This is a genomic window from Bradyrhizobium icense (assembly GCF_001693385.1).
Classification (GTDB): Bacteria; Pseudomonadota; Alphaproteobacteria; order Rhizobiales; family Xanthobacteraceae; genus Bradyrhizobium; species Bradyrhizobium icense.
Window position 1 is genome coordinate 2485265 of sequence record NZ_CP016428.1, and the last position, 230686, is coordinate 2715950.

General features: G+C 60.9%; 202 protein-coding genes and 8 pseudogenes (2 of these 210 cut by a window edge). 114 read left to right on the forward strand and 96 right to left on the reverse strand.

The window, feature by feature from the left end; genetic code table 11:
• Positions 1–259 carry the 5' portion of a methyltransferase family protein gene (locus tag LMTR13_RS11750; RefSeq protein WP_065728025.1) on the reverse strand. The gene continues 215 nt to the left of window position 1, outside the view, so only the first 259 of its 474 coding nucleotides appear in the window; the start codon lies at positions 257–259; its stop codon lies off the left edge, out of view.
• 21 nt (positions 260–280) lie between these two features.
• Positions 281–1177 (reverse strand): NAD(P)/FAD-dependent oxidoreductase, encoded by an 897-nt coding sequence (locus tag LMTR13_RS11755; protein WP_065732615.1) that lies wholly within the window; start codon positions 1175–1177, stop codon positions 281–283.
• Between the two features lie 115 nt (positions 1178–1292).
• On the opposite strand from LMTR13_RS11755, the gene LMTR13_RS11760 reads away from it, so the two are divergent.
• Both LMTR13_RS11760 and LMTR13_RS11765 read left to right on the forward strand, forming a co-directional pair.
• The gene (locus LMTR13_RS11760; RefSeq protein ID WP_065728026.1) at positions 1293–1520 is read left to right on the forward strand and encodes a hypothetical protein; all 228 of its coding nucleotides are present in this window, start codon (positions 1293–1295) and stop codon (positions 1518–1520) included.
• Between the two features lie 37 nt (positions 1521–1557).
• The gene (locus LMTR13_RS11765; protein ID WP_065728027.1) at positions 1558–2241 is read left to right on the forward strand and encodes a TetR/AcrR family transcriptional regulator; all 684 of its coding nucleotides are present in this window, start codon (positions 1558–1560) and stop codon (positions 2239–2241) included.
• A gap of 236 nt (positions 2242–2477) precedes the next feature.
• Here the strand turns inward: LMTR13_RS11765 and LMTR13_RS11770 are convergent, their stop codons facing one another.
• The 4 genes from LMTR13_RS11770 to LMTR13_RS11780 all read right to left on the reverse strand — a co-directional run bounded on the left by LMTR13_RS11770 (position 2478) and on the right by LMTR13_RS11780 (position 7236).
• A complete protein-coding gene (locus tag LMTR13_RS11770) occupies positions 2478–3923 on the reverse strand; it encodes an IS1182 family transposase (RefSeq protein WP_083218930.1) in 1446 nt (481 codons plus the stop codon).
• A gap of 260 nt (positions 3924–4183) precedes the next feature.
• A complete protein-coding gene (locus tag LMTR13_RS39095) occupies positions 4184–4453 on the reverse strand; it encodes a hypothetical protein (protein ID WP_418219768.1) in 270 nt (89 codons plus the stop codon).
• Positions 4454–4903: 450 nt separating this feature from the next.
• Positions 4904–6256, reverse strand: a complete 1353-nt coding sequence (locus LMTR13_RS11775; protein WP_065732614.1) for an IS1182 family transposase — start codon at positions 6254–6256, stop codon at positions 4904–4906.
• 104 nt (positions 6257–6360) lie between these two features.
• The gene (locus tag LMTR13_RS11780) at positions 6361–7236 is read right to left on the reverse strand and encodes a LysR family transcriptional regulator (RefSeq protein ID WP_065728028.1); all 876 of its coding nucleotides are present in this window, start codon (positions 7234–7236) and stop codon (positions 6361–6363) included.
• Between the two features lie 93 nt (positions 7237–7329).
• On the opposite strand from LMTR13_RS11780, the gene LMTR13_RS11785 reads away from it, so the two are divergent.
• On the forward strand, positions 7330–8187 hold the full coding sequence (locus LMTR13_RS11785; protein WP_065732616.1) for an MBL fold metallo-hydrolase: 858 nt from the start codon (positions 7330–7332) through the stop codon (positions 8185–8187).
• Positions 8188–8416: 229 nt separating this feature from the next.
• Here the strand turns inward: LMTR13_RS11785 and LMTR13_RS11790 are convergent, their stop codons facing one another.
• The 3 genes from LMTR13_RS11790 to LMTR13_RS11800 all read right to left on the reverse strand — a co-directional run bounded on the left by LMTR13_RS11790 (position 8417) and on the right by LMTR13_RS11800 (position 12041).
• The gene (locus LMTR13_RS11790) at positions 8417–9031 is read right to left on the reverse strand and encodes a DUF1254 domain-containing protein (RefSeq protein ID WP_065728029.1); all 615 of its coding nucleotides are present in this window, start codon (positions 9029–9031) and stop codon (positions 8417–8419) included.
• Positions 9028–9606 carry a DUF1214 domain-containing protein gene (locus LMTR13_RS11795; RefSeq protein ID WP_028348906.1) on the reverse strand — a complete coding sequence of 193 codons (579 nt, stop codon included), beginning with the start codon at positions 9604–9606 and terminating at the stop codon, positions 9028–9030. Before LMTR13_RS11795 ends, LMTR13_RS11790 begins: the two co-directional genes overlap by 4 nt.
• Positions 9607–9758: 152 nt before the next feature.
• The gene (locus LMTR13_RS11800; RefSeq protein ID WP_065728030.1) at positions 9759–12041 is read right to left on the reverse strand and encodes a transglycosylase domain-containing protein; all 2283 of its coding nucleotides are present in this window, start codon (positions 12039–12041) and stop codon (positions 9759–9761) included.
• A 276-nt stretch (positions 12042–12317) separates the two neighbouring features.
• Here LMTR13_RS11800 and LMTR13_RS11805 point away from each other — a divergent pair, with 276 nt between their 5' ends.
• Together LMTR13_RS11805 and LMTR13_RS11810 are read left to right on the forward strand one after the other, a co-directional pair.
• Positions 12318–12833: a YcgN family cysteine cluster protein gene (locus LMTR13_RS11805; RefSeq protein WP_065728031.1), complete on the forward strand. Its 516-nt coding sequence runs from the start codon at positions 12318–12320 to the stop codon at positions 12831–12833.
• Between the two features lie 161 nt (positions 12834–12994).
• The gene (locus LMTR13_RS11810) at positions 12995–14569 is read left to right on the forward strand and encodes an MDR family MFS transporter (RefSeq protein WP_065732617.1); all 1575 of its coding nucleotides are present in this window, start codon (positions 12995–12997) and stop codon (positions 14567–14569) included.
• A 10-nt stretch (positions 14570–14579) separates the two neighbouring features.
• On the opposite strand, the gene LMTR13_RS11815 is transcribed toward LMTR13_RS11810, so the two are convergent.
• From LMTR13_RS11815 to LMTR13_RS11830, 4 genes are all read right to left on the reverse strand, one after another.
• Positions 14580–15827 (reverse strand): adenylate/guanylate cyclase domain-containing protein, encoded by a 1248-nt coding sequence (locus LMTR13_RS11815; protein ID WP_065728032.1) that lies wholly within the window; start codon positions 15825–15827, stop codon positions 14580–14582.
• On the reverse strand, positions 15824–16213 hold the full coding sequence (locus LMTR13_RS11820; protein WP_065728033.1) for a response regulator: 390 nt from the start codon (positions 16211–16213) through the stop codon (positions 15824–15826). The genes LMTR13_RS11815 and LMTR13_RS11820 overlap by 4 nt, the downstream gene beginning before the upstream one ends.
• Positions 16210–19347, reverse strand: a complete 3138-nt coding sequence (locus LMTR13_RS11825) for a GAF domain-containing protein (protein WP_083219436.1) — start codon at positions 19345–19347, stop codon at positions 16210–16212. Before LMTR13_RS11825 ends, LMTR13_RS11820 begins: the two co-directional genes overlap by 4 nt.
• A gap of 135 nt (positions 19348–19482) precedes the next feature.
• Positions 19483–21117: a thiamine pyrophosphate-requiring protein gene (locus LMTR13_RS11830; RefSeq protein ID WP_065728034.1), complete on the reverse strand. Its 1635-nt coding sequence runs from the start codon at positions 21115–21117 to the stop codon at positions 19483–19485.
• A 354-nt stretch (positions 21118–21471) separates the two neighbouring features.
• On the opposite strand from LMTR13_RS11830, the gene LMTR13_RS11835 reads away from it, so the two are divergent.
• Both LMTR13_RS11835 and LMTR13_RS11845 read left to right on the forward strand, forming a co-directional pair.
• Positions 21472–23055 carry a porin gene (locus tag LMTR13_RS11835; RefSeq protein ID WP_065728035.1) on the forward strand — a complete coding sequence of 528 codons (1584 nt, stop codon included), beginning with the start codon at positions 21472–21474 and terminating at the stop codon, positions 23053–23055.
• Positions 23056–23504: 449 nt separating this feature from the next.
• Positions 23505–23669 (forward strand): Flp family type IVb pilin, encoded by a 165-nt coding sequence (locus LMTR13_RS11845; protein ID WP_065728037.1) that lies wholly within the window; start codon positions 23505–23507, stop codon positions 23667–23669.
• Between the two features lie 231 nt (positions 23670–23900).
• Here LMTR13_RS11845 and LMTR13_RS11855 read toward each other — a convergent pair whose 3' ends face one another.
• Together LMTR13_RS11855 and ku (LMTR13_RS11860) are read right to left on the reverse strand one after the other, a co-directional pair.
• On the reverse strand, positions 23901–24137 hold the full coding sequence (locus LMTR13_RS11855) for a hypothetical protein (RefSeq protein ID WP_065728039.1): 237 nt from the start codon (positions 24135–24137) through the stop codon (positions 23901–23903).
• A gap of 40 nt (positions 24138–24177) precedes the next feature.
• Positions 24178–25146 carry a non-homologous end joining protein Ku gene (gene ku, locus LMTR13_RS11860; protein ID WP_065728040.1) on the reverse strand — a complete coding sequence of 323 codons (969 nt, stop codon included), beginning with the start codon at positions 25144–25146 and terminating at the stop codon, positions 24178–24180.
• 262 nt (positions 25147–25408) lie between these two features.
• Between ku (LMTR13_RS11860) and LMTR13_RS41650 the strand changes: the two genes are divergently transcribed.
• The 4 genes from LMTR13_RS41650 to LMTR13_RS11875 all read left to right on the forward strand — a co-directional run bounded on the left by LMTR13_RS41650 (position 25409) and on the right by LMTR13_RS11875 (position 29542).
• Positions 25409–25561, forward strand: a complete 153-nt coding sequence (locus LMTR13_RS41650) for a hypothetical protein (RefSeq protein WP_197521075.1) — start codon at positions 25409–25411, stop codon at positions 25559–25561.
• Positions 25562–25835: 274 nt separating this feature from the next.
• Positions 25836–26507, forward strand: coding sequence for a response regulator transcription factor (locus LMTR13_RS11865; RefSeq protein ID WP_065732619.1), 672 nt, complete (start codon positions 25836–25838; stop codon positions 26505–26507).
• A 98-nt stretch (positions 26508–26605) separates the two neighbouring features.
• Entirely contained in the window at positions 26606–27979 is a 1374-nt protein-coding gene (locus LMTR13_RS11870) for a sensor histidine kinase (RefSeq protein ID WP_065728041.1), read from the forward strand.
• 156 nt (positions 27980–28135) lie between these two features.
• Positions 28136–29542, forward strand: coding sequence for a hypothetical protein (locus LMTR13_RS11875; protein ID WP_065728042.1), 1407 nt, complete (start codon positions 28136–28138; stop codon positions 29540–29542).
• Positions 29543–29564: 22 nt separating this feature from the next.
• Here the strand turns inward: LMTR13_RS11875 and mntR are convergent, their stop codons facing one another.
• Positions 29565–29996 (reverse strand): manganese-binding transcriptional regulator MntR, encoded by a 432-nt coding sequence (gene mntR / locus LMTR13_RS11880; protein ID WP_236843355.1) that lies wholly within the window; start codon positions 29994–29996, stop codon positions 29565–29567.
• Positions 29997–30525: 529 nt separating this feature from the next.
• On the opposite strand from mntR, the gene LMTR13_RS11885 reads away from it, so the two are divergent.
• Positions 30526–33444 (forward strand): TonB-dependent receptor domain-containing protein, encoded by a 2919-nt coding sequence (locus LMTR13_RS11885; RefSeq protein WP_156795578.1) that lies wholly within the window; start codon positions 30526–30528, stop codon positions 33442–33444.
• Positions 33445–33498: 54 nt separating this feature from the next.
• Here the strand turns inward: LMTR13_RS11885 and LMTR13_RS11890 are convergent, their stop codons facing one another.
• Genes LMTR13_RS11890 through exbB form a run of 3 tightly spaced genes read right to left on the reverse strand, consistent with a single transcriptional unit; the run spans position 33499 to position 35548 of the window.
• Positions 33499–34254 (reverse strand): energy transducer TonB, encoded by a 756-nt coding sequence (locus LMTR13_RS11890; RefSeq protein ID WP_065728044.1) that lies wholly within the window; start codon positions 34252–34254, stop codon positions 33499–33501.
• Entirely contained in the window at positions 34251–34676 is a 426-nt protein-coding gene (gene exbD, locus LMTR13_RS11895) for a TonB system transport protein ExbD (RefSeq protein WP_065728045.1), read from the reverse strand. The genes LMTR13_RS11890 and exbD overlap by 4 nt, the downstream gene beginning before the upstream one ends.
• A 5-nt stretch (positions 34677–34681) precedes the next feature.
• On the reverse strand, positions 34682–35548 hold the full coding sequence (gene exbB, locus LMTR13_RS11900; protein WP_236843356.1) for a tonB-system energizer ExbB: 867 nt from the start codon (positions 35546–35548) through the stop codon (positions 34682–34684).
• A gap of 321 nt (positions 35549–35869) precedes the next feature.
• Here exbB and ccmI point away from each other — a divergent pair, with 321 nt between their 5' ends.
• The 7 genes from ccmI to LMTR13_RS11935 all read left to right on the forward strand — a co-directional run bounded on the left by ccmI (position 35870) and on the right by LMTR13_RS11935 (position 43624).
• Positions 35870–36973, forward strand: a complete 1104-nt coding sequence (ccmI, locus tag LMTR13_RS11905; RefSeq protein WP_065728046.1) for a c-type cytochrome biogenesis protein CcmI — start codon at positions 35870–35872, stop codon at positions 36971–36973.
• 41 nt (positions 36974–37014) lie between these two features.
• A complete protein-coding gene (ccmE, locus tag LMTR13_RS11910; protein ID WP_065728047.1) occupies positions 37015–37506 on the forward strand; it encodes a cytochrome c maturation protein CcmE in 492 nt (163 codons plus the stop codon).
• Entirely contained in the window at positions 37503–39485 is a 1983-nt protein-coding gene (locus LMTR13_RS11915; RefSeq protein ID WP_065728048.1) for a heme lyase CcmF/NrfE family subunit, read from the forward strand. The genes ccmE and LMTR13_RS11915 overlap by 4 nt, the downstream gene beginning before the upstream one ends.
• Positions 39486–39489: 4 nt before the next feature.
• Positions 39490–39987 (forward strand): cytochrome c-type biogenesis protein, encoded by a 498-nt coding sequence (locus tag LMTR13_RS11920; protein ID WP_065728049.1) that lies wholly within the window; start codon positions 39490–39492, stop codon positions 39985–39987.
• A 72-nt stretch (positions 39988–40059) separates the two neighbouring features.
• Positions 40060–40584, forward strand: a complete 525-nt coding sequence (locus LMTR13_RS11925) for a DUF1993 domain-containing protein (protein WP_065728050.1) — start codon at positions 40060–40062, stop codon at positions 40582–40584.
• 490 nt (positions 40585–41074) lie between these two features.
• Positions 41075–42670, forward strand: coding sequence for a Do family serine endopeptidase (locus tag LMTR13_RS11930; protein WP_065728051.1), 1596 nt, complete (start codon positions 41075–41077; stop codon positions 42668–42670).
• Positions 42671–42943: 273 nt separating this feature from the next.
• Positions 42944–43624 carry a response regulator transcription factor gene (locus tag LMTR13_RS11935; RefSeq protein ID WP_065728052.1) on the forward strand — a complete coding sequence of 227 codons (681 nt, stop codon included), beginning with the start codon at positions 42944–42946 and terminating at the stop codon, positions 43622–43624.
• Between the two features lie 815 nt (positions 43625–44439).
• On the opposite strand, the gene LMTR13_RS11940 is transcribed toward LMTR13_RS11935, so the two are convergent.
• The gene (locus LMTR13_RS11940) at positions 44440–44676 is read right to left on the reverse strand and encodes a helix-turn-helix domain-containing protein (protein WP_065728053.1); all 237 of its coding nucleotides are present in this window, start codon (positions 44674–44676) and stop codon (positions 44440–44442) included.
• Between the two features lie 574 nt (positions 44677–45250).
• Between LMTR13_RS11940 and LMTR13_RS11945 the strand changes: the two genes are divergently transcribed.
• On the forward strand, positions 45251–45496 hold the full coding sequence (locus tag LMTR13_RS11945; protein ID WP_418219769.1) for a hypothetical protein: 246 nt from the start codon (positions 45251–45253) through the stop codon (positions 45494–45496).
• Between the two features lie 496 nt (positions 45497–45992).
• Here LMTR13_RS11945 and LMTR13_RS11950 read toward each other — a convergent pair whose 3' ends face one another.
• The 8 genes from LMTR13_RS11950 to LMTR13_RS11985 all read right to left on the reverse strand — a co-directional run bounded on the left by LMTR13_RS11950 (position 45993) and on the right by LMTR13_RS11985 (position 52151).
• Positions 45993–46871 carry a formylglycine-generating enzyme family protein gene (locus LMTR13_RS11950; RefSeq protein ID WP_197521076.1) on the reverse strand — a complete coding sequence of 293 codons (879 nt, stop codon included), beginning with the start codon at positions 46869–46871 and terminating at the stop codon, positions 45993–45995.
• A gap of 75 nt (positions 46872–46946) precedes the next feature.
• On the reverse strand, positions 46947–47411 hold the full coding sequence (locus LMTR13_RS11955; RefSeq protein ID WP_065728055.1) for a carboxymuconolactone decarboxylase family protein: 465 nt from the start codon (positions 47409–47411) through the stop codon (positions 46947–46949).
• Positions 47408–47851, reverse strand: coding sequence for a cupin domain-containing protein (locus LMTR13_RS11960; RefSeq protein WP_065728056.1), 444 nt, complete (start codon positions 47849–47851; stop codon positions 47408–47410). Before LMTR13_RS11960 ends, LMTR13_RS11955 begins: the two co-directional genes overlap by 4 nt.
• A gap of 57 nt (positions 47852–47908) precedes the next feature.
• Positions 47909–48430: a YkgB family protein gene (locus LMTR13_RS11965; protein WP_083219437.1), complete on the reverse strand. Its 522-nt coding sequence runs from the start codon at positions 48428–48430 to the stop codon at positions 47909–47911.
• Positions 48431–48457: 27 nt separating this feature from the next.
• Positions 48458–49264 carry an SDR family NAD(P)-dependent oxidoreductase gene (locus LMTR13_RS11970; RefSeq protein WP_065728057.1) on the reverse strand — a complete coding sequence of 269 codons (807 nt, stop codon included), beginning with the start codon at positions 49262–49264 and terminating at the stop codon, positions 48458–48460.
• 56 nt (positions 49265–49320) lie between these two features.
• Positions 49321–50328 (reverse strand): alpha/beta fold hydrolase, encoded by a 1008-nt coding sequence (locus LMTR13_RS11975; RefSeq protein ID WP_065728058.1) that lies wholly within the window; start codon positions 50326–50328, stop codon positions 49321–49323.
• Between the two features lie 52 nt (positions 50329–50380).
• A complete protein-coding gene (locus tag LMTR13_RS11980; RefSeq protein WP_065728059.1) occupies positions 50381–50794 on the reverse strand; it encodes a cupin domain-containing protein in 414 nt (137 codons plus the stop codon).
• A 55-nt stretch (positions 50795–50849) separates the two neighbouring features.
• Entirely contained in the window at positions 50850–52151 is a 1302-nt protein-coding gene (locus LMTR13_RS11985) for an epoxide hydrolase family protein (RefSeq protein ID WP_065728060.1), read from the reverse strand.
• A 474-nt stretch (positions 52152–52625) separates the two neighbouring features.
• On the opposite strand from LMTR13_RS11985, the gene LMTR13_RS11990 reads away from it, so the two are divergent.
• Positions 52626–55478: an ATP-binding protein gene (locus LMTR13_RS11990; protein WP_065728061.1), complete on the forward strand. Its 2853-nt coding sequence runs from the start codon at positions 52626–52628 to the stop codon at positions 55476–55478.
• Between the two features lie 8 nt (positions 55479–55486).
• On the opposite strand, the gene LMTR13_RS11995 is transcribed toward LMTR13_RS11990, so the two are convergent.
• Complete coding sequence (locus LMTR13_RS11995; protein ID WP_065728062.1) at positions 55487–56203, reverse strand: hypothetical protein; 717 nt, start codon at positions 56201–56203, stop codon at positions 55487–55489.
• A 333-nt stretch (positions 56204–56536) separates the two neighbouring features.
• On the opposite strand from LMTR13_RS11995, the gene LMTR13_RS12000 reads away from it, so the two are divergent.
• The 15 genes and pseudogenes from LMTR13_RS12000 to LMTR13_RS12075 all read left to right on the forward strand — a co-directional run bounded on the left by LMTR13_RS12000 (position 56537) and on the right by LMTR13_RS12075 (position 72090).
• A complete protein-coding gene (locus LMTR13_RS12000; protein ID WP_065728063.1) occupies positions 56537–57589 on the forward strand; it encodes an alpha/beta fold hydrolase in 1053 nt (350 codons plus the stop codon).
• 42 nt (positions 57590–57631) lie between these two features.
• Positions 57632–58297 (forward strand): VOC family protein, encoded by a 666-nt coding sequence (locus LMTR13_RS12005; RefSeq protein ID WP_065728064.1) that lies wholly within the window; start codon positions 57632–57634, stop codon positions 58295–58297.
• A gap of 72 nt (positions 58298–58369) precedes the next feature.
• The gene (locus LMTR13_RS12010; RefSeq protein WP_065728065.1) at positions 58370–58960 is read left to right on the forward strand and encodes an NADPH-dependent FMN reductase; all 591 of its coding nucleotides are present in this window, start codon (positions 58370–58372) and stop codon (positions 58958–58960) included.
• A gap of 225 nt (positions 58961–59185) precedes the next feature.
• Positions 59186–60346 carry an efflux RND transporter periplasmic adaptor subunit gene (locus LMTR13_RS12015; protein WP_065728066.1) on the forward strand — a complete coding sequence of 387 codons (1161 nt, stop codon included), beginning with the start codon at positions 59186–59188 and terminating at the stop codon, positions 60344–60346.
• A gap of 11 nt (positions 60347–60357) precedes the next feature.
• Positions 60358–63528, forward strand: coding sequence for an efflux RND transporter permease subunit (locus tag LMTR13_RS12020; protein WP_065728067.1), 3171 nt, complete (start codon positions 60358–60360; stop codon positions 63526–63528).
• 48 nt (positions 63529–63576) lie between these two features.
• Positions 63577–64096 (forward strand): annotated as a pseudogene (gene msrA / locus LMTR13_RS12025) (peptide-methionine (S)-S-oxide reductase MsrA).
• A 665-nt stretch (positions 64097–64761) separates the two neighbouring features.
• A pseudogene (locus LMTR13_RS12030) lies at positions 64762–65160 on the forward strand (SOS response-associated peptidase family protein); the annotation flags it as partial.
• A gap of 69 nt (positions 65161–65229) precedes the next feature.
• On the forward strand, positions 65230–67515 hold the full coding sequence (locus tag LMTR13_RS12035) for an AAA family ATPase (protein ID WP_065728068.1): 2286 nt from the start codon (positions 65230–65232) through the stop codon (positions 67513–67515).
• Positions 67516–67553: 38 nt separating this feature from the next.
• On the forward strand, positions 67554–68015 hold the full coding sequence (locus tag LMTR13_RS12040) for a hypothetical protein (protein WP_156795579.1): 462 nt from the start codon (positions 67554–67556) through the stop codon (positions 68013–68015).
• 82 nt (positions 68016–68097) lie between these two features.
• Positions 68098–68523 (forward strand): hypothetical protein, encoded by a 426-nt coding sequence (locus LMTR13_RS12045; protein ID WP_156795580.1) that lies wholly within the window; start codon positions 68098–68100, stop codon positions 68521–68523.
• A 687-nt stretch (positions 68524–69210) separates the two neighbouring features.
• Positions 69211–69873, forward strand: a pseudogene (locus LMTR13_RS12055) (recombinase family protein).
• On the forward strand, positions 69870–70124 hold the full coding sequence (locus tag LMTR13_RS12060; protein WP_236843357.1) for a WGR domain-containing protein: 255 nt from the start codon (positions 69870–69872) through the stop codon (positions 70122–70124). The pseudogene LMTR13_RS12055 and the gene LMTR13_RS12060 overlap by 4 nt, the downstream one beginning before the upstream one ends.
• Before the next feature lie 68 nt (positions 70125–70192).
• On the forward strand, positions 70193–71233 hold the full coding sequence (locus tag LMTR13_RS12065; RefSeq protein WP_156795581.1) for a hypothetical protein: 1041 nt from the start codon (positions 70193–70195) through the stop codon (positions 71231–71233).
• Positions 71234–71298: 65 nt separating this feature from the next.
• A complete protein-coding gene (locus tag LMTR13_RS12070) occupies positions 71299–71499 on the forward strand; it encodes a hypothetical protein (RefSeq protein ID WP_065728073.1) in 201 nt (66 codons plus the stop codon).
• Between the two features lie 6 nt (positions 71500–71505).
• The gene (locus tag LMTR13_RS12075; protein ID WP_065728074.1) at positions 71506–72090 is read left to right on the forward strand and encodes a Fic/DOC family protein; all 585 of its coding nucleotides are present in this window, start codon (positions 71506–71508) and stop codon (positions 72088–72090) included.
• 97 nt (positions 72091–72187) lie between these two features.
• Here LMTR13_RS12075 and LMTR13_RS12080 read toward each other — a convergent pair whose 3' ends face one another.
• The 10 genes from LMTR13_RS12080 to LMTR13_RS12125 form a co-directional block, all read right to left on the reverse strand.
• Complete coding sequence (locus LMTR13_RS12080) at positions 72188–75481, reverse strand: DEAD/DEAH box helicase (RefSeq protein WP_065728075.1); 3294 nt, start codon at positions 75479–75481, stop codon at positions 72188–72190.
• 97 nt (positions 75482–75578) lie between these two features.
• Entirely contained in the window at positions 75579–75956 is a 378-nt protein-coding gene (locus LMTR13_RS12085; RefSeq protein WP_065728076.1) for a hypothetical protein, read from the reverse strand.
• A 382-nt stretch (positions 75957–76338) separates the two neighbouring features.
• The gene (locus LMTR13_RS12090) at positions 76339–76947 is read right to left on the reverse strand and encodes a hypothetical protein (protein WP_156795582.1); all 609 of its coding nucleotides are present in this window, start codon (positions 76945–76947) and stop codon (positions 76339–76341) included.
• Positions 76944–77528, reverse strand: coding sequence for a hypothetical protein (locus tag LMTR13_RS12095; protein ID WP_065728078.1), 585 nt, complete (start codon positions 77526–77528; stop codon positions 76944–76946). Before LMTR13_RS12095 ends, LMTR13_RS12090 begins: the two co-directional genes overlap by 4 nt.
• A gap of 378 nt (positions 77529–77906) precedes the next feature.
• The gene (locus tag LMTR13_RS12100; RefSeq protein ID WP_065728079.1) at positions 77907–79013 is read right to left on the reverse strand and encodes an NAD(P)/FAD-dependent oxidoreductase; all 1107 of its coding nucleotides are present in this window, start codon (positions 79011–79013) and stop codon (positions 77907–77909) included.
• A 308-nt stretch (positions 79014–79321) separates the two neighbouring features.
• Positions 79322–80425, reverse strand: a complete 1104-nt coding sequence (dinB, locus tag LMTR13_RS12105) for a DNA polymerase IV (protein WP_065732623.1) — start codon at positions 80423–80425, stop codon at positions 79322–79324.
• Between the two features lie 48 nt (positions 80426–80473).
• Entirely contained in the window at positions 80474–80740 is a 267-nt protein-coding gene (locus tag LMTR13_RS12110) for a hypothetical protein (protein WP_065728080.1), read from the reverse strand.
• A 127-nt stretch (positions 80741–80867) separates the two neighbouring features.
• The gene (locus LMTR13_RS12115; RefSeq protein WP_065728081.1) at positions 80868–81596 is read right to left on the reverse strand and encodes an SOS response-associated peptidase; all 729 of its coding nucleotides are present in this window, start codon (positions 81594–81596) and stop codon (positions 80868–80870) included.
• Between the two features lie 2 nt (positions 81597–81598).
• The gene (locus tag LMTR13_RS12120) at positions 81599–82048 is read right to left on the reverse strand and encodes a hypothetical protein (RefSeq protein ID WP_065728082.1); all 450 of its coding nucleotides are present in this window, start codon (positions 82046–82048) and stop codon (positions 81599–81601) included.
• Between the two features lie 22 nt (positions 82049–82070).
• The gene (locus LMTR13_RS12125; protein ID WP_156795583.1) at positions 82071–82475 is read right to left on the reverse strand and encodes a hypothetical protein; all 405 of its coding nucleotides are present in this window, start codon (positions 82473–82475) and stop codon (positions 82071–82073) included.
• A gap of 181 nt (positions 82476–82656) precedes the next feature.
• On the opposite strand from LMTR13_RS12125, the gene ku (LMTR13_RS12130) reads away from it, so the two are divergent.
• From ku (LMTR13_RS12130) to LMTR13_RS12195, 13 genes are all read left to right on the forward strand, one after another.
• On the forward strand, positions 82657–83583 hold the full coding sequence (gene ku / locus LMTR13_RS12130; protein WP_065728084.1) for a non-homologous end joining protein Ku: 927 nt from the start codon (positions 82657–82659) through the stop codon (positions 83581–83583).
• Between the two features lie 82 nt (positions 83584–83665).
• The gene (locus LMTR13_RS12135) at positions 83666–84571 is read left to right on the forward strand and encodes a ribonuclease Z (protein ID WP_065728085.1); all 906 of its coding nucleotides are present in this window, start codon (positions 83666–83668) and stop codon (positions 84569–84571) included.
• Between the two features lie 22 nt (positions 84572–84593).
• A complete protein-coding gene (locus tag LMTR13_RS12140) occupies positions 84594–85238 on the forward strand; it encodes a cell envelope biogenesis protein TolA (protein ID WP_335622076.1) in 645 nt (214 codons plus the stop codon).
• A 190-nt stretch (positions 85239–85428) separates the two neighbouring features.
• Positions 85429–87093 (forward strand): recombinase family protein, encoded by a 1665-nt coding sequence (locus tag LMTR13_RS12145; protein ID WP_065728086.1) that lies wholly within the window; start codon positions 85429–85431, stop codon positions 87091–87093.
• Positions 87094–87424: 331 nt separating this feature from the next.
• Positions 87425–87949: a thermonuclease family protein gene (locus tag LMTR13_RS12150; protein ID WP_065728087.1), complete on the forward strand. Its 525-nt coding sequence runs from the start codon at positions 87425–87427 to the stop codon at positions 87947–87949.
• 135 nt (positions 87950–88084) lie between these two features.
• A complete protein-coding gene (locus tag LMTR13_RS12155) occupies positions 88085–88267 on the forward strand; it encodes a hypothetical protein (RefSeq protein WP_065728088.1) in 183 nt (60 codons plus the stop codon).
• Between the two features lie 712 nt (positions 88268–88979).
• Positions 88980–89930, forward strand: a complete 951-nt coding sequence (locus tag LMTR13_RS12160; protein WP_065728089.1) for an ArdC family protein — start codon at positions 88980–88982, stop codon at positions 89928–89930.
• 133 nt (positions 89931–90063) lie between these two features.
• A complete protein-coding gene (locus LMTR13_RS12165; protein WP_065728090.1) occupies positions 90064–92178 on the forward strand; it encodes a ParB/RepB/Spo0J family partition protein in 2115 nt (704 codons plus the stop codon).
• A 182-nt stretch (positions 92179–92360) separates the two neighbouring features.
• Positions 92361–96716, forward strand: coding sequence for a strawberry notch-like NTP hydrolase domain-containing protein (locus tag LMTR13_RS12170; RefSeq protein ID WP_065728091.1), 4356 nt, complete (start codon positions 92361–92363; stop codon positions 96714–96716).
• Positions 96716–97777 carry a DUF7146 domain-containing protein gene (locus LMTR13_RS12175; RefSeq protein ID WP_065728092.1) on the forward strand — a complete coding sequence of 354 codons (1062 nt, stop codon included), beginning with the start codon at positions 96716–96718 and terminating at the stop codon, positions 97775–97777. Before LMTR13_RS12170 ends, LMTR13_RS12175 begins: the two co-directional genes overlap by 1 nt.
• Positions 97778–98080: 303 nt before the next feature.
• Positions 98081–99004 carry a DUF2493 domain-containing protein gene (locus LMTR13_RS12185; RefSeq protein WP_065728094.1) on the forward strand — a complete coding sequence of 308 codons (924 nt, stop codon included), beginning with the start codon at positions 98081–98083 and terminating at the stop codon, positions 99002–99004.
• A gap of 138 nt (positions 99005–99142) precedes the next feature.
• Positions 99143–99628, forward strand: coding sequence for a hypothetical protein (locus LMTR13_RS12190; protein WP_065728095.1), 486 nt, complete (start codon positions 99143–99145; stop codon positions 99626–99628).
• Positions 99629–100182: 554 nt separating this feature from the next.
• Complete coding sequence (locus LMTR13_RS12195; protein WP_065728096.1) at positions 100183–100503, forward strand: DUF736 domain-containing protein; 321 nt, start codon at positions 100183–100185, stop codon at positions 100501–100503.
• A 64-nt stretch (positions 100504–100567) separates the two neighbouring features.
• Here LMTR13_RS12195 and LMTR13_RS12200 read toward each other — a convergent pair whose 3' ends face one another.
• The gene (locus LMTR13_RS12200; protein ID WP_065728097.1) at positions 100568–100795 is read right to left on the reverse strand and encodes a helix-turn-helix domain-containing protein; all 228 of its coding nucleotides are present in this window, start codon (positions 100793–100795) and stop codon (positions 100568–100570) included.
• 217 nt (positions 100796–101012) lie between these two features.
• Between LMTR13_RS12200 and LMTR13_RS12205 the strand changes: the two genes are divergently transcribed.
• From LMTR13_RS12205 to LMTR13_RS12220, 5 genes are all read left to right on the forward strand, one after another.
• Entirely contained in the window at positions 101013–101291 is a 279-nt protein-coding gene (locus LMTR13_RS12205) for a DNA -binding domain-containing protein (RefSeq protein WP_065728098.1), read from the forward strand.
• 217 nt (positions 101292–101508) lie between these two features.
• Positions 101509–101640, forward strand: a complete 132-nt coding sequence (locus LMTR13_RS42405) for a transcriptional regulator domain-containing protein (RefSeq protein WP_236843455.1) — start codon at positions 101509–101511, stop codon at positions 101638–101640.
• A 49-nt stretch (positions 101641–101689) separates the two neighbouring features.
• Complete coding sequence (locus LMTR13_RS12210) at positions 101690–102220, forward strand: DUF2285 domain-containing protein (protein WP_083218990.1); 531 nt, start codon at positions 101690–101692, stop codon at positions 102218–102220.
• Positions 102221–102344: 124 nt separating this feature from the next.
• On the forward strand, positions 102345–102623 hold the full coding sequence (locus LMTR13_RS12215) for a helix-turn-helix transcriptional regulator (protein WP_065728100.1): 279 nt from the start codon (positions 102345–102347) through the stop codon (positions 102621–102623).
• A gap of 23 nt (positions 102624–102646) precedes the next feature.
• Positions 102647–103528 carry a replication initiator protein A gene (locus tag LMTR13_RS12220; RefSeq protein WP_065728101.1) on the forward strand — a complete coding sequence of 294 codons (882 nt, stop codon included), beginning with the start codon at positions 102647–102649 and terminating at the stop codon, positions 103526–103528.
• A gap of 587 nt (positions 103529–104115) precedes the next feature.
• Here LMTR13_RS12220 and LMTR13_RS12225 read toward each other — a convergent pair.
• Positions 104116–105165 (reverse strand): IS110 family RNA-guided transposase, encoded by a 1050-nt coding sequence (locus LMTR13_RS12225; RefSeq protein ID WP_065728102.1) that lies wholly within the window; start codon positions 105163–105165, stop codon positions 104116–104118.
• A gap of 503 nt (positions 105166–105668) precedes the next feature.
• On the opposite strand from LMTR13_RS12225, the gene LMTR13_RS12230 reads away from it, so the two are divergent.
• From LMTR13_RS12230 to LMTR13_RS12310, 18 genes are all read left to right on the forward strand, one after another.
• The gene (locus tag LMTR13_RS12230; protein ID WP_065728103.1) at positions 105669–106133 is read left to right on the forward strand and encodes a DUF2840 domain-containing protein; all 465 of its coding nucleotides are present in this window, start codon (positions 105669–105671) and stop codon (positions 106131–106133) included.
• A 26-nt stretch (positions 106134–106159) separates the two neighbouring features.
• Positions 106160–106642 carry a S26 family signal peptidase gene (locus LMTR13_RS12235; protein ID WP_236843456.1) on the forward strand — a complete coding sequence of 161 codons (483 nt, stop codon included), beginning with the start codon at positions 106160–106162 and terminating at the stop codon, positions 106640–106642.
• Between the two features lie 750 nt (positions 106643–107392).
• Positions 107393–109147, forward strand: a complete 1755-nt coding sequence (locus LMTR13_RS12240; protein WP_065728105.1) for a relaxase/mobilization nuclease domain-containing protein — start codon at positions 107393–107395, stop codon at positions 109145–109147.
• Between the two features lie 215 nt (positions 109148–109362).
• Complete coding sequence (locus LMTR13_RS12245; protein ID WP_065728106.1) at positions 109363–109941, forward strand: ribbon-helix-helix protein, CopG family; 579 nt, start codon at positions 109363–109365, stop codon at positions 109939–109941.
• Between the two features lie 100 nt (positions 109942–110041).
• Positions 110042–111451: an MFS transporter gene (locus tag LMTR13_RS39115; RefSeq protein WP_236843358.1), complete on the forward strand. Its 1410-nt coding sequence runs from the start codon at positions 110042–110044 to the stop codon at positions 111449–111451.
• Positions 111369–113321: a conjugal transfer protein TraG gene (locus LMTR13_RS12250; protein ID WP_236843457.1), complete on the forward strand. Its 1953-nt coding sequence runs from the start codon at positions 111369–111371 to the stop codon at positions 113319–113321. The genes LMTR13_RS39115 and LMTR13_RS12250 overlap by 83 nt, the downstream gene beginning before the upstream one ends.
• Before the next feature lie 9 nt (positions 113322–113330).
• Complete coding sequence (locus LMTR13_RS12255) at positions 113331–113765, forward strand: CopG family transcriptional regulator (RefSeq protein WP_065732624.1); 435 nt, start codon at positions 113331–113333, stop codon at positions 113763–113765.
• 180 nt (positions 113766–113945) lie between these two features.
• Positions 113946–114866, forward strand: a complete 921-nt coding sequence (gene trbB / locus LMTR13_RS12260; protein WP_065728108.1) for a P-type conjugative transfer ATPase TrbB — start codon at positions 113946–113948, stop codon at positions 114864–114866.
• Positions 114863–115186: a TrbC/VirB2 family type IV secretion system protein gene (locus tag LMTR13_RS12265; RefSeq protein ID WP_156795584.1), complete on the forward strand. Its 324-nt coding sequence runs from the start codon at positions 114863–114865 to the stop codon at positions 115184–115186. The genes trbB and LMTR13_RS12265 overlap by 4 nt, the downstream gene beginning before the upstream one ends.
• Positions 115186–115449 (forward strand): VirB3 family type IV secretion system protein, encoded by a 264-nt coding sequence (locus tag LMTR13_RS12270; RefSeq protein WP_065728109.1) that lies wholly within the window; start codon positions 115186–115188, stop codon positions 115447–115449. The genes LMTR13_RS12265 and LMTR13_RS12270 overlap by 1 nt, the downstream gene beginning before the upstream one ends.
• Before the next feature lie 7 nt (positions 115450–115456).
• Positions 115457–117898: a conjugal transfer protein TrbE gene (gene trbE, locus LMTR13_RS12275; protein ID WP_065728110.1), complete on the forward strand. Its 2442-nt coding sequence runs from the start codon at positions 115457–115459 to the stop codon at positions 117896–117898.
• Entirely contained in the window at positions 117895–118632 is a 738-nt protein-coding gene (gene trbJ, locus LMTR13_RS12280; protein ID WP_065728111.1) for a P-type conjugative transfer protein TrbJ, read from the forward strand. Before trbE ends, trbJ begins: the two co-directional genes overlap by 4 nt.
• On the forward strand, positions 118629–118994 hold the full coding sequence (trbK-alt, locus tag LMTR13_RS12285) for a putative entry exclusion protein TrbK-alt (protein ID WP_065728112.1): 366 nt from the start codon (positions 118629–118631) through the stop codon (positions 118992–118994). The genes trbJ and trbK-alt overlap by 4 nt, the downstream gene beginning before the upstream one ends.
• Before the next feature lie 3 nt (positions 118995–118997).
• Positions 118998–120251 carry a P-type conjugative transfer protein TrbL gene (gene trbL / locus LMTR13_RS12290; RefSeq protein WP_065728113.1) on the forward strand — a complete coding sequence of 418 codons (1254 nt, stop codon included), beginning with the start codon at positions 118998–119000 and terminating at the stop codon, positions 120249–120251.
• Positions 120251–120934 carry a conjugal transfer protein TrbF gene (trbF, locus tag LMTR13_RS12295; RefSeq protein WP_065728114.1) on the forward strand — a complete coding sequence of 228 codons (684 nt, stop codon included), beginning with the start codon at positions 120251–120253 and terminating at the stop codon, positions 120932–120934. Before trbL ends, trbF begins: the two co-directional genes overlap by 1 nt.
• Positions 120935–120966: 32 nt before the next feature.
• Entirely contained in the window at positions 120967–121914 is a 948-nt protein-coding gene (trbG, locus tag LMTR13_RS12300) for a P-type conjugative transfer protein TrbG (RefSeq protein ID WP_418219792.1), read from the forward strand.
• Positions 121911–123104: a TraB/TrbI/VirB10 family type IV secretion system protein gene (locus tag LMTR13_RS12305; RefSeq protein WP_065728115.1), complete on the forward strand. Its 1194-nt coding sequence runs from the start codon at positions 121911–121913 to the stop codon at positions 123102–123104. Before trbG ends, LMTR13_RS12305 begins: the two co-directional genes overlap by 4 nt.
• A 4-nt stretch (positions 123105–123108) precedes the next feature.
• Positions 123109–123348, forward strand: a complete 240-nt coding sequence (locus tag LMTR13_RS12310; RefSeq protein WP_065728116.1) for a DUF2274 domain-containing protein — start codon at positions 123109–123111, stop codon at positions 123346–123348.
• Here LMTR13_RS12310 and LMTR13_RS12315 read toward each other — a convergent pair.
• Positions 123324–124280 (reverse strand): LysR family transcriptional regulator, encoded by a 957-nt coding sequence (locus tag LMTR13_RS12315; RefSeq protein WP_065728117.1) that lies wholly within the window; start codon positions 124278–124280, stop codon positions 123324–123326. The genes LMTR13_RS12310 and LMTR13_RS12315 overlap by 25 nt on opposite strands.
• A gap of 590 nt (positions 124281–124870) precedes the next feature.
• Positions 124871–125822 (reverse strand): annotated as a pseudogene (locus LMTR13_RS12320) (DMT family transporter); the annotation flags it as partial.
• Between LMTR13_RS12320 and LMTR13_RS39120 the strand changes: the two are divergent.
• A pseudogene (locus LMTR13_RS39120) lies at positions 125819–126052 on the forward strand (transposase domain-containing protein); the annotation flags it as partial. The pseudogenes LMTR13_RS12320 and LMTR13_RS39120 overlap by 4 nt on opposite strands.
• A gap of 101 nt (positions 126053–126153) precedes the next feature.
• Here the strand turns inward: LMTR13_RS39120 and LMTR13_RS12325 are convergent.
• Both LMTR13_RS12325 and LMTR13_RS12330 read right to left on the reverse strand, forming a co-directional pair.
• Positions 126154–126591 carry a hypothetical protein gene (locus LMTR13_RS12325; RefSeq protein WP_065728118.1) on the reverse strand — a complete coding sequence of 146 codons (438 nt, stop codon included), beginning with the start codon at positions 126589–126591 and terminating at the stop codon, positions 126154–126156.
• A 310-nt stretch (positions 126592–126901) separates the two neighbouring features.
• Positions 126902–127492, reverse strand: a complete 591-nt coding sequence (locus LMTR13_RS12330) for a YqhA family protein (protein WP_197521078.1) — start codon at positions 127490–127492, stop codon at positions 126902–126904.
• Between the two features lie 191 nt (positions 127493–127683).
• On the opposite strand from LMTR13_RS12330, the pseudogene LMTR13_RS43645 reads away from it, so the two are divergent.
• Positions 127684–127828, forward strand: a pseudogene (locus LMTR13_RS43645) (IS66 family transposase); the annotation flags it as partial.
• Between the two features lie 77 nt (positions 127829–127905).
• On the forward strand, positions 127906–128277 hold the full coding sequence (locus LMTR13_RS12335) for a DUF3024 domain-containing protein (protein WP_065728119.1): 372 nt from the start codon (positions 127906–127908) through the stop codon (positions 128275–128277).
• A gap of 399 nt (positions 128278–128676) precedes the next feature.
• On the opposite strand, the pseudogene LMTR13_RS42410 reads toward LMTR13_RS12335, so the two are convergent.
• The 7 genes and pseudogenes from LMTR13_RS42410 to LMTR13_RS12370 form a co-directional block, all read right to left on the reverse strand.
• Positions 128677–128883: pseudogene (locus tag LMTR13_RS42410) on the reverse strand (PRC-barrel domain containing protein).
• Positions 128884–129532: 649 nt separating this feature from the next.
• Complete coding sequence (locus LMTR13_RS12345) at positions 129533–130420, reverse strand: ABC transporter ATP-binding protein (protein ID WP_083218993.1); 888 nt, start codon at positions 130418–130420, stop codon at positions 129533–129535.
• A complete protein-coding gene (locus LMTR13_RS12350; protein WP_065728121.1) occupies positions 130421–131164 on the reverse strand; it encodes an ABC transporter ATP-binding protein in 744 nt (247 codons plus the stop codon). It abuts the gene before it with no gap.
• Positions 131161–132270, reverse strand: coding sequence for a branched-chain amino acid ABC transporter permease (locus LMTR13_RS12355; protein WP_236843360.1), 1110 nt, complete (start codon positions 132268–132270; stop codon positions 131161–131163). Before LMTR13_RS12355 ends, LMTR13_RS12350 begins: the two co-directional genes overlap by 4 nt.
• Positions 132225–133124, reverse strand: coding sequence for a branched-chain amino acid ABC transporter permease (locus tag LMTR13_RS12360; protein WP_065728122.1), 900 nt, complete (start codon positions 133122–133124; stop codon positions 132225–132227). Before LMTR13_RS12360 ends, LMTR13_RS12355 begins: the two co-directional genes overlap by 46 nt.
• Positions 133125–133296: 172 nt before the next feature.
• Positions 133297–134511 carry an amino acid ABC transporter substrate-binding protein gene (locus LMTR13_RS12365; RefSeq protein WP_065728123.1) on the reverse strand — a complete coding sequence of 405 codons (1215 nt, stop codon included), beginning with the start codon at positions 134509–134511 and terminating at the stop codon, positions 133297–133299.
• Between the two features lie 1382 nt (positions 134512–135893).
• Positions 135894–136496, reverse strand: coding sequence for a c-type cytochrome (locus LMTR13_RS12370; RefSeq protein WP_065728124.1), 603 nt, complete (start codon positions 136494–136496; stop codon positions 135894–135896).
• 716 nt (positions 136497–137212) lie between these two features.
• On the opposite strand from LMTR13_RS12370, the gene hflK reads away from it, so the two are divergent.
• Positions 137213–138331 carry an FtsH protease activity modulator HflK gene (gene hflK / locus LMTR13_RS12375; protein ID WP_065728125.1) on the forward strand — a complete coding sequence of 373 codons (1119 nt, stop codon included), beginning with the start codon at positions 137213–137215 and terminating at the stop codon, positions 138329–138331.
• Positions 138328–139220, forward strand: a pseudogene (gene hflC, locus LMTR13_RS12380) (protease modulator HflC). Before hflK ends, hflC begins: the two are co-directional and overlap by 4 nt.
• A gap of 75 nt (positions 139221–139295) precedes the next feature.
• Here the strand turns inward: hflC and LMTR13_RS12385 are convergent.
• Positions 139296–140552: a mechanosensitive ion channel family protein gene (locus LMTR13_RS12385; protein ID WP_236843361.1), complete on the reverse strand. Its 1257-nt coding sequence runs from the start codon at positions 140550–140552 to the stop codon at positions 139296–139298.
• Positions 140553–141189: 637 nt separating this feature from the next.
• Between LMTR13_RS12385 and LMTR13_RS12390 the strand changes: the two genes are divergently transcribed.
• Entirely contained in the window at positions 141190–141864 is a 675-nt protein-coding gene (locus tag LMTR13_RS12390) for a DUF502 domain-containing protein (protein ID WP_156795585.1), read from the forward strand.
• Between the two features lie 445 nt (positions 141865–142309).
• Here LMTR13_RS12390 and LMTR13_RS12395 read toward each other — a convergent pair whose 3' ends face one another.
• The 3 genes from LMTR13_RS12395 to LMTR13_RS42420 form a co-directional block, all read right to left on the reverse strand.
• Positions 142310–142576 carry a PDZ domain-containing protein gene (locus tag LMTR13_RS12395; protein ID WP_065728128.1) on the reverse strand — a complete coding sequence of 89 codons (267 nt, stop codon included), beginning with the start codon at positions 142574–142576 and terminating at the stop codon, positions 142310–142312.
• Positions 142577–143217: 641 nt separating this feature from the next.
• Positions 143218–143763: an ABC transporter substrate-binding protein gene (locus LMTR13_RS43315; RefSeq protein ID WP_335622097.1), complete on the reverse strand. Its 546-nt coding sequence runs from the start codon at positions 143761–143763 to the stop codon at positions 143218–143220.
• Positions 143691–144461 (reverse strand): ABC transporter substrate-binding protein, encoded by a 771-nt coding sequence (locus tag LMTR13_RS42420; RefSeq protein WP_236843362.1) that lies wholly within the window; start codon positions 144459–144461, stop codon positions 143691–143693. Before LMTR13_RS42420 ends, LMTR13_RS43315 begins: the two co-directional genes overlap by 73 nt.
• Before the next feature lie 304 nt (positions 144462–144765).
• Here LMTR13_RS42420 and LMTR13_RS12405 point away from each other — a divergent pair, with 304 nt between their 5' ends.
• Entirely contained in the window at positions 144766–145140 is a 375-nt protein-coding gene (locus LMTR13_RS12405) for a Rossmann-fold NAD(P)-binding domain-containing protein (RefSeq protein ID WP_065728129.1), read from the forward strand.
• 139 nt (positions 145141–145279) lie between these two features.
• On the opposite strand, the gene LMTR13_RS12410 is transcribed toward LMTR13_RS12405, so the two are convergent.
• The 4 genes from LMTR13_RS12410 to LMTR13_RS12420 form a co-directional block, all read right to left on the reverse strand.
• Positions 145280–146830, reverse strand: a complete 1551-nt coding sequence (locus tag LMTR13_RS12410; protein ID WP_065728130.1) for a PQQ-dependent sugar dehydrogenase — start codon at positions 146828–146830, stop codon at positions 145280–145282.
• Positions 146823–147278, reverse strand: a complete 456-nt coding sequence (locus LMTR13_RS12415) for a DUF2231 domain-containing protein (RefSeq protein ID WP_065728131.1) — start codon at positions 147276–147278, stop codon at positions 146823–146825. Before LMTR13_RS12415 ends, LMTR13_RS12410 begins: the two co-directional genes overlap by 8 nt.
• 793 nt (positions 147279–148071) lie before the next feature.
• On the reverse strand, positions 148072–148326 hold the full coding sequence (locus tag LMTR13_RS40640) for a hypothetical protein (protein ID WP_156795586.1): 255 nt from the start codon (positions 148324–148326) through the stop codon (positions 148072–148074).
• Between the two features lie 147 nt (positions 148327–148473).
• Entirely contained in the window at positions 148474–149904 is a 1431-nt protein-coding gene (locus tag LMTR13_RS12420; RefSeq protein ID WP_083218997.1) for a mechanosensitive ion channel family protein, read from the reverse strand.
• A 338-nt stretch (positions 149905–150242) separates the two neighbouring features.
• Between LMTR13_RS12420 and LMTR13_RS12425 the strand changes: the two genes are divergently transcribed.
• The 5 genes from LMTR13_RS12425 to glgX all read left to right on the forward strand — a co-directional run bounded on the left by LMTR13_RS12425 (position 150243) and on the right by glgX (position 156963).
• On the forward strand, positions 150243–151442 hold the full coding sequence (locus tag LMTR13_RS12425; protein WP_083218998.1) for a DUF2254 domain-containing protein: 1200 nt from the start codon (positions 150243–150245) through the stop codon (positions 151440–151442).
• A 343-nt stretch (positions 151443–151785) separates the two neighbouring features.
• Entirely contained in the window at positions 151786–152982 is a 1197-nt protein-coding gene (locus LMTR13_RS12430) for an IS256 family transposase (RefSeq protein WP_065728133.1), read from the forward strand.
• Positions 152983–153613: 631 nt separating this feature from the next.
• The gene (locus tag LMTR13_RS12440) at positions 153614–153826 is read left to right on the forward strand and encodes a hypothetical protein (RefSeq protein WP_065728135.1); all 213 of its coding nucleotides are present in this window, start codon (positions 153614–153616) and stop codon (positions 153824–153826) included.
• 93 nt (positions 153827–153919) lie between these two features.
• The gene (locus LMTR13_RS39145) at positions 153920–154096 is read left to right on the forward strand and encodes a putative zinc-binding metallopeptidase (RefSeq protein WP_197521080.1); all 177 of its coding nucleotides are present in this window, start codon (positions 153920–153922) and stop codon (positions 154094–154096) included.
• Positions 154097–154731: 635 nt separating this feature from the next.
• Positions 154732–156963, forward strand: coding sequence for a glycogen debranching protein GlgX (glgX, locus tag LMTR13_RS12450; RefSeq protein WP_065728137.1), 2232 nt, complete (start codon positions 154732–154734; stop codon positions 156961–156963).
• Here the strand turns inward: glgX and LMTR13_RS12455 are convergent.
• Positions 156960–158525 (reverse strand): putative maltokinase, encoded by a 1566-nt coding sequence (locus tag LMTR13_RS12455; protein WP_065728138.1) that lies wholly within the window; start codon positions 158523–158525, stop codon positions 156960–156962. The genes glgX and LMTR13_RS12455 overlap by 4 nt on opposite strands.
• Positions 158526–158530: 5 nt before the next feature.
• Entirely contained in the window at positions 158531–160489 is a 1959-nt protein-coding gene (locus LMTR13_RS12460) for an alpha-1,4-glucan--maltose-1-phosphate maltosyltransferase (RefSeq protein ID WP_065728139.1), read from the reverse strand.
• A gap of 16 nt (positions 160490–160505) precedes the next feature.
• Between LMTR13_RS12460 and LMTR13_RS42050 the strand changes: the two genes are divergently transcribed.
• Positions 160506–160820, forward strand: a complete 315-nt coding sequence (locus tag LMTR13_RS42050) for a hypothetical protein (protein ID WP_156795587.1) — start codon at positions 160506–160508, stop codon at positions 160818–160820.
• Between the two features lie 757 nt (positions 160821–161577).
• Here LMTR13_RS42050 and LMTR13_RS12465 read toward each other — a convergent pair.
• Both LMTR13_RS12465 and LMTR13_RS12470 read right to left on the reverse strand, forming a co-directional pair.
• The gene (locus LMTR13_RS12465; protein ID WP_065728140.1) at positions 161578–162777 is read right to left on the reverse strand and encodes an IS91 family transposase; all 1200 of its coding nucleotides are present in this window, start codon (positions 162775–162777) and stop codon (positions 161578–161580) included.
• Positions 162778–162787: 10 nt separating this feature from the next.
• Positions 162788–163663 carry a tyrosine-type recombinase/integrase gene (locus LMTR13_RS12470; protein WP_065728141.1) on the reverse strand — a complete coding sequence of 292 codons (876 nt, stop codon included), beginning with the start codon at positions 163661–163663 and terminating at the stop codon, positions 162788–162790.
• 155 nt (positions 163664–163818) lie between these two features.
• Here LMTR13_RS12470 and LMTR13_RS41655 point away from each other — a divergent pair, with 155 nt between their 5' ends.
• On the forward strand, positions 163819–164586 hold the full coding sequence (locus LMTR13_RS41655; protein ID WP_065728142.1) for a MauE/DoxX family redox-associated membrane protein: 768 nt from the start codon (positions 163819–163821) through the stop codon (positions 164584–164586).
• Positions 164587–164691: 105 nt separating this feature from the next.
• Entirely contained in the window at positions 164692–165183 is a 492-nt protein-coding gene (locus tag LMTR13_RS12480) for a DUF305 domain-containing protein (protein ID WP_065728143.1), read from the forward strand.
• A gap of 438 nt (positions 165184–165621) precedes the next feature.
• Here the strand turns inward: LMTR13_RS12480 and LMTR13_RS12485 are convergent, their stop codons facing one another.
• Positions 165622–166821 carry an IS91 family transposase gene (locus LMTR13_RS12485; protein ID WP_065728140.1) on the reverse strand — a complete coding sequence of 400 codons (1200 nt, stop codon included), beginning with the start codon at positions 166819–166821 and terminating at the stop codon, positions 165622–165624.
• A gap of 10 nt (positions 166822–166831) precedes the next feature.
• Positions 166832–167707, reverse strand: a complete 876-nt coding sequence (locus tag LMTR13_RS12490; RefSeq protein ID WP_065728141.1) for a tyrosine-type recombinase/integrase — start codon at positions 167705–167707, stop codon at positions 166832–166834.
• Positions 167708–167984: 277 nt separating this feature from the next.
• On the opposite strand from LMTR13_RS12490, the gene LMTR13_RS12495 reads away from it, so the two are divergent.
• Positions 167985–168392 carry a hypothetical protein gene (locus LMTR13_RS12495; protein ID WP_156795588.1) on the forward strand — a complete coding sequence of 136 codons (408 nt, stop codon included), beginning with the start codon at positions 167985–167987 and terminating at the stop codon, positions 168390–168392.
• An 806-nt stretch (positions 168393–169198) separates the two neighbouring features.
• Here LMTR13_RS12495 and LMTR13_RS12500 read toward each other — a convergent pair.
• The gene (locus LMTR13_RS12500; protein WP_065732631.1) at positions 169199–169942 is read right to left on the reverse strand and encodes a DUF1614 domain-containing protein; all 744 of its coding nucleotides are present in this window, start codon (positions 169940–169942) and stop codon (positions 169199–169201) included.
• 1126 nt (positions 169943–171068) lie between these two features.
• On the opposite strand from LMTR13_RS12500, the gene LMTR13_RS12505 reads away from it, so the two are divergent.
• Entirely contained in the window at positions 171069–173732 is a 2664-nt protein-coding gene (locus LMTR13_RS12505; protein ID WP_065728145.1) for an MMPL family transporter, read from the forward strand.
• Positions 173733–174116: 384 nt separating this feature from the next.
• Complete coding sequence (locus tag LMTR13_RS12510) at positions 174117–174737, forward strand: PRC-barrel domain-containing protein (protein WP_065728146.1); 621 nt, start codon at positions 174117–174119, stop codon at positions 174735–174737.
• A 1165-nt stretch (positions 174738–175902) separates the two neighbouring features.
• Here LMTR13_RS12510 and LMTR13_RS12515 read toward each other — a convergent pair.
• The 3 genes from LMTR13_RS12515 to LMTR13_RS12525 form a co-directional block, all read right to left on the reverse strand.
• The gene (locus LMTR13_RS12515) at positions 175903–176889 is read right to left on the reverse strand and encodes a CAP domain-containing protein (RefSeq protein ID WP_065728147.1); all 987 of its coding nucleotides are present in this window, start codon (positions 176887–176889) and stop codon (positions 175903–175905) included.
• A 99-nt stretch (positions 176890–176988) separates the two neighbouring features.
• Positions 176989–177615, reverse strand: coding sequence for a hypothetical protein (locus LMTR13_RS12520; RefSeq protein WP_197521081.1), 627 nt, complete (start codon positions 177613–177615; stop codon positions 176989–176991).
• Positions 177616–178046: 431 nt separating this feature from the next.
• On the reverse strand, positions 178047–178235 hold the full coding sequence (locus LMTR13_RS12525) for a DUF3008 family protein (RefSeq protein ID WP_065728149.1): 189 nt from the start codon (positions 178233–178235) through the stop codon (positions 178047–178049).
• A gap of 268 nt (positions 178236–178503) precedes the next feature.
• Here LMTR13_RS12525 and LMTR13_RS40655 point away from each other — a divergent pair, with 268 nt between their 5' ends.
• Both LMTR13_RS40655 and LMTR13_RS12530 read left to right on the forward strand, forming a co-directional pair.
• Complete coding sequence (locus LMTR13_RS40655; protein ID WP_156795590.1) at positions 178504–178797, forward strand: hypothetical protein; 294 nt, start codon at positions 178504–178506, stop codon at positions 178795–178797.
• A gap of 316 nt (positions 178798–179113) precedes the next feature.
• Positions 179114–180559 carry a phospholipase D-like domain-containing protein gene (locus tag LMTR13_RS12530; protein ID WP_083219439.1) on the forward strand — a complete coding sequence of 482 codons (1446 nt, stop codon included), beginning with the start codon at positions 179114–179116 and terminating at the stop codon, positions 180557–180559.
• A 24-nt stretch (positions 180560–180583) separates the two neighbouring features.
• On the opposite strand, the gene LMTR13_RS12535 is transcribed toward LMTR13_RS12530, so the two are convergent.
• Entirely contained in the window at positions 180584–181564 is a 981-nt protein-coding gene (locus tag LMTR13_RS12535) for a lysylphosphatidylglycerol synthase domain-containing protein (RefSeq protein ID WP_236843364.1), read from the reverse strand.
• An 89-nt stretch (positions 181565–181653) separates the two neighbouring features.
• A complete protein-coding gene (locus LMTR13_RS12540) occupies positions 181654–182493 on the reverse strand; it encodes an endonuclease/exonuclease/phosphatase family protein (RefSeq protein WP_065728150.1) in 840 nt (279 codons plus the stop codon).
• 1446 nt (positions 182494–183939) lie between these two features.
• Between LMTR13_RS12540 and LMTR13_RS40660 the strand changes: the two genes are divergently transcribed.
• Positions 183940–184101, forward strand: a complete 162-nt coding sequence (locus LMTR13_RS40660; protein WP_156795591.1) for a hypothetical protein — start codon at positions 183940–183942, stop codon at positions 184099–184101.
• 528 nt (positions 184102–184629) lie between these two features.
• Positions 184630–184869: a DUF1328 domain-containing protein gene (locus LMTR13_RS43650; RefSeq protein ID WP_418219770.1), complete on the forward strand. Its 240-nt coding sequence runs from the start codon at positions 184630–184632 to the stop codon at positions 184867–184869.
• A gap of 887 nt (positions 184870–185756) precedes the next feature.
• Here the strand turns inward: LMTR13_RS43650 and LMTR13_RS41660 are convergent.
• The 7 genes from LMTR13_RS41660 to LMTR13_RS12575 form a co-directional block, all read right to left on the reverse strand.
• Positions 185757–185933: a hypothetical protein gene (locus tag LMTR13_RS41660; RefSeq protein WP_197521082.1), complete on the reverse strand. Its 177-nt coding sequence runs from the start codon at positions 185931–185933 to the stop codon at positions 185757–185759.
• 362 nt (positions 185934–186295) lie between these two features.
• Positions 186296–187051: a PRC-barrel domain-containing protein gene (locus tag LMTR13_RS12565; protein ID WP_065728155.1), complete on the reverse strand. Its 756-nt coding sequence runs from the start codon at positions 187049–187051 to the stop codon at positions 186296–186298.
• Positions 187052–187822: 771 nt separating this feature from the next.
• Positions 187823–188320 carry a glycoside hydrolase family 15 protein gene (locus LMTR13_RS43320; RefSeq protein ID WP_335622077.1) on the reverse strand — a complete coding sequence of 166 codons (498 nt, stop codon included), beginning with the start codon at positions 188318–188320 and terminating at the stop codon, positions 187823–187825.
• A gap of 7 nt (positions 188321–188327) precedes the next feature.
• Positions 188328–188576: a glycoside hydrolase family 15 protein gene (locus LMTR13_RS43325; protein WP_335622078.1), complete on the reverse strand. Its 249-nt coding sequence runs from the start codon at positions 188574–188576 to the stop codon at positions 188328–188330.
• A complete protein-coding gene (locus LMTR13_RS43330) occupies positions 188554–189210 on the reverse strand; it encodes a glycoside hydrolase family 15 protein (protein ID WP_335622079.1) in 657 nt (218 codons plus the stop codon). Before LMTR13_RS43330 ends, LMTR13_RS43325 begins: the two co-directional genes overlap by 23 nt.
• A gap of 17 nt (positions 189211–189227) precedes the next feature.
• Positions 189228–189593 (reverse strand): trehalase-like domain-containing protein, encoded by a 366-nt coding sequence (locus tag LMTR13_RS43335; protein ID WP_335622098.1) that lies wholly within the window; start codon positions 189591–189593, stop codon positions 189228–189230.
• 50 nt (positions 189594–189643) lie between these two features.
• Complete coding sequence (locus LMTR13_RS12575) at positions 189644–190126, reverse strand: PPC domain-containing DNA-binding protein (RefSeq protein WP_065728156.1); 483 nt, start codon at positions 190124–190126, stop codon at positions 189644–189646.
• Between the two features lie 132 nt (positions 190127–190258).
• Between LMTR13_RS12575 and LMTR13_RS12580 the strand changes: the two genes are divergently transcribed.
• From LMTR13_RS12580 to LMTR13_RS41675, 7 genes are all read left to right on the forward strand, one after another.
• Positions 190259–192016 (forward strand): thiamine pyrophosphate-dependent enzyme, encoded by a 1758-nt coding sequence (locus LMTR13_RS12580; protein WP_065728157.1) that lies wholly within the window; start codon positions 190259–190261, stop codon positions 192014–192016.
• Positions 192017–192025: 9 nt separating this feature from the next.
• Positions 192026–192304: an enolase-like domain-containing protein gene (locus LMTR13_RS43340; protein WP_156795592.1), complete on the forward strand. Its 279-nt coding sequence runs from the start codon at positions 192026–192028 to the stop codon at positions 192302–192304.
• A 51-nt stretch (positions 192305–192355) separates the two neighbouring features.
• Positions 192356–192703 (forward strand): enolase C-terminal domain-like protein, encoded by a 348-nt coding sequence (locus tag LMTR13_RS43345; protein ID WP_335622099.1) that lies wholly within the window; start codon positions 192356–192358, stop codon positions 192701–192703.
• Positions 192669–193130 (forward strand): enolase C-terminal domain-like protein, encoded by a 462-nt coding sequence (locus tag LMTR13_RS43350; RefSeq protein WP_250637234.1) that lies wholly within the window; start codon positions 192669–192671, stop codon positions 193128–193130. The genes LMTR13_RS43345 and LMTR13_RS43350 overlap by 35 nt, the downstream gene beginning before the upstream one ends.
• Before the next feature lie 16 nt (positions 193131–193146).
• Positions 193147–193614 carry an FAD-binding oxidoreductase gene (locus tag LMTR13_RS43655; RefSeq protein WP_197521083.1) on the forward strand — a complete coding sequence of 156 codons (468 nt, stop codon included), beginning with the start codon at positions 193147–193149 and terminating at the stop codon, positions 193612–193614.
• Entirely contained in the window at positions 193562–195256 is a 1695-nt protein-coding gene (locus tag LMTR13_RS43105) for an FAD-binding and (Fe-S)-binding domain-containing protein (protein WP_250637235.1), read from the forward strand. The genes LMTR13_RS43655 and LMTR13_RS43105 overlap by 53 nt, the downstream gene beginning before the upstream one ends.
• A 355-nt stretch (positions 195257–195611) precedes the next feature.
• Positions 195612–196115, forward strand: coding sequence for a (Fe-S)-binding protein (locus LMTR13_RS41675; RefSeq protein ID WP_197521085.1), 504 nt, complete (start codon positions 195612–195614; stop codon positions 196113–196115).
• On the opposite strand, the gene LMTR13_RS12595 is transcribed toward LMTR13_RS41675, so the two are convergent.
• Entirely contained in the window at positions 196077–197012 is a 936-nt protein-coding gene (locus tag LMTR13_RS12595; RefSeq protein ID WP_418219771.1) for an SDR family oxidoreductase, read from the reverse strand. The two genes, LMTR13_RS41675 and LMTR13_RS12595, sit on opposite strands and share 39 nt — an antisense overlap.
• A 338-nt stretch (positions 197013–197350) precedes the next feature.
• The gene (locus tag LMTR13_RS12600) at positions 197351–198265 is read right to left on the reverse strand and encodes a YihY/virulence factor BrkB family protein (protein ID WP_156795594.1); all 915 of its coding nucleotides are present in this window, start codon (positions 198263–198265) and stop codon (positions 197351–197353) included.
• A 227-nt stretch (positions 198266–198492) separates the two neighbouring features.
• On the opposite strand from LMTR13_RS12600, the gene LMTR13_RS12605 reads away from it, so the two are divergent.
• On the forward strand, positions 198493–199335 hold the full coding sequence (locus LMTR13_RS12605) for a universal stress protein (protein WP_065728159.1): 843 nt from the start codon (positions 198493–198495) through the stop codon (positions 199333–199335).
• Between the two features lie 413 nt (positions 199336–199748).
• Here LMTR13_RS12605 and LMTR13_RS12610 read toward each other — a convergent pair whose 3' ends face one another.
• The 4 genes from LMTR13_RS12610 to LMTR13_RS12625 all read right to left on the reverse strand — a co-directional run bounded on the left by LMTR13_RS12610 (position 199749) and on the right by LMTR13_RS12625 (position 203969).
• A complete protein-coding gene (locus LMTR13_RS12610; RefSeq protein WP_065728160.1) occupies positions 199749–200930 on the reverse strand; it encodes an OpgC domain-containing protein in 1182 nt (393 codons plus the stop codon).
• A gap of 115 nt (positions 200931–201045) precedes the next feature.
• On the reverse strand, positions 201046–201366 hold the full coding sequence (locus tag LMTR13_RS39160) for a DUF2182 domain-containing protein (RefSeq protein ID WP_335622080.1): 321 nt from the start codon (positions 201364–201366) through the stop codon (positions 201046–201048).
• Positions 201367–201467: 101 nt separating this feature from the next.
• On the reverse strand, positions 201468–201878 hold the full coding sequence (locus tag LMTR13_RS12620) for a hypothetical protein (protein WP_065728162.1): 411 nt from the start codon (positions 201876–201878) through the stop codon (positions 201468–201470).
• Between the two features lie 1047 nt (positions 201879–202925).
• Positions 202926–203969 (reverse strand): AI-2E family transporter, encoded by a 1044-nt coding sequence (locus LMTR13_RS12625; protein WP_065728163.1) that lies wholly within the window; start codon positions 203967–203969, stop codon positions 202926–202928.
• An 890-nt stretch (positions 203970–204859) separates the two neighbouring features.
• On the opposite strand from LMTR13_RS12625, the gene LMTR13_RS12635 reads away from it, so the two are divergent.
• The gene (locus LMTR13_RS12635; RefSeq protein WP_065728165.1) at positions 204860–206584 is read left to right on the forward strand and encodes a DUF6600 domain-containing protein; all 1725 of its coding nucleotides are present in this window, start codon (positions 204860–204862) and stop codon (positions 206582–206584) included.
• 59 nt (positions 206585–206643) lie between these two features.
• On the forward strand, positions 206644–207516 hold the full coding sequence (locus LMTR13_RS12640) for a cytochrome c oxidase assembly protein (RefSeq protein ID WP_197521086.1): 873 nt from the start codon (positions 206644–206646) through the stop codon (positions 207514–207516).
• 814 nt (positions 207517–208330) lie between these two features.
• Here the strand turns inward: LMTR13_RS12640 and LMTR13_RS39165 are convergent.
• Entirely contained in the window at positions 208331–209548 is a 1218-nt protein-coding gene (locus tag LMTR13_RS39165; RefSeq protein ID WP_156795595.1) for a PRC-barrel domain-containing protein, read from the reverse strand.
• Positions 209549–209793: 245 nt separating this feature from the next.
• On the opposite strand from LMTR13_RS39165, the gene LMTR13_RS40680 reads away from it, so the two are divergent.
• Positions 209794–209958 carry a cytochrome c oxidase assembly protein gene (locus LMTR13_RS40680; protein WP_156795596.1) on the forward strand — a complete coding sequence of 55 codons (165 nt, stop codon included), beginning with the start codon at positions 209794–209796 and terminating at the stop codon, positions 209956–209958.
• Between the two features lie 26 nt (positions 209959–209984).
• Here the strand turns inward: LMTR13_RS40680 and LMTR13_RS12650 are convergent, their stop codons facing one another.
• From LMTR13_RS12650 to LMTR13_RS12670, 5 genes are read right to left on the reverse strand one after another with little or no spacing between them, the layout of a single operon-like run.
• On the reverse strand, positions 209985–211058 hold the full coding sequence (locus LMTR13_RS12650) for a sodium:calcium antiporter (protein ID WP_236843460.1): 1074 nt from the start codon (positions 211056–211058) through the stop codon (positions 209985–209987).
• A gap of 7 nt (positions 211059–211065) precedes the next feature.
• Complete coding sequence (locus tag LMTR13_RS12655; protein WP_065728167.1) at positions 211066–211425, reverse strand: hypothetical protein; 360 nt, start codon at positions 211423–211425, stop codon at positions 211066–211068.
• Between the two features lie 6 nt (positions 211426–211431).
• Positions 211432–214002, reverse strand: a complete 2571-nt coding sequence (locus tag LMTR13_RS12660) for a cbb3-type cytochrome c oxidase subunit I (RefSeq protein ID WP_418219793.1) — start codon at positions 214000–214002, stop codon at positions 211432–211434.
• Between the two features lie 5 nt (positions 214003–214007).
• Complete coding sequence (coxB, locus tag LMTR13_RS12665; protein ID WP_236843365.1) at positions 214008–215036, reverse strand: cytochrome c oxidase subunit II; 1029 nt, start codon at positions 215034–215036, stop codon at positions 214008–214010.
• Complete coding sequence (locus LMTR13_RS12670) at positions 215033–215476, reverse strand: c-type cytochrome (protein WP_065728169.1); 444 nt, start codon at positions 215474–215476, stop codon at positions 215033–215035. Before LMTR13_RS12670 ends, coxB begins: the two co-directional genes overlap by 4 nt.
• A gap of 393 nt (positions 215477–215869) precedes the next feature.
• Here LMTR13_RS12670 and LMTR13_RS39170 point away from each other — a divergent pair, with 393 nt between their 5' ends.
• Positions 215870–216547, forward strand: a complete 678-nt coding sequence (locus LMTR13_RS39170; protein ID WP_197521088.1) for a transporter substrate-binding domain-containing protein — start codon at positions 215870–215872, stop codon at positions 216545–216547.
• A complete protein-coding gene (locus LMTR13_RS12680) occupies positions 216544–217524 on the forward strand; it encodes a cation diffusion facilitator family transporter (RefSeq protein ID WP_065728171.1) in 981 nt (326 codons plus the stop codon). The genes LMTR13_RS39170 and LMTR13_RS12680 overlap by 4 nt, the downstream gene beginning before the upstream one ends.
• Here LMTR13_RS12680 and LMTR13_RS43145 read toward each other — a convergent pair.
• Complete coding sequence (locus LMTR13_RS43145; protein ID WP_257784729.1) at positions 217521–217643, reverse strand: hypothetical protein; 123 nt, start codon at positions 217641–217643, stop codon at positions 217521–217523. The two genes, LMTR13_RS12680 and LMTR13_RS43145, sit on opposite strands and share 4 nt — an antisense overlap.
• 936 nt (positions 217644–218579) lie before the next feature.
• Between LMTR13_RS43145 and LMTR13_RS12685 the strand changes: the two genes are divergently transcribed.
• The 3 genes from LMTR13_RS12685 (at position 218580) to LMTR13_RS12695 (ending at position 221439) form a co-directional block, all read left to right on the forward strand.
• Positions 218580–219797 (forward strand): site-2 protease family protein, encoded by a 1218-nt coding sequence (locus tag LMTR13_RS12685; protein ID WP_065728172.1) that lies wholly within the window; start codon positions 218580–218582, stop codon positions 219795–219797.
• 447 nt (positions 219798–220244) lie between these two features.
• Positions 220245–221048: a slipin family protein gene (locus LMTR13_RS12690; protein ID WP_065728173.1), complete on the forward strand. Its 804-nt coding sequence runs from the start codon at positions 220245–220247 to the stop codon at positions 221046–221048.
• Positions 221049–221265: 217 nt separating this feature from the next.
• Positions 221266–221439: a DUF1328 domain-containing protein gene (locus tag LMTR13_RS12695; RefSeq protein WP_065732637.1), complete on the forward strand. Its 174-nt coding sequence runs from the start codon at positions 221266–221268 to the stop codon at positions 221437–221439.
• Positions 221440–221752: 313 nt separating this feature from the next.
• Here the strand turns inward: LMTR13_RS12695 and LMTR13_RS12700 are convergent, their stop codons facing one another.
• A complete protein-coding gene (locus LMTR13_RS12700) occupies positions 221753–222094 on the reverse strand; it encodes a hypothetical protein (protein ID WP_156795597.1) in 342 nt (113 codons plus the stop codon).
• Between the two features lie 237 nt (positions 222095–222331).
• On the opposite strand from LMTR13_RS12700, the gene LMTR13_RS12705 reads away from it, so the two are divergent.
• The 3 genes from LMTR13_RS12705 (at position 222332) to LMTR13_RS12715 (ending at position 225511) form a co-directional block, all read left to right on the forward strand.
• Positions 222332–223336: a PRC-barrel domain-containing protein gene (locus LMTR13_RS12705; RefSeq protein ID WP_197521089.1), complete on the forward strand. Its 1005-nt coding sequence runs from the start codon at positions 222332–222334 to the stop codon at positions 223334–223336.
• Positions 223337–223508: 172 nt separating this feature from the next.
• The gene (locus LMTR13_RS12710) at positions 223509–224585 is read left to right on the forward strand and encodes a c-type cytochrome (protein ID WP_197521090.1); all 1077 of its coding nucleotides are present in this window, start codon (positions 223509–223511) and stop codon (positions 224583–224585) included.
• Positions 224586–225019: 434 nt separating this feature from the next.
• On the forward strand, positions 225020–225511 hold the full coding sequence (locus LMTR13_RS12715; RefSeq protein ID WP_065728177.1) for a superoxide dismutase family protein: 492 nt from the start codon (positions 225020–225022) through the stop codon (positions 225509–225511).
• A gap of 70 nt (positions 225512–225581) precedes the next feature.
• Here the strand turns inward: LMTR13_RS12715 and LMTR13_RS12720 are convergent, their stop codons facing one another.
• The 3 genes from LMTR13_RS12720 to dctP form a co-directional block, all read right to left on the reverse strand.
• Entirely contained in the window at positions 225582–226901 is a 1320-nt protein-coding gene (locus LMTR13_RS12720; protein ID WP_065732638.1) for a TRAP transporter large permease, read from the reverse strand.
• Positions 226902–226918: 17 nt separating this feature from the next.
• Positions 226919–227461, reverse strand: a complete 543-nt coding sequence (locus LMTR13_RS12725) for a TRAP transporter small permease subunit (protein WP_065728178.1) — start codon at positions 227459–227461, stop codon at positions 226919–226921.
• A gap of 122 nt (positions 227462–227583) precedes the next feature.
• The gene (dctP, locus tag LMTR13_RS12730; protein WP_236843367.1) at positions 227584–228624 is read right to left on the reverse strand and encodes a TRAP transporter substrate-binding protein DctP; all 1041 of its coding nucleotides are present in this window, start codon (positions 228622–228624) and stop codon (positions 227584–227586) included.
• 404 nt (positions 228625–229028) lie between these two features.
• Between dctP and LMTR13_RS12735 the strand changes: the two genes are divergently transcribed.
• Positions 229029–230686, forward strand: the 5' portion of a protein-coding gene (locus LMTR13_RS12735) for a PBP1A family penicillin-binding protein (RefSeq protein ID WP_065728180.1). 820 nt of this gene lie beyond the right edge of the window; the window shows 1658 of its 2478 coding nt (coding positions 1–1658); the start codon lies at positions 229029–229031; its stop codon lies off the right edge, out of view.

The following is a 230686-nucleotide window of genomic DNA, read 5'->3' on the forward strand; positions in this document are numbered from 1 at the left end:
GACCGGTCGTTGCGATGAGAGTCGTTGGCTGCGACGGCGGAACGTTGGTGCCCAGCCGCCGGAACAGCCACGCCGCCGCAAGCATCATCGCCGCGCCGGCAACGAAGAGCAGCGCGCCCGTCGCAACCAGCAACCACCAGTGGATGCCGAACGAGCGCAGAATGACGAACCGCTCCGCCGCCAGCCCCAACAGCAGCGCTCCCAGATAGACGAAGGGCGGAGGGAAGCGCACACCCGCGCTGTTCGGTTCGACGCCCATGCTCATCCTGCATCTGTGCTCTCAAACCAGCATCGATTGCTGGGCGAAGATACCCGCCATCGCGCCGTGCGATGATGCCAGGGTGACCGATGGCGGCGTGAGGGGGTTGGCGAGGTCGCCGGCGGCGTAGATGCCGGGCATGCTGGTTTCGCGGCGCTCGTCGACCTTGAGGATGATGCCGAGGGGTGTATTGACCGTGGCGAGGCCCAGTGATTCATGCAGGCTTGCGGACGGCTTGTTGCGCGGATGCGCGAACAGGATGTCGACCGCGACATCGGGGCCGGTATCGAGCTTGACGGTGGCGTTATGGGCCCCGTGTTGGGCGATCCCAGTGATCCGGCCATCGACGACGGGTATGTTGCGTCGCGCCAGATCGGCCCGGATATCGGGCGGAATATCGTGACCATCGGCGAAGAGCGTCAACGTGTCGGTCCAATCGCGGAACAGCCTGACCTGATTGTGCGACTGCGGGCCGGACCAGACGAGGCCCCAATGCTGGCCGGCGACTTCAAAGCCGTCGCAATAGGGGCAGGGCACGATGGACGTGCCCCAGCCTTCGGCAAAGCCCGGAACATCAGGCATCTGGTCGGTGATGCCATAGCTCAGGATCAGACGACGCGCCCCAAAGCTTTCGCCATCGGAAGTGAGGACGTTGAAATCGTCGATGGCGCCCGAGACGCTTTCGGCCCGGGCACTCACCAGCTTGATCGTGGGATAGCGCGCCAGCTGCCGCCGCGCCTCGGCCAGGATGTCCAGCGGTGGCTTGTGATCGTGGCCGAGCAGGCCATGCGAGTGGCCGGCGAAGCGGTTGCGCGGCAGACCGGTATCGAGAACGGTGACCTTGCGGCGGGCACGGCCGAGCTGCAGGGCGCCGGCGAGACCGGCAAAGCTGCCGCCAATGATGATGACGTCATCCATGGTGATGGGCTCCGTGTTGTGGATGGTGGGAGACGGGTTGGGCTTGGCGGTGGCCTGAGCGCGGGCGAGGCCGATGGTGGAAAGCGCAGCCAACTTCAGCAGGGCTCGTCGTTGCATGGAAGTCACCGTGTGTTTTAGTCGGCGCAATATCGTCAGCCGATACGCGCTTGAGACGGGCAGCGAGCACGGCTTCGGCATCGGCGAGAAAGTCGCCCATTACTGTTTTCGCCGGCCGGACAGTGCCGCATTCGATAACGCCGGGCGGCCGGGGCAACTTGATTTGCAGGACAGGTTGAAACCTACGCATTGGCTTGCACATTTCAGATACTTCATGGTATCATAATTCAAGAATTAGGATACTGTCAAGTACTGGAATTGTCGTGACCGAAAACAGCCAGGGCCGGCGCGGCCGGCCCGCCAACGAGGCGCTTGGCCAAACGATCATCGACGCCGCGCGCGAACTCTTTGTGGAATTGGGTTTTCAAGCGACGACATTGGACAAGGTCGCCCAGCGAGCGAAGATATCCAAGCTCAGCATCTATCGGCACTTCGAGAACAAGGAGGCGCTGTTCGGCGCGGCCATGGCGGCCGGCTGCCATCAGTTGTTTGCACCACAGGCCCTTCTTGAAGGCGTTGACGGTTCGGTCGAAGATCAGCTCATGGCGGTGGGATCATCACTGCTTCGCACGCTGTTGAGATCAGACGTCCGCAGTCTCGAAGCCATGGTCATGGTCGACAAGACGAGTCAAAACTCGTTAAGCAAGCTCCATTTCGAAGCCGGCCCCGCCCATGTCATCGCCGAAATCGAGGCCCTGTTGCGTCAGTTGCACGCGAAGGCGGTTCTGAACGTGCCCGATCCTCTCCGGTCCGCCCGCTTGTTTGCCGCGCTTTTCAAAGGATCCGATCTCCTGATGATCGCACGCTTCGATCCGGCGAAAGCAGAGGACGACAACGAAATCGAATCCTATTGCCGGTCGGCCGTCGCCATGTTCATCGCCGCGCACGGTGGCAACGACCACGTGGCCGGATATTTGCCTTCCTCAAGGTCAAAAAACAAAACTTGAATCGCGCGTGACCGCGTCGGTCAACAGGTCAAGGCAGGCCAGCCGATCATGAAAATTGACGAGTCGGCCGCACGGTCCGACTAACGTCCGCTTTGGGTCTTGGTTGTGTGCAAACCGATAGGTCGGCACGCGGCCGTGGTCGGCAGGCGGCCGATGTTCTCGCGTCGGATCGTCCAATGACGGCCAAAGTGGGTATCGCGACGCGGTATTACGCTTTTCGACGCACTTTCCGACCTTCAGGTGGCGCGGATGGCTGCAATCAGGCTCGGTTTGCCGACGATGTTCATCACCCGTGTGAGGTTATAGGCGAGAACATGCAGCGCCATCTCAGCGGCGACATTCCGTAGGCGCTTCATCAGGAAGTGGCTCGCACCCATACGGGCTTTGATCGTGCCGAAGGGATGCTCGACCGTCTCGCGCCGCGTCCGCATGGCGTCGGGATTGGAATCGAGCCGTCTCTGGACCTCCTCGACCACATGCTCATGCTCCCAGCGCGTGATGCGGCGCTCCTTGGACGGCGTACAATGGCTCTTGATCGCGCAGCTCTGGCACGCCGCTGTCGACCAGTACCGGCGCAGCGTCATTCCATGCTCGATGTTGGTGTAGTGATAGGACAGCAGCTGGCCGGATGGGCAGCGGTAGACGTCCGCATCAGGCAGGTAGGCGAAGTCCTGTTTGCCGAACCGGCCCTCAGCCTTGGCGTTCGACGTCATGGGCTTGGGCAAGGTGACTGCAACGCCAGCCTCTTCGCAGGCTAATATCTCTTCTCCGTCGAAGTAGCCACGGTCGGCGACGGCCTCGAGTTTGTCCACTTCGAGCACTTCTTTGGCTTGTTTCGACATCCGAGCAAGCTGCCCACGGTCGTTGCCGACGTTTATGACCTCGTGCGTAACAATCAGATGGTGTTCGGTGTCCACAGCGACCTGGACATTGTAGCCGACGACGCCCGATCCGCGTCCGCTGGTGGCCATCGAACGGGCATCCGGATCGGTGAGCGATATCTGTTGATCCGGCGTGTTACGCATCTGCGCATCAAGCACTTCCAGGCGGCCCATCTCCTGCTTCAGCCGAGCGATCTTTTCCTTGATCCTCGTTGTCTTGATGATGATCGCTTCCGAAGGCTCCTGCCGATCGGCGCTATCGAGTTGACGCAGATATCGACCGACGCTTTCCTCGATCTGCGCCATCCGCCTCGCCATCTTGGCATGCGTGAAGTTGCGATCGCGGTTGTTCACCGCCTTGAACTTGCTGCCGTCAATCGCGACGCTCGGGGTCTGCAACAGGCCCATTTGCCGGCATAGCGCAACGAACTTCGCGCAAACCTTCCGGATCGCCGCGCCATTGTCCTTCCGGAAATCGGCGATCGTCTTGTGATCGGGAGCCAGGCGGCCGATCAGCCACATCACCTCGACATTCCGGCACGCCTCACGTTCCAGGCGCCGACTGGATTGCACCCGATTGAGATAACCGTAGATGTAAAGCTTCAGAAGGACTGCCGGATGATAGGAGGGCCGGCCCGTCTCCTTGGCGATCACACGCTCAAACCCCAGTCCATGCAGGTCGAGCGCCTCGACGAACACATCGATCACATGGACCGCGTTGTCCTCGCTTACCCAATCCTCCAGGCATTCCGGCAAGAGCGTCAGCTGGGATCTGTCCGCGCCTTCAACGAAGCGTCCCATCCGTATCCCCCATCAGGAAACGGAGGAATCGTACCTGACTCGTGGCTTTTCACACAGCCAGGGTCAGGAGCGTCGGTTTGACTGTGTGTCGTCGACGTCCGCTCTACCCCCGTCAACGACCATCGGCAGGTCGGCCCGGCAGGTTCGTTCGTGCCAATGGGCGACATCGCTGGTCGATATGAAAGAGACCGCCAACTGAGGCGGCCTCTGAATGAAGGAGCTGTCGTTCGTTGGCAACAGAGTCCTGCCGTCGAGAGCGGCTATTTTCGGCCGGGTGGGCCGATATGATAGTGGTTCGAGTCTCCGAATCCGTAGCCTGGACGTGAACCGCCCTTACCGCCCTTGCCTCCCGAGCCAGCTGAGCCGGCTATAGCACGCGAATCCAGGCTCGTGCCGAGGAGGAGAGTTATTGCCGGTGGCGTGACGACCGCAAACCGGCCGGCCTTCTTAAGAAATTCGCGGCGCGCCTGATCTTCCGATTCAAGAGGTTCGCGCGCGCTCTCTGGATCTCTTTCATTCTTCATCGTCATGGCGGCACTCCTCCGACCTGCTTGAAGATCGGTAAAACTAATACATCCGCTACAACGTTCCATTGCCCAAGAGGGGTACCCCGCAGAACTGAGCCCGACAGCCATAAGCTCCAAGCTCACTCGGCTGAAATCGGATAATTAACTTGGGGACATGCCGGGCCGGATTGCGAAGAAGCTTTTCCGAGTCCTGTGCGTCAAGTTCGTCAGGGAATCAGTTTGAGCGCGGCGAGCAATTGTCTTCCAAGAATGAAGGGTTCCAATTTAGAGGAACAGGTCAGCAGCACGATCGTTTTGTGGGCGTGGCCGCATGACATTGTCCGCTCCAGGGTCAAATGCCAAATTCCCGAGTGACCAGCGCATGTCTGCTTTTGCCTCGATTCTGTTGAAAAAGTCGGCAGTAGTTTCGTCGTGAGCACCCACTGTTCCGCGGACGAGCTGGGGTGGTTGACCTCACGCGGGCGTCAGCGCGGGCATCGGGATCAGCTTGGCCATCTTACGGAGGTTCTGAGCGGTGGCAGCGAGGGTGAACTCGTCACGCGCGCCGTTCGGGCCCCTTAGCCGCAGCCGGTCGAGCTTGAGAATGCGCTTGAGGTGCGCGAACAGCATCTCGATCTTCTTCCGGAGCCGGCGCGAAGTGCGGCCCTCCCATGATCTTGCGATCTCGCGCGCCAAGTCGCGAGCGCCCTCGTAGACCGAGCGCGGCACTTTCCGGGCCGGAGTGTTGGGGCAACACCTGCTTCTCAGAGAGCATGCTTGACAATCGTGCTTGCTCGCACGGTAGAGGATCGTCGCCTCATCGTTCACTGGCGTCCCTGTGGTGGTGAGGGTTTTGCCACCGGGGCAACGATAGACGTCCCCGGCATGGTCATAGATGAAGTCCTCGCGCGAGAAGGTCCCGTCCGTGCGGGCCGACTTGTCAAAGACGGTCACGTGCGGCTCGATCCCATGGTCGTAGAACAGCCACCCAAGCATCTCGGCCGAGCCATAGGCGCTGTCCCCGAGAAGCCGGCTTGGATAGAGGTCGAACCGTTCGAGCGAACGTTGGATCATGCGCTTGGCGGCCAACACTTCCGCCTGGCGGATTGCCGTGGTCGCCTCGACATCAACGATGATCGCGTTATCGATGTCGACCAGGTAGTTCGTCGAGTAGGCGAAGAAGGCTTGACCGCCGTGCGCCCCCGTCCAACGCGCCGCCGGGTCCGAGGGCGACACGAACTTCGGCGTGACCTCGGTCGCTGCTCCGAAGGCGGCATCATCGAGGACAGCCAGATACTCATCTATCGCCCGGCATGCCGCCTCCGGTGGAAGTCCCTTGTCGCCTTCGATTCCCTTCTGTCGATTGGCATCCGCCTTGATCAGGCTCGCGTCGACTGCGAACCCTTCGCCACCGACCAGCCGCTCCCGGATACAGCGGCGCAAGACGATCTCGAATACACGACGGAAGAGATCGCTCTCACGGAAGCGACCGTGCCTGTTCTTCGAGAACGTCGAGTGATCGGGGACAGCCCCGTCCAGACCCAGCCGACAAAACCAGCGGTACGCCAGATTGAGGTGGACTTCATCGCAGAGGCGCCGCTCCGATCGTATGCCGAAGCAATAGCCGATTAGGAGCATCCTGATCATCAGCTCGGGATCGATCGAAGGCCGTCCGATGTTGCTGTAGAACGGCGCCAGTTCCCGTCGCAGCTCCTCAAGCTCTACGAACCTATCGATTGATCGGAGCAGGTGGTCGGCCGGGACATGCCTTTCGAGCGAGAACTCATAGAACAACGCAGCCTGTTCGACTTGCCGGTGTCCCATCATGATCTTCAGTCCTGCCAATTTAGACAGACTGAATCACTGATATCTCTGCGTCGCAACAGCCGCCTTTTTCAACAGAATCGCCTCAAAAGCAGACATCTCTCGTTTTATAGGTGCACACCCAAGCGCCCGGTCTTGCCCGCCGATTTGACGCGGCCCGCTTTGGGACGCTGGCTCTGCAGTTTCGCGATGAAGTTCTGCAAAGCTTCCGACGGCGGTCGCGCCGCGCTGTAGGCCAGCCCCACCTCGCGCTTCACGTCGACATCGATCTCGCGCACGGCGACATCGGAATTGGCGCGCGCTACGCCTTCGGGAACGATGGCAATGCCGACGCCGGCGGCCACCAGCGCCATCGCCCAGTCTTCGGATTCGGCAATCGCCGCCGGCTGCCGTGACGCCGATGCAGCGCGGCCAAAAAATTCGCTCTGTTCGCAATGGCAGCGATCGATCATGGCGACGCCGGCGAGATCAGCGGTGCGCAGCCGCTCCTTCAGCGTCAGCGGATGCGACGGCGGCAGGGCTGCGACGTAACGCTCGACCCAGAGCGGAACGAAATGCTCGTCGGCGCGCAGCAGGTTTTTGGAAACGATCCGCGCATCCGAAGGCTCATCGACGCCGACGAGGCGAAGCGCGATGTCGGACGTCCCGGTCAGCGGTTTCAGGAGCGCAATGGTTCGCGGCCGGTCGAGCGTGCGCATCAGGCCGAGCGTCAGCGCGTTCCGCGTCGCAGGCTTTCGGAACAGGTTTTTCGCCGCGTCCGTCTCATCGATGATGCGGCGGGCCACCGCGTGGAATTGTTCGGCCGCTTCCGTTGGCGTCATGCCCTTCTTGTGCCGGATGAACAGCGCCGCGCCGAGTTCGGCTTCCAGGTTGGTGATCGCCGCCGAGATCGAGGGCTGCGAGATGAAGCAGCGCTTGGCGGCCGCCGTCAGGTTGCGCTCGCTGAACACGGCCGCGAAGTAGCGGAGTTCACGGATATCCATAGTCTGTTCCTATCGGTATTATCAGATATCAATATTTTACCTATGGTTTTCTGGATGGCAAGCAAAGCGCCTGACCTCGGAGGAGACCTTGTCATGCGCGTCCACCATCTCAACACCGGCACCATGTGCCCGATCGGCCGGCGGCTGGTGAACGGCACCGGCAGCATCTTTCAGCGGGCGCGCATGGTGTGCCATTGTCTGCTGATTGAGACCAATGACGGGCTGGCGCTGGTCGATACCGGCATCGGACTGGGCGACATCGTCAACCCGCCACGGCTGGGACCCAAATGGGTCCGGCAGACCACGCCGCGGCTCGATCCGGTCGAGACCGCCGTGCGGCAGGTCGAGGCGCTCGGCTATTCCAAAGGCGACGTGCGCCATCTGTTGCTGACGCATCTCGATCGCGATCATGCCGGCGGCATCCCGGATTTTCCGAACGCGAAGGTGCACGTCCATCGCCGCGAGTACGATATGGCGGTGACCGGCCGGACGCCCGCACCGAAGGGCCGCTATATCACTGCGCAATGGGAGCATGGTCCGCAATGGTCGTTCTATGGGGAAGGCGGCGAAGACTGGTTCGGCTTCAAGGGCGTGCGCGCGCTCGGCGACCGCGAGCCTGATATCCTGATGATCCCGCTGCCGGGCCACACGCTCGGCCATTGCGGCATCGCCGTGCGGACAAAGGACAAATGGCTGCTGCACGCGGGCGATGCCTATTTTTTCTATGGCCAGATCCAGGCTTCGCCGCGGGTGCCGCTGGTGCTCGGCATGTTTCAGCGCCGCGGCGATATGGATCGCGCCATGCGGATCGAAAACCAGGAGAGGTTACGATCGCTCAAGGCCAATCACGGCGATGCCGTGACCATCTTCAACAGCCACGACCCCGTGGACTACGAGAATTGCCGCTGCGGCCAACACCAGCAAGCGCCGGCTCACGCCAGGGCAGGATGAGATTAGGTTGGGCGTGATGACGGACCATCTCGTGCCCCGGACGTAAGCGGCGTGAGTGCTGCGGGCCGGGGCCCATTCTACTTTGCATGGGGTTGTTTTCGCGATTTTGTGTCTGGGCCCTGCCGTGTACCGCCGAAGAGTATCTGCACTGCGTCCGGGACACGAGATCGTTAGCTTCGCGCGAATGGCGAATCGATTCGACCCCAACCCATCCCGCTCGAGGACGTGATCAGCGCTTGGACCGCGGCGCAGGTGCAGGCGCGGGCGCGGCCGGCTCGGGTTGCTTCGCCGGCACCGGCTCGGTCTCTACGGTGCAACGCGACGCCGCGAGCGCGGCTTGCGCTTGCGGCATCAGGCCGGGCTCCGGCGCCAAAGCCTTGAGCACGATCAGGCCCGTCGTGGTGGGAGAGTCGATGATCAGCCGGTCGGCGGCGGTGACTTCCTCATCTTCCGGCAATTCGGAATGCTGCTCTTCCGTCATCAGGTCGAGCTCGATCACCTTGCGGCCGGCCGAGCGGTCGTTGATGGCGTAGTAGGCGACCTCGTTGCGCGTGTAGAACGACACGGACGTATAGGCTTGGCTGACCGGCACCGTGAGCTTCAGCGGGCCGTCGGTGAGGTCATAGCGGCAGATGGCAACCGCAAAGGCCGGGTCCATGAATGGCATCGGCGCGTTGTTCGGTTCGGCGAGCGGCAGCGCCGTGACGGCGTTCTCTTTGGTCATCGGCGTCAGCCGCGAATAGGCGTCTTGCGTCGCGATGCGCGGCAGCGCCAGCACGCTGACGAGATGCACCACGCCGCCTAGCAGCACGCCTGCGATGATGGTGAACAGCAGCCGGATCATGGGCAGTTCACCGTGGTGATGGCGGGCATCGGCGCGTCGCGCTGCGTGCGCGTCGCAACGCCGACCGGCGTATCGTAAAGCCGCAGCATCAGCGCGTAGCGCTCGATGCCGCCGGTCGGCAGCCAGTTGCCGGCCCGCGAGCGCGCCGCCACCCGGATCTCGAACCCGCCGTCGGAGCCGCGGACGATTTCCTGGCTGGTGAAGCCGTAGCGTTGCAGCGAATTGGCGACCAGATGCCCCTTGCGGTCGAACAGCGTCAGCGTCCAGAACCGGGCCGCCGGCGTCACCCCGCTAACGATGACGTCGCAGCGCCCGTCGAGCGGCTTATTCTTGTCGTCGGTGGTGGCCGTGAAGGCGATGCCGTCGCCTGTGCCAACGGGCAATTCGCCGCTGCGGGCAATCGAGGCGCGCGAATAGGGATCGATTTCGGAACTGCCGGCCTTGGGCCGCGCGGTCCAGGCGCCGATCGTGAGCGTGCCGAGATCGGTGCCGCGCGTCGCCGTCAGGTAGGTCGAGCCGAGACCCACGGCCGTGGCAAGCGCCAATGCCAGCAAGGTGATGAAGATCAGCCGCACAGGCCAGTGCTCCGAAATCTCACGGCATCAGATTCCGCTTGAACCGGCTTCATCCGAAACCTGAAGCGCTTCTCTTTGCTTGAGCATGTCGGCGCAGGCGCTTTGCGTCTGTTCCGAGGAAAGCCGGTTAAGATTCTGCCGGATCATGCTTTTTAATTCTTCCGCTCCGGCGGCGCCTGCTCGCCAGCCGCTGCGACATAGTTCTCGGGAAACGCCAGCGCGCCTGACGTGACCGGCTTGGAGGGCTGCCTCTGGTCGTTCGACGAGGTCTTGCCCACGGCCTTGCCGGCCTCGTCGAGCAGTTTCTCGACGCGCACCAGAATATCCGCGCCGCGCTTGGTCAATACCGGCGGCGGTCCCGGCTTGGTCTCCAGCACCCGTGCCGCGCCGTTGGCTGCGGCGCTGGCGGAAAGGGCGGGCTGTGGCAGCTTCGTGCCCATGCCGAAGCCTGGGATTTCCTTCACCTCGACGCCCTGATGTGCGACGACCATGATGTCGCGCCAGGTTTGTGCGGGAAGCGAACCGCCGGTCATGCGGTTGGTGGGCGAGTAGTCGTCGTTACCGTACCAGACCGCGCAGGTGAAGTTGCCGGTGAAACCGACGAACCAGGCGTCGCGATAGGCGTTGGTGGTGCCGGTCTTGCCCGCGGTCGGGATGCCGTCGATCGCGGCGCGGCGGGCGGTGCCTTCGCTGACGACATGGCTCATCATTTCCGACATGTCGGCGGCGACGGAGGCGGGAATGGCTTGCACCGGCTTCTTGCCGTCGCGGTCGAAGCGCCAGACCAGGTCGCCGGAGCCGGTGCGCACTTCCAGCACCGCGTGAGGTTTCGCCGCCTTGCCCTTGTTGGGGAAGGTCGCGTATGCGACTGCGTGTTCGAGCACGGTGACCTCATCGGAGCCGATCGGCATCGACGGCGTATCCGGCAGGGGCGCTGTGAGACCGAACCGGCGCGCCACCTCGGTAATCTTGGCGCGCCCGGCCTTGGCCGGGTTCGCCACCTTGCCGCCGAGCGCAATCGACAGCTTCACCGGCACGACGTTGATCGAGCGGGTGATCGCCTGCGTCAGCGTCACCGAGCCGGAATAGTTGTGGCCATAGTTCTGCGGGCACCAGTTGCCGATGCAGACCGGGCCGTCGACCACGATCGAAGAGGGCTTGTAGCCGTTCAAAAGCGCCGTGGCATAGACATAGGGCTTGAATGATGAGCCCGGCTGCCGATAGGCATCCGTCGCGCGGTTGAACTGGCTCGAACCGTAGTCGCGACCGCCGACCATCGCGCGGACGCCGCCGTCGAGATCGGCAACCACGGTGGCGGCTTGCGTGGCGTGATAGTCGCGGCCGAACTGGCGCAACTGGTTCTCGACCGCTTCCTCGGCAGCACGCTGTACATTCATGTCGATCGCGGTGCGGACCACGAACACGCGCTCAGTGTACGATTTCGGGAAGGTATCGACCAGCTTGCGCATTTCCTCAAAAGCATAGTCGAGATAGTAGTTCGGCGAGTTTTCGTCGCGGCGGTCGACGGCGAAGGCCGGGTTGCGCCGGGCGCCGAACACCTGGCCTTCGGTCATGAAGCCGGCATCGACGAGGTTGTCGAGCACGATGTTGGCGCGGGCGCGGGCGGCGGGCAGGTTGATGTGCGGGGCGTATTTGGTCGGCGCCTTGAACAGCCCGGCCAGCATCGCCGATTCCGCCAGGGTGACGTCGCGCGCCGACTTGTTGAAGTAGAAATGCGCCGCGCCGTCGACGCCGAATGTGCCGCCGCCCATATAGGCGCGGTCCAGATATAGCTTCAGAATTTCGTTCTTGGTTAGCCGCGTCTCGAGCCAAATCGCAAGGAAAGCTTCCTTCACCTTGCGCTCGATGGTGCGCTCGTTGCTCAGAAACAGGTTCTTCGCCAATTGCTGCGTGATCGACGAACCGCCCTGGCGCACGCCGCCGGCCTGCGCGTTGGTCACGAGCGCGCGGGCGGTACCGGGGATGTCGATGCCGAAATGGTCATAGAAGCGGCGGTCCTCGGTCGCCAGCGTCGCCTTGATCAGATTGTCCGGAAAATCTTCCAGAGGGATCGAGTCGTTATGTTTGATACCGCGGTTGCCGATCGGATTGCCGTAGCGGTCGAGGAACTGCACTGCGAGATCGGATTTCTTCAGCCAGTCGTCGTCGGCGGTCTCGCGAAACGCAGGGATCGCCAGCGCCAACATCACGATCAGCCCGCCGAGGCCGATGGTGGCGGCTTCCGAAAACGGTTCAATGAACACCCAGCGCTTCCAGCGGCCGACATAGAAGCGGTCCATGAAGGTGGAGTAGCGCTCGTAGAGCTCGCGCAGGCCCTTGCCCGACGAGAACAGCGTCGAGTCGATGCGCGCGTCCAGATCCAGAAAGAAGTTCCGGATCTTCTGCTTCATGTCTGGAGGTACGATCTGGCGCACCGGGGACCTTGATGTGTTCTAGTCGCGCCCGGCGGTGCCGGTCGAGACGTCTTGCTTGGACGTTGCGGCAAACCCAAGGCGCTTTTGCGGCCTCGGAGACTCGCCATTGTTTCTATCCGAGCGGGGGCTATAAACCAATGCTCTCGCTCACCATTTTGATGGTCAGCGCTAACGCTGCCGTTGGCTTTTGGCTCCGTAGCGAACCGGCTTGCGCTCCCCTCGCCGGGCCTCCTAGAAGGGCCGCGGCCGACCGACCCGAGAAAAACGACTGATTGCATGACCGCGCCGCCCAAGCGACCTTCGACTCAGGAGGGATTCTTCTGGAAAACCAAGACGTTGGAAGAGATGTCCAACGCCGAGTGGGAAAGCCTGTGCGACGGCTGCGCGCGCTGCTGCCTGGAAAAGCTCGAGGACGAGGATACCGGGAAAATCTACTTTACCCATGTTTCCTGCAAGCTGCTCGATTCCGGGCTGTGCGCCTGCAAGGACTACCAGAACCGTTCCGACAAGGTTCCGGATTGCGTCCGCCTGACGCCCGAGAACGTCCGCACCCTGACTTGGCTACCGCCGAGCTGCGGCTACAAGCTGGTCGCCGAGGGACGCGATCTCTATTGGTGGCATCCGCTGATCTCGGGCGATCCCGACACCGTGCATGAAGCCGGCGTTTCGGTGCGCGGGCGGGTGCAGGGCACCGAGGATGAGATCCCCGACGAAGATCTCGAGGACCACATCGTGCAATGGCCGGCCGTGTTGCCGAATCGGGCGCGACTGAAGAAGCGGCCGAAGGCTTGAACCTCCCGCACTGATCGATCACGGAAACGCGACGATATTCTACCGGGATGCACCCATGCGCGCGAGGCGCTGCCGGGAGAGGAATTTGCGCTCTAAGGTGCCTGCTATATGGCCATTCCATCTCGGCGGCTTTGGCCGCGCAGAACAATATTACGTCCGAAATGAACAAGCACCAGCGGCAGGGCCGTGAGCCTGCCGACCAGACCACGTTGCCAGACGATCTCGCCGGCGAGCTCTCGCACATCACGACCGAGGTCATCGATGTCAGCGACGCGCCGCCGATCGCGCCGCCGGCGCCGCTGACGCAGGACGAGGTCCGAACCATCCTGATGAGCCTGTTGCTGACGATGTTCCTGGCCGCGCTCGACCAGACCATCGTTGCCACGGCGCTGCCGACCATCGGCCGGCAATTCAACGACGTTAGCAGTCTCTCCTGGGTGATCACTTCGTATCTGCTGGCATCGACCGCGGTCGCACCGGTGTTCGGGACGCTGAGCGATATCTATGGCCGCCGTGTCATGATCACGGTTTCGCTTGCCCTGTTCACGGTTGGCTCGGTCCTGTGCGCCGTGGCGCCGAACATGACAGTACTGATTCTCGCCCGCGGCCTGCAGGGGCTGGGCGGCGGCGGCATCATGCCGGTGGTGCAGACCGTGATTTCGGACGTGGTCTCACCGCGCGAGCGTGGCAAGTACCAGGCCTATTTCAGCGGCGTCTGGATGGCGGCGGGCTTGATGGGTCCCGTGCTCGGCGGTGTGTTTGCCGAACATCTGCACTGGTCGATGATCTTCTGGATCAACGTACCGCTCGCCGTCGGCGCGCTGTTTCTGCTGCTGCCGAAGATGGGCAAGATCCCCGTGTTCCATCGCCGGCGCAAGGTCGACTGGCTCGGCGGCGTGCTGCTGATGGCGTCTGCCGTGGTCGTCATGTTGGTGCTCACCTGGGGCGGCAACCGTTATGCATGGCTGTCGCCGGCGATAATGGCGATGATCGGCGCATCGGTGGCGCTGGCGCTCGCCTTTGTCTGGCACGCGCGCAATGCCGACGAGCCGTTCCTGCCGTTGTCGCTCCTCGGTGGGAGCGTGGTGCCGTACGCCATGGTGGCGGGTGCCTGCGCGCTCGGCGCCATCACCGGGCTGACCGTGCATCTGCCGCTATATTACGAGGTCGTCTATCATCTGACCGCGAGCGAAGCGGGGCTGGCACTGATTCCGCTTGCCGCGATCTCCACCTGTGGCGCGGCGATCGCGGGCCGGACCATGGCGCGCGCCAAGCACTACAAGCGCGTCGCCGTCGCTGGAACGTCGGCGGCGGCGATCTTCGGCGCGGTTTTGACCGTGACGACGCTGCCGCTGTGGGGCTTGCTGATCGTCCTGTCGCTGTTCGCGCTCGGCCTCGGCACGACATTTCCGGTCAGCGTGGTCTCGCTGCAGAACTCGGTAGCGCGCCCGCAGATCGGCACCGTCACGGGCGCGATGAATTTCTTCCGCGCGCTGATGTCGTCGTTCACGGTCGCCGCCTTCAGCGCGATCCTCTTGATGGCGCTCGGCGCAGGCATCTCGTTCGGCGAACACCGCGGACCAGCGAACGCGATCCCGGTCGCCGACATGATCACGGCGTTCCGCTATGTGTTCGGCGCCGCCGCCGCGCTGTTGGCCTGCGCCGCGCTCTGCATCATCGCGATGGAGGAGCGGCCGCTGGCCGGCCCCTCGACCCCGGCGGAGATGGCGGAGTAGGGCGGCTCGGCTATTCAAGCTGCATACGGACACCCTTGGCGCCGTTGAGCAGCCGCTTTAGGTGAAAGTTGACCAGAGGATCCTCGGCGTGCGAGCCGACGAGTGCGGCAAAGGCCGGCATTGCATTGCCATCTCCGGCCTCAAGCTTGGCGAAAGCTTCGCCATACTGCGATGTCGCCGGCGCGGCGAAACTCGCTGCCGATAAGGGCTCGTAGGCACGCAATGGTTCGCTGCGCCCGCGCAGCACGAGATCACCGACCGGTCGGCCCCTGAAATTCTCCACCGCGGTTGCAATTGTCGCGCTGACGCAGATCCGGGTGCCGAGAAACTTGTTCGCCGCTTCAAGCCTCGCCGCCGTGTTGATGGTGTCGCCGTAAGCCGTGTAGTCAAAGAAGCGGCCACCCCCGAAATTGCCGACCAGCGCGGGACCTGAGTGAACGCCGATGCGGGTGGCGCCGAAATTCACGCCTCTCGCCTTCCACCGTTCGCGAAACGCCTCCCCCCACGCATCGAGCTCCCGCGCGCAGGCGACCGCGCGCGTCGCATAGTCGGGCTGGTCGCTGGGCGCATTGAACAGTACCTCGATCGCATCGCCGATCACCTTCGCCACAGTCCCCTCATGCGCGAAGACGACATCAGTCATTCCAGCCACATATTCGTTGAGCAGTTCCCCCAGGAGTTCGGGCGCGGCAGTCTCCACCAGCGAGGTGAAGCCGGTAATATCGGTGAAGATGACCGCAATCTCGCGCCAGGTCACCTCCGTGCTGTCGCCGACGCTGGCCGCAAGCCGCTTGGCAAGCTCAGGCGAGAAATAGCGGGAGAGCGAGGCATGGGCGCGCTCGGCTTCCGCCTGACGGCGACGTGCCTCGCGCAGCATTTCGATGTGCCGCAGGGTCTTGTCGATCGTCGCTTCGAGATCGGCGAAATCGATCGGCTTGGTCAGGAAGTCGAATGCGCCCCGGTTCATCGCGGTACGGATGTTGCTCATGTCGCCGTAAGCCGACACGACAATGGTCGATTTCTTGTCCTCCGATTCCTGCAGCCTGGCGAGTAGCGACAGGCCGTCCATTCGTGGCATGTTGATGTCGGTGACCACCAGGTCGACGTGTGGGTGCCGTTCGAGCGACTGCAACGCCTCGAGCCCGTCACGCGCAAATATGAAGCTGACCAAACCCTCGCGAACCTGCCGCCGGAATTTCTGAAGGACCAGTGCCTCCAAATCCGGCTCATCATCGACCACGAGGATGGTTGCGGTCATGCGGCTTGCTCGAGCCTGGCATCGATCTTCTGACGCAGCGTCACGAAGTCGATCGGTTTGGTCAGAAGGTCGGTTGCGCCGTTCTCGAGCGCCTTGCGCCTGGTATCGACATCGCCATAGGCCGTGATCATGATGACCGGCACCTCGGGCCGCATTTCCTTGACCTTCGGCAGCATTTCCAGCCCGGTCATGCCTGGCATGTTGATGTCGGACAAGATCAGGATCAGCGAATGCTCGATAGTCGAGTTAATGCGCGCCAAAGCATCCGGCGCGGAACTGGCGAAGTCTAGCACGAATCGCTGTGCACGCAGATCGCGGCGGAATTGCTGGCGAAACAACGCTTCCACGTCGGGCTCGTCATCGACGACCAGAACCAGAACACTCACGGCGATCCTCTGGACTTGTCTGCAAAACTGCTTGTTCGCGGCAACACGATGCGGAATTCGGTGAACAGGCCGAGCTGAGTATCCACGTCAATTGTGCCGCCATGTTGTTTCACGATGATGTCGTGGCTCATCGACAGGCCCAACCCGGTCCCTTCGCCGGCCGGCTTGGTGGTGAAGAAGGGGCTGAACATCTTCTCCTTTGCCTCGGGCGGAATGCCGGTGCCGTTGTCGCGAATGCGGATTTCGACGGCATCGCCGAGGTCCTTGGTGCTGGCCTGCAGCGTCGGCTCGAAGCCGGGCTCGCCGCTTTCGTTTCGGCGCTTGGTCACGGCATAGAATCCGTTCGAGACCAGATTGAGGAAGACGCGCGTGATCTCCTGCGGGAACAGGTCGATCTGACCGGCGGCCGGATCGAAATCGCGTTCCAGTGTGACGTTGAAGCCCGGCTTCTCGGCGCGGGCGCCGTGATAGGCGAGGTTGAGGCTCTCATCCACCAGTGCGTTGATGTCGGACAGCCGGTGCTCGCCGCCACCTTCGCGCGAATGCAAGAGCATGTTCTTGACGATGGAATCGGCGCGCTTGCCGTGCTGCACGACTTTCTCCAGGTTGTCCCTCAACAGCCCGGTCAGTTCGTCGACTTCTGCACGGACCTTCCCGGCGAACGCCGTGGGCTTGAGCACCTCGTTCAACTCCTCGGTCAATTCAGCCGAAAGCGCAGCGAAATTGTTGACGAAGTTGAGAGGGTTTTTGATCTCATGGGCGATACCTGCGGTGAGTTGGCCGAGCGAAGCGAGTTTTTCGGTCTGCACCAGGCGGTTCTGCGCCATTCGGAGGTCGTCAAGGGATTGCGAAAGTTCGCGTGTGCGTTGTTGCACCTGCTCGAACAGGCGGACATTGCCGATGGCGATCACCGCCTGATCGGCAAAGGTCTGCAGCAGGGCGATTTGCTTGTCGCTGAACGGATTTATCTCCTGGCGGCGAAGCGTCAGCACTCCCAGGCTCTCGCCCTCGCGCAGCAGGGGGACGCTCAGGACGGTGCGAATGCCCTCGCCGCCGGTGTAGCGCGATAGCTCCCGGCTGCTGGCGAAGTCGGTCGCATGTTCCGAGAAAACGTCGGTCACGTGGACAGTGGTCTGATCCATGAAAGCCCGGCCGGCTGCCCAGTCGCGGCCGATTGGCCATTTCTCGACATTGATCTCGATCGGGCCGTAATGCGCCCTGAAGCGCAGATCGTCGCCCTCCCTGAGCAGCACGACGGCATCGCTGGCCGCGCACAGCTCGCAGGCGCTTTCGACGATAGACTGCAACACCGGATCGAGGTCCGTCGGCGAGGAGGCGATCACCTTCAAAATGTTGGCGCTGCCGGTCTGGTAGGTGAGAGCTTCTGACAAGTCGCGCGTCCTGGCCTGCACCTCTTCGAAGAGTCGCACATTGCCAATGGCGATCACGGCCTGATCGGCAAAGGTCTGCAACAGGCTGATCTGCTTGTCGCTGAAGGCGACGGGTTCCAGACGGCGAAGCACGATCGCGCCGATTGCTTCTCCCTCGCGCAACAACGGTACACTCAGGGTGCAGCGGTGACCCTGTTCGCGCGACTGCCGCTGTCCTTCGGGAAATTCGGCTGCCTCCGGAGGCTGGAAATCGGCCACCTGCACCGGTACACGGTCGACGACCGAGCGACCCGTGACCCAATCCCTATTGACCGGGCGGGACCGCTGGCCCGTCGGAATGGGTCCGTGATGCGCACTGAAGTGCAGCTCGTTACCGATCTTCAGCAGGACATTGGCATCGTACGCATCGCAGAACTTGCAAGCGCTCTCAACAATCGCCTGCAGCGCCGGTCCGACCTCGGTTGGCGACGAGGCGATCACCTTGAGCACCTCCGCTGTGGCGGTCTGTTGCTGCAGCGCCTCGCTCAGGTCATCGGTCCGCCGCCGCACCTCGTTGAACAGCCCGACATTCTTGATCGCGATTACCGCCTGATCGGCGAACATCTGCAGCAAGCGGGTATGTTGCTCGCCGAACGAGCCGGGCGCGACGCGGGTGACGGTGATGATGCCGATCGCCGTGCCGTCATTCATAAGCGGCGCGAAAAGCATGCTGCGATAGCCGCGCGCCCGCGCAATGTCCCGCGCCGCTGGCTCGAGATCGGTATCGGGCAAGTCGGCCGGTGTGCCTTCGCGCGTCAGGTGGTAAGGCGGAAATTCGTCGAGCGGAGCCGGGAAGGAGGCTTGCAGGACGGCGTCGCCGGCCGCGTCGGTCGGCGTAAAGGCAGCCAGGTGGATCTTGCCCTCGATGTAGCGGAACACAGCGGCCGAGAAGCCGCCGATCAGGCGTTTGGCACTGCCGGCTATCGCATCGAACACCGGCTGTACGTCGGAGGGCGAGGAGGCGATGACTTTCAGGATGTCGGCGGTGGCCGTCTGCCGTTCCAGCGCTTCCTTCGTCTCGTGGAACAGCCGCGTGTTCTCGATCGCGATCACGGCCTGATCGGCAAAGGTCTGCAGCAACTGGACATGATGCGGCGCGAAGGCGCCGGGCTCGGCGCGGGTAACGCTGATGATGCCAACCGGCGTGCCCTGGTTCATCAGCGGGGCGAACAGCACGCTGCGAAAGCCGCGCAGCCTGCCCAACTCCTTGTTTGCGGGAGGCACGTCATCGGCCTCGATGTCCGGGAACTGGATCGTTTCCCCGTTGCGGACCAGCGCAAATGTGGGGAATTCGGCCAGAGCCCGCGGGAATGACGACTGCAGCGCTTCGTCGGCTTCGGGATCCGTCGGCGTGTAGGCCGCAAGATGCAGTTCGTCGCCGATGAAGCGCAGCACGGTGGTCGAGAATGCGCCGAGCAGTGTCTTGACGCTGGACGCGATCGCCTCGAATACGGGCTGTACGTCAGCGGGCGAACTGGCGATGACCTTCAGGATTTCAGCGGTCGCAGTCTGCCGCTCCCGGGCCGAACCCAACTCGCGTCGCAGATTCGCATTCTCGATTTCGAGCTCGACCCGCCGCGCCTTTGCCTCGTCGCGTTCGGCGCGGGTGGATTCGAGGCGCGCCTCCACATCGGCGATGGCCGATTCCAGTTCATCGATCACGACCTTCAGATCGACCGATATATCCTCGGGAAGGGTCGCCATTCGCGCATCCATATGCAGCGGAGTACGGGCAGGGGCCGAAGCCCCGCCGCGTCGCACGTGGTCATGGATTATTTCATCCCGGACGCGTCTGAGCCAGCGTCATCGGGCCTGCTTTTGCGCTAAAAAAGCAGGCCCTCAGGTCCCCGGCCTCGAAACCTCGGTCTCCTTGCTGGTGATGAATTCCAACAGCACCGGCACGCCTTCCTGGGTCTTCTGGATGCCGCGCTTGATGGCGGGGATGATGTCTTCCGGTTTCGTCACCCGCTCGCCATAACCGCCAAATGCGCGCGCCATCGCGGCGTAGTCGCCGGAAATGTCGGTAGAACGGTATTTCTCCGTTGAGATCGGCATCACCTTCAGTTCGATCGCCATGGAAAAATTGTTCAACAGGATCGACATGATCGGGATGCGCTCGCGCACCGCGGTTTCAAAATCCATGCCGGTGAAGCCGATCGCGGCATCGCCCCAGACGTTGATGCAGAGCTTGTCGGGCTTTGCCAACTTGGCGCCCATCGCAAGGCCGAGCCCGTAGCCGAGCTGCGTGGTCTTGCCCCAGCCTATATAGGACAGCGGCTCGACCGACTTCCAGAACGGCGAGAGCTGGTCGCGCGGGCTGCCGGCGTCGTGGGTGATGATGGTGTTGTTGATGTCGACGGTGTGCTGCAGGTCCCACAATACGCGATAGGGGCTCAGCGGCGCCTCGTTATGCGTCAGCTTCGGCATCCATTTCGCCAGCCACTCCTTGTGGGAGGCAGCGATCTCGGCGGCGACCGCCGTCGCGTCGCGGTCCGAGGTGACGGTCTTGCCGATCTCTTCCAGCAAGGCATCGAGGACCAGGGCGGCGTCGCCAACCAGACCGACCTTGGCCTCGACGTCCTTGTTGAGATGGCTGGGGTCGAGCGTCGAATGAATGATGGTCTTGCCTTTCGGCATCGCGATGCCGAATGACGTCTCGGTGAATGAGCAGCCGATTCCGAAGATCACGTCGGCTTCGCCCAAAAATTTCGGCACCGCGCGCGGCACGGCAAGGCCGCCCGAACCCAGCGATAGAGGATGCGTCTCGGGAAACGACGACTTGCCGCCAAGGCTGGTCGTGACGGGAATCGCGAGGTGCTCGGCCAGCCGTCTGAGCTGCGGCCAGGCCTTGGCGTAATGCACGCCCTGGCCGGCATAGATCACCGGCCGCTTCGCTGCGACGAGGAGGGCCGCCGCTTCCCTTATATGCACGGGATCCGCACCGTAGCGGGTGCGCAGCACCGGTGTGTAGTTCAAGGGCTCCGGCACTTCCTCGTTCCACATGTCGGCGGGAATTTCGACGATCACGGGCCCGCCGCGGCCATTCTTCAATTTGGTGAACGCTCTCCTGAAAATGTTGCAGACTTCCGCCGCGATGTTGATCGGCTCGGACGATTTCGAGAACGCCTTCATCGCCTGGCTGGAGTTGAAGTTCGGGTCGATGTTGGCGAGCCGGCGCGCATAGCCCATCGGCAGCACCAGCACCGGCACCGATTCTCCGTAACATTGCGCCACGCCGCCCATCGCGTTCTCGGCGCCGGGCCCGTGCTGCATACAGAACGCGCCGATCGAACGGCCCGAGGTGACGCGCGAGATCGCATCCGCCATGTGAACGCCGATGCGTTCCTGGCGCACCATTACCGGGCGGATGTCGGCACTTGCGGCATATTCGATGAGATGATTGACCGGATAGCCGCAGAGGATTTCGATTCCCTCGCGCTTCATGATTTCCGCAATGGCGGTGCCGAGCTTCATGACGGTCCTCTCCCCCTGGATGCAGGCCGGTTTTGGTCCGGCCGATTTGCGACAGTTGGACAGGATTTTCCGGCCCGGTAAAGCGCGGATGGCGCTTACGTTGGGAAGTGCTGATATGCGTTTTTCCGCTCAAGCCAAAAGATGAGGCGACCGGTGGAGAATATTCTTGCTGTGAGCGCCCCGAGCTTGAGGCTGAACTGGATCGTTTTGACTCGGCTTTGACGCTGCCGCGTTGCGAAAACATCACAGCCGCGACCCAAGTGAAGCGGCATCACGGGCTTGTCATTCATAGGAAGGATTTTTGGATTACCTGTGCCGCATGCAACTGCATGAATCGCAGGACAGGAGACTTCAATGATTACGGCGCGGACATTCATTCTTGGCTCGGCGGCAGGTCTGATGGCCCTGAGCGGCGCACAGGCGGCCGACCTTCCGGTCAAGGCCAAGGCAGTTGAATATGTAAGGATTTGTACGCTTTACGGCGCTGGCTTCTTCTACATTCCGGGTACCGACACCTGCATTAAGCTCGGCGGTTATCTGCGAGTTGACACCACCTTCAACGGCGGAGCGCACGGCACCCCGGCCTGGAGCGGCGATCTTGGTCAGCAAAACCGCTACCGCGATTACTTCGTCTCCCGTTCCCGTATGGCGCTGACGGTCGATACCCGCACCGCCACCGAATACGGCGTTGTCCGCACCTTCGGCCAGGGCGACTTCCAGTTCAACAATGTCGGTGGCGGCTCCGCCAATCCGTCGCTGCCGTTCAGCTCGAATTCACTGTCCACCGCAGGCGGCGGCTATGTCGCGGTCGAGTTCCTTTTCATCCAGTTCGCCGGTTTCACCTTCGGTAAGTCCGCCTCGGCCTATTCAACGCCGTGGCAGGGCTTCCCGGGCAACATCAACTCAAACTTGCTCGGCGGCCAAAATACCGACACCGGCGTCAACAACATCCAGTACACCGCCGAGTTCGGCAACGGCGTATCGGCGTCGATCGGTCTCGATGACCCCACCGTGTGGGATCGCACCTCCGTCTACAATCTGAGCATCCCCGGCGCGATCGGCGCCAACGGCACTGGATCGAACGCCTATGCCGGCGTGCACGCGCCCGACATCGTCGGCAGAATCCGGGTGGATCAGGCCTGGGGGCTGTTCCAGCTTTCGGCAGCCGCGCATGAAGTGAACGGTTCGTACAACACGCTGGGCGCGGGCGCTGTCCCGACCGCACTTTCCGAAATCAGCGGCCACCCCGAGAGCAAGTGGGGCGGTGCGGTGATGGCGGCGTTGCAGATCAAGAACATTCCGACCGGTGCGGGCGACGACATCAAGCTCGACGTATCCTACGCCAAGGGCGCCACCAAGTACGTCATCGCCACCAGCGGCTCCTCGCCCAACTTCGCGATGTTCGGCGATAGCGGGTTCGGCTATCAGAGCGTCGGCTTCGGCGCGACCACCGACGGCGTCTACTTCCCGGGTGCGGCCGGTACTGGCGGTATCGCACTGACTACCGCCTGGGGCGTCCGTGGCGCGTTCAATCACAACTGGAACCCCTACTGGTCGACCAGCCTGTTCGGCAGCTACTCCGCCGTCAGGTACGACGGTGGCGCGAACGACAATCTGCTCGGTGCGGGGACCTCGACGGCAAAGGGCGCTTATTGCGCCGCTTTCGCCGCCAGCCACTCCGGTCAGGCGTTGGCCGGGAATGCTGCGGGCAACTACACCTGCAACCCCGACTTCAACGTCTCGCAACTCGGCGTCGTTACCCGCTGGACCCCGGTCAAGAACCTGACGTTCTCGGGCGAAGTCCAGTGGTTCCATCTCGACCAGAAGATGTCGGGCTCCTCGGTGTTCACGGCGACCGCTCCGAAGCCGAACGCGCTTTACGAGTTCAAGGATCAGGACACCGTCCTGCTCCAGTTCCGCGCCCAGCGTAACTTCTGAGAACAATCCTCGGACCGGGCCATTGCCCGGTCCCTTGTTCAACGTCGCAGCGGGCGGGGTGACCACCTCGCTTCGCTGCGGCGGCTGAACATCGCCGCAATCAGATCGAGTATCTGATCCAGGATAGGGTATTCCGCGGCCGCTGGGCCGTCGGCGACGCGCTGCTCCTCGGTCTCCTCATGCAAGAGACCGATGTAATTCCTTTCCGCTTCGCGTTTCTGCGCAATCATATGCGCGCGCTTCGCAAGCCGCCGATCGGGCAAGAGTGGCTGGTCGGTCCACAATCGATGGTAAATTTACCGTATCGTGTGATTCCGGGGCGCGGATTGCTCGACTGCCTTAATTGATCGTTCATTCTGTTCCTCAAGGCCTCTTCAACCGCTCCGCCCTAGAGTTTAATCAGTATGGCGCGGGAGAAATTCCGAGGGAGCGTCGACAGGAGCTTGTCTATGCATCGATTACTGGCACGGTTTGTCGACGATGAATGCGGCGCTACCGCCATCGAATATTGCCTCATTGCGGCCGGCATCAGCATCGTGATCGTCACCACCGTCAACGGCGTCGGCAGCATGCTCAGCACGAAATTCACCGAGGTCAGCACCTCGATCAAATAGCGGCAAGCCGCACAGACACATGCTGGAACTGCTATTTGGGCCGCTGTTGGTGTCCTGGGCGCCAGCAATTCTGGCCTACGTCCAGCAAAATCCGTGGCACGTGATCTCCGCGATATTGGTCGCAGCCTTGTTGATCGATTGGATGGTCAACGACCGGTCGTCTGGTTGTTGCGATGGCGGGTTGGACTTTGGCAGTGGGGACGGGGACGGCGGCGGGGATTGAAACCGGCGCTATCTGTCTTTTGGGTCCGCATTCAGCGCCCGCAGCATCGCGATCCGCGCGAACATCAGCCAGCCGCCGCCGGTCTCGGCCGCGTTGATCAGATTTTCCACCGCGACCTGCCAGTGCGCCTCGTGCTGCACTTCTTCCGGCAATGCCATGACATAGTCGGCGGCCTGCTGCAGCGTCGCGAGCTTACGGCCGCCGCGAAGCGGTATCGGATCATCGAACGGGGTCGACCACGGCATCGCGCGCTAGATGGTGCTATCTATCGCGCTCCTTGCCAGATCATCCGGCCTTCTTGGTGCGGGCGGCGGTACGCACCGGCTTTTCCGCCTTCTTCGGCGCTTCCTTCGCTGTTTCCTTGGCGGCGCGCTTGCCGCTACCGCTGATCGGCAGCAGCATCTCGCGCTGCCCGGCAGCAGCGGCCTTCTTCGGCTTCTTGCCCTTCGTCTTGGCGGCGGCAGGGGCGGCCTGCTGTTCGCTGGCAAGGCTGCGCTTCAGCGCATCCATCAGATTGATGACGTTGCCGGTCGTCTTCGGCGCCGTCTTGGCCTTGGTCGTCAGGCCGTTGCGCTTCTGGTTGATAAGGTCGATCAGCGCCTGCTCATAGCGGTCCTCGAACTGCTCGGGCTCGAATGAAGCGGATTTCTGTTCGACGATATGCTTTGCCAGATCAAGCATATCCTTGGTGATCTTCACGTCCTGGATATCGTCGAAATATTCCTTCTCGTTGCGCACTTCATAGGGGTAGCGCAGCAGCGTTCCCATCAGCCCCTTCTCGAGCGGCTCCAGCGCTATGATGTGCTCGCGGTTGGTCAGTACCACGCGGCCGATCGCGACCTTGTCCATGTTGCGGATGGTTTCGCGGATCACCGCAAACGCATCGTGGCCGACCTTGCCATCCGGCACGAGATAATAGGGGCGGATCAGGTAGCGGCCGTCGATATCGGATTTCGGAACGAATTCGTCGATCTCGATGGTGCGGGTCGATTCCAGCGCGATATCGTCAAGCTCGTCCTTCGACACTTCGATGTAGGTATCGGTGTCGATCTTGTAGCCCTTCATGATGTCTTCGCTGGCGACTTCCTCGCCGGTCTCGGCGTCGACCTTGGCGTATTTGATGCGGTGGCCGGTCTTGCGGTTGATCTGGTTGAACGAGACCTTCTCGGTGTCCGAGGTCGCCGGATAGAGGGCGACAGGACAGGTCACGAGCGACAGGCGCAGAAAACCCTTCCAATTGGCGCGGGGGGCCATGGGCTACTCCGAAAATACGCAACGGACGACCCCGCAAGGATACCACCGGATGTCCCTGTCTCAAACATGCCGGGCTGCGGAATCGCGGAACGGCGTTAACCGTCGAAGGGCTCCGTTCTGCGGCAGGCCTGCGACCTTTTGAACGCGGCGATCGCGTGGCGCGGCCCAAAAGCCCGGAACATCACTTTCGATCATGCGTTGCTTTCGCAGGCGGTGTCGGAGCATTCGCTGACATTACAGGCACTTACTCGAAGAGGTCCCCATGGCAACGAAACGACATGGCCAGATCGTCGAAACCCCGACCGAGGCGCGCCAAGGCGAACCCGGTCCGTCCGTGCTGGCGCTCCTGACGGTATCGACCGGGCTAGCGATTCTGATCCTGGGCATCGTCTGGTTCGTATTCTTCCGCACGTGAGGGACTTGACCGAGGCTGCGCGATCGGGGCGCCTATCGGCGCGGCCGGCAATTGGTCCCGCCTTTCGGGAGCCGTTGCCGTAGGCAACCCTGCCGGGCCCCCTTGGGGCATCCGATCGGGCATGTTAGGCGTCTGGCCAGCGGGCGCGCCCGACCCGCGGAAAGCCTCATGACGAAAAAGTCACATTGTGCGGTGCGCCTCGTTCATGGCCCGTTCACCCCGCCGAGCCTCATCATGAGACCTGATATTGTAGAGCTCACTGTTGGAGGCCAGCTTGCGCCTGCTTGTTGTTGAGGACGATCCGGATCTCAACCGTCAGCTTACGACGGCTTTGACGGATGCCGGTTATGTGGTTGATCGCGCGTTCGACGGCGAGGAGGGGCACTATCTGGGCGACAGCGAGCCCTATGACGCCGTCGTGCTCGATATCGGGTTGCCGAAGATGGACGGCATATCGGTTCTGGAGGCGTGGCGCCGCAAGGGCCGCGCCATGCCGGTCCTGATCCTCACCGCGCGCGACCGCTGGAGCGACAAGGTGCAGGGTTTTGATGCCGGCGCGGACGACTATGTCGCAAAGCCGTTTCACCTCGAGGAAGTGCTGGCGCGAATTCGCGCGCTGCTCCGCCGCTCCACCGGCCACGCCCAGTCGGAACTGACCTGCGGCCCCGTCTCGCTGGATACCCGCACCGGGCGGGTCAGCGTATCGGGCAATCCGATCAAGATGACGTCGCACGAATACCGGCTGCTGGCCTATCTGATGCATCACACCGGCCGCGTGGTATCGCGCACTGAACTGGTCGAGCACCTCTACGACCAGGACTTCGACCGCGACTCCAACACCATCGAAGTGTTCGTCGGCCGCATCCGCAAGAAGCTAGACGTCGACATCATCCAGACCGTGCGCGGGCTCGGCTATCTCTTGACGCCGCCATCGCCCGGCGCCTGATGAGCCTTGCTCTTTTATTCGAGCATGATCTTATCCGAAGACCGGTCTCCATCCGCAGGCTTGGAGCCTGGGGATACGCTTTTCGGGATCTTGCTCTGATGCGCGGAAGTTCGCTTGCCACGCGGTTGTTCCTCTCGGCGACCGCGTGGGTGGTCGTGATCCTGCTGATCACCGGCGTGATCCTGTCATCGGTCTACCGGAACGCGACCGAGCGCGCCTTCGACCGCCGCCTCAACCTCTACCTCCGCACCCTGATCGCCGAAGTCGCAACGCCGGACGAGCCGCCTGAGCAACAGTTCCAGTCGCTCGGCGAACCGCTGTTCGAGCTGCCCTTGTCCGGCTGGTACTGGCAGATCGTCCGGACCGACGAGAAGGCCGAAACGAAGGCCTCGCGTTCGCTATGGGACAAGAAGCTGCCGAAGCTCGAGGATATCGGAGCGGAGCTGACCCCGGCCGGTATCCGTCTCGGTTACGTCAACGGTCCGGAGGGCCAGGATCTGAGGGTGGTCGAGCGGCCGGTCGACCTCGGCGCCGACGGCAAGTTTCTGGTCAGCGTGGCCGGCGACGCATCCGAGATTTTCGACGAGATCCGCGCCTTCGATTACTACCTCGGCGGCACCTTCGCCGCGCTCGGGATCGTGCTGCTCCTGACCACGATCTTCCAGGTCCGCTTCGGGCTGGCGCCGCTCAAGCGCATCTCGGAATCGATCGCCGACATCCGCTCCGGACGCGCCGAACGGCTCGAGGGCCAATTTCCGGTCGAGATCGCCCCGCTGGCGCGCGAGACCAACGCGCTGATCGACGCCAACCGCGAGATCGTCGAGCGCGCCCGTACCCATGTCGGCAACCTTGCCCATGCCATCAAGACGCCGCTGTCCGTGATCGTCAACGAGGCCTCCGCCCACACGGTGGATCCCTTTGCGAGCAAGGTCTTGGAGCAGGCTTTTGTGATGCGGGATCAGGTCGCACATCACCTTGAGCGCGCCCGTATCGCCGCGCGCGTCACCATCGTCGGCACCGTCACCGAGGTCGCACCCGCCATCGAGGCGCTGCGACGGACCATGGAAAAGATTCATCGGGATCGCGCCGTCACGATCGCGGTCAAGGCGGACCCGCAGGCAAAGTTCCGAGGCGAGCGTCAGGATCTCGAGGAGATGGCCGGCAATCTGGTCGACAATGCCTGCAAATGGGCGTCCTCGCAGGTATCTATCGAGGTGCGGGCGGAATCGCCAGCGGAGCCTGGCACCGGGCCGCGGCTGCGGATCATCGTCGATGACGATGGCCGCGGGTTGTCCGCTGCCGAACGCGCGCAGGTGTCCCGGCGCGGCCAGCGCCTGGACGAATCCAAGCCGGGCTCCGGGCTTGGGCTTTCGATCGTGGTCGATCTTGCCGGCCTCTATGGCGGTAGCCTCGCCCTGGGTGACGCCCCGATCGGCGGGCTGCGGGCAGAGCTGGTTTTGCCGGGGATATGAACGCTCCATCCGGCCAAATATCCGGAGGGCGATAGCCCGGCGCTGCCCGGGGTCGATTTCGTTATTCCTAAACGCCTTCTTAACGCGCACACTTCTAAAATCGGCGGTGGACGCGCTTTGCCGTCCGCGTGACACAAGCATATCCACACCAGGCGAATGAGCCAGACATCTACCGAGCGGCTGAGGGATTATCTCGCCCAGCTCCCGCCTCAATCGCAGGCGCTGCTGATGCGGGAGTTCGAGCGCGCCATCGAGCGCGGGGAAGACCTCGCCGTCGCCAATTTCGTGCTCGAGCAGTTGCGCAAGGTTGTGCGCGGGACCGAGGAAGACGACGAGGCGCGTCCCCGGACCGACGATCCGGCGCGGCTGTTGTACGGTCCGCTCGAGCCATTTCTCGTCGAAGGCAATTTTCCGGTGCGCGCCGGGCAGATCCGACGCGCGTCGCTGCTGCCAGTCTGGCAATGGCTGGGTCGCGACGGCGCGCCCGAGGCCGTGCGCGCGTTCGAAACGACACTCAATGAGATCAGGCTGAGCGGCTCCGCCGCAGGTCTCGAAACCGCGACCCGCAAATTCCAGCTCGCCGCAGCCGAGGCGATTGTCAAAATCGCCACCCCGGTGCCGGGCGAGGACAGGCATCGTGCGCTCTCGCGAATTGGCTCGCCGAATGTCATTGAGGATTTATTGTCGATCGGCGCAGTGCTGCGAGCCCGTGAGGCGATGGAGACGCTCGGTAGCCGGCTTCCCAGCCAGATTCGGGCGCTGACGCCCTCCCAGCTCGAGACGGCGACATCTGCGCTCAACGTGCCCTCGTTGCAGACGCCGCAATTGCTGCCGTTCGCGCTGTCGCTGATTATGCAGCGATTGGCGGCGCCGTGGCAGATCATCCGTCTTGCGGTCAAGATGGCGGCCTCCGACGACGAGATTCGTGTGGCGGCCACGCCCTACGGCATCGCCGTCACGATCGCGCTGCACGATCTCTCGTTCCTTACCGCCTGTCTGCGCACGGACATCAGGCGGGGCCATTTCGATAATGTCGGCGACCAGCTGAAAATCCTGCACGATGGCGTGCGCGGACTGCGCACCGAGCTCGATCTGCGCAACGATTCCGCGTGGGGGCGCCAGCTCACGTCGATCCGAGCCGACATTTCCAATTCGCTGCAGTCGGAGATCGAGAGCGTGCCTGGCCGGGTCCGCCGCATCCTGCGTCAGCGCGCCGACAAGGATATCGCTTCGGCGCCGAAGATCGACGTCGCGGAGGTCGAAGAGATCGCCGCCCTGATCGACTTCGTGGCGGTGTGCCGCACCTACGCCAGCGAACTCGCCATCAACGAGGTCACCCTGCGGACCTATTCCGACCTGCAGCATTACGTCGAGCATTCCACCGAAAGCCTGGTGCAGGCGTTGCGCGGGGGCGATACCAAGGCGCGCGCCTACCGGCAGATGCAGGCCAAGGCGGCAATCCGCTTCTGCGAAATCCTGTTCGGCCATGACTATGCGTCGCTGATGAGCCGGGCGGCCGAAAATGCCGTGACCGGCGAGCGTAAATCGACCAGGGCCGGATAGCGCCGTCTCTCGATCTATCGCATCACGCCTTGCGTGGACCCTTGGCGTCGCGAAGAAATTCGGCGAAAGCCTTCAGCGTCACGTCGGAAACATGATGTTCGATGCCCTCGGCATCAGCCTCCGCGGCTTCCTGCGGAACACCCAGCGCCAGCAAGACGTCGACCACCAGACGGTGACGGGTGCGGACGCGCTTGGCGAGGGTCTCACCCTTCTCGGTCAGGAACACGCCGCGATAGGGGCGGGCCGTGACCAGGTCTTCGCGCTTCAACCGTGCAATGGTGTCGATCGCCGTCGGGTGCGATACGCCCAGCCTGCGCGCGATGTCGGTCGGGCGCGCCTCGCCGGTCGTTCCGAGCAGATCCGAGATCAGTTCGACATAGTCCTCCAGAACCGCGGTCGACCGCGCCGATCGCGCCTTTCCGAAGCGGCGCGCCTGCGTTTGTTCCGCGGGCATCGGCTGCATCGGCTTGGCCCGATTTGTCGAGGGCTTGCGCACCACTGCACCTTCCAGGCGAATCCATCCAGACGAGGCGCGACCATGGCGTGGCGCCGACCACATTGCAAGTTGGCGGCTTGTCGCCGATCTGCAACAGGCGGGGCGCCTGGCATTTGCGAGTCATTCGCAGCATCTTGACAGTGAGGGTCCAACATAAATATGTAGCCTTGCCTACGTTTTTTGCTGTCGCGGCTCTCAAGTGCTGTTGCTGGTGCGCGATCGGTTGGGGAAGAATATGCGCGCAACGCGACTGGCCCTTGTGGGCACATCGGCACTGGCCGTGGCTTGGTTGAGCCACGCCGCGGCGTTCGCGCAAACGGCGGCGCCTGCGCCACCGGCGCCCCAGGCCGCGCCGCCTGCTGAACCATCGGCTCCCGCACCGCCGCCGGCAGCGGGGCAAGCCCCGGCGGAGCCGGCTCCGCCGCAGACTGCGCCTGCCACGGCGGCAGGACCGCAAGCCACGCCAGGTGCGCCGGCGGAAATCGACATGCCGCAAGTCACCGTCGAGGGTCGTCAGCCTAAACCCGCGCGGCGGGCCGCGCGCAGCGAGCCCGGTCGGCGTTCGACGACCGTGGCGGCACCGCTGGCGGGCCCAACGCCCGCGGCCGCGCCGGCGTCGCCCTTCAATCCGCTATTCGCGCCGCTGTCGACGATCGGGAGCAACCAGATTCAGACAGGCAGCAGCAACGGCGGGTTTGGCAGCCTGTTCACCAATATGCCCGGCGCGACTTCGGCGGGGCTTGCCGCGGAATCGTCGCGCCCGGTTTTGCGCGGCCTGACGGACGCAAAGGTCCGCATTCAGGAGAACGGCGTCGGTGCGGTCGATGTGTCCGACATCGCGCAGGACCATGCGGTGCCGATCGACCCTCTCGCCATCCAGAAGGTCGACGTCATTCGCGGACCGGGTGCGCTCCGCTTCGGTTCGCAGGCCGTCGGCGGCGTCGTCGACGTCAACAACAACCGGATTCCGACCGCGGCTCCGCTTGGGGGAGTGGCTGCCGAACTGCGATCGGGTGTGACGAGCGTCAATAGAGGGTGGGAGAGCGGCCTGTTGCTGGATGCCGGCAGCCGCAACGCCGCCGTTCATGCCGACATCTACGGGCGCTCCTCCGGCGATTACAGCGTCCCGAGTTACCCCTATCTGGTCCCGCCAATCCCCGCGCCCGCCTTCAACGGCAAGCAGCCGAATTCAGCTTCGCAGAGTGCGGGCGCGGCCATCGGCGGCTCCTGGCTTTTCGATGGCGGCTACGCCGGCATCGCCGTCTCCCGTTTCACCAGCGACTACCACGTCCCCGGTATTGCGACCGCGGAAGCCCGCCAGCACAACGATCTCGAGCAGACCAAGATCAGCTCCAAGGGCGAGTATCGCCCGGACGCAAGCGCGCTTGCCGCGATCAGGTACTGGACCGGATATTCCGAGTACCGGCACGACGAGACGGTGCTCGCCACCACCGGCTTCCAGGAGATTGCTGCCACCTTCAAGAACCGGCAGACCGAGGGCAAGCTCGAGTTCGAACTTGCGCCGTTCGCCACGCCGATCGGTCCGCTGACCAGCATTTTCGGCGCGCAAGGCGCCTACCAGCAACTGGATACGGCAGGGCAGGCGATCTTGCTCCCGGCCCAGACCAGAACAGCGGCGGCGTACTTCCTCAATGAAGTCAGGCACACGGACACGCTGCGCACGCAATTGGCGGGTCGCATCGAGGGAGTCAATGTCGCGGGAACGGCATTCACTTTCCCGCCGAATTTTCTCCCGCCACCGGATGAGCCGGGCAGGGCCGCCGCCAAGCTCGACTTCATGCCGAAAAGCGTCAGCTTCGGCATCATCAAGGATCTTCCATCTTCGCTCGTCGCCAGTCTGACGTTGCAACGGATCGAACGTGCGCCGCGCCCTCTCGAACTGTTCGCCCAAGGTCCCGACGGTTCGGAGAAGACGTTCAAGATCGGCAACCCGAACCTCGGAATCGAAACCGCGCAGACGGCGGAAATCGGCTTGAAACGCACGGATGGCGATTTCAGGTTTGCCGCAAATGCCTACTACACGTCGTACGACAAATTCATTTTCTCGCGCGCCACCGGCATCTTCTGCCAGGAAACGTTTGCGTCATGCGGCGCCGGCACCGACTACATCCAGGTCAACTACGATCAACGCGACGCGACGTTCCGCGGCGGCGAACTGGCCTGGCAGTGGGACGCCGCACAACTTGCCAACGGCACCCTCGGCATCGACGGCCAATATGACGTGGTGCGGGCGACGTTCACCGACGGCAGCAACGTGCCGCGCATTCCTCCGATGCGCCTCGGCGGCGGCGTCTATTGGCGCAACGACAACTGGTTTGCGCGCATCGGCCTGTTGCACGCGTTTGCGCAGAACGACATTCCGCAATTCGACACGCCGACCGCCGGATATGATTTGGTAAAGGTACAACTCGAGCACCGGAAATTCTGGAAGGATTCGCCGTGGGGCGCGGTTGAGGTCGCGACAGGGGTGGTTGGCGACAATCTGCTCAACGCCAACATTCGCAACTCCGTTCAATTTCACAAGGACGAGATCCTGCTGCCGGGTCGTGGCTTCAAGCTGTTTCTCAACGTCAAATACGGTGTCGACCGGCCGAGCGGACCGCCCGGCACCTGGATCGGCACGGCGGGGCGGCCGGCCGGCAACGGCTACTACAAGAGCCCCGCGCTCGAGGCGGCGGCCCGGAGCTGGGCCGGCATCTATGCCGGCGGCAGTGTCGGATATTTGCGGGGCGAGGGCGTTGCCAACGCAGCGTTCAACGACGTTGCATCCGGTGCGTCGCTTTCCGGCGCCCGCCTGTCATCCACGCACGACACCGCCAGTATTGGCGGACAGACTGGCTATAACTGGACATCAGGCCGGATGCTGGCAGGCATTGAAGGCGATTTTGAATACCGCAATCAGCGCGGAAGCAGCGCCACCGTTTGCCCCGGCAACATCTGCAACCCGGCGCTTGCTCCGCTCGACGCCACCGTGACGGCGAGCCTGGATTACCGTTTGGGGTGGGTGGCCGCGGTTCGCGGGCGCGTTGGAACGCTTGTGACGCCGGATCTGCTTGCCTACGCCACTGCAGGTGTTCCGTTCGGCAAGATAACGACGTCAACGTCCGTTGCAGGCTTCGACAATGCAGGTGTCGCGACCACGGCGTCTCTGGATCGGCACCTGTATCGGTTCGGCTGGGCCCTCGGCGCCGGTTTCGAGACGCGGCTGACAGGCAACTGGACCGCAAAGCTCGAATATCTTCACATGGATTTCGGTTCGGTGCGTTCGACGCCGTCGGTCGCTGCCAACACCGCCGTTGCGTTCGATGCCAACACGCGGGTGACCAGTGATGGGGTCAGGATCGGGGCGAACTACAAGTTCGGCGGCGCGATCGTTGCGGATTAGACTAGCGCCAAACTGAACCTCGCGACCAGACGACCAGGTACCAAGGTCACGCCTCTATTTGACCGTGAAGCGGATTGGCTGCCTCACGACGACGAATTCGCCGGGAAACGTTGCAGGCGGCGCAGGGAAGGGCTGTGCACGCTTGAGGAGCGCGAGCGCTTCCTCGTCAAGAGCACCGGATCCCGAACTTTGAGTTACGCGAGCGCTGACGACCATTCCTTTGCGATCAAGCGTGAACGACACCTGCGCCGTCCCTTGCTCGCGCCGCGACCGCGCGGTTTCCGGATAGCGCTTGTTCTTTTCGACCAAGGCGAGGACCTGGGTTCGCCATGTCACGACGGCCTGCGAATTTTTGTCATTCGGCACACCATGGGTCGGCGCGACGGCGACCGGTGCGATCCGTTCGTTGATCGCAGGCGGTGCTGATGTCGTGGCGGCCGCCGCCTGCTGCTGCGGCGTCACGTCAGGCTGCGGCCTGGTTTGCAGCGCTACGGCGGCGTCCGGATTGGGAGCGGGCGGCAGCTCAGGCGTTTCATCGGGTGGCGTCTCCTCGGGCTTCGCCGCCGGCTGCGCCTCCGACATCACCTGCTCCGGACCGGGCGCAATGTCGGTCGACGTCGTCGCCGGTGCTGCGGCCAACGGTGCCAGGTCGACCACGATCGCGCCCGAAGGTTCGGCAGCCACGGTGTCGTCCACATCGCGCCAGGTGGCGAGCGTGGCGGTCAATCCGGCGTAGACGCACAGCACCGCGAGGCTGCTGAACATCCATCGTCGCAGGTCGGAACGGTCTTCGGCCGCAAGCTGCATCATGGCGATGAGGCTTGCTCCATTCCGACCAGGGCGACCTTGAGGTAGCCGGCGGCCCGCAACATGTTCATGACCTGCATCACCTCGCCATAGGGGACGAGCTTGTCGGCGCGCAGGAAAATGCGTGTGTCCTTCTGGCCGCTGGTGCTCGCATCGAGCGCGGCGGGCAACGCGCCGCGGGCTACCGGCTCGTTCCCGACGGAGAGCGACAGGTTCGGCTTCACCGTCAGATAGACCGGCTTGTCCGGCCGCGGCTGCGGCTGCGCGTTCGACGCCGGAAGATCGACGGCGATATCGACGGTCGCCAGCGGCGCGGCGACCATGAAAATGATGAGCAGAACGAGAATGACGTCGATGAACGGCGTCACGTTGATCTCATGGACTTCGGCGAGGTCGCCATTGCCCTGGTTCAGACTGGCGGCCATGGCTGCTACTCCGCCGCGGCGAGGTACCGCCGCACCAGCATGGTGCCGCTATCGAGGTCGCGGCCAACCAGCCGCGTGATCTCCGCGGATCCGTCCCCGAGCAGCGCCCGGTAGGAGGCGATCTGGCGGGCAAAGAGGTTGTAGATCATGACCGCGGGAATCGCGGCCACCAGCCCGAGCGCCGTCGCCAGCAGCGCCTCGGCGATTCCAGGCGCGACCACGGCGAGGTTGGTGGTTTGCGACTTCGAGATCCCGATAAAGCTGTTCATGATTCCCCAGACCGTTCCGAACAGTCCGACGAAGGGGCCGGTCGATCCGATGGTCGCAAGCACGCCGGTGCCTAGTCCGATGCGTCTGCTTGCCGCCGCCTCGATCTGCTGCAGCCGGGAGGCGACCCGTGCCTTGATCCCCTCCTTGTCCATTCGATCGGTACTCAATCGGAGTTCTGCCACGGCACCCTCGAGCAATTGGGCAACCGCGCCCTCGGGGACCTGCCGCACGGCGTCTTCCACGTTCCGGACGTTGGCGAGCTCGCGCAAGGCATGTCGGGCATTCCGTCGCGCCTTGATCAGCTCGATCGTCTTTGCGAGCCACACCGTCCAGGTGACAGCGGTGGCAAATACCAGACCGACCATCACCGCTTTGACGACGACGTCCGCCTGCATGAACATGCCCCAGGGGCTGAGGTCGCGGGGCAGCATTGCGGCCGCGATCGCTGTCCTTTCCGTTGCGTCCTGGGCGGCGGCCGGAAATGACAGCACCAGCAGCGGAAGCGACAGAAGCGGAACGCCGCCGCGGAGTTTCAGGCCAAATGGAGTTTTGACGGGGTTGGACGGAACAGCGCCACGTCGAAATGCCTTCCAGGATCGCATCGATCTGCCTCTGCACACAATTGATGTCTCAGCCCCATTGTGTAGCATCACCTACGTCTTGCTGCAAACGCTATAGGCCGGGGCACGAGGGGCGCCCGTGCATGCAGGTTCTGCTGCAATTTCCCGTTGATGTATTGCGAGCCGCGATCCGGCGGGGGAAGCCGCGCCGAACTGCGCCAAGGAACTCCGGATCGCTAGCAGCGGTCGGGCCCGTCTCCCGCTTTTTCTGCCGCAATTGTCAATTGCCGGGCTTGCCGCCGGTGGTGTAAAGCGGCGCATCGGCGCTTGCCTGAAAGCGTCGTTCCGCCCGGGAACTTATTGATGACGCTGTGGTTTGTGTTCGCGCTGATGACGGTCGCGGCGATTTTTGCCGTGCTCTGGCCGTTGAGCCGCAGCTCTTCTGCGCAAGCCGGCGGCAGCGAAGCTGTGGTCTACAAGGATCAGCTTGCAGAAATCGATCGCGACGTTGCTACCGGGCTGATCGGCCCGTCCGAAGCCGAGGCGGCGCGTGTCGAAATCGGCCGCCGCCTGCTCGCCGCCGCGGACGGCGAACGCGACCTGCCGGCGCGCGCCAACCTTGGCCTGCGCCGTGCCTCGGCCGTCGTGGCGCTGGTAGGGTTGCCGATCGCGGCAGTGATGTTCTACCTCGCCGTCGGATCGCCGCGCCTCGGCGATTTCCCGCTGGCCTCGCGCACCCGCACGGCGGACGCCAGCCAGCCGCTCGAAAACATGGTGGCGCAGGTCGAAGCGCATCTGGAAAAGAATCCGGCCGACGGCCGCGGCTGGACCGTGCTGGCACCGGTGCTGGCGCGACTCGGCCGTTACAATGATGCGGTCCGGGCCTATCGCAACGCGATCCAACATGCCGGCGACAGCGCCGACCGCCGCTCCGATCTCGGTGAAGCGCTGGTTGGCAGCGCGGGGGGCGTCGTCACGGCGGAGGCCAAGGCCGAATTCGAGCGCGCGGTCGCGCAAAACGCCGACGAGCCCAAGGCCAGCTATTTCCTCGGGCTCGCCGCCGAACAGGACGGCCGGCAGGCCGACGCCGCCGCGATCTGGCGCGCGATGCTGTCAAAAGCGCCGGCCGATGCGCCGTGGCGGCCGCTGGTCGAGGCGGCGCTGACCCGGGTCGGCGCCCCCGTCGCGCCGGCGCTCTCCAATGAAGCGATGGCCGCGGCCAGGGACATGAACGAGGCCGACCGCGGCGCGATGGTCCGCGGCATGGTCGATCGGCTGGCGACCCGGCTGAAGCAGAATGGCGACGACGTCGAGGGATGGTTACGGCTTCTGCGCGCCTATATGGTGATGGGCGAGCGCGGCAAGGCGCTGAGCGCGCTTTCCGATGCCCGACAGGCGGTGGCGAACGACGCCGAACGCTTGCGCCAGCTCAATGAGGGCGTGAAAAATCTCGGGCTTGATGGGTGAGGCATGATGCCGGAACCCAACAGCGAAGACAGAGGATATTCATGACGCGCAAGCAGCGGCGTTTGACCATGATTGGCGGCTCCCTCGCAGTACTTGCGGTCGCGGCGGTGCTGGTGCTGAACGCGATGCGCGATTCCATCGTGTTCTTTTCCACGCCGACCATGGCGGCGGAGAAGCAGATCCCGCCCGGCAAGCGGTTCCGCCTCGGCGGCCTGGTGCAGCCGGGTTCGCTGGTGCGCGGCGACAATCTTGCGGTGAACTTCAGCATCGCCGACGGCAGCGCCACGCTGCCCGTTGCCTACAAGGGACTGTTGCCGGACCTGTTCCGCGAAGGGCAGGGCGTCGTCGCCGAGGGCGCGCTCGACGCGTCAGGCGTGTTCAAGGCCGATACCGTGCTGGCCAAGCATGACGAAACCTATATGCCCAAGGACGTCGCCGACGCCCTGAAGAAGCAGGGGCACTGGAAGGACGACTACGGTGCAAAGCCCGGCGCCACGGCCGCATCTGCGCCGGTGCAGGGGACCGTGAAGTGATCGCGGAAGCCGGACATTACGCGCTGGTGCTGGCGCTCGCACTTGCGCTGATCCAGTCCACAGTTCCGATGCTGGGCGCGCGCTGGGGCGATCCTGCGCTGATGAATGTCGCTCGCTCCGCGGCGCTGGCGCAATTGCTGTTCGTGGCGGCCTCGTTCACGGCGCTGGTGATGCTGCACGTCGCCTCGGATTTCTCCGTCGTCAACGTGTTCGAGAATTCGCACTCGATGAAGCCGCTGCTCTACAAGATCACCGGCGTCTGGGGCAATCACGAAGGATCGATGCTGTTGTGGGTGTCGATCCTGGCGCTGTTCGGCGGCCTGGTTGCCGCCTTCGGCAATAATCTGCCGCTGTCGCTGCGCGCGCACGTGCTGGCGGTGCAGGGCTGGATCGCGGCTGCGTTCTATCTGTTCATCCTGGTCACCTCGAATCCATTCCTGCGTATCGCGAGCCCGCCGATCGAGGGCCGCGACCTCAATCCGGTGCTGCAGGACATTGGGCTGGCCGTGCATCCGCCGATGCTCTATCTCGGCTATGTCGGCTTTTCGATCTCGTTCTCGTTCGCGATCGCCGCCTTGATCGAAGGCCGGATCGACGCGGCCTGGGCGCGCTGGGTGCGGCCGTGGACGCTTGTGGCGTGGATATTCCTCACGCTCGGCATCGCGATGGGGTCCTACTGGGCCTATTATGAACTGGGCTGGGGCGGCTGGTGGTTCTGGGATCCGGTCGAGAACGCCTCGCTGATGCCCTGGCTCGCCGGCACCGCGCTGTTGCATTCGGCCGTCGTGATGGAAAAGCGCAACGCTCTGAAGGTCTGGACGATCCTGCTGTCGATCCTGACGTTTTCGCTGTCGCTGCTTGGCACCTTCCTGGTGCGCTCGGGCGTGCTCACTTCAGTGCATGCGTTCGCGACCGATCCCTCGCGCGGCGTGTTCATCCTGTTGATCCTCTGCCTCTTCATCGGCGGCAGTCTTTCGCTGTACGCTTGGCGCGCCTCGGCGCTGAAGCAGGGCGGGCTTTTCGCGCCGATCTCGCGCGAGGGCGCGCTGGTGCTGAACAATCTCTTTCTCACCTCCGCCTGCGCCACCGTGTTCATCGGAACGCTGTATCCGCTGGCGCTGGAGGTTCTGACCGGCGACAAGATTTCGGTCGGCGCGCCATTCTTCAACCTGACCTTTGGGCCGCTGTTCGTGCCGCTCCTGGCCGCGATGCCGTTCGGGCCGCTGTTGGCATGGAAGCGCGGCGACCTGCTTGGCGCGGCGCAACGGCTGACCGCGGCCGGCATCGCGGCGCTGGTCGCGATTGCGGTGTTGTTTGCATGGGTCCATGGCGGAGCCACGCTCGCTCCGCTGGCGATCGGGCTTGCCGTGTTCGTGATTGGCGGCGCCTTGAGCGATCTTGCCGAACGGATCGGATTGTTCCGCGTTCCCGTTGCGACCGCGATGGCTCGCGCACGCGGGCTACCGCGCGCAACCTGGGGCACGGCATTCGCCCATGCCGGCGTCGGGGTCGCCCTGATCGGGATCGTCTGCGAGACCACCTGGAACACTGAATATATCGGCTCGATGAAGCCGGACGAAACTGCCAAGGTCGCTGGCTACCAGTTGAAGCTCGACGGCGTCACACAGCGGCAGGGCCCGAATTTCCGCGAGATGATCGCGCAGTTCACGGTCTCTCTCGACGGCGAGACGCTGCGCGCCATGACGCCCTCGAAGCGCAACTTCACCACGCGCGGCTCGTCGACCACCGAGGCCGCGTTGCTGACCCGCGGCGCCAGCCAGCTCTACATTTCGCTCGGCGAGACCAATGCGGACGGCGCGATCGCGGTGCGCATCTATCACAAGCCGCTGGTGCTGCTGATCTGGTGGGGACCTGTCCTGATGGCGTTCGGCGGCCTGCTGTCGCTCTCGGACCGACGCTTGCGCGTCGGCGCGCCGAGGCCTGCCAAGGCCGCCCGCGCGCTGCAGCCGGCGGAGTAGGGCGTTGAAGAAGCTCCTTGCATGGGTGTTTGTCGCTGCCGCGATTTCCTGCGCGCCGGCGGCTTACGCCGTGCAGCCCGACGAGATCATGGCGGATCCGGCGAAGGAAGCCCGCGCCCGCGACCTGTCGCGCGAGCTGCGCTGCATGGTGTGCCAGAACCAGTCGATCGACGATTCCGACGCGCCGCTGGCGCGCGACCTGCGGCTATTGGTACGCGAGCGGATCGCGTCCGGCGACAGCGACAGCCAGGTGATCGACTTTCTGGTGGCGCGCTATGGCGAGTTCGTGCTGCTGAAGCCGCGCTTCACGCCGCATACGCTGGTGCTGTGGCTGCTGCCGCCGCTGGCATTGGCCGGCGGCGGGCTGGCCCTCTGGTTCTACAGCCGCCGCCGCTCGAACGCCCCCAGCGCGACCGATCCCTCATTATTGCATTTGACTGAGGAGGAAGAGGCGAGGCTGGAGCGCTTGCTCGCAGCCGATGCGCCGGACAAGAAGCTTTAAGCCCGCCATTGCAAGCGGGCAGGTTTTAGCTATGACTCCCTGTCAAATAAGCATAACCCAGGGGAAACCAGCATGGCCTTCTCACTCTACGACGCCAGCGTGGCGAACTATCTGCAGACCCTTGGCGCGGTCAGCGGCTTCCTTGAGCGCGGCCTCGTTCATTTCCGCGACAAGAACATCGATCCGGAATCCATGGTCGAAGCGCGGCTTGCGCCCGACATGCTGCCGCTGCGCTTCCAGATCATTTCCGTCGCGCAGCATTCGCGCGGGGCCATCGAGGGCGTGCAAAGCGGCGAGTTTCGTCCGCCCTCCTCCAAGACGCCGTATGATTATGCGGGATTGCAAGGGTTGGTCGCGCAAACCCGCGAGGCCCTGGAAGGCTGGACTCCGGAGGCTGTCAATGCGCTCGGCGGCCGCGACGTCGTCTTTCATCTCGGCGATCACAAGCTGCCCTTCACCGCCGAGGGTTTTCTGATGTCGTTCTCGCTGCCCAATTTCTATTTCCACGCCACCACCGCCTACGACATCCTGCGCACCAACGGCGTGCCGCTCGGCAAGCGGGATTTCATGGGGCGGCTGAAGATGAAGAAGAGCTGAGCGCGATCCAAGGAAGGGCGGGGCATAGCGCCGCTTTCCATATCCTGTCCCGACCCCGCGGTGCATCGCGGAGCACAGATTGTGATGATGTTGTGTGGCGGCGATAAGCGCACGCAACAGCAGGACATCAAACGGGCTCAGAAAACCGGCGGAGACATTGCGATGCTCAAGACGACACGATTTGATGCCGCATTTGCGGCTGGATCGCACAGCAGGCTCGGGCATCATAACACTGCGGCCAAGCAGTAGTGCCCATGATCGACTGGGGCGCCCCGTCCGGCCAGGCTTTTTCCGCCCTCTAAAAGCGGCTTTTCAGCCCGCGCTAAGCCATTGATCAGCCTGCGCTATTCTGCCGCATCCATAAGGCCGCGCATTACAAAAGTTTAATTCCCTAGCCAGCGCGCGGTAAGGCGGCAAACCCCATCTTGGGGCTTGTCAGGTGCCCAGCCCCCGCACCGTCTAGTTCAGGTTCTCTGGAGATTTTAGAAACATGACAGAACGTCCCGTCGATCTTTCCTCGCTACCGTCATACGGCGCAGCCCGCCGTTCGCTGTTCTCCGCCCGCAAATTCGCGCTGATGGCGTCCGTCGTCGCCGGCCTCGGCGCCGCCGTGTATGGCTTCTCGCCGCAGCAGGGTCCGGCCGATGTCTTCACCAGCGCGGCGCATGCGCAGGTCAATACCGAGGTCCGCAAAGTCGAGCGGCCGATCGGTTTTGCCGACATTGTCGAGCGCGTGAAGCCGTCGGTGATTTCGGTCAAGATCAACATCGCCGACAAGAGATCCAAGGACGACAGCGCCAACAAGGACGAGGACTCGCCGTTCCCGCCGGGCTCGCCGATGGAGCGCTTCTTCCGCCGCTTCGGCGGTCCGGATGGCTTGCCGCCCGGCCTGCGCGGCGGGCCGCGTGGCGGCCGTGGCCCCGTCACGGGCCAGGGTTCCGGCTTCTTCATCTCGCCTGATGGCTATGCCGTGACCAACAACCACGTGGTCGACGGCGCCGACAAGGTCGAAGTCACCATGGAAGACGGCAAGGCCTACACCGCGAAGGTGATCGGTACCGATCAGCGCACGGATCTGGCGCTGATCAAGGTCGAGGGCCGCACCGACTTCCCGTTCGCCAAGCTGTCCGATAGCAAGCCGCGGATCGGCGATTGGGTGCTGGCGGTCGGGAACCCGTTCGGCCTCGGCGGCACCGTGACCGCCGGCATCGTCTCGGCCTCCGGCCGCGACATTGGCAACGGTCCGTATGATGATTTCATCCAGATCGACGCGCCCGTAAACAAGGGTAATTCCGGCGGGCCGGCGTTCGACACCAACGGCGAAGTCATGGGCGTCAACACCGCGATCTATTCGCCGTCCGGCGGCAGCGTCGGCATCGCGTTCTCGATCCCTGCCTCGACGGTGAAGTCGGTAGTTGCCCAGCTCAAGGACAAGGGCACTGTTAGCCGCGGCTGGATCGGCGTCCAGATCCAGCCGGTGACCTCCGATATCGCCGACAGTCTCGGCATGAAGAAGGCCGAAGGCGCGCTGGTGGCGGAGCCGCAGCAGAATAGTCCGGCGGCCAAGGCCGGCATCCAGTCCGGTGACGTCATCACTGCGGTCAACGGCGAGCCGGTCAAGGATGCCAGGGAACTCGCCCGCACCATCGGCGGTCTCGCACCCGGCACCGCGGTGAAGCTCAACGTGCTGCAAAAGGGCCAGGACAAGGTCGTCAACCTCACGCTCGGCCAGTTGCCGAACACGGTCGAGGCCAAGGCCGATACCGATAGGGAAGACCGGGGCGGTGCCAGCAAGGGAACTGGCGTGCCGAAGCTCGGCCTGACGGTGGCCCCCGCCAACAGCGTGGCCGGCGCCGGCAGGGAAGGCGTCGTGGTTACCGAGGTTGACCCGAAGAGCGCAGCGGCCGAGCGCGGCTTCAAGGAAGGCGACGTCATTCTCGAAGTCGCGGGCAAGAGCGTTGCGACGGCCGGCGAGGTGCGCGAGGCGATCGACGCCGCGCGGACCGAGAGCAAGAACAGTGTTCTCATGCGCGTGAAGAGCGGCGGTTCGTCGCGCTTCGTCGCGGTGCCGCTGGCGAAGGGCTAAACGAGGACTAGATACAAGATGGAGGGTTACGCCGGCATTCGTCGCCCCCGCCGACGTCTCCTTCCGGGGAGCGGGTCCAAAACTCGCTCCCTCGGGCAACCTTCCTTCGGAATACGCCCCCCTCCGTCGGAAGGGCCTAAGGGCGGTGAGGTCCCCCAGCCTCATCGCCCGCTTTTTTCACTTGATCGCGAGTATGGCCGGTCGCCTTGCATGTGCAGGGCGGCCGCGCCATGGTGAGAGAAAGCCATTCCCGTGACCGCAACTGCCCCGCAAATGCGCCTCTTGATCATCGAAGACGACCGCGAGTCCGCCGACTATCTGGTCAAGGCGTTCCGTGAAGTCGGCCATGTCGCCGATCTCGCCAGCGATGGCGAGGAAGGCCTGTCGATGGCCGAAGGCGGCGATTACGACGTGCTGGTGGTGGATCGCATGCTTCCCAAGCGCGACGGCTTGTCCGTCATCGGCAGCTTGCGCGAGAAGGGCAATCGTACGCCCGTTCTGATCCTCTCCGCACTTGGCCAGGTCGACGACCGTATCAAGGGCCTGCGCGCCGGCGGTGACGACTATCTGCCAAAGCCCTATTCATTTGCCGAATTGCAGGCCCGCGTCGAAGTGCTGTCGCGCCGCAATGTCGGCCCGGCCGAGGAGACCACCTACCGCGTCGGCGATCTCGAGCTCGATCGTCTTTCTCATCGTGTCGCCCGCGGCAAGGACGAACTGACGCTGCAGCCGCGCGAATTTCGCCTGCTCGAATATCTGATGAAGCATGCCGGTCAGGTGGTAACCCGCACCATGCTTCTGGAAAACGTCTGGGATTATCATTTCGATCCGCAGACCAATGTCATCGACGTGCATATTTCGCGGCTGCGCTCCAAGATCGACAAGGGCTTTGATCGGCCCTTGCTGCACACGATCCGCGGCGCTGGATACATGATCCGTGACGGGATACGTTGAAACCCTATAAAAATAGAGCTGTCGTGATTTGCCCCTCCGATCGCTTACCGATTTATTACCAATTTTCGCGCGCGTTTAGGTCGTTGATCAACAATGCAACCCGTCACTTTGTCCGTGACGCAATCGAAGAAGTCCCCATATTAAAGGGCTTTCTTCATTTGCTTGGTGTAGCCTCGCCCTCCCGGCGCGCTGTACGGCCTTCCTACGGCCTTGCCCCTGACGCCTGAGGCTTAAGCGGACCTCACGCTGTTGCTGCGTCAGCGCATTCGCATAGTCGCACCGGTCCAGCTCGGCTGAGAGGGCGCGGATCACCGCTTCCTTGTTCAATCAAATCGAAAACGCGAACGTATCCGAGACCTCGCACTCGCGCTGCCGGTGACCGCTGCCCCCTTGTCAGCGGTCATCGCGACCAGCGGAATGTGCACCGTGTGCTGCGGCCATGCGACACTGCCAAAGTGCTCCACAAGCCCCATCGATGGACGGCTGGGCTCAATAAAGGGCTGAACGTGATCGAGTTCATGCCCGCCTTCGTTGAAGCAGTGCTGCTCGGAAAGCGACCCACTTGCCCAAGGCCAAAATGATCGACAGGGACTTGCTACAAGACGGCAATGGCGGGATGGGGCGCTAAGGAATAAGGCGGCGCATCGCCGCTCCTAGTTGGTAAAAAGCGGCAATCCAAAGCCAGCTTGAACATGACATAGAACCAGTCGGCCAGTTCAAGCGGCCAACCCAAAGGTCGCGCTTTACAAGATGTTCGTCTTCGATGTCGAAGAACGGTAACTTCGCCAACGCGCCAGTACGTTATTCGGAAGACGTTAAGCGGGGCTTACTTCAATCGCCTTGCGGGCGTCTGGCAGCGTTTTGAGCCATACTCTCAAATCGTCCGGCAGGATGATCGTACGCCTCCCGTGCTTCTTGGCCTTGAGATCACCGCTGCTGATCGCCTCGCGAATGGAGGTCAGCCCGATCCCGGTGAGGGCGCTTGCCTCCTCTGGTGACACCGACAGCCGTTCCGAGAGCGGTACCTTTCCCTTCTGCCCGAACTCGTTCATCACTTAAGCCCCTTATCGTTTTGCGGCCACAACGGCGTGGCTAGTCGCGTCGCCCGTCCTCGACCTGCGATTCCGGCACAGGCGACAACCTCACGCTCCTCCTTTGCGTAGCTTGGTGCAGTGGCCGTTAAAGAGCGCATCGGAAAACGTGATCATCGCCCGCATCATGCAATTGGCCGTGCCGAAGGAAAATGGTTGTCAAAAATGCGTGGTACAATTGGATACCAAAGCGAATGAAAGAAAAGGTTCTCGTTTTCCCAATTTCTTCGCCCCTATCGGCCGCATCTGGAGAGAGGCACGTTAAGCCCTTCCTACGCAGCTGATCTAGGTCGCCGCTTAGCAAGCAATCGTCTGCGTTCTTCGTGGGTGATCTAACAAACATCGCCGGCCCCGCGGTGAAGTTAGGATTTGGTCTTACATCGGTCAGATTACTTCAAGTTGTAATCTCGGCCCACCAGGAATTGCCGGAACAATTTGATAGATCGGGCAAATCGTCGGCAAACTGACATCATGAGAGAGTTCACGCATCGGACCAGCATGCATATAGAGTCAACTGATGGAGAGTTGCGCCTCAATGCGGCTGTGTTACTACGCCCACTCTCGAATCGAGGAGCTAGAAGTGGCGAAGAAGGCAAAGAAGACGGCTACGAAGAAGAAACCCGTGCGTCGCGAATACACAAAGGCTGACGTGAAGGAGCTACGCGCTCATTCGAAAGCGAAGACTCCGGTTGCAAAAATTGCGAAGCTCACAAAACGCTCCGAAGGCTCACTCCGCCAAAAGGCGCTCAAGCTTGGAATCCGGCTCGGTCACCAGCGCTAGAAGGCGGCATCATGACGCTCTTCGATAGAGTGTTCTATCATCTGCGTTCTCGTCGCTGTTGTCGCAATGAAGTTGTTGAGCGCTCATTATGACTTCAGCTGGGCAGCCGCAGTTGGCGGTTGACTAGAAGAACACCTTGGAAGGCTGAGCAGAAAAGAAGCCCACCTAGTGGCGAGCTATCACGCGGCGTTCAAGCGTACGAAGTAATGGCGCCTTCAGAGCCGCAGGGTGAAGGAGACTAGTCAAAAAAATCTAGCGCAGGCGATTTCCCGATATGTGCGGCAGGACTCGAACCAGCAACCAGGCCGTTATGAGCGGCAGGAAATTGATTGGCTTCGTTGATTATTCTGCGGTTTTGGTTGAATCCGATCGCCTTCGTTACGTTTCGATCAGGCCGTTTCTGGTGCGAAACTGGTGCGGCAAGTCAATGGGCGCGCCTAGGATTTCAGCGAGGTCACCTTCAGGCGACCATCCGCCCGCTTCCGCGCGTCTGCCGCTATGGTCCCATGGTCCTGCCAACTCTAAATCCAAGAGTGTCGAACTGAACCTTGCTGTGACGCTTGAACCGGATGGCCGTGCGAACGAGTTCGGTCTCGTTGTGCCAGGATCCTCCTCGAATGACCCGATAGGTTGGATCGCCGCCCTGAAGCTTGGCCGCGCCATTGGCCGGCGTGCCCTCGTGACTGTCGTGCCAAATGTCCTCGACCCATTCCCAGACGTTCCCTTCCATGTCGTGTAGACCAAAGGCGTTCGGCCGAAACGATCCCACCGGGGCAGTCTGCAAGGTCCAAGCGCCGCCGCATCCGCTGCAGTTGGCGTTGCCGATTCCGGGCTCATCTCCCCACGAGTAAGGTGTCTTTACGCCAGCACGGGCCGCATATTCCCATTCGGCCTCGGTCAGGAGTCGATACTCCTTGCCTGTGAGCCGCGAAAGCCAAGCCACAAACAGTTTGGCGTCCCCCCAGCTCACATTGATGACGGGCATGTTTCCCCGACCCCATGCGTCCATGACATGGGGGCACGCCGCAGCTGCTACACAGGCATCCCACTGATCAAAGGTTACCTCGTACTTGGACACGGCAAAGGGTTTTGCGATGGTCGCCTCGTGCCGAGGATGCTCTCCCTTGGTCCGGCCGACATCGCCTTCAGGCGAGCCCATGGCGGATTTGCCTGCGGGGATTATCACCATGAGGGGGCAGGCAACCGCGCATTCCCTAAACTCAGAACCGGCTGCACTGGCGAGATTCTTCTCTTGCTCAATAGTGAGCACTGTCGGCGCAGCCGAGATCGGCAGCACCGTTTCCGCGACGGCTCCGTCGACGCCGCCGCAAGCCTCAAGAAGGATAAGGCCAAGAAGGAGGTAAAGAGGTCGCATGCTGATCCTCCTCATAGTAGACGATTCTGGCTTTGATCGTAGTTGAACACCTTCTGATGTGCTGCGAAGCTTGGCTCAGTTCGAAGCTTTTGCGAGCGCGGCCTGCGGCGTATTCCGGAAACTAATGGCCATGCGGTTGTAGGCGTTCATCAGGCTGATTGCGATCGTGAGTTCGACGAGCTCGCGCTCGTCGAACGCTGTGCGGGCAGCCTGGTACGCCTCATCCGGCACGTTGGTTTCTGCGACCCGCGTCACCGTCTCGGCCCATGCCAGCGCGGCGCGCTCGCGCGTGTCAAAGAGGCTGTCAGACTCCCGCCAAGCCTGCAGTAGCGCAAGCCTCTCGATCTTCTCTCCCTTCTTGAGCAGATCGCGGGTGTGCATGTCGAGGCAGTAGGCGCAATTGTTGATCTGCGAGATCCGCAAGTACACCAGCTCGACCAGCGCCGCAGGAAGTCCGCTCTGCATGACGTAACCGTAGACACCACCAAGCGCTTTCACACCCGCCGGTGCAATCTGGTTGTAGTCGAGGCGCTTGGTCATTTTTTGCTCCTTGATGACGAAACCTGTTCAACGGACGTCGTCAGTTCCTTATCGTCGGTATCGACGACGAACACCGCTAGCAGCCTGGCGGGCTTGTTCTTGCTCGCATTGCGGCTAACCGGATGACGCGAGCCCGGCGTCTCGTAGAAGCTCTCGCCGGCGCGGTAGACTCGCCTGGGTCCATCGTTCACTTGCGACTCGATTTCGCCTGACAGGACGTAGCCGAAGATGAAGGCGGACTTGGCGTGAACGTGCGATGGTGATGCCCCGCCCGGCTGATAGTCGACAACAAGCGCGATCAGCGACTTGCCGGGAATGTTGGGTATGGTCTGCTGAAAGTGCGGCGTGACCGTTTCGCCGACGCCATGGGCGGCGGCAGGCGTCGCCGTGGCGATGGCAAGGGCAGCATACGCCGCACTGAAGATGGCTCGCATTTTCATGATCGTATTCTCCGTGGTTGCATTAGGTGCTGATGCTGTTGGCGGAAGGTGGCCTGCTCACCTGCGAACCACAGTCTTCAGCGAGTCGACGGACACCCAGAAGGAGGCGGCGAACAGGCCGACATCCTTGAGGAGGAACTGACCCGGCGCGACGGTGATCGCGGGTGCCCCGAGTTCCAGCACGACGACGCCCGGCGTCGAGATCATGAAGCTGAGTGTCGTAACGAAGAGTCCGGCCGAGAGAAGACCACCGGCTGCGGAGAAGATCGGACTCGCCAATCTGAGGGCGATCAGCAGCCCGATGCTGAGTTCGAGGAACCCGAGGAAGGTGGAGAAGCCGCGGGCCGAAAACAGCGCGTAGAACCAGCTCAGCAGGGGGCTGTTCTCCACGAGCGGCACCAGGCCTTGTGCCTCGTAGTCGGTGAATTTCATTCCACCGAACCAGGCGTAGATGATCGCGAGCGAGGCGTATAAGCCAAACCGGCTGAGTGGTTCGGCGTAAACGAGGACTTGCCCCGCTTGATCGCGCCAACCGGCAATAGCGACTGGCGTTGAGACCGGGATATTGAAGAGTGACATGGTAGCCTCCGTATTGTTGGACATGCGTTACGCCGCAGCCACGGCTCGATATCGCGCCGGAACTGAGCTGAGGGAAAGGTTTGGCATGAGCTTCTGCCGCGCCGCTTCGTAGTTGGCCCAGTCCGCCGCATCTGGAAGCGACGGAATGGTGACGACTTCACCTTGGTCGAAGCCGGCGAGCGCCGCGTCCACGAGGTCATCCGACCTCATGACGGTGTTGGACGCCAGATTATCGACGGCGCCGCCGGCTGCGTCCCAGAAATTGGTCGCTGTTGCGCCGGGCAGCACGGTCTGGATACGCACGTTCTTGTCAGCCAGTTCCTTCTGAAGCGACTGGCCCAGGGCGAGCACGAACGCTTTCGTTCCGCCATAGACGCCATTCAGGACTTCCGGCGCAATGGCAACCACTGAGGCAATGTTGATGATTGCGCCGCCTCCGCGGGCAACGAGCGCGGGAGCCGCGGCATAGGTAAGCCGCATCAGCGCCGTCACGTTGAGATCGACCATCTCCTCCATGGCATCGACGTCGGACTGCAACAGCGGCTCGAGGCCGCCGACGCCTGCGTTGTTGACCAGCATGGTAATGTCGGGGTCCGTGGCGATGATCGTCTCGATCCGCTTCAGGTCCGCCTTGTTTCTCAGGTCCGCGACGACGGTCTTGACGGCACGGCCCGTGGCGTCAGCAAGGCGCGTCGCCAGCTGGTCGAGCCGGGCCTCGTTGCGTGCGACGAGAACGAGGTCGTAACCCCGGCGAGCCAGCCGGTCGGCATAAACCGCACCGATCCCGGCGGAGGCGCCTGTAATGACTGCGACACCTTTGAGAGAGACGGACATTGCACTTCTCCTTGTTTGCGCCACTGGCGCGTTGGGTTTGATACTTCTGGGTTCATCTACCGAAATGCGGCGCGAACCTCTTCGATGGTCTGTTGGGGATTCTGGAGATGAGGGTAGTGCCCGATGTCGGGAAGGAGCGTCAGCTCAGCGCCAATCCTGCCCGCGAGTTCGATCCCCATCTCCTTCTTGATGTAGAGATCCTTCTCGCCCCACACGACCTTTACCGGGATTGCAAGTTGCTCCAGATGCGATTCAAAGTGGTTCTGGTCCCGCGTAAAGTGCGCGTAGTAGCGCGAGAAGGCATCCGCTGTCGTGATCCCGCCGTGATCCCAGGCGCGCGACATGTCGTCCTTGAATTCGCGCGGCACATCGAACTGTGCTTCCTTCGGCAGGCCTCTTCTGAACGCGTTCTCCAGGATGTCGTCGCGATTCCTGTTCAGCTGCTCACGGGCATGGCCCATCGAGGGTCCAGCCTTCAGGCTCTGCAAGCTCGCGTACATGTATTGAGGCCTGTCGAAGGGAGCGAAATCGCCGACGATGATCGACGTCGCGATGCCGGGCTTCTCCTGGGCCAGGAGAAGAGCCGGCAGAGCTCCGATGTCAGTCGCGTAGATCGTAAGCTTGGATGTGTTGATACCCGTCTTGCGTATGTAGTCGTTCAAGACGCGTGCGTAGTCCCTCGGGGCGTACGAAAACTTGTCGGTCTTCGGCCTCGAGGAAAACCCGAAGCCGGGCCAGTCGAAAGCGTGAACTTCGTAGTCGGCGGCGAGGGTAAGAGAAATATCTTTCCACGCGTACAGCGTTTCCGGAAATCCATGCAGGAATAGAACGGTCCCCTTCGGGTTCGCGTTGTGGACCACCATTCTCCGGAGCGTGATGTCCTCATCGATCTCGAGGAAGCCGATGTCGACCTTCTGTTCCTGTCCAAACAGAGCTTGGGCGTGTGCTGGCGCAGCGAAAGAGCCGGCGACTGGAGCGCCGAGCCATGTCGCCGTCGCGACCGCTATCGCTACGCCGCGGTGGTATCGGCGGCGAAGGTCGATTCTCTTCGAGAAATTGATCATTTCGGTCTCCCAAATTCAAATTTCGTGAGCGTCGCTGGCCTTGCTGATCTGTTCACTCGCTCAGCATGAGGAGCGGCTTGCCTTTCTCGACGATGTAGGTAGCCAACTCGGCCGCCTTGACAGAGCCGACGTTCTTCACCGCGTGCGGCGTTCCGTGCGGAATGAAGAGCACTTCGCCGGCCTTGACGGTCAGCGGCGGCCTGCCGTCGAGCCGATATTCCAAGGCGCCTTCGGTGACGTAGACAAGTTCTTCGCCGGGATGCGAGTGCCTGACCGCGCTCACGCCCGGGCCGAACTCAACGAGAACCTGGATTACCTCACGTCCGGCTGCACTGAGATCGTTGCGCAGCAGGTTGGTGCGCTTGATGTCGCCCAGACTGACTTCGTGGGCGCGCGCCACGGGCAAGGTCGAACCGTTGGCAACGAGAAGCGCCGCAGCGGCGACGATGATGCGAAGGGTTTTCATGGATGTTATCCTCGTTCAGGGTTGATGGGCTGCAGAGAGTTGAGGTCTGTTCAGGTCAATGTTGACGTAGCGGCCGAAACGCCGCGGCGACTTCCCGGGAGAATAGTTCGGGCTGTTCCCACGCAGCGAAGTGTCCGCCCTTGTCGGCCTCGTTAAAGTAGATGAGGTTGCGATAGGCGCGCCGGGCCCAGCTCTCCGGAGCGCGATACACTTCGCCCGGGAAGACGGTGATCGCGACAGGAACCGAGATTTCGGTTGTCTTCTGCGCGGCGGAGAGAATGACGCTCTGACCCGCCGTCTCCCAGTAAATGCGAGCAGATGAAACAGCTGTGTTCGTCAGCCAATACAGCGTGACGTCGTCCAGCATCTCGTCGCGCGTGAGCAGGCGAAGCGGCTCCGCGTTGTTGTAATCGAACATCCAGGCCACCAGCCCCGCGGGAGAATCGGTCAGCGCGTAGCCGATGGTCTGCGGCCGCGTTCCCATCATTGCGGCGTAGGCCCGATACTTCTTGTAGAAGATTGAGAGGGCGTCGAACGCGGCACGCTCCTTGGCCGAGAGATCCTGCGGAGCAGGCGCCCCGGTAGCGAGCAGCGCCGCGATCTCGGATGGCACGGCCGCCGGCAGGTTGATATGAATACCCAGCAATCCTGCAGGAGCCTGTCGTGCCATCGCGCTTGAGATCGGCGCTCCCCAGTCGCCGCCCTGGGCGACGTAGCGGCGGTAGCCGAGGCGGTTCATCAGTTCTGCCCAGGCTCGTGCGATTCGCTCCGGCCCCCACCCCGTGCCTTTGGGCTTGCCGGAAAAGCCGAACCCGGGGATCGATGGCAAGACTAGGTGGAACGCGTCTTCAGCGCTCCCGCCGTGGCTCGTCGGATCGGTCAGAGGACCGACTGTCTTGAGCAGTTCGAACACTGAGCCTGGCCAGCCGTGCGTCATGATGAGAGGAAGTGCGTTCGCATGATGTGAGCGGACGTGGATGAAGTGAATATCGACGCCGTCGATCGTCGTTACGAACTGCGGCAGCGCATTGAGCCTGGCTTCGGCCTTGCGCCAGTCGTATTCAGTGCCCCAGTAGTGCACGAGTTCGCTGAACGGAACGAGCTGCAGGCCTTGCGACCCGTCATCAACTGTTTCGCGGTCGGGCAAGCGTGTCGCAGCAACGCGCCGGCGCAGGTCAACCAGTGCCTCTTCGGGGAAGCTGACGCGAAACGGACGGATTACTTCGTTCGAATCAGCCAGCGCGCGGTGAAGAGGAACGAGTCCAGCCGTGCCGGCAATCGCGATGCCCATCGCAGCGCTTTTCAGCAGTGCGCGCCGATCCTGGTCGATGACTTCGGAAACCTGCAGCCTGTGCATCTTGCTCTCCGTTGCCTGAGCGGGTCGACAATCTGGCTCGCGCACCGCTTGGTGGCTTGAATGTCGCCGGAGAACCGCAAGATTGCTCGTTAGGTGTTGTTAAGCGCTGTTACTGGTTGGTTACGTTGAAGGAATTGGCCGTGCGGCAATCACATGGATCCACGACCAGGCCAGCGAAACCTGAGTATGTTTGATTGTGACAATTTGCCCGGATCAGCGCTTTTCGAACCGCCTTATTCGTCCACTGCAGTCTTTACACGGCGCAAGAAGTGCGGCTAAGCCTCTGATCGCAAAGCCCTTCCAGCAACGATGTTGCAATGGCACAGATCGCGGCCATTTTCTGCTGTTCTTCTCGAAGGAAATAGAAACTGGATGGCGGCGGACGCGGTATAGTAATTCTCGCCGGCCAGCCATCGACAAAGGTGAGCGCATGTGACCGGGCTTGAAACAACGAGCAGTTCTAGCGCGAATCCCGTGAGGGCACCGCAGGAGACCGAAACAGTCTCTTTCGGACCTTTCTTCCTTCACGACAAGACGCGGCTGCTTGAAAGGGATGGGCAGCCGGTCAAGCTGGGCAGTCGGGCGCTGGATATCCTGCGGCTGTTGGTCAGCCGCGCTGGCGACGTCGTATCGAAGAACGAGCTGTTGGCCCACGCGTGGCCGGGCCTTGCAGTCGAAGAGATCAGTTTGCGCGTGCATATCGCCGAGCTTCGCAAGGCGCTCGGTGAGGGCAAGGAGGGGGCGCGCTATATCACGAATATACCGAGCCGTGGTTATTGCTTCGTCGCACCGGTGCACCGCATCGGACACGCGCCCCCGGCGGTTTCGCCTCCTGAGCAGGCGCCGAGCATCCCTGAGGCTCCTATGCCAGTCCTACCTCCCCGCCTGGAGCGGATGATCGGGAGGGATGACGTTGTGCGGGAGGTGGCGGAGCGGTTGCTGACCGAACGCTTCGTCACGTTCAGGGGCCCTGGTGGAATCGGAAAGACCACCGTTGCGATCGCGCTGGCCCACGAGCTCTCAGCACAATTCGACGGCCGGGTTCGCTTTCTCGACTTCAGCATGGTGAAGGATGCCGCGCTTGTCGCCGGCACGATCGCATGGGCTCTTGGGCTCGTCGTGCAGCATTCTGACCCGACGGACAGCATCGTCGGTTACCTGCGCAACCGCCGCCTGCTGCTGGTGCTCGACAGTTGCGATCATGTCGTCGAGGCCATCGCCGGGGTGGCAGAGCGTATCCACCAGCAGGCGCCCGGTGTCAGCATCCTCGTCACCAGCCGTGAGTCGCTGCTGGCGGAAGGCGAGCAGATTTTCGAGCTCGGTCCGCTTGAGGGGCCCCCGCAGGGTGCGGGGCTGAACGCAAGCGAGATGCTGGCTTATCCGGCTGCGCGCCTGTTCACGGAGCGGGCCGCCGCGGCGGGCCATCGCGCGGAAATTGCCGACGAAGACGCCGAAGTTCTCGCCGAAATATGCAGCAAGCTCGACGGTATTGCGTTGGCGATCGAACTCGCCGCCGTACGGGTGGGTACGCATGGATTGCGCGAGCTGGTGACACTGCTCGACGGCCGGCTGAAGCTGGAGTGGCGCGGCCGGCGGACAGCGCCGCCGCGCCATCAAACGCTCGGTGCCACGCTGGACTGGAGCTATGGTCTGATCAGCGAGAGCGAGCGGATAGTCCTGCGTCGCCTTGCCATCTTTGCCGCCCCCTTCACGTTGCAGGGCGCGACCATGGTCGCGGGCGAGGAGGGCGATCCGGCCGAGCGCATTGTGGAATCGTTGGAGCAGCTCGTTGCCAAGTCGCTGATTTCAGTGCGCCCTGACGGCGCCGTGACGCGCTATCGGCTTCTTGACACTACCAGGGCTTATGCGACGCAGAAGCTCGCCGACAGCGGTGAAGCCACGAGTATCGCGCGCCGCCATGCGCGCTATGTCCAGCACGCGCTGGAGACGACGGCGGCAGACGCGGACGCTGGCGACCAGGCTTTGCGTTCGCGCGCTCGGACGGTGCTGTTTTCCGACGCGCGTGCGGCGCTGAAATGGGCGTTCGCCAATGATGAGGGCGCTGGACTGCGCGTGCCGCTGGCCGGCGCCTGCGCGAGGCTGTTCCTTGAGCTCAACCTGCTGGACGAAGGACGTCTATGGTCGAGCCGCGCGCTCACGATGCTCGACAGTTCGACCCGCGGCAGCGCGTGGGAACTGGAGCTGCAGGCAACGCTCGGACACGCCTTCATGTTCACCGAGCGCAACAGCGATCAGGCTGAAACGGCGCTGCGGCGTGGTCTTGAGATCGCTGAAGCCCTCGGCGATGGCGCCAGCAAATTCAAGCTGCTGGCGCGGCTGAATATGTTCTATCGCAGGACAGGCGATTACAGGCTTTTGTTGCCGCTTGCCCTCGAAGCCGAACGGACAGCACAGGCCATCGGAGATCCGGCAGGAATTGCCGGCGGCAAAGGCTTAGTCGGCGTTTCCTTTCACCTCATAGGCGACCAGCGCGCGGCGCAGTTGCATCTTGAGGAGGGTGTTGCGGGCAGTGAAGCTCTGCGCAGCATGCAGCCGGGCCATTTTGCTTATTCGAGGACGCCGCAGATCCCACTCGCTCGCGTGCTTTGGTTGCGAGGCTTCCCCGATCGGGCTGTCGAGTGCGCCCGGCCCTTGACGGGGGCAGCCGCGCCGCGGGACGCCGTAATGTACTGCATTTCGCTTTGTTGGTCAGCCTCGCTTTACGGATGGGTCGGCGACTGGTCTTCGGTTGAACAAATGAGCGCTCGCCTTTCGGCTCATGCCGCTAGCCACGCGCTGGCACCTTATCAGGCAGTGGCGGCCGGCTTTCGCGCGCAGACGATGATCGCGCGCGGTGAAGTCAAGGAAGGGATCGAACTGCTGCGCGCGGTGCTGCCACGGCTGCATGCGGACCGCTACGAACTGTATGCCTCCGCTTTCAATGCCGAGCTTTCGCAGGGCTTGGCCGAATTGGGCCAACCGGCGGAGGGGCTTCGCGTCCTGCACGAGGCAATCGCTCGCATCGAGCCGGCCGGCGAAGCTTTCGACGCCCCGGAGCTTCTGCGCCTGCGCGGTGAACTCGAGGCGCGCGGCGGTGACGCGAAGGCAGCGGGAGCAAGCTTCGTGGCCTCTATCGCGCTGGCCGAGGAGCAGGGCGCGCTGTCGTGGCGGCTGCGAACGGAGACATCGCTGGCCCGCCTTCGACGCAAGCAACGCAGGGCGAAGCCGCTGGACGGACTGGCCGAGACCTACGCCCGCTTCACGGAAGGGTTCGAAACAGCCGATCTGAAGGCCGCACGCGAACTGCTGGACGAGGCCACAAAGTAGCTGCTGCCTCAGCCGAAGCGGAAGTCGGAGAGGTCGATCGACACCATCAGCGTATCGAGCATCGGCTTCAGATCACCAGCGCGCAGATAAGCCCTGCGCCGGGTCGGAATCCTGATGCCGTCCACATTCACGTGGTCGGATACGTACTGCGCCGCGGGGAAGCTGCCGGCGATATCCACGTGGTAGTCGTGCCGGCGGATGAGCATGTCCTCGCCGAAATAGAAGTCTTGCTCAAAGCTGTGGCTGGCGATTGCCGAAGGAAAACTGGCCCTCAAGCCGCGCCAGGTCTCCGCTCCCTCTCGCCATGGCTCGATTTCCTCGACATTGAACCCATCCGTGGCGAGCAGGAAGGGTGTGGTGAGGTAAGTCCAGAGCGCATATCCGTTGAAATATGCGCGGTGCAGCGGATCCCAGCTCGTCCGCAGGTCGTGCCGCGCAAACGAGGCACGGGGATTGGATCGTTCGGCGACCACGCTGCCGTCGGCTGCAAGAATGGCAATGCGATCGGATGTGAAGTCGGTATGCCGGTCTTTTCCGAATGGCGCAACCGAGGCCCATTGCCGATGCAGCTCGACCTGCATAGTCCGCGCGATCGGATCCTGCGGGACGCCCTTGAGGGCCCAAAGGTCGCCGCCGCTGACGATGGTTGCGGTGAGCGTGTGGTGTGATTTCCAGCGGTCCAGGCCTCCGTGGGCCTCGATCGCGTCGGCGAGCAGCGGAATCATTTCAAGTCCTTTCGTTGTTCGTCCTGGTGCCGACAGACAATTGCGCAAAAGCCTCCAGATGGCCCGTTAGGTGTTGTTAAACGGCGTTGGAGGGCGGAAGAGGCAACAAAATCCTTGTGTCTCAATGTCTTGGCTGGGTGCGCCCGCGCAAGGTTTCGGGCCGCCAGGGCGAACCATCGGGCTGCATGACCGGCGCGCAATTTCCATTGCGGCGAAGCCGCGCTGACAACGTCTAACAACGCTTAACGGGCCAACGTCCCTGACCGGGTGCATACCGCTTCCACACGAGGCCGACGTCCTTCGAAAGACGACGCCGCAAACGGGAGCACGACCATGCACAAGGACGTCAACCAGACTCGCCGCGAGTTCATCGGTGCCGCTGCTTCGCTCGCGACCGGCATTGCCTTGACCCGTCCCGCAGCCGCGCACCTGAGCCAGGTCGCCGAAGCCGCAGATGCAACGACACGGACGCCGGCGATCAGTGCGTCTCTGGGGAATCTGAAGCAGATCAACGCCGGCCTTCTGAACGTAGGATATACCGACAACGGTCTCGAGAGGGGGCCAGCCATCCTCCTGCTGCACGGCTGGCCTTACGACATCGACAGCTTTGCTGAAGTCGTGCCGCTCCTGACCACCCAGGGTTACCGCGTCATTGTGCCGTATCTGCGCGGCTATGGAACGACCCGCTTTCTTTCCGATGCAAGCGCCCGCAACGCCCAGCCTTCGGCGTTGGCAGCGGACATGATCGCTCTGATGGATGCGCTTAAGATCGAGAAGGCAGTCGTCGGTGGCTTCGACTGGGGCGCGCGGACCGCCAACATCATGGCTGTGCTCTGGCCGGAGCGCGTCAGCGCGATGGTCTCCGTCAGCGGATATCTGATCGGCAACCAGCAGGCGGGCAAAGTGCCGCTGTCGCCGAAAGCCGAGCTCGAGTGGTGGTACCAATTCTATTTTGCCACCGAGCGCGGTCGCATCGGCTACGAAAAGCACCGCCTCGAGTTCGCGAAGCTGATCTGGAAGCTTGGATCGCCGAAGTGGAACTTCGACGATGCCACCTTCGAGCGCAGCGCGACGGCCTTCGACAATCCCGATCATGTTGCGATCGTGATCCACAATTATCGCTGGCGGCTTGGATTGGTCGACGGCGAAGCGGCCTACGACGAACTCGAAGCGCAGCTCGCGCTGGCGCCGACCATCGGTGTGCCGACCATCACCATGGAAGGCGACGCCAACGGCGCCCCGCATCCGGATCCCGCCGCGTACGCCAAGAAGTTCACCGGCAAGTACGCGCACCGGCACATCACCGGCGGCATCGGCCACAATCTTCCCCAGGAAGCGCCGGGCGCGTTCGCACAGGCCATTCTCGACGTCGCCGCGCAAGTGTGATCGCGGCGCCGGTATTCACCAGGCACACAACAGGAGAGAACCATGACAGTAGCAGTCAACCCCGCCAAGGTCCGCTCGACGGACATGAAGTTCGAGCTCGCCGTTATCCCGGTCTCGGATGTTGCGCACGCCAAGGAGTTCTATGCGAACCTTGGTTGGCGTTTTGACGCCGAATTCACCAACGGCAGCGACTTCCACATTATCCAGTTCACGCCGCCGGGCTCCGGCGCCTCGGTGATCTTCGGCAAGAACGTCACGCCGGCCAAGCCGGGCTCTGCCCAGGGCCTGTACCTGATCGTGTCCGACATCGAAGCCGCCCGGAAGGAACTGCTTGCGCGTGGCGTCAAGGTCAGCGAGGTGTTCCACGGCGGCGACAACGTCCACACCGGTACCGACGAGCCCTACCTGTTCGGAAGCGTCCGGGTCACTGGCCCGGATCCGCAACGCCGTACGTACCACTCGTTTGCGTCGTTCAGCGATCCGGACGGCAATGGCTGGGTGCTGCAGGAGGTTACCAACCGTCTTCCCGGCCGCGTCGAGGGTGACACGACTTTCGCGTCGGTATCCGACCTCGCGGCGACGCTTCGCCGCGCGGCGGCAGCGCACGGCGAGCATGAGAAGCTGACCGGCGAACACGACGTGAACTGGCCGGACTGGTACGCGGAGTACATCGTCAACGAGCAGGCGGGCAAGCCGCTGCCGAAGTAGCCATCATCAGGTGCGGTCCGCCATTAGCCGGCGAACCGCACCTTCAGAATCCAGTCTGCGGAGTAACTCCCCATGAGCAACCGAATCCTCGTTTTCTACGGCTCCTATCGTTCCGACCGGGTGGGTATCCGGCTTGCCGAATACGTTGTCGACCAGCTGCGCCGCCGAGGCGACGACGCCGAGTTGATCGACGCCAAAGCGATCAACCTTCCGATTCTCGACCGCATGTACAAGGAATACCCGAAGGGCCAGGCGCCGGCGGCGCTCGAGCAGCTCGCAGGGAAGATCAAGTCGGCGGACGGCTTCATCTTCGTCACCGGAGAATACAACTGGGGCGTTCAGCCCGGATTGAAGAACCTCACCGACCACTTCCTGGAGGAGTGGTTCTGGCGACCCGCGGCGATTGTCAGCTATTCGGCCGGGCGACTGGCCGGAGCGCGCGCCGCTACCGCATGGCACGGCACACTGTCCGAAATGGGTATGGTGGTGACTTCGAGCACGATCGCCGTTGGGCCGATCGGTCAGACCCTCTCGGCCGACGGTCAGCCGACGGGCGAGGGCGGCAAGGCGCTCGAGCAGTCCTTCCCGCGCTTTGCCGACGATCTGATGTGGTGGGTCGAGGCTGGCAAGGCGCAGCGGCAACGAAAGGCGCCACCGTACTGAGGGCGACGAGACGAACCGCTCTCTCCGTGCCTCGCCACTCTCTCGCAAGAGCTGTCTCGCTATAGGCAAGGAACTCAGTTTCCAGCGTCTCGTAACGGGCTGACAGCATCCCAACAACTTCTCACGACGCTTAACGAGCATTCGTGTCGTGATGGCGATATCCCAGCTACACCGAATTGCCCTCACGAGCACCGTGACAAGCACGACAACCAGGAGGATTCACCGATGAAGACCAGAACACTACTGAGAGCGGCGGCAATCCTCACCGCGGTCGGTGCACCGCTGGGGCTTCTAGCGGCAACCGGAGAACTGACCGGCAATGGAGAGGCAGCGGCTGGGAGCCTTAGTCCTCCTGCTCAGGTCGACGTTGCTACGGTGCTGCTCAAGCGCGTGCAGCGCTGGGACGAGTTCAACGGACGCATCAGCGCTGTCGGATCGGTGGAGATTCGGTCCCGGGTCAGCGGATATGTGACGCATGTCGCGTACAAAGAGGGAGATGAGGTCCGCCGCGGCGATGTTCTCTTCACCATCGACCCGCGACCGTACGAAGCGGCGCTGAACAGCGCCACGGCACAGCTTCAGCGTGCCCGGGCAACGGCGCTGCTGGCAAAGAGCCGCGACGAACGTGCGCGGAGACTCCTGCCGTCGAGCGCAGTGTCCCAGGACGAGGCCGACGCTCGCCACGCAGCCTACGCCCAAAGTGAGGCTGACGTGCTCAATGCAGAAGCTGCAGTCGAGCTTGCGGAGCTCAATCTCAAGTTCACGCAGGTACCCGCGCCGATCGACGGTCGGGCCGGCCGCGCGCTGCTGACGGTCGGCAATCTTGCGGTAGCGGATCAGAGCTTGCTGACGTCAATGGTCTCACAGGATCCGGTCTACGTCGACTTCGATCCGGACGAGCAAAGCTATCTTCGCTACAGCGCGGAATTGCGCCGGAGCCCTGGCAATACGCTTGCGGTACGTGTCGCGCTGGCGGGCGATGAAGGATTTGTGCACGTCGGAATGGTGGATTTTCAGGACAACCAGGTCGATTCCACGACCGGAAGCATTCGCATGAGGGCGAAGCTGCGCAACCCCGATCGCATATTCACGCCCGGCTTGTACGCGCGCGTGAAAGTTTCCTCAGGCCACGAAAGTGAGGCTGTCCTGATCGACGACAAGGCCGTGCTCACTGATCAGGACCGCAAGTATGTTTATGTCCTCGCTGCGGACAACACGGCACAACGAAGGGATGTTCAACCCGGCCGCAAGAGCGATGGGCTCCGTTTGATCGAGTCCGGCTTGATGCCGGGAGACAAGGTCATCATTGGTGGATTGCAGAGGATCTACAGCTCCGGCGCGCCGGTGACGCCAGCCGAAGTCCCAATGCTGGCCGCGGCAAACTGAGGGAGGCGACGATGAACATCTCGAAGTTCTTTATTGAACGCCCGATTTTCGCAATCGTCCTGTCGATTGTCATTTTCCTGGCAGGCCTCATCTCGATTCCGCTGCTGCCGGTCGGTGAGTATCCTGAAGTTGTTCCGCCCAGCGTGGTGGTGCGTGCAACCTATCCGGGCGCCAATCCGAAGGAGACGGCCGAGTCCGTCGCGACGCCGCTCGAGGAAGCGATCAACGGCGTCGAAGGCATCATGTATATGAAGTCGGTCGCCGGTTCCGACGGCAGCCTGCAGATCGTCGTGACGTTCCTGCCCAGCGTCGATCCCGACACCGCTGCCGTCCGCGTGCAGAACCGGGTGAGTCAGGCGCTCAGCCGGCTGCCGGAGCAGGTGCGTCAGTACGGGGTGACGACCCAAAAGCAGTCTCCCACTCCCTTGCTGTATGTGAGCCTTTATTCATCGGACGGCCGTTACGATACGCTTTACCTGCGCAATTACCTAACTCTGAACGTCAAGGATGAATTGTCGCGACTGAATGGCATCGGCCATGTCGGGCTGTACGGCGCCGGCGACTACGCCATGCGAATCTGGCTCGATCCGAACAAGCTGTCGTCACGCAATCTGACTGCCACGGACGTGCTCAAGGCAATACGCGAGCAGAATGTGCAGGTATCCGCCGGACAGCTAGGTGCTGAACCATCTCCCAAGACCACGGACTTCCTTGTTTCGATAAACGTGCATGGCCGTCTTGCCACTGAGGAGGAGTTCGGCGCCATCGTGCTAAAGAGCGGCGAAGATGGTCAGGTGGTTCGTCTTGCTGACGTCGCACGGCTCGAACTTGGAGCCGGTGACTATACGATGCGGGTTTTCGAGGGCAACAAGACGGCAGCAACCGCCGGCGTTTTTCTGTCGCCCGGCGCCAACGCGCTCGGCGTTGCCGATGCGGTTTACGGCAGGTTGAGCAAGCTGTCCGAAAGCTTTCCCCCGGGCATTACCTACAAGGTGGTCTGGGATCCGACCGTTTTCGTGCGCGAGTCAATTCGTGCAGTGCTGAACACGCTTCTGGAGGCGGTGTTCCTCGTCATTCTCGTGGTCATCCTCTTCCTGCAGACCTGGCGAGCGTCGGTTATCCCGCTTATTGCCGTGCCGGTATCTGTGGTAGGCACCTTCGCCTTCCTGTACCTGCTTGGTTTCTCCATCAACACCCTGACCTTATTCGGTCTTGTGCTGGCCATCGGCATCGTCGTTGACGACGCAATCGTCGTCGTCGAGAACGTCGAACACCACATCGGGCGGGGGCTTAGCCCGTATGAAGCCGCCCACCAGGCCATGCGTGAGGTTTCCGGCCCGATCATCGCTATTGCGCTGGTGCTCTGCGCTGCGTTCGTGCCGATGGCATTCCTCTCGGGGGTCACCGGTCAGTTCTACAAGCAGTTCGCGGTGACGATCGCGATCTCCACGGTGATATCTGCGATCAACTCGCTGACCTTGTCGCCGGCCCTGGCCGCGAAGCTGCTGCAGCGGCATGGAGCGCCAAAGGACCGGTTGGCGCGGGTTCTCGAGGCGGCATTCGGCTGGCTGTTCCGCCCGTTCAACCGCCTCTTTCAGGTAAGTGCAGGAGGTTATCAAGGGCTGGTGCGCAAGTCGCTCGGCCGGCGTGGTGTTGCGCTTGCCGTCTATGCAGGTCTCCTGGCGATCACGGCCGTGCTGTTCCAGTCGGTGCCTGGCGGCTTTATCCCTGCACAGGACAAGCTCTACCTGTTCTCGGGTGCAAAGCTGCCCGAGGGGGCATCTCTTGCCCGGACGGAGGCGGTCACCCGAAAGATGGACGAAATCGCCCGCACCGTCGAGGGTGTGGACTTCGTCAATGCCTATGCCGGGTTCAACGCGTTGCAGTTCGTGAATACGCCGAACATCACGACCGCCTATATCCTGCTTAAGCCGTACGGCGAGCGTAACCGCAGCGCGGCGGAAATTACCGCCGAACTCAACGCCAAGTTTGTAGGCATCAAGGACGGGTTTTCGTACGCGCTGCTTCCGCCGCCCATCCAAGGGCTCGGCAATGGGTCGGGCTATTCTTTGTACCTCAAGGATCGGGCGGGCCTTGGCCATGGCGCCCTTCAGGACGCGTTGAACGTGTTCATGGCCGAGATCGCGCGAACGCCGGGCATGACCCATCCCGTCAGCTCCTATCAGGCCAATATTCCTCAACTGGAGGTGAAGGTCGATCGAGTGAAAGCCAAGGCGCAGGGCGTGGCGTTATCCGACCTGTTCGAAACGTTGCAGGTCTATCTTGGCTCGAGCTACATCAACGACTTCAACAAGTTCGGCCGGGTCTACAGGGTCCTGGCCCAGGCCGACGCATCATTCCGTCAGCAGGCGGAAGACATCGGTAACCTGCGCACGCGCAACGCGCGCGGTGACATGGTGCCGATCAGTTCGATGGTAACCGTTGTGCCAACGTTCGGCCCCGATCCGGTGGTCCGCTACAACGGCTTCCCCGCGGCAGACGTCATCGGTGATTCCGATCCCAGAGTGCTTTCGTCGGCAGAAGTCATTGCCAAGATTACCGAGATCGCTAAGCGGGTCTTGCCGCGCGGCATCGAACTGGAGTGGACGGATCTGAGTTACCAGCAGGTGAGCCAGAGCAACGCAGCGCCTATTGTCTTTCTCCTTGCCGTGATACTCGTCTTCCTGGTGCTCGCGTCGCTGTATGAGAGCTGGACGCTGCCGTTGGCGGTCATTCTCATCGTGCCGATGTGCATTTGTTCCGCAATGTTTGGCGTCTGGCTCACAGGAGGTGACAACAACATCTTCGTGCAAGTGGGACTGGTCGTGCTCATGGGGCTGGCGTGCAAGAATGCCATCCTCATTGTGGAGTTTGCCCGTGAACTGGAGCTCCAGGGCAAGGGCATCATCGAAGCTGCACTGGAAGCCTGCCATTTGCGGCTGCGTCCAATCGTGATGACGTCCGTCGCCTTTATCGCAGGCTGCGTGCCGCTGCTGCTGGGTCACGGAGCAGGAAGCGAGGTCCGGGAGGCAATCGGTGTCACGGTTCTGGCTGGCATGCTGGGCGTCACTGTGTTCGGTCTCTTCCTCACGCCGGTCTTCTATGTGGCGCTTCGCAAATGGTCGACCACGCGTGCGGAGACCGAACGGCCGCTGGGGCAAGTTGCCCTCAAGCCCGAATAGGCGTTTCGCCAAGGTGCATTAGCGAACAAGCTCATCAAGGAGGTCAAAATGACAGACAAGCTTGAACTCGCGGTTTTAGCCGGCGGTTGCTTCTGGGGCATGCAGGACTTGATCCGCAAACTACCCGGTGTTGTCAAAACACGGGTCGGATACACGGGCGGCGATGTACCGAACGCAACCTATCGCAACCACGGATCGCATGCAGAGGCCATCGAGATCGAGTTTGATCCGCAGCGCACAAGCTATCGCGATCTGCTCGAATTCTTCTTCCAAATTCACGATCCAACCACGCTCAACCGGCAAGGCAATGATATCGGGGCGTCCTACCGCTCGGAGATCTTCCACACCTCGGAGGCGCAGCGCGACGAGGCTCTCCGGACAATCGAGGATGTCAACGCTTCCGGCCTGTGGCCGGGCCGGGTCGTTACGAAGATCTCGCCTGCTGGCCCATTTCTGGGAAGCCGAGCCCGAGCACCAAGACTATCTGGAGCACTATCCACAGGGCTACACCTGCCATTTTCCGCGCCCAGGGTGGAAGCTTCGGAGGCGATCAGGCGCAGCTGCGTGACGTCGCACGGTAGAGTCCTCATCGTCCCCAATGGTCGATGAGGTGATGACATCTGATCGAGCTCGGCCTACGTGGACAGCGTGGGCCGCGTCCAAATCTTGCCGAGACGGACGCGTCCAATCCGACAAGTGCCCGTGTACTGCATATGCTGCCATTTTTGGGCATCACGAGCGTCCTCATGCGGATCCGCCCTGTGTGGACCGCGCGGATCTGCACGTTCCGCTCGCAGGTTCTCCGGCGTAGAAAGGCTGTTCCGATCACAGGAATGCAACTCGCGGCTTAAGCTGCGCTTGCGAAATTGCCGCAGAATCTACTATCGCATGGAGAGATCGTGTCAGATCCAAGCCATAGAACTGGCTTTGAAACAGCTGAAGCAGCGCTCGGCGCCACGAAGCGAGGGCATTTCTGGTGGGGTGACCAACTGGCTGTAAAATGAAGACCCCGTAAGCCATTGATTTACTGGTGGGCCCGGCAGGACTCGAACCTGCAACCAGACCGTTATGAGCGGCAGAATATCGAACAGGTTCGTTGATTTTACTGCATTTTCATTTGAGTTCGATCGCGTTTGTCGTGTTTCGTTCAGGTTGTTTCTGGTGCGAAACTGGTGCGGTTGAGGCTCGACATTCAGACTCATAACCTGAAGGTCATAGGTTCAAATCCTCTTCAAGCCCGAGAACCGCTGCCTCGTGCCGGCATCGAGCTTCTCGGAATATGCCCCGGAGCCGAACCCGGCGACCGGCAAGAAGGATGTCGTATGGTTTGCGCTCGGCGTTGAGCGGCCGCTGTTCGCGTTCGCCGGGATCTGGACGTAATACAAAGGCGACCGCGGCACCAAGTCCAAGCCGGTGCCGGGTCCGCATCTGGTTTACGGCTTCCTGACCACCGCGCCGAACGCGGTCGTTGAGCCGATCCATCCTAAGGCCATGCCGGTGATTTTGACCACCGACGAGGAACGCGATGTCTGGATGCGCGCCCCATGGGACGAGGCGAAGGCGCTACAGCGGCCGCTGCCGCTCGCCATCTGCAGGGCCTTAGCCTTTCGTCCTCTTCAAGGAATTTGTTGAGCAGGTTACAGCTCGGCTTTATTTGCGCCCGGCTACAACCTAGAGTCACGGGCATTCAAGGGGGCATGAATGCTGACGAAGTTTATTTCCATCAAGAATATCGGGCGGTTTCGTAATTCCGCGGGTTCCCCAAACCCGCAATTGTTCAAGCATACGTTCATTTCGGGCGCCAACGGGTTTGGCAAAAGCACGCTGTGTGCCGTCCTGCGCTCCCTTCACACCGGGCAGCCCGATCAACTCATCGGCCGAAAATCGCTCGGGATCACGGAGGCCAGCAAGGTCGAACTTCTGTTTGATACCGGGGTCATCCGGTTCGATGGGGGGCGCTGGAGCGAAACCAAACCCTCCTTCAGCATCTTTGATGGCGTCTTTGTCGCAGAGAACGTTCACGCCGGTGAAGTCGTTGACGTCGCCCAGAAGCGCAACCTCTACCGGATCATCGTAGGAAGCGCCGGGGTCGGGCTGGCCGAACGCGATTCCGAGCTTGCCGCGGACAGTCGCGCCCGAACGACCGAGATTTCTGCTTCAACGAGGAGCTTACAGCCTCATCTCGGCGCGGGAATGTCGCTTGAGAGGTTCCTGAATTTGCAGGCTCAAGCGGACATCGACGCTGAGATTGACAGGCAAGAAGTCGAAGTGGCAGCCCTCACCCATATCGACACGATTCTTGAGCGCCCGGAACTGTCGACGTTCGACCTTCACACGATCCCGTCGGGCATACGGGAAACGTTGCGGCGAACGCTTGAAGGAATTGCCGATGATGCCGAGCGGATGATTGAAAAGCACTTCGCCTCGCACAACATGAAGAACGGTGGCGGCAATTGGGTGTCGACCGGCCTGAATTTCGCCAATGATGACTGTCCCTTTTGCGGGCAGGGGCTTGCGGGGCTACCACTTATTAAGGCGTTCCGCGCCGTTTTCAGCGACGAATACGCTCGGCTGCACAACGACGTATCGGCTCTGCGCGAGCGTATTGCGTCGGACTTTGGGGAAGGCTTCATCGCGACCCAGGCTGCAAAGGTGGCCCGCAATAGTTCCGGCGGCGAATTCTGGAAGGAGTACGTTTCGTTTGATTGGGATGCCCTCAAGCTGCCGCCGGCATTCGAGGACGCGGTCCGAAGCCTTCGCCAAGAGCTGCTTGACTTGCTTGATCGCAAGGCGCGCGCTCCCTTGGAGGTGGTTGACGTCCCACCGTCTTGCGAAGCTGCCGTTGAAGCCTATCGCAAGGTTTTCGAGGATCTGGCTGAACTTAATGCAAAGATCGCGCGGGCGAATGCCGCGATCGTCGCCAAGAAGCAGGAGCTCGGCACGGCTGATCTCGAAGGGGCCAAGCAGTGTCTAAGTCATCTTAAGGCGGTGAAGGTTCGCCATACGCCGACCGTTTCGACACTGTGCGACGAACACAACAGGTTGGTGGCGGAAAAGGCAGCCATTGATGAAGAACGAGGTGCGATCCGGGCTGAACTCAACGAACATACAAGAACTGTCGTTGCGCCTTACCAGAACCGCATCAACGAGCTTCTCGACCTGTTCAACGCCGGATTCAGGATCGCGCAAACCACCCATAGCTATCCAAGCGGGATAGCGAGCACGTCGTATCAGCTCGTCATCAACGGCACTCCCGTTGATGTTGGTGGCAGCCGCACCCCGGAAACGCAGCCGAGCTTCAAAAATACACTGAGTGCCGGGGACAAGATGACCCTGGCTCTATCGTTCTTCCTGGCCGGTCTGGAGCAGGATGCCGATCTGGCTAACAAGATCGTCGTCTTCGATGATCCGTTCACCAGCCAGGACGTGTACCGGCGCCGGCAGACAGGCCATGAAATCATGCGGGTGGCGCGCGCCTGCAAGCAGCTGATTGTCCTTTCGCACGATCCCACCTTTCTCAAGCAGCTCTGGGCGAAGGCGCCCTCGTCCGAACGCATCTGCTTCATGCTGTCGGATCACCGGGCCCTCGGAACGAAGCTGGGGGAGGTCGACATAGAGAGGGCATGCCAAGGCCGAACTCTCACCGATACCGACGACCTGCGCAGCTTCGTGTCGAACGGATCGGGCAATCTTTTGGATATAGTGCGCAAAATGCGGGTGGTGCTGGAGGCCTACTGCCGGACCACGTTCCCCAGCTCTTTTCAGGATAATGACTGGCTGGGTGACATGGTGCGCAAGATACGGGAGGGCGGCGCAACCCACCCGGCTGCGGCACTTTATGACGAACTCGATCAAATCAATGGTTATTCGGCGGAGTATCATCACGGCGAAGATAACAACGACACCACGCCGGATCAGATCGACGACACCGAACTCAAGGGCTATGTGCGCCGCACGCTGAGGGTCATCAATGCGCTTGAAGCGTAGAGGTGCCCTCGGTGGGAGGAGAGAAGGGGCCTTCCATTGTGTCTGAAACCAAGGCGAGTGAAATTGACTACGATGCACTGCTCGTACTGATTGAGTGTATGGAGCAGACGCCTCCGCTTTCCCGTGAAGAGATCGTTGATTTGTCCGCCAGCCAACATGCTGTTGCCGAGCGAATGCTTGCGACCGGCGAAACCTGGAATCAAGCGTCGTCCGGACCAGCCTTCCTTTCACTCGATGAAGGCGAATTCCGAAATCATCTAAAGGGAATTGATAACGATCTTGGAGAGCAGACGGCCATCGTTGCCGAGTCCTTTGCCAGGTATCTGAAGATGGGTGAAGTGCCGGCGCCGTACTATCCCTGGCGCATTGCCATCATTCTACGGCGTGAAAAGAGGCCGGAATTAGAGAAACGATTCCTTGCCACCTGGTGTCAGCATTTTCCCAGCGGAAACGGTGCTCGATACGGTCAATTGGTCGACCGATTCCGAAAACTGGTTTGATCGCATTGCCGCATTTACGATTTTACGATGACTAAGTCGAAAACAGCGGCCGGCTCGAATTGTTGAGGGTGGGGAAAGCCAAGTGACAAAGATGAACCATACTCGACCGATTCTGAGGCTGATAGATGATTTCAAACGCCGGCGTAGAGACACGGGTCTGCTAAGGGTGCAGCAGCCGGAATCCGGCGCTCCGTTCACTCTCGGCAACTTGCCCAACAAGGTCGATTTTGGCGCGCTCAACGCGGAGCTGATGGAGTTGCGTCAGGACCTGCATCAGGTCGCGTGTTCTGTGCTGGCGCACGTTGAGAAGTACGGCGATGTCAGGCTCATTGATCGTTTGATAGCAGCGGTTCCTGCGTTCATAGACACCCACCCCCTCATGGACTGGTTTACCGTATTTGGTTCGGTTGAGTTCGTCGATGGTAAGGCAAAATACAAGGCTCGCGGGCAAAGCGCGATAGAGGTAGCGACGGCGCTACCCTTCTGGACGATTCCAGCCGAGGAGTAGGCTAACCGAAGTCAAAACGGGAGCGGCGCCCAAAGGTATGCGGGGATCATCACTCTACCGATCATCTGCTTGACCTCTTCTGGGCTATAGAAATAGTTGCGTGATCGCTTTAGGCGATGCTGCATTCGATTTGATTAAAACCCTAAAAGCAATACTGAAGAAAAGGAAAGTAGTGCCGGAAATCTCCATTCTCGACTATGATAAGCAGCCCACCACCGACTACGTCGTGGGCCGGCCGCTCGTGCGCATACAGGTCCGAATAGATGGCAATGTGATCATCCCAGATGGCTATGGCCTCGTGGACACCGGAGCGCGCACTTCCATGGTGCACGCTCAGGCCGTGGGCGATATTGCCCCAGATGTTGTCATACCGACCGTACACGGAGGAGGTCATGGCACCACAGGCATGTTCAGCAACTGCGGTGTCAAAAAGGCCGGGACATTCTGCAGCATTGCAGACCGGCGATGGACTATACAACCGGCACCTTCACGATCGACACGCGGTAGGATCGAGTGGTCCTCAAACGACAACTCTGCAACACGACTAATCAGGAACGTCACCTAATGTCTTGTCGATGTCCATTTGCGAGCCTTAGTCTGTAATACGGGATTAGTGACAAATTTTCACTCGATGCGGCATTTCGCCAGGACTGTCACGCAACCGAACGTTTGAGTGACAGGAGGAAGATGCAACTCGGCTACATGAGGGTATCCAAAGCGGATGGCTCTCAAACTTTGACCTTGCAAAAGGATGCGATGCTCGCCGCCGGCCTCAAAGCCGAGTATCTCTATACAGATCTCGCCTCCGGTCGCCGCGATGATCGATCAGGGCTGGCGGCCTGCCTGAAGGCGGTGCGCGAGGGGGATATCCTTGTTGTCTGGAAGCTTGATCGGCTTGGCCGGGATCTCCGCCATCTCGTCAACACTGTTCATTACCTCGAAGAGCGTGGCGTCGGCTTACAGTGCTGGCAGGCCACGGTTCGTCGATCGATACCACCACGGCCGGCGGCAAGCTACAGTTCGGGGTATTCGCGGCGCTGGCCGAATTTGACCGTGAGCTGATCTCCGAGCGTACACGCGCGGGGCTAGCCTCGGCACGGGCCCGCGGCCGGAAAGGGGGCGCAAGTTCAGGATGACCGGCGAAGGTGCGGTTGGCGCAGGCCGGCATGGCAAACCGCGACACCAAGGTGGCCCAGCTCTGAAGAACTGGGCATCTCGCGCCAGACACTCTATCGCTTCGTGTCGCCAGAAGGCGACCTCCGGGACGACGCGAAACGTCTGCTCGGCATCGAGTCGACCGCCGACACTCCAGGACCAATCAAAAAACAACAAGAGGAGGAAACCGCATGACCGCCATCATGCTCACCCGCAACATCGCTCAGCAGAACGTGCGCCGGTTCTACAAGCTCGACGTACAGCCGACGTTGTTCGGCGAATGGACACTGGTGAGGGAGTGGGGCGGATCGGCCGCGCCGGCACCGTGCGCGTCGAAACCCACCACACGCGCGGCAATGCCGATATCGCCATGGCGTCCAACTGGACGAGAAAGCTCAAGCGCGGCTATCGTTAGCCGCAAAAGCGCATTTGCGATTTTGCGATGATCAGCCGAAAGGTCGCCAAGGAGCCGGGCGTGATGTATCACTCTTGGTGCGAATCTCAGGTGTGATCCATGCCAGACCCCAAATTCCCGAAGATACCTTCCAACCTGGATGCGATCTTCAAATCGGCCTCTCAAATGAAGAAGATCGAAGGCCTTGTGGTGCCGAGAATTCCGCCCGATGTCGAGGCCGCGTTTAAGGCGTTGAGGGCTATACCGAAGGTGGAGGCGCTCCAGGTGCCGCAGGTTGACCTGTCGGCATTCACGGAAATGCGGAAGAATGCGCTGACCGTCTTTCCAGAATGGCAGCGGCAAATAACCCAGCAAATGCAGCCGATGGCCGATCTGCAACGGCAGATGCGCCAAATTGCGCTACCACCGCAGTCTGTCATCGATCAGTTCAACGATGCCGCCAAGAATTTCCGTTCATCGTTCCAGTTTCCGGTCCCTTCAGCCGAGCAGCTGGAAATTTTCAAGCAGCTATCGGAGCTTGAAGTTCAGAAGCGCGCGCTTGAGAGAATTGGTCTTCTGCCCCATCGCTCGATGCCCGTTTCCTTGCTCACCGAGCAAGATGATGACGTGCTGCGGTCAACACTCCAGCAGCACTACACCGAAAATTGGGAGCGTATCGGCGAGGGGATCCGGGAGCGCGTGAATTCCTTCGATATCGATGATGAAGCCAAGGCGGTTATGGTCGAAGCGTTGGAGGCACATCGCAACGGCCACTACCGCTCGGTCTGCCGGCTACTGCTGCCCGAAATCGAGCGGGTTGCCCGGGTTGAGTTCGAGGGCAACAGGGCAGGCCCAGTTAACATGAAAAAGGTCATGGTGGAGCCGGCGCTCGACCTTCCCCTCAGCGAGACAAGGCTGAACGGGTATTTCGCGCTGCTCCTGTTCGATCACCTGGCCGATCACCTGTACGTCCGTGTCGACGAGAAAAACCGCTTGGAGCTTCAGCAAGATCCCGTCCCGAATCGGCACGCGGCCATTCACGGTATCGTCGTGTACCGCTCGTTCTGGAATTCGCTCAACGTGATTTTCATGACCGATTTTGCCTTCCAGCTCATGGCTGCCATCAAGGAGGCCCAAAGGCAGTCTGGCGGGCTTAATTGATGCCGAGACTTCCTGTGGCATCCGTGCCACGTGCGAGTCAGCCCAGCCTGTGCTAATATCCGCACATGGCTCCCAAGAAACCATCCTCAAAGAAGGGCAAAGCATCAGGCTTTGTGATCGGCAGCGCGCGCTTCCGGAAGATCAGTTCCGTGGAGGGCATCGTCTATTCCGTGAAAATGAAGGGCAGCACTGCGGTTGCCGCAAGCAAGGCCCGCACCCCCGAAGAGCGCCGGAAAGCGATCATCAAGGCCTACCGGAAGGCATAGACCGGGATGTACGATGCAGTCGCCGATGACTACTGCTATCCCAACAGCACCGTCCTGAAAAACAAGCTCGATCTTACCGACGCGGACGAACTCGACGCGTTCGAAGCGGAAGTGAGCGACGCCAGGGCCGACGAAGAACTCCCGGCCGGCGATCTGGATTTCGCGCACTTCAAGGCGGTTCACGGGCACCTGTTCCAGGACGTTTACGACTGGGCCGGGGAGATTCGAACCGTCCGCATGTCGAAGGGCGGGAACCCATTCTGCTTTCCGGAAAACATCGAAAATCAGGCGAAGCTGCTGTTTGGGCAGCTGAAGAAAGATAAATTTCTGGCCGGGCTTGAGGTAAAGAAGTTCGCCGAGAAGGCGGCCCACTTCCTCTCCGAACTCAACGTCATTCATGCGTTCCGCGAAGGCAACGGCCGCACGCAGCTGTCATTCTTCTTGTTGCTCGCGGATCAGGCCGGATATCCGATCGATCTTGAGGACCTCGACCCCGAGGCCTTCCTCGACGCGATGATCGCGAGCTTTCACGGCGACGAAGCGCCCCTTGCCGCGTTGATCCAGGCGCTGATCGAGGACCAGCCGGACTGATCGGCCCATTCAAAATCTGGCTTGCTGACGTTAGGCAACGGAATTCTGCCGGAGTGCAATGCCGCGTCGGCAGGGGCATAGCCTGACCGGAGACGCGCTATGGCGAAACGATGACGCGCAAGCCGGCAGCCGCCGTTTTCTTCAGGTATAACTCCGTCGTCCCGAGGAGCAGCAACGCATCATCGTTGAGAGCAGCTGCAGATGCACCGGGTTGCGCGATGATGACTTCAAACTCGACCGTTGCACGACGGGATTTGTCCCTGAAGTAGGCCAACTGCTTGATGTCACCTTTGAGGAAGCGCGTGTGGCCATCCTTCATCCAGAGTTCGTGGCGGCGCTTGAGATCATTGTAGAGCCGCGACATCCCGTGGTGCTTGACGGTCACGCTTTTCTGCGCCTGTCCGCAAAGCACATAAAAATTCTGGATGTCCTGTGAAATCACGCCCTTGTAGGCGTTTTTGCAATGAATAAGGCAGAGGCGGATGGTCTTCTCGTCAACCTCTTTCAGGCCGACGAGGTCGGCTGCTTCACCCGAACCGTCGTCGTTGAAGACGAGGTCAAAATCGGCCTTGAGGCGTTGGAATGCGTAGTGCTGGATGGTGTTGGCGTCGCGGGACTTGCCCATGGACTCCCGGTTCAGCGGGATATTCTTCCAGGGCCAGGTTTCGAGCCGCGCAGCCAGGAAACGGCCTGCGTTCAGGCTAGTCGGGATGTGATAGCAATTGTAGGAGTAGGTCCCGTCAGCGTACCTCACGACAAATGGATCGACCGCGAGATGCTCGTCGAGCGGCACGACTTCCTTATTTTTCTTTTTGAAGCCGACATCTGGCCCCGAGACCTTCGTATGGCGGTAGCCGGCCGGAAAGCTGCTCGAAATGCTCAATCGGTAGGTCGCGCTCAACGTCTCTGACGAGAGCCGGATATCGATCGACCCATCCTGCTGGACCGCGGCAACCTCCAGATCGACCAGGTACAAGGGGATGCTCGTTGTGCCGAGAAACACGAACTGATCCGAAAAGGCATTCTGGGCGTGCTCTCCCCACTCGATTGCGATCGGATAGGAGTTGTGCGGTGATGTCAGCCGCAAGGGCCTCAGAAAGTCTTCGGTGATGTTGGGCGCGGATGCTTTCTCTGCGGAGACTTTCAGCCAGGTCCTGCCGCACCATTCCACCCACTCGGCGAGGGTGCCGGCTCGCTGCTGCCAAACCTTGCCTTTGCGTTTGGCACCGCCCCACAGCACGCGATCGCCGTTCTCATACCCAATACAGGCGATGTTGTTCAGCTCGGACTCCGCCTTCTCGATGCTGGCCAGGCCCTCCGTGACGTTGGGTCCGAAGTAGGACGTGAAACTGATCGCGCCGACGCGCGACGACCCCAGGCTCTTGGCCAGTGGTAGCTCCACGTTGTTGAGAATCTGGAATATCGGCGTGCCGGAGAGCAGGCGGGCGTTGTCGCCGGTCACGATGGAGGCCAGCTGCTCGGTGCGCAAGGCTTCGTAGTCACTCGCGTAGATGAACAGGGCTTGGTTTGCCTGGTCCCACCACATCACCAGGAGGTAGTAGTTGGTCTCCTCAAGGGTCTGGTAATTGCCCCAGTCCACCGGCTCTTCACGGTGGACGACCGCCACCATCAGGTTTTGGGCTTCGTCCAGTGCGTACCAGCTCTCGTCCCTTGATTTCAGCACTTGCGTGTAAAGGGTCGGCGACCAGGCCAGGCAGCGTGTGCGGTAAATCTGGGTAGAGAAGCGGGGCCGCAGGTTCCAGAGCGACAGCTGATTGTGGAGGGTGCCTTTGCTTTTGAGCCCAGCCACGACATCCTGGAGCCGAATTTCCTGCTCGATCCGCTCCTCGCTGAGCCGCTTGATGATCTTGTCCCAGTCGGCTCCTTCCGCGTAAAGATCGCCCAGCTTTCTTTCGGCCTCGGGGTCGGCGATGTTGGTGACAACGGTGGCCTCACCGATCGTCCTGTCGTCGCCTTTGCGGGTGATGCGGCCAATGAACTGCAGCGTAACCGCAAGCGATTTGTGCGTATCGTGCAAGGCCGCAATCTTTAGGTTCGGAAGGTCAACGCCTTCGCCCAGCATGTCGACGCAGACGACGATCCTGGACCCGTTGACGCCCCGGTCGTAGAGCTGCGCCATCGACTTTGCGTTCCCCGTCTTGCGGCCGGGGCCCGAATAGACCAGCACAGGCTTCATTTCCGGTGCGAGCTTGCGGTAGTGCTTCCACACCTCCTCGGCGCGTTCCTTGGTCCGGGTCCGCGCCAACAGTAGGTGGTCCAGGCCCAGCTCGTTCCGGTCGCGTCTCAGGACGGCAACGGCTTCAGCGACGATCTTCTGATCGCGCGTCGACTGGTCGCCATACTCTTCGACGCTCCTAAGGTTGATGGGCCGGTAGTAGCCCGCCTCCTGCGCATCGCCGAGCTTGAAATTGAAAATGATCTTGCCGTCGACCTTCCTTTCATCGCGACGGAATGGTGTCGCGGTGAACTGGATGATCTTCTTCGCTGTGAAGCGGTCCCGCACCTCGCTCCATGTCGCCGCGGTGATGTGATGGGCTTCGTCGACGACCAGGATCGAACAGCCTTCCAGCAGCCGGCGCAGCGCGTCAGGGGCCGACGCCTTCAGGATGTCGGGCGTGGCGATGATGACGTTCGATGCATTCACAATAGCCTCGGCGTGGCCCACCGTGCTGATGCCCTTCGTAATCTTGATCACGAACGGCCGAGCAAGTTCAACGGGTACGGCGCCAGCGGTAGGTAACACGCCCAGGGTCGAGAACTTCGCGCCGATCTGGTTTCGCAGAATCGAACTTGGCACCAGGACGAGCATTTTGCGTTCGCGTCGGTACACGAGGTCGGCAAGCATGGTCTCGGTCTTGCCCGTTCCCGTGGGCAGCACAACGGTGGCGGGCTCGAACTCCCTGCCCACTGAGAAGTGCGCCGCGATGGCGTGCAGAGCGCCGATCTGTGGCAGACGCAAACCGGGATGGCCGTGGTCGAGATCCTCGACGGCGAAAATGAAGCGGTTTCGCCAGGACTCCAGCACCTTTTCGGGGCTATCGGCCCAGGCTTCCAGGGCGCCAAGCCGGTCCCATGTCAATTCGAGCGGAGTGGATGACTGCTTGTAGTCTTCGGGGTCTACAGCGGTCAGCACGGGCAGGGGAGTGGTGACACGGTGCGCCTTCGGAAAGCGCACTAGCATCTCATCGAAGGGAGCGCTCAGCTTCGTTTTGATGAGGTCGTGCCCGGAAAGCTGCGACTCGAAAAAGTCGGCCGAAACGACCGCTTCATGAAAAGCGGTCTGAGTGATGGTGTTTTTCCCGGCGCTCAGCCGACGTTCAGGCGCGGACGGCAGCCGGACAGGCCGCGTCCATTTTTTAAATAAACTCATAATATATGGTGGCAGCCCCGAGACTGCTTTCCTCAGCCATTTCCGATTCCCCGGCGCTAGAATACACCGGAAAGGGAGTGCGGGGGAACGAGCATCCTCAGGCTGTGGAAAGTGCGCGACCGCAGTCTAGGCATAGCCTGAAAATAATCAATTTGATCATCTGGTTACGTGGAGTGTCGGCCAGCTGTCGGCATTCTGTCGTGTTCGTCGTCGCCGCGCGCTTATGTTGTCCACACAGGAGGATGACCGAACCGGCGACGCCGAGCGGGCGGCGGTTCGCGAAGTTTATCTGGGAAACGCCGGCGATCTGCGGATGAGATGTGATACTGACCCATGCCATTCGGTTTACAAAGCAGATTGACCGTGCTTGGTCGGCGGCGACGAACTCGACGAAATTGTCACCCAGCATTTTGCCCAATTCGTCAATCCCAACCAACGCAGTAATCGAGCGTCCGTCAGCGGAGTCGATGAGCACGTCCGATGCTGTCTCCGGCGAAACCGGATCAGGGATTGCCGCGCAGACGGCGTTGGTGTTGAGGGGGGATCGTTCCGAATGGTTCCCCTATGGGGATACGGATCGTGGCCATGGAGTCCTCCTTAGCAAGGTGCGTTGCTTTCGCCCGATTTTGCTCAGTGAAGCTGCGCGACGTCGACCGATGGGAGTGGAGAAGTCCTAGTCTCGGTTGTTAATCAGCAAGACCGGTACTGCCAAGCATTTTGTCGCAATTGAAAATCTGAAAGTGTTTTCGAAATTTAGCTACGGAAGCCTATTCCAGTAACAATTGCAATACAACTACATTACACGCAGTACTTAAGCCCCGTATTTGTACGGTGTACTCCAGATCTTTCGGCGCGGATTAAAGCGTACCCTTCTCTCGTGATCGTTTCGAAGCATCAAAATCGCGACGATAGACCTTGTTCTCGTAAATGATGCGCCAACCAGCCGTGGAGCTATCAGTCGCGGTAATTCCCAACTGGATAGCGAGGTTGGAAGTGTCAAAGTTCGTAAACCACTTTGATTGACCACCGCGTATACCTGCCACAAAGTACCCCGATTGTGCATAGATCGAGTCGCCAAGCTTGTGAACTTGACTTGGCTTTCCATACTTTTCTGACAGTAGGCTTGCTAGCTCGCCGTAACGTGTAAGAACGGCGGTGCCTGCGGGATCGTCGGAAAATGGTCGGCTGGTTATTAAGACGCGCCAAAGCTTGTCGTTGAAACCAAATGACAGCAAGGCAGCACTTTGGTCGGCTAATGCCTTCTCCATTTTTGTCGCGATGTAACTCTTGCCGAAATCTAGGCCCTCGAATTCGGTAAGTTCAATTCCTTTTGCACGCACCTCCGAAATTGAACTTCCCCAACTAAGGCCAATTGGCGCCTCAGTCGTTGGCGCTTGAGCAAACGCGGAAGAGTTAGGTAACCAAATCACAATGCAGGCAAACAAGAATGATCTGTTCAGAGTCATAACGCTTCGCGATCCTTGACGATCTTTCCCGGTGGCTGTGTCGGTGGTTTCACGTTGTCCGAAACATTCGGAAGTGCGATAGGAATCCCATGCTTTGCAGAGTAGAATTTTAGCCGAAGTTGTGACACGCTCATTTCGTCCGTTTCGGCCTTCATAAGAGCCACGGCCTGAAGAAGCCCGCCTGAATACCTTGCCGCTTCTTGCTTTGACGCATTAGCTTTCCGTTCTGCCTGTGAAAGGTCATCAATAATCAATTTTAGTTCTTGGTCCGAAGCTTCGTGGACTGGTCGACTATCCAACCGATAGTTCAAAGATACTCGTCGAATAAAGGCCGTGCGCTTCTGATCAAGCATTGCTAGCGTGTTTTTTGTGATCGCCAGTCGAACTTCGATCAATGACTTGAGTAGTCCCGATTCATACTTCGCGCTTTCCGCTTGGATGGCTGAAATCTCTGCGGAAAGAGCAGCCCTGTCCCGATCTAGCTCCAGCGTTGAAACCTGCGGGTCCTGAAGAATGACTGCGAGCGCGCCACCTAAAATAGCGATCACGACAACTGAAATTGCTAGCAGAAATTTCTGCATTCCTCTGCCTCCCCCAAGGTGATAATTTCTCAACTTAGGGCAGTGCACAAGAAAAAAACAACGAAGTGAGGTGCCAAGCGTTATTTGACCTTTGGAGTCGACCGCCCGGTCATCTGCGCGGCGCTGCTAGCGCTAGTGGGTCCGCACCCAGCAGGAACGTAGGATTGATTGTTTCATTGGTTGAAGAGAGAGCGAAGCGGGGGAAGACGTCGTAGTCCACTAAAATCATTGGTGGGCCCGGAGGACTCGAATCGGCAACCAGTCCGATGGACTGGACTGACCCACACTTCCTTACGTCGAATGCATGGATGGAGGCGGTTCAGGGGCTCGTTGTCCGAAATCTCGGCATTCACTCATACTGTTCAATTCGCATTGCATTCAACTTGTACGCAGCAGCGAAGGATCGAGCGCAGGGAGTCTTACTGGGTCGAACGGCGCCAGGTTGACGCTTCGTGCTGCGCCGTCAGCGATCAATTCGGCAATGGCTTCGCCAGTCGCTGGTGAGTTGAGTATACCCCAGACATTGTGTCCGGTCGCGACATAGAGTCCCTCGCTGCGTGGGACTTTGCCTATCAACGGCAAGCCGTCATGTGTGACCGGTCGGAAACAGGCTTGCCGCGCGAGGATCCTTTCTGGGCGGAAGACTGGCGACAATCGTTCGGCAATGGCCTGCAGGCGACCGATGGCCTCTGAATCCGGCTTTACCGCGGTGGGGTCGATCGGCAGCGGGACCACGTCGGATAGAGCCGTAATATGGGTGCTGCCGTCTGCGCGCGGAAACACCTCAACGCTTAGCATGTCTCCGGTCTCATCGTGATAGTCTAGAAATAGTGCGTGTGGGGGAACGTCTGCGCCGGTGTCGTAGACAAGACTCGGACTACGCTGCCCGAAAACGGCCGGCAAGCTCATCCATTCGGCCGCCAGCAATGACCACGGTCCCATGGCAACAACGACGGCGTCTGCCTCGATGATGTCGCCGTCAACTTCAACGCCCCGCACAGTTGTGGCGTGGGTATGCCTCACCACGCCAGTAACGCGCCCGCGGCGCAGTTCGGCGCCGCGCGCTTGGGCGGCGCGCATCATAGCGGAGGTGAACATGCGGGGGTGAACGATTGCCGTCGTCTCAGTGGTGCTTAACCGCGACGAAATGACAACGCCGTCGGAGAGCCAGTCGAGTTCCGAAGGTTTCTGGCGGCGCGGGTCGCGTTCGGAGGCGACGAAGCCGCTGTAAGCGGTCATGGGACGATAGCCCCAATCGTCGGCGATCTCCTGCGGCAAAGCGGCGTGCAGCTGGAAACTGCGTCGGGCCAGTGCGTCAAGCGGCGTGTCGGCACACCAGTCGAGTGCCAGGAATCCGCCGGCCTTTCCAGATGCTGCGGCGGCAACCTCAGTGCTCTCAACCACGATCACCTGGGCGCCGCGTCGGCTGAGGAAGTAGGCCGTGCAGGCGCCCACTACGCCGCCGCCGCAAATCACAACGCGCATGGTCTCTCCGCTTGCAAGCTATCAAAACGCCGAGGAGGTCCGGGATGCTAACGCGTCGGCTGTCCCTTTGTCTCCTTGAGCTTGTCGACGGACCTTAGATACAGAAGTGTCCGCCAGCGGAACGACCATGCTTGCGCGCGTGGGCACTGATCAAGGGCTGACGCACCCGGCGCCTCTGGCGTGCGGTTCCAACGGTTTGGAACCAAGAGTCAACGAAAGGAGAGGTTATGTCTGAGACCAATCACGCCGGTTGGCCGATGCCCCTCGCGTAGACTGGCTGGATGCTTATCGCGTTGCCCTATTCCGGTTTAAATTCCGAAATCCAGTTGCGGCAACGTATCGTTCTCGCCTTGCAGGGAAGACAGCGACACTCCCAGGAGGCGCACCGCTTTTTGAAGGGGCATGGCGTCTTCCAGCAGACCGATCGCCAGACGTGCGAGTTCGTCGCGGTTCGCGACAACCGCGGACACGGATCGGCTGCGCGTGATGATCTCGAAATCGGCGAACTTCACCTTAAGTGTCACTGTTCGCCCTCGGGTGCCCACCGACTCGCAATGTCGCCAGACTTTGTCGATCAACGGCTGGAGCTCGGCAAGCATTGCGTCGAATTCCGTGAGATCGGTGAAGAACGTGTTCTCGGCGCCGATCGATTTGCGGATGCGATTGGTGCGTACAGGGCGTTCGTCGATGCCGCGTGAAATCCAGTAGTAGTAGGTGCCGGATTTACCGAAGTTCTCCTGCAAAAAGGCGAGGGACTGGTTGCGAATGTCGAGGCCGGTCCAAATCCCGAAAGCGTTGAATTTGGCGGCGGTTGCCGGTCCGATACCGTGAAACTTCCCGACCGGCAGCTCCTCGACGAAGGCCGGTCCCATCTTCGGCGAGATGACATACTGCCCGTTGGGTTTGCGATGATCGGAGGCGAGCTTCGCCAGGAACTTGTTGTAGGAGATGCCCGCCGACGCGTTCAGGCCGGTCTCAGCCTTGATCTTCTCTCGGATCCGCAGCGCGACGTCTCTTGCCAGCAGGATGCCTTGCAGGTTTTCGGTGACGTCGAGGTAGGCCTCGTCGAGCGAAAGTGGCTCGATAATCGACGTGTGCTCGGCGAAGATCTCGCGAATCTGTCGGCTGACCGCCTTGTAAACTTCGAAGCGTGGCTTGACGAAGATCAGGTCAGGACACTGCCGTTTCGCAGTGACCGACGGCATCGCCGAGCGGACGCCGAAATGGCGGGCTTCGTAACTCGCGGCGGCTACGACGCCGCGTTCGGCCGAACCGCCCACTGCCACCGGCTTGCCGCGCAGGTCCGGATTATCGCGCTGTTCGACCGACGCGTAGAAGGCATCCATATCGATATGGATGATCTTGCGGTGAGGCGCTGTCGAAACGCTGATTTCCGGATCGGGCGGGACCATGGGCAGATTGTACAGGGCGCCGCAAGCCAAGTCGCGGCCAAGTCAGCCTCAATCCGCCGAGGGGCATTCAGGGCAGGTGTCGCCGATCGACTCCAGCACCTCGGCGATCGCGACGGCAGCCACTTGCGGCGAAACGCCGGCCGGCGGATCCGCCCGAGCGATCTGGAATGCGCGGTCGCGGGCATGCGGATCGGCGCGGTCCTGCATCCACCCATGCTCCTCGCATTCGCTGATAGCGCCGGCCTCGCTGAGCACCGAAATCGCCCAGCCGCGTAGCGTCCGGATCGCAGGTCGCCTCTCCTTCGTCATCAGCATTCGAAATCGCTCCTACCGGGCGAATCATCACGCCTCGCCGTCCGTTCCGGGCTGCTAACACAGGTCAGGGATTCCGAATTGCATGGCCTATGGCTTTTCCACGTGTTCCGTCCGCCTGTGCAGAATGTCAGGCGGCCAGCGCGGGATCTTCCTTTTCGCCGGTCGCAACGATCTTTAGCGCTCCATCCGGCAACGGCCTTTGGAGCGCCTTGGCCTCATCCCAGGGGGCGCGCAGCCAGACATCGTACTCTTCGGTTGTCGTCAGGATCACCGGCATCGCCTTCGGGTGGACGCGTGCCACCTCGGCATTCGGCTTGCAGGTCAGGAAGGCATAGACATCGATCGTGACCTCTCCTTCCTTGGCCTTCCTGACGCTGGTCCAGTTCGTCCAGAGACCGGCGAACGCCAACAGTGGGCGGCTTTCGTCCGGAGCGAACCATACCGGCACCTTCTTGCCTTCGATCGTGTCGTACTCGCTGAACGACGTGAAGGGGACGAGGCAACGGTGCTCGGTCCCGAGCCACCGCTTCCAATGCGCGCTGCCCACGTTTCGGATGTTAGTGGTGCCACTGTCCGGCTCCATCCGAAGCAATTCCTTGAAATCGACCGGCTTACCCTTGGCCTCGAGCCTCTCGGCTCGTTTCTTGGTAGCGTCCAGGAGGGCCTGCTGGGAGGACGGCATGCCCCATCGAGCCATGACGATCTCACGACCGTCAGACGCGTTGCGAACTATCGGCGCTGGGTAATCCGGAAAGATGCCAGGCATCGAAGGCAGGTTGCCGACGCGGCTGTTGAGTGCGCTAAACAGGCGACGGATCGCGTCAACGTTTTTGGTCATCGAATAGAGATTGCACACGGTCAGTCCTCCGGTGGCACGATGCGCGGCCGCTGAGTTAGTTGCAGCAGCGTCGCCGGGGGGCGCCGGCCCGCTTTGGCGCATTTCTGACAGCGCAGCCTGCTGGCGAGATCATGAACGAAGGTTGTCGGTGGATGGAGCAGGGCAGCGAGATCGACCTGGCTCGGCGCCTTGCAGCGCGAGCACTCGATCTGAAGCAAAGGATAGCCGCCGTTTATCGCCTGGTCGACGGTCGGTGAGGGATCGACCGGTTCTCCGTCGGCCCACATTCGCTCGTTCCAGCTTTCAGCCAGGAGCCGATCGGCCTGGCGGATCAGTGCGTCTCCCTTGGCGCGCAGCTCGTCCGACTGCGTGGCCAAAATGCCCGTCATCGCCCGCGCTTTGCCGAGCTCCTTCTTCAAGGCCTTGCGGTCTCCGCCGGACAAAGGCGTCGGGTGATGCTTGGGGGTCATCCGGAACGAAGCCGGGCCATGATCAGATGGGCTCGAAGGCCGGCCAGCAGCCGTCTTCCTCATGGCGGCCAGTCCGGTTCTGACAGGTGTTGTCTAGCAGTCGTTGCCCGACCTCCCTCCTGCTGGCTTGCTGCCCATACAGGCGGATGGCATCGGCCTTCTGGATTTCGAGAATGCGCTCGCACCTGCGACAGGACACCCGCAGGACATGCTGCGGGATTTCGGAGAGGCGCTGCCCAGCGCTCGGTTGTCCCAAAGGTCTGTTGCCGACATAGGCATCATTCAGCACGGCCTGCCAATATTCGTCGGGCATCTCGTCTTGGGGGCCAAGAGGGCGCGCCCCTATGGCTTTACCTCCAAGCGAAGCGGCCAGCTTTTCCATTTGTTTCGGGGTAGGCATCCGCCAACCCGCCGGTCGATCGTTCATGGCACAATTAGAACATATCAAGAACAAATGTCGAGTCCGACCAACGGCGGATGGGAATGATTTTTCTGGTTGCGACGGGGCGGATCCAAATTGAGAGGCGCAAAACTGGAAAGGAGTGTCGGAACCAGCCCCTTTCCTTCGTCTTGAATCCGAGCTGCCCCGAAAACGGAGTACTGCGTACATGGCCCCCCGCGCCAACTGGAAAGGCTTTCTGCGTCTGTCCCTGGTCACTTGCCCGGTCGCGCTGTATCCGGCCACCTCCGAGTCCGAGAAAATCTCGTTCAACCAACTCAATCGGCAGACCGGTCACCGCATCAAATACCTCAAGGTCGACGCGGATACCGGGGAGGAGGTCGCCAACGAGGACATCGTCAAGGGCTATCAGCTTGAGAAGGACCAATTCATCGAGGTGACGAAGGAAGAGCTCGAAGAGCTCGCGCTGGAGTCCACACGTACCATTGAGATCGACGAGTTCGTCGAGAAGTCCGAGATCGATCCACGTTACTCGATCCGTCCCTACTATCTGCGTCCGGACGGCAAGGTGGGCCACGATGCCTTCGCGGTCATCCGCGAGACCATCCGCGAGATGAACAAGGTCGCGATCGGCCGTGTGGTGTTGACCAATCGCGAGCACATCGTCGCGCTTGAGCCGCTGGACAAAGGGTTGGTCGGGACGCTCCTGCGGTATCCCTACGAAGTTCGTTCCGAACAGGAGTATTTCGACGATATCCAGGACGTTAAGATCACGAAGGACATGCTGGATCTCGCCAGGCATATCGTGAACCAGAAGTCTGGACGCTTCGAGCCGGAGAAATTTGAGGATCAGTACGAAACCGCGCTGATCGATCTCATCAACCAGAAGCGTGCCGGCAAGCCGATCACGCCAAAGGAGCGACCGCGTGGCGAGAACGTGGTCGATCTGATGGAGGCGTTGCGACGAAGCGTCGGCGGGGCTGCGGCCGAAACAAAGGCCACGAAGAAGCCGGTGAAAAAGCCGCGAAAGGCGGCAGCCGGACAAAAGGAAATGTTGATGCCGATCGCCGGCAAAAAGCCGAAGGAGACGGCGGCGAAGAAACCGGCAGCCAGGCCGCAGCGCAAGTCCGCCTGATTGTGATACCGCATGATCGGCAAAAACCACGCGTGAGCGTTCTCGGCTACCAATGCCGGTAAGAGGGGGAAGCCGGCCTACGATGTTCGCGCTTACATTCCTGGGGACATCGGCAAGTGTTCCGTCGGCTGAGCGGAATCATCCTGGACTCCTCGTCGAGGCCGGAAGTCACCGCATTCTGGTGGATTGCGGAGAGGGGACGCAGCGCCAGCTGCTGCGCAGCGGCGCGGGCTTTCGAAGGCTCGATCGGCTCTTGTTGACCCACGGCCATTTCGACCACGTGCTTGGCATTCCTGGTCTCTTTTCGACCCTGCGGCTGCGACAGAGCGCTGAGGTCATGACGATACACGCAAGCCCCGCCACGCTCGAAGTCGTCGTCGGGATGCTCGCCGGGCTCTGGGGCGAGGGAAGGGCACCCATTCCACTCGAACTCGTTCCGCTGACGCCAGGTCAGGTCATTGACGGAGGCAAGTTCATAATTGCCTGCTTCCCGGTTCGCCACCGCGATACCGACAGCTTCGGCTTCTCGTTTGAAAGTCGGGCTCGCCGTCACCTTTTGCCGGACCGCCTCGCCGCCCTCGGTGTGCCGGATGGTCCCTTGCGCAAGGAGCTGGCGGAAGGAAGACCGGCAACACTTGCGGACGGTAGGACAATTGATCCCGAAGGCGTCCTCGGTCCGCCAGAGCGGCGCAGGAAGCTCGTCATCGTGGGCGATGCCGAAACCACTGAGGGATTGGCCGAGCTGGTTCGCGGCGCGGACGTGCTCGTCATCGAGGCCACGTTTCTGGACCGCGACGCCGCGATTGCGCGCGACTACGGACATCTCACCGCAGGTGAAGCGGCCGCACTTGCGGCCATGTGCGACGTGAAGCAGCTCGTCCTGACTCACATTTCCGGACGCTATACCGATGAGGACCTATTGGCGGAGGCGAAGAAGGCGTTTCCAAATAGCCGGATTGCCATGGATTTCGATCATATCGTGATCTAGCCGGCCGCTGCGGAGTGCATGCATGGCGAAGAAGCTGAAGACCTACGAGACATCATTAGGCTTTTTCGACCTGGCGATAGCGGCGCCTTCGATGAAGGCGGCTTTGGAAGCCTGGGGCGCGGACAGCAATCTTTTTCACCAAGGCATGGCGAAGCAAAGCGAGGATCCCGACGTTATCGCAGCGACGATGGCGGCGCCGGGCGTCGTCCTGAAACGCTCCGTCGGTTCCAGCGGGCCCTTCAAGGAGCACGCCGAACTGCCTACCGATCTCGCCGGCGACCACGGCTCGAGGACGTCAGGCCGCAAATCGCATGGCCGCAGGGCACAGAAGCCCCCGAGGCGAGGCAACGACCCGGCGGCCGAACGGAAGGCCGCGCTCGATTTCGAGAAGGAGCACAATCGCCACGAGCGCGAACGCGCGAAGGAAGAAGCCACCCGGGAGAAGGAGCGCGAGCGACGGCAGCACGCCATCGACAAGGCACGAGGCGTCTTGGACGCAGCCCGCCGGAAGCATGAAGAGAAAGCAGCAAGCATTCGAGCCGAACTAGAGGCTCTCGAGGACAAATCGCAGGCCGAAGAGGCGCGTTGGAGAAGGAGAGGACGCGACTGGAAGATGCGTTGCGACGGGCGCGAGGTTAAGCAGCCACTACCTGGAAGCAACCGGTGAGTGGATAACCATGACACCGCGGTCACTTGCTCGATACGATTGATACTCTGGTGAAGCACGAGGAGCGCAGCAGCCTGTTGCTCTCCAACAGCGATTTGCGCATCCAGCGCCTTCGGGCGGAGCAAAGCTGTCCCTGGCCCTAGAGGAACCGGTCGTTCCTCATTGCGTTTTCCGCCCGGAGCGTTGATCCATGGTCAATGCGCTCGTCATTCGCCGCAATACCCAACTGGCAAAAGCCCAGAAGGCGCTTCGCGCGGCGCAATATGTTCGAATGTCCACCGATCTTCAGCGCTATTCGACCCAGAACCAGGCGGCCGCCATCGCGGCATACGCGCAGCAACGGAACCTTACTATCGTTCGGACTTATGTCGATGAAGGGCGCAGCGGAGTGAGGATCAACCGGCGGCCGGCCCTCGCCGAACTCATCAAGGATGTTCAATCAGGAAACACTGACTTTGAGCACGTTCTTGTTTACGACGTCAGCCGATGGGGACGCTTCCAGGATGTCGATGAAAGCGCGCATTATGAGTTTGTCTGCAAGCAAAGCGGCGTCAAGGTCGCCTATTGCGCTGAACAATTCGAAAACGACGGAAGTCTTCTGTCGAGTATCATCAAGAACATCAAGCGCGTCATGGCCGCGGAGTTCAGTCGAGAGCTTGGCGTCAAGGTGCACGCCGGCCACTGCCGGATCGCGAGCCTTGGCTATCGCGTTGGTGGCTCGCTCACGTTCGGGCTCGGCAGGGAGATGGTCGATGAGGGGCAACGCTCGAAGGGCCGGTTAGTGAAGGGTGAGTACAAAGCGCTGAAAACGGACCGTGTGCGGCTTCGGCTGGGGTCTGACGAGGAGATGGCCGTCGTCAGATGGATATTCCAGCAGTTCGTCATGGAGCGAAAGACCGACGTTGAAATCGCACGGCAGCTCAATAGAACGAATATCCCCAATCACCATGGGCGTCCTTGGTCCTACCTCATGGTCCACTACATTCTCAAGAACGAGAACTATATCGGAAACCTCGTCTACAACCGCACGTCCCGGCGCCTTGGACAGAAGCAGGTCAACAACCCTGATCACCTGTGGATTCGGACCTCATCGGTGGTCGCCCCAGTGGTTGATCAAGACCTCTTCGCGCGCGCCCAAAAAATCATGGCCGAGCGGTATATCTCAATCCCGGAAGACCAGATGCTGCGCAGGCTCCGTCTCACGCTCGGTCGCAAAGGAAAGCTTAGCTCCAGCATCATCAAAAACACGCCGGGACTTCCCTCTCCCGCATGTTACGTCAAGCATTTCGGCTCGATAAGAAACGCCTACAAGCTCATCGGCTATGAAGGTTCGCGCGACTGCAGATGGTTCGACGTGCGAGATCACTGGACCGAGGTTCTGTCAAAGCTCGCGGCAAAGGTTGCGGAGGCGTTAAGGACCGATCTCGGGATTCGCTTGAATCCAACTGGCGATGGTACGGGGCTGGCACGGAACGGAAGCAGAAAGATCATCTCGTTTCAGGTGGTCCGGAAAATGGCGAAGAGAACTCCAAACCACGTTGCACTATGGAGAGCCCACCTGAGGAAGAAGCGATCCGAGCTGTGCGTTTACTTGCGACTGAACGACACCAACGAGGTGGTTCAAGACTATGTATTGTTGGCGTCAGCAGACACTACGACCCCTTACCTGACGCTGTCAGATGGCCTTTTAGCTCGCCACCAGGCCGTTTGCGTCGACACCGTTCGCGAACTTATTCGGGACATCAAAGCGAGATTTATATCGGCCAGCCGTGTCTCGCCAACCAGGCCAAGACGAACGAACAAGCGAAAGAAACCAAGCCGGCCCAAAACCAGGAACGTTCGCGCGCGGCACTAATGGAACGCAGATAGAGAATTGCGCCCAATACCTTGCCGTAGTGTCTCCTGAAATCGCCATTGAGCTTCGAAATCTGGACGAGCTCGGAACACTGGTCCGACATTACATTCTCCCTGGAAACATCCCAGGTGCCCCATAAAACCTGATTTGCCTGACCAGTCAATTGAAATTTCGGATTTTCCGAAGTGACGCGCAGCCGTTCAGTTTCGATACTGACGGCCTCGAACACCCTGGCGCAAGCGGCCCGAGAATCTGCTATCGGTAAGGCCGCTCGGGAACAGGCCGAAATCCAGTCCATGCGATTTGCGATAGCCCACCGGCACCCAACGTCATGATCAAGCGCCGAACATTGGTATTGATGCTACTTCTGCTGTCAGGCATCGCGCGGGCCGATGATATGGCTGGTCAAGCGAGCGTCATTGATGGCGACACATTGGAGATTCATGGAACCCGCATTCGGCTGTGGGGGGTCGATGCGCCGGAGAGCAGCCAGCTATGCCGCGGCGAGGACAGTTCGCAATATCGTTGTGGCGCGAAGACAGCAACCGAACTTGACGCATTCATTGCCCGGCGTCCGGTTAACTGCTCGCACGTCAACCTTGACCCATATGGCCGGGTGGTTGCGACCTGTTCGGTCGGCGGCACCGATCTCGGCGAATGGCTTGTGCGCAAGGGCTTGGCACTGGATTGGCCCCAATACTCGAAACGCCAATATGATGGCGCTCAGCGCGCCGCCGAGCACGCCGGCCGCGGACTCTGGAAAGGCAGCTACGTTGAGCCGTGGCTCTATCGTGCCTGCATCCGCGCAAACGGAAAGCCCTCCGACTGTTCGGACGACGCGAATGCCCATCCTTGATGAACTTCAATGCGAGGCGTCAATCCACAGCGAACGATAGTCTATCCCCACAGTCGCGCAGGAGGCTCTGGCGTGGTTTGGGCGACTCACGCTAACCCATCAATCCGAACCGCCTAACTGGACAAAAGGAAGAAAATGGTTGCAGCTACCCGCGAATTGCCGGCCTCTGGTTACGCGCTTGAAGTGGACGGCCGACTCAAAGCCGAATTTGCAACCAGAGAGGGCGCAAGGGCAGGTGGAGAAGAGCTGAAGAAGCGTTTTCCCATGCTTCAGATCAGGATCTATGACGCGCGGGCGAGGGCGCGCGAGGAAATTTAGATCTTCTGACTCAAGTCTAAGCGGATTCTCAGCTTGTGCGCATGCGGCGTCCGCCGCACCGGGCTCGCGTGAACCGAGCCGCTGACGCGTCTCGGCCCGTCCGGCTTTGATCCCTTGCGCGGGTACCGTGTCGCTCGCCGGAGGCACTCGCGTTAGGGGCCGCCGGCGTTGCATGCCGGCGCCGCTATCACTGCCCCGAACGCGGGTGCCTTGTTAACCGGTCTCGCGACTGCAGTCGCCTCGGTGCCCGCGGGCATTTCATGCCCGCGTCGCTATCACTGCCCCTTCGTCGGCTGCCTTCTCTCTTGCCTCCGCTGCGCTTCGGCGTCGAAGGGACGGCGCTGACCAGTCGTATGGCAACTCCGCGTGCCAACGGTGTGCTCCGTCTTCGGTTCGAGGGTGGCGTGGCTGCCAAGCGAATCCTATCAGGATCGTCGTGGGACATCGGCCCGCCTTGGCGTATTTGCGGCAGCGCAGCCGGCTGGCGAGATGGTGCACGAAGGTGGTTGGCGGAGGCTTCATCGCCGCGAGGTTGACATCGCTCGGCGTTTGCACCGCGCGCCTGATCTCCAGCCAGGGTGGCCGCCATTTACGGCGAATGCGCAGTCCGTTTGCCCGTCACCGTCGTGGAGAGTGAGAGTGCGGGCCGGGTTCGACGCGACGGGTTGAAGATCGGAGGAGAGGCCTCCGGCGCCCGTCGCGGAGAACCGCGATGTCTGGACATACCGCCCGAGTTCGTGCCGGCAACGACCGAACGAGCCTTTACACCGAAATCACCGACAAGATCATAGCAGAGCTGGAGGTCGGCCGTATTCCGTGGGTTCAGCCCTGGGGGACGGCGGCGATCAAGGCGCCGCTCGCGATGCCGCGTAACGCGTCGACGCAGCGCGGATATTCCGGGATTAACGTGCTGATCCTGTGGGGTGCCGTTATCGAGCACGGCTTTTCCGGCCAGAGCTGGCTTACCTTCCGCCAGGCACTCGGGCTCGGCGGCCACGTCAGAAAGGGCGAGCGGGGAACGACCGTCGTCTATGCCGATCGCTTCACACCAGACGACGAACGTCGGCGCGCCGCGGAGGCAGGAGAGGAGCCGGGTGCCATCCCGTTTCTCAAGCGCTTTACCGTCTTCAACACGGATCAATGCGATGGCTTGCCCGACGATGTCGCGGCTTTGGTGGTGCCGCCGCCACCAGGCCAGATTGAACCGCGAGCCGAGGCGTTGATCGCGGCGACCGGCGCGGATTTCCGCATCGGCGGTGCGCACGCCTACTACAATATGGCGCGCGATTTCGTACAGGTGCCGCCGCCGGCTGCCTATTTCGAGCCGATCAACTGGCACCGAACCGCCTTCCATGAGCTCGGTCATTGGACCGGCCAGGCATCCCGCCTCAACCGCGACCACTCCGGTTCATTCGGCTCAAAATCATACGCGCGCGAAGAACTGGTCGCCGAAATGGCAGGTGCCTTCGTTTGTGCCTCGCTCGGTATCGTGCCGACCGTGCGCCACGCTGACTACATCGGTTCCTGGCTGGAGGTGCTGCGCGAGGATAATCGCGCCGTCGTCCGTGCGGCGAGTGCGGCATCTAAGGCAGCCGATTTCCTGCTCGGCTTTCTGCCGCCTGCGATCCACTCCGTCTTTGGGAGCAGCGAGGAAGCTGCATGACGGATCCGCGCGCCGTGCCCGTCTAAGTCCTCAGTTGGTGCTGCGCGTCAGAGAGTGAGAGGCGCGCAGCCTGTCTGTGACGGGTAGGAGGTCGGGAGAGAGTCTTTCGGCCGCCCGTCCTGGAGAATCCGACATGGCAAGCGTTCAGAAAATCAAACTCAGTCCCTCCCGCGATATTCCCTTCAACAAACTGGTGCTCAGCCAGTCCAACGTCCGCCGCGTGAAAGCCGGTGTCTCGATCGAGCAATTGGCAGAAAGCATCGCTCAGCGCACGCTGCTACAAAGCCTGAGCGTTCGTGCCGTAGTCGATGCCGACGGCCAGGAGACCGGTATGTTCGAGGTGCCCGCCGGCGGACGCCGCTACCGCGCGCTCGAATTGCTGGTCAAGCAGAAGCGTATGGCAAAGACGCAACCTGTCCCCTGCGTTATCAGGGATAGTGGCCTCGCTGAGGACGATTCCCTCGCCGAGAACGACGAGCGGGTCGGACTGCATCCGCTCGATCAGTTCCGCACGTTCAAGCTGCTGCATGACGGCGGCATGAGCGAAGAGGATATCGCCGCGCGGCACTTCGTCTCGCCGGCGATCGTCAAGCAGCGACTTCGTCTGGCGTCAGTCTCGCCGAAGTTGCACGACGTCTATGCCGACGACGGTATGACACTCGAACAGTTGATGGCCTTCTCGGTCACAGCCGACCAGGCGCGCCAGGAGCAGGTCTGGGACAACGTCAACAGATCCGGCAACGACGAGCCATATCACATCCGGAGGATGCTGACGGAGGACACCGTGCGCGCTTCCGACCGTCGCGCCCAGTTCATCGGACTGGATGCCTACGAGCAGGCCGGCGGCGCCGTGATGCGGGATCTGTTCGCGCATGACGACGGCGGATGGTTGCAGGATGTGCCGCTGCTTGATCGTCTCGTCACGGAAAAGCTCAAAGTCGGGGCCGAAACGATCGCCAAGGAGGGCTGGAAATGGATCTCGGTGGCCGTAGACTTCCCCTTCGATCACACCAGGGGCCTGCGCGAAATCGAGGGCAAACCTGTCGATCCCTCCCCTCAGGAGCAGGCCACCATCGACGCCCTCAACGCCGAGCAGGCCAAGCTTGAATCCGATTACCAGGACGCCGACGAATTGCCCGACGATGTCGATCATCGCCTCGGCGAAATCGAGGCGGTACTGACCGCGTTCGAAGACCGGCCGATGCTCTACGATCCGACGGAGATCGCTCGAGCTGGTGTCTTCATCAGCATCGATTCCGAGGGACGCCTTTCCGTGGACCGTGGTTACGTCCGGGCAGAGGACGATGTGCCGGCAATTGTTCCTGATGTCGGGCAGGATGCCGATCCGTTGTCGACCGAGCAGCAGGGGGCTGGTGCTTGCGTTCAGCGCACGGTGATCGCGGTCGCCAGTGGCGCCGCTGATGCCGAAGAAGATGATGACGACGCGGCCAAGCCTCTACCGGATCGGCTGATCACAGAGCTGACGGCGCATCGTACGCTGGCGTTGCGGGACGCGCTGGCAGAAAATCCTGCGATCGCGTTCCAGGCAGTGTTGCACAACTTCGTGCTGACGGCCTTTTACCGGTTCGCTTCGTCAGGCAGTTGTCTTGAGATCGGTCTTCACACGCCGACCTTTCCCGCTCAAGCCCCTGGCTTAAGGGAAAGCGCGTCCGCGAAGGCCGTCGAGGCGCGGCATGAATCCTGGAAAGCACGCCTGCCGAAGGACGAAAAGGCTCTCTGGGGTGCACTCACTGCGCTCGATGGCGGTGCGCAGGCGTCTTTGTTCGCTCACTGTGCGTCATTTGCGGTCAACGCCCTCTTTGAGCCAGCGAACCGCTACAATCAGGGCCGCGTCTCCGCTCATGGCGTCCGCACGCGGCTCGACCAAGCCAACGTGCTGGCCCGCGCTGTCGGCCTCGACATGATCCAGGCCGGCTGGAGACCCACCATCGACAACTATCTCGGCCGCGTCACCAAACCTCGCATTCTGGAGGCGGTTCGGGAAGCAAGAGGCGAGTCGTCCTCGCAACTGATCGATCACCTGAAGAAGGCGGATATGGCCAAGGAGGCCGAGCGCCTTCTCGATGGTTCGGGCTGGTTGCCGGAGCCGCTGCGTCTCGTTGATCCCGCCGCGTCGCCAGCGGAAGAGGAGAGTGAAGCGGGCTCTCTGCCAGAATTCCTCGCCGACGACGAGGATCGGGAGAACGCCAGCGACGACGATCCGCAACAGCTCGACGCGGCTGAGTGACGTCACGGTGCGGGACGGCTCCGGCTGTCCGCGGTTTTGGGGACCGGTGCAGAGCGCCGGTCCCCTTTTTATTGGCGACGGCTGAGAGGTAGAGGCGGGCCGGGAAGGGTTTGAATCGCAGCGGTCCGAAGGAGAGCGCCGCGCGGTTCAGCCCATTTTCCGCTCTCCCGAGAAACTCTCCCATGACTGAATCTCTTGCTGGCGGCGCCGTTGCGCCGCTCTCGATCCGTGCCACCGCCGTTGTCGCATCTTCTGTCGTTAGGGCTGCGCGACAGCTTTTGACCGATCTCGAGCGCAGTCGTCGGATCGATGCCGCTGTCCTCCGCAGCGCCATGGAGGCTACCTTCGGCGCCTCCGATGCGACCGGCGCCTGGAACTGGAAGACGGCCTACGACGCCTGCGAAGCCGCCACCGTCCTGTTCCTGCGGCGGTATGGCGCCGCCATGCGCGCCAAGGCGACGTCGCCAGCCGCCATGCTGTCGATGCTGATGAGGATCGCCAGTCTCCTTCCGACTCAGACACGCCGATCCCTTGAAAGTGAATCCCTCCAGCAATTCTCGACACCGATCGGGCTGGCATTTGTCGCGAGCCGGGCGGCCGCGATCACGCCTGCAGACGTCGTTCTCGAACCTTCGGCTGGCACCGGCCTTCTCGCCATCATTGCCGAACTAGATGGCGCCTCCCTTGTCCTCAATGAGTTCGCCGAGAGCCGTGCCGGCATTCTTAGCGACCTCTTTCCCGCCGTCTCGGCGACGCAGTATGACGCCGCTCACATCAACGACCACCTCGATGCCAGCATTGTGCCGAGCGTCGTGCTGATGAACCCGCCATTCTCGGCAGCGGTTCATGTCGATCGACAGATGGCAGATGCGGCATTGCGGCACGTCGGATCCGCCCTGGCCCGCCTTCCGGAAGGCGGACGGCTGGTCACCATTACCGGCGCGAACGTCGCGCCTGACAATCCTGCGTGGACCAATTCCTTCAAGCGGCTGCAGGAACAGGGACGTGTCGTATTCTCGGCGGCAATCGACGGTGCCGTCTATGCCAAGCACGGCACCAACATCGACACCCGTCTGACCGTTATCGATCGAGTACCGGCTGACAAAATCGCGTCGTTTCCAGCATCGCCCGGCATTGCGCCCGACCTACCGACTTTGCTCGGCTGGGTTCTACAGTACGTGCCGCCACGTCGGCCAATTGCCGGCACCGTGGCTGGCGTGGTGCCGCCAATTGCCAGCCCTGCCACATCTCGAACAGTCCGTGCCTACGTCGCGCGCCGCCAGCCGGCTGCAGCGGTACCGACAATTGATGCCGTGGCGACCGAAGTCGCCTACGAGTCGGCGGATTGGACGCCCACGGATGGCACCAACATCACCGATTCGCTCTATGAAGCCTACACACTTCAGTCGATCCGCATTCCAGGCGCGCAACCGCATCCCACCAAGCTCGTGCAGTCCGCCGCGATGGCTTCTGTCGCACCGCCGAAGCCGTCCTATCGGCCGCATTTGCCGGCCAATGTCGTCGCGGATGGCATCCTCTCGGACGCCCAGATCGAAAGCGTCATCTACGCCGGCGAGGCACATTCCGCATTTCTCGCAGGCGCCTGGACGGTCGACACGACTTTTGACGTCGTGGCAGCAGCGCCTGACGACGCGGAAAATGCCGTCCGTTTTCGCCGGGGTTGGTTCCTCGGCGATGGCACTGGCGCTGGCAAGGGACGGCAGGTCGCCGGCATCCTGCTCGACAACTGGCTGAAAGGTCGCCGCCGCGCGGTCTGGATCAGCAAGTCCGACAAGCTGATCGAAGATGCACAACGCGATTGGTTTTCGCTTGGTATGGAGCGACTGCTCGTTACGCCGCTTTCACGTTTCCGGCAGGGCACGTCAATCCGGCTCGCGGAAGGCGTCCTGTTTACCACCTACGCCACGCTGCGCACCGACGAACGCGGCGAGAAGCTTTCGCGCGTGCGGCAGATCGTCGAATGGTTGGGCTCCGACCCCGGCTCGGAGGCTGGGGCAGGTTTCGACGGAGTGATTGTCTTCGACGAGAGCCACGCCATGCAGAATGCGGTTGGCGGCAAAGGCGAACGCGGTGACCTGGCGGCCTCTCAGCAGGGGCGTGCGGGCCTCAGGCTCCAGCATGCTTTGCCGAATGCCCGCGTGGTCTACGTCTCCGCAACGGGTGCCACCACGGTCCAAAATCTGGCTTACGCCCAGCGGCTGGGACTATGGGGCGGCGATGATTTTCCATTCGCGACCCGGGCCGAGTTTGTCGAGGCGATCGAGGAGGGTGGGGTTGCGGCGATGGAAGTGCTGGCGCGCGACCTCAAGGCGCTCGGTCTCTATGCCGCTCGCTCGCTGTCCTACGAGGGCGTCGAGTATGAGCTGGTCGAGCACCAGCTCGCGCCCGAGCAGGTCCGCATCTACGATGCCTATGCCGGCGCGTTTGGCATCATCCATAACAACCTCGAGGCGGCGATGCGCGCCGCCAACATCACAGGCGAGACCGGTACGCTGAATGGACAGGCAAAGTCCGCGGCCAGATCTGCCTTCGAAAGCGCCAAACAGCGCTTCTTCGGCCACCTCTTGACCTCGATGAAAACGCCATCGCTGATCCGCTCGATCGAGCGCGATCTTGACGCTGGACACGCCGCCGTCATCCAGATCGTCTCGACGGGCGAGGCTCTCATGGAGCGCCGACTCGCCGACATCCCGACCGAGGAGTGGGGAGACGTCCAGGTCGACATCACTCCTCGCGAATATGTCCTCGACTATCTCGCCCATTCCTTCCCGGTTCAGCTCTATGAACCCTTTACCGACTCGGAGGGCAACCTCTGCTCCCGGCCCGTCTACCGCGATGGCCAGCCGGTCGAAAGCCGCGAAGCCGTCGCACGCCGCGACCGCCTCATCGAGAAGCTCGCGTCATTGTCGCCGGTGCCCGGTGCGCTCGATCAGATCGTTCAGCGATTTGGAACGGACATGGTCGCCGAGGTCACTGGTCGCTCGCGCCGCGTCATCCGCAAATGTGATCGTCTGATTGTTGAAAACCGCGCGGCATCGGCAAACCTCGCCGAGACCGCGGCGTTCATGGACGACGTCAAGCGCATCCTCGTGTTCTCCGACGCGGGCGGCACGGGCAGGAGCTACCATGCCGAGCTGTCGGCACGGAATCGCCGCTTGCGGGTCCATTATCTGCTTGAGCCCGGCTGGAAGGCCGACGCCGCGATCCAGGGGCTCGGCCGCACGAACCGGACCAACCAGGTGCAGCCGCCGCTGTTTCGGCCGATCGCAACAGACGTCAAGGCAGAGAAGCGCTTCCTCTCCACGATCGCGCGCCGGCTCGACACATTGGGCGCCATCACGCGAGGTCAGCGCCAGACCGGAGGGCAGGGCTTGTTCCGGCCCGAGGACAACCTCGAAAGCCAATATGGCCGCGATGCATTGCGTCAACTTTACCTGCTGCTCGTGCGCGGCAAGGTCGAGGGCTGCTCGCTCGAGAGGTTTGAGGACGCAACCGGCTTGAAGCTCACCGATACCAACGGACTCAAGGATGAACTGCCGCCGATCACGACCTTCCTGAACAGGCTGCTCGCCCTCACCATCGACCTGCAGAATATCCTGTTCACCGTCTTCGAGCAGCTATTGTCCGCTCGCATCGAGGGCGCCGTCGCGTCAGGCACCTATGACGCCGGACTGGAAACCCTCCGCGCCGAGAGTTTTGTCGTCACCGACCGGCGGGCAATCTATGTTCATCCGGCAACCGGCGCCGAGACGCGGCTTCTCACGATTACTCAGCGCCAGCGCAATCGTCCTGTGAGCCTGGATGATGCTCTTGGTCGTCTTTCCGATCATCGGGCCGTGCTCCTGATCAATGAGCGCTCCGGGCGTGCAGCCGTGCAGGTCCCGGTCCCGAGCTTCATGCTCGACGACGGTGAGATCGAGAAGCGCGTCCGGCTGATACGACCGATGGAGCAGCACAGCGTCTCCTTGAAGATGATGGCGGAAAGCCATTGGGTTGAAGCCGACCGTGATCGTTTCACTGGGGCCTGGCTGGCCGAGCTTGCCGAGGTCCCCGAGTTCACCGAACACACGATCCACGTTGTGGCGGGATTACTGCTGCCGATCTGGAAGCGGCTGCCGAACGAGTCGACGCAGGTCTATCGGCTGCAGACCGATGCCGGCGAGCGCGTCATTGGTCGCAAGGTCTCGGCAGCCTGGGCCGCCAATGCCCTTGCCGCCGACGCGCCCAAGCTCACTACTGACGCCGCCTTTATCGCACTGATGGAAGGCCGGACGGTCATCGACCTCGCCGAAGGCCTCCAGCTCCGCCGTGTCCGAGTGATGGGCGCATACCGCATCGAACTTTCCGGATTCAACGACGCGATGCGCGACCGGCTGCGCGCTTACGGCCTGTTCGGGGAGATCATCTCCTGGAAGCTGCGCATGTTCGTGCCAACTGACGCTGATGGCATCGAAGTCTTGGCGAAGGTGCTCGACCGCTATGCAATCGAGCGCATCACCGAACGGGAGGCCGCGTGATGGCCCGGGACGCCTCCGAACTGGCACACCGCCTCGCGCGCGAGGCCGAAGCGGTGTGCCGTTATTATCTCTCCAACGGCAAGCGCCAGGGGCGGTACTGGCTGGTTGGTGATGTCCACAACACCCCGGGCCGCTCGATGTTCGTGCGGCTCCAGGACTCGCCAAAGGGACGTGCGGGCAAGTGGACCGATGCCGCGACCGGCGAGCACGGCGATCTCCTCGACATCGTCAGGGATAGCCTTGGCCTTCGTGACTTCCACGCCGTCGCCGAGGAGGCAAGACGCTTTCTCAAGCTGCCCCGCGCTGACCCGGAGCGCGTCTCAAAGCCGGCTCGCCCCGCGGCAGCGGCCGGCTCACAAGAGGCCGCAAGACGGCTGTTTGCGATCTCAGGCCCGATTGAGGGTACAGTCGTTGAGACCTATTTGCAGCGTCGCGGAATCGCCCACGTGCACCATGGTGGCAGCCTGCGCTTCCATCCGCGCTGCTACTACCGGCCTGACGAGCACCTGCCGACCGAGACCTGGCCGGCGATGATCGCTGGTGTCACGGATCTCGATGGCGGGATCACCGGCGTGCACCGCACCTGGCTCGATCCGGACGGCTTTGATCGCGTTCGGCTCGGCAAAGCCCCGATCGACACGCCGCGACGAGCCATGGGCGACCTGCTCGGTAACGCAGTTCGCTTCGGAGGAGCCGATGACGACGTGCTTGTCGCCGGCGAAGGCATTGAGACCATGCTATCGCTGCGCTGTGTTCTTCCGACCTTGCCGATGGCCGCTGCGCTTTCGGCCAATCACCTCTCGGCCATGCTTCTGTCGTCGAGCTTGCGCCGGCTCTATATCGCCTGCGACGCCGATGCTGCTGGAGATGCGGTCCGGGCAATCCTGACGCAGCGCGCAGAAGCCGCCGGTATTGAAGCGATCACGTTGTCACCCCGCCTTGGTGACTTTAACGAAGATCTGCACATCTTCGGCCTCGATGCCCTCCGCGCGGCGCTGCGGATGCAACTCCTGCCAGAGGATGTCGCCCGCTTCCTGCTCCTGTCGACCGTTGTCGCATAGGTTTGGCTTCCCTCGACGTCGACGGCTCGGTCGTCGCGGTCCCAATGCCGGAGAGCCGCGACCTCGGCCTTCTAGAGGGCGATCGGACGGCAAGCGGCCCGGGCCGGCAATGGCTGCGTCCGGCTATTTTCCGCCGGCCCTTCGGGCCTTTGCATCGCGAAGCAAAATAGCCGGCCTTCGCCATCCTCCGCTGGCGCTGCGGCCCTCCGCTCCGCTTTCGGGTTCTGGCCGTTCCGCTCGCCGCCTGAGTGATCGCCACGAAGGCCGCGATGGGCGCGGCCGATCCGGCAAAGGACCTCTTCCATGACCGACCATGACGACATCGAACCGCCGCACGGCACCTCTCCGACCGACGACGTCCTTAGCGAATTGCAGCTCTTTGGCTACCGCCCATTCGACGATGAGCCGGATCCGAGACCGCTCCCCGAGGGCAAGATGATCGCAGGCGCTGTCGCCGATATCTTTGACGCCTTGGTCGCTACTCTGAGCGACACGCGGCTTGAACCGGACCTTGGGGATCTGCTCTGGTCAACCGTTAGTCTCTTCCACCGCGCCGCAGACCGAATTGATCGCCATCTCGATGACAACGAGCAGGCTCAACGCAAGAGCCAGCGCGAGCAGAACGGCTCGGAAGTACGGTCGGTCGAACTTGAGCGCCTGACGGCCGAAGGCATCACACTGATCGAGCGGCGCAACTGTCTGCAGCTTTTCCGCGATCAGGCCATCGAGCACTTTGAGCTCCACACTGGTTCACACTGGCGTCCCCGATCTGGATCACTGGTCAACCACCGCGCGCTTACGGCGGCAATGATCGATTCCCGAGACTTCATCGCGGCCAAGCGCCGAGCCGAGACCGAGGTCTTGTTGCCACCTGGGCCCAAGATCGCACTCACTGGCGGCCTTGACTTCAACGACCACAATCTGATTTGGGATCGTCTCGACAAGGTGCACGCCAAGCATCCCGACATGGTCCTGATTCACGGTGGGTCGCCAAAGGGCGCTGAACTGATCGCCTCCAAGTGGGCGACCACCCGGAAGGTCCCACAGATCGCCTTCAAGCCAGATTGGGCCAAGCACGCCAAGGCAGCACCGTTCAAGCGCAACGACGCCATGCTCGAGCTCCTGCCGATCGGTGTCATGCATTTCCCGGGCACCGGAATCCAGGACAACCTTGCCGACAAGGCGAAGCGGCTGGGCATCACTGTTTGGAAGTTCGGCGCTGCATAAGCGCCGTACTAACGCCGTCACCACCCAGGCGGAGTTGCATCGCCGCAACTCCGCCTCGTTTCGACAATATGTCCAAAGATGCGCCGCGGTGGTGGTGGAAGGCGCGACCGTTATGCCTTTGCATATGGAGCCACCACCATGCTCGCCCTTGGACTTGTCCTCAACACCGTCGGCATCGGCTTGTTCTGCTGGCTGATTTTTGCTCTGGCCGTGTACGCTTTGCCGTTTTTTATCGCCGTCAGCGCCGGCATGGCCGCATTTCATAGCGGGGATGGCACCCTCGGTGCGCCGCTCGTCGGTATTGTTGCCGGCGGCGTGACGCTGGCGATTGGTCGGACCGCCTTCGCGATCGCCCGGTTTCCGATCTTGCGTGCAGCCATAGCGGCCGCCTTCGCCGTCCCAGCTGCGATTGCTGGCTATCATGTAGTCTTCGCGATGTCGCAGCTCGGGATGCCTTCGCTGGCCTGGCGTGAGATCTTCGCTTGCCTCGGCGCGGTTTTCATTGGCGGTACGGCCTGGACACGATTGGCTGTTTTCGCGGAGCCCCGCCCATTGGACTCAGGCGGGGTCGTGCGAGGTGCACCTCCTCAGGCGGTTCTTTCGGCCGCTACGCGTGACGGATAGTCCTCGCCACCTGCTCCTCGATCAGTTGGCGAAAATCGACGCGTTGAACGAAAGGTCGTCGAGCTCGAGCGAAAAATAGGCGTGCCTCCGTACGGAGCTTACAGCAGGCTGCGCCACCTCTTACCGGCCTACATAGATGCAATGGTGATGTGCCTTCGATAGTCGCGGCTGTTCGTCGGATGACTATCCCGCCGTTTCCTGCACGACGTTTCTTTCTCTACGCCGAGCCATTCCGACTTCTTGCGCGTTCAAACCGAGATTAGCCAAGTTTTCTCCCGAGATCGCGGTTCAGCACGCGGACGCGCGTGGCCTCTTTGATGGCTTGATCTGGCCGAAGACCGGCTGCGCCTCGATCGTCTGAGGCGCAACGCCGTCGCTTGAGACTTTCTTCCCCTGGGCTACGCCCATTCCTCGCGAGGCAAGAAAGTCTCTACGACAGCGTCCTCCGCTGCGCTCCGGCCCGCAAGCGGGTGCGTCGCCGATCGTCCTCGGCCTGTCCATCGCCATCGAGGCCGCGGTGGTCGCGGGTTCGAAACACAAACAGGAGAAGTGACATGGCTAACATCGGTTCTTTCAAGAAGGTCGGCAACGATTTTCAGGGCGAGATCGTCACCCTGAGCCTGCAGGCCAAGGGTGTCCGCATCGTCGCCGAGACCAGCCGCTCCAACGACAACGCTCCCAGCCACCGCATCTACGTGGGCCGGGCAGAGATCGGGGCAGCCTGGTCGAAGCGCTCCGAAGAGGGCCGCGATTACCTCTCGCTCAAGCTCGACGACCCTTCGTTCAACGCGCCGATCTACGCGAACCTGTTCGACGACGAAGGCGGCGAAGGCTACACGCTCCTCTGGTCGCGGCCGCGCAAGAACGGCGAGTAGGAATCATCCACCAAGCCCCGCCCGGTCCTCCGGGCGGGGCGCTTCGTAGCTAGCCTGAGGCGGCTTACGATTTGCTAAGCCGCGCAGACCTCTTGAGGAGGTCTCCCGGTTCGATCCCCAATGCTTCAGCAATTTGTCCGAGCACGGTGACGCTTGCTGATACATCGCCGCGCTCGATGGCGCCGACATAACGGGCGCTCAGGCCTGCGCGCTCGGCCAACTCCTCTTGCGTCATTTCTAGATCGTGGCGTTTTCGACGCAGGTTCACAGCCATGATCTCTTTGAGATCCATTGCGGCATGGGAACCCGAACCGGAATGATCGTTCTAGGAACGATCGTTCCTATTCGTCTCCGCGGATGCTATCATCTGCGGCAACGCAATGAGGTTTGGTCGATTGGTCGCCGATATAGCGAACGAGCCTTGAAAGAAAATCCAGCAATTAAGGACGGGGCTCTGGATTGCGACGGAACCGTGGCATAGCCGCTCTTGGCGTTCTAATGTGGGTACGATGCAGAAACCGCCCCTCGATCCTGATGTCGCCGACGCAGCTCCGGATGATCCGGTGCTCACGAGCTACGATGAACAGCATCTGGTGACGTATTGGCGCCTTCTCGATGCCGAGGCCGACGGCGCCGGGTGGAAGGATGTTGCTCGGATTGTGTTGCATATCGACCCGGATCGCGAACCGTCGCGCGCTCGCAATGCATTTGATAGTCACTTGGCGCGTGCAAAGTGGATGGCAGACCACGGCTATCGCGATTTGCTTCGCGGCGGAGCGATCAAATAGCAAGAATCTGCCGCCAGTAATGTGTAATCGAGGACAGATTTCTCCCGCTAGCGCGTGATCGCCTGCATGCATCACGCAATGCATAATTGCTGACTTCCCCGATGACTTCGGGATTCATAGAGATAGGGCGTAGTCGTTCTACGGTAGGGGCAGAGCAGTGTCTGACATCGACTGGCGCTCACCGGAGACATATCAGAACGCCATCAAATCTGGGGAGATGGAGGATTTCGCTTGGGAGTCACTCCGACGGAGTACGAATTATCGAATGGCGTACCGGAACGCTCGACCGAAGGGCGGGCAGGTGACTTCCGAATTCCGAAGGAGATGGGGCGTCTGCTTTCGCTCATGACCCGCAGGGGTCCTTCTACGAACAAACGATCTTCTGGGCACCCGAGGCCTTGCCCACGGTACTGCCGATCGTCCGTAACGTGTGTCTCTCGCAAGGCGCCGGCGCGATGCTACCGCTTGCCGAGCTTGAATCAAGCAGCATCAAACAGGCATCGGACGGCTGGCATGCCGTGTTGCGCATTCGTGGAGCGCAACATCATCTGTGGCTGAAAGAGGCGCCGCAGCCGGGTGTCTCTTATGCAGCCGAACTGCCGCTCGATCCTGATTTTGAGATACGGGCGCATGCCTCACATCGGCTATGGCGCGCGATCAATGGTCGTCCGCCTGGACCTCCCTTCCATCAGCTTTCGGCGCAGCGGCGCGAACGACTGGCCTTGGCGCTACGAGCGCTCGATGGTCACATAGATGGCGCTTCCTATCGCGTGATCGCCGAGGTGCTGTTCGGCCGAAAACGCATCCCCGAACTCGCCTGGAAGACGCACGAATTGCGCAGCCGCACCATCCGCTTGGTGCAGGCCGGCTTAGCCTTGGTGCGTGGCGGCTATCGCGCCTTGCTTCGTCCACCATCCCGCAAGGAATAGGGCAGGGGTGCCGAAAATCGTCCCCGCATCTTCGGCATCCCCCTAGGCCGTTCTACTCCGCCATCGTGACCGTCGACGCACGACCCAACGCGGTCGCGCTCGAAACGATCACGGAGCCACGCCAATGCCCGATCCGAACGCCGGCTTCCCGCAGCGATATCTGCGGACGCCAGAAGCTGCTCGATTTCTCAGTCTGTCCGGCCGGACCCTGGAAAAGCACCGAACCTACGGCACGGGTCCCGCCTATCGGAAGCTCGGCGGACGCGTCGTCTATGCGCTGGAAGACCTGAAAGCCTGGGCCGATCGCGGCGCCAAGACTTCGACCTCTGATCCAGGCGCAGGTACCGTGCTGCCGGCTAAGCGGCAAACGCCCATACCGTATGCCGGCCGGCCGCGTCGCTGAACGTCGCTAGGGGGATTATCTCGATGCGACGCAGACACGTCTCTGAACGGGAACAGCTAAGTCTCTTCCGGGCGCTGTCTGGCGATCTCGCGCCACGCGATGCGCAGGATTTGATGGCCTATCCGTTCTTCTCGCTCGCCAAATCCAGACGAGTCGCTCCCATCGACTTCCGCGCCGGCAAGATTGCCATTCGCGTTGAAGCCGTGCCCGAGCATGGCATGGCGACCATCTGGGACGCCGACGTCTTGATCTGGGCGGCGTCGCAGATTGTCGAGGCCCGCGACGGCGGATTGAAGACCTCGCGCCTGATGGCGGCAACGCCGTATGAGATTCTGACCTTCGTTGGTCGCGGCACCAGCGTTCGGGACTACGACCGTCTCAAGGCCGCACTCGACCGGCTGCAATCGACCACGGTTATGACGTCGATCCGTCAATCGACCGATCGGCGGCGGCACCGCTTCTCCTGGATCAATGAATGGAAAGAGACGGCCGACGCCCACGGCCGGCCCCGCGGATTGGAGCTGATCCTGCCGGACTGGTTCTATGCCGGTGTGCTGGACGACGCGCTCGTGCTCACCATCGACCGGGCGTATTTCGACCTCACGGGCGGGTTGGAACGCTGGCTTTATCGCATTGTTCGCAAGCACGGCGGCAGACAGAAGGGTGGCTGGAGCTTCGACTTTGTTCATCTCCATGCAAAATCCGGCAGCCTCTCGCCCCTCAAACATTTTGCTTACGACCTGCGCGAGATTGTCCGTCGTCAAACGTTGCCGGGCTACCAACTCGTCATTGAGCGCGGCTTGCGCGGCGACGAGCGTCTGGCCTTTGCGCCGATTGCTGCCGATCCCATCGCGGCGCGTCTGCGCAAGCGCGCTCTGAATGGTCACCGTGGGGAAAACCTGTGAATCAGTTCGTGCTATCGAGGACTACAACCGACGTGCCAACAGGGACCCGAACCTCGTGTTATCAGGGACCAAAATCGGATGAAACGCCTTGGCACTCAACGACTTGCCGCAGCCGTAACTTTACTAACGTACTGACACTAACTTCTTGTTGTGAATCAGTGCGTTGTGAACAACTCGCGCGCCGCTGCAGCAGGGATGCCTCATGCGCTTACTCTCTCACGCGCAACGCCTTCCTGCAATGCGATTCTTTTCTCGAACGCACGCGCGCGCAAGCGATCGCCCGCTGCAAGGCGCGGATCTCGTCATCGACCTTGTCGCGTTACGATCGTTGCTTCACCCTGCGACAGCTCGCTCGTCGAGGAGAACTCGCTAACGTCCGTGGTTGGCACCAAGGCCACCACATGCCGGAATCTGGAGAATGGGCGGTCAGGCTAACCAGCGCCGTGCTTGATGGCCTCAAAGATCGGCATGAAGCCGCCGGCAAGTTAAGTTGCGATCTCACCCACATCCCCGTCTCCTCGGGAGACGCCGCTCCGCCATGGCGGAAGGTGGTAGCGACGACCGGCGCGGCCGGTCCGCGGAGGCCCTTAACGAGCCGTAGCGACCCGACCGCGCTTCATGCCGGCGCCAAACCGGAAGGTCGTGCCATCGATCCAGATCTTGTGCAGCAGCACGGCGAGCGCGCGTGCCACCGCCGTCGCTGCGCGCTTCAGACCCTTCTTCCTGGCCAGCCGCAGCCCCCACAGCCGCAGCTTAAAGTTCTTCGGGATCCGCGTGAGGATCGCGATCGCCGCCTCGTACAGCATGGCTCGCGTCAGCTCGTCACCGCATTTGGAGATGCTGCCAATGCGGTCCGTTTGCCCGGATTGGTAACGCCGCGGCGTCAGGCCGAAATGCGCGCCGACATTGCTCGACTTCTTGAACCGCGCCGGATCATCCACGGTGGCGCGGAACGTCAGCGCCACCAGCGCGCCGACGCCCGGCACCGTCATCATCCGTCGCACGGCCGCGTCGCCGCGTGCCGCAACCAGCACCAGGCGCTGCAGTTTTGCGAGCTGCTGTCGCATCACAGCTCGAGCCTCCAGCAGCGGCGTGACGATCGCTTCCAATTCCTTCTTCCCGGTCAGAATCTCGCGCACCCGTGCATCAAAGCGGCCGACCGAGATCTCGCCGACCTTGAGGCCGAACGGGCGCACCAGGCCGCGGATCATGTTCTCCATGTCCAGCACTTTGCCGAGCATCGCCTTGCGTCCCACGAGCAACGCCCGCAGCGTTTGCGCGGCCTCCGACTTGACGTGAACCGCGCGGAACCAGCCGGTCCGCATCATCTGCGCGATGCCTTTGGCGTCATTCCGGTCGGTCTTGTTCAGCATCGCGTTCAGCGCCGCCTTGGCGTGCCGGGTCTCGATGCAAATCACCGGCAGGCCCTTTTCGGCGAGCGCCGTGAACAGCCAGGCCGAGTACGAGAACGCTTCCAGGCCGACGCGCTTGAGGTGGATTCCCCATTCCGCCAGGAACAGCTCGATCGCGTCCGGATCGGTCTCGAGCTTCGCCTCCCGGATGACCTTTCCTTCGCCGTCGACCACGCAAATGTTCGTCGCCTCCAGCGACACGTCGAGCCCTGCATAAAAGTCCATCGTTCGCCTCCACCGCCGACCGCCGGAACGCACCGCGCGTTCCGTTCGCGAATCGTTGCAAGGCATCATCGCAGCAGCACGGCGGACGAGGGGGCACCGGTCAGTACCCCGGCTAACCTGGAATCCTTCGGATTCCTTCTAACGAGATCGCGCGTTTTCCAGCCTGCTGGTAAGCGGGCGTTCGTGAACTCACACCAAAGGGCGCGAACCGGCCATCGCTTCAGCAAAGACGGTTCGCGAACCCCGAATTGGAAGGCCGGTGAGTTAGGCGCCGATCGCGCTTCGCAGTGGTTTAGCGCTCCAAAGGGATTGCTGCAGTCGGCAGAACAGGGCGCGAGGCGCACCCTGTCTATGCTTCGATTCGGCAGAGCAAGATCATTATCGATCGCGTCCGGCCTGCGCGACCATTGGAAGATCGCGTGCTTTGGACTCGGAACATGCGTTGCCGTCGGGCATGGCGACTTGTTCGCGATCGAGGTCTTCCATGACGGTGGAGAAGCTGCATGAGCGACCTCACACATGTCGAACTGCTGTGGCTTGAGAAGCGGATTGAGAACTGGATTCGGTTCGGTCGGGTAGCGGCCGAACAGGTACTGGACCGACGACGCCGTGTCGTCTCATTTGCGCCGTGCAGCATCTTTGCGTTCGTGCGCTGGACATCCAGCGACTACGGAACCGTTGTTTCGAAGATCGATATCTTGCGAGCCGTTGCGCCAGGCCAGCGTTGTGCGACCGTGCCCTATGTACGCCCCGGCGGCGACATCTTGCTGCGGCTCTCCGGCTGGCCCAAAGTCGAGCGGGTGCTTCAGTTGATCGACGCCGTGGAGGCGCTTGGAATCAATGCTGCCGACGCAGCAACTGACTACTGGCGGCATGTGCACAACCGCCTGTCGGTCGGAGAAGCACCGAGGCTCTACACGCGGTCGCGACACCAGGTCTGGCTTCAACGGCGGAAGATTGCCCCATGAAGCACCGGATGACGACGCTTCTAACTATGCTCGGATCGGTCGCCCTGCCGGTATCCGTGATCGATTCGAGGTCTGCTCCGCTGTACGTCTGGAACGTCTCAGAGAGTGCCCCGCTGGGGCTCTATCGCCTGCAGCCCCCCGGCACTTTGGTTGTCTCCGAACTTGTCGCGGTCTTGCCGCCGGAGCCGCTTGCTGCGTTCCTTGCGGAACGCGGCTATCTGCCCCGCGGCGTGCCGATGTTGAAGCGCGTCCTCGCACTGCCCGAACAAACGGTTTGCAGAAGCGGCCGCACCATTACGGTCGATGGAATTGGACTCGGCGAGGCGCGCGATCACGACAGGGGTGGCCGCCCGCTCCCGATCTGGCAGGGCTGCCGCGTCGTCGCGCGAGATGACGTCTTCCTGATGAATTGGCAGTCTTCGGATTCGCTGGACAGCCGCTACTTCGGGCCACTTCCTGCTTCCGCCGTGATCGGCAGAGCGGTACCCGTGTGGACTAACGAGGAGTAATCATGCGCGAATTCCCCTACAACCCGCGGATTATGGCTTATCCAGAGGAACTCCACTCTTTCCTTTCCGGCCAACAGAGAAGCATCGTTCTCACAGCCTGCAGAGGAAAGCCTTTATCTGTACGCTGGCTGGCTCGGCCGTATGGCTTCGTTCGCTCCGATGTACCGTGCGTGCTATTGCGGCGGTCGCGCCATTGGTGTGTCAGATCGCTGTTTCCGCGCTCTTCATGCCAGCGTGCGTGCACAGACCGTGTCGCAAATAGACGTGCTGATGGCATACGGGCGATGCCTTCGGCCCGCGCTCTACTCGTCGCTTCGCTCCTCACCGAGCCACCCTACGGGCGTCTCGGCCCTTCGGGTAACGATCGCTATCGCAAACGCTCGCTTCGCTCGCAAACAGCGGGATTTCGCAGGTCAATTGCCAAGTCGCGGCGGCTCATTCGCAGTGAATCGGCCGCCAGTCGACGAATTCGGGCAGGCGCTATGGGAGGATCCACCGCATGACCCGAACTGCATTTTGTCGCAAATCGCCACGAGTACCGAGAGTCTGTTGGCTTGGAAGTTGGGCCCTGGGAACCATCGACGGAGGACGGCAAGGGAAAAGCGCCGCCTTCGGGCGGGCGCATGTGGTTGGCGGAGTTGAGGTTTTGATGAGCATCGAGAATGATCAAGCCGTCGCTCCATTGCAAATCGTCAAGGAAATCAACGGAGCTGGAGCCGTCGGCCTGCGCAAGTTTGCCGTGAAGCCATCATGAGCCAGCGCGACAACGACCTTCGTGTTCGCCCTGGTCGCATTCGCGACTTCGGACGTAGCTCCTCGCGTCCGAAGAGCTTTGTCGGCCAGGTCATGCGGGCCGCAAAGAAGGCGGGGCATATCGGTGTCGGTTTTGGGCGCGGTAAAGGTGGAGCGAGCCAGTCGCACTTCGGACGAGGCCGGCGTGCCGCGCTCTCACTGTCGCTCGGCTCGACCTCGCGGCGTGTAGTAATGAAGGCGCGGGTGGTCCGTCACCACGGTACCCGCTTTCGCTCGGCAACGATGCCAAAACATATGGCCTATCTGAAGCGGGAGGGCGTGACGCGGGACGGCGCTGACGCCCGGATGTTCGACGCGAGGTCGGATGCGGCGGATGAACGCGCCTTTGCCGAACGCTGCGAGGACGACCGGCATCATTTTCGATTTATCATTTCTCCGGAGGACGCCGCCGAACTCGGCGATCTTCGCGCCTTCACGCGCGAGCTCATGACCGACGTCGCTCGGGATCTCGGAACCAAACTGGACTGGATCGCGGTCGATCACTGGAACACCGACAATCCGCATGTTCATGTCCTGATCCGCGGCCGCGCCGAGGACGGCCGGGATCTCGTGATCAGCCGGGATTACATCAGCCGCGGGTTTCGTGATCGCGCCGCCGAGCGCGTCACCCTCGAGCTCGGGCCGCGCAGCGAGCGGGACATCCAGTCCGCCCTTGAACGGGAGGTTGAGGCCGAGCGTTGGACGAGCCTCGATCGGGCGCTGCGTATCGCCGCCGACGAGGGCGCTGGCGTAGCGGACCTTCGGCCCAATGCGTCAGGCGAAGACTCAAGCCTCCGCCGCCTAATGGTCGGCCGGGCAGCTAGGTTGGAACGTCTCGGCCTTGCCGATCAAGTTGCACCCGGCTGCTGGACGCTGAAGCCTGGTATCGAGGACAAGCTGCGTGACCTCTCGATACGCGGCGATGTCATCAAGACCATGCACCGGGCGATGAGCGTTGTTGGCCGCGAGCCGGATGTCTCCGGCTTTGCCTTGCACGGCGAGGAACCGGCAGATCCCGTGCTCGGCCGTTTGGTCGAGCGCGGGCTATATGACGAACTGAAAGGCTCGGCCTATGCGATCGTCGAGGGGATCGATGGACGAACGCATCACATCCGGTTCACCGATATCGAAATGACCGGCGATGCTGCGCCTGGCGCGATCGTGGAGGCGAGGTCTTACGATGATGCGCAGGGCCGCAAGCGGCTGTCGCTCGCCAACCGATCGGATCTCAGTATTGAGGCTCAGGTCACCGCGCCGGGAGCGACCTGGATTGACCGGCAGTTACTTGCGCGAGATTCGATTGTGGCGAGCAGTGGTTTCGGATCCGAGGTGCGCGAAGCCATGGACCGCCGGCTTGACTATCTCGCAGGCGAGGGCCTTGCGCGCCGGCAGGGGACAAGGGTCATCTATGTCCGCGATCTCCTCAATACGCTAAGGCAGCGGGAGCTCGATGCTACGGTCGCAAAACTCTCGGCCGAAACGGGGTTGCCGCACACTCCTTCGTCGGAGGGCGAACGCATCATGGGCGTCTATCGTCAGCGCGTAACGCTGGCGTCAGGCCGGTTTGCCATGATTGACGACGGACTTGGATTCCAACTCGTGCCCTGGCGGCCGGCCCTTGAGCAGCATCTCGATCGACAGGTATCCGGCGTCGCGGCGAGTGGAGGGGGCGTGAACTGGAGCTTTGGAAGGAAAATTAGCCTGGGAATCTGATTGGCGGACTGCCGGCACTTCCGCGCCAAGTCGCACGTCGCGCCGGCCGCCAGGTCCAATGCAATCTCGATCGGCCTTCTTGTACGCCGATCTATCCGAACGCACGACGGTTGCGATTGAGCGGTTGCTCGGGGACCGCGAGTAGCCCCTCTTGTTCAGCGCGCCGCTGCTTCAGACGCGCACTGCAGGAAATCAGGCTTTCAGAAGGTCCAACCATGAAGCCCAGAATTGGTATCTACCTCTCGGAGCAGATGGCCGCGCGGCTGGCGGCAGCCGCGAAACGTCCTGGCGCCAGCAAGTCGGCGCTCGTTGAGGCAGCCCTTGTTCAGTTCTTCGGTTCGGAAGACGATAGCGATAATCTCCCGGTAGATCGCCGCCTTTCGCTTATGAGCCGCCAACTCGAACAGCTCGATCGGGATCTTAGGGTCGTCAACGAGAGTGTCGCGCTTCAGGCTAGATACCAGCTTGCGGTGACGCCGCCGCTACCGGCAGCAGCTCTGCGGGCCGCGTGTGCGCTAGGGTCGGAGCGGTTCGATGAATTTGCCACACAGGTTTGGCGGCGCGTTCAGTCGGGGACGTCGCTCGTGCATGAGACGGTGGATCGGCTGTGCCACCAGAGAGATACTCTCGCTGACGGTTTTGGGAAGGGAGTGGCAAAGACCTCCTCGCCACTTCACGAGCCGGACCACTGCACGTCAAACTCGGTTGGCATCGACGTAGAGCACTCCACTGCCGTCCGGGAGGGCGGCAGCCTGTTCAACTTTCCAGGGAAGGCGGGACTGCCTCTGCACTAATCCTATCGCGAAGCAGACAATTGCTCACGAAGAATCGGTCGAACATCCGGTACGGTCTCGACCGTCCAGCCGTGCGACTCGGCGCTGGCGTGTCGGCGATTTGACAGAAAACTGGCACCTGATTCTGCGGGTGTTCCTGCCGTTCGTTGCCGCTTATTATCTCTCATTTCTATTCCGAACTATCAATGCAACGGTCGCCGGCTCTTTGACATCCGAATTTGGCCTCAGCGCTGGCGATCTTGGTCTACTGACGTCTGTTTACTACCTGACTTTTGCGGCTGCCCAGATCCCGATCGGCATCTTGTTGGACCGATATGGTCCGGGACGGATCCAAAGTGGCGTGATGATTGCCGCAGCTCTGGGCGCGGCGCTATTTGCCATCTCAGACAATTTTTGGATGCTCTTCATCGGTCGAGCGCTTATCGGCCTCGGTGTCGCTGCGTCATTGACCGCCGGCTTGAAAGCCCTCGTGCTCTGGTTTCCCGGCGAACGTATCCCGTTGCTCAACGGCTTGATGATCATGTTGGGGGCCTTGGGCGCAATGTCGGCAACTTTGCCTGCGGAGTTCCTGCTGGTTTGGGCGGGTTGGCGAGCATTGTTCGCGCTGCTCGCGATTGTCTCGGCCGGATGCGCTCTTGTCATCTATCTTGCTATCCCAGAGGTGCCAGCACCTATATCGGTGGCAGGCGGACCAAATAGTCTAAGGATGGTTTATGCCGACCCACGCTTCTGGCGCCTGGCTCCGCTTTCGGCCGCCTGTATCGGGACGGCATGGGCGTTGCAGGGACTGTGGGCGGCGCCATGGCTCAGCGATGTCGAGCGTCTCGACCGCTCGGGACTACTCTGGCATTTGCTCATTATGGCAATCGCATTGAGTTTGGGCGGGCTTCTCTGGGGCGTTGTGGTCGATCGGGCGCGCCGACTTGGTGTCGGGCTGCGGGCGCTGATGGGCCTTGTCGCCACGATGTTCATCGTGGCTCAGCTGGCATTGATCCTGCGATGGCCGCTCCCGTCGTATGTCCCGTGGATGTTCGTGGCGGCAGTCGGTGCTGGAACTGTCCTCAGTTACGCGATCCTGGCCGAGTATTTTCCGAAGGAACTGGCGGGCAGGGCCAATGCGGCTCTGAACCTCTTCCACATCGCTAGCGCGTTTGTCGTGCAATATATGACGGGGCTAGTAGTTCAGCTCTGGGCTCCCATAGATGGGCACTACCCTGAAGTCGCTTACCAAGCAGCGTTTGCTTTCAACGTGGGGCTTCAGATCGTGGCTGGCATCTGGTTTGCCGCACCAATCTGTTCGCCGGGGTATCCGAAAATACTCGCAGCCTGCAAGTTGGCTTGTCTGCGGATTACGGAGTCGCTCGATATTCCATGCCATGTCCGCAACCAGAATACTTTGGGGCCAGATCGCCTGCGTCTTAACCGTCGTGCTCATCACGATGTGGGCCGCGACGCAATGGACGGCCTGGCGTCTCGGCTATCAGCCGCAACTCGGACACCCCTGGTTTGAGCTCGCGCCGGGCATTCCCATCTACCTGCCTCCGGCCTTCTTCTGGTGGTGGTATGCCTACGATGCCTACGCACCTGAAGTGTTCGTTGAAGGGGCATGCGTAGCTGCGTCCGGCGGGATCATCTCGATTATAGTCGCTTTCGCGATGTCGGTGTGGCGGGCTCGGGAGGCGGAGACGGCGGCCACATATGGTTCTGCACGTTGGGCCAGCCAGCTTGAGATTCGAAGTGCCGGCCTTGCCGGGGCAGATGGCGTGATCCTCGGGAGGTTCGAGGGACTTTATCTGCGGCACGATGGACCTGAGCATGTGCTGTGCTTCGCCCCCACCAGATCCGGAAAGGGCGTCGGACTTGTTGTCCCGACCCTCCTGACCTGGCCGGGGAGTGCCATCGTCCACGACATCAAGGGTGAGAACTGGACCTTGACGTCCGGCTTTCGGGCCCGGCACGGCCGGGTGCTGTTGTTTGATCCGACCAATTCAGAGAGCGCAGCGTACAACCCTCTCCTGGAAGTGAGGCGAGGGGAGTGGGAGGTTCGTGACGTGCAAAATGTGGCCGACGTGCTGGTCGATCCCGAGGGCTCGCTGGAACGGCGCAATCACTGGGAGAAGACGAGCCACGCGCTACTGGTCGGAGCCATCCTTCACGTCCTCTATGCGGAGCAGGACAAGACGCTCGCCGGTGTTGCGAGTTTCCTGTCCGATCCGAAACGGCCAATCGAAACCACGCTTCGCGCGATGATGACCACGCGGCACCTTGGCGAAGCCGGGACACACCCGGTGATCGCTTCCGCGGCGAGGGAGCTGCTGAACAAAAGCGAAAACGAACGATCCGGCGTATTGTCGACCGCGATGTCGTTCCTCGGCCTTTACCGCGATCCGGTTGTCGCGCAAGTGACCCGCCAATGCGACTGGCGCATCCGGGATCTCGTTGAAGACGATCGGCCGACCACACTCTATTTCGTGGTGCCTCCATCGGACATCAGCCGCACCAAGCCGCTGGTGCGGCTGATCCTCAACCAGATCGGCCGCCGCTTGACCGAGGACCTCCAGGCCAAGGGCCGCCGACACCGGTTGCTGTTTATGCTCGACGAGTTTCCGGCGCTCGGAAGGCTTGATTTCTTCGAGTCGGCGCTTGCCTTCATGGCGGGCTACGGCCTCAAGAGTTTTCTCATCGCGCAGTCGCTCAATCAGATCGAGAAGGCGTATGGGCCGAACAACGCCATCCTCGACAATTGCCACGTGCGCGTTTCCTTTGCGACCAATGACGAACGTACCGCCAAGCGGGTTTCGGACGCGCTTGGCACTGCCACCGAGTTGCGCGCGATGAAGAACTATGCCGGCCACAGGCTTAGCCCTTGGCTTGGCCATCTCATGGTCTCGCGGCAGGAGACCGCGCGCCCGTTATTGACGCCAGGCGAGGTGATGCAGCTTCCACCAGAGGACGAGCTCGTGCTGGTTTCCGGCGTGCCACCGATCCGCGCCAAAAAGGCGAGGTATTTTGAGGATCGTCGTCTCGCCGAGCGCGTGCTACCGCCGCCGGAACCAAGCACTTTCGGACCCGAGCGTAGTGCGGCGACGGACGATTGGAGCCAATTGCCATCCACGTTGAATACCAATGCGTTTAGACCGGAAACCGTTTTGGGCATTCGGCCATCTGTCGATGATCCCACAAATTCTGGCATTCGGCGTGAGCCGGAGCTTCCCAAGCATGAAGACATCGCACCGAAGGCCTCACCGTCTCCGCCCGAGTTCGACTTCACGGAAGACGAAGGGGACGGCGACGCCATAAGGGCTCGCGTGTTGCGCACGAACGTTCCCGGTCTCGCGCGCCAAGCTGCGATGGATCCTGGCGATGGCCTCAAGCTTTAGGGAGAAATGATGCGAACCAAGCACACGTTTCGTTTGCCTCCTGACCTTGCGGGCCGGCTCGCCGATCATGCCAACCGCAAGCGAGTACCTCAGGCGCTCATCGTCGAAACTGCGCTGGCCTCATTCCTGTCGCCGGATAATTCGGAGCGGATGGAAGCTGCGCTCGGCCGTCGGCTTGACCGGCTGGCCCGGCACGTCGAGCGGCTGGAGCGTCACATCACCATTTCAAATGAAGCGCTGGCTTTGTTCGTGCGGTTCTGGCTGACGGCTACGCCGCCGCTCCCCGATACGGCGCAACCCGCCGCGCAGACCAAGGGCCGAGAACGGTATGAGGGTTTTGTCGAGGCACTCGGGCGGCGGCTGGCCAGAGGCCAGACATTGGCCCAGGAGATCTCGCTCGACATCAAGCCTTCGCAAGCGTCACCGATCGTTCCCGGTGAGTGATCTCGCCGCCCGCTTCTTTTACTACGCCACGGCACGCCGCCTGATTTGAGCTTGTTGCGCCACTACGTAACCTGCCTTTTCTACTGATCCCCGTCGCCGAGCCCTTTCGGCCCGGTGGCCCTGGGGGCAAGCGTGACAGTTCATTCCTTTCAGTCCGAGGCGGTATCGCGTGGCGCGCGCATGTTGCGCACCGCGCTTGGACCCGCGATAGCGGCCTGGCTCGAAGACGCTGGGATCGTCGAGGTCATGCTCAATCCCGATGGCCGGCTCTGGGTCGACCGGTTGGTGGGAGGCCTGGCGGATACCGGCGAGCGTCTCGCCGCAGCCGACGGCGAGCGCATCGTGCGGCTCGTTGCCCATCACGTCGGTGCTGAGGTTCATCCGGCAAGTCCCCGCGTCTCGGCCGAGTTGCCCGAGACGGGAGAGCGTTTTGAGGGGCTATTGCCACCAGTGGTGACTGCACCAGCCTTCGCCATTCGCAAGCCGGCGGTCGCCGTCTTCACGCTCGACGACTATGTCGCCGCCGGCATCCTGACAGCCGCTCAGGCTGAAGGGTTACGGAACGCTGTTCGAGAACGTCAAAATATCCTTGTGGCCGGCGGCACCTCGACCGGCAAGACCACACTGACCAATGCGCTCCTGGCCGAAGTCGCCAAGACGACCGATCGCGTGGTGCTGATCGAAGATACGCGGGAGCTTCAGTGTACGTCGAAAAATCTAGTGGCGTTGCGCACCAAGGACGGTGTCGCCTCGCTGTCCGACCTCGTGCGCTCCTCGCTCCGGCTACGTCCCGACCGGATTCCAATCGGCGAGGTGCGTGGCGCCGAGGCGCTCGATCTTCTCAAGGCCTGGGGCACCGGCCATCCCGGGGGCGTCGGCACCATTCATGCCGGCACCGCACTCGGCGCGCTTCGTCGTCTCGAACAACTCATCCAGGAAGCCGTCATCACCGTGCCGCGGGCGCTGATCGCGGAGACCATCGATGTGATTGCCGTTCTCTCCGGCCGCGGTGCGGATCGACGGCTGGCAGAACTCGTGCGCGTCAAGGGCCTCACGCCGAACGGCGATTACCTCATCCAAGTAGCAGGAGACTACTCATGAAAGGCGTCACATTGAGACACACGGTGACAGCCGCTGCCGTAGCTCTCAGCTCTGGAGGGATATCGCGTGCTGCATATGCGGCGGGCTCTAACATGCCGTGGGAGCAGCCGCTCAACCAGATCCTGCAGTCGGTCGAAGGGCCGGTCGCCAAGATTCTGGCCGTGATCATCATCATCGTCACGGGCCTTACGCTCGCCTTCGGCGACACCTCCGGCGGTTTTCGGCGCCTGATCCAGATCGTGTTCGGTCTGTCGATCGCCTTCGCGGCATCGAGCTTCTTCCTGGCATTTTTCTCATTCGGCGGCGGAGTGCTGATCTGATGGACGGGCCGGTTGAAGGTTTTGCAGTTCCGGTGCATCGCGCGCTGACCGAACCGATCCTGCTCGGCGGCGCGTCGCGGGCAATCGCCATCCTCAACGGCACCGTGGCCGCGGCGCTTGGTCTCGGCCTGCGGCTTTGGATTGCCGGTCTTCTGCTCTGGGCGATCGGTCATGCCGCCGCCGTCTGGGCCGCGAAACGCGATCCGCTCTTTGTCGAGACCGCAAGACGCCATCTGCGCATCCCAACCCATCTGAATGTGTGAGCAAATAATGATGAACCTTGCCGAATACCGCCGTTCCACCACGCGTCTTGCGGATTTCCTGCCATGGGCCGCACTGGTCGACGAAGGCATCGTCCTCAACAAGGACGGATCCTTCCAGAGGACCGCGCGCTTTCGCGGGCCCGATCTTGATTCCTCCGTTCCAGCAGAACTTGTTGCGGTTGCCGGCCGGCTCAACAACGCACTGCGCCGCCTCGGATCCGGCTGGGCGGTGTTTGTAGAGGCGCAGAGGTACTCATCAAACGCCTATCCGCCGAGCAGTTGCCCGGATGTGGCATCGGCCCTGGTCGATGCCGAGCGCCGGGCGCAATTCGAGGAAGAGGGAGCTCACTACGAGTCAGCCTATTTCCTCACCTTCCTGTATCTGCCGCCGGCGGAGGATGCGGCGCGCGCCGAACGCTTCCTGTACGAGGGACGGGAGCGCGGGGAGGCTGCCGGCGCCCACGAAGCGTTGCGCGGCTTTGTCGACCGAACCGACCGCGTGCTGCAACTGGTCGAAGGGTTTATGCCGGAGTGCCGATGGCTCGATGACGGCGAGACCCTGACGTACCTGCATGCTTGCGTCTCGACCAAGATACATCGCGTCCGCGTTCCCGAGATTCCCATGTATCTCGATGCGCTGTTGGCGGACGAGCCCCTGACGGGTGGGCTCGAGCCGATGCTGGGCGACCAACACCTGCGGGTGCTAACGATTGTTGGTTTCCCGACCGCGACGACGCCCGGAATCCTTGACGATCTCAATCGGTTGGCCTTCCCCTATCGTTGGTCGACCCGGGCGATCATGCTCGACAAGGGAGACGCGACGAAGCTCCTGACCAGGATCAGGCGGCAGTGGTTCGCCAAGCGGAAATCGGTCGCCGCGATCCTCAAGGAGGTGATGACCAACGAGACCTCGTCTCTCATCGACACCGACGCCAACAACAAGGCGATCGACGCCGATGCCGCGTTGCAGGAACTCGGCTCCGATCTGATCGGAGAGGCCTTCGTCACCGCCACGATCACGGTCTGGGATGAGAATCCGCGCAGCGCGGACGAACGGTTGCGCCTGGTCGAGAAGGTCATTCAGGGACGCGACTTCACTTGCATGGTGGAGACCGTCAATGCCGTCGATGCCTGGCTGGGCTCGTTGCCCGGCCACGTCTATGCCAACGTCCGCCAGCCCCCGGTGTCGACTCTGAACATCGCCCATATGATCCCGTTGTCCGCGGTTTGGGCCGGGCCGGCGAGGGACGCGCACCTCGGCGCGCCGCCGCTGTTCTTTGCACGCACGGAAGGATCCACGCCGTTTCGCTTTTCCCTCCACGTCGGGGACGTCGGGCACACGCTGGTGGTCGGTCCGACCGGAGCAGGCAAATCCGTACTGCTCGCGCTGATGGCGCTGCAGTTCCGTCGTTATGCTGCCTCCCAGGTTTTTGCCTTCGACTTCGGCGGATCGATCCGGGCAGCCGCCCTTGCCATGAAGGGCGATTGGCACGATCTCGGCGGCGCGCTGTCCAATGACGCGTCTGAGCCGGTCGCCCTGCAGCCGCTAGCCAGGATCGACGATGCGGCCGAGCGCGGCTGGGCGGCGGAATGGATCGCAGCCATTCTCGCAAGTGAAAGGATCGACATCACGCCTGAAGCCAAGGACCATGTTTGGTCGGCACTGTCGTCGCTGGCTTCGGCTCCCGTCGGCGAGCGCACGCTGACCGGTCTGTCCGTCCTGCTGCAGTCGCAGAGCCTGAAGCGGGCCCTTCAACCGTATTGCCTCGGTGGCCCCTTTGGGCGGCTGCTCGATGCCGAAGCGGAGCAGCTCGGTTCGGCTTCGATCCAGGTGTTCGAGACCGAAGGTTTGATCGGCACCGGAGCCGCACCGGCCTTGCTCGCCTATCTCTTCCACCGGATCGAAGGCCAGCTCGACGGAAGGCCGACGCTGCTCATCATCGATGAAGGGTGGCTTGCGCTCGATGACGAAGGGTTTGCCGGCCAGATCCGTGAATGGCTGAAGACATTGCGGAAGAAGAATGCTTCCGTCCTCTTTGCCACCCAGTCGCTCTCGGATGTCGACGGGTCCGCGATTGCGCCTGCTATCATCGAGAGCTGCCCGACGCGGCTGTTCCTGCCGAACGAGCGCGCGATAGAGCCGCAGATCTCGGCGATCTATCGGCGCTTCGGTCTCAACGACCGGCAGATCGAGATCCTCGCGCGCGCCACGCCCAAGCGTGACTACTACTGTCAGTCCCGGCGCGGCAATCGCCTGTTCGAGCTGGGTCTCGAAGAGTTCGCGTTCGCCTTCACCGCGGCTTCATCAAAGTCCGATCAGGCAATGATCGAGCGCGTGCTGGCCGAACATGGCCGCGATGGTTTTGTCACCGGATGGCTCGCCGCGCGTGGGCTGGGCTGGGCCGCTGATCTCGTTCCCGGTCTCATCAAGCAGGAAGGCTTGTCATGAAGCGCCACCGTCGGCTCTCAGCGGTGGGTGCGCTCGCCATTGCGATTGCATGTACCGCTTTGCCAAGCTCCGCCCAACTGATCGTGTTTGATCCCAACAACTATGCGCAGAATGTGCTCACCGCCGCGCGTGAGCTGCAGCAGATCAACAACCAGATTACGTCACTGCAGAACCAGGCGCAGATGTTGATCAACCAGGCCAAGAATCTCGCCAGTCTGCCGTATTCCTCCCTGCAGCGGCTCGAGCAGTCGATCCAGCGAACCCAACAGCTTCTCGCCCAGGCCCAGCGCATCGCCTACGATATCAATCAGATCGACCAGGCCTTCTCGACGACCTATGCGCCGGTATCATCAGGACAGCCGGATCAAGCGCTGATCGCGGATGCGCGAACACGTTGGCAGAATTCTCTGGCCGGCTTGCAGGATGCGTTGCGCGTTCAGGCGACCGTCGTCGGCAACCTCGATACTAACCGCACCCAGATGTCCGCTCTGATCAGTTCGAGCCAGGGAGCGATGGGTGCCTTACAAGCGAGTCAGGCCGGCAATCAGCTCCTTGGCTTACAGGCGCAGCAGCTAGCTGACCTGACGGCAGCGGTTGCTGCGCAGGGACGAGCACAAAATCTCGAAACCGCCCAGCGCGTCGCCGCCCAGGAGCAAGCAAGGGAGCAGCTTCGACGCTTTCTCGCGCCAGGGCGCGGCTACCAGCCCTCAACCGTGCAGATGTTTCACCGATGAACGGAGTTGGCAGATTCAAACGGTTGCTGCTTGTGGCCACGGCAGTGGTCATTCCCGTCCTGGTCGTCGCAGCCTGCGCGATCCAGCTCCGCGGCGATGGTGAGAATACCTCAGCCGGATCGCCGGCATCCCGGGCAACCGATCCGCTTGCTGCCAAACTCGAACGCTGCCGGACGGTTACCTCTGAACAAACGGCGGAACTCGAGGAGTGTCGTCGGATGTGGACCGAGAATCGCCGCCGCTTCCTGGGACAAAAGAAAGCGCCAAAGGTCGATACCCCTGTGAACGACGAACGACAACCAAAGGGCCGGAGCCGCCTGCCTCAGGATTGGCCGTCCGTTGCAACACCAGAAAGCGAGTGATCGATGGGTGGTACCGGCGTCATCGACCGATTTCTGGAAACTTTTACCCGCTATATCGACTCTGGCTTTGGGTTGCTTGGTAACGAAGTCGCCTTCCTCGCGACCACGCTCGCTGCGATCGATATCACGCTGGCCGCTTTATTCTGGGCCTGGGGCACCGACGAGGACATCATCGCTCGCCTCGTCAAGAAGACGCTGTTTGTCGGCGTGTTCGCCTATCTGATCGGTAACTGGAACAACCTCGCCCGGATCGTTTTCGAGAGTTTTGCCGGCCTTGGCCTCAAGGCATCGGGCACTGGGCTGTCGTCAGCGGATTTCCTGCGCCCGGGGCGGATCGCGCAGGTCGGCATCGATGCGGGACGGCCGATCCTGGATTCGATCTCGGGATTGATGGGCTATGTCAGCTTCTTTGAGAATTTCATTCAGATCGCAGTGCTGCTGCTCGCATGGGTGATCGTGCTGCTCGCCTTCTTCATCCTGGCGATCCAGCTCTTCGTCACGTTGATCGAATTCAAGTTGACGACGCTTGCAGGCTTCATCCTGATCCCCTTCGGGCTATTCGGCAAGACGGCCTTCGCCGCTGAACGCGTGCTCGGCAACGTCATCTCGTCAGGCGTCAAGGTCATGGTGCTCGCCGTCATCGTCGGCATCGGCTCGACATTGTTCTCGCAGTTCACCGTTGGTCCGGGCGGCGCACAGATCGGCATTGAAGATGCTATGGCCCTGGTGCTCGCGGCATTAGCGCTGCTAGGCCTGGGTATCTTTGGGCCCGGCATCGCCAATGGCATCGTCTCCGGCGGTCCGCAACTTGGCGCCGGGGCTGCCGCCGGCACGGGGTTAGCTGCCGGCGGGGTCGTGGTGGCCGGAGCGGGTCTTGCTGCAGGCAGCGCCGGTGCACTTGCAGGCGCGGCGCGCGGCACTGCGGCGCTAGCGGGTAGCGCGAGCGGTGCGTTCCGGGCGGGTGGTTTGTCCGGCGTCGCGGATGCCGCCGCGTCCGCAATGACGAGCCCACTTCGTCGCGCCGCGGCCAGTTCTGCAAGCGGCTCGGCATCAACTGGTGGCGCTGCAGCCGGTGAAGGCGGCGCAGCCCAGCCAACGGCAAGTTCCTCACCTTCGGACCCTCAGCCCGGTTGGGCCAGACGCATGAAGCGCATGCAGACCATGAGTCGTGGGGCGTCGGCCGCGACCAACGTCGTTCGCACTGCCGACCATGGTGGAGGAGGCGCCTCCGTCGATCTCTCCGAAGGAGGGAAGTGATGTTCAAACGGCCATCCGTTCATTATGGCCGCACGCCCGCGCCCGTAACGCCCTATCAGAAAGCGGCGCAAGTGTGGGACGAGCGCATCGGCTCGGCGCGGGTGCAGGCCAAAAACTGGCGACTGGTGGCCTTCGGTTCTCTTATCCTGTCGGCAGGACTCGCATCAGGTCTCGTTTGGCAATCCACACGGGGAAGCATTATCCCCTGGGTCGTTGAGGTCGATCGTCTCGGCCAATCACAGGCCGTCAGCCCGGCCAATCCCTTCTATCAGCCGAGTGATCCGCAGATCGCCTTTCATTTGGCACGCTTCATCGAAAACGTGCGCGGGCTGTCGGCTGATGCCATCGTGCTGCGTCAGGACTGGCTGCGCGCCTACGACTTTACGACCGATCGCGGCGCCGCGGCCCTCAATGACTACGCCCGCGTCAACGATCCCTTTGCCAAACTCGGCAAGGTGCAGATCGCAGTGGAAATTTCCAGTGTGATCCGTGCTTCGCCAGAGAGTTTTCGCGTCGCCTGGATCGAGCGCCGCTACGACAATGGCCAGCTTTCCGCCACCGAGCGCTGGACCGCCATCCTCACCATCGTGATCGAAACCCCGCGCGATGCCGATCGCCTGCGCAAGAACCCGCTCGGGGTCTACGTTAACGCCATCAACTGGTCAAAGGAGCTTGGGCAGTGACTACACCGATTTCCAAAGTTGCTAGCCGGAGTATTAGCAAGGCTGCGCGCCCGGTTGTGCTTGTTTGCATATTGGCACTCAGCGGCTGTACTACCTTCAAGCCGCCACAGATCAGCTATGACGACGATGTCCCGCCACTTCCCAGTCCGCCGTCGCAAGCTGAAGATCGTCCACGGTCGCTACACGTTCCGCCGTCCTGGACGCCGGCGAAAGGCGGCAAGAAGGGAAACGTTGAGGCAAAGGAGCCTATTGCGCGGGTCGAGACCGCCAATGACGCTGCGCGCGTCGAGCCGCGTAGCGCCGGCTACTTCAATGCTGTGCAGGTCTTTCCGTTTAGTCCCGGTGCTCTCTATCAGATCTACGCAAGCCCCGGACAGATCACCGATATCGCACTCGAGCCGGGTGAGCAGCTCACGGGGTCGGGGCCGGTTTCGGCTGGCGACACAGTGCGATGGGTCGTCGGGGATACCGAAAGTGGAAGTGGCGATACCAGACGCGTTCACATCATGGTCAAGCCGACGCGGCCTTCGATCGAGACCAACCTCGTGGTCAACACGGACCGGCGTACCTATCTCATCGAGCTACGTTCGCGTGAAAAGCCTTACATGCCCTCGGTGGCATGGTTCTATCCCGAGGAGCGGACCGGTCGTGCCCGAGCTGTTCCGCTGACGCCAGTTCTTCCCGTCGCTTCCCAGCGGCGCTATCGCTACACCATGGAGGGTGACAATCCGCCCTGGCGGCCGGTCGGCGCCTATGACGATGGCCGAAAGGTCTATATCGAATTCTCGCCCGGCATCGTTCAGGGCGAGATGCCACCGCTGTTTGTCATCGGTCCGGACGGCAAGCCCGAGATCGTCAATTACCGAACCAATCGTAACGTGCTGATCGTCGATCGGCTGTTTGCCGCAGCCGAACTGCGACTTGGCGGCGACTCCCAGCAAAAGGTCCGAATTGTCAGAAGCGACGGGAGGCCGTCGTGACTGATAACCAGCCGACCGGCGCCCATGGCCCTGGTTCTACCTTGAAAAGCGCCGAGGAGATAACCAGCTCACTGCGCCTCCGTCCACAACGCCCGCCTGTCACGCGCCTGTCGCGGAAGGTTTTGGCCGGCGGCACGGCACTCGCGCTCGTACTCGTCTCAGGAGCCCTGCTGTGGGCCCTGCAGCAAAATCGCACGCGTGGTCCAGCTTCCGAAGAACTCTACAGCACCGATCACCATACTGTGGCCGACGGCCTTGCCGGGCTGCCGCGCGACTATGCGGGCATTCCGCGTGACGTGCCGCGCCTCGGGCCGCCATTGCCAGGCGATCTCGGTCGGCCCATTGTTGCGGCTCAAGCCCTGTCTGGACCGCTTGCGGTGGATCCCGAACAACAGCGGATGAGCCAGGAAAGCGAGGCCGCGCGCACTAGCAAGGTCTTTGCATCAACGAATGTGCGGTCACCCGCGGCGGCGGTGACTGCCGAGGCGACGCCAAACGCGGCGCCATCGTCCGATGAGGCCTTCGCTCAGAACGGACAGGATCGCAAGCTGGCGTTCGTCAACGCCTCCATCGATCGCCGTACCACGAGCCCTGACCGCGTGACGAAACCGGCCTCCCGTTACCTCATTCAGGCCGGATCCGCTATTCCGGCGGCCCTCATCACGGGTGTTCGTTCCGATCTGCCGGGGCAGATCACCGCGCAGGTGACCGAGAACGTCTATGATACGCCGACCGGCCGCTTGCTGCTGGTGCCCCAGGGTGCGCGGCTAATCGGAATCTACGACAGCCAGGTCGCGTTTGGACAGTCGCGCGTCCTCCTGGTCTGGACACGCCTGATCATGCCGAACGGCCGATCGATCGTCCTCGAGCGCCAGCCGGGTGCCGATACCGCAGGCTATGCCGGGCTTCAGGACGAGATCGATCATCACTGGGGCGAGCTCTTCAAGGCGGCGCTGCTGTCGACCTTGCTTGGTGTCGGAGCCGAACTCGGGACCGGCGCCGATGCCGGCAACGCCAACAATACCATCCTCCAGGCGCTTCGCCGTGGGGCAGGGGATTCCCTGAATCAAACCGGTCAACAGATCGTTCGGCGCAATCTCAACATCCAGCCGACCCTGACAATCCGGCCGGGTTCTCCGGTGCGGGTAATCGTCAATCGCGACCTCGTGCTCGAACCATTCAAAGGCTGAAAGAATGGCGAAGCTGAAGCTCGGCGCCATCACCGATGACAAGCCGGTAAAGCTCACCGTGGAGCTGCCGGCGGACGTCCATCGCGACCTCGCGGCTTACGCTGACGTGCTTACCCGCGAAACCGGGCAATCGATCTCGGACCCGGCAAAGCTGGTCGCGCCAATGCTGGCGCGGTTCATGGCAACCGATCGAGCCTTTGCGAAAACACGCCGCAAGGGTCAGCCGGCGCAAGGCAAGGGATAGCGTTCGCCCAGGAGTTTGAGGAAATTTGCCAGCGCCGGATTGTCGTTGTCTTTGCGCCAATGCGCGGAATAATTGACCTGGCTCGGCCCCGTACCATCGCGTACCTCTCGATAGGTCAGGCCGGCGAAAGTGACGCCGATATCCGACTCGGCCACCAGACTGACACCGAAGCCTATGCTGATGAGGGTCTTGATGATGCCTCTGCTGACGTCATGGCGTTCGATCTTGGGTCGGTCTGCTGTCGAGATCAGCTTCGCCAACAAGAGATCCTCAAGTTCTCGTCCCGGGTCATAATGGCTGAGAAGGACCGTCTCATTCCGCAGGTCGGTCCAGTAGATCGCCTTCTTCCCAGCGAGTTGATGTCCCTCAGGCAAGGCCACCAGGACGCGCTCGCTCCACAGCGGCAAGGCGTTGCTGTCAAAGACGTGTCCCCCGTCGGTCGCGATGACAACGTCGATTGCACCATTGCGTAAGGCGGTGACGAGGCGCATCCGCGACCTTTCGACCATGCCAAGTGCGACCTGTGGGCACCGCTGCCTGAAATCTACCAACGTCGCCCGTAAATTGCCGGCCGACAGCGACGTATAGAATCCCACAGACAGCCGCCCAGCCTCGCCGCGTCCGTTAGACTTGGCTGACGTAACCAGCGCATCCATTTGTTCGAGAATCGACCGCGCCGTTCGGAGAAAGTCCCGGCCAGCCGACGTGGCGCAGACGCCGCCGCTCGATCGCTCGAACACAATAACGCCTATTGATTCCTCGAGTTCCCGAATGCAGCGGCTCAGAGTTGACTGCTGCGTCAACAACGCTTCTGCAGCCCGCCGGAAGCTTCCATACTCCGCGGAAACAACCGCATATCGGAGGTGTTGAAGGGGGATCGTTGCAGATTGATTGCGGAGAGATAAATACCTGTGGTCTTGTTCGTCGGCCATTCGCGACCATGGTGCTCTGAAAATGCAGGAGCATCGATAAGATATTTGGAATCGGGTGATTTCATCCGCTAGTTGTGTTCTTTATTGGGCGTTTCTGTTTGCTAGGACGGTGTCAGCTGCACGAACGCTAACACCTATTGTAGCTAGGCGTTCGGTCTCTATTCGAGTGTCAAAAAGCGTTGCTAGCTGCATGTCGGGGAAATATCGAGGCAACGCGACTTCTATGCGAGCTAGGTCCATTTGTCATCTCCGAGGCCCCTGCAAGATCGAACGCAAGTGGGGGCGCAGCGGCGAGTATAAAAAAGAGACCAAGTGTAAAGGTTATCGCGATTGAGACGCTGCGCTTCATCAAGGGCGGGGCAGTTCGCGCAAGCCTAGTTCGACGATATCGTCGGGAATGACGCGAGCGGCTTCGATGGCGCTTACGTTTGCTCTTTGAGGCGGCTCGCAGAGCCGTCGCTGCCAAATCCAGGAAATTGACGCGGGAGAGAGTCGGCAACGCGCTCGCCAGAAAGACGTCGTCTTGGGTGCCGTTCACAGCAATCGCTTCTCACGGCAAGTACGAAGAAACAGGACACCGAAACGAGGCACTAGTGATGGGCCTTTTTGTGCCCATGACGGTGATGCAAATCTGGATAGTGAGGATGTTTGTGTCGCATCGGTTTGTGTTCATGCCAATGCGAGTGCGATTCAGTTATCGGCCCCTCGTGACTATGTTGATGATGTTCATCATGGACATGACGGTGCTCGTGCGACAATGCTTCGTGAAAGTGTTCGTGTTCATGCCGTTCCGTCAAATGGAGCCATAGTCCAAATCCCATCAAGAGCGCGGCGGCGGCAAGCTTGATTGTGATCGGTTCACCGATGACGACCGCAATCAGCGCGCCGATAAACGGAGCGAGGGAGAAATAAGCACCCGTGCGCGCCGTGCCCAGGTAGCGCAGCGCCAGCACAAACAAAGCGAGGCTTACGCCTATTGCGAAAAATACCAGCAGAGCCGTCGCGCTCGAGAGGTGAACAGGGGGAAAGGCAGCGGTTCGACAGAGGCCGATGGCGATACTCGAACCGCCAGCGACAAGGCCTTTGACGGTCGCAATGATTATGGGATCGGCGGACGACAACTTCCGTGTGAGATTATTGTCGATCCCCCAACATATGCAGGCTCCGACAATCAGAGCAGCTCCGATGTCAAGCGACACGCTTTGCCCTTCCCAAGCGAGCAGAAGAGCGCCCAGGACGATTGCCAGCGCGACCGAACAGAAGGCGCTTGTCAACGTTCTCCCGAAAGACGAGCCACGCAATCGCCATTGTTGCGAGGCTTTCGAGGTTCAGCAGCAAGGAACCCGAGGCGGCCGAGGTTTGACTGAGACCCAACATCATCAGCAAGGGCCCAAGCATGCCGCCAACAACGATAATTGCTGTCAGCCCTGGAATATCGTGCTTTCTGAGAGGAGCTTCCGTGGCCGAATGGCCAAGCGCGCCACGTATCAGATGAACGGCGGCCAACCCCAAACCCGCGCCGAGATACAGCAGTCCAGCGAGCTCTGGGACGCAAATCCTGGCTGTTCGCCGGCTCCGAACGCGGTGCCGATCGTGCCGCTGCCATGGCCACGCTAATCATGACGGCGAAGCTCAACGATATCGATCCGCTGGCCTGGCTTGCCGACGTACTCCGCCGCATCGCCGGCATCCCGCAGGGGCGGCTCCATGAGCTGCTGCCCTGGGAATGGAAACGCACGGCGTCAAATCCCGCCGCCGCTCAGGCAGCCTAACTATCACGTCGGGTCAAAACGGCATCGACGGGCTGCGCGATCTTCTGGCGTGGAATTGGAGTGTCGCACCCGAACGAACTGGGATGGCGGCATGATGCGCGTCATCGCAGGCCGGCCGGCTCGACTGCGGTCTCGGCGTCCGCAGTATCGGCGTGGATAGCCTCCCGGATCAGCCGCTCCGTCGTCTGCTCGAAATAGAGCCAGAGGTCCGTGTGAAGGACAGAAAACTGCCGCCACACCACGGTGTCGAAAAAGCGGCGCGGCGCCCTGACCATGATCGTCGTCGAGCGCTGCCGCGGATATCGGAACGGCCGAATGCCATAACGCCGGCACAAGGCGATGAACAATCGGACCGACCATTGGTCCGGCAAGCTGAACTTCATCTCGACGGCGGGATCGCGGCGGCAGGCCTCCTCGAGCTTGGCCTTCAGCCGCTCTGCTGCGGCTTCGGCGGCATCACGTTCTCCCGCAGTAGTCGCGCCGAAATACAGCGCCTCCACCTTCTTTAGCCGCTCCCGAAGCTGCTCTTCGATCAGCATAACCTCGCTCCTTGATAGAAACAAGGCCATCGCACGAACCGGCCGTCAATCGCGGAAAATACGCCGTCCACACATCATTGCACGGCCGGCATGGAGTTCGGACCAGAGTCTCCCGCGGCCTTGGGCGGATGCTTACCTTAATCGATGGTGGTCGCGGAATCGCTTCAGCGTCGTGTGGCGGTGGTGTAGTCTCGCCAACCGGTAGCGTGAGAGTGAGCGTCCAGCGCGTGGCCCGGTGCCTCGCTGGTCACGATGTAAGCCGAAGCAGATGCTGACGCGCGCTGATCTTGCTCCGCCACAAGACGGCCGACTACCGCCGCTTCTCACTGTCTGGCTCGGACCGCCCAGGCTTTGGGTGGAGTTCCACCATTCGCAGAGAAAGCGACAGTAGCAGAATGCTAACGGGCAGCAATGCAATCGTTCCGAGGTGGAGCCAGCTCGTCGCAGCCTTGTTCTGCACAAAAGTTTCCAGGGCAACACGGAGAAAGAGCACGAACAGCACGACGACGATGACTTCCGTTACCACCTGCTTCAGCTGACCGATCTGCTGCACGCGTAGCCAGGCAGGTATCGCAAGGCGCTCTTCCGGCTCCTCCGGATGGATGAACAGGGAGTAGACGCCGTAGGAAAAGTAAAGCAGTACAATCGCTATCAAAAATCGATCGAGAGCTTCGATCACAGAAATGATTGCAGCAGTTCCAAAGTGCCCGTCAGCGGGCTGCAGGCCAACAGTGACTGCAGCGTAAATGTTGTAGAACCCCAGCAGAAACATCAAGAAGGCGCCGATTAGCGATCCAAAGACGGCGATCAGTGTAAAGAAACGCGATGCAACGATGACTGCTCGCTCGGTCTGACGTAGGTTCATTTCATACCTATTGAGTGTCCGTTCACTCCAGCCCATGGCGGACTGAGTCCTAGGCATCAATGAATGTTGATCACTGGAGTTCCTGGAAGGGTATCGGGATTAGCCCGCATTCTTGAGGTTATTGGAATACAACGCTGCTGCGTGTTGCGGCTATTGTCGCGAAGTCCCCGCCGCGACGCCCGCGACACAAGTCGTGATAGCCATCGGACACAAAAAGGCCAATCGGTGCCGCCGAACGCGAACTACGAGCGGTCCCCCGTAGGAAGAAGAAACTGGACCTTCGCCGGCTCCGATGAGGGCGGACGGCGCACTGCGGCCATCTACACCCTCATCGCAACCGCCAAGCTCAACGATATCGATCCACAGGCCTGGCCTGGGCAAGCTTCTGGCCTGGAACTGGCGAAAGCCAGTGCCGAGCCATGTCGACGCGGCGTGAGCCAAGAGGACACATGAGAGCAAGCGGTCTGTCCGCGGCAGATAAATCGGCGGTGACGGCCGCCTGCCAGCAACTGATCGATGACTTCCTGAAGCCTCGATTCCTACCCACTATCCGGCCGACACAGTTCAACTATCCCGTCGATATCCTGGGAAAGTGGCACGGCACCAAATATCGCTTCATTCAACGCTACCGCTCCGGCTTCCCGGAGAATCTCGGCGAAAAGTTCGACGCCCCGTTCGCCCGCCTCGACTGGATCAGCCGCAATCGCTTCAACATCCAGTGGCACCGTCACACCGGAGAATGGTTCTGCCTCCATCGTGGCCTCACCCTCGCCGAAGCGGTCGACACCCTAAGATCCGATGGATTGCTCCATCCACCCTGAACGCCGGAACTCTGCAAGCTTAGGTACCCGCGGTCTTCGCCGGACGGATACGGTAGCCAACACCGGAGTGGCGTCTCTCCAGAATGTGGGAGCCGGCGGATCGGCTTGGCGGGTTTCAGTCGTCAGCTGTTGTATCGCGGCGTGCATCTCCTCACTCACGAGGTTTGATCACGTGTTGACGTTGATGCGGCCTACTATGTGTTCGACGAAATAGACGAGTGTCGCAACGCAGACGAAGGCAAATGGAATGGCAGGGCTAAGATGCGGAACAAATGCATCGTCGTTCTCGGTCCTAACGCTACGCAGGACGATGAGATCAGCTTTGTTTTGATCGCGAGGGACACAGGTAAGAGTAGGGGGCAGCGCGCGGATCAGGCGGCTGGCAAACCGGCTCTGGAGCTAGTTCTGTATAAGCTTAATGGTCGAAATAGGCCATTTTCCGGCGTGCCCGCTGACCGAAATGCGCAAGCCGTGCAATTCGAAGAAGAGTCCGTCGATCGTTCCTGCTTTTCCATCGCTGAGCACAACCGCCTTCCCGATCAATTCGGTCTGAGCTTGTGCGTATTATACCAGGATCGTGTAAGCGCATTCCTTGACGAGTGGCATTTCCATATCCACTGAAGATTTGGGGCAAGGCAGCATCAGAACTCGGACGCCAAGAGCCACAACTGTTTTTTGGCACTTGCGAGGTCGTGCGAACACGTCGCAGACGGCCTGCAATCCTTAGCCCACGACACTAACGTCGGCGCATCGCGATAAGGACCTATCAACGTTTAGCCAGTGCGCGGCAAGCTTTTCACGTTCTCTTGGTCGAAGGTGAGTCAAACTCATGTCGCAAAATGGATCGGTGCAATTGCGTACCAACTCTTCGTCGCTCGTTGGGACCGTGAGAAACCAACGGTACGTGCACGGTCAGTACAGGGGTTCTCCTGCCGTCCGTATTGTGCGCTGATGTTCTGGCGGGACTGTTCCAAAACCTTCCATCAACGGCGCCGACGCGCATATCAATTAGGACACGAAGGAACGCATTGCATGCCTCCTCCACTGCCGAACTGCTTGCCATCAGCACATGCAGCCCTGAGGCCGGCAGTCCGGCTGACAATGCGTCTCGGAGGTGAGGGACGCTTCCAAGACCAGGGCTGCCACTGGGGCGCAGGGGCTCGCCGTGGTCGTGCGGATGAATCGCCGGTCGCGACACTCGGCATCGCGGCGGAGGTCGGCAGGCCAACCAATTCCCCCGATGTGAAAGCGCATATCATCCGCCCAGGAACAGGCGCCCGACATCGGGATCGGCGACGAGCTCCGTGCCCTTGCCGGCGCGGGCGAGCTGCCCGGATACCAGGACATAGCCGATATCGGCGAATTCCAGCCCTTTCTTGGCGTTCTGCTCGACCATTAGGATGGTCTTGCCGTCGCGGTGCTGGAGCTCGTCCAGAATCTCGAAGACCATCTCGATAAAGCGCGGCTCAAGCCCGATGGACGGCTCGTCGATCAGGAGCAACTCCGGATCCATGACCAGGGCCCGCGAGATCTCGAGCAGCCTACGCTCGCCGCCAGATAGAACACGAGCCGGCATATGGCGCCTCTCGGCCAGCCGGGGATACTTGGTGAATATGCGTTCGGCGGCGGACTTGGCCCCCCTGGGCGTGTTCATGAGATAGCCGCCCATCCATAGATTCTCTTCCACTGTCATGTCGGCGAAGACGGAGTTGTCCTGCAGTACATAGGCAATGCCGGCTCGTCTGAGCTTGTCGCTGGGCTTGAGCTGGGTCACGTCATGCCCGGCAAGGCGCACAGCTCCAGCATAGATGCTGGTGAAGCCAAAAACGGTGTGAAGCACGGTCGACTTGCCCGCACCGTTCGGCCCGATGAGGCACAGAGACTGGGCGCGCCCCACGCGCAGCGAAAAGTCGTGCAGAATCTCCATCGGCCCGTAGCCGGCGCGCAAGCGGTCGATAGTCAGAAGGGGGGTGTCACCGGCGAGGGCGTTGAGCGTCTCTACGGGCGGCGCGTCGGCAGCGAACTGCTCTGCCTCGCGTGCCACGTCGGTGACTGACATCGCCGGGCCGACCGAGCCGCCGTCGCCGGGGAACCCGGCCATCTCCGCCGCTTTCCTATGCTCGGTCTTGTTGCTCGATCTCATTCAGTGCGCTCCCAGATAAGCGTCTATTACGCGCCGGTCGTTCCGGATCTCCTCAGGCCGCCCTTCGGCCAGCAGCTCGCCATGAGCCAGGCAGTAGATGCGCTCGGCAAGGCTCATGATGACGCGCATATTGTGCTCGATGATAAACAGCGTGACGCCAAACGTTGCGTTAGCTTGCTTGAGCCGGTCGATCAGGCCGTCAATCAGTGTCGGGTTGATGCCGGCGGTTGGCTCGTCCAGCATAAGCATCTTCGGCTCGTTCATGAGCGCCATGGCAAATTCGAGAAGCTTCTGCTGGCCGAACGACAGTGAGCCGGCCCTCAGATGGCGCTTGGCATGAAGCCCGACGAATGCAAGGAGATCCTCGGCCTGGCGACCCCGCGCGGCGCTTCTGATGTGAAATAGGTCGAGGAGATTGCTGCCGCGTTGGGAGGCGGAGATCAGCATGTTCTCAACGCAGGTCATACCGCCATAGATACGCGTCTGCTGGAAGGTACGGATGAGCCCGAGCCGGGCGATGTCGGCGACGCGCAGGCGAGAAATCTCGCGGCCCTGAAAGCGGATCGAGCCCTCGTCGACCGGATGGGCACCGACGATCGATGAGAACAGCGTCGTCTTGCCCGATCCGTTCGGCCCGATGAGGCCGACGATGCGGCCCTCGTGCACCTCAAGGCTGATCGACTCGTTGGCCCGCACGGCGCCGAAAGACTTCGAGACATTCTTGACCTCGAGCATCGCAGTCATCGCAACGTTTCCTTGCGCGCCGGGCCGGCGATCGTGCCGCCTTCCACGCGATGCCCGAACCAGTCCGGAAAGCGCTCGCGCACGAAGCCCATGATGCCTTGCGGGAAGAACACCACGATGACCACGATCACCAGGCCAAGTACGACGCGCTGCCAGCCGAGGAGATAGGTCCAGCTGGCCTCCTTGAGCACCTGGAATACGACGGCACCGATCACCGGCCCCCACAGCGTACCCTTGCCGCCGAGAATGGCCATGAGCACCATCCACACCCCATATGTTGGGCCGGCGAAGGCCGTGTCGATGGGGTCGATAAAACGTTTCAAATTGCCGAGAATCCCGCCAGCGATGCCGAGGAAGAACGCCGATATCATCCACGCCGTCACCTTGATCTGCGTGGTCTTGAGCCCCATCGCCTCTGCCTTGTCCTCATTGTCGCGGATGGCGTTGATGGCGAGCCCAAAGCGCGTCATGTAGAGCCAGCGCAGAACGAGGAATGTGACGACGGCAAGCGCCAGCGCCAAATAGTAATAGAAGCGTGAGAGATCGCCCACGGCGTCAGGCGCATTGGGCGGCACCATGCCCGAACCGGCGCCGATCCACTCCCAGCCATTGGCGATTTCGCCGGCAGCGATGCCGAGGCCCAGTGTGCAGATGGCAAAGTAGTGCCCGCGCATCCCAAGCACGATCGATCCCAGGGCGAGGGCAGTTAGGGTGGCAAGGAGAGCGCCCACCGGCAGGCCGATGGCCAGCCCTTCGAGATATTGCGTCATATCGAAGGTGAAGACGGTCGCCCCGCCGCCGCGCGCGGCGTTGTAAGTGGAGACGGGATAAAACAGGCCAACCTGCGCGAGCACGCAGGCATACATGCCGACGCCGAGGAACACCACATTGCCGAAGGAGTTGTAGCCCATCTGGCCGCCCACCAGGTCCCAAGTCAGCGCGAAAACAATGAACAGCCATAGCTCTGCCATTTGGGACTGGTAGGCAGGGAACAGAAAGGGCGCGACAATGCCTATGGCGAGGATAGCTAGATAGCCGACGGGTCTGTACACCGCGACGCTCACTTCAGATACTGCCTTCTTCTCGCCAGGCGCCAATTGCGCCAAACCAGCACCACCACCAAGAGCAGGAACACGAAGGCGAGCTGGTACTGCGTACCGAGCACGAAACCGGCGATGTTCTCCGCCGCCCCGAGCCCGAGCCCCGCCGCGATGACGCCAGCGAGATTGCCGAGTCCCGCCACCACCACGATCATGAACGAACGAATGGTGTAGGGCAGACCAATATAGGGGTGGATCGTGTAAGCCATGGCGACCAGCGCGCCGCATGCACCGCACAAGGCGGCATTGAGGCCGTAGGTCGCGGCGTAGACCCTGTCGGTGTCGATGCCAAGGACTCGCGCGGCGCGCGCATTCTGTGCCGTCGCCCGGATTGCCTGACCGAGGCGCGAGCGCCTGAGGAAGATAACGAGCGCCACCGCGAGCACCGTGGCAAGCGCAAAGGCGAGGAGTTTGATCTTGGCGAGCGTCACCATACCGCCCATCAGGAGCGCCGTACCGAGACCGGCGTCGGCGACCTGCACATTACCGCCGAACAGGGTGTTCATGAGCTGCTGGAGTACGATCGAGATGCCGAATGTCGCGAGGATGGAGATGAAGATGTCCCGGTCGACGACCCGGAAGATCACCAGGTGAAAGAGCGCCCAGCCGATAACGTACATAAACGCGGCGGCGACCGGCACGGCAAAGAGGGGATGAATGCCGGCGACTCCCATGACGATCGCCACATAGCCGCCCAGCATGACGAACTCGCCTTGGGCAATATTGATGATATTCATTACCCCCCACACGAGCGCCATGCCATACGCAGCCAGCGCGAAGAGGGCGCCGATCAGCAGCCCGTTGAGCACAAGATCCAGCGTGATGACCGGGGCCTCAAGCAGGATCGTAATATTGTCCATCACGACTTAGGGACGCCGTTGGGGTTGTCGTTCATGCTGTCCGCCTCCTGTTGCGCGCACCACCACTTGAGGTCGCGCGCGAGAGTGAAGCCGTTGCGTCCAGCGACCCATCCTCCCGTCCGGGGAGGATGGTGTAACAGCCGCCAAGAGCGGCCTCACCCTTGAGCGCCCGTCACATGGACGGCCGGGGAATCACCGCCTTGGTCTCGGCGAAGTCGGAGGGTGCGACGACCTTGTACTCGCCGTTGAGGACCTGGTAAAGCGCCATCGGCTTGGCGATGTTCTTGCCTGTGTCATCGAACTTGATCGGCCCGTAGAACGTCTTCATATCCGTGGCGGCGAGTGCGTCACGCACTGCCTGCGGATCCAGCGAACCGGCGCGCTCAAACGCGTCTGCGTAGACTTGGACGGCGGCAGCCGACTCCGCGGCCTGGTAGGGCGGCGCGTAGCCGTAGGTCTCCTCGAACAGCTTGGCGAAATGCGCCGCCGAGCCGAACAGATCGTCGGAGTATGCCAAGGTTGGAGCCCACTGGGTGGCGCAGAGCGTGTACTCCGCCGCCTCGCCGAATTGGCCTATGACGTCGGCTGCGTCGCAGTGGGTCAGGGCGAGCACCGGCACTTTGACCTTCAATTCACTGATTTGGCGGATTGCCGTTGCCGCTCCCTTGGAGTGTCCGGAGACGATCAGCATGTCCGGCTTGAGGGCCTTTGCCTTGGTCAGCGTAGCGGTCATGTCGTTGAGCTCGCGCGGCAGCTGGTCGTCGATAACCACCTCCATGCCGAACTTCTTCATGTCCTCTAGCACGCCGGCGCGCACATCCTGGCTGAAGGGGTCGTTTTCGAAGGCCAGCGCCACCTTAACCTCACGCACTTCCTTGCCGAGATCTTTCGCATTCTCTGCAACCAGCGCGACAGCGCTGGCGAGATACTGCTCCGACGTCGAGAGCGTGGCGAAGATATACTTCCAGCCATTGGTGAACAGGGAGCGCGAGGCTCCGTTGGCTTCCACCATGGGCACCTTGTGCTCTTCGGTTACCGGCGCGATCGCCTTGGTCATGCCGGAGGAATATGGACCGAGCATGAACTTGACACCGTCCTGTTGTATCAGGCGCTCAGCGAGCTCGGCGCCGCGCGCGGGCGTCGACTCGTCGTCGTAATATCTGATTTGGAGCTTGTAGCTCTTATCGCCAACCTTGACGCCGCCGGCTTCGTTGATCTTCTTCACGGCGAGATCGTAGCCGCGTTGGGTGTGCTCTCCGTTTGTGGTGTACTTGCCGGTCAGCGACACGGCGGCGCCGAGCAGGATCGTATCTTGGGATTTTGCGTATGCAGGAGCGACCACGAGACTCGCGGCGACCACACCGACAAGTGTAGCATAATGCAGCATGCTTGAATCCTCCCTGGATGTCTGCCCCTCCTCTTGCTCTTGCGCGAACTATTTCCCTCAAACGCGGGCCCCGTGCAGAGGTTCCTTGCATTGAAACATCAGGCTTGTTTTCCAGCACGGCGATACGGGTCCTCCGCAAATATTCTTCATGCTCCGCGTACCAACGCTATTCGCCAATTTCAGAGAGCCAACCGCCTGACTCCTCTCATCTAGCCAGACGCATCATGTCAAGCGATCAGGAATCCCGAGGTTCACGGCATTGTACGGCTGCGTACTGATCACCGCGGTGTCTAGGCCTGCCGATGCAGCGGTATCGGCGGGTCGGGCTTGTCTCTGCGGATTCAGCGCTTCAGTGGGAAATGCGCCAGGTCCATGCCTGCCGCCGCACCCGAAGCGGCCGCAGCAGTATTCTACTCGAAGCGGGTCTGTTCGTTGGTAAAAAGGGCTTAGCGCCGCCGGTGTTCGGAAAGTTGGTACAGAAATGTACAAATCGGTGCTCACCCTGGATCGCGAATGGCACATACTACGTCAATTGGCCTTTTATGACATGGGGGTGACGAAGAGCTTGCTCATCCCTGATCAGATCAAGCCAGCTCTCTGGGGGTACAGCAGCGGGGGCGGTTCTCATTACCATCGTCGCCTTCGCGGGCTGGGTGGTCACAACCGGGACCGCCCAACAAACCGCAGATCGCAAGGCAGAACGAGCAGTCATTTCTGCGCCGACGCCGATATGCGTCGCCCAATTCAAGCTCGCGTCGCGAGCAGACGACACATATCGCCGCGTTGCAGAAGGAAAGTTCCTGGGAACGTGGCGACTATGTCGAGAAGAACGGCTGGGCAACAATGCCTGGTGGCGTAAAACCTGCCGAGGCGTGCGCGTCGGAGTTCCTCAAGCTTGCGAAGACATCGTGAAGCTGGCCGCCGTCGGCGCGCCGCATGTACTGCCTGGGATCGGCGATTCGATTGGGTGTTCTCCAGTGCAGCACGACTTCATTACAGAAAAGAAAGCGGCTGAATCGGCGAGGACGCGATAGATGGCCATTTAAGATGCGTGCCGCTGGAAGCAGCCGTCGCGCAAACCTGCGCAACATCCGCGAAGTGGCTCGCAGCGCCAGCATTTGCACACCGCGATAACGATGGGCTCCACACGCGCACGACGATGTCAGAGGTCCCACTGGCGCGCCGCGCGCGATGCAGTCTCATCCGCAGAACCTCCATGGCAAGGTGCAAATCGCGCATGCCTTTCGAGTGCTATTTTCACGTCATCGATCTCATCTCACCCACCAGGATAGTCGGGATGCACGCGTAGTATCGCGTCAGATGCAGTGTTCATCGGCGCCTTGGAGATGGCCTGCAAACAGCGGACCAAACGTCTGCAGAATTCAATGCAAATTGGGTGGTACGTCTTTGTCATTGCTCCGAGTCTGTGGCGGAGACTCTGCCGTTTTGGGGCGGGCCACCGGATTCTCTGCCAGCGTTCGCAGGTATTCGATAACGTTAGCCCGCTCTCGCGCGCGAGAAATGCCGGCGAATGTCATTGATGTGCCGGGGACATAGCCACGCGGATTCGCCAGAAATCTGTCGAGTTCCTCGAACGTCCATGCTCCGCCCTTGTCCTTCATCGCGGTCGAGTATTTGAAACCCTCCGTCGAAGCTCGCGGCCGATCGACGATGCCCCAGAGATTGGGACCGACGCGGTGCTGGCCGCCCTCGTCGAATGTGTGGCAGGCTGCACATTTCTTTGCTGCACTCATGCCTCGCTCGACACTTGCTCTGGCCAGACGTTGTTCGATTGGCTCCGGCTCAGCAGGCTCTTCGACATTGTCCTTGTTGGCGGCCGTCGGTTCTTGGACCGCAATCTCGTAACCGGGCTTCTCTGGCTCCTCGGGCGCAAAGATCGCGTCTGTGGCGATATTTACCGCAACCAGAATGGTGCAAATACCCAGGATCGCACCGAGAAGTTTGTTGAGTTCAAAGCTGTTCATCGGGCACGAGTTGACCTTCAACGCCAATGCCTCTCCTTAGTCACGAACTCGCAGATGGCTCTGACAGTTCACTAGGCCGTCGAGTTCTTATGACCCAAGGGCACAACGTCTCAACCGTACGGACCAGCAAGAAGTTCGCGTCAATGTATGGCAGCGTACGAAGGTTTTGGCATTGCCATATCTTCCCTGCCTGCATTGGGCCTAGCACGACCGCCCAACCGCGCGCACCATTGTCGCGCCGCGGCCTACAGCCTCCGCGCGCTCACGCGTGCTCGAGGACTGGCTGGATGCACACTTCCTGCCATCGATTCGATAGTGGTGTTCGCAGAAGCGGGCTCTCCAGCGCACAGGGGTCGCTCTATGGATTGTGCAGGACAAAAGCGTTTGGCGCGAGGTGCCGGCTGATATCAACCCGGAGCCTGAAATGGCGTTTTGTACATCAGCGCACCAACTTCTCGCACATGAGGTCGAGGAAGGCAGAACCGCTTCGATGGACGCGCATTCAGACCCAAGAACAGCGGCCTCTGTGAGATAGTACGCGAAGTTTGCTTCGATCGAAGGCTGTGGCCACGAGAACGACTGCGCCCCACGTGTGGCGTTAAGTGGCACCGTCAATCTCTACAGGCTCACCTTCCTCACCGCATTCAGAAGGTAGGTGACGGAGGATCGACCTGTCCTGCCGCTGGCCGCCGAAGATCCGACGTTGGAGGAAGCACATGCCCACGAACACGCCCGGGGGACCGTGGGGCACTCGGCCCCCGTCATGGGACCCGCGTGAGCGGGATCTCGAGGAGCGGATCCGACGGGCGCGGGACAAGCTGAACACTTGGTTTCCCGGTGGCGGTTACGGGGGAAAGGGCATTGTCGTGTTGGCTCTGGTGGCCGTCATGCTGTGGGGTTTCTCCGGTTTCTTTCGCGTCCAACCCGACGAGCATGACGTCGTCCTCCGGTTCGGAAAGATTCAACGTGAAGTTCAGCCCGGATTGAACTATCACTTGCCGTATCCGATTGAGCAGGCGCTGACGCCCAAGGTTATGCGCATCAATTGGATCGATGTTGGCATGCGGCTTGGAGGCGACAAGCGCCGCGTCGCCGTGGAGCAGAACGTTCCGGAGGAGGGGCTGATGCTCACCGGCGACGAGAATATCGTTGACGTGGATTTTTCCGTCTTCTGGCGCGTCAGTCCGAGGCCGGGTGGCACGACGGATTACCTGTTCAACGTTCGCAATCCGGAAAGCACCGTCAAAGCGGTGGCCGAAAGCGCGATGCGCGAGGTGATCGGCCGGTCGATGCTGCACCCTATCCTGACGGGAGGACGGCAGGTTGCCGAGACAGAGGTGCACGAGCTGATGCAGGCGACGCTGGACCACTACGACGCTGGCATCCTGGTAACCCAAGTCCAGTTGCTGCGAGTCGATCCGCCTCAGCAGGTTATCGATGCCTTTCGCGATGTCCAGGCCGCGCGCGCTGATGCCGAGCGCGCAGAAAACCAGGCGCAGGCCTTCGCCAACCGGGTCATCCCCGAGGCGCGCGGCAAGGCAGCGCAAGTCGTGCAGGCCGCCGAGGCCTATCGGGAGCAGGCGGTAGTCGAGGCGAAGGGGCAAGCCGAGCGGTTCACGAAGGTGCTTGACGAGTACGCAAAGGCTCCAAAGGTCACGCGGCGCCGGCTGCATATCGAGACGATGGAGCATCTGTTCCAAGGCACCGAAAAAATCATCGTCGATGTCGATGCGAGTGGCTCGGGCGTGGTTCCGTATCTGCCGCTCAACGAGCTGAAGCGCCATGAGGGGAAGTCCAGCGCAGAGGAGGACAGGGCGAAAGGAGATACGCAATGAGATTCACGTTTGTCGTTGCCAGCGCCGTCTCGACTGTTGTGGGCGTCGTCCTTGTGGCCGGCGCGTTGTTCAGCGTGCATCCGACCCAACAGGCGCTCGTGATCCGGTTCGGTGAGACGGTGCGCGTGATAACGGAGCCGGGGCTCAAGGTGAAGTGGCCGCTGATCGATGACGTCGTTTACATCGACAAGCGGATTCTCGATCTCGAAGCACCGATCCAGGAGGTGATCGCGTCTGATCAAAAGCGGCTGATCGTCGATGTCTTTGCGCGCTACCGCATTCATGATCCCTTGAGCTTCTATCAAACCGTGAAGTCGATCGAACGCGCGAATTCAAGACTGTCGACCTTGATGATTTCATCTCTGCGCCGCGTACTCGGTGAGGCGAGCTTTGTCAGCGTCGTGCGCGACGAACGTCCTAAGCTGATGGGACGGATGCGCGAGCAGGTCGATCGCGCGGCGGCGGACATGGGCATCTCGGTTGTGGACCTGCGCATCCGGCGGGCTGACCTGCCTGAACAGAACAGCCAGGCCGTCTACAAGCGTATGCAGACCGCGCGGCAGCGCGAGGCGGCACGCATCCGTGCGCTCGGCGACCAGCATGCTCAAGAGATTCGCGCGCGCGCCGAGGCGAGGCCACGATTATTGTCGCGAAAGCGAATTCCAGATCCGAGAAGATTCGCGGTGAGGGGGACGCCGCGCGCAATGCGATCTTTGCTGCGGCATACGGACGCGATCCAGACTTCTTTGCGTTCTACCGCAGCATGCGGGCATACGAGCAGGGATTTTCTTCCGACGACACGCGCATGCTGCTGTCGCCGGACTCGGAGTTCTTCCAGTATTTCGACAGCCCGTCAGGCGAGCCCGGCACGGTCCAGGCAGCCGACTGATCGCGCAACGGCAGCCGCCCAGCATTCGAGCAGGGGTGATCCTCATCTTGTCGATCTTGGAGGCGGAACACCGTGTTAGGACTTCCCCTTAGACGCCGATCTCGGTATTCGCTGCCCGGCGACTTGCGAGCGCGAGCGACTCCCTACCAGTCCGGCCTTCTCTGGCTGCCGAGCCTCAACGTTGTCGGCGGGCGGCAAAGGAGGGGCGGCGGCCTCGCGATCAACCAGCTGCTGACGACGACGCGGCAGGCATTCCGGCATCTTGGTGTTGACGAACTCGATGAGGTCTTCCCGGACCTCACATCTGAGGTCCCACGCGGCGGCTGATGTTGCAGCGCTGACGAGAGCCCGCAATTGGATGGTATCCGCTGTAGCATCCGTAACCTGTAGGTTCACAATGCGACGGTCCCATCTCGGATTCTCTGCAACTATCTCGTTCAGCTTCGAGCGTATCGCCGCGACGTCCGTCGAATAGTCGACGTTGAATGTGATAGCGCCGATGATGGACGAGTTCTCTCTGGTCCAGTTTTGGAACGGCTTTTCGATGAAGTAATTTAGAGGCAGTACCATTCTGCGCCAGTCCCACAATTGCACCACGACGCAGGTTGAGGTGATCTCCTCGACGGTGCCGTATTCTCCCTCCACGATAATGACATCTTGAATGCGGATCGGCTGTGTCATGGCTATCTGAACGCCGGCGATCAGATTTGACAGCAGCGGGCGCGCAGCGAGGCCTACCGCAAGTCCTGCCACGCCTGCGGATGCGAACAGGCTGACGCCGTATTGCCGAACCGCGTCGAAACTCATCAGCACGAATGCGGTTCCGATCACGGCAATCACGGTGACTGCGGCACGTTTCAATATTCGCGCTTGCGTGGCGTGCTTGCGCGCAAGGAGGTTGTCTTCCACGTCGACTTGTAGACGGCGAAGATAGACCGAACCAAAGATTTCGGTGACGACGATCGCTATCCATGTGAGTAGCGCAATTAGAGCGATTTGCAGGACACGAGCAAGAAGAGCAGCCAGCGCGCCACTAATGGGGGTCAATTGCAGCAGCGATGTCGTGAAAAAAATGACAGCGGCAAGGGCGGATGGAGCCCGTAGCTTCTCCAGGACCAGCAGCCAGACATAATGCTCGGTATTGCGGAGCCACTTACCAATAGTGAGAAATAGCAATCGATGAAGCAGAAGCCCGGCAACTACGGCCACCAAAAGTGTCGCTACGACGATGATCCAGACGGGCATCGGGCTTATGGCGGTGGCCACCGACGAGATCCAGTCTTGCATCACGTTTCCAATCGAGCTGTGGATCCGGTTGGCGTCAATCGCCAACGAGTTGGCTTTTCCCTCGGGTCAACGTTCATGTGTTCCGTCGTCTGGGCGAACTTGGAAGCCGGCTCGATTGGCCGGATGCGGGCACGCCAGCCACAGCACATCATCATTCCATCGAGCCTAAAGGGTCCAAGGAACCCACATATTGGGAGAAGCCAGAATCTCTGCGTTCGTTCCCCGGCTCTGGGGTTTGGATTGGGCGGTTTTCCGAAAAGCGGGCGATTGGTCCGGTAGCGCACCAGTAACGAAACTGAGCCATGGACATTTACGAAGCTCCGGTACCGTCTTCCGAGAAACCAAACACGCCGCAGATTGGCGGGCTACAGGTTCCTATCACTAAGGTGGTAGGTGGCTAGGCGCTCCTTCGGAGAGGCCAGGATACAGCTATGTGTTCGATCTCGCCATTCCAACCTCGCCATGGAGGATCGTCAACTTCACGCCACGTCAAACCCAGTGCGTCACCGCACTGAGGTAACTGCCTTGTAGTTATCGTTAGAGTTTGCGGGTCGAAGCGCTCGGCTCGTGATTCATTAGGTTGATTGCGCCAACAGCGCGTACATATAGCCCTCATGACTAGCGCAGTTCAACTGCTGAACTAACGGCGTCCTGGTCCTGGTCCAAGCTGGAGGTGTCGACAATGCGCTCGATATTAGGAAAGGTTTGGCGAATAGGTATCATTGGAAATCTGCTGACTGGCATGTTCATTCTGCTGCCGTTTATGCTGACCGTCTTGATCATCGCTTGGGTCATCGGCACAGTTGGAGCGATCATCGGCCCGGGTACGTGGATCGGCGATCTTCTGACGAGCGGCGGCGCGGCGATCATCGGGCAGAAACGTGGGCTAATTGCCTTTCTCATCGGTGTTTGCATCGTCCTAGCGAGCCTTTGGCTCCTTGGCTTTGTCGTGCGAGTTAAGGCACGACGCGCACTCGATCGGACGCTAGACGACGTGCTGGCGACGGTGCCTCTATTTCGATCTATCTATCGCCCGGTTTCCCAAGTCGTTCGTCTCTTCGTCGGGAGCAAAGCGGACTTGGCCGGCCTGCCAGTTGTGATGTGCCGCCTCGGAGGAGATCAAGGGGCGGACGTTCCTGCCTTGCTCGCGGTCGATGATGTTTTCGATGTTGGCGGCGACCGACGGTTGTTGGTCTATCTACCAACTTCGCCTCTTCCCGCTTGGGGTGGCCTGGTTTTGGTACCGGAAACCGCAGTGATACCCGTTCCCAGCATGGACGCAGACGCGCTGATAAAACTCTACTTTTCCTTCGGGGTACTCGGCCGCGAGGTTATCCCGACAGTCGCGCGCTCCTGATGAATGGAAGACAGACGGGATTTGGTTAAGAAGCACTGCCGGTGCGCTCGGTCACTAATCAACGCGATGTGGCGCGGCACATTGGCGCGGTTGAAGGCTCCAGCCCCCAACCACCTGCTGACAGTCAATAACGTGCGAGCAACCAAGTATCGGATGTGTGCCCGATCGCCGTCGACAGGGATGCCGCATGCGCAGCTTGCTTAAGCTGTAACTTATCAGCGCGCGAACGTCAGTCCAGGATCGAGTGGATATTTGAACAAGCCTTCGAAGGAGGCCCGATCACAATGCTCATAGCCGCACAAGCCATCGCGCTCGTGCCAAGCGGTTTCCTGCCACGCCAGAACATATCTGGGAAAAATGTATACGGGCGTCCAGGCGGCGCTATCAGGCATCCGGGTTGGATGGGTTGGACTTGAGAGAGAGGCGGGACTGAAAATCCCGCCTCCTAGAGGTTTGCCGCCTGGCGGGTCCGAAGACCGAAGAATGCGCAGGCGGGCACCTCAGTATCAACCGACGGGATCGCGACGAACTTGGTGACCCCCGAGGTCTTTATCTTCATCAGCACGTGATGCTTGGCATCGGCTTTCGCGTCGGAAAGTGCGTTGCGGATGTCGCCCGCGTTGTTTACTGCCTCGCCGCCGAGGTTCAGGATGACATCGCCGGTTCGCAAGCCATGATCCGCGGCCGGGCCTTCAGGATCGACGTCGGTCACAACAAGCCGATGGGTGGCCGTCAGGCGGAGCCATCCATTCTGGCCGCGAGCTGTTCGTCCCACCACCAGATGTCAGGGAAGCCGACATTCCGTAGGTGGGCATGACGTCCGTTTGGCAAACCGGTTCAATCGCGCCGTGCGAACCTTGTTGATGCTCCACTGCGGTACAACATCATGATGCCAGAGCAGGACGCGGTCTAGTGCGTGGGTCGCAGCAATCTGTTCAGTGCGATTGACGGCGTAAACGATACGGTCGATGAGCTGATCGACCGCCTTGTCGGCGATGCCGATGAGATTGCGGGAACCTGGCGTCGCCGCCGCGCGCGATCCAGAATAATCGCGGAGCTCATTGCGTTAGGCTCTCTGCCCAGCTGGCAACCACGATATCGAAGTCGAAGTTGCGCAATCGCTCCTCACACTGAACGGAATCGACCGAGCTTACCGAAGCGTCGATCCCCAGTCGTGCGAGCGAAGCCTGATAGAACAGAACAAACCGTTCGTAAGTCGGGTCTGAAAGTAAAAATTCCGCCTTGAGCTGCTTGTCGGTCTTGAGGTCGATAAGCCTCAGATCGCGCACTGCAAACCTGGACACTTCAAGCAGCTTCATTGCCTCAAGCAGGTTCTTGCGATTAGCCGCCGGGCTACCGCTGACTGGATTCCAATAAGGGGTCCTCGGGGACCTGCTCGCGCAATGGAGAGAGGATCTCGAGTTCTCGGCCTTCCGGCAACCCGGATGAGGCAAGGTTGGTGCCCTGAAAATAACTCGCGACGCGCGTGTATTGCCCGTAGAAGATGCTCCTGTTGACGCTTTCGAAATCGAAAGCGAAATTGAACGCGCGGCGCAATCGAGGGTCGACAAATTTTCCGCGTCGGGTGTTGAACGCGAAGGCTGCATGACTCCGACGTTGCGGATCGGAAACTCCTCGAGCACCACACGTTTTTGCGTAACTGCGGAGAAGCCGTATGACGTGGCCCAGTTCCTGGCGACATTCTCGTTGTGCCAGTCGAAAGCATCGGCCTTGAAGGCCTCGAACTGCACGGCTGAGTCGCGATAGTAATCGAAGTGCAATTCGTGGAAGTTGCTCTGTCCGACCCGGACATTGAGATCTCTCGCCTAATAGGTCTCCACGCGCTCGTATACGATGGTACGGCCAGCCTCGAAGCTCTTGATCCGGTATGGACCTGATCCGAGCGGAGGCTCCAGCGTGGTGTCGGCGATCTCACGCTTCTTCCCGGACGCATCCGTCGTCTGCCACCAGTGTTTTGGCAACACCGTGAGTTGACCAACGATCTGAGGCAGCTCGCGATTGCCCGCCGCATCGAAAGAAAACTTAACTTCGCGCGGACCGGTGATCTCGTCATTGATGACATGGCGATAATAGGTCGAAAGTCGTGGGTTGTGCTCCTTGAATGCGCGGAAGGAAAAGACGACGTCCTCTGGCGTGACTGGTGCGCCGTCATGCCATTTGGCCTCCGCGCGCAGCCGGTACGTTACCGAGCTGAAATCCCCCGGATGACTGACGGCCTCGGCAAGCAGGCCGTATTCTGATGACACTTCGTCGAGCGCCAGCGTAAGCAGCGTCTCGTGAACGAGGTCGATTCCGACGGCGAGCACGCCCTTCATGCCGTCCACGGCCATGTTGAAATTGTCGAACGTTCCGAGAGCGCCGCGGCGCACCACGCCGATTTTGGGCGCTTGCGGATTGACGTAGTCGAAATGCGCAAAATCCGGCGGGTACTTCAGTTCGCCGACCAAGGAGAGACCATGACGCCATTGCCGATAATCCGCACCGATTCGCTGAACAGCTCGATGCTGGCTAGCAACCGAAGGCGTGACCATCAAGCCCGACGCGGCTTGCAGGAACGTGCGGCGCGATAAGCTCATGTCGAGGCGCCGGAGCAAAAAGGAACTCAAGTCCAACGCATGAGCTCAGGCCGATGTTCCGGCCGGCGACCGGTGTGGCGCCGGAAACTGTCCAGTCCCGTACCAGATTCGTGTGTGCACTTATCCCCCACAATCGGTTCGTCCGTTCAGACTGCTGACGAAAGAAGGGGAGGGGGCAGGACGACAAGCGGGTAGGCGCCAGCGGCAAACGCTTCCTTTCGCTTGGTTGGAAAAAGTTCTCACTTCGTCCGCATAGCTTGATTAGATTGTGAGAGCAATACTGATATCGGGAGCCGGAAAACCCTTGGCGTACTGGTTAAAGGCCGGCGGGTTTGAGCCGACTTTAATCGAGAAGGCGCGATCACTGCGCGACGGCGGCTATGTCATCGATTTCTGGGGACATGGATACGATCTCGCCGAGCGCATGGAACTGCTGCCTGCGATCGGTCGCGCGCGATATCACATTAAGGAACTGCGGATCGTGGACGACAGCGGAAAGAAGGCCGCCGGCTTCGGTACGAACGTCTTTCGCGAGTTGACTGGCGGCAGATACATTACCCTGCCGCGCAGCGAGCGCTCCAGGCTGCTGTTCGAAGGGATCGAGCGGTCGATCGAAGTCATTTTCGGAACGGAGATCGTCAACTCTACCAGGATGCGGCCGGCGTCTCTGTGCAATTGAGCCATGGCGGCGAGCGGCGCTTCGACCTTGTGATTGGCGCCGTTGGCCTGCATTCAAGGATGCGTGAGCTTGCTATGGTTCGAGTCGGAGTGTGCATTTCAGACCGACGCGCTTTCCGCGAGCGGTAATTCTATTGGCCTTAGTTTTCTGAGTGTCCCAGGCCTGGCCTTGGCGGTAGTACGGACGGAGCGATGTTCATCTGCGGCGGTTTCGGGGGCGCCGCATCGCCGGAAGGGGAGGTGGCCCCTTCCTGTCCACTCGCGCCGCGCGGCGCTGCCGCACCCTGCGCGCGGCCTCCAGCAAGGCCGACCGTGATCTGGTCCGTGCCGACGGGCTGCGGCGTCATGGAGCCGTCTGCGGCTGCTATGCGCCAGACCATGTCTCCGGCGTCGTCCGCGACGAGCAGCGCGCCGGTGCCGTCTATTCCGAGGCCAACCGGCCGGCCGCGGGCCTGATCGTCGTCAAGGAAGCCGGTCACGACATCCCGCGCCTTGCCGGCGGGCGCGCCTTCCTCGAAGGGGATGTAGACCACCTTGTAACCGGAAAAGGAGTTGCGGTTCCAGCTACCGTGCTGGCCCACGAAAGCACCATTTCGATATTCCTCCGGAAGCGCCGAGTTCAGCGTGAAAGTCATTCCGAGCGCGGCAACGTGGCTCGCAAGCGCGTAATCAGGAGCGATCGCCTTTTCGACCATGTCGGGCCGGGGCGGGTGGACGCGCTCGTCGACATGATTGCCGAAGTAGCTCCATGGCCAGCCGTAGAACCCCCCTTCCTTGACCGAGGTCATGTAATCCGGGACGAGGTTGGGGCCAAGTTCGTCCCGCTCGTTCACCACGGCCCAGAGCTCGCCCGTTTGCGGATGGACCGTCAGGCCGTTAGGATTACGCAGGCCAGACGCGTAGACGCGGGATGCGCCGGTCTGCCGGTCCACCTGCCAGATAGCGGCGCGCCCCTTCTCGGCCTCCAGCCCTCTTTCCGCGACATTGGAGTTAGAGCCGACCGACACGTAAAGAAAACGGCTGTCCGGACTGAGCGCGAGATCCTTGGTCCAATGATGGTTGATCGGTCCGCCGGGCAATGGCGTCAGCACTTTCGCTTGGGCGGCGATCCTAGTGTCGCCGAGCCGGTAGGGATATGCCAGGATCGCATCGGCCGCGGCCACATAGAGCGTATCGTCGTACCAGGCGGCGCCAAACGGTGACTTGAGGTCTGCCAGCAGGTCATGTCGCTCGTCGACTGTGCCGTCGCGGTTCGTGTCGCGCAGAAGCGTGATGAGGTTGCTCTTCTTCTGTTCGCCACCACCGCCCTGCGCGTACGACATGATCCAGCCGCGGATGAGGTCCTTGGGCCGCGAGACCGGCTTGCCGGGCGGAGTGCGCGATTGAACGACGAGCACGTCTCCGTTCGGCAGGGTATGTACCGTGCGCGGGTGGGCCAGATCGCGGGCATAGGCCGTGATCTTGAGCCCGCTCGGGATAGACGGCGTATCACCCTCATTCCAGCCGACCACCTCGGCCACCTTCAAGTGGGGTACAAGTGAGTGGCTCGGTTCCGGCAGGACCGGATCAGGTCCGACTTGTTGCGAAACGTCGAAATCCGAGCCGCTGTCACTGCAACCTGCGAGGGTCGCGACGAGCAGGCAACTGCCGGCAAACGCGGCAGCGCCCTGCAATCGAATGCGCCTAGTCATGTCGTCTCACTCCCACGCCATATCGAAACACAAGTGCACGGCCCAGCCAGTCGCTGACGACCATCACGATGACGGTCGCAACAGAGAGGATGAGACCCCAAGGCACAACGGCAGTCCAGCCGTCGCCAGCGTGGACGAGGCTGTTGAGAAATGCCAACGCGAGGACGACCACGCCGCCGACGGCATGGGGCCACGCGGGTGCCGGCGCGCGCACCGTCGAGCGGAAGAGGAAATCGATGAGGCCCGCGATCAAGGCGAGCGCGCCGAAGACAAGCCCGGCGAGAAGCAGCCAGGACGAGAATTCCTGCCACATTAGATGCGAGGTTCGCCAGTATGCGATGTCGGTCAGCAGCGTCAGCGTGAAGCAGACGTTCGGGAACTGCGCGAGCATTGAGTGAATCGGCTGCCCGGCGATTGCCGCGGTCGCGGGGGTATGTACGTGCGTCATCGGTCATGTCCACTACGGTTTGCTCGAAACATATCGAATTTGCGGGCGGTCGCATTGTTCCTCTGACCATGGAATGAATCGGCGAAAAGCATGCGCCAGTCAGTCTGGAACTGTACGTTCGGTCGCCGTAACATTGTCCGCTCGTCAATTGTTCGAACAAAAGCGCCGCAAATACAGATTTGGTCGGCATCATTTCCGGTCTAGCCTTCCGTGACGTCGCCGAGAACTTCCTCGCGAGTATTCTTCTCAGCGTCAGAAACCCGTTTCGGATGGCGACCTGATCGCGGTCAATGGCAGCAAGGGGATCGTCCGGGATCTCATCATGCGCGCAACCGCACTCCTGGCGCTGGACGGCAAATTACGTGCAGATTCCCGATGCGATCGTTTTCAAGGGCACAATACCAACCACAGCAGCACCAACCACAGCAGCGCGCGAACGAATGGTGAAGCGTCTCTCACCGTCGGACGGTAAACCGACCTACATGCGAGGAAAGGATTCCGCCTCCGTCTGAACGATATGCCGCAAGTTGTCCAGCACCGGCGGTTCTGCCAAAACCCGCTGCCGATATTGCGGTAATGATCCTGTTGATCAGCCTGACGGGCGCGACGCTTCAAGGCCGATAGGATCAGATATTCGATCTCTCAGCGATCGCAGCCGCCGGCTCGCGCTAAGAGCGTGTGTAACCGAGACCGCCTTTCAGCCCACGAGCTCGGTAATCTCGCCAAATTGTCCGAGACACGGCGATGGACGACCAGACCAGGTCGGCATTGCGCAACTTTCAGTGCGCAACTTTCAGCAGGCGCAGGGCATGAAGCAGACCGTTAGCTTTGACGGCACGCCGCTGTCGGCGTTGGCGGGTCGATTTCGGCCAAGATCAAGGTGGCAGCCAGACGACAGCTTCGGCGCCACAGCAAGAGAAGAAGCACCCGCAACAGGGTGGTCAATTGTCTGGCAAGCAGAAATGATTTCGAGCGATGGCTTCCCTCGCCGCGACAAAGAGCGACGGATGCCGTTGCCCTTGTCGACGCAGTGAAACAGCGTCGACATGAAGTGATCGAACCGTTGCCTCCCCCTGGGGTGTGCCCCGCCTGGAGGGTGGACCTCGGTGCGTGATGTTGCGGCGCCACCAGCACCCGCAATCGAGCCCTCATTGACTAAGCCGGCCGAGGGAGGTCAGCAATCGAAGCTGGACCGTCATGAGCTGAGTAAATTCCTCTCCCGGCCGGGCGGGTTTAGTCTGGTTTCTTCCGTCAGCTCGGACAATTCGTTGCGCAGGTCGCCCTCGCCGGAGCTTGCCGTAGTGGCCTCTTCGGTTGGCGGCATTCTCGGGCTGACGTCCGCCTTCGTGGAATCCGCGTGGATGATCGGGACGCCGTTCGGGAACACTACTTCGCGCGCCGGATCCGGAAGCTCGATCCCGGCGGCGAGAAGCGCATCCTTTGTCAGACGCATAAGCGAGGAGCTGATCTTCTCGGGCGAGTACGTCGCGCTCGCGAACCAGTAATAGATACGGAGATTTATAGCTGCGGGACCGAGTTCCTGGACCAGCACGAGCGGCTCCGGATTCTTCAGCACGGCGGGGTGCCGGCTAAGCACATCGGCAATCAGGGCCTGGGCCTTCATGGTGGGGGAACCATATCCAACCCCGACGGCAAAATCGGCGCGCCGGCTGGCCGCGCTGCTGTAGTTGGTGATCGGGCTCTTGAAGACGGTTGCGTTGGGAATCTGCACGTAATTGCCGTCCAACGTCAGGAGAGCCGTGGTCCGCATGTTGAGGTTCTGGACGATTCCCTTGTGGCCGTTCACCTCGATCAGGTCGCCCGTCCGAAACGGATTTCTGACGCTGAGCAGAATGCTGGCAAGGAAGTTCTCGGCAATGTCGCGGAAGGCGAGGCCGGCCACGATGCCGACAAGGCCCGTACCGCCCAGCAGCGTGATCGCAAGTCGCGTGAGGCCGGAGACGCGCAGGACGAAATAGATGCCCAGCAGGAACACCGGGATCGCAATCGCTCGCGCAACAACACGCAGCAGAAGCGGGGAGGCAATGCGACCGGAGAGAAGCCGCAGGGACATGCGCCTGACCAAGTGCGACAGCAGCCAGGACAGGAGAATGACGATGATCGCCAGCAGCGCCCAAGGCCAGGTCTGCATAGCCTGCTGTCCGATACTTGCCAACTCCTCGCGTGCAAGGCCGAAGGTCAATTCGGGGTCGGCTTCGACCTCAATGCGATTGACCACCGCAACCGTACCTTCAGTGCTTTCGGCCAGCCGGCCTGCCCATCGCTGATGCTCCACAGAGTCGGTCCTACCGTTTAGGAACACGACGCCGTCGCGGACCGCTACACTCGCTTGCTGAAACCAAGTCGTGGACGCCAGAATGCGCTCGATGCGCGCAGCGATCGCCGGGTCACCGACCTTCGGGTCGACGCGAACCTCCTTGCGGGCGTCCCGGTCCGGCGCGTCGATGATAGGGCTGAGTGGCGTCTGTGCCGTCCCGGGGACTGGAACAACAATGAGAAGCGCCGCCAGGCTTGCGAGCAGAATGCTCAGGTGGCGCGACCGGCATGCTCGGCGAACAGTTCGATAGATTGTTCGCGCGTGGTCTCGGCTGGGCTGCCGGCTCATTTGGCACTCCCCAAATGAAACCAACAAGGGAGTGGACTTTTCGGTTCCACACTGGCTGCGGGCTTCCGAAGCGTTCGAGCGCTCCCCTCTCGTAGGAACGAACGCGCGCCTGCGAAGATTGGCTGCATCAAGGCTCACGCCAACCGCGCTGGGCGGCAGCGGCCGGCATGAAGGAGCAGTGAGGCTGACCTTGTCCTCGATCTCCGGAAGCGTTCGACTCCAAAAGCGCTTCGCGCGCTGGATTACCGGGAGGACTTCACATCCTTAGATCCATCAAGACCAAATCGGCAGCTTTGTGGGATCGTCTGCGAACCAGCTTCTGGTTCACTCCATCGTTGATGGCAGCAGCGGCGGTCGGCCTCTCGCTGGTGACGACCCGGCTGGATCGATGGATCGCAGATCAAGCGGTGCGGGAGTTCGAGTGGATCTACGCTTTCGGACCGGAGGGGGCCCGGGCCGTGCTTGCGGCGATCGCCAGTTCGATGATCACGGTCGCTGGCCTGACATTCTCGATCACGATGCTCACGCTGCAGCTTGCGTCCTCGCAGTTCGGGCATCGTATCCTCCGCAACTTCATGCGAGACCGTGGCAATCAGGTGGTGCTGGGTACGTTTGTCGCGACGTTCGTCTACTGTCTCCTTATCCTGCGCACCGTCAAGGGAACTCCGGATTCAAGCTTCGTGCCGCACCTGTCGGTCGCCATGGGCGTGTTACTAGCAATCGCCAGCCTGGCGGTGCTGATCTTCTTCATTCATCACATTGCCAGCACGATCCGGATCGAAACACTTTTGGCGCAACTGACCGAGGAAGCGCGATGTACCATCGAACGCCTCTATCCCGAGCAGCTGAATTCCGGGACAACCGCTCAAGAGGGCCGCATCCAACGCGAAGAAGCCCTGCACCAGGTCGCCCGTGAATACTGCGAGGTCCGAAGCAAACTCAGCGGCTACATCCAAATGATCGACGACGATGCCATCATGGAGCAGGCAACCGCGTGCGATCTGTTGCTCAGAATCGAGGCGGGGCCGGGAAGCTTCGTTCAGAAGGACGAGGTCATCCTGAGTGTGTGGTCTGCGGTTCGCGGCGATGACGTAATTGGGGCGAAACTGCAGGATTCGATTGTGATCGGGCAGGAGCGTACGCCATCCCAGGACCTGGATTTTGCGGTCCACCGAATCGTGGAGATTGCCCAAAGAGCCTTGTCGCCGGCGGTCAACGACCCCACGACTGCCATTTACTGTCTGGATCGAGTCGAGGAATTGCTGACGGCACTGGCCGGACGAAAGATCCCGGGCGCACTTCGGTACGATGATGAGGGAAAATTGCGGGTCGTGACCGAGGTCCTGAAACTCGATCAGTTCGTTCGCAAAATGATGGCCGGCATCGCAAGACACGCTATCGCCGACCCGGATGTGATCAGCCGTGCGCTCCACGTGCTCGAACGCATTGCAAAACGCGCGCCGCCAAACTCGCGAGCGAGCCTCAAGGCATTCGCCGACGACCTTGCAGTGCAGCACCGTTCGCGTTTCAGCCTGTGACGTCTGTTCCTGTGCTGCAATCAATCTCACAAGGCGGTTTTTCGACCTAGCTGATGAGGTCCAATACCTGCGACGCCTGCAGCCCGATCGACAGCTAGCTTCTGCCTTAAAGACATTAATGCACAGAAATGCTCACATTTGGGGTCAGACCCGACGGACAGCCTTATAGCTCCCCCCGGGCATTGGGTCTTTCAGACCTTAGGTGCTCGGGCTAAGCCGTGCAGAGCGAGCCTCCTGAATATTGGTAGTGTGCGGGAGGTTCTGCAAAAGCTGAGAGGCTGAAGCGGTCATGGTAAGTCCGGTGGTTGCGAAGATCACCGCTCGTAGAGGAGCAAGGACCACCATGACCGTGACGAAGATTAAGACGGATGTCTCTGCCGTTAAACAGCTTTTGGCGTCGGACAAGGAGTTCCTCAAGCCGCTGATCCAGGCCGCGGTGCAAGAGACGCTGGAAGCCGAGATGGCGGAGACGTTGGGCGCGGAGAAAGGGGAACGCACCGAAGCCCGGCTCGGCTATCGCTCCGGCTACTACACGCGGTCGCTGATCACCCGGGTCGGTAAGATCGAGCTCAAGGTGGCGCAGGACCGCCAAGGGCGGTTCTCGACCGAGCTGTTCGAGCGCTACCAGCGGTCGGAGAAGGCGCTGGTGGCGGCGCTGGCCGAAATGTACGTGCAAGGCGTGTCGACGCGGAAGGTCAAACAGGTCACCGAGGAACTGGTGGGGCATGCCTTCTCGGCCTCGGCGATCAGCGCCATCAACAAGCGGCTTGATGCATCGCTGAAAGCCTTCTGCGAACGCAAGCTGAGGGAGCCGTTCCCTTATCTGATCCTGGACGCCCGCTATGAGCGGGTGCGCGAAGACGGGATTATCGCGAGCCAGGCGGTGCTGATCGCCATCGGCGTTGACTGGGAAGGCCGGCGTCAGGTGCTTGCAGTTGAGCTCGCCAACCGGGAGAGCCGCTCGAGCTGGAAGGAGTTTTTGGAAGGCCTGAAGGGCCGCGGCCTGCATGGCGTCGAGTTCGTCGTCTCCGACGATCATCCCGGGCTGAAGAAAGCGATTGCCGAAGTCCTCGCCGGGGTGTTCTGGCAGCGCTGTTACGTGCATTTCCTGCGCAATGCGCTCGACTACGTGCCGCGCAGGGTCGACGACGATTGTCTGCTCGAGCTCCGCTGGATGTACGACCGGCGTGACCTTGGCGAGGTGCGGCGCGATCTGGCGGCCTGGCTCGGCAAATGGGGCGGCAAATACCCCAAGCTCACCGGCTGGGTCGAGGAGAACATCGAGGAGACGCTCACCTACTTCCGTCTGCCGCTGGTGCACCGCAAGCACATGAAGTCGACCAACATGCTGGAACGTCTCAACGAGGAAATCCGGCGGCGCACCTATGTGGTGCGAATCTTCCCCAACGCCGAGAGCTGTTTAAGGCTGGTGCGGGCGCTGACCGTCGAGCGCCATGAGGCCTGGCTCGAGGATCATCGCTATCTCAACATGGATCTGTTGAAGCAGCACAAGAAGGAGGCGTTACGCCAAGCGGCCTGACGATGCTCAGGCCCACCAAGGGGATGCACGCCATCCCCTCTCCGCCGCCGTCGCTCGCCAGCGCTCCGCTGTGGGCAAGCGAGCGACGGCGGCTCCGAGGGGATGGCTCGGCCGGACCCCATGATCAATTTTGCTGAACTTGACGCACAGAACTGGGCCGAATCTCCGTTTGCGGGTCGCCGCGACGGCGGCCGGGAGCGGGGATGCGAACCAGGGACGTGGTCTCCAGGAATGCACGACGGTTGCCAGAACTTTTCGTCTCCCGCCGGGCACCCCGCCTTCTTCCTGCCGCGCACACAATTCTCCGCGGGCGCCGCTTCGATTGACGAATTTGCCACTCCCATCAGTCGAGCGATTTCTCGAGCTTTTGTGCCGCCCGAAAGTCATCCATGTGATGTAGGTTCGGGCCGTATGCGGCCTCCTTCGTCAGGAGGTGATAGATCCTTCCTACCACGATCTGGAGATGCCTCATCCGTCCGACGGGCATCGCCCGAGCCTTGCAAAGGGCTCGGACAGCATGGGCTCGGAAATAGTGAAAAGCGTCCGACATGCGGATCCAACGTCAGTCGGGGATTTTGGTTCTTCCGGCCGCCCTCCAGGAACCTCTCGGAGATCACCTGGTTGAAAAGGCATGACAAGAATTCTCTACGAAAGCGCCAACGGTGACGTCTGGCGGCTGGTCCGCGATCCGCAATCGGGTGTCGCGATGGTGGAGCACAAGCCCAATGCCAGCTCCGGGGGACGTGCGTCCCTGATCGAAATCGGAAAATTCCTTCGAGCTGGCGCCAACGGTCCCGAACACCAGGCTCTACTCCAGTTGATCGGCACGCAGGTCAACGACTGACGAGCGTCAGGAAGGTCGACCGGCCGCCGACTGCATTGGCGGTCTGCGCGCGAGGGTCGAGTTGGACACTATGCGAACGAGGATTTCGATGCCGTGACGCGGGCGTGGTTTCTATTCGTACTCGCGATGGACAGCCTGTGCCGCACCATCGGCACCTCGGACATGTACCCATTCGTGTTGACGCGCCCGGTGATCGGCAAGCTGGCGTTTATTTCAAGAGCTGGTTCAGCGCGAGCGGTCGGCATTACCGCCGGCTCCGGCGGCGGGTAGGGGACAGTCGCCCAGGTGACGTTCCCTTGAAACAAAGCCGGTCTAATCGCATTGTAGCACATCACCAGCAATGGTCAGCCAAAGACGCGGATGGAGATAGTGTGTGCTCCCGATATGATACAGGAGGTGCGCATGTGCGATTTGTGCCGCGAGCTGGACTATAAGATCGAAGCGTGTCGGAGATTAGAAAACTCAACCAATGACAAGCTAACGCGCGAAGCTCTCGCTGACCTCATCAGGGAATACGAGGAGGACAAAGCCAGGCTCCATCCACACCAGTCGGAGGAGGCATGGCGAAGTTAAGTTGCTTCGCAGTGTTCAATCCTGCGCAAGCCTTATGCTCGACCGATTGAGCGGCGAGTTGCAAAAGATGGCTCTGCTAACTCACCGGCACGCCGTCCGTAATGTCAGTAGCCGATGGTCGGTAGAGTCCCTTCGCTTCAGACACGGGCCCGGATCGAGCGGCATACAAAGACTTTGGATCGCTAAAGCTGCGGGAGTTCAAGGGTCGCTCCGAACAAGGGCGGCTGCTTTTTACGCCTGGTGGGTAACGGGAACCAAAGCATGGATAGCGCTTTTACTGGATAGCGCACAGCCGCCCTTGCGCGTTGCAGGGATGCGTCCCGGGATTGTTCATGAACAAGGTCAAGGATAAGAGACTAGCCCGGGCGGCGGCAAGCCTTCGGCGTGCTACCGTGCTGGAAGGTAAGCCCTTTCCGCTTGGAGCCACCTGGGACGGCCTTGGCGTTAATTTCGCGCTGTTTTCGGCTCATGCCACCAAGGTCGAGCTTTGCCTCTTCGATGACAGCGGAAAGAAAGAGATCGAACGCATCGAGCTGCCCGAATACACCGATGAAGTCTGGCACGGTTACATACCGACCGCACGTCCGGGTACAGTCTACGCGTACCGGGTCCACGGCCCTTACGAGCCAGATGCGGGACACCGTTTCAATCCCAACAAGCTCGTGATTGATCCTTATGCCAAGCAGCTTATGGGCGCGCTGCGTTGGGGACCAGAATTATTCGGCTATGAGCTCGGTAACGTGGACAAGGACAAGTCCTTCGATTCACGCGACAGCGCGCATCTTATGCAAAAATGCCGCGTGATAGATCCCGCCTTCACCTGGGGCCATGCGGCAAAGCCCGAGGTGTCCTGGGACCGCACCATCTTTTACGAGATGCACGTCAAAGGCTTCACCCGGAGCCATCCGCTTGTACCAGAAGGCGACCGCGGCACCTTCGCCGGACTTTGCCATCCGCATATCCCTCCTTACCTTCGCGCGCTCGGGATCACGAGCGCTGAATTTCTACCCGTCCATGCATTTGTGGACGACAGTTACCTTGCGGAGAAGGGCCTCCGTAACTATTGGGGCTATAACTCGCTTGCGTTTTTCGCACCCGAGCCGCGTTATCTTAAGACGCCTCTTGCGAATGAGTTCAAGGAAGCCGTCAATCAGTTCCATGCCCATGGTATCGAGGTGATTCTCGACGTCGTCTATAATCACACTGCCGAAGGGAACGAACTCGGGCCAACGCTCTCTTTCAAGGGCATCGATAATGCGAGCTATTATCGCCTGCTTCCAGACCAGAAGCGCTACTACATCAATGATACCGGTACCGGCAATACGGTAAACTTGTCGCACCCGCGCGTGCTTCAGATGGTCGCGGACAGTCTGCGCTACTGGGCGACCGAAATGCGCGTGGATGGTTTCCGCTTCGACCTTGCGACCATACTTGCGAGGGAGCCCTACGGATTCGATGAAGGCGGCGGTTTTCTGGATGCCTGCCGGCAGGATCCGATCCTTTCGTCAGTCAAACTGATCGCCGAGCCGTGGGATATAGGCCCGGGGGGCTATCAGGTCGGCCAATTTCCCCCTGGATGGGCGGAATGGAATGATAAATTCAGGGATGCGGCGCGGCGCTTTTGGAAAGGGGATGAAGGCGTGACGCCCGAATTTGCGCGGCGCATCACGGCATCGGGTGACCTCTTCAACAAGCGTGGCCGCAGGCCATGGTCATCAGTCAATTTCGTTACGGCGCATGACGGCTTCACGCTGAACGACGTGGTTTCCTACAATGATAAACACAATGAGGCCAATGGCGAAGACAACCGCGACGGACACTCGGACAATCATTCGTGGAATCACGGCGCTGAAGGGCCGACTGATGATCCAGAGATCATCAAGCTTCGCGAGCAGCAAAAGCGCAATCTCCTAGCGACGACGCTGCTGTCGCACGGAACGCCTATGATCCTTGCAGGTGACGAGTTTGGCCATACCCAGCGTGGCAACAACAACGCCTATGCTCAGGACAATGACACGGCATGGCTCAACTGGCTCGGTATCTCGGCCGACGGCCGCGCCTTGCGGGAATTCGTCCGCAAGCTAATCGCGACACGGCGGGCCTTTCCGATCTTGCATCGCTCAAGGTTCGTCATCGGCAACGTCAATGAAGAACTAGACGTGAAGGACGTAAGCTGGCTCGCTCCGAACGGCCTTGAGATGACAACGGCGGATTGGGACAATCCGGCCACGCGATGCTTCGGTATGCTGCTTGACGGAAGGGCCCAGGAAACTGGTGTCAAACGGAAAGGCTCGGATGCGACACTGCTGCTTATTTATAACGCGCATCATGATTTGGTCGAATTCGTCTTGCCCGAAGTGCCGCAGGGCCGCGCCTGGGCCGGGCTCATTGATACCCATGTACCGGATGCGACCGTGACGGTTTATCCTTTTGGCCACCGCCTAAAGGCCGCCGGTCGATCGATGCTAGCGCTCGGCCTCTCGACGGAAGAGACCATGACGCGACGGCTCCGGCAGGGTCTTGGTGCCATCATGGATATTGCCGAGTTTCCACTTCCGGTCTAGCCCACGCCTCCTTCTTCGAGAACGCGCAGGACGCCTTGCAATGGCACGGAAATCCAAGCCGGTCGGTAAGAGAGCTCGTATTCGACTTCATAGAGCGCTTTTTCGAGTAAAAAGAAATCCAACATCGCTTTCGTATCCTCGGCGCGGTCAGGCCACAGAACCGAGGCGCCTATCGCTTCCTGATAAGCGCTCAGAAAGGCATCTGTCGTCTGTTCGCGCCACGCGAATAAGGCTCGCGACTCCAGAGTGTTGAGTTTTTCTGACATCCGCCTCTGCTGTCTCGAGGCCATGGCGGCATAATCCAGGGAGCGCAACACACCTGCGACATCGCGCGCAGCAGGCGCCTTGCGCCTCCGATCTGCCAAAGGTCGGCTGGGCTCGCCCTCGAAGTCTATGATGACTGCGTCCTCATTGGCTACAAGCACCTGGCCCAAGTGCAAATCGCCATGATGGCGTATCTTGCAGCGGCCCAGCGAAGGACGGATGAGGTTAACTGCGTAATCATACAGCCGGGGCTTGACCCGAAGCAGGCGCTCCATGAGGGGGCATTCGTCCACATCCAGCGACGATTCCTCCAACTTCTTGAAGATACGAGCAGCGCGCTCCATAACATCGCCGATCCAGAAATCGAGATCGCCTTCGTCGATCGGCTCAGGCTTGAACGCCGCCACTTCGCCGCGGCTTGCCAGGGCGCGATGCATCTCGGCGACACGGCATCCCAAACGCCGCACCCACTGGAGATAATCCCGCCGTGCGGTGATCGCCTTGTCGCGTTCTTCAGAGCCTTTCCCCATAGCGTCAAGGTAAATGCTGAGGCGCTCGGCAGACCAGGTCCAGGCATCACCGCTGTTCGGCACAAATGAGTGGACGATACCAAGGGCATAGCTCGCGGAAGTATGAGCAGCCTCGAGGTGGCCAAGCAGCGCAGGCGTATGCGCAAAATTCGCCGCCTCGGTCAGAAAGTGTCCCATCTCGACCTCGGGGTTTTGGCCGGGCTCGATCTGGCGGTACAACTTGACGACATAGTCCTGGTCAACCAGCGCCGTACTGTTGGATTGCTCGCCGGCAATGGCGCGAATCCGGGATGGAGTATTCGGAGGCTGGCTTCCGAGTTTGCTCGTGGGCTTGAAATCCAGCCGCCAACCCGAGCCGGCAATGGAAGCCTCCCGCCGAAGGTGATCAAGGAGCCTGCGGATGAAAGTCGGATCAGCGGCGACGTCGCACAGCAGTCCTTCACGCTCGCCCTGGTGCAAACGAGCCACGATGGATTTGTCCAGTTCGGGACCCGCATCAACGGACCAGTCGGCCCGTAAGGGCAGGAGATAGCGCGCGCGGTGGTTAGTCTCGATAACGACGAAAGTGGTTGAGTCTGCGGCGAACGGAAGGCTCGCAATGATCTTTGGCTTAATCCGCGTTGCAGAGTTACCGGGAAACCACCTGGTTTTGGCGAGATAGGCCGGAAGAAAATGTCTTTCGAGAGCTGCAGTCACCTCGCTGTTCGCAACCCATGAAGAACCTTCCGGTATGTCCAAGCATGCGAGGCGTTCAGCGGCGGTGCCCATGTTCGTTAACCCAAGCACCGGAAAATAAGCACGGGATCGTGGATTGGATCGATCCAAAGCCGCATACCGCCATAGGCGACGGGCGAGGTCGGACCGGATTTCAGGTTTTCAAGCGCGGTCACGGGCTTCAAGTCGCCATGGCCTAGCCGCACCTGCACATCACCGAGCGGAAGCCAGAATTCCCGGAAACCACCCGTTAATGCGATGATCGTCACAACTACGTTTGTCTGATCGGCGGAATGTTTGACGTAGGCGATGACCGAGCTGTCCTCCACGGGCAGAAACCGGATCGCGGAGGTCTGTTGCAGTGCTGGGTTTTCGCGCCGGATACGATTGATCTGGGCGATATAAGGCTTGATGTTTCCGGGCTTGTCCCAGTCGCGGGATTTCAGTTCGTATTTTTCGGAATTGAGATACTCCTCGCGGCCCGGAATCGGCTCATGCTCGAGAAGTTCGAAACCGTTATAGATGCCGTAGTTGCTCGATAACGTTGCAGCCAGCGCAAGCCGCGTCTTGAACATCCATGGCTCGCCGCGCTGAAGGTGGTACGGCAGGATGTCGGGCGTGCTAACAAAGAAATTGGGGCGATAAAATTCGCGCTCGGGGTAGCCCGCGAGCTCGTTCACATATTGCTCGATCTCCCATCTTTCCGTGCGCCACGTGAAGTAGGTGTAAGACTGCGTGAAACCGAGCTTGGCAAGACCCTTCATGACTTTGGGCCTGGTGAATGCCTCCGAGAGGAAAAGCACGTCAGGATCGCGCGCTTGTACCTCGTTGATCAGCCATTCCCAAAAGCGAAACGGCTTGGTGTGTGGGTTGTCGACACGAAAGATTTTGACGCCTTGCGAGACCCAGAACAGGACGACATCGCGCAACGCTCGGTATAACCCTTCAGCATCGTCCGACCCAAAATCAACATTCACGATGTCTTCGTATTTCTTTGGGGGGTTCTCGGCGTATTTCATCGAGCCGTCTGGACGGCGTTTGAACCATTCCGGATGCTGCTTGATCCAGGGGTGATCGGGTGAACATTGAATAGCGAAGTCGAGCGCGACCTCCATGCCGGCGGCCGCGCATGCCGCGACAAACCGCCGGAATTCATTCAGGCTTCCGAGCTGCGGATGGATGGCATCGTGTCCCCCCTCATCTGAGCCAATCGCGTAAAAGCTGCCTGGGTCACCATCGCCGGCTTTGAGAGAATTGTTGCGTCCCTTGCGATTGGTGCGTCCAATCGGGTGGATGGGCGTCAAATAGATGACATCGAATCCCATGGCTTGGATGTCGGGAAGACGATTGATGCAGTCGTTCCACGTACCATGTTGTCCAGGCTGAGGAGTTTGGCTGCGAGGCACCATTTCGTACCAGGAGCTGTAGCGAGCCTTTGGCCTATCCACGATAAGTGTCAGTGGCTTTGATCGGGTAAGATCCGTCCGATCTTGCCCTTCGGCCATCGCTTTTTTGAGGTCATCGGCGAGCAAGCTCTCGCACTTGCCCGATTGTAAGAAGATTTCACATGCACGCGCGATCTTTACTGTGGCTTCCTGACCGCCGCTAAGGGCGCGGGTAAGGAGGGAAGCTCCCTCCATAGCGTCAACCTCGGTTGCCACATTTGCTTTGCGTTTTTGCTCAAAGCCATGTCGCCACGTCGCGAATTCGTCAGTCCACGCCTCAATGGCGTAGCTGTAGCGCCCGGTCTTCTCAGGCACGAAGGATCCCACCCAGCGGTCATTGCCATGGTGCATCATGGCGGTCCGCTGCCAATCGGATTCGGGCTCGCGGCGCCATATCAAGTCGGCGGCAACGACGTCGTGACCGTGGCGATAGATATCTGCCCAGACCTCGACGGCCTCGCCCACGATCCGTTTGACCGCAAAGCGGCCACAGTCAATTGAGGGGAAAATCTCCTCGATATGAAAAGCCTGTTTTACAGGAACGCTCATGGCATGATGGGGACGCGGCAGCATAGAGACTTATGTACGAATGCCGGATGTGCCGGATTGGTTCCTGAGTGCTGCCGGCGCCTCGGGAAGGAACTGTTTGGGGATAACGCGGTTAGACTTCCGGACCATTTATCTTGGTCTTCGGCGACGCTACCAAGAGGCACTCGAATATTTCGAGTTGCCACTACGCATTAGCGCTTATCCTCTCACCACCACTGGTTCGAACGGACTGGTCGCTAAACATGCCGCGGCCAAAAGTGCGCGGCTGCGCGCATTAACGAGGAATGTCACCATGAGCCCGAAAACGGACCCAATCGGCAACATGAAAAAGGACCCGGATGACGCGCAGGCATAGTATCGACGAACAAGCCGACAACACGCCTTGGGTTGGGCTCTCGCGAAGGTGCAGCTGATGGCGGCGCGGGAGGTACTGCTACCAGCACGTCCAGGTCATCGCGGTGGCCATCGACCGGTACGCGGAGAAGGCGCTGGGCAATCGCGAGTACTTCCTCAATAAACCTACAGCATTAGTGGTGGCAGGAAGGATCACGTCCCCTGATTGTTCGAGATTCAGGGAAATAAGCAAAAATGCCCGCTCGCCCTCCAGCATGGTGCTCCGATCACGCCGCAACTGCTGTAAGCACGACAGTCCCTATTCGCCGGGGCAACTGGCGATGGGCAGCCGGAGGCGAGCCCCGCAGGCCATTGCTGAAAGCTAGGACCGCGGCCCAAGCTTATTAGTTTTTACGGATGGCTTAAGCCAAAGTCCGCGTTTGTGAAGGGTTTCGGATGCTGGCCGCTTGAAGGATGTCGCCGCGTGCTCGGCGGCCGGCGTCCGAAAGCCTCCAAGGGAGGAAACCGCGCTTAAGGGAACGTAAGGCGGTGCGGCAGGCGCTATGGGGATTTGAGTGCCGCGGGTGAGTTCGTATATTGAGATCGAGGCGGTCCAACGAGTCGTGCGACGGAGAGGCTGCTGACGAATGCGCGGCGGATAGCATCGAGCTCGACAAGTTGTCCGACGATTTGCGACGGCTGACGGATATCTGGGCGCGCTCTGCCGTGGCCGGTCGAGAGCCAGCGGCAACGGGCAGATTTGCTGGATTGCGGTACGGTCATGAGGTGTCGATCCTGATTACGGTCGCTGGAGCTGTCGGTCGATGCCGTGGCGCTGCACCGCGCGCAAAGACCTCGATGATGATCATCCGACCGCCACAGCATGGGCAGCTCGGCTTGCTGGAATCGACGGCAGCAGCGGAAGGCTGGCCCTCAGGTTTTGAGGCGCCGAGCAGCTCCCGCGCGCGGGCGATGTTGTCGGCGCAGGCGCTTTTGGCGAACAGGCCGTAGTGGCGGATGCGGTGCAAGCCTTTTGGCAGGACGTGGATGAGGAAGCGGCGGATGAACTCGTCGGTGGCGAGCGTCATCTGCTTGTATCGATCGCGGCCCTCGATACGGTAGTCCTTCCACTTGAAGGTGACGCCGCGTTCGTCGCAGGCGATCAGGCGGCTGTTGGCGATGGCAACGCGGTGGGTGTAGCGCGACAGATAGGCCAGCACCGCCGTAGGGCCGCTAAACGGGCGCTTTGCGTAGACGACCCACTCGGCCTTGCGCAGCGGTGCGATATAAGCCGCGAAGGATTGCGCCTCGGCCAGATGGATGTCGTCGCCGAAGAAGCTCAGACGGCTGGCGGCGTGGGCGGCGACGAGCTTCTCCAGGAACAGTCGCCGGAACAGGCGGGAGAGCACGCGCACCGGGAGGAAGAATCCGGGCCGGCAAGATATCCAACTTTTGCCGTCGAACGAGATGCCGCCGCCCGGCACGATCATGTGCACATGGGGGTGATGGGTGAGCGCCGAGCCCCAGGTGTGCAGGACGGAGGTGATGCCGATCCGGGCGCCGAGGTGCTTGGGGTCGGCGGCGATCGTCAGCATGGTCTCGGCGGAGACCTTGAACAGAATGTCGTAGATCGCCGCCTTGTTCCGATAGGCGATGTCAGCGACAGCCGCAGGCAGCGTGAACACCACGTGATAGTACGGCACTGGCAACAGCTCGGCCTCACGGTCGGCGAGCCAGTCCTTGGCGGCAGCGCCTTGGCACTTCGGGCAGTGCCGATTGCGGCAGGAGTTGTAGGCGATGGTGGTATAGGCGCAGTCCGCGCAGCGCGCGACATGGCCACCGAGGGCCGCCGTGCGGCAGCGCTCGATTGCCGACATCACCTTCAGCTGGTCGAGGCTGATATGGCCGGCATGGACTTGGCGCCATGCCGGACCATGGCCGCGGAAGATATCCGCGACCTCCAGAGCCGGGCGCGACATACGCGTCGTGTCAGCCGGGCGGCCGGACCTCCTTCAGCTTGAGCGCGATGTGCTCCAGCGGGCTCATGACCTCGCTGATCGTCTTGGTGGCTACCCGGGTATAGAGCGCGGTGGTGTCGAGCTTGGCGTGACCGAGCAGCACTTGAATGACGCGGACGTCGATGTTCTGCTCGAGCAGGTGGGTGGCGAAGCTGTGCCGCAAGGTATGCAGCGAGACGCGCTTGTTGATCTGCGCCATCTGGGCGGCGGCGTGGCAGGCGCGATTGAGCTGGCGCGTGGTCATCGGCTGGGCCGGATCGCGGCCGGGGAACAGCCAGCCCTGTGGCCGCGCCGCCTTCCACCAGTTCCGCAGCAGCTCGAGCAGGCTCGGCGACAGCATGACGTTCCGGTCCTTGCCGCCTTTGCCCTGTTCGACGCGGATGATCATGCGCTTACTGTCGATATCGGAGACCTTGAGCGAGACCACTTCGGTCGCACGCAGGCCGGCGCCATAGGCTACGCTCAGTGCCGCCTTGTACTTCAGCCCCGGCGCGGCATCGAGCAGCCTTGCCACCTCCTCGACGCTGAGCACCACCGGCAGCTTGCGCGGCTCGTGAATGACATGGGTATGCTCGACGATCTCGTGGCGCTTCAGCGTGACCCGAAAGAAGAACCGCAGGGTCGAGACGGTCTGATTGAGCGTCGGCACGCCAACGCCGCTCGCGGCCAGATGAAGCTGGTAGCGGCGCACGTCCTCGAAGCTCGCCGTATCGGGTGATCGCCCGAGAAATACAGCGAAGTTTTTGATCCTTTGCACGTAGTCATGTTGGGTCTTCGGCGCTAACTTGCGGATCGTCATGTCTTCGATCATGCGTCGGCGCAACGGGCTCATTGCCTCGTCGATCATGGGGATGCTCCTGCCTTGAGTGAGGTTGTCGACACCCCTCAATCTCAAGGCAGGACGCCCTATTGCGCTATCGTCTGGGCTCCGCTGCCAGCCGTCGTGCCCTACCGCGCGAGCGGTTTAGTCCTTTGTGCATTAGGCGATTGTGACAACGGAGAATGCCCGTGGCTGCCGGTTCCAGCAAAACCGCCGTCCTCTATCGGATGGTGATGCCCGACCATATCTGTCCGTTCGGGCTGAAGTCGCTCGATTTGCTGCAGCGCGAAGGGTATGAGGTCGAAGATCACCTCCTTGAGACGCGCGCGGAAACCGATCGTTTCAAGGCAGGGCAGCACGTGGACGCGACGCCACAGACCTTCATCGGCGGCCGACGGATCGGCGGCTATGACGATCTGCTTCGTCACTTCGGCAAGTCCGTAGCGCAGCCTTATTTGGCCTATCAGCCGGTGATTGCCGTATTTGGCACGGCGGCGCTGATGGCGCTGGCGGCGAGTTGGGGGGTAGGCGGCACAGCGTTGAGCGTGCGCACCGTAGAGTGGCTCATCGCCTTCAGTATGTGCATCCTCGCGATACTCAAACTGCGCGACTTGGAGAGCTTTTCGACCATGTTTCTCGGCTACGATCTGCTAGCGCAGCGTGTCGTGCGATATGCCTACGTGTATCCGTTCGCCGAGGCTGTCGCTGGCATTTTGATGATCGCCGGCGCGCTACTGTGGGTCGCTGTGCCCATTGCGCTGTTTATCGGGACGATCGGCGCCGTTTCTGTTTTCAAGGCGGTCTATGTCGATAAGCGCGAACTGAAATGTGCCTGCGTCGGCGGCGACAGTAATGTGCCGCTCGGGTTCATTTCTCTGACCGAAAACCTGATGATGGTAGCGATGGCGATCTGGATGATCGTCAAATCGATACGGCCGGACGGATTGTAACTACGAGGCTTTGGAGTTCTAGTCCGTACTAGGAGCCTATCCGGGGGCGGAACTATTGAGCGGCACTCGCACACTTATCCTTCTAAACCCGGAGGAGCTTCTCGGATGTCTTACGGACGCTTCGCTGCCATGATCGCGGCTTCTACGGTGATGATGTTCGGCCTGATGTATCTTAATACATTCTCGGCGGATCATATTTGGTACAGTCAAACGCGAGCCTGGATGGCGCTTTTGATGGGAGCTGTGATGGCAGTAGTCATGCTGAGCTTCATGTGGAGCATGTATAAGAGCCGAACAGCAAATGTCGCCATTTTGGTTGCCTGCATTGCTGTATTTTGCGTCTCGCTGTGGCTGGTACGCAGCCAAGAGACCGTATACGATGTTTCCTACATGAAAGCCATGATCCCGCACCACTCGATTGCTGTTCTCACGAGCGAAAGAGCGCATATTCGAGACTCGCGCGTCCGCAAGTTGGCGGATAGCATCATTGAGGCCCAGGTTAGAGAGATCGGCGAAATGAAGAGTCTAATAGCTGATCTTGAAGCAAACCCGCCGCCATCGAACGCCAAGGACTTGCCACCGCGGTCGCCAAAGTGAGATGTCGCTTCTTTGCCCTTAGCCGAATAGCGCTCAGCCGTCGTCACGTCGGCTGTCAGGGGTGAACCGGACGTCGTCCACGTTCGCGTCCACCCGTTTTTGTGAAGGGTTTCGGATGCTGGCCGCTTGAAGGATGTCGCCGCGTGCTCGGCGGCCGGCGTCCGAAAGCCTCCAAGGGAGGAAACCGCGCTTAAGGGAACGTAAGGCGGTGCGGCAGGCGCTATGGGGATTTGAGTGCCGCGGGTGAGTTCGTTGATTGAGATCGAGGCGGTCCAACGAGTCGTGCGACGGAGAGGCCGCTGACGAATGCGCGGCGGATAGCATCGAGCTCGACAAGTTGTCCGACGATTTGCGACGGCTGACGGATATCTGGGCGCGCTCTGCCGTGGCCGGTCGAGAGCCAGCGGCAACGGGCAGATTTGCTGGATTGCGGTACGGTCATGAGGTGTCGATCCTGATTACGGTCGCTGGAGCTGTCGGTCGATGCCGTGGCGCTGCACCGCGCGCAAAGACCTCGATGATGATCATCCGACCGCCACAGCATGGGCAGCTCGGCTTGCTGGAATCGACGGCAGCAGCGGAAGGCTGGCCCTCAGGTTTTGAGGCGCCGAGCAGCTCCCGCGCGCGGGCGATGTTGTCGGCGCAGGCGCTTTTGGCGAACAGGCCGTAGTGGCGGATGCGGTGCAAGCCTTTTGGCAGGACGTGGATGAGGAAGCGGCGGATGAACTCGTCGGTGGCGAGCGTCATCTGCTTGTATCGATCGCGGCCCTCGATACGGTAGTCCTTCCACTTGAAGGTGACGCCGCGTTCGTCGCAGGCGATCAGGCGGCTGTTGGCGATGGCAACGCGGTGGGTGTAGCGCGACAGATAGGCCAGCACCGCCGTAGGGCCGCTAAACGGGCGCTTTGCGTAGACGACCCACTCGGCCTTGCGCAGCGGTGCGATATAAGCCGCGAAGGATTGCGCCTCGGCCAGATGGATGTCGTCGCCGAAGAAGCTCAGACGGCTGGCGGCGTGGGCGGCGACGAGCTTCTCCAGGAACAGTCGCCGGAACAGGCGGGAGAGCACGCGCACCGGGAGGAAGAATCCGGGCCGGCAAGATATCCAACTTTTGCCGTCGAACGAGATGCCGCCGCCCGGCACGATCATGTGCACATGGGGGTGATGGGTGAGCGCCGAGCCCCAGGTGTGCAGGACGGAGGTGATGCCGATCCGGGCGCCGAGGTGCTTGGGGTCGGCGGCGATCGTCAGCATGGTCTCGGCGGAGACCTTGAACAGAATGTCGTAGATCGCCGCCTTGTTCCGATAGGCGATGTCAGCGACAGCCGCAGGCAGCGTGAACACCACGTGATAGTACGGCACTGGCAACAGCTCGGCCTCACGGTCGGCGAGCCAGTCCTTGGCGGCAGCGCCTTGGCACTTCGGGCAGTGCCGATTGCGGCAGGAGTTGTAGGCGATGGTGGTATAGGCGCAGTCCGCGCAGCGCGCGACATGGCCACCGAGGGCCGCCGTGCGGCAGCGCTCGATTGCCGACATCACCTTCAGCTGGTCGAGGCTGATATGGCCGGCATGGACTTGGCGCCATGCCGGACCATGGCCGCGGAAGATATCCGCGACCTCCAGAGCCGGGCGCGACATACGCGTCGTGTCAGCCGGGCGGCCGGACCTCCTTCAGCTTGAGCGCGATGTGCTCCAGCGGGCTCATGACCTCGCTGATCGTCTTGGTGGCTACCCGGGTATAGAGCGCGGTGGTGTCGAGCTTGGCGTGACCGAGCAGCACTTGAATGACGCGGACGTCGATGTTCTGCTCGAGCAGGTGGGTGGCGAAGCTGTGCCGCAAGGTATGCAGCGAGACGCGCTTGTTGATCTGCGCCATCTGGGCGGCGGCGTGGCAGGCGCGATTGAGCTGGCGCGTGGTCATCGGCTGGGCCGGATCGCGGCCGGGGAACAGCCAGCCCTGTGGCCGCGCCGCCTTCCACCAGTTCCGCAGCAGCTCGAGCAGGCTCGGCGACAGCATGACGTTCCGGTCCTTGCCGCCTTTGCCCTGTTCGACGCGGATGATCATGCGCTTACTGTCGATATCGGAGACCTTGAGCGAGACCACTTCGGTCGCACGCAGGCCGGCGCCATAGGCTACGCTCAGTGCCGCCTTGTACTTCAGCCCCGGCGCGGCATCGAGCAGCCTTGCCACCTCCTCGACGCTGAGCACCACCGGCAGCTTGCGCGGCTCGTGAATGACATGGGTATGCTCGACGATCTCGTGGCGCTTCAGCGTGACCCGAAAGAAGAACCGCAGGGTCGAGACGGTCTGATTGAGCGTCGGCACGCCAACGCCGCTCGCGGCCAGATGAAGCTGGTAGCGGCGCACGTCCTCGAAGCTCGCCGTATCGGGTGATCGCCCGAGAAATACAGCGAAGTTTTTGATCCTTTGCACGTAGTCATGTTGGGTCTTCGGCGCTAACTTGCGGATCGTCATGTCTTCGATCATGCGTCGGCGCAACGGGCTCATTGCCTCGTCGATCATGGGGATGCTCCTGCCTTGAGTGAGGTTGTCGACACCCCTCAATCTCAAGGCAGGACGCCCTATTGCGCTATCGTCTGGGCTCCGCTGCCAGCCGTCGTGCCCTACCGCGCGAGCGGTTTAGTCCTGTGATCCACTGCGGACCTTCGCCGCCGAACTGCCCCCATCGGCGCGCTCTGGGCCAATTTCTATCGATGTAGGGACTGCGGCAACATGCTTGGGTCGGGCCTCGCCTCGATTGCAAAGGGCCGCTCAATGGGTGCCGTCTGCATCTGACTCCGTGCCGTTCGCGGCCAAGGTCGGCTGCACGCCGCAGACGCTACATGACTGTGTCAGGAAGGCCGAGATCGACAGTGGACACCGTGCCGGCGTTCCGACCGACATAGCCGAGCTGGCAGATGACGGCATCAAAGCGCTCGTCCGCATAAGGCAAGGCATGAGCATCGAGAGTATCGAGCGCTACCGCCGTCTAAGCAGCTTACGTCGAGCTACCTCGAGCATCGCCGGGGAGCTGTCGCCGGCGACAAATGGTATCCGGCGGACCGGCGACCGCCGCGCCGGTGCCGGTCGTGAAATTGAGCACATGTTGGCCGGGCACGAGCCGGTCGGCCCGAAGCATGGCAGGCAGAAACACGCCCGTAACGTCGGCGAAGGTGTGATCGTAACCGGTCGCACCTACGGTGTATGATATTTGGTCCATAATCTTCCTAGCGCTCGAGGGCTCCGTGCTGTACTCGTTCCTCAGTCACCGCAGGCGGAAGGCAGCGTAGGGTCGGCTGGAACAAACAGCAGTGTTCTTCCATCGGCTAGCGCTTGCTCAGCCGTGGTCGGATTGACAGCGCCGCCTGGGAGCTCGCCAGCAAATGTTGATGTGCATGGGAGAGCGTTCCGTTAATTTGGGCCGCGGCAGTTGATGCAGTACCGTAGTCTTCCCCTGTGTCACGCATCGAGAGTGGCGCCGCTTCCCTGCTTGTCCCAACAGAAGAACATTGGACGATCGATGTGCAGACGCTCGTCCTGAAAGACTTCGTCGGTACTCCCATTGTGCTTTGGAACTGACAGATCTCCACATCGATGTGGTGCTCAGGTGCCAGGTTAGCCCTTCGCATCGCCGCCAGCGGTCCTACCCGCCTGATGGAATTGATACCGGAGCTGCGCCGTATTCTACGCGGATATTTCTGCAAGCTGCGTTGGCTCAGACTGGCCAACTCGTGGTATACGACGCGCGGCATGAACTGCGAAGCCGGCTTTGCGCGTTGCTACTGACAGCCACTGACCAACTGAGTTCAACTGAGGCCCAACCGAGCCCAGCGTTTGGGGTGCGTCGTGCGGTATCTCGTGGAGCAAGCCGGACTTATCGAGCGGCGACGCCGAAAAATCGTCATAATCGATCGCGATGGTCTGGAGCAGCAATCCTGCCCCTGCTACTGGTCAATCCTAGACGAGTACCAAAGAGTTCTCGCGCGACTGCACAAGCCCGGGTAAGATTGCTCATCAGCGGTCCGATCGTTCCTTTCCTTCCTCTGAGTGTGAAGTCTGTGGTCCGCGGGAAATGCTTGCGATGAGAACTGCTAGAATTCCGGTAATGAAGATCCCGTCGAATGCACCTGCACCTCCAATCGAAGCGACTGGCGCCCCGAGATACTGAATTTCTCGGAAGTTGAGCAGATCGGCCCCGATAAGCGTACCAAGGCTGCCAGAGATGTAGGCCGTTGGGGCAGGCCGCTGCGCAGAGATCAAGAGCGAAACGATCGCCGTTGCCGCCACCGGCGCGAATATTGGGATGGCAATTCCAAATCCCGGAATTGGACGAGCCAGCCAGTAACACACGACAGCAACTGCTGCGGTACCCAGCGTAGCCTGAAGCCAAAGTCGGTGCTTAATGAGCAGGTACACCGACATTAGCGCCGGAATTACGGCACCACCGACGTTTACAGCTACCAGCGTGCCAGGCCATTGGACCACGACCGGCACCACATAGCGCATTCCGAAGAAGTTAACTTCCTGTCCCGACAGGATCCGCCGCTGCGGCAGTTCAGCTATTGGTATGTTGAAATAGCTGCCGACCAAGGACCCGAATAGCAACAGAAGCGCAACATTGGAGGTGATGCCGAGACGCCTGTAGGCGTAGTGCAGGATTCCGACCTGGATCAGAACGAGTACAACGACGAACAGCCCGAGGAGAAAGGAAAAGAAAATCGGTGCGAGCGGTAGGTAATGAGGGGCAGTCCAGTTCATGCGGTCCTCAGCACTCTCTTCAAAGAGGCGGTCAACGACAGGTTGAGGTGTGGCCGCCATAGATTACATATCCTCGAAGCAGATACGTCGGCTCTCGAGAAGACAGCCGAGCAGCTGGCGGAAAGGCAATCGACGGGAACTGTCGACTTCTTTTCATACGTCCGAGTTCGCACCCAACTCCTGGCTGATTGCGCCGAGCGGGACCAACGCTCGCTAGCCACCATCGCATCAGATCCGTACCTGTTCGCCCAGTTCTCGTCAGCGTCGTCGAGCGCGGTCCCGACGCCATCTATGCCGCGCTCGCACTGCCTCACAATGCGGCGTAGAAGCAAATCGACGGAGAGCTGGCAAGGCAGACCCCCCGGTCTCGCGAGTCCACCCAGCGGTAGCCGCTACGCTCCTACGCACAGGCGCTGGCGTCTGATAACCAGCACTAACTAAAGGCAACGCTGATGTCTCTGCACAGCCGTGCATCCGTATTCACCTCCCGCAATGCATGACCGGGTGATCCCGAAGGCGGCAGTCATATTACAACAGGTGAGGCTCCAGTTATGAACGGTCTCCTACGCATTCGGTTGCACGACATGGCCGAGCAGAAACCCCCTCATCAATGGCAGCGTTCCGGATGATCGATATCGCAGAGAATGAGTTAGTGCGCTGGCGTACAAAACTGGTCGCGTCGGTTGTGCGGGGAGAAAGCGTCCGGGAACTAATTCTCGACGTGAATGGTTGTGATCTCGCCGCGGGGCTCCCTCAGCTTGCTGTAATTGCTGTCATCCCCCGGGGTCGTCCGCTGTCTCGGGAACCTCGGTTACTGCTTCAACAACAGGTCAGCAATATGACTGATCCGTCCAGGTCCAATCGATCGCGCGAGTCTTCGAATTGCGGAAACGACTGCATTCCCTTGCGGCACTGAGGCATCAGACCCTCATCCCAGCGGCGTGCGCAAAACGTGATGTCATACATCGATTGCGAGCGCCTATCCCGATAGACCGCACCGAATGGTATGTCTCCGGCGGTTTGCCGAACTTGAGGTTGGTTCATGAGGCGTTAGCAAGGGTGCTTTGGCCCGGATCATGGCGAAAGGCCAATCCTATTAGTTGATCAACATTTGCACGAATGCGACATGTCCGAAGTGCGAAAGACATCCTGGTTTGAACGAGTTGGGCAAACGTTGGTGCGCGCCTCCGTTACGATTGCTTTCCGCCGCAAGTGGTTAGTAGTCAGTGCCGCTCTAATCGCCGCCGGCCTTGGCGGCTATGCCGCGACTGGACTGAAGGTCAGTACGAAAACGCAGGACATCCTCTCCACCGATCTGAGCTTCTTCCAAATCGAGAGGCGCTATCGCGCAGCATTTCCGCAGCGCGACCCCATCATCGTAGTCATCGACGCAGACAATTCGACGAAAGCACGAGCAGCTGCGATGAGCCTTGCCGAGAGGCTCAAGCTCCACCAAGGACTATTTGAAAGCGTTGAAGTGCCGGGGGAGTCCGCTTTTTTCCACCGCAACGCCCTTTTGTTCCTTCCTGCCGATCGCCTCACAGCCGCTGCGAATGAGCTCGCGCAGTCGCGTCCAGTGCTTTCGATCTTTGCGCAAGATCCCAGTCTGCGCGGCCTGGCAAAGTTTATGGAGCTCGTCCCGAGCAGTGTAAGTGTTGGAAGAGCGTCGCAGGATCTGGCGAACACGATCAACGAATTGGCGGAGACGGCGGCTGCAAGCGCCGAGGGGAGGCACTCCAGCATGATATGGAGTACCCTGTTCGGCTTCGATGCTGGGGCCAAAAGCAATCGTGCTCTGGTGCTCGTGGAGCCGATCGTGAGCGAGCCTTCGATTCTCGGTTCTCAGCCCGCCCTAGAGCAGGTGAACACCGACATTGCGAGCATCGCCCGTGATTATCCAGAAGTCACGATGCATGTGACCGGTTTTCCGGTACTGCGACAGCAGGAACTAAACGAAGTGTTCTCCGGCGCGGCGTATGCGAGTGTTCTTTCGTTTGCCCTGGTGTCGCTTAGCTTGTTGTTGATCCGATCGTGGCGGATTGTGATTGCCTTGGTGGTAACGCTCGTGATCGGTTCGATCATCACGACGGGTCTGGCGGCAGTATCTGTCGGCCGTCTCAACCTCATCTCGAGCGCTTTCCTGGTGTTGTTCTTCGGGTTGGGCGTGGATTTCGGCACGCATTTCGGGCTGCGTTATCTCGAGGAATCCAGGACTGGCGCGCCTTTTCGAGATGCGATCACCCGAGCTGGGTGCGGTGAGGCGCCTGCCATCAGCCTAAGCGCACTGTGCGCCTCCATCGGATTTCTCTCATTCGTTCCGACGAGCTATGTGGGCCTCGCGGAATTTGGGGTGATCTCTACACTTGGCATTGTCGTGGGCGTTGTCCTTACTTTCACCCTGCTCCCGGCCCTTATGGCCATAACACCGCCCAAGCCGCAAGCCCGAGCCGGACTGCAGATCAACATAGGGAATCAGATCAGACGGCATCATCGCGGCATATTGCTTGTGGCAACCGTTGCCACGATCGCGGCGGCATTTGTGGCGCGGGGGATCCGTCTCGATGTCAATCCGCTCAACCTGCAAAATCCCCAAACCGAAGCGGTTCAGACGTATCGCGATCTCGCCAAGAATCCGTCGACATCGCCGTATGCCTTAAATACCATTGCTGCGAGCCGGGACGCGGCGCGCAATCTGGCGTCCGAGTTGGGCAGGATAAAGGGTGTTGCTCAGGTTCGGACGATCGACGCCTTCGTACCGGAAAATCAGCCAGAAAAATTGAAGATCATCCGCGAAGCTGCGCGGCGCCTCGGTCCGGTTCTCCAATCTCCAGTGCGTCGGCCCGATCTGAGCGAAGGTGAACTGCAACAGGCGTTTACCAACCTGCGTGGCAAAGCGTCAGCGATCGTTTCCAGCGGCCCATCCGACGCGCTCACGGTAGATGCCGCGCGCCGTTTGACCGCAGCACTCGACCGCTTTGCCGATTTGCGAAGCGTCGGACCGGCCGCGCTCGGGCAGCTCGACGCAGCACTGACCGGAACTCTGCCGAGGCAGATCAGGAACCTGCAGGCAATGGTCTCGGTATCGCAACCGGTCACGATCGATGACATCCCCGCGGACCTGCGCCGCCAGTGGATCACACCGGACGGGCGCGCCCGAATCCAGATATTACCTACAAGTGAAATCACAGACACAGTAACGCTCGAGTCGTTCGCCCGGCAGGTGCAATCAGTAGCCCCAGAGGCCACGGGAGTACCCGTCGACGTCACCGAAGCAGGTGCAGCCGTGTCGCGCGCCTTCTTGCAGGCGATCGCCTATACCGTCGTCGCCGTTGCGATCGTTATTTTTGTTGTGCGGCGCAGCGTGGTCGATCTGCTTCTTGTGCTCGCTCCACTTGGCCTGGCGTCGCTCTGGACAGTTGCAGGGGCAACGCTGCTCGGCCTTCCTTTCAATTTTGCCAATGTGATCGTGATCCCTCTGTTGCTGGGCCTCGGCGTGGCGAGCAGTGTTCACATGGTGGTACGCGCTCGCGAAGCGCCACGCGGCGCCATTGGCGATATTTTGCAAACCTCCACGCCTCTCGCTGTTTTTGTGGCTCAACTCAATACTGCAGCTGCATTCGCCACGCTGGCCGTTGCTGAGCACCGAGGACTATTCAGCATGGGAGTTCTTCTCGGCCTGTCCATACTGTTCGTACTGATTGCATCCCTGATCGTGCTCCCAGCGGCGATGGTCTTGTGGGACCATCTGCGAGTTCGGCGCGATGAAACGCGGGCTCGGCCGTCAACCTAAAGAGCCGCGCGCGCGGCGCTGGGTCGGCTAATCCGATCACGCTAACGGCTTCGCTGTCGATGGTCGCTCTCGGCTCTGCCACCATTAAGAAGCATCTCGTGCTCGAGCGATCCCGAGGCGGAGCTATGCAGTACTAGGTTGAGCCATATGATTCGGGAAATTCGAATGGCTCCGAACTCGGCTTTTGAGGAGGGAATGTCAGGGTCGTTTCTGTGCCGACCATCAGACAGTCACATTCCGAAAGGACGAGCGTCGGATGAAGAAAATCCGTACGTAATCGTACACTCAGCCGACCCGCAGCCGACTTGGCGCGAACCGCCGGCCTTTTCACTTGTTGAAGGCAATGATCGAGAACAACACGTATCAACCACAGCGAGGAAGATCATGCGACGGCTTCTCTGTGCCGCGAGTGCGGCGCTCCTGATGACCAGCGCCGCGATGGCGCAAGACGCTTCGAAAAAGTCAACCGAAACGAACAAGAACAATCCAGCCGCGGCGCCAACGACCACGCAAGGACAGGGCCAAGGCTCCGCAACACAAGCACAGTCCAACAAAGCGCAAGAGGACGCATCGCCGGGTATCCGATCCGTAGATCAGGCGACTGCGTCACTACGTATGACGTTCTATGCGGTGCAGCCGGCAGATATGCGCGCATCAAAGCTGATTGGAACCAATGTTTACAATCTTACCAACGAGAACGTTGGCGAGGTCGAAGATTTGATCATCGACAATGGCAAGACCGTAAAGGCTGTTATCATAAGCGTCGGCGGCTTTCTTGGGATTGGCGATCGAAACATCGCGGTGCAGCCTGGCTCGGTGGTCCTCTCTGAAAAGAGTGACGGATCGGCGCGGGTGGTGATTAATACCACGAAGGAGGACCTTAAGAACGCTCCGGCCTTCAACTTCGCAGATGTCGATAAGGCCGGCAGTGCTAGTAGTGCGGGCACAACTGGCGCCTCGTCCCAACCCGCCCAGGGCGGCGACAAAAGCGCTCCGGAGAAGTAGCGGGCATTCGCCAGCTTTGATCGGGCCGCCCGACGCTGCTGCCCGACAAGCTGTGGCGGTTGCCCAGAGTTGGGTTGCGGAGGTTTCACAAGATCCGACGCATCCGAAATTGAGGTACAGAGGAGTTGCTGGCCCTCAACAGAACTGAACTACCGCTGCAGAAATGGCGGCCGATACGACCACGAACTATGAGCACAAGCAGCTAAACAGAGCTCTTTGACTAGGAAACAATAATATGGCCAGATCACCGGATAAGAATTGCGACGAAGAAGAAGCGGTCTCTCGCGAAAGCAGTCGCGGACAGCCCAATGCAGAAGTTGCCGCGCAACCTCCCGCGCCAGGAGCGAAGGATCGACCGGGCTTTGACCTTGGAGGTGCCGTCACTGACGCAACGGCAGGTTCGGGTCTAGGCTTGGGAGACGACGCAGCAGAGAACCGAGAGGATCGGCGGCTACCCCGCCGCCGTCCGAAGAAAAAGCCGGTTGCTTAACGTTAAGGGCAGCCGTCGCGAATGAGAAGTGACTATGTGCTGGGTCGCGGCGGTCTCCGTCCACCGGGCCCGCGATTGTCGCCTCGACCCAGCACGCGCCGTCTCGGGCGGCCCACCTGTTGTGGCGCGTCCTGTCTTCCGCTGAGAAGTCCGCCCATCCAGATGGCCATAGCCCACGCCAGCGCGGCGGCAACCAAAGTCGATTCGGAGCGAACTCGGGGCGTCTGCACAGGGTGTGACCCATGCAGGGCGGGAGGCCCATAGGCGCCAAAATGGGACTTCGGGAACATATGAGAATGCAACCGAAGCCGTAGGACGAGTTCTTCATCGAAGCCAAATATCCCGTACCCAAGTGCAAGGGACGGCATGGGTGGATAGTGACGCGCGAAGAGAAGCGTGTGTGTTGCACGTGAGTTCAGTGGATCGAAGTCCTTGAAAAAAATTGCCATGTCAGAGCGAACTGCGCGCCGGAGCCATTCAAGCTCCAGCAAGCTGATGGCGCGCCCAAAAAATGTTCTGTGACAAACTTTATGCCGAGCCGGCGAGCGGCCGACCGCCAACGTCGCTACCGCTGCGGTGCACGGCGCCGGAAAAATCGCCGGTGCGGAAGGTAAGCCAGACCCTGCGGCAGCCGGTCGTTCCGGCAAGTGGTTAGGAGATGGTTGGCGTCGATATCTACCGTCGGTCGCCAAGGATCAAGACGGCCACCTTCTTGCCGTCGCCGTTACTGCCAAGCGCTAGTCCGATGTGGGTTAAGGTAGATCGCAAGAGCCTCTTCCGGTACTGCGAACTATCCAGCCATTGCTGCGTGAAATAGTGCACATCGGCTCGCGTCGGCTTGGTTCCACAGCCGCCACAGGTGGCCATTAAGAATGAGACTGATTGCCAGCTCCGACGCTGGCCGGTCGGCAGGAGCTGGTATGGGTTCACATCTCGGTCAATCTCCAGATTCTCGGAGTCGGAGCCGCCTATGACAGACCTCGCGACGTCGATCAACGCTGTGCTGCTCTCAAGCGGAGATCGATCCTCGGCCGCCCGCGTGCCATTGATCTGCGATAGTGCAAATTTTGTTTGCTCGCCGGGAGAAGTTGCGACCTCCTGCTCTCCCGCCTTCGCGCCGCGCGGAGTGCCTGGGCCGGCAAACGTCTGAACAGCATATTGTCCTTGCTCGTGGCTCGAAACGACGCCGAAGCCGAACTGCGTCAGCCCACGATGCAGAATATTTTGTCGATGCTCTGGGCTGTTCATCCAGCCGCGATGTAGCCGCTCAACCGCTTCGGTATCGGGCGTCGAAGTGCAGCCTGCGCAGCGCGCAATATTTTCGGCCGTCAGGCGCCACTTGCTGCCACCTGCCTCGATATAGCGGTCCTGTACCGTCTCGCCTTCCGGTGATGAATGGGAATAGTAGTCGCGCCGGAGCATGTCTCTTGCGTGGGAGAGGGCGGCTTGGTTGACATTTGGCCCAAGCTCAAGCGGCTGCAGTCCCTGCTCGCGCCGCGCCTGGTTCACCAATTCGAGCGCACGGGTTCTCAGCGTTTCCAGATCACCTGTGCTGGCTGCAACGCATGTGGGCGCGATAGCCGCAAAAAGCACGAGTGTGCACACCACAACCTGAACCGGGCAACGCCCATTCGGAAACCCCCGAATCATGAATTCGAGCACATCGGCTTCATCGCATCAACTCTACCATTCTCTCCAAGCTATGGCGCTCATCGTGTCCGCACTCAATTGCGCCACGTGGACAGGGGAACCCATTAACGTTTACTTTCCGCCTGTCGGCTGGAGGACATCAAAGGTTGCGGAACGCACCGCGACATCGATTTCCGGGCTGGCGATCACAAAGATGAAGTCATGCTGCGGATCGGCCCAAGTCGGCAACTGCACAGTGACCTGCAATGTTCCTTCGGAGCTGGTCAGCGCGGACTCGATGACACGATAGTCGCGACCTGGCTCGCCACCGGCGATGTCGACGCGCTGAGTGGGAGGCAGTCCAATCGCCGACAGTGTCACTGGCGTTCCTAGGGCACCCTTTCTGACTGACAACGAAACTTGCGCCTCGACCTTTTCCATGCCGGGAATGTTCAGGCGCTGGCCGAGCTTACGAACGCGCTGATGCAGGTCCGGATTCCGCTCAATGAAATGCTCGACAGATCGGGTAACGGTCTCGGCTGCTCCTTCGATCGATTGGCCAGCTTCCTTGGCGTAGGATTTCAAGCGACCGAACAGGGATTCCGCCGCTTCCCGTGCCTTGGCCGCAGCGTCATTCGCCGAAGGGGCGGCCAAGTTCAAGGGTATGCCCGTCTGCAGGTCCCTTGATCCTTGAATCTTTGGATTGAGGTCGAGAATTCTGGCTTCCGTGACGTCGCAGCGCTTGGCGAGGCTGCTCAAGGTTTCGCCTTCTCGGACCTGGACCTCGTTACCGCACTGGGCATACGCCGGCGAGGCCAGTCCAATCGCGATCGCCAGACAAAACGCCGTGGTAGAAAGTCGCGAGACCATGAATGGCGAGCACAGAGGCATGGCTGTTTCTCTCAAACGAACTTTTAAGGAAAACCGCCCTGGACGCCACTCGTTCCGACAGCGCCGCAGCTGAGCGTTTACTGGGAAAAATTATGCCGACCACAGGCAAGCCGATCCGTACGCCCAGCCTCGGTGCCGGATTTCTTCGCCTGAAGCGATGCTGCCCGGCAACGTCCGGAACTCTAGCTTCCAGTAGGCCACTTCTGTCGGTTCGCGAAGTCTGGCTCTGGCAGCTCGTTATTGGTTCGACTCTACACCCGGTGCACGGCCTGGCCGACGGGATCTGGTCGATCGGCGTATCAGTCTTTCGACCGGTGTTCAGGTTTTCCTTTCCGTTTGGTTAAAGCCATGTCTTCGAGTTGCCGCTCGCTCATGGATCTGTACATTGATTTCGACGCGCCCTTCAGATCCGAGACCTTCGTTTCCTTGCGTTTGGCGGAAAGAGCTGCGCCGGCTGCCTTCTGCTGTGCACGGGATTTCGCAGGCATGCTGTTCTCCGGGGTTGTGGCTGATCCAATCCCTAACCGGGACCTTCACCAGGAGTTCCTGAGCATCCCCACTAGCGCCGACGGTCGCGCTCCGCCCTGGCGATCTCACGGCGTAGCCGTTCGATCTCCTGCTGCTCGGGCCTCATCTAGCGATGACCGGGAAAAGGCTTGCGCCGGATTGGCACCGAACTCCTTGACCCATTTGCGCAGCACGTTCTCATGAACACAAGGTCGCGGCCCGGTTGCGCCACTGACCCCCACGACCAGCTTGACCGCTCCGACCTGGAACTCGCTCCTGAATTTGTGGCCCTTCATCGCTCACCTCCGGCTTCATGAAACACCTAATCTCGACGTCCATCAAACCGGCAGCAGCTCAAAATGGCTCAACCCTCGCATTCCAGTGGTGGAACTCGACCGCGCCGATCTCGATCATTCCGAGGAGTCCTTCCAGAGCATTCATCCCGTAGCCGTCGGTCTGTTCAGGCTATCTGTGCGTTGCGCGGTTGGCTCGCTTTCCGTCGGCTGGTTGCGCGCCGTTGTTGAGCAGCAATGCGCTCACTAATGGCGTTCGACGTCGCAGAGAAAAAGTTGGTGCGCCGGCGCACAATGCTGGTCGCTTCGGTTGTGCGGGAGGGCGCGTTTGGGAACTGATTCTCGACGTGATGGGTTGTGATCTCGCCGGGGCTTCCGCAGCTTGCCGTGATTGTTATCCATCAGCCCGGGATCGCCCGTCGTCTCGGAGACCTCAGCCGCTGCCCAACAACAGGTGACGATATGACTGATCCGCCCAAGCGCAATCGATCGGGCGAGTTTCCGAATTGACCCGCGAATGCGGCGCGTTCACGGTCTGATGGCCGGCTCACGCCCATGGAGAAATGATGCAGGACCAGAATGATCGCGCCGCGTGCACGGCTGCTATCGCGAAGGAAGGTCGAGTGCGCGTCCTAAAGCCAGGGCGGAATTGCTGGCGAATAGCAAGGGCCGATAAGGTCGCGGTCCTGATCGATTCGTCGGATTACTATGCACGTCTCGAACAGGCGCTCCGTCAGGCGAAACGATCGATCCTGATCATCGGTTGGGCTTTCGACGGACGCGTCAAGCTTTGTCCGGACCGTGACGACTGTCCGCCTCTCCGCGATTTCCTGCGTTCGCTGGTCGAAGCAAAGCCAGAGCTCGAAGTCCGCATCCTGGTGTGGAGCGCGGCGGTGATCCATGCGCCCGGGGATCCGGTGCCACTCTTGCTAGGGGCTCCGTGGCAGAATCACCCGCGCATCACGGTCCGATTGGATCGGCAGCATCCGCTATATGCCTCGCACCATCAGAAACTGGTTGCGATCGATGACGCATTGGTTTTTTGCGGCGGTATCGATCTCACGATCGGGCGCTGGGACACCGCCGGGCATCACGAAGCCGATCCCTTGCGGGTCCGTCCCGATGGGAGTGCATACTGTCCGGTGCACGACGTCCAGATGGTGGCGGCTGGAGAAGCCGCGGGTGTCGCCGCTGATGTTGCGCGCGAGCGCTGGCGCATTGCGACCGGCGAATTCCTAAGTGCCGCGGAACACGGCGCCGATCTGTGGCCGCCTGATCTTGTGCCCGACTTCACTGACATACCGGTCGCCATTGCCCGCACGGTGCCGGCCTGGGGAGATGCGCCCGCCGTACACGAGATCGCGGCGCTGACCGAGGACCTCCTCTCTGCCGCCCGACACTCGATCTACATCGAGACGCAGTATTTCGCGGCCGGTAACGTACGGCGGATTCTCGAGAAGAGCCTTGCCGCCGCGGTTGGACCGGAGATAGTTGTGATCGTCAGGCGCGCTTCGCCCGGTGTGCTGGAGCGGCTGGTGATGGGAAGTAACCGCGACCGTCTGATCCGGCATTTGCGACGCATCGACCGCCATAACCGCCTTCGCGTCTTTTACCCAGTGGTGCCCGGAAGCGACAAGCCTTGCGAGCTGCTGGTGCACGCGAAGGTAGTAGTTGTCGATGAGGATATCGTTCGCATCGGTTCCTCCAATCTGAACAACCGCTCGATGGGTCTCGATACCGAATGCGATCTCGCGGTCGAAGCTGCGAATGACATCGAGCGCCGCGCGATCCGCCAGTTGCGCGAGCGCCTGCTCGCCGAGCATATCGGGGTCACGCCCACCGAGATCGCGCAGGCGGTTGTCGATCGCGGCTCTCTGATCCACGGAATCGACGCCTGCAATCGGAATGTGCGGGGCTTGCGGCCGTTCCCCGAGACCGATCTCGATGGTCCGACCGAGCCGATTACCGGAACCGGCTTGCTCGACCCGCTGCCGCCTGTAGAGCTGCTCTAACTGCGCGTCCGGCCGGCCAGGAGTTCAGGTTCGTCGCGTCGAGCCCTTGCGGCTTTTCAGGATCAGCTCGGTGAGCCCGAACAGCGGCGCGCCGATTGCGAGCGGCAGCAGGAAATAAATCGCGCGGAACGCGAGCAGCCCACCGATGACGTTTGCATCGGGAAGCAGATAGAGAACGACAGTTTCAATGACGCCGAGGCCGCCGGGGACGTGGGTGATCAACGCGCTTACATTCGCAATCACATACGCAGTGACGACGGCCGGATAGGAGATATATCCTAGTCCGGCGAGCGCCTGATCCAGGCAGCCCGCGACGAAGGCGAAGTTAATCGGGCCGATCACCACCTGCCCGAGCGCGAGCCGCAACGTTGGCATTTCGATCCGCCAATTGCGGATGCGCAGTGGTCTTCGGAGTAGTGCGGACAGGACAAGATAGATGCCGGCCGTGGTTAAGCACGCAGCGCCGCTAGAAAGGACCGCGGCTTGCGACAGCCCGGTGATCTTCCCCGCTAGATCCGGACGCAGGAGAAGTGCGCAACCGCCGAGGATCATCAGGCCGAGACCAACGGTGGTCCCGCAGAACACGATGATCTTGGCGATGTCCCCGCCGCTGACACCCCAGCGCGAATAGAACCGATACCGGATGGCGCCGCTGCTCAAGGCGGCAAAGCCGATATTGTGGCCGAGCGATAGACTACAGAACGAAGCCAGCGCGGCTTTGCGATAAGGCACCTTCTGGCCGACATAGCGCAGCGCGAGCCAGTCGAAACCGGTCAAGCAAAGATAGCTTGCGGCTGCAAACAGGGTGGAGAACACAATATGTCTGGCCGGAATGCCGGCCAGCGAGGTCACGATCTCGTCGCGGCTGTATCGGCTAAGTGTCCGGTAGAGCAGAAAGGCTGCGAGTCCGACGAGCGCTATTCCCAGGACCGGCGCAAACCAGCGCGACCAGTTGCGCTTACGCGCCGCTGCTGCCGCAATTCCGCTCGTTGAGGCGTTCGCCACGCGACGTTGTCCGTTCGTTCCATGCGGCGCCGCGCTCTACATTTGCGCAGCGCGCGGTCCAATATGAAACGGCTGGATACAAGTCTGGTTCAGCTGTTTGTGTCTATTGCGTCACGATGAAGTCCCGCATGGTCTCGACTTGCCGCGGAGCCGGACAGGGAAACCCGGAGTTCTGCGACCACCGGCAGGTGGTCGGAGGCAAAGCTCGCAAGCGGTGTGCGCACGGTCCGGACATCGAGGATCTCGACAGAGGGCCCGACGAAGATGTGATCGATGCGTAGGCTTGGGTAGCGTGTTGGGAATGTGGCACGGTTCGGCGCACCTGCTCGTCGCGGCAACGCTCGATGCGCATCCTGAAGCCGATCCGCCAGACGGCGATAGCCGCGCGAGCGCGTGGTCGCGTTGAAATCCCCCATGAGGATCACAGGTTCGTGGCAATGCGGGTCGCCGAGCCATTCGGGCCCGAGCAGCGCATTGACCTGCATCAGCCGCTCGCGCCCAAGGACGCTGAGATGGGTGTTGATCACCTGCACGGTAGCGTTGCCCATTCGAATCGAGGACCACAATGCGCCACGCGGCTCAAGCCAGGGTAGGCGCAGCGCCGGCAAGGGCCCGGCCTTTACGGTTCGCGCCGGCCAGCGGCTGAGGATGGCGTCGCCGTAAAGTTCCTCCATGACGCGCAATGCCGGGAAGAACTGCACGTCCATCCCGAGATCGCGGGCGATCATTTCCGCTTGATCGACATGGCCGCTGCGTGCGCGCCCGACATCCAATTCCTGCAGGCCGACGATATCAGGATGACAGGAGGCGATCACTTCCGCGATGCGCTGCGGCGACCAGGTGCGATCGACGCCCCGGCAGCGATGGACGTTGTAGGTCATGACCCGGAAGGACACTTCGGCGCGCGGGCCACCGGACAAGACAGCCATTTCGTTTCTCGTCTGCGCCGAAACCGCCCCGCGGGAAACCGGCGAGCCTGCGCACTGGTTCCACACGCCCTGGCGTGTGGCAACACGCTACCGTCAGCGACCGTATGGTCCAGAGCGCGCAGATACGCGATCAGGTCTGCGTGCTCCTGCTCGTGCCGCAGCTGCGGCAAAGCCATCTTCTTAGTGTCCGGCACCGCGTTCTGCGGGTCGGTGAGAAATGCGTCGAGTGCGCAGGCTTGCTCACGAGCCCGTTTTGCTGCGCGTTCCTTGGCGTCCGAATAGTCGAGCCGGCTAGCGCCGCCGCCGGGGGTCGGCCCATAGTGAATCCGGCATGCGGAAGCCGGCCCTGGCCGCGAACCAGGTCGGGCTTTCTGCTAATTGATTGCTCGGTCACTGAGCCGCTGTCAAACGGCAGCCGCGCCGGCGGTCGCACGTCGGTTCTTTCATAGCGGACCTGCCGGTGACCAGGCTCTTACCTCAGGGCAAGTTCGCCGACAGTCTGCCTACTCGAAGCTGCGGGTGCAGCCACGCGCCAACTGCCCGGTCAATACGGACCGTAGTAGCTATAGCCCCACTGAGGTCCGACGGCCACTGCGCCAGCGCTGGATGCATACCCGTAAGGCCCATAACCGGCGTTAGGTTTATGGCCGCGAGGCCCGTAGTAGTAGGACGGAAATGGCGAGAACCTATGTCCATAGCCGCCCAGCAGATACGGCGTGCTGGGGTAGTAGAACCCCATAACTCCCGGCTCCTGGGTTGCTTCTGCTCGAGCCGTAGCCGGGTTCGCGAGCACGGCCAGCGAAAGCAATCCAGCAGCGAACATAAATGTCGTCCTGTTCATTTCGCTTCTCCCTTGTCTACCTCGAGTCAATCGAAGCCAAGGGACGTCGTTCCAACGAGATTCTTCGTTTCAGCGTTCACAAGCGAACGCGGTCCGCGGGATCCAATGATCGGTGGCAACTTAGCGTCGCCGGCCCATCCGAACGAACTTGGAAGCTCCCGATCTAGGCAACCCAACCGGACTGAATCGCGGCAAGCAGACCGTAATGGACCTAGTCTTCGAGATCGAATCCGAGCTGAAGGCCGGCTATCGAGGGTACTATAGCTGCGTCGGTGGTGGATCCAACTCAGCATAAGTGGATTCCCGCCTTCTCTACTGCCATTGATCTAGCCTTGAGCCGCGGACGCCGCGCATCCTTCAACTCACAAAGCAGCCCATCGCAAGCAGGTCGCCGCGCACGAATATGATCGGGTCCTTCTCGGGTTTGCCTTGTCCGAAATCATAGCGCTGGCCAGCGCCTGTATCGCGGTGAACCACAGCGAACAAGTTGGTACCGCTTTCCACCGGTACTCACATCTGATCTCGACTAGATGGCTCTGCGCGGACCTGAGCGCGATGTGTCCAGTTGATGAGGAGCGCACGAGCTGGCTCTCGGCGCGGCTCGGGTGAATCGCCACAAACCCATCTGCGGCCATATTGATCGTCACTTTGCCGCCAACGAAGTCTTCGCGCACCTCAATCTGCGGATAACGCGACTGCAGAATGATCGTTATGACAATCCGGCGGCGAAACAGGGTTCCTTCTTGCCGGAAGGCCATATCGCCTAGACTAGTTCTCACGAAGCCAATTCTTCATAGGTGTTGCTCCGCCGTTTTCCCGCGCAGACTACGATGACACATGGAGATCACCGCAAGGGATATTCGATCAGGCCATCCAGCTTACGATCGCCAAAACCAGAAGTACGGCTAAAACCCCTGTCATAGCGGTGATTTGCCACGGGCGCATGCGCCGGAAAGTAAAGGACTCGCGAGCGAACCGATCATTCGCAGCCTCGGGCGGCGTGCTCCGCCGTTTGTCAGCTCCGGGCTCCGTCATTGGGAACACCTCTTTCGTCAGTGACATTTGTCGTAGAAATGGCTCCGCTCCTGTTTCGTTCCTTAGAGTCGCGGGTTGACGCTCTGTGATCGCCGCACACGGTACGCGACCGGACCATTCATGAGCAGGCCGGGTACAAGCGGGCCTGACGGAGAGACATCGGATCAGATCGAAAGTGAAACAACAACGTTGCGCGGCTGCTGTGCTGAAACCGGAAATCTCACGCCGGAATGCGCGTCACCCTCGAACTCGCGATTGGCATGCTGATCATTGCGCTTGTCGTCGGGGCGCTCGGCTTCACCGGTATAGCAAAAGGTCCAGCAAGCATCGCGAAGTTCATCTTCGTAGCGTTTCTCGCGATCCTTGCGCCTCGTCTTCGTCTTGGGTCCGCTTGGCGTCATCGCTTTGTTCTAAGGACCAGCGTTCGTTGGCCAGCATCGCGAGCTTGCGATGTTTGCGTGCCGCCGCACTCACCGGCCTGGTCGACACATCGCGCTTGAGCGAAATGGTGAGACGCGGATTTGTGCCAGTATGACAAGCAGTATATCGCTTGCAGCACTCGCACGCGACATGAGCACTGATAAGACGAGCGATCTGGGCCGGAATGGGAATCGAAACTCGGCACATGCGGCCGTCAGCTGGCGACACGCTCACCCGGCCGTGGCAGGCTGGTGGTGCCGTGCCGTCACTTTTGAGCGGCCGATCGTGGTTTGACAGCGAGATAACGTGGACGAGACGTCGACGCCTTTTCAAACCGAATCTGATCCAGACAATTGTCCGAAGGGAGGTCGCCAAAAGCGCAGCTGGCAAACTCGATGAGTAGGCCGTCAAGCCGGTCGCACGCGTCCTCAGAAAGATCAAACTGCATAGGTACGGGCGCGTACCGGACCGCGTTCCCCGAGATGCGTGGAATGATGGCGGTCCCGCTTGAGACGCCTGTTGAAGTCAGTTCCTCGCTCCCATCGTACGCCTTCGCAATCACCCTGATCGAGCGAAGGGGTATGTTCCCTTCATAGCGAATCTGCACAGGAATTCGGCATTCGAACGCTCTCCCCTCCTGCAAGGGCTTTGTTTCGAGAATGACCGGCCTGCTGTCAGCATGCGCCCGCACCGGAATCATAAGAGCCGCCACAGTCGTCGCTGTGATGACCAGAGCGGTGTACCTGGCGCGGTGCCGTGGACCTCGTCGAGCGGAACTGCCTACGGCCATATGGAATCTCCTTCTTCGCTCTTGACCGAACTTTCGCAACGATGAAGCTGACTTCGGCTATGCCGGCAATCCGCGACGCATCACGGGCAGGGAGCTATCGCGGGCTTTGCTATTCATTCCAGGAGCACTCGTGTTGCAGAACAACCCTCGGGTGCTGCACAACGCTGCTGTGCAGCACTAGAGGGCCCAGCGATCCTCTCGTTTGCGCGCTGCGTTCTCGTTCAAGCGATTCGCAATATCCTCTGCCAACGATTCCGATTGCGCATTCGCGACCGCCACTCCATCCTGGGTGACCAATGCCTTGCCGTCAGCGACAACGGGGAAATCGTTTGGATGTAGTGTCTTCTTTTCCATGCCTAGCTCTCCAGCGTCGTTTCTCATGATCAAGACTTGAAAGAGGATTGCTCATCGTCTTTTGCCTCCGCAATGCACCAATCAATAGCTTCAATCCGGAAAGCGGGCGGCGTGCTGTCTGCGGGCACCATGACAATGTGCCACGCTCACGCGCTCGACAACGTCGCTGTGACAATGCCGTGCCCGAAGCGCTGCTTCGCCGGAAGCGGTCCCAAATCGTAGGGCATTGACGGCTGCCACGGATGGAGCCGCGCGACGTCCCCAGGGAAGTTGCACCCAGGTTAGTGCAGCTACTTACCTCCGTTGGCAGAGTTCCCCGCGACAAATAGGGGCATTCCATCTTACGGTCTCCGTCGTCTGCGTTATTCTGCACCCGCATTGCCGTCGCGGAACCGTGTCAAGTCAACGGGGATGGCCGCCGCATCCGCGTGCTCGGCCGTCGCATAGGGCAATCCAAAGTAGCTAGCGCCCGCGTTCCATCGCTCCACAGGCCGTTCCGGGAAGCCAAACGCATATGTTCCGCCTCCGCTTCTCGAATCTCGGGTGATCAACACAGCAATCAGATTTCCCGCGCGCGTGAAGACGGCGTCGGAAACATACCCGTAGCCTTGGCCCGCCTGCAGACGAGCGTAGTCGCCAATAATTTCGGTCACGGCGAACTCTCCCAACACGTGCTGGTCGTCATTGCGGAAGATGCCGTATACCGGGTCATGGTCGGCATCGATGTCGGCCGTCACGCGGCCCGGCAATCTCGAGAGCTCCAGACGTAGCCATGGGACTCGGAACATGAATTCGCGGGACTGGCCGCGCTTGTTGCCCTCGACCACAACTGCCCTGATCTGTCCATCTGGGCCGACGATAAGATTGCGCGTCGTGCCAAGACTGGCGCCGGCTACGGAGTTGACTTGTTTGCCCAAAACCTTGGATGCGCGCCAACCCCGATAGAGTTCCTCGGCCGACAGCGGCACGATTTGGAGTCGTTGTCGCTGCTCCGGGTTGGAGGCCGAGCTAATGGCATCCTTGTCTTGAGCGACGGCCGGGTCGAGTGCCGCTGCCCCAAGCAGGACGAGTGTGGCTGCGAAACCTGTGACCGTACGGGCGAAGCGATGGATAAGCATGTGAGTCCCTCGTGCTAGTGCTCAAGCGAAGAACGAAAGAGACCGGACCAAGCGGTCGGCCGTCCGCCCAGAATCGTGTCTCGATGATCAGGCCCGACCTATTTCCGCGGTCGGGGAGGAGGTCAGCACGTCAACCGTTCAGGAGTTTCATCGACCGTCGTCCTCAGGCTTGCCCGACGCAGCCGCGCCGCCGTGGAATAGAAGTCTCCCAAAGAGCCAAACCTGCTGGGACAAGTGCAAATCCCTGCGCTTCCCATCCGCTGATAGCGCTTGACGTGGGGTTCAGCTTGTAGTTATCCGTGTCCTCCCTGAGAAACCGTTTCACACGAAGTAAACAGGTTTCTGCCTCCGGAGTTTCAATGCAGTTCGTCTGAAAACGAACGGTCAGCACGAAAGTAATGTCCGGCGAAATGGCCTGAGAGATCTTCCCACGGGCGGAATAGCAATGCTGGTTAGCGTCCGCGGTGCAGACGCGTTGCTATGCCAAGCTAAGAACAGAGGTTCGTGGGCGCATCCGGAGGTACGGAACGCGACTGATGCCGCAACGGCTGATCAGAATTTGGGACCCCAACGTTCATTGGTGCAAGAACACGCGCGCCGAATACGACTGGCGGGCTAGGGAAAGCCGGTCACCACGCGTTCTGATGCTTGATGCTCGACCGGGAACGGAGGTTGGCGAGTTCCGCGGCGTTGCTGGAGTCGGACCGGCAAGGCAATCCAACCGAGGCGGTCGTGGGTGGCCGGCCGGTCTGATCGTCGTGGGTCCCCATGCTATCCACCCTCGTTAATGCGGTCCGAAATGCGATAAGCCGTGTCGATCAACGCAATGTGCGACAGTGCTTGCTGACAATTGCCGAGCTGTTTGCTCGCCTGTGTATCGAATTCTTCTGCAAGCAAGCCGACGTCGTTCGCGGTGGCTGCCACTCTCTCAAGCATGGTTTGAGCCTCGGAAATTCTTGCTTGCAAGACGAGATTGTCGGCATACCAAAGGCTGCATGCAAGGAAAGCACCTTCGCCGGATCGCAAACCATCCCGCACCGTTTCGGTGTCATAGCGGAGCACAAACCCGTCGCGCATCAAATTACGCTCGATCGCCTGGACGGTGCCTAACATTCGCGGGTCATCATGAGCGACAAAACCGACCAGCGGGGCAAGCAGTAAGCTCGCGTGCACTATCGAATGTACGGACGAATGATCGCAATCCGGCATTGAAGCCGCGTGCGCAGATCGTGCGGTGCAAGTCTCGCGGATCACGCGCCATCGGTCCACAGGCGCGTCAAATCCTGACTCGTCCGCAGCCAGAATAGCGCGGTCGAACGCGACCCCAAGTCATGATCTTGGAATGAGTAAAGTGCTCGCGTCCGCTCCGGACTTCCCAGATCCCATGATCAGGCTCGTCCCAGAAGGACGCGAGCCGGTCTACGAGAGAGTACTGAAGGCGCCAGCTTGCCTGTTCCGGCGGTAAGCCGCCTTCGCGCGCCAGATGCATCGTCTCCAGGAGCTCACCGAAAATATCTAGCTGCAACTGCTGGTCGGCCTGGTTCCCGGTCCTGACCGGTGATGATCCGGCGAAAGCCGGGCAACCATAAAATATCCTGTTCTTCGATGCGATGCTCGCCCGCGATGCCATAGATGGGCTGCAAGGCTTCGGGCATCCCGGCGGCTGCGTGCAGCAGCCAGTCGCGCCATGCGGCGGCCTCCGATCTGTAGCCGCCGCGAAGAAACGCCTGAAGCGTAAAGCTGGCATCGCGCAACCAGCAAAAGCGATAGTCCCAGTTGCGGTCGCCGCCGATTCGTTCCGGCAAAGATGTCGTCGGTGCGGCGACAAGGCCGCCCGTGGGCCTGAAAGTAAGCGCCTTAATGGTAATCAGCGAACGCACGACTTGCTCGCGCCATGGACCCTGTAACGCGCAGCGAGAAACCCAGTCGGTCCAGTTCGACTCTGTCGCGTCAAGCGCGTCGGCTGCTTCGATGTCCGGTGGCGCAGCCTCGTGGGATCTTCGGTAAGTGAGCACGAAGGTACGAACCTCGCCGGCGCGAACCAACAGTTCCGTTGCTACACAGCCGTCTCTGATCTCGCCGCGACACGGCGCAACCAACGTCACCGCATGCGGCCCCGAGATCGCTTCATGGCGGTTGGGGACAGCTCCTTGATCCATGGCTCGAGGCGGCCATATCAAAGCGGAGAGCAAGGTTGGAGATCAGTGTCACCCTTCCGCGCCTGCCGAACACCATGCGGACGAGATCGGAGGTTGAACCCCGGATCGGCATGAACTCCACGAGATCGCACGATCTCTGTCTCGATCGACGTTTCGAGAACGAGGGTGCTTTCCCGGTATTTGCAGTGCCGCCGGACTCCGCGTTCCGCTGACATGATCCAGTGGCCGTGCTCGGGCCATCCCAACAACGCTGCAAAGCAGGCTTCCGAGTCGAAGCGTGGCCAGCAGAGCCAGTCGATTGAACCGTTTCTGTTGATCAACGCCGCGGTCTCGCAATCGCCAATGAGCGCGTAGTCTTCGATTCTGGGACATGTTTGGCTCATCGTCTGAAACAATGCGGCTGATCAGAAGCTATGTGGCGTCTCACATCGCGCTAGCTCCGGACACGTTCAGTCGGGCGGATCAGGGCGAGGCCGGTTTCCGGATCGTGAACTTTCTGGAGATGTGCGGGTGACTCGTTGACGGTCACCTCAAGCGTGGGCCGCACGTGTCCCTGGCCGAGATGGCCGGCAAGGGCAGTTCCATTTCGCTTTCCGACCACCAGATGAATATGGAGCGCAGGTTTGCCGTCGGGGTCGAGCGCAACATCTCCGATCATGGAAGCCACTTCCACCTGCTCCCTAACTGGTATCTCGATGTAACGCTTCTCGTCGATATCGAAATGCGTGAGAACGACGTCGATATCGAAATGCGTGAGAACGACGTCGCTGAGGGCCCCGATGGCCGTGATTTGCGCGGCCGAGATCTTTTCATTCGTCAGGAACCGGCCAAGGCACGACATCACCTCGTCACCGGTTTCAAGGACGACAGCGTATGTCCGGCGGCCATCGGAGGAGTCTAGGATCTTGGATTGCATGGGTTTGCTAGTCGTATCGCTGGCTCGTAAGGAGCAAACTGCTGATTTCCACACTCGTTCCTCAGGAACGGACGCCGACCTTTATTTGTTGCCTTGGAAGGGCGACCCGGCGATCAACGTAAGGGTTGGACAATGGCAAAAGCGACTGCAGCCGACGTACTGGTCGAAACGCTCATTCGTTGGAATGTCGACACGGTATTTGGGATTCCGGGCGACGGGATCAACGGCATCATCGAATCTCTCCGTGTCAGGCAGGATAAGCTGAGATTCATTCAAGTTCGCCACGAGGAGGCGGCCGCATTCAATGCCTGTGCCTACGCCAAATGGACGGGACGTCTTGGCGTCTGCCTTGCGACTTCAGGTCCAGGCGGCATTCACCTTCTGAATGGACTTTATGATGCGAAACTGGACGGAGCGCCCGTCCTCGCCATCACCGGTCTCCAGTTCCACGATCTTCTGCAGACACATACGCAGCAGGATGTTGAGCTCGATAAGCTGTTCATGGACGTTGCCGTGTTCAACAGTCGGATCATGGGTGGGCACCATGTCGAGAATACGATCGAGCTTGCCTGCCGGACTGCGCTTTCGCGACGTGGTGTCGCTCACGTGACCATGCCGGTCGATCTTCAGTCGCAGCCTGTCAGTGCCGATCCGCGCTCAAAACGCAATGTTCCGCAGCACGTGTCGAATGAAATGACGTGGCTTGTCGCGATGCCGAGGGACAGCCAGCTACATGAGGCGGCCGAAATCCTCAATTCTGGCAAGAAGACTGCCATACTCGCCGGCCAGGGTGCTCTCAGTGCGAGTGAGGAGTTGCTCAAGGTCGCTGAACTACTGGCAGCGCCAATCGTCAAGCCATTGCTGGGGAAAGGCGTCGTGCCTGACGACAGTCCTTACACCACCGGCGGCATAGGTTTGCTGGGCACGCGACCCTCGCAAGAAGCGCTTGAAAGCTGCGATACGCTTCTCATTGTAGGTTCCAGCTTCCCGTATCTTGAGTTTTATCCACGGCCCGGTAGCGCGCGCGCCGTGCAGATCGATGCCGATCCAACGCGGATCGGCCTACGCTATCCGGTCGAAGCAGGACTTGTTGGCGACGCAGCAAGGGTCTTGCGGGAGCTGCTGCCGAAACTCAAAAAGAGAGACGATCGGTCCTTCCTGGAGCAGGCCCAGAAGGGGATGACGGAGTGGAACGAACTGATGGACGAGCGTGGCACTCGGATGGATAAGCCGATGAAGCCGCAGGTCGTCGCCCACGAACTCAACAAGCTCGTTTCCGACGACGCGATCATCGCAACGGACTCCGGGACTGTGACAACGTGGATCGCGCGACATCTCAAGCATCGCGGCAACATGAAATTCTCCTGCTCGGGCAATCTGGCGACCATGGCATGCGGGTTGCCTTACGCCATTGCGGCGGCGGTGGTTTATCCCGAACGGCAGGTTATCGCCTTCGTGGGCGACGGCGCTCTGACCATGCTCATTGGCGAGCTTGCTACGTGTGTCAAATACGACCTGAATGTAAAGGTTGTCGTGATAAAGAACAATTCGCTTGGGCAGATCAAGTGGGAGCAGATGGTCTTTCTCGGAAACCCCGAGTATGTCTGCGATCTCCAGCCGGTCGATTTTGCAACCGTCGCGAAAGGATTTGGCGTCGCGAGTTTTTCCGTTGATGATCCCGCCCAGTGCGGCGACGTGCTCCGACAGGCATTGGCCGCTCGTGGGCCGGCGCTTGTTGAAGCGACGGTAGATACTCACGAGCCTCCAATGCCGCCGAAAGCGACGCTTAGACAGGTGTCGCACTTCGCGCAATCGCTAGCCCGCGGCACGCCCGAACGAAGCAGGATCGCGTGGACGGTCGCGTCCGATACGGTGCGCGAGCTGGTCTAGGAGCAGGCCATGCTGAATCCGCCGGTCATCGAACGGGTTGCCGCGAAGGCATTTACCGTTCCCACCGATGCACCGGAGGCAGACGGTACGTTCTCCTGGAACGAGACCACTCTGGTTATTGCGCAGGTCGAGGCCGGTGGCATCGAGGGAATTGGCTATACCTACTCGAGCGAAGCCGTGCTACCGATTATCCACGGTCCGTTGCTCGGTGCAATTCAGCAGCTTGATGCCTTTGCGATACCAAAGGCCTGGGGGGCAATGGTTGCCGCCGTGCGCAACCTTGGTTGACGCGGTCAATGCGCAACCGCAATTGCTGCCGTCGATTGTGCGCTGTGGGACCTGAAAGCCAAGTTGCTCGGTCAGCCGCTGGTGCGATTGCTCGGTGCCTGCCGTGACGAGGTCCCGATCTATGGGAGCGGCGGATTCACCACATACTCGAAGGCGCGGCTCTGCGAGCAACTGGCGAACTGGGTTGAGCAGGCCGGATGTCACGCCGTGAAGATGAAGATCGGCGCAGATCCCAAGGCAGATATGGATCGTGTCCGAACGGCAAGCGACGCGATCGGAGCGGCGCAACTGTTTGTGGATGCCAACGGCGCCTACGGTCGCAAGCAGGGCACTGGCGTTTGCCGTGGGCGTCGCGGGGTCGCAGGTGACATGGTTCGAAGAACCAGTTTCGAGCGATGATCTCGATGGCCTGCGTCTGATACGGGACAGGTCTCCGCCGCCGCTGGAGATCGCGGCCGGCGAGTACGGCTACGACCTGTTCTATTTCCGGCGCATGCTGGAGCGGCGGTGCGTAGACGTGTTGCAGGCGGACGCGACCCGCTGCGGCGGCTTTACCGGTTTCCTGCAAGCCGCTCATCTCGCAGACGCACACATGATTCCACTATCTTCCCACACGGCGCCGGCCCTTCATTTGCACGTGTGTTGTGCCGTTCCACGGCTTCGCCACGTCGAATGGTTTCAAGACCATGTCCGCATCGAGCGCATGCTGTTTGACGGCGCGCCCGAGCCGGCGAACGGAACGATCCGTCCCGACCTGTCGCGACCAGGGATTGGACTCGAGCTGAAGCGTTCGGACGCGCGGCGTTTCGAAAAGGGATTCGCGTGAAGGCGGGAGATCTCGCATGGCATTCAGCTTCAGTATCGACCATCGAAGGGCGCGGGCAGCTCGAGCAACCGCCGGCGGTCCGTCCTCGCGGTTCCGCAGCTCACACCAGGATCTAGCCGCTAGACTGGCCCGCGCAACATACGGCGAGGTCCGCTTCGACGCTGGTAGCCGAGCCCTTTATTCGACCGACGCCTCAAACTACCGTCAGATCCCAATCGGCGTCGTCGTGCCTGCTTCGATCGACGACTTCGTGACGACGGTCGGCCTTTGCCGCGAACACGAAGTGCCGTTGCTGATGCGGGGAGGGGGAACGAGCCTCGCCGGTCAGACCTGCAACTCCGCGGTGGTGATCGACTTTTCGAAGTACCTCAATCCTGTCACCGGAAATCGATCCCGGGCGGCGGCTTGCACGCGTACAGCCCGGCTGCATTCTGGACGACCTACGCAAACAGGCCGAGGAACATCACCTTACGTTCGGTCCTGATCCCGCAACGCACGACCGGAACACCCTCGGCGGCATGCTCGGCAACAATTCGTGCGGTGTACATTCCGTGATGGCTGGCCGGACATCCGACAACGTCGAAAGCCTCGAAATACTTACGTACGATGGCGAGCGGATGCACGACGGAGCGACGTCCGAAGAGGAGCTTGCGCGAATTCTACGGGCGGGTGGACGACGTGGAGAGATCTACAAAGTGCTTGTCCGGTTTCGCAACAGATATGCCGACCTCATACGGAGTCGCTTTCCGGACATTCCGCGCCGCGTCTCGGGCTACGAGAACCTCGACCAGCTGTTGCCCGAGAAGGGATTCAACCTTGCTCGTGCGCTGGTCGGAACCGAGGCTACGTGTGTCGTCATTCTCTCCGCCTGCCTGACACTAGTGGAAAGCCCTCGGGCAAGAGCGCTGGTCGTCATCGGCTTTGATAATGTCTTCGCTGCCGCAGACGCTGTTCCGGATGTGCTCGGTTTCAGTCCGATCGGGTTGGAAGGCATCGATGACATGCTAATCCAATTCATGCAGCGTAAGGATTTGCACGCCGAGGACCTGAAGCTGCTGCCACGCGGTGAGGGCTGGTTGCTGGCCGAGTTCGGCGGGGATACCGTCGAGGAGGCAGTTGCGCGAGCACGTGCGCTGGCCGAAGCCTGTGATGCGAAGGGCAGGCCGCTGAGGTTCCTGAACAAACCTGAACTTCAATCCCGGCTTTGGACCATTCGCGAGGCCGCGCTTGCTGCAACAGCACACGTGCCGGGCATGCCGGAAGCCTATCCGGGGTGGGAGGACAGCGCAGTCCGGCGCGAGGAACTTGGCAGCTATCTGCGGGATCTGAAAGCTCTGTTCGAGCGCCACGGCTACAGCGCTTCTGTCTATGGGCACTTCGGCGATGGGCTGGTTCACTGCCGGATCCCGTTCGCACTGGAAAGCAAAACCGGCGTCCGGGATTGGCAGCGCTTCCTCGAAGAGGCGACCGATCTTGTGGTGCGATACGGCGGGTCAATTTCAGGCGAACACGGGGACGGGCAGGCGCGCGCCAGCTTGCTGGAACGCATGTACGGAACGGAGCTTGTGCACGCGTTCCAGGAATTCAAGGCAATCTGGGATCCCCAGAACCGGATGAATCCGGGGAAGGTCGTCGCCCCGTTCTCGCCGGCTTCGAATCTGCGTATCGGTCCCGATTACGACCCGCCACAGGTGCGGACGGCATATGCATATCCGGAGGACAACGGTAGCTTTGCGGGAGCGACGCGGCGTTGCGTCGGCGTTGGAAAGTGTCGGCGCCTTGACAGCGACCAGGGCGTGATGTGTCCGAGCTACATGGTGACGCGCGAGGAGAAGCACTCGACCTGCGGTCGCGCGCGCATGCTGTTCGAGATGCTGGAGGGAGCACCTGTTGCTGATGGCTGGAGGAGTGATGCGGTCGAGGAGGCGCTGAACCTTTGCCTCGCGTGCAAAGGCTGCAAGAGCGACTGCCCCTTGCATGTCGACATGGCCACATACAAGTCAGAGTTTCGCGCTCGCTACTATGCTGGACGCTTACGGCCGCGGGCCGCCTACAGCATGGGATTGATACATCATTGGGCGCGCCTTGCGGCCTATGCGCCCGCACTCGCAAACGCAGCCATGTAGCTCCCGGTCGCCTCGGACGCACTGAAGCTCATCGGCGGCATCGCGCGGCAGCGCACATTTCCCAAACTCGCAGCACACCCATTTACATCGTGGTTCCGCCGCAGGCCGGCCCGGTCGCTCAACGGAGAGCGAATTTTGCTCTGGCCTGACACCTTCAACAACTACTTTCGTCCCAACGTCGGAGTCGCTGCCACCGAGGTGTTGGAACATTTGGGGTACCAAGTTGCAATTCCCGATCGACCGCTCTGTTGCGGGCGCGCACTCTATGACTGGGGAATGATCGATTCGGCAAAGCCGCCTCTGGCGCACGACCTTCTCCGCACTTGAGGCCGATATCCAGGTGGGAACTCCTGTGGTGGCGCTCGAGCCTGCCTGCATCAGCGCTTTTGCCGACGAGCTGCCGAATCTGTTTCCTGGCAGCGAGGCGGCCGCGCGACTGCGCGGCCAGGCAAGCTTCTTCTCGGATTTTCTTGTGAAAGCATCGGACGAGGACCAGATTTCGTGCCGGCCATTGGACAGGCAGGTTCTGGTGCAGGTACATTGCCATCATCATGCGATCGTCGGATATCATTCCGAACGTCAGCTTCTCGAGCGCCTCGGCATCGTAGTCGACGTGCTGCCTTCCGGCTGCTGCGGCATGGCCGGTGCGTTCGGGTTCGAGCAAGACAAGTACGAGCTTTCGATGAAACTTGCTGAACGCGTGCTGCTTCCGCGCGTGCGCACTGCGCCGCCTGATACGATCGTGCTCGCGAACGGCTTCAGCTGCCGTGAACAGATTGAGCAGGGAGCAGGTGTCGAAACAATGCACGTTGCCGAGCTGCTATCGCTGGCGCACCGTGAGACGAATGCCGGCAGGTAAACGTTTGCGTCCGGAACCAGCGAAGCTTCCAAGGAGGTAACCTGCTGAAAGAACGGCAGCAAGTGCGCAGCCCACGGCCATGCCGCGCGCAATCGGTCCTGGGACCGCAATCAGCCGCGTCGAGGCTTCGCCACCGAATGATCCCCTCTGCTTGTGCAAGGCCCGTACCGGCTCATAAAGGTTGTCTTCGCGAGCGGTTGAAACTGGCAGATCGCGCTGTTGCCCCTCGATGGCGCGGCGTGCGAGCAACCGGTCAAAGAACGCAGGTACCAGCACGTTGCCGAGGATTGTTGCGAGCGTCGAGCCACCCAGCCAGTACTCACGAACCGGTCGGCGGGCGACCACGAGGACTTTCTCCGCAATCGCCTCGGGTTGGTAGACGGGTGGCATTGGCCGAGGCTGCTTGTCCATGTGCGTCCGAGCCCAGTCGAACTGCGGCGTGTTGACAGCCGGCAGCTCGACGATGGTCAAACGTATGTTGCTTTTCTCGTAAATCAGTTCGGATCTGAGGGAGTCGGTGAATCCGCGAATGGCGTGCTTTGCTCCGCAATAGGCCGATTGCAGCGGAATCCCGCGGTAGGCCAGCGCGGAGCCTATCTGGATGATCACGCCTTTGTTGCGGGGACGCATTGACCGGAGCGCGGCCATCGTGCCGTGCACGAAACCAAGATAGGTAACTTCGGTGACCCGACGGTACTCCCCCGGGGTGATCGTCGCGACCGGTGAAAACACCGTTAGCATCGCATCGTTGACCCAGAAGTCGATCGGTCCGCACTCCTGCTCGATGCGTTCCGCTGCGTGGAACACCGCATCCGCATCGGCAACGTCGGCGGATACCGCGAGTGCGGTCCCCCCGATCGATTCGATTTCGGCGCGGAGGCCTTCAAGGGCCGACATATCGCGTGCGATTAGGCCGATCGCTGCGCGACTGCCCGACCGACGCCCGCAGACGCCCCGGTTACCACCGCTGTTTTATCCCTGAAGGGTTGTTTGTGTGCGTGTGCCATCCGCTGAGCTTCCACTTCGCTAGCTCGGTCCGGTCACAAACGACGGTGAAAGCGGTACGATTCTAAGATGCTTCACCACCTTGGCTCTGGAGGTCGAACTGGCTAATTGGGCAAGTCCGGGATGGAAGCCTCGTTCCTTTACATTCACGGTTCGCTCTCACGGCAGCGTGATGCGTGCAAGGTCCGCTCTGCCAGCCTTTTGGGGCCTAGCCCGTGTGGCCTTGACAATCAGCCGTCGATGTCCCTCTTCCCGAGATCGGAGCCAGATCTCCCGGCTTCCTTCAGCTTGTGTCGGATTACCGCATTTAGCTCCGCGCCCGCCAGAACGGCATATGCACCGAGCCAGAACCAGAGCAATAGCACGACCACAGCGCCGATCGAGCCGTACGTCTTGTCGTAGCTTGCGAACTGACCGACGTACTTTGAAAACGCAATCGAGCCCGCGATCCACAGCAATGTGGCGAATATGGCGCCCGCACTGGACCACCCCCAGCGGGGATCGCTCCGGGCCGGCCCGAAATGATAGATCACGGCGATGGCGGCCACAATCAAGAGAGCCAGAATCGGCCATCGGACAAGCGAAATGGCGCTTTCGATCGTCGGCGACAGTGGCAGAACCTCGATAAGAGCCGGCAGTACGGCAACGAGAACGACCCCGATCATGCCAAGCAGAATCAGAAATGCGGTAAGCAGGAGCGCTGCAATGTTGTATCTGATTATGCCTCTTTCCTCCGCTTCGTCGAACGCGATGTTCAGGGCGACCATCATTGTTCCGGTTGCGTTTCGCGCGATCCACAATGAGATCGCGAGGCTAACGAAAAGCCCCAGCCCGAAACTGGACCGCGGGCCCTTCAAGAGCGAGTCAAGCCAACTTGACAGCAGTGACAGGGCCTCGTCCGGCATCACTCCCTGCAAATTGGAAAGCTGCGTACGAACCACATTTGGGTCCGCAATTAGCCCGTAAAGAGAAATCAGGGCTGACAATGCCGGAAAGACGGAGAGGAGCGCGTAGAATGCGACAGCAGCAGCTAGGACAGAAACCCTATCCTTGCTCAGCTTTTCAAAGAACGCCCTGGCGGTTGGCCACCACGAACGCATGATGACGTCAATCCGACTGTTGCAACGAACACCCTCCGATGCCACGCAGCAGCGCTGTCAAGAATTGTCGCTGCCGAGCACACGTGCCGAAGCAAGCTGATCTGACGAGGTTCGTACGAAACCGTACGTCCATTCGTCCTGAAGCTCGTCGGCTAGCTCAGCGCTAACCTGCAGCGCCGCTCATGGTTGCGTGGTAGCAACCCCCTCGCATGAAGAATCGTTGCTGGTCCGAGTGCGGGGGAAGTTTCTGCGTCGAGCGGAAGGAGAGCGCTATGAAAGACATACTGGTTGTTGCCACCGGCGGAACGAACGATGAGACGCGGCTGGCGACCGCGGCGGCGTTCGCGAAGCACTTCGAGGCCGAGCTGACCGTTGCAGCGATAAATGAGCTTCCTGATATGCAGTATTATGCTCCCCAGGCGGCCGTTGCACTGCCTCCCGCGGCTATGCTGCTCGGGGATGAGTTTCTGAAGCAGGGCCGCGAGCTGCGCTCACAGACGGAGCAGCGGCTGATGAGACTGGCGCCGTCCGCATCGGTGGTTCTTCTGGAAGAGCTTCGAACAATCGCGGGAGAATCGATTGCCAAGATGTCTCGTCTGAAGGACTTGTTCGTTACAACGAAGCCGACGGATGCGACCGGCTCCGAGCTGATCGGTGTGGTTCTCGACAAGGTTCTTCTGGAGGGTATTTGCGGGGTACTTTGCCTGCCGGACGGAGTTGTCTGCTCGCCAGCGACAAACCATGCGACGATTGCGTGGAACGGAAGCCGCGAAGCAGCACGGGCCGTACAGGTCGCCCTGCCGATACTGAAGGAGGCAAGCAGGGTCACTGCGCTGCTGGTCGATCAGCCGGCTCGCGGCGCGGGCGAGTCGGTGCAGTCCGGTGACGACCTGCTGGCACGGCTCAGCCACTATGGAATCGACGCTGACCTGGTGAGTGTGGCCAGCAAGGAAATGAACACTGCTCAGGCAATCGCGGCCGAGGTCGATCAACTGGATGCAGACTTGCTGGTGATGGGAGCGCAGGCCCAAGGCGGCTTTCGTCAATGGTTCCTGAGCAGCGTGTCGCGCGAGCTTCTGACAGATTTAAGACGGCCTCTGTTGCTTGCTCACTAAGCGCGCCGGCGACTAAGGTGTCAGGGCCGGCGTGTCATCACGGGGGCTCCGACCCGAGATAGTGCCTCAACGGACATTGGCTGAACCTTGTCCAGCTCGCTCTTTTTCTCGGCGGATCTGCCTACCTCATGGCCCTAAAGGGAGGTGTTCCTCCGCTGCTGAAGTTTGCTTTTGAACCTCCTCCGAATGGAGTGGACATCTGTAGTAGGCTCGGAGAGCCAAGGAGGTGTCACATGGAAGGACGTCCACGCCGATCGTTTACGGAAGACTACAAGCGCCAGGCCGCTGAACTGGTCGGGTCGAGCGGCCGATGGCTTAACCTACGATAACAGATCGTCCTCTCCGACTACCTCTATAGCGTAAGAAAAGATATGTTCTGGTGCCATCGAATTGCCGGCTCGTCGCCAAATTGCTCAGGGTGCGCGGCTGACTGGTTTCGCCGATGAGCGTCGAAATCTTGCACGAGCAGGCGCGAAACTGGACGTCGGAACCTTGTCCTGCGTCTTCGACCACGAGACGTAATAGGCGACGGCAGTCATGATGACGATTCCGACGAGACTGACGATGATCTGTGCCAACACCGAGCCAGAACTCAGCACGAGGACAAAATGCGCGACGAACGATAGAAAGATCCCGACACAAAATACCGCAAGAGATTGCTGGCCGCACTTGATAACCGGCGAGAAGATTCGCCATTGAAGTCCGGACCAGTCTCTCGACATCAGCCGGACCACCAAGTAGGCCAGAGCAACGAAATGTACGAAACGGTACGGAGCAAGGTTGGTCTTGTCGTTCGGATTGAAGTAATCCACTAGCCAGCCAGGGAACAAATATCCAAAGTTCGGGAACCGGCCAGCCATCGTCATTAGCAGTGCAAAGAACAGGTAGGCGACTGCCAGATGGGGGAGAACCTGGGATTTTCCGAGGTAGCGGAATTCATTGGTCCCACCCAGCGCACACCATGAGCCAAACACAAACAAGAGTTGCCAGGCAAATGGATTAAAATACCAGCCGCCCGTCGGGTATGCGGACAGGTTCCACCCGAAATGTCGGGCTGCAAGATATAGCAGGAGAGAACCGAGCATCGTCAGACTTGGTTTGCGTAGCATCAGCCACAGGATCGGCGGGAAGAATGCCATCAGCATGATGTAGAGCGGCAGCACATCCATGTTCAATGGCTTGAACCTGAGAAGCAGACCCTGCAACAGCGCCTGAATCGGACTGGTAACCAGACCGGCGATATTGAACTCATGGATCAGTCCGAAGGTGTGAAATCTTCGTGCGATGAAGCCTATTGCTGCGACGTAGATCACGAACAGGATGATGTGGGCGCTGTAAAGCTGACCGACGCGCTTGAACAGGCGGGTCGCGCCGACAACAAAGCCGCGGTGAAGCATTATTCGGGCGTAAACGAAGGAAGTCGTATAGCCGGAAATGAAGACGAATAGGTCGGCAGCGTCGCTGAACCCGTAGTTTCGGATGGTAATCCACTGCATCACATTCTGAGGAATGTGGTCCAGAAAGATTGCCCAAAGTGCCGCGCCTCGAAGCAGATCGAGACGAAGGTCGCGATAGTTTTGTAAAGGGGACTCCATGGCCTTTTTGGCGACCTGTCCTGCGTGTTGCTAAACGCACTGTTCGACATTAATCAGAATGTTTGTCTGTTTGCGAGAGTCGTCCTTTCGCGACCTCCCGCTTCGGGTTCGTCCGTCAACCAGCCAAAGCAGCACTGGCCAGCGGCATACCCCATATTAATAAGCCAGCTCCCACAACACGGGTAAGCATGCGGCCTCCCGGAATTAACTTTTCCTGCAGTACAAACATCGTCAGCAGAGATATCCACAATACGTTCATGACGCCACCGACGAACAGCAGAGCCATTAGCGCCCAACAGCAGTCGACGCAGTAAAGTCCGTGACGCAAGCCGAGACACCATGATCCAAGCAGTGTGCGTTGAAGTCCACCGTGATCTTGAATGAAGATGAGAGGGACTGGCAATAGCTCAGGCAGGCCTGCTTTAACGGTGTCCATTGAAAGAGCCCGGTGGCGATCAGCACAAACCGTTCGCGCCCCAACAAGGCGCAAAGGCTACCGTGCACTACTACGGCCAACTGCTCATTCACCACAATTGCTCATTCAATGGCCTCAGGCTCAGCTTGCGCGAGAAGATGCCTTGACGATGTCACACCGGCACCGACCGGAAGCTGCAGGACGGTTGCGAGTTGTCCGACAGCCAGCTTTGTCAGCAAGACGACTCTGCCGTTCGCAAACTCGAGTGCATCGTGGTGCCGATTGGCATTGTCTAGATTGATTTGTCTAAACCGCGCCAGTCGACTGCCGACGTTTTTGAAAAGGAATAGTCCATCGTATATGACGTCACAGTCGAACACGAGTTCGGTGCCTGGGCACAGACAAACCGCGACATTTGGATCATCAGTTCTGGCAAAACCTCGCGTTGCTGTAGAGTCGAAGTTGCTTGAGATCAATTGTTCGCCGATCTTCGCTGGTCGCGAGGCGATCGCATGCAGGCTATAGTCGCACATGATACGGCCCTTTGGCTATTCGATGCCCCACAGCTCGCAACGCACGTTCAGAGCCTTGGTTGCATATTGAGCCGAGGAGATCCCTGCGACGACAGAGCGGCCGTGCGGATGGTCCAGGCAGCAGTGTTGCTCTATTTGACGTGGACATACTTCGCGCCATCTTCTATTTAGTGCGGGCGTCGAGATCTATCTAAGAATCGTGTAGCGCGAGTGCGGCGCCATCGTCGAAAAATCTCTAGTCGGTTCGCGATATTCCGTACGAAAGGGAACATAGGGCGTTCACCCTCTGAGATCAGTACACTGGGACGCGCGCGGACGGTCATCGAAGCCTTGCATCGGTATCACGCTAACGCGAATTTTTCGTTGAGTTGACTTCATGCGGCCGTCCGGTTTCACACCACTGATCAAGCGCCAATTAGAACCATTCGGATGAAATCACGGTGCAGCGCCAGTGCAGTCTTGTCCTTGACCACCGTCTCAAGGATAATTCGTCGGCAACTACGGAAAACATGTCCGCAAGACCGTCGAAATCAACGCTGGCTCCTGGAGATGTTGCAGGCAAGCATCCTGTCTCAATGTTAGTGCAGGAGATGGTTGCGGCGAAGTGACGCGCGGATTTGGTACGGCATCGCCCCGAACTTCGCCGGCTGGCAGCTTCGTCAGAGGAAGGAGGGAAAGTCGCGAAATCGCTGGAACGCAAACCTCGTGGCCAGGTTTCGCGGTGTGTCGCCGGGTCGAAAGGGCGCGCTTCCGGCGCTTTGTTCGCGCAATCCCCGTAACGGCCAGTGTGGTTCAGACTCGCAATTGCCGATCTCTTTGGTTACCCGCGATCGTGAGTTCGTTGCTACTTTAGGTCGACGCGAGTCCCAACGTAGGATGCTGCCACGGCGGTATTGATCTCGAAAACCTTTGGAGTGTTCCGCGATGCCGACGAGGTGCGCCAGCCAAAGCTGGTCTGCTTGCGATTTTTGAAGAATGGTCCCTGAAAGACCAGAGTAGGTGTTTGAAGAATTCTCCGCGAGATTATTGCGAGCTTGGAACGCGCAACTAGTTGAGGTGTCTCTCTCCGGGGATCGTGGTATTCCCGCCGAGTGTCTCGCGGATCCACAGTTTCTGCACCAGCACCATGATGACGACCGTAAGGGGCGCAGCGAGAATGACGCCGAGCATGCCGCCTAGCGCGCCGAGAGCCGAGATCCCAAGCAAAATGAGCGCTGGCGGTATCTCCACTGCACGCTTCTGAATCATCGGAGTGATGAAGTTGCCCTCGAGCTGTTGAATGACGAGAACGGCGCCCACAGTCCACAGCACGACGCGAAGATCCTGCGTTAACGCGAACAAGACTGCCGGCACGGCGCCGATAATCGGGCCGATCAAAGGAATGAAGTTCGTCGCTCCTGCAATTGCTCCAAGACCCACGGGCGAAGGCAATCCAATGGCCCAGAAGGCAAGCCCGCACAGCAGGCCAACCAGTGTCATGGAAACCAGCTGGCCGAGAAACCAAAGCCGAAGTGCTGAGGCTGAAAGGTCCAGCGCGTCTCCAATGCGATCGTGCTGTTCTGGGGGGAACAGCTTGATCGTGCCGCGACGGTAAAGGCTCGGGTCCGCCGCAAGATAGATTGCTACAACCGTGACCAGTACAAGATCCGCCACGACGCCAAGCGCGGTGTAGCCGACGCGCGCAGCTCTCGACAACAGTTGGCCGCTGCCTTCGGCGGAAACGGTCTCCTGAAGCTGCGCGAAGGCGTCTGCAATGCCGAATCTCGCGCCTGCGGCATTGATCGCACCCGGAAGCTGACCGAAGACACCCGATATTTGGCCGATTATCTGCGCTCCGAATACGCTGAGCAGGGCGCCGACGATTGCGGCCAGTGACACGCAGCTCAGGGCAAGTGCCCAGCCCGGTGAAAGCAGGCTGTATCTTGCCACCACCCCGGCAAGTCCCCCGAGCAGGACTGCCAGCAGAACGGCGGCGAAGAAAAGGATGAACAAGGCGGCGATCTTCCACGCCAAGTATGCGATCGAGACGACTGCCAGCGTGATAAGTACGCGGCGAAGGAAAATCCAGTCGGAGGCCAGGGCGTACCTCACAGGGCGTACCTCATATCGTGACTCGGTTGCCGGTTTCCGGCTCGTCGCACGTCAGAGCAAGAGAGCAAATCCCCAATCGAAGCTCTACCCGCAACCGACGGGATTGGTCCTCCCTCGTGCGCCTCTTGACCGATTGCCTAACCCGCCGCTCGGAAGGAGGCGAGGATCTCAAAGCCATCGGTGGCTTAGTCCGGCGCCGCTCCTTACCTGCATACTGCCCCTTCCTGCCTAAGGGCAGAACCATGCTGGTCCGATCGCGACGCAGCCGCGCCCTCGCCAATCCCACGGGCGGGTGCTGTAACGGCGCCATCCTGGAGGTGCATGTCGGTAGCGATGGCCACCGCGCCACTCGCCTCGTGAGTCCCAGTGGCGACGCATGTGCCTTCGGTCCCGTCGATCACGGCCATCGCGCCAGTCGCGGTCTCTTTCGAATTGCGCCTGAATGAGTCCAGGATCGGAAATCTGCAGCCGGGGTGAGCCGGGAAGGGCCGCAGCAAAGGAGGTGCTACCCAGTGTTACTGCAAGGGCGAATGCCAACGTATGTAACCGCACTTTCATGTTGATCTCCTCAATTCCTTGTCGTTGAGGAACTGCGTCATTGAGGAACCGCGGTGCGTCGTGCTCGTTCCTCAAGACGTCGGCAAATAGATGGTCTGCGCCTCAGGCTTTGTTGTCCGCTGCCTCCTTGCGTAGCGACCGAGCAGGGTTGGTTTCTCCGGGAACTCATCTTCAACCCGACTTGTACGTGATGTCGTAGTTTGGCTCGATTGACTGACGATGCGTACGCCTTCGAACCGACAATTGATTTAAAAGTCCCACATCGCCGCCGACCGGATGGAACATCATGTTTCGCCGCTGGTTTCCTGCACGAAAACGTGTGGAGATCAGCCATGCTGTCGAGTGCATTTCATCGATTGATCGTCCCCTTCGTGGTTATTTTCGGCCTTGCGGCTCTTGTTGCCATTGCGCCGCGTGACGCGAAGGCGCAGCAGGTCACGATCTCCGCCGAGTTCAGGACGGCACTCGATCCGCATGGCTCCTGGAAGCAGCACAAGCGTTGGGGAGAGGTCTGGATCCCGTCCAACCGTCCGCCGGATTGGCGGCCCTATACGGTCGGCAGATGGGTCTACACCAATGACTATGGCTGGTATTGGCGCACAGCCGATCGTGAAGCCGCATGGGGTGAGATCGTCTATCACTACGGACGCTGGGCGCTCGATGCGGATCTTGGGTGGGTATGGGTACCCGGCGACATTTGGGGGCCTGCCTGGGTGAGCTGGAGGCGCGGAGAGGCCCGCGAAGGCCAGCATCGGCATGTGGTCGGCTGGGCGCCGCTGCCGCCGGATGAGGTGGTCGTCGAGATCCGTGACGAGCCCCGCTATTGGGTGTTCGTGCCGGCGCGCGCCATTGCCGCAGCGGATGTCATCGTCGATGTCGTGCTTCCGCCACAGCCGGTATTGCTCCAGAGGACTGTCATCGTTCACCGCACCATTGTTGTGCGGAAGCGAGGTGCAACCTTTGCGGTGAGCGCAGGCGTTCGACCAGACTACGTGGCGTTCGCCTACGGACGACCGATCCCCTCCTATAGCCTGCGTCCGCGTGCGCTGGCCGGCACGATGGCACCGCCAAACGCCGTAACCGTCCGGGCCGAGCAGTTCCGCGAGGCTCGACAGGGCCAGAAGGCGGCGCGCATCGCTGGCGAACTGCGGCAGGCCCGGCAAATCGAGCCATCGCGCTCGATCGCACCCCCGCAGGCGTTGGGCGAGGGGGCCGCGATCAAGTCCGAAAACTTGCCGCGCGCCGCCCAAGGCGCGGAGATGGTCTCGGCGCCAGCACGGGCCTCTCAATCGCGATCGCAACCAGATGCGGGCGCAGCGCAGCAGGGGGCCGGACAGGCTCGGGAGCGCACCAAGCAGGATCAGGCGCAGCCGCCGCGCGGAACGGAGAAAGATGCCGCCGAGGACGCGACGAAGGATGCGAGACAGCCACAGAAGGATGCAGAAAAGGACGCCCGGCAGCTGGAGAAGAGCACGCGCGACGAGCGGCAGCAGCAGCGCGAGGCCGGCAAGGACGAGGATAAGCAACGGCAGCAGGATGCAAAGGAGCAGCGCGAACGTCAGAAGGGGGCAGAGAAGGGTCGCGACTCGCGGCCGCAAAAGGGCGCAGAGAAGGATGCCTCACGGCAGCCGCAGAAGGATACATCCGACGAGCGTCAGCGCTCGCAGAGGCGCGAGGCCGACAAGGACGCCGACAGAACGAAGGATGCAAGGGAAGAGGGCGAGCGTCGGCCGCAGAAGGACGCCGAGCGGTCCCGTCAAAAGGAGGATGCTGACGAGAGGCAGCGTCAGCGGCAAACGGGTGCGGACAGAGATTCCCGGCAGGAACGACAGAAGGAGGCGATTCAGCAACGCGAGCGCCAGCCGCAGAAGGGTCCCGAGGACATCGAACGGCAACGGGAACGGCAGAAGGGCGCAGAGCGAGACGCCGGCAGGCAACGCGGCGCCGGAAGCGAGCCGGCGCGGCCGTCGCGAGAGAGGCCGCCTGCGACGGTCGGCAGGTCGGTGCCAGGCGGTCCGCCGGAGCCAGGTGGCCCGAAGGGCGAAGGCCGTAGATAATCGATGTTGCGCCGGTCCGCTCCGTCCGGGCCGGCGCCTTGTTCTGGAAGGTGCTGCAAGTGAGCGATCCTGCGAAAGCACTGGATTCCGTCTGGTCGCTTTGTCTCGCGTCCGCCACCTCCGTGGGGCCGGCCAACATCTGGGCCGCATGGAGCCTCGCACCGGTCGTGACGATTCCGCTGGTTTTGTTCGCCGCACTCTATGCCGCGGGCGCGTTACGGCGTGCCAGAGATCCGCATGAGCCAAGCGCGCTCGCGCATGAGGCGACGGCCGCCACAGCGGCCGTGACCCTGCTCGCGATTGCGCTTGTCAGCCCGCTCTGCCGGCTTTCGGCCGCGCTCGCCTCGGTCCACATGATTCAGCACGTCGTTCTTGTCGCACTCGCACCGCCGCTCATTGTCCTCGCGTCTCCGGTGCGGACGGTCGGAGTCGGAATGCTCGGATCCGCGCAAATGATATCAACGGGCGGCTGGCGTGAGCTTCTTTGGAATCGGCCGCTGCGGGCTGCCGGCGCATACGGCATCCTGATCTGGTTCTGGCACGTACCCGCGGCGTACGAGTTAGCCCTGATCAGCGCGAGCTGGCATCTGGCCTATCTGGGCTCTCTGATTGTCGCGAGTCTCTGGTTCTGGACCTGCATGCTTCGTGCAACGTCGATTGGCGCAGTTGCGCTGGCTCTGCTGGTGACCATGGTTCACACGGGTCTGCTCGGAGCGCTGCTGACGTTCGCCCCGTGGCCGCTGTATCCCATTATGGGCAGAGGCGCGATGGTGTTCGGATTCTCACCGATCGAGGATCAACAGCTGGCGGGCCTCATCATGTGGGTGCCTATGGGGATGATCTACCTGCTCAGCGCGCTCGTGATTGTCAGCCGCGGATTGTTCGCTCCGTCGCCCGAGCACTCGCCAGCGACGGCGCGAAGCGATCGCTGACCTGCGGGGCAGACCTGCGGCCGCCTCAATCTTGAATAGAGAAACCTGACGCCGGCCGCGAACGGCAGAAGCGCGGCAACGGCATCGTAGCCCATTGGCAGGAGTTTTGTTCTCCCGCACCAGCTGGCGACCAGAAAGATTGCTGTCAGGATGATTCCGAGCGTTGCGGCAACCGCTTCAAATCGACCCCTTGAAAGCATACGGCAGATGCTCAGCGATAGGGCGCAAATTAGGCGCCGAGCGGATTCCGAGCAATCGTTCAGATATGAGCGCCTCGCAAGAGATAGGCTAAGTAGTGCCTATGGTAACACAGCCACGCCAGAGTGTCGGCGCTGCCATGCCGCGATCGACGACCCAGACGCATCCCAGCATGCCATGCCGGGCCTCCATGGTCGCCACCCGACGCGTCATTGGAGTACTTGCTACCGCTGCCTTTGCTGCAAAAGGCTACCGCCTCTGCAGTGCCTGTGGCGAAACAGCATTCTTGCGTGGGATCGCGCCTCTGCGGCCTGCCCGGAACGTTTGTCGTGTTCAAAGGCCAGTTGGTGCGACCGCTTCCCCTGCAAGGTCGGTAAGCAAACCTTGCGAAAACTGCGTCGGCGCGGCGCTCAGGCCTCCTTGTGCGGCCCTGGCGCTGGGCTGTCTGAGAGTCACTTGATCGACTTGGCCGCCTTCACTCTCTCACGAGAGGTAGAACGAGAGCTGGAGCCAGTGCCCGTTGTGGCGATTTGCGCCATCAAGCAATTCCAACGCCACCGGAAGCTCCATGCGCAGCAAGCACGAAGCCCCCGGGTGGGGAATCGCTTGGAAGCCGTCAGCCTTTCACGTGCTCCTGCCAGTACTGTTCAGCGCGCTCACGCTGTTGCTGGAACAGGCTGTGGTCGCCAATGCGACCAGTGTTGACCGTTGGCGCTTGTTCCATCACCTGATCGCGGACGTTGAGAACGAACAGGTTTAAATCAGGTGTCGCTCGCAGTGCCTGCCATGGCACGATAACGTGATTCTCTCCGAACCCGAGAAAGCCGCCGCGGGCGACGATAACATGGGAAATCTGGCCAGACTGCGGATCCACGACCACGTCGTGAATGCTGCCGAGACGTTTGTCCTGTGTGTTTCGCAGCTGAGTGCCGGTCACATCATCGATGCTGATGGCCCGCTCGAGTTCTTTGACAGGTTGCGCAGCTACAATGCGTTCTTGGCGCCAGCTGGTTACGCGGCCTGGGTCAACCCCGGCCTGCCGTAGTTCTCCCACGTAATTGGTGTACAGATCGCGCAACTCGGCGACCACGCGTGCGCAACCTTCCTGGTCGCCGCGGTGTGCCAACACATTTGCTGCGGAGTAGAGAAATCGGATTTGGTAACGCGGAGAGTCGATGCCGAAGCGCGCCTCTGGACCCCAGGGTCGCGTCGCATTTGCGCGCGGTGGCGGTGCCGTGGGGGCAGCGCCCGTAGTCGCGCCGTCTGTGCGGTACGGGCCGGCGTACCCTCCCCAACGGCTTCCCCATCCGGTGAGCCAATATCCGTCCGCCTCCATCTGATCGTTCAACGACTGCAGGTCGCGCAAGCACTGCTGCGCAAGCGGCTGTTGCGGCGTCCCTGCTTGTTGCTGCTGCTGTGACCTTGAGGGTTGCTGTTGCGTCTGCTGTGTTGATTGCCCTTGCCCTGTCGTCGGAGAACTCTGCGCGACGGCGGCTCCCGCGAGCAGTGCGCCGACCGTAGTCCCGGCAAGTAGTCTCGTTGCTAACCTCATACTATATCTCCTTGGCTTGGCACGCGCACAACTCGCGGTGTGAAGTTCACCCGGCAACAAGGCGCGGCTTTGCGGATGCGGCGCTCTCACCGCCGCTAATTTGAAGACAAAGATGTCGAAGGTTCTTCGTTTCAGAGTTGGCGGCGCGCGTGAACAAAATGCCGCCAAAGAACCGCAGACGCGGCTTGTATTGGCCTGCCAGTCTAACTGCCAAATCGCGGCGAGACCTTCGGTGCAGCGCTCGCGGTGCTGGCTGACATCATCACCCTTCTTCCGCTGCACGTGCGTCGCTCATCAAGCGTGCACACCTGTCGTAAAGGCGCAAGCATCGACTGAAGTTCCTCGCAACGCATTGCTTAGATGAGGTGTGAAACGACTGCGGCTGGATCTTGCCAGGATGCTTGGCGAACTACCGCGCCTTGTACCCGACGGCATCTTTGGCGAGGTGCGTACGCTTCCGGACTGACATAAAAATTCTTAGATTTAACTCTTGAGCCGCTGCCGGTCAAAAGGAGCACAGAGGCGCGATGACGTTCGGATTCTCGCCGATCGAGGATCAACAGCTGGCGGGCCTCATCATGTGGGTGCCTATGGGGATGATCTACCTGCTCAGCGCGCTCGTGATTGTCAGCCGCGGATTGTTCGCTCCGTCGCTCGAGCAGTCGTCAGCGACGGCGCGAAGCGCTCGCTGACCTGCGGGGCAGAACCTGCGACCGCCTCAATCTTGAATGAAGTAAAGAAGCACGATCCCGGCGACGAAGGTGACGAGCGCGGCCACGGCGTCATAACCCATCCGGAGAAATGTCTTGTTCTCCCGCTCCAGCAATCCGACGAGGAAAATTCCAGTCAGGATAATTCCGACCGTTGCTGCCACCGCTTCGAACCGCCCGGCCTGGTTCAGCACAGGCTCGCCGGCATAGAAGAGGTCGGCGAGGAAGATCAGGCCGAGCGTGAGAATGTTGGTGCCGAACACGTCGCCGAAAACCATTTCGTAGCGCCGCAGCCGCACCGCCGAAATGATTGAGCTCAGCTCGGGCAGCGAAGTTGCAAACCCGACAAGAACGTGGCCCACTATGCCAGAACCGAGACCTGTAAGTTTCGCGACAGCATCTCCACTCTGGGCGAGACAAAAGCCAGCGACGAGGATGGCCGCCGCGCAGAGCGCAGTAAGCAGCATCAACGTCGTGAGCGAGCGCTCGGCGGTTTCGTTATCCTGTTCCCCGTTCTCCCGGTCTTCCTTGCGTTCGGTTGAGTGCCGATCGCGCCGTTCTTTCAAGCGCCATGGAGCGCGCCCACCGTATCCTGCCGATATCCAAAAGGCGACCACCACGTAGCCGACGAGTGCCACCGACCAGGCACCGACAGGACCAAGGCTAACGTCGCCCACAAGCACCGCACAGAGTGTCAGCGCGAGCGCGCCGACCACAAGAACACCTTGCATCAGCGTGGTGGGACGTCCGATCGTAGAGGTGATGGCGTCGCGTCCCAGCACGGCATCCGCAACCGCGATCAGGACGACGTTGATCGAGACGCTGCCGAGAAGGTTGTTGGTAGCGAGGGCTGCGTTGCCGATGTAGCCGGAGGTTGAAACCGCCGCAATCTCCGGTAGCGAGGTGATGGTGCCCATGAGCAGCATGCCAACGAATGCTTCTCCGAGCCCGGTCTTGTCGGCAATTGCATCCAGGTACTGGGCGAGCTTGTAGCCCGCGATCCAGACGATGCTCGCAGCGACTGCAAAGATCGCGAGGTTGGCAGGAAGCCCGAGGCCGCTGAAATCGCCGAGGCTCATCATCGACACACTACCCGCATGGTTGGACGAGCAGGGCTGGCAGGCCGCTCCAGCCGATCGCGACCAGTGACAGCAGCGCCACCGCTACCGCGAGTTGGCGCAGGAAATCGGTGGACGGCTCCCGCGTATCCATGATGCGGTCCGGGACCCGCAGCGCGATGATCAGCAAGGCGAGGACCGCGGCTGCCGCAAATGCCGTACCGAGGGCGATTGTGACGGGTACCACGCCGAATCCGAGCAGTTGCAGCTCCTGAAAATTGCGGGCGCAGGCGAGCGCATTGAGCACGTACACGAAGAGGAAGTGCGCAGCCCAGATGAGCAGCCCTCCCAGCACAAAGAGCGATTTGCGCATGAAGCCCGTCTCGTCCATGTGCGCTCACCCGAGGATTCGTGGAAACAGGTGAACGATCGCGAGCGACACGAGTCCCTGCACGACGCTGTAGTGCCAGAACAGCTGCGTGTTATCGAATGTGACGCGGCGCTCGGCGGACAGGCGGCCCGTGAGTGAACGGGCGATCGTGTAGAGGCCCATGAGCACCAGCACTGTCGCAAAGAATCCCTGCCAGGCAGCAAGGGTGTAGACGATCGCGCCGTAGCTGGTCGCCGACGGCGCGAGCCCCGCAGCGCGCTGCCCGAACACCTCGATGGTGACGGGTAGCGACACGAACAGTATTGCGGCGAGGAGGGCGAGGACGACGGAAGCGGAACTGCGGTTCGGCACCCGGGCGAGCAGCCGGCCAGCTGAGAGCACCGCGGTGCTGCTCAACACGTACAGCGCAGCCGCCGCGGCAGGCCAGCCGAGACCAGGCAAGCTGGCCCGTTCGCGTGGCCAAAGCTGCGGGTTAACGGTCCAGAGAAAGAAATAGGAGAACAGCAGGCACGCGAAGGCGGTTGCCGCGACGAGGATCAGTACGATCATCGCCCACCAGCTGTGGCTGACCGACCCCGTGACATAGGCGGGAAGGGTGATACCGCCGCCGACATCGACCGGCGGCACATCCGGACCGGGGTCGGAATCCCAGATCCACCAGATCACGGAGGCGATCGCCAGTGCGCCGCAGGCGAACGCCGGGACGTAGATCTGGATCGTCAAGCCGAAGAAGAAGGCGGCGGTGAACACTGCCGCCAGAACCGTCGGCCAGCTCGGACCGGGCATTCTCAACAGATACTGCGGCCGCGCCTCGATAGGACTGGTGACGATGGTCTCGCGGGACCTAGTGGGAGCACCTGGCAGATAGTACCGGCCGTCCTGCACGTCGGCGGCGAGATTCGGCTGATCCCAAAGCGGTTCGCGGCTTGTGACGATCGGAATCGATCGCGTCTGGTAATTTCCGGTCGGCAGCCATTCGAGCGTACCGGCGTTCCAGGGATTGCCCGCGCTTGCCCCGAATGGACGGAAGTTTTTCGCGAGATCAATCAAGAACACAAGAACTCCGGCTCCGATCAAGAACGCGCCAATCGTCGAGATCATGTTCAGCGGTCCCCAGCCCATGGCCGCAATGTAGGTGTAGGTACGCCGTGGCATACCCATCAGCCCCGTCAGATGCATGGTGAAGAAGGTGACGTTGACGCCAATGAACATGAGCCAGAACGCCGTCTTGCCGAGCCGTTCGGAGAGGGGCGTCCGCGAAATGGTTGGTGTCCAATAATAGAAGGCGGCAAACAGCGGGAAGACCATCCCGCCGATCAGCACGTAGTGAAAATGAGCGACAACGAAGTAGGTGTCGTGCGCCTGCCAGTCGAAAGGCGCCATCGCCACCATGACGCCCGTCAATCCGCCCATCGTGAAGATGAACAGGAAGCCCAGAACAAAATAGGAGGGCGTCTTCCACTGCAACGTGCCTGAGGCGAAGGTTGCGATCCACGCGAACACCTGGATGCCACTCGGAAGCGATACGGCCATGCTGGCGGCGGAAAAGAAGCTGACCGACAGCAGCGGGAGACCGGTCGTGAACATGTGGTGTACCCACAGTCCGAACGATAGGAATCCGGTACCGATGACGGCCAGCACCACCAGCCGGTAGGCCACCAGCGGCGTCTGTGCCATCGCCGGCACGATCATCGACACCATGCCCGCGGCAGGCAGGAAGATGATGTAGACCTCAGGATGGCCGAAGAACCAGAACAGATGCTGCCACAGCAGTGGGTCGCCGCCTTTCTCCGCGAGGAAGAAGGGCCAGTGGAATGCTCGCTCGACCTCGAGGAGCACCGTCGCGACAATAATGGCGGGAAAGGCGAAAACGATCATCAGGGCGAAGATCAGCATTGCCCACGAATAGACCGGTAATTTGTCGAGCGATTGCCCCGGTGCGCGCGTCTTGAGAACGCCAACGATGATCTCGATCGCGCCCGCGATGGCCGAGATTTCGATGAAGCCGATGCCCAGCAGCCAGAAGTCAGCATTGATGCCCGACGAAAACGTATAGCTCGTCAAGGGCGGATACATGAACCATCCGCCGTCTGGAGCCAGGCCAAAGAAGAGACTGCAAAAGAATGCAAGGCCACCGACGAAGTATGCCCAGAATGCGTATGCCGAGAGTCGCGGAAACGGCAGGTCGCGGGCAGCCTGCAAATTCGGAAGCAGATACACGCCCATCGCCTCGACGGCCGGCACGGCAAACAGGAACATCATCAGGGTGCCATGCATCGTGAACAGCTGATTGTAGAGTGCGTGGCCGATCAACCTGCTCTCCGGCAGGGCCAGCTGCGTGCGCATCATCAGCGCCAGAATCCCCGCCAGGACGAAGAACAGCACCGATGCTCCGACGTACCAGACGCCGACATAGCTGTTGTTGACCGCCGAGATGAGATGGACCCCCCGCGGCGGCGCCCAGATCCGCTCCAGCTCCTCGAGTTCGCCTTCGGGACGCGGAAGACTATTTGGAAATTCGCTCTCCCCAATCGATCTTTTCGCCCGCGTGTCCGCGATGGCTGAGTGTTGGGCGATCGTCGTCACTTGAGATTCTCGAGATAGGTCGCGACCGCCCGGAGCTCCTCGCCCTGCAGGTTGGCGAACGAAGGCATCAGATTATCGGGCTTCAAATGCTGTGCGGATGCGATCCAGCCCGCTATCGTGCCGGCATTGTTCGGGAAGCTTCCCGCGGCAATCGACCGGCGGCTGCCAAAGTGGGTGAGATCAGGGCCAATCTGGCCGGAAGCCGTCGTACCACGCACCGTGTGACAAGCGCCACACCCGGTGGCGATGAACAACTCCCTTCCTTTAACGCCCAGCTCGGTGACGGGCTCGCTCGCGGGCTTCTGCTGATCCTCAAGCCAGGTCGGAAAGCGGTCCCGCTCCATCGCAACGACGTAGAAGGCCATCAGTGCATGCTGCGCGCCGCAATACTCTGCGCACTGGCCGCGATAGACCCCGGGCCGCCCGGCCGAGAACTGATAACGGTTGACGCGCCCGGGTATCATGTCCAGCTTTCCGGCCAGGCTGGGAACCCAGAACGAATGGATGACGTCGTTGGTCTTCAGGACGAATTCCACCGGCACGCCCGTTGGAATGCGGATTTCGTTTGCTGTCACGAACTGCCGATCGCCCCGGGGACCGACATAGTACACTCGCCACCACCAGCGTTCGCCGACGACTTCGATACGCATTGCGGGATTCTCGCGCGCGGTCGAACGGCTCGTAAGCGTCAGCCCGTAGACTAGAAGAATTGTGAGAACAACAATCGGCATCGCAATGCCGAAGACGATGACGAAGTGACGCCCTGCCATCCAGCCGCGCCTTGCCCCACCAAATACCGCGTGCGCCGTAAATGCAACAACGAGCAGAAGAATAGCCGCGGCACCTGCAAACATGATCCAGCTCAGCGTTCCGGTCGCCCCCGCACTCGGTCCGGCCGTGATCAGCGCCGATTGCATCCACATGAGCGCCGGCCGGCTGCCGTGGCTGTCGTTCGGCAATATCCAGGTGCACCCGGGGACAGTTGCGCCGGCAACCAGAATTGCGAGGAGGGCGAGCGCTCTCATTTCGTCAAGGTGTACAGGTAGGCGGTGATATGGGTTGCGTCTTGGTGCGAGATCGGCAGTTGCGGCATTGCCGTTTGCGGTACCAGCGACGGTGCGTTACGCACCCAGGTAACGAGCGTCCTGGGCTCGTTAGGAACTATTCCCGCGATGTACGTCCGCCGGGCGAACGTGTTCAACGGTGGACCGACAATTCCGACGGCGCCAGGAATGCCTGGAATCGCGTGGCAAACACCGCATCCGACTTCCGCAATGAGGTCTCGGCCTATCTTCGCATCTCCGTTCACGATGCGGCGTGCTTCAGCGCGATACTGCTCGACTGGTTGATAGCCATCGGAGCAGCCGCTCAGGACCAGCGCCGCCGCTATGCCGGCGACCGCCGCGCAGTACGCCCGATGCGCGGGTCGATTCTCTCCAGGAATGCAGTCGTCTGGCCAGTTCATTTCCCTTCTCCGAAAGCGTTGGGTCCGTCGGCCTTGGCGGCATACCTTGGTGGCGGAAGGTTTGGACGGCGCGCTCGGCGAGGCCGAGACATTCTTTTGTTCGCAGAGATCGCCGCCCGATTCCTCCCGCGTCGCATGCGCCTGCGTGGGGGGTCTGATCCGCATCAACGATATGCTCCCGCGCATGGAACTCGTCGGTAAACCTCTCCGGGCGAGGTTTGTTCCTCAGCGGAACAGCAAGCGATGGACGGGTCAAATACAGGTGCGTCATTCCCAGCGATGCCTGATGACCGCACGATCACGTACCGTCGCAAAAGTCGTGGTCTCGAATCGAACCATCGAGAGTACAGCGCCGTTAACCGTCTACTCACGCGCGCCGGTAGGAGACACCAAATGTTGCAGTCATTCTGGGCTATTGGCCTGGTTCTCCTGTTGGTGGGATGCGATTTCCCCCGAGATTCCAATGGAGCACTGTCGCGCATCCGCCGCGAAGGTGTTTTGCGTGCAGGCTACTGCGAGCGGCCGCCCTGGGTCGAGAATACGAACGGTAACCCTGAAGGGATCGAGCCCCAGCTGATCGAGAGGTTCGCATCCCGCCTTGGTGCCAGGGTGGAGTGGACCGCGGGAACGGAATCGTCGCTGATCGAAGCGTTGCGTGTCGGACAGATTGAGGTTCTCATTGGCGGATTTCTTAGCGACACCGCCTGGGCATCACGGGCTGCCATCAGCCACGCCTACAAGGAAGCGAAGGTCGTCGTCAGCTTTCCAACTGCAGATTCCGTCCGGGCGCTGACCGATCTTGAGGGCGCAGTCGTTGCGTATCGCCCTGCGCGACCGGATTTTGCAGCGTTGATCACGAGCCGTGAAGCGCGTCCCGAGGCGCGCAACGATTGGCGTGGGCAGATCGCCGTCGCCTATGAGTTCGAGCTCAGCGAAGATGTCCATCGTTCCCGGCCGTTGAAAACCGAGAAGCACGTCATTCTCGTGACGTCGGGAGAAAACGGACTTCTGTACGCCCTGGATCACTTCCTGATGCGGCCAGGACAGCTTGCAGGCGCAAACAAGTCATGAAGCGAGTACGTCTCATCGAATTTCCGGAAGAGGAGGAAGCGGCATTCGCAAAGGCGCGCCGGCTCGAGTGGGTTTCGATTGCGTATCTGTCAAGTGCAGCGGTGCTCTTGTTCCTCGTAATGGGCTCGTCGCAAGCGATGCGAACCAGTTGGCTCGAAGACATGATCAGTATGGTGCCACCCATCGCGTTCCTGATCTCCTCCAGATTTGCTACCCGCGCAGCCACAAAGTCGTACCCGTATGGAATGCATGCAACCGTCTCGATAGGATACCTCACTGCCTCTCTCGCAATCTTTGCGATGGGTGCATTTCTTCTGATAGAGGCCACGCTGAAACTAATTCACCAGGACCGCGCGACAATCGGCGGCTTTGATTTGTTCGGTACGACAATATGGGCAGGCTGGCCGATGCTTTTTGCCCTGGCCTATACGGGGATCCCGTCGTTCTTTCTCGGTCGAGCGAAGAAGAAGTTGGCTCCCGTGATCCACGATAAGGTGCTCTATGCGGACGCGGAAATGAACCGCGCCGATTGGATGGCCGAATCGGCTGCCGCAGTTGGCGTTATCGGGGTAGGTTTTGGTTATTGGTGGGCCGATCCGGTCGCGGCGGGGCTCGTATCGCTCGACATCGTTCGCGATGGCCTCAACAACCTGCGCGCAGCAGTCAATGACCTGATTGATGAGACGCCCCGGCGGACCACCGATCGGAGCCAGCTGGAATCGTTGCCTGACGAGGTCGCCGGCGAACTGGAGAAACTGCCTTGGATAGAACGAGCAGACGTCCGCATGCGCGAAGAAGGACATGTGTTCTTTGGTGAAGCCTTCGTCGTTCCGATGAACACCGAGAATATCGTGGGAGATGTTGCCGACGCCGTGCGCAAGGCGAGGGCGCTCAATTGGCGGGTTCACGACCTAACGATCATGCCGGTCGAGGCATCGGAGCTGCAGGACGAAGGCGATGATCGCAAGGAGCGCTAGCTGCTGTGCGGCTTAAGCCCGACAGCGCCGATCTGCTTCAGCGTGGCGAGGATCGCCGGCAACACGACAATAGAAGCCGCCAGTGACAATGTAATGGCGAGCCCAAACAGAACGCCCATGCTGTACCGGCCCTTGTGGGAGGATATCGTGAGCGTAACAAAGGCGACTGCCGTGGTGGCGTCCAGCAGGACCGCACGTGCGTCAAGATTTCGCGTATGCTGTCACCGCCGCCGATCCCGCTCGGCTCGCCTGCTATCCCGCTATATGAGTCGTCGTAGCACGGCTGTCTCAGGTCCGGGAACTCCGTGGCACCTTGCGGTGCGGAAACTGGAGACTTCGAAGATGAACCCGTAGCTCGAGCAGGTCATGAACTAACGGATCCGAGGCTCCGTGGACGCGGGGCGCCGCGCCGTGGTGCACAAATCAATCCGAATGGAGCGCGTCAAGGTAGCACAGTCCACGTCAAACGGATGCGTCGGACCGTTGTCGAGGAACAAGGTCATGCCGATACCTTTAACTCAAGGCTTCTCATCAGGCTGGTCTTCGGCATTACAGCAACTCGGCTTTGATGCTTCGGTGTAGGCCGGTATGGGATTAAATATCGGTGGGATCTTGAGCAATGGCAGATTCAGCACGGAAAAGCAGGAAGAGCGCCAACGGCCGGCGAACGACGATCTATAACCCTCGGCCGCGTCCTAAACCCCCTTTACGCCGGAAGAAGAAGGTTCGCCGGAAACTGAAGTGAAGCTCCTTCCGATCCATCGCTCGATCTGGTTCGTTGAATGGACGCCACAGGAGATGCGTATTGGCCGTCATGCCCTTGCCGATGTTCTCTAACTTCGCGGATTGCTTAAATTCGCGATTTACACGGTCCGCTATCGTACGGACAAGCTCATGACGGATGCACGGGTTTGAGCATGAGAGAGCTGGCGTACTGGAAAAGTCCGGTCGGCCGCTTGAGTGGCTTTCATTGACGATCGGAAAACGTGCCCAATCGAACAAATAGCAGCGGACGACGTTTTCAAACAGCGGGACTACGCAGGCCGGAGAACGTTATGTTCGATCGCAGTCTCACCCTGTTCAGATTGTTTGGCTTTCGCGTCGGAATAGATGCCAGTTGGTTGCTGCTGGCTGTGCTTATCGTTTGGACATTGTCGGTCGGATATTTTCCTCAGTCGTTTCCTGGCCGCGAGCCCGCCTCCTATTGGGCAATGGGTGTTGCCGGACTGCTCGGGCTAGCCGTCTCGATCGTGCTTCATGAACTTGCGCATGCGGTCGTGGCACGCCGATACGACATGCCAATCCGCGGCATCACTCTTTTCGTCTTTGGGGGCGTGGCCGAGATGGAAGACGAGCCGACAAGCGCGAAAGGCGAGTTCTTGATGGCCGTGGCCGGTCCGATCATGAGCCTCGGATTGGCAGTTTTCTTCTACTTGCTTGTGCTGCTCGTTCCGGGAGGTGTGAGTATTGCCGACGGTGAGATGGCGTTGTCCGCCCACGCAGTGGTCCTGCTCTATCTCGCAGGGATCAATTGCATCCTGGCCATCTTCAATGTTGTGCCGGCGTTTCCACTCGACGGCGGCCGCATGCTGCGGGCGGCGCTCTGGGCGTGGAGTGATGACATTCTCTGGGCGACGCGAATCGCGGCGCGGGCAGGATGGGCGTTCGGCTTTCTCCTCATGGCCGCTGGCTTGTTTGCGTTTGTGACCGGAAGCGTTGTCGGCGGCATCTGGTGGTTCATACTTGGACTATTTGTTCAAATGGCTGCTAGTTCGCACCTTGAGCATCACGTGCGTCGATCGATTCTCGCAGGAATCCCCGTTTCCGCTGTGATGCGCCGCGATCCGATTTCCGTGGCGCCAGCTCTCACGCTTGATCGGCTACTCGATGAGTATTTTCTGCGACATTACTTCAAGGAATTTCCCGTCGTCGATGATAGGCGCCTCGTCGGTTGCGTCTCGCTGGAGGCATTGCGTGACAAAGCAGCTCCCACGCTCGCGCGGCAGCAGGTCTCGGGCGTCATGCAGGTATGCGGCGAGGACAATACTATCTCGCCGGAAACCGACGCGAGCCGGGCGCTTTACAAGATGCAGCGCGGCAGGAGGGACCACCTGCTGGTTGCGCGCGATGGACAGTTGGTCGGTGTGCTCTCGCTGCGCGACTTGCTGAGCTATCTGGGCATCCGTCAGGAGCTCGAGCAGCTGACTTCAAGAGACGGCCGCGCGGGCACCATTGTCGCCAGGCGCGCCCCGTTTGCCAGCCGGAACTCATAGCCGCCGAAGACGCTTGAAGGAGAAGCTTGCTCGTGACCTGTGTCATGCGGCGGTGAGCGCCTTTCCATTGTGAGCGATTTCCACTCAGATGCGCGGGTCGCAAGGGGCGACAACGTCCAAAGTGCCACCCTGCGGTAACTCTCGTGGCCAGTGATTGCAACGGTCACCATCGCTAGTGCGGGCTTCCTGGTGATCGCGATCGCGGCCAGTTTGGCGGGCGCACCAGCGTGACGTGGTTACAGGGAACTCGGCTCTGCTTGGCGGCACTGGAAAAGTGTTGTGGTGGGCCATGGAGAAGGGAGAGTCAAATCAGGGGGGAGCGCCAGGCGGCGAGATCGACGGGCCAGTTCAGCCGAGGCGACCGTGTGCGGGTGACCGAGCGTCGAAGCTTGAGCCTGCTGGTCGAGCCCGACCCTGGTTCGAAACCGAAACCATGAGGAGTGTACAATGCCAGAGTTTGTCACCGACATTATCGAATATCTCGTCATCGGAGCCGTGATCATTGCCCTTCCGTTGTCGGCGATTCGCATCATGCGCGAATACGAACGGGCAGTTGTATTCACATTAGGGCGGTTCTCCGGTGTGAAAGGGCCCGGGCTGATCATAGTGATCCCGATCGTTCAACAACTTGTCCGAGTAGATCTGCGAACACTGGTACTCGACGTGCCGAGCCAGGATGTGATCTCCCGCGATAACGTTTCCGTTAAGGTCAACGCGGTGATTTATTTCCGCGTGGTTGATGCAGACAAGGCAATCATCAACGTGGAAAGCTTCATGGTTGCAACCAGCCAACTTGCCCAGACTACCCTCCGGTCCGTACTTGGAAAGCACGAGCTCGATGAGATGCTGGCGGAGAGGGACAAACTCAACCGCGACATCCAGGAAATTCTCGACAGCCAGACCGATGGATGGGGCATCAAGGTTGCCAACGTCGAGATCAAGCACGTCGACATCGATGAGAGCATGGTTCGCGCGATTGCGCGTCAAGCTGAAGCCGAGCGATACCGTCGTGCCAGAATTATTGGTGCCGAAGCCGAGCACCAAGCCGCAGCGAAGCTCGTCGAAGCAGGCGATATGCTCGCAAGGAGGCCGGAATCTATGCAATTGCGATACTTGTCCACCCTGCAAGATATCGCAGGCGAGAGGAACTCAACCATAATATTCCCGGTGCCCGTGGACTTTCTGCAGAGTTTGGCCACGCCGGCCCGAGTACAACGCAATCCCGCAGATCGCGGACCGAAAGCCGCATAGCCAGCCAATGCGCACCGGTTCTGCAATTCTTGTCGCGAGAAGTGTGGTCTCCGTACACGTCTTGACCGACGCGCCGTGACCGCCAGTGCAACGTATGCAACCGGACCGTCCGTAAGCAGGTCGGTCACAACGAGCGTGAGCGACAAACGCCGAGCGCGAAACGAAGGTGTTGCGCGGTCGTTGTATCTAATCGGAAATGTTGACTGGACCTTTCATCATGCTCGAACTCGCGATTGGCTTGCTGATCATAGCGCTTATTGCCGGAGCGCTCGGATTTACCGGTGTAGCTAGGGGCGCAGCAAATATCGCGAAGTTCATCTTCGTAGCGTTCATTGTCATCGCGGGCCTGATCGTCATCCTGGGTCTCTTTGGTATTATCGCCGTGTTCTGAGGCCCGTCCGTTTGTTCCGCCGTCTAGCGGTGCTTGCGCTGTTTGCGAGCCTCCTTGCGAGCGCAGCAACGCATGGATCATGTGCCGGAGCGATGAAGTCGCTGTCAACGCCTGCTGTGCATATTGGAGATGCGAAGCTGCTCGGTGAGCGCAGTGTTTCGTGCGGCCGGGCGAGCACCAGCTCAATCGTGGCGTCTTGCGTCACGACGCCGAGAACGAGGGCGCTAACCCCAAAACTCGGTTGGAGGAAGAGGGTGGACTTCCACCCTCTTCCTCCATGGTGCCCGAAGGATGGCTTGCGCGTCGCGCAGGCTTACTTGCTTCCGGACTTCTTGTCTTGATCAGAGCTGCCCACGGTCGACGAATCGCTCGACGACATCGTGAACACCGTCATCGAGTTCGGTCCGATGATCATCGTTACCGGATCGCCTTGTTTGTCTTTCGCGCTTACCAGGAACGAGCCCGGCACGACCTGCACGTTGGTGAAGCCCTGGTCGCGGAGCTTGCTTTGGATCTGCTGAGGCAGAGTTTGGTTCGATTGGCTGGCACTCGATGCCTTGCCGGCATCCGACGCGCCGGTTGTAGTACTTTGTGCAAGTGCGGGGCCCGACACAAGCGCCAGGGCAAGCGAGACGGGAAGCATCAATCGTAACATATGATCTCTCCTTGAATGTTGTTGCCCCGAGGTCGAAAACGGGAAACACAGGGCGTCGTTCTTGCGGAGCGTCGGACTGCAATGCCCGATGAAGCGGATTCAGTGTGCCATTTCGCACAGAGCTGAGTCGGCGGCAAAGTTGCTGCGTTGCGACGTCGAATTGTTTGAAAGTGCTTACAACCAATCAGGTGCTGTGGCGTTCGCCCCGCACCAATGGAAATGAACGAGGATTGTGTCATGAGACAAACACAACGACTATTACTGACTACCGCAACAATCCTGATCGGCTTCAGCGCCGGCGGTGCTGCTGCGGTTGCGCAAGCGGAGCGAGGCAGTGCAGGCAAGGGCAGCGAGCAAGCGACCCAGCGGGGCGCGCAAGGGCAGCCCTCTGCCGAAGCGAGCAGGGCGGGCGATCAACTCAAGCGGAACAATCAGCGGGAGCAATCTGCCCAGAGAGTTGCAACCGATTCCGATGCGCCGCCCGTCATTCTGCTTCGCGATTGGGGCTACGACAGGATCTACGGAGAGGGGTGGAGTGCGCGGAGGCTGATGGACGATGCAACCGTCTATGGTCCGAACGGAAACGAGATAGGCAGCGTTGAGAACTTGATCATCGGTCGCGATGGGGCGCTGCTCGGGATCGTCGCCGAAGTCGGTGGGTTTCTCAACATTGGCGACACGCATGTCTTCGTGCCATGGGACCACGTACGCGTCAGCGATGGGCTCAAGCGGGTTACTCTGCCGGTGACGGAGGATAACATCGAGAACTACTCGACGTCTCCGGACGGCTACCTCCAGAAGTCAGAAACAGGAGCCCGGCAAATCGTGCAGGAGGAGCTGAGCTCTGGTCCGCGCATCTGGAAGGCCAGCGAGATTCTCGAGGATGAAGCGGTTCTCAACGGGTTCGTCCGATATGGTTCGGTCAGCGATCTGATCTTCACCTCGGACGCTCAACTCCATGCGGTGGTCGTAAGCCCCTACGCGGCGTACCGCGGTGGATACCGAGCGTTTCCGTACTATGGCTATGCATACGGGTGGGCCCCTTGGTATCCGGCTTATCACCTCGGCTATAATCGGGATGACGTGGTCAACCTGCAGGTGCTTGACTATGATAGGATCAGAAATGAACCCGGGTCAGGTGGGCAAGCCGCGAGCAAGCGGGGCGGGGGCGACGGCACGACCGGCTCCGCGGCGGAGCCGCGTAAGCAGCAGAACGTGGCAACAAACGGTAGCTGCGGTTGATGAACCGGCCCGCGCGGGGCCGGTTCATCCCCTGAGTTGGCCGCTCCAGGCGTTCCAATGCTCCACCGAGGAACCGACCTGTGCGGTGAAGGTTGGTAGACCGCGGTTCCCCGCGTCCGCGGAAGGGGGTCGCTGATCAGGTTCTCAAGTTGGGAAGGCGATGCGGAGGCTGTTGTGGGGTGCGCTGATCGTTATCTGTGCGGCTCCGGCCGCCGCCTTCCTATTTGCTTGGTCCGGCGTCTATAACATCGCTGCATCCAGCGGTCATCTTGCGCTCGTCAGCAGGTTTCTCCAGTTCGGGATGCAGAACTCGGTCGAAACGTACTCGATCGGAATAGAGGTGCCGAGGCTCGGTCCTGCCCTCTCGGAACGGGGCATGTTATACTTCCAGTTTGGCTGTGCGCCCTGTCACGGCGCGCCCGGCCTGTCGCGAAATCCGGTGGCTTTGGCGATGCTTCCCCCGCCACCGGATCTCACGCGTGCCTCGAACGATTGGTCGGACGCGCAGCTCTTCCGGATCGTGAAGCATGGAATCAAGTATACCGGCATGCCGGCATGGCCAGCGCCGAGCCGCGACGACGAGGTGTGGGCGCTTGTCGCGTTCCTTAGGCGCATGCCGCAATTTCCAGCAGGAGAGTACAAGGCCGCGACCAGGCTGCGCGACAGCGAAAACGCCGCCGCTCGCATGATCGCGAACGAAGGTCTGATCGTCGGCCCGTTTGCCTGTGCCGGCTGTCATGGCTCGCGCGGTGAAGGAAGCGCTCTCGGTGGCATTCCGAGGCTTGCGGGGCAGAAAACTGCTTATCTTGAAATGGCATTGGAGGACTTTGCAGCCGCAACCCGTCCGAGCGGGATGATGGAGCCGCCGACGGTCAATCTCGACCGGCAACAGCGATCCGAGCTTGCGAAATACTATTCGTCGATCAGCCTCGACGAGGCGACGAACAAGATCACCGAGGCGGTTAGCGAATTGCGCCAGCGTGGGGCCGTTCTTGCGGAACAGGGTGCGCCGTCGCGCCGAATTCCTGCCTGCCAGGCCTGTCACGGAAAGGATGGACTCGCACGTGAGAATGTTCCGCAATACCCCGCTCTTGCCGGACAGCATGCAGACTATCTTGGCAACCAGCTGCAGCTTTTTCGGGCAGGTAAGCGGGGTGGCCGGCTCGCGGAAGTGATGTCGGCAACGGCACGCGGTCTGACCGATGATGATATCGAGGCCGTCGCAATGTACTATAGCGCACTCAGATAATGTTATTCGGATCCGGAGCGCTGTGGGCGAACTTGGCCGGATTGCTTCATCGTGACAAGCGGCGATGCTGTTCGTCCCCTTCAATTCGGTCTGAAATGCGATGAGCCGTGTCGATCAGCGCCATGCACGACAGCGCCTGCGGACAATTACGAAAGAAGCCCAACGCCAATCGCCCTAGGTTCTAGGCCGAGTTGAGCGACGTCGACCTAAAATGGAGCTTTCAAAATGGATGCCGCCAGGAAGTTGCTCGCTCGACTGCGACCGGAACCTGCCGAGCGGGGGCTGCGGTGCGCATCGTGATGTACGGATACTGCATCTCGGTGGCGAGGTGGAAACGATCTCATTCTGAAGGGGTTATTTCCGCGAGCGGGCGACTGGATCAGCAACAAGAGGTCAGCATGCGTACTCATATCGCAATCTTGATTACGGCAGCGATGGCGCTGCCTGCATTCGCGCAGAAGAGCGCATCGGCCAACGAAGAGGCGAAGGCGACTTTCGTGGGCGGCAAGGGAGAGCAGATCGGAAAGGGCGAACTGGTGCAGATGCCAGGCGGTGTTCTGATCAAGGCCGAGCTGCGCGGATTGCCGCCGGGCGAACATGCCTTTCATATTCATGGAATCGGGAAATGCGAAACGAGCGATCAGTTCAAGAGCGCGGGAGATCACTTTGCGCCGCTCGGTCACAAGCATGGATATGCATCGGAAGGCGGCTATCACGCGGGAGACATGCCCAATCAGTTCGTTGGCCAGGACGGCACGCTTCGCCTCAACGTGATCAACGCAAATGTAACGCTTGGTTCAGGCAAAAACTCGCTTCTCGATCAGGACGGATCGTCGCTGGTGATCCATGCGAAGCCGGATGACTACAAGAGCCAGCCTTCGGGAGATGCGGGCGACCGAATAGCTTGTGCTGTCATTGAGAAATGAGCGGCGACAGTGTATCGGGAGAACGCCTCTGTGCCGACAACCCGCGAATCGACTTAGTAGTGTGTGGTTGCTAACCCGGGCCGAAGAACAGATTGGGAAAATATAAAGCAATCTCGGGAAGCATGATCACGATCAGCACGCCGACAAAGGTCACGAGCACGTACGGAATAACAGACCAATAGATGTCGCTCATCGTGACGTCAGGTGGTGCCACAGATTTCAAGTAGAACAGATTAAAGCCGAAGGGTGGTGTCATGTAGCCGATTTCCATCATGATGATGAAGATCACTCCGAACCAGATCGGGTCCCAACCGTTTGCCTGTACGACCGGCAAGAAGACCGGGAGCGTGATCAGCATGATGCCGACAGGATCGAGCACCATGCCTAGGATCAGGAGTAGAAGGAGCATGAACGTGAGCGCGCCCCACTGGCCACCGGGAATCAGCGACATCATATGGTTCATCAGATCGCTGGCGCCCAGCGTGGTATAGGCGGTCGAAAACGCATGCGCGGCGAATAGGATCCACATGATCAGCGCGGTCAACCTGAGCGTCTGCATCGCAGCGTCGGCCAGGACTGCGATGGAGAGCCGGCGATGAACCGCGGATGCGATCAGCGCGCCAAACACGCCGAGCGCGGCTGCTTCGGTCGGCGTGGAGAAGCCTCCGAAGATCGCGCCAAGTACCAAGAGAACGATGAGCAGCGGCAAGAGGACCGCCTTTAGTGAATTGAGTTTCAGCGTCCAGTCGCCGCGTTCGTCCACCGGTAGCGCGGGTGCGAGCGAGGGCTGCAGCCACGCGCGCACGCCGATGTAGATCGACACGAGAACAAAAAGCAGGATCCCTGGACCGATGCCCGAAGCAAACAGCCGGCCGACCGAAACCTCGGTCAGCAGGGCATAGAGCACCATGAGGATCGAAGGCGGAATGAGAATTCCCCAACCCCCGCCGCAGTTGATCGCACCGACAGCGAGCCGCTTGTCATAACCGCGCTCCAGCATGCGCGGCAATGCGATAGTACCCATGGTCACGACGGCGGCGCCACTAATCCCGCTCATCGCCGCAAATATCGCGCAGATCGCAACTGTGCCGATCGCCAATCCGCCGCGGATGGCCCCGAACCAGACGTGCATCATCCGGTACAAGTCATGCGCGACGCCCGATTTCTCGAGCAGCATGGCCATGTACACGTACATCGGAATTGCGATCAGTGTGAAACTCATCATTGAGTCCCAGAACTTGGAGGCGACGATGTAGAATCCGACCGGGCCCATCGTGAAGTAAAGGAAGATGACCGAGATACCGCCGAGCGTGAACACAAGCGGCGTACCGAGGAAAAGGAAGAGCAGCAGTGAGCCGAAGAACAGGACTGTGAGAAGTTCGACTGACACGAGCAGCGTTCCAGGAGTCAAGGAGAGGGTTGGTCGTCGGCTTGTTTGCCGAAAATGTCGGGATCGTTGTCCAGCCCGTTAATGGTGCGGATATCCGAGACGAGGCGGACGAGCCCCTGCAGCAGCAATAAGACGCCGGCGATCGGAATGGCCAGCTTGACAGGCCAGATATGCGGGTTCCAGATGCTGTAAGAGGTCTCGAGACTCGCCGCCGAGTCCCACGCCATGTCGGCGGCCTGCCAGATCAGGACTCCGAGGAAGAGGAAGAACAGAAGCGAGGTCGCCAAATCTAACTTTGCCTTCTGAATGCGGCTGAGCTTTCCGTAGACTATATCGACATTGACGTGGGCGCGTTCGACCAGCAGGTAGCCGCCGGCGATGACCGCATAGACGCCGAAGATCAATTGCGCGAGCTCGGCGGTCCAGATTGCTGCGCTGCCGACCACGTAGCGCGTGATGACTTCGGCCAAAAGCAGCAGGAACATCGGTGCAATCAACGATGCGGCGAGCCGAGCTACCCACACGTTAGCAAGTGTGATTGCCCGCGCGATCTTCAGCATGCTGTTACCTGACATTGTTCGGCAGCCGCAAAACGGCGGCGCGCACGGGTACACTTCCGCCACAACTGCGGAAATGGGATAATCCCAAGCGTCGGCCGATGCCTTGGCTCAGATGCCTCGGCTCAAGTGTAACCGAGGTCGCTCATCAGCTTCGTCAGAGCCTGGCCGCCCTTTGCGGCGGTGTCACCCTTCGCAATCTCCTTCTTCAGAATGGCGTTCGATGCATCGGCCAATCTCTTGAGAACGTCGTCGGGAAAGCGGACGACCTCGACGTTCATCTTCTCTTTCCCGGTATTCAAAGAAATCGCTTCCTGGTGCAGGTACTCGACCGAGCGACGGAAGTACCGTTCCTCGACCAGCGAGATGAACTGCAGTCGCATATCGGCTGCCAGCTTGTCGAGGGCGGCGATGTTGATGATGTAGGCGTCGTTCGCAAAGCCCAGCGCCGGCTTCATGTGATACGGCGCCACTTCCCACAGCTTCATTGACAGCGCACCGATTGCCGCGCCCCAATGGGCACCGTCGACGACGCCTGTCGCCAGCCCCTGATAGAGTTCCGGACCTGCGATTTGCTGCGGTGAAGCACCTGCAGCAGCCAAATACTCGAGCATTGTTCCGGTCGAACGGACCTTGAGCGAGCTCAGATCGGCGGCCGAGGTGATCTTCTTCTTTAGCACGAGCTCGGTTGGGTAGGACTTATCGCCCATCATGATGACGCCCTTCGGGCGCAGCTGATCGTTGACCATCTTCTCGATGCCTAGATTTTTGGTCAGATGCATCAGCTCCCAGCTCTCGCGGAGCGTGCCCGGCACGCCGTAGTACAGGCCCATCGCCTGCGCTTCACCGAGAATGTATGCCGGGGAAATCGTGCCCATCGAGACGACTCCGCGGCGGACGATGTTGTAGATCTCGCGATCCTTCGCAATCTCGCCTGCGCCGTACAGCTCCAGCTTGAAGCGTCCTTCAGTACGTTCATCCAGTTCCTTTGCGAGCACGCCTAGGCTGTCGTCGAACGAGCCCGATGCTTTGGGCCAGTGGGATTGCACTTTCCAGGTGATCTTCTCCTGCGCGTGCGCGACGGAGATGAATGCGGGGGCCGCAGCAACGGCAAGCGAGCCCTTGAGGACCTTACGTCGGTTAACGTTCTCGATTGGTGGGGACAAGGTCGTTCGCTCCATTGATCTTGTGATGATGCGGACACGACGCCTAATTGTGGCAGTCGATCTATGTTTCGATGAGAAACGAAACTGGTCGTTCGGCGTTAGGTTCCTCGGCTACTTGCGGCGCATGCGCGCGGGTCCGAAGCCTGCTCCGCGGTGTGAGACCGTGCGAAGCCCGGAAACGAAATATTGTACGCAATCGGACCGAATATTCAGCGCCAGCAGCATCCCTAGCAGCGGTGGGCGGCGATGTGCACTGCACGTTCCTCTCAAAGCGCAGGGCCGGCGGATTTCAGGATCTTTTGAAGGGGCCCCCTCCCGCTGCGCGCCAAAGGAAACGAAGCCTGACTCCGAATGTTATCTGCGACAGCCAGCTCGTTGCTTTTCGGCGAGGGATCAGGAAGTCGATGCGCCGCTCACCCGACTTGCAGGACAATCCTGCGGAGACGTCGAAGCGTTCAACGGACGAGCTCGCCAGGGGTGCTGATTGCGATCAGCGCGAACCCGCGGAGGTCTCCAAGCGGACCTTAGCCGAGCGGCCGAGCGACATCGATTCAGACGAAGCGGACCAGGCCCGACCCGAGCACGCGCACACCGCAATGGCTGTCCGGGGTCTGCTCATCGCCCTCATTGCCGACCTGACGGCACTACGACGTCGCATCCGGTCGCTGTGGAGGCGGGCGCGGGCAAAGCAGGGACGCGTGAAAGCAAGCCACGGCGACCAGCGCATACGGAAGGAGGGGAGGGCAGTGCGGTGCGCTCCGGCGGTCGTTTCGTTCCTTAAAGGCGCCGTCACGTCGGCGCTAGTCACGGGACTCGTGATCACGGGCGGTATCCTCTGGGCACTGCACGACACGCGCATCGCCGGCAAGTCGTTGCAACCCGGCTGGCCCTCGCTTGTGCTGGAGACCGCCGACGGCCGGCCGCTCGGACGGACCGGCTCGCTCGCTGAAGAGGCGGTCCGAAGCGACTTCCCGGACGTGCTCGTCAATGCGGTAATAAGCGTCGAGGATCGCCGGTTCTACCAGCATCTCGGCATCGACCCGATTGGCATTATGCGCGCGGCGCGCGCGAACTTCGATGTCGGCGGGATTGTGGAAGGTGGCAGCACCATTACGCAGCAGCTCGCCAAGTTGCGCCGCATCGTCGGCCGCGAGCAGACGATCGAACGCAAGCTGCGCGAAGCCTTTGCCGCACTTTGGCTCGACTTCCGCATGGACAAGGACGCGATTCTCACCGAGTACCTGAACCGGATTTATCTTGGCGCAGGAGCCTACGGTGTCGCGGCGGCCGCTCGCATGTACTTCGACAAGCGGCCGGCCGAACTCACCTTGTCCGAAGCCGCGATGCTGGCCGGCCTGATCAAGGCGCCCTCGGAGTATAACCCCATTCGCAATCTTGAAGCGGCGCGTCAGCGGGCCGCACAGGTACTCGACGCGATGGTCGATGCCGGAGCGATCGACGCCAAGGCCGCCGCTGCAGCGAAGGCCGCGCCGGCCGAGGTGAAAGCCGTTGCGCAGTTTGCGCCTGCGACGTCATGGTTTGCCGACTGGATCGCCAAGCACGAGTTTCCGAGAGTGTCCGGTGCCGACACGCGCAGCATTAAAGTGCGTACGACGCTGGTGCCGGAGTTGCAGCAGGCGGCCGAGCGGATCATTGCCGAGGCCTTCAGGGTTCCGCGGCGCGGCGGCCCCTCCCAGGCCGCGCTCGTCGCCATGCGGCCGGACGGCGCCGTTCTCGCCATGGTTGGCGGGCGCGATTATGATCGGAGCCAGTTCAACCGCGCCGCTGACGCCCGTCGGCAACCGGGTTCCGCGTTCAAGCTGTTCGTGTGGCTCGCCGCGTTGCGCAGCGGTTATTCGCTCGATGACGTTGTCGATGCTTCGCCGATCCGGATCAAGGACTGGGAGCCCGGGAATTTTGGCGGACGCCGTTACGGCACCATGACGCTTGAGCAGGCCTTTGCGCACTCGGTCAATACCGCGGCGGTGCGGCTCGGAAACGAAGTCGGGGTGGATAAGGTGGTGACCGCAGCGCGGGATCTTGGGATTGATGCGCCGCTGCC

Coding starts and splice junctions, on each gene's coding strand:
- LMTR13_RS12150 (WP_065728087.1), top strand. CDS start 87,425: ATGATCAAGCGCCGAACATTGGTATTGATGCTACTTCTGCTGTCAGGC.
- LMTR13_RS12020 (WP_065728067.1), top strand. CDS start 60,358: ATGAACATCTCGAAGTTCTTTATTGAACGCCCGATTTTCGCAATCGTC.
- LMTR13_RS12575 (WP_065728156.1), bottom strand. CDS start 190,126: ATGCAATCCAAGATCCTAGACTCCTCCGATGGCCGCCGGACATACGCT.
- LMTR13_RS11885 (WP_156795578.1), top strand. CDS start 30,526: ATGCCGCAAGTCACCGTCGAGGGTCGTCAGCCTAAACCCGCGCGGCGG.
- exbD (WP_065728045.1), bottom strand. CDS start 34,676: ATGGCCGCCAGTCTGAACCAGGGCAATGGCGACCTCGCCGAAGTCCAT.
- LMTR13_RS12215 (WP_065728100.1), top strand. CDS start 102,345: ATGCCCGATCCGAACGCCGGCTTCCCGCAGCGATATCTGCGGACGCCA.
- LMTR13_RS12415 (WP_065728131.1), bottom strand. CDS start 147,278: ATGACGCACGTACATACCCCCGCGACCGCGGCAATCGCCGGGCAGCCG.
- trbK-alt (WP_065728112.1), top strand. CDS start 118,629: ATGAACGGAGTTGGCAGATTCAAACGGTTGCTGCTTGTGGCCACGGCA.
- LMTR13_RS12695 (WP_065732637.1), top strand. CDS start 221,266: ATGCTCGAACTCGCGATTGGCTTGCTGATCATAGCGCTTATTGCCGGA.
- LMTR13_RS12140 (WP_335622076.1), top strand. CDS start 84,594: ATGGCGAAGAAGCTGAAGACCTACGAGACATCATTAGGCTTTTTCGAC.
- LMTR13_RS12060 (WP_236843357.1), top strand. CDS start 69,870: ATGACCGCCATCATGCTCACCCGCAACATCGCTCAGCAGAACGTGCGC.
- LMTR13_RS11980 (WP_065728059.1), bottom strand. CDS start 50,794: ATGAAAACCCTTCGCATCATCGTCGCCGCTGCGGCGCTTCTCGTTGCC.
- LMTR13_RS12685 (WP_065728172.1), top strand. CDS start 218,580: ATGTTCGATCGCAGTCTCACCCTGTTCAGATTGTTTGGCTTTCGCGTC.
- LMTR13_RS12170 (WP_065728091.1), top strand. CDS start 92,361: ATGACTGAATCTCTTGCTGGCGGCGCCGTTGCGCCGCTCTCGATCCGT.
- LMTR13_RS12330 (WP_197521078.1), bottom strand. CDS start 127,492: ATGGGCTGGAGTGAACGGACACTCAATAGGTATGAAATGAACCTACGT.
- LMTR13_RS12500 (WP_065732631.1), bottom strand. CDS start 169,942: ATGAACTGGACTGCCCCTCATTACCTACCGCTCGCACCGATTTTCTTT.
- LMTR13_RS12110 (WP_065728080.1), bottom strand. CDS start 80,740: ATGCTGATGACGAAGGAGAGGCGACCTGCGATCCGGACGCTACGCGGC.
- LMTR13_RS12090 (WP_156795582.1), bottom strand. CDS start 76,947: ATGACTCTGAACAGATCATTCTTGTTTGCCTGCATTGTGATTTGGTTA.
- LMTR13_RS11810 (WP_065732617.1), top strand. CDS start 12,995: ATGAACAAGCACCAGCGGCAGGGCCGTGAGCCTGCCGACCAGACCACG.
- LMTR13_RS40680 (WP_156795596.1), top strand. CDS start 209,794: ATGACGTTCGGATTCTCGCCGATCGAGGATCAACAGCTGGCGGGCCTC.
- LMTR13_RS11955 (WP_065728055.1), bottom strand. CDS start 47,411: ATGACCAAGCGCCTCGACTACAACCAGATTGCACCGGCGGGTGTGAAA.
- LMTR13_RS11830 (WP_065728034.1), bottom strand. CDS start 21,117: ATGAAGCTCGGCACCGCCATTGCGGAAATCATGAAGCGCGAGGGAATC.
- LMTR13_RS12035 (WP_065728068.1), top strand. CDS start 65,230: ATGCTGACGAAGTTTATTTCCATCAAGAATATCGGGCGGTTTCGTAAT.
- LMTR13_RS12470 (WP_065728141.1), bottom strand. CDS start 163,663: ATGATCGACGAGGCAATGAGCCCGTTGCGCCGACGCATGATCGAAGAC.
- LMTR13_RS12455 (WP_065728138.1), bottom strand. CDS start 158,525: ATGGGCACCGCCGCTGAACGCCTCGCATGCTTGGACATACCGGAAGGT.
- LMTR13_RS11925 (WP_065728050.1), top strand. CDS start 40,060: ATGGCCTTCTCACTCTACGACGCCAGCGTGGCGAACTATCTGCAGACC.
- LMTR13_RS12440 (WP_065728135.1), top strand. CDS start 153,614: ATGACAAGAATTCTCTACGAAAGCGCCAACGGTGACGTCTGGCGGCTG.
- LMTR13_RS39160 (WP_335622080.1), bottom strand. CDS start 201,366: ATGGACACCGTTAAAGCAGGCCTGCCTGAGCTATTGCCAGTCCCTCTC.
- LMTR13_RS12635 (WP_065728165.1), top strand. CDS start 204,860: ATGCTGTCGAGTGCATTTCATCGATTGATCGTCCCCTTCGTGGTTATT.
- LMTR13_RS43340 (WP_156795592.1), top strand. CDS start 192,026: ATGCTGAATCCGCCGGTCATCGAACGGGTTGCCGCGAAGGCATTTACC.
- LMTR13_RS12430 (WP_065728133.1), top strand. CDS start 151,786: ATGACCGTGACGAAGATTAAGACGGATGTCTCTGCCGTTAAACAGCTT.
- LMTR13_RS12010 (WP_065728065.1), top strand. CDS start 58,370: ATGAGCAACCGAATCCTCGTTTTCTACGGCTCCTATCGTTCCGACCGG.
- LMTR13_RS12670 (WP_065728169.1), bottom strand. CDS start 215,476: ATGAACTGGCCAGACGACTGCATTCCTGGAGAGAATCGACCCGCGCAT.
- dinB (WP_065732623.1), bottom strand. CDS start 80,425: ATGGTCCCGCCCGATCCGGAAATCAGCGTTTCGACAGCGCCTCACCGC.
- LMTR13_RS43145 (WP_257784729.1), bottom strand. CDS start 217,643: ATGGGCGTTCTGTTTGGGCTCGCCATTACATTGTCACTGGCGGCTTCT.
- LMTR13_RS11970 (WP_065728057.1), bottom strand. CDS start 49,264: ATGTCCGTCTCTCTCAAAGGTGTCGCAGTCATTACAGGCGCCTCCGCC.
- LMTR13_RS11780 (WP_065728028.1), bottom strand. CDS start 7,236: ATGGATATCCGTGAACTCCGCTACTTCGCGGCCGTGTTCAGCGAGCGC.
- LMTR13_RS11805 (WP_065728031.1), top strand. CDS start 12,318: ATGACCGCGCCGCCCAAGCGACCTTCGACTCAGGAGGGATTCTTCTGG.
- LMTR13_RS12175 (WP_065728092.1), top strand. CDS start 96,716: ATGGCCCGGGACGCCTCCGAACTGGCACACCGCCTCGCGCGCGAGGCC.
- LMTR13_RS12335 (WP_065728119.1), top strand. CDS start 127,906: ATGAGAGCAAGCGGTCTGTCCGCGGCAGATAAATCGGCGGTGACGGCC.
- LMTR13_RS12015 (WP_065728066.1), top strand. CDS start 59,186: ATGAAGACCAGAACACTACTGAGAGCGGCGGCAATCCTCACCGCGGTC.
- LMTR13_RS42050 (WP_156795587.1), top strand. CDS start 160,506: ATGCCGGATGTGCCGGATTGGTTCCTGAGTGCTGCCGGCGCCTCGGGA.
- LMTR13_RS12580 (WP_065728157.1), top strand. CDS start 190,259: ATGGCAAAAGCGACTGCAGCCGACGTACTGGTCGAAACGCTCATTCGT.
- LMTR13_RS12525 (WP_065728149.1), bottom strand. CDS start 178,235: ATGCCTGCGAAATCCCGTGCACAGCAGAAGGCAGCCGGCGCAGCTCTT.
- LMTR13_RS11760 (WP_065728026.1), top strand. CDS start 1,293: ATGGAAGTCACCGTGTGTTTTAGTCGGCGCAATATCGTCAGCCGATAC.
- LMTR13_RS12480 (WP_065728143.1), top strand. CDS start 164,692: ATGTCTTACGGACGCTTCGCTGCCATGATCGCGGCTTCTACGGTGATG.
- LMTR13_RS12620 (WP_065728162.1), bottom strand. CDS start 201,878: ATGTGCGACTATAGCCTGCATGCGATCGCCTCGCGACCAGCGAAGATC.
- LMTR13_RS12220 (WP_065728101.1), top strand. CDS start 102,647: ATGCGACGCAGACACGTCTCTGAACGGGAACAGCTAAGTCTCTTCCGG.
- LMTR13_RS11995 (WP_065728062.1), bottom strand. CDS start 56,203: ATGATTCCGCTGCTCGCCGACGCGATCGAGGCCCACGGAGGCCTGGAC.
- LMTR13_RS43330 (WP_335622079.1), bottom strand. CDS start 189,210: ATGGATCAAGGAGCTGTCCCCAACCGCCATGAAGCGATCTCGGGGCCG.
- LMTR13_RS12350 (WP_065728121.1), bottom strand. CDS start 131,164: ATGACTGCGATGCTCGAGGTCAAGAATGTCTCGAAGTCTTTCGGCGCC.
- LMTR13_RS12490 (WP_065728141.1), bottom strand. CDS start 167,707: ATGATCGACGAGGCAATGAGCCCGTTGCGCCGACGCATGATCGAAGAC.
- LMTR13_RS41650 (WP_197521075.1), top strand. CDS start 25,409: ATGGCAACGAAACGACATGGCCAGATCGTCGAAACCCCGACCGAGGCG.
- LMTR13_RS12100 (WP_065728079.1), bottom strand. CDS start 79,013: ATGCGCGTTGTGATTTGCGGCGGCGGCGTAGTGGGCGCCTGCACGGCC.
- LMTR13_RS12155 (WP_065728088.1), top strand. CDS start 88,085: ATGGTTGCAGCTACCCGCGAATTGCCGGCCTCTGGTTACGCGCTTGAA.
- LMTR13_RS12425 (WP_083218998.1), top strand. CDS start 150,243: ATGGCAGCAGCGGCGGTCGGCCTCTCGCTGGTGACGACCCGGCTGGAT.
- LMTR13_RS12225 (WP_065728102.1), bottom strand. CDS start 105,165: ATGGACTTTTATGCAGGGCTCGACGTGTCGCTGGAGGCGACGAACATT.
- LMTR13_RS12160 (WP_065728089.1), top strand. CDS start 88,980: ATGTCTGGACATACCGCCCGAGTTCGTGCCGGCAACGACCGAACGAGC.
- LMTR13_RS11945 (WP_418219769.1), top strand. CDS start 45,251: ATGCGGCTGTGTTACTACGCCCACTCTCGAATCGAGGAGCTAGAAGTG.
- LMTR13_RS12125 (WP_156795583.1), bottom strand. CDS start 82,475: ATGAACGATCGACCGGCGGGTTGGCGGATGCCTACCCCGAAACAAATG.
- LMTR13_RS12145 (WP_065728086.1), top strand. CDS start 85,429: ATGGTCAATGCGCTCGTCATTCGCCGCAATACCCAACTGGCAAAAGCC.
- LMTR13_RS12345 (WP_083218993.1), bottom strand. CDS start 130,420: ATGAGATCGAGCAACAAGACCGAGCATAGGAAAGCGGCGGAGATGGCC.
- LMTR13_RS12310 (WP_065728116.1), top strand. CDS start 123,109: ATGGCGAAGCTGAAGCTCGGCGCCATCACCGATGACAAGCCGGTAAAG.
- LMTR13_RS12460 (WP_065728139.1), bottom strand. CDS start 160,489: ATGCTGCCGCGTCCCCATCATGCCATGAGCGTTCCTGTAAAACAGGCT.
- LMTR13_RS11935 (WP_065728052.1), top strand. CDS start 42,944: ATGCGCCTCTTGATCATCGAAGACGACCGCGAGTCCGCCGACTATCTG.
- LMTR13_RS12065 (WP_156795581.1), top strand. CDS start 70,193: ATGCCAGACCCCAAATTCCCGAAGATACCTTCCAACCTGGATGCGATC.
- LMTR13_RS40640 (WP_156795586.1), bottom strand. CDS start 148,326: ATGTCGACGCTGTTTCACTGCGTCGACAAGGGCAACGGCATCCGTCGC.
- LMTR13_RS12240 (WP_065728105.1), top strand. CDS start 107,393: ATGAGCCAGCGCGACAACGACCTTCGTGTTCGCCCTGGTCGCATTCGC.
- ccmI (WP_065728046.1), top strand. CDS start 35,870: ATGACGCTGTGGTTTGTGTTCGCGCTGATGACGGTCGCGGCGATTTTT.
- LMTR13_RS12680 (WP_065728171.1), top strand. CDS start 216,544: ATGAAGCGAGTACGTCTCATCGAATTTCCGGAAGAGGAGGAAGCGGCA.
- LMTR13_RS12390 (WP_156795585.1), top strand. CDS start 141,190: ATGCGCTCGATATTAGGAAAGGTTTGGCGAATAGGTATCATTGGAAAT.
- LMTR13_RS11855 (WP_065728039.1), bottom strand. CDS start 24,137: ATGCCGTGGTCGACCCCGTTCGATGATCCGATACCGCTTCGCGGCGGC.
- ccmE (WP_065728047.1), top strand. CDS start 37,015: ATGACGCGCAAGCAGCGGCGTTTGACCATGATTGGCGGCTCCCTCGCA.
- LMTR13_RS11890 (WP_065728044.1), bottom strand. CDS start 34,254: ATGATGCAGCTTGCGGCCGAAGACCGTTCCGACCTGCGACGATGGATG.
- LMTR13_RS41660 (WP_197521082.1), bottom strand. CDS start 185,933: ATGGAAAAGAAGACACTACATCCAAACGATTTCCCCGTTGTCGCTGAC.
- LMTR13_RS12465 (WP_065728140.1), bottom strand. CDS start 162,777: ATGTCGCGCCCGGCTCTGGAGGTCGCGGATATCTTCCGCGGCCATGGT.
- LMTR13_RS12530 (WP_083219439.1), top strand. CDS start 179,114: ATGCAGGACCAGAATGATCGCGCCGCGTGCACGGCTGCTATCGCGAAG.
- trbF (WP_065728114.1), top strand. CDS start 120,251: ATGTTCAAACGGCCATCCGTTCATTATGGCCGCACGCCCGCGCCCGTA.
- LMTR13_RS12595 (WP_418219771.1), bottom strand. CDS start 197,012: ATGTCGGCCCTTGAAGGCCTCCGCGCCGAAATCGAATCGATCGGGGGG.
- LMTR13_RS12245 (WP_065728106.1), top strand. CDS start 109,363: ATGAAGCCCAGAATTGGTATCTACCTCTCGGAGCAGATGGCCGCGCGG.
- trbJ (WP_065728111.1), top strand. CDS start 117,895: ATGAAGCGCCACCGTCGGCTCTCAGCGGTGGGTGCGCTCGCCATTGCG.
- LMTR13_RS12510 (WP_065728146.1), top strand. CDS start 174,117: ATGCGACGGCTTCTCTGTGCCGCGAGTGCGGCGCTCCTGATGACCAGC.
- LMTR13_RS39095 (WP_418219768.1), bottom strand. CDS start 4,453: ATGACGATGAAGAATGAAAGAGATCCAGAGAGCGCGCGCGAACCTCTT.
- LMTR13_RS12610 (WP_065728160.1), bottom strand. CDS start 200,930: ATGGAGTCCCCTTTACAAAACTATCGCGACCTTCGTCTCGATCTGCTT.
- LMTR13_RS11770 (WP_083218930.1), bottom strand. CDS start 3,923: ATGGGACGCTTCGTTGAAGGCGCGGACAGATCCCAGCTGACGCTCTTG.
- exbB (WP_236843356.1), bottom strand. CDS start 35,548: ATGCGATCCTGGAAGGCATTTCGACGTGGCGCTGTTCCGTCCAACCCC.
- trbE (WP_065728110.1), top strand. CDS start 115,457: ATGATGAACCTTGCCGAATACCGCCGTTCCACCACGCGTCTTGCGGAT.
- LMTR13_RS12605 (WP_065728159.1), top strand. CDS start 198,493: ATGAAAGACATACTGGTTGTTGCCACCGGCGGAACGAACGATGAGACG.
- LMTR13_RS12095 (WP_065728078.1), bottom strand. CDS start 77,528: ATGCAGAAATTTCTGCTAGCAATTTCAGTTGTCGTGATCGCTATTTTA.
- LMTR13_RS12205 (WP_065728098.1), top strand. CDS start 101,013: ATGCAGAAACCGCCCCTCGATCCTGATGTCGCCGACGCAGCTCCGGAT.
- LMTR13_RS12000 (WP_065728063.1), top strand. CDS start 56,537: ATGCACAAGGACGTCAACCAGACTCGCCGCGAGTTCATCGGTGCCGCT.
- LMTR13_RS12325 (WP_065728118.1), bottom strand. CDS start 126,591: ATGCTGATCGAAGAGCAGCTTCGGGAGCGGCTAAAGAAGGTGGAGGCG.
- LMTR13_RS11825 (WP_083219436.1), bottom strand. CDS start 19,347: ATGGCGACCCTTCCCGAGGATATATCGGTCGATCTGAAGGTCGTGATC.
- LMTR13_RS11950 (WP_197521076.1), bottom strand. CDS start 46,871: ATGCGACCTCTTTACCTCCTTCTTGGCCTTATCCTTCTTGAGGCTTGC.
- ku (WP_065728040.1), bottom strand. CDS start 25,146: ATGGCCCCCCGCGCCAATTGGAAGGGTTTTCTGCGCCTGTCGCTCGTG.
- LMTR13_RS12075 (WP_065728074.1), top strand. CDS start 71,506: ATGTACGATGCAGTCGCCGATGACTACTGCTATCCCAACAGCACCGTC.
- LMTR13_RS12650 (WP_236843460.1), bottom strand. CDS start 211,058: ATGATGAGCCTCGGCGATTTCAGCGGCCTCGGGCTTCCTGCCAACCTC.
- LMTR13_RS12360 (WP_065728122.1), bottom strand. CDS start 133,124: ATGGACAATATTACGATCCTGCTTGAGGCCCCGGTCATCACGCTGGAT.
- LMTR13_RS12505 (WP_065728145.1), top strand. CDS start 171,069: ATGTCCGAAGTGCGAAAGACATCCTGGTTTGAACGAGTTGGGCAAACG.
- LMTR13_RS11960 (WP_065728056.1), bottom strand. CDS start 47,851: ATGAAAATGCGAGCCATCTTCAGTGCGGCGTATGCTGCCCTTGCCATC.
- LMTR13_RS11870 (WP_065728041.1), top strand. CDS start 26,606: ATGCGCGGAAGTTCGCTTGCCACGCGGTTGTTCCTCTCGGCGACCGCG.
- LMTR13_RS12725 (WP_065728178.1), bottom strand. CDS start 227,461: ATGCTGAAGATCGCGCGGGCAATCACACTTGCTAACGTGTGGGTAGCT.
- LMTR13_RS11930 (WP_065728051.1), top strand. CDS start 41,075: ATGACAGAACGTCCCGTCGATCTTTCCTCGCTACCGTCATACGGCGCA.
- LMTR13_RS42405 (WP_236843455.1), top strand. CDS start 101,509: ATGGAGGATTTCGCTTGGGAGTCACTCCGACGGAGTACGAATTATCGA.
- LMTR13_RS12135 (WP_065728085.1), top strand. CDS start 83,666: ATGTTCGCGCTTACATTCCTGGGGACATCGGCAAGTGTTCCGTCGGCT.
- LMTR13_RS12005 (WP_065728064.1), top strand. CDS start 57,632: ATGACAGTAGCAGTCAACCCCGCCAAGGTCCGCTCGACGGACATGAAG.
- LMTR13_RS12565 (WP_065728155.1), bottom strand. CDS start 187,051: ATGCTTATCCATCGCTTCGCCCGTACGGTCACAGGTTTCGCAGCCACA.
- LMTR13_RS12705 (WP_197521089.1), top strand. CDS start 222,332: ATGAGACAAACACAACGACTATTACTGACTACCGCAACAATCCTGATC.
- LMTR13_RS11775 (WP_065732614.1), bottom strand. CDS start 6,256: ATGATGGGACACCGGCAAGTCGAACAGGCTGCGTTGTTCTATGAGTTC.
- LMTR13_RS12365 (WP_065728123.1), bottom strand. CDS start 134,511: ATGCTGCATTATGCTACACTTGTCGGTGTGGTCGCCGCGAGTCTCGTG.
- LMTR13_RS42420 (WP_236843362.1), bottom strand. CDS start 144,461: ATGAGCTTATCGCGCCGCACGTTCCTGCAAGCCGCGTCGGGCTTGATG.
- coxB (WP_236843365.1), bottom strand. CDS start 215,036: ATGAGAGCGCTCGCCCTCCTCGCAATTCTGGTTGCCGGCGCAACTGTC.
- hflK (WP_065728125.1), top strand. CDS start 137,213: ATGCCCACGAACACGCCCGGGGGACCGTGGGGCACTCGGCCCCCGTCA.
- LMTR13_RS39170 (WP_197521088.1), top strand. CDS start 215,870: ATGTTGCAGTCATTCTGGGCTATTGGCCTGGTTCTCCTGTTGGTGGGA.
- LMTR13_RS11845 (WP_065728037.1), top strand. CDS start 23,505: ATGCATCGATTACTGGCACGGTTTGTCGACGATGAATGCGGCGCTACC.
- LMTR13_RS11985 (WP_065728060.1), bottom strand. CDS start 52,151: ATGCACAGGCTGCAGGTTTCCGAAGTCATCGACCAGGATCGGCGCGCA.
- LMTR13_RS12485 (WP_065728140.1), bottom strand. CDS start 166,821: ATGTCGCGCCCGGCTCTGGAGGTCGCGGATATCTTCCGCGGCCATGGT.
- trbL (WP_065728113.1), top strand. CDS start 118,998: ATGGGTGGTACCGGCGTCATCGACCGATTTCTGGAAACTTTTACCCGC.
- LMTR13_RS12165 (WP_065728090.1), top strand. CDS start 90,064: ATGGCAAGCGTTCAGAAAATCAAACTCAGTCCCTCCCGCGATATTCCC.
- LMTR13_RS12270 (WP_065728109.1), top strand. CDS start 115,186: ATGGACGGGCCGGTTGAAGGTTTTGCAGTTCCGGTGCATCGCGCGCTG.
- LMTR13_RS43655 (WP_197521083.1), top strand. CDS start 193,147: ATGGCATTCAGCTTCAGTATCGACCATCGAAGGGCGCGGGCAGCTCGA.
- LMTR13_RS12185 (WP_065728094.1), top strand. CDS start 98,081: ATGACCGACCATGACGACATCGAACCGCCGCACGGCACCTCTCCGACC.
- LMTR13_RS41655 (WP_065728142.1), top strand. CDS start 163,819: ATGCCCGTGGCTGCCGGTTCCAGCAAAACCGCCGTCCTCTATCGGATG.
- ku (WP_065728084.1), top strand. CDS start 82,657: ATGGCCCCCCGCGCCAACTGGAAAGGCTTTCTGCGTCTGTCCCTGGTC.
- LMTR13_RS12540 (WP_065728150.1), bottom strand. CDS start 182,493: ATGGCTGTCTTGTCCGGTGGCCCGCGCGCCGAAGTGTCCTTCCGGGTC.
- mntR (WP_236843355.1), bottom strand. CDS start 29,996: ATGCCCGCGGAACAAACGCAGGCGCGCCGCTTCGGAAAGGCGCGATCG.
- LMTR13_RS11975 (WP_065728058.1), bottom strand. CDS start 50,328: ATGATCAATTTCTCGAAGAGAATCGACCTTCGCCGCCGATACCACCGC.
- LMTR13_RS12410 (WP_065728130.1), bottom strand. CDS start 146,830: ATGACTAGGCGCATTCGATTGCAGGGCGCTGCCGCGTTTGCCGGCAGT.
- LMTR13_RS11815 (WP_065728032.1), bottom strand. CDS start 15,827: ATGACCGCAACCATCCTCGTGGTCGATGATGAGCCGGATTTGGAGGCA.
- LMTR13_RS12190 (WP_065728095.1), top strand. CDS start 99,143: ATGCTCGCCCTTGGACTTGTCCTCAACACCGTCGGCATCGGCTTGTTC.
- LMTR13_RS12700 (WP_156795597.1), bottom strand. CDS start 222,094: ATGTTACGATTGATGCTTCCCGTCTCGCTTGCCCTGGCGCTTGTGTCG.
- LMTR13_RS12230 (WP_065728103.1), top strand. CDS start 105,669: ATGAGCGACCTCACACATGTCGAACTGCTGTGGCTTGAGAAGCGGATT.
- LMTR13_RS12715 (WP_065728177.1), top strand. CDS start 225,020: ATGGCGCTGCCTGCATTCGCGCAGAAGAGCGCATCGGCCAACGAAGAG.
- glgX (WP_065728137.1), top strand. CDS start 154,732: ATGAACAAGGTCAAGGATAAGAGACTAGCCCGGGCGGCGGCAAGCCTT.
- LMTR13_RS11940 (WP_065728053.1), bottom strand. CDS start 44,676: ATGAACGAGTTCGGGCAGAAGGGAAAGGTACCGCTCTCGGAACGGCTG.
- LMTR13_RS11755 (WP_065732615.1), bottom strand. CDS start 1,177: ATGGATGACGTCATCATCATTGGCGGCAGCTTTGCCGGTCTCGCCGGC.
- LMTR13_RS12195 (WP_065728096.1), top strand. CDS start 100,183: ATGGCTAACATCGGTTCTTTCAAGAAGGTCGGCAACGATTTTCAGGGC.
- LMTR13_RS12265 (WP_156795584.1), top strand. CDS start 114,863: ATGAAAGGCGTCACATTGAGACACACGGTGACAGCCGCTGCCGTAGCT.
- LMTR13_RS11835 (WP_065728035.1), top strand. CDS start 21,472: ATGATTACGGCGCGGACATTCATTCTTGGCTCGGCGGCAGGTCTGATG.
- LMTR13_RS11790 (WP_065728029.1), bottom strand. CDS start 9,031: ATGATCCGGCTGCTGTTCACCATCATCGCAGGCGTGCTGCTAGGCGGC.
- LMTR13_RS12655 (WP_065728167.1), bottom strand. CDS start 211,425: ATGGACGAGACGGGCTTCATGCGCAAATCGCTCTTTGTGCTGGGAGGG.
- LMTR13_RS12120 (WP_065728082.1), bottom strand. CDS start 82,048: ATGACCCCCAAGCATCACCCGACGCCTTTGTCCGGCGGAGACCGCAAG.
- LMTR13_RS12255 (WP_065732624.1), top strand. CDS start 113,331: ATGCGAACCAAGCACACGTTTCGTTTGCCTCCTGACCTTGCGGGCCGG.
- LMTR13_RS12690 (WP_065728173.1), top strand. CDS start 220,245: ATGCCAGAGTTTGTCACCGACATTATCGAATATCTCGTCATCGGAGCC.
- LMTR13_RS12080 (WP_065728075.1), bottom strand. CDS start 75,481: ATGAGTTTATTTAAAAAATGGACGCGGCCTGTCCGGCTGCCGTCCGCG.
- LMTR13_RS43335 (WP_335622098.1), bottom strand. CDS start 189,593: ATGAGCCAAACATGTCCCAGAATCGAAGACTACGCGCTCATTGGCGAT.
- LMTR13_RS12420 (WP_083218997.1), bottom strand. CDS start 149,904: ATGAGCCGGCAGCCCAGCCGAGACCACGCGCGAACAATCTATCGAACT.
- LMTR13_RS12315 (WP_065728117.1), bottom strand. CDS start 124,280: ATGGCCGACGAACAAGACCACAGGTATTTATCTCTCCGCAATCAATCT.
- LMTR13_RS12235 (WP_236843456.1), top strand. CDS start 106,160: ATGCTCGGATCGGTCGCCCTGCCGGTATCCGTGATCGATTCGAGGTCT.
- LMTR13_RS43650 (WP_418219770.1), top strand. CDS start 184,630: ATGCTGATCATTGCGCTTGTCGTCGGGGCGCTCGGCTTCACCGGTATA.
- LMTR13_RS12200 (WP_065728097.1), bottom strand. CDS start 100,795: ATGGATCTCAAAGAGATCATGGCTGTGAACCTGCGTCGAAAACGCCAC.
- LMTR13_RS12070 (WP_065728073.1), top strand. CDS start 71,299: ATGGCTCCCAAGAAACCATCCTCAAAGAAGGGCAAAGCATCAGGCTTT.
- LMTR13_RS11965 (WP_083219437.1), bottom strand. CDS start 48,430: ATGTCACTCTTCAATATCCCGGTCTCAACGCCAGTCGCTATTGCCGGT.
- LMTR13_RS11785 (WP_065732616.1), top strand. CDS start 7,330: ATGCGCGTCCACCATCTCAACACCGGCACCATGTGCCCGATCGGCCGG.
- LMTR13_RS11875 (WP_065728042.1), top strand. CDS start 28,136: ATGAGCCAGACATCTACCGAGCGGCTGAGGGATTATCTCGCCCAGCTC.
- LMTR13_RS12370 (WP_065728124.1), bottom strand. CDS start 136,496: ATGAACAGCTTTGAACTCAACAAACTTCTCGGTGCGATCCTGGGTATT.
- trbB (WP_065728108.1), top strand. CDS start 113,946: ATGTTGCGCACCGCGCTTGGACCCGCGATAGCGGCCTGGCTCGAAGAC.